Below are 228,099 nucleotides of genomic sequence, written 5' to 3'. Positions count from 1 at the left end.
TATTACCCGGATCAGGTTCAATGGGTTAACGCGTGAACGCGCCTCTCAGCCTCTTTCGAGGCACCCCAACGAATTTTGCATCCATAGGCATAGGCCGGAAGTTTTGAGCGGTCAAGTTATCTCAAGCGGTCTCGCGCGAGGTCTGACGCTATAAAAAACAAGATCATCAGAAAAAACTAAATGAGTACCTCCTTCATATATGGTTTGTTAAAACCATTGGTCGTATTCTCCCAGCGGGGAAGTGCGTCCTGGTGACGGTCCTCGCCTGTTGGTTCGTGAGCTTGTCTGGTCATGAACTCATGCGGAATATGATGTTCCAGTGAGAGGTTTTGTTGGCTAATTTAGACTGACGACATGTGTCGGCTTGGGGCAAGGGGTATATGATGGCGAAGCGGAAAGCCGGTCCGACAGAGGCGGGAGGCTCCATGGCGAGCACGTCCCAGCAGGATTTCCGTATCCTTTTCACCACCCATCCGACGCCAATGTGGGTCTATGACCCGCAGACCCTCGGCTTCATCATCATGAACGACGCGGCCTATGCGCTTTACGGCTATACGCCTGATGAACTGCCGGGCATGACTGTTCTCGATATTCGTCCGCAGGCCGAGCGCGAGCGCATGCTGAGCGCTGTCCGTGATCGCAGCGATCTGGAGCGCCCCGAGCGATGGCAGCATCGGCGCGCCACCGGCGAAATCATCGAAGTTCTGACCTACGGACGGGAAGTGCAGTTCGACGGTAAGGACGCCATCCTTGCCATCGTGCAGGATCGGACCGAAATTGCCGAAGCCAACCGGCAGGCGATCCATGCGCAATCACTGCTCGATAGCCTTGTCAGCAATCTGCCGCTCGGCGTGTTCATCAAGGACATGCAGGACGAGGGGCGTTACGTGCTCTACAATCAGGCGGCATCGCAGGCGAGCGGCAAGGCGATTGAGGCGGTGGTCGGCTTCACCGATGCACAGCTGATGACGGATCTGGAGCGCCGCCAATATGCGCAGCAGGATCGTCAGGTGATGAGCAAAGGCGAAGCGCTCAGCGTCGAATATAAAACCCATCACGACGACGGAACGCAGCGCATTCTGCGTGTCATCAAGAGCTCCATTCCGCCGGTCGACGACGGCACGCCGCGCTATCTGATCGGCTTGATCGAAGACATTACCGAACGGCGCGAAATCGAGGAGCGCATGGCCCATATCGCCATGCATGACAGCCTCACGCGACTGCCCAACCGCGCCTATTTCTCCCATCATGTCGAGGACTTGCTGAAAAAGGGCGGCGATGCGGAGCCGTTTGCGCTTTTCTATATCGACATCGATCACTTCAAGAGCATCAACGACAATATCGGCCATCAGGCAGGCGACCAGCTCTTGCAGCAGGTGGCCGAGCGGTTGCGCCAGATCACCACGAGCGACCAGTTCATCGCGCGGCTCGGCGGCGATGAGTTCGCCGTCATCTATCGCAGCGGGACCGTTGGCCAGATCGCCATGTTTGCGGATCGGGTGCTTTCGGCATTTCAGGAACCGTTCAAGCTCGGCGACAATTCCGAATTCGTCACATGCAGCATGGGCATCGCGCAGGCGCCGCTGCATGGCGATAATTCCGACGTGCTGATGCGCAACGCCGATCTGGCGCTCCACGCGTCGAAATCGAGCGGCAGGCGCACCTTCCATTTCTACCAGCACGCGTTGCGTCTGGCCGCTGAAAAGCGCCACATCATGACGAGCGAGCTGCGTCAGGCCCTGCTGTCCCAGCAGTTCGAACTGCATTACCAGCCGATCTTCAATCTGGAGAGCGGGCGGATTTCCGGCTTTGAAGCGCTGATCCGCTGGCGTCATCCCGAGCGCGGCATGATTTCACCGGCGGAGTTCATTCCGCTCGCGGAAGAGACCGGGTTGATCGGTCCCATCGGTGACTGGGTGCTGCTGGCGGCCTGCCGCGAAGCGGTTTCCTGGCCGGAGGATATCAAGGTTTCGGTCAATCTGTCGCCGGTGCAGTTCAGCCAAAGCTCGCTTTTGCGCTCTGTCACTGATGCGCTGGATGCGGCCCGCCTGTCGCCGAACCGGCTGGAACTGGAAATCACTGAGTCGGTGTTTCTGTCCAACAGCAAGCACAATATCGAATTGCTGTTCGAGTTGCGCCGCCTTGGCGCTCGCATTGCCATGGACGATTTTGGCACCGGCTATTCCTCGCTCAGCTATCTGCGCTCCTTTCCGTTCGACAAGATCAAGATCGACCGCAGCTTCGTCTCCGGTATCGAAGCGGATACGCGCGATCTCGCCATCATCCAGGCGGTGGCAACGTTGGGCGCTGGCTTCAACATTGTCACCACCGCCGAAGGCGTGGAAACGGCGCAGCAGCTTGAGCGTCTGAGAACCGAACGTTTCGGCGAGGTGCAAGGCTATCTGACCGGACGCCCGATGCCGGCCAGCGATGTGCAGGCCTTTATCCAGAGCAATAACGGCACCGGCCTCGCCATGCCCCCGGCGCATAACCGGCTGCCGGTCTGATCGGAAAATCCGGAAAAACAATTCCGCATTTCTGCTTTCAAAAAAGCGCTTGACCTTCCAACGGTGGGAAGGACTACTTATATGGCAATTCAGAAATCTAGCCTCTGCTAGAGCATTTCCAGCAAAAGTGCGAAGCGGTTTTGCGTAGGATAATGCGTAAAACAAAGAATTAGAGCGCCGATCCGATTAATCGGATCGAAACGCGCTCTAAGGCGTGAAAAGGGACTGCTAAAGGTCTCGAAGAGGATTGCCATGAACAAGCCCGTCGATCACGAATCCATCAGCTTTCCCGTTCCCGTGGAAGGCATGAGCTGTGCATCCTGTGTTTCCTCGGTCGAAAAGGCTGTGTCGAAGGTTGCAGGCGTCGACAAGGTTTCCGTTAATCTCGCCACCGAACGCGCCGACGTTACCTTCAAGGGTACGCCGGATCTGCCTGCCGTCATCGATGCTATTCGCAAGGCAGGCTACGAGGTTCCGTCAGGTAGCGTTGATCTCGCCATTGAAGGCATGAGCTGCGCCTCCTGCGTCAGCAAGGTCGAGAAGGCGCTGAATGCAGTGCCGGGTGTGACGCGCGCCAGTGTCAATCTGGCGACCGAGCGTGCGCATGTGGAACTGGCCGGACAGGTCGAGACCGCCGAACTGGTCAAGGCCGTCGAGAAAGCCGGTTACGAGGCGCGGTCGCTGAATGATCGTAGCGAAGAGGCCCAAGCCGAAACCGGGCAAAAGACCCAAAGCGAAAAGCGCGATGCTGAAGCTGCGGAGCTGAAAAAGAGTGTTCTGCTGGCTGCAGTTTTGACCCTTCCGGTCTTTGTGCTGGAAATGGGATCGCATCTCATTCCCGCCGTCCATATGTTCGTGATGGACCGGGTCGGCATGCAGAACAGCTGGTATCTGCAATTTGTACTGACCACGCTTGTCCTGTTCGGACCGGGTCTGCGCTTCTTCAAGAAGGGCATTCCGGCGCTGCTGCGCGCAACACCGGATATGAATTCGCTGGTCGTCGTCGGTACGCTTGCAGCATGGGGCTTCTCGCTTGTCGCAACCTTTCTGCCGGGCGTTTTGCCTGCGGGCACGGTCAACGTTTATTTCGAGGCGGCGGCGGTCATCGTCACGCTGATCCTGATCGGGCGCTATCTTGAAGCACGCGCCAAGGGACGCACCAGTGCAGCGATCAGCCGTCTGGTCGGCTTGCAGGCCAAGTCGGCCCGCGTGGTGCGCGATGGCGAGCCGGTCGATGTACCGCTCGAAGACGTGCGCGCAGGCGACATCGTGCAGGTGCGGCCCGGCGAGAAAGTGCCGGTCGATGGCGAAGTGATCGAAGGTTCGTCCTATGTCGATGAATCGATGATCACCGGCGAGCCGGTGCCGGTCGCCAAAGACAAGGGTGCGGAAGTGGTCGGCGGCACCATCAACAAGACGGGTGCTTTCACTTTCCGCGCCACCAAGGTTGGCCGCGACATGGTGATCTCGCAGATCATCCGCATGGTGGAGGATGCACAGGCCGACAAGCTGCCCATTCAGGCCAAGGTCGACAAGGTGACAGGCTGGTTCGTGCCCGCCGTCATGGCTGCCGCCGCGCTGACCTTCGTGCTCTGGCTCGCCATTGGCGGCACGGCAATGCTCGGCTATGCGCTGGTCAATGCGATTGCCGTTCTCATCATTGCCTGCCCATGCGCAATGGGGCTGGCAACCCCGACGTCGATCATGGTCGGCACTGGTCGTGCGGCAGAGTTCGGTGTTCTGTTTCGCCGTGGCGATGCGCTGCAAACCTTGCGTGATGCAACGATCATCGCTGTCGACAAGACCGGCACGCTGACCCAGGGCAAGCCTGCTCTGGCGCATTTCGCAACGGTCGACGGTTTCGACAGGCAAGAACTTCTGGCGCTGGTGGCAGCTGTTGAAGCCCGCTCCGAACATCCGATTGCCGACGCCATCGTGACGGCTGCAAAGGAAGAGGGCCTGAAGCTTGCTGACGTCTCGGCTTTCGAAGCAGTGCCGGGTTTCGGTCTCAAGGCGACTGTATCAGGGCATGAAGTCGCCATCGGCGCCGACCGCTATATGGCGAAGCTTGGCCATGATGTGGCGGTATTTGCCGAGGATGCGAAGCGTCTGGGTGATGAAGGCCAGTCGCCGCTTTATGCCGCCGTTGACGGCAAGCTTGCGGCCATTGTGACCGTCGCTGACCCGATGAAGGAAACCACGCCTGCGGCCATTGCTGCCCTGCACGAGCAGGGGCTTACCGTGGCGATGATCACCGGCGACAATCGCCGCACCGCGCAGGCCATCGCCAAGCGGCTCGGCATTGATGAAGTGGTGGCGGAAGTGCTGCCGGACGGCAAGGTTGAAGCGCTAAAGCGGCTTTCGGCTGGTGGCAAGCGTATTGCTTTCGTCGGTGACGGCATCAACGACGCCCCGGCGCTGGCGGCAGCAGATGTTGGCATTGCCATTGGCACCGGAACCGATATTGCGATTGAAAGCGCGGATGTGGTGCTGATGTCGGGCGACCTGCGCGGTGTTGCAAACGCCATCGCCATATCCAAGGCGACAATCCGCAATATCAGCGAAAACCTCTTCTGGGCCTTCGCTTATAATGTGGCGCTCATTCCGGTCGCTGCCGGAATTCTCTACCCCTTTACCGGCACTTTGCTGTCGCCGGTTCTGGCGGCGGGTGCGATGGCACTGTCGAGCATCTTCGTGCTCAGCAATGCGTTGAGGTTGCGCCGGTTCAAAAGCCCTCTTGGTTGATGAGTGCGGTAACGCACAATTAGAAAAATCGAAAACGGCGGCTCTCTTGGGTCGCCGTTTTTGTTTCCTCTGGTCTTTTTAGATTTCTGCCTAGTTTTATTTGAAGGCAGAGAGTGTTGCTGCGTTTGAAATGCAACGGCACTCCCACCCATCAGGACTTCTCGCATTCGATGTTTTCCGTGCATTCGGGTTCAGGCACGGCGGTCTGCAGTCACACTTGAAGGGGTAATATTTTGCTTATTTCCTTGACCTCTATCGTCCTTTTGCTGGTCGGGCTGGCGCTCGGCTGGGGCGGTGTCCAGCTCGTTACCCTGGGGGGCAGCTGGTACTACATCATTGCGGCTGTCGGCTTTTTGCTGACAGCGGCTCTTCTCTTGAAAAGAAGCGCTGCGGCCCTGTGGCTCTATGCGCTGATCGTGCTCGGCTCGCTGGGCTGGGCTGTTTATGAAGTCGGCTTCGATTGGTGGCAGCTTGGCGCGCGGGGCGGCATTATCGTGCTGCTCGGCCTCTGGCTTCTGACCCCGTGGATACGCAAGCCGCTGAATGGCGGGCAGGGCGGCGGTGGTCTACCGCTGACGGTCGCGAGCGTGGTTGCGCTTGCAATCGCCGGCTATTCCATGACGCAGGACCCCTACAATATTGCGGGTAGTCTCCCGACAGACAAGGTTGCGGCGACACCCGATCTGGGCGGCAATGTGCCGGACGGTGAATGGCACCAATATGGCCGCACGCCCTATGGCCAGCGTTATTCGCCGCTGTCACAGATCACGCCGGACAATGTCTCCAAATTGCAGGTTGCCTGGCAGTATCAGACCGGTGACGTGAAGCAGCCGCAGGATGTCGGCGAGACCACCTATCAGGTGACGCCGCTCAAGATCGGCGACTCGCTCTATCTCTGCACGCCGCATAATTGGGCCATTGCGCTTGATGCCGCGACCGGCAAGGAAAAGTGGAAGTTCGATCCGAAAGTCGGCTTCAACACCGACCGCCAGCACCAGACCTGCCGTGGCGTGAGCTACTGGAAGGACGCCAATGCGACAGCAGGCGCCAAATGCGCCGAGCGGGTCTATCTGCCGACCTCGGATGCCCGCCTGATCGCGCTTGATACGGCGACCGGTGAAATCTGCACCGATTTTGCCAATGGCGGCACGCTCGATCTCAGCCATGGCATGAAGTTTAATCCGGCCGGTTATTATTACTCGACCTCACCTCCGGCTGTGGTCGGCGACAAGATCATTGTCGGCGGTGCCGTCAACGATAACTACTCGACGGAAGAACAGTCGGGCGTCATCCGCGCTTTCGACATCCGTACCGGCCAGCTTATCTGGAACTGGGATTCGGGTAATCCGGATGTCACGACGCCGCTGCCGGAAGGCCAGTTCTACACGACGAATTCGCCTAATAGCTGGTCGGTCTCCAGCGTGGACGAAAAGCTCGGCCTGATCTTCGTGCCGCTTGGCAATCAGGTGCCTGACCAGCTCGGCATGGGACGCAGCGAAAATGTGGAGAAATATTCCTCCTCCATCGTCGCGCTCGATGTGAATACGGGTCAGGTGAAGTGGGTGCGCCAGACGGTTCATCACGATCTGTGGGATATGGACGTTCCGGCGCAGCCGGTTCTGCTTGATATCAACGGCACGCCAGCGCTGGTCGGTCCGACCAAGCAGGGCGACCTTTATGTGCTCGACCGCCGCACCGGCGAGCCGATCATTCCGATCAAGGAAATCCCGGCCCCGACCGGCACCATCCCGGAAGATCATTCGTCGCCAACGCAGCCGATCTCCGATCTCACCTTCAGCCCGCCAGCATTGCGCGAAAGCGATATGTGGGGCGTGACGATGTTCGATCAGCTCGCCTGCCGCATCAAGTTCCACCAGCTGGCATATGAAGGCCGCTACACGCCGCCGTCGCTGAAGGGCACCATTGTCTATCCGGGCAATTTCGGCGTCTTCAACTGGGGCAGCGTAGCCGTCGATCCGGTGCGTCAGGTCATGTTCGGCATGCCGACCTATCTGGCCTTCACGTCACGCCTTGTTCCGCGTTCGGAAATTCCGCCGAAGGGGCAGGATGAGAAGGGCAGCGAACAGGGCCTGAACCGCAATGATGGTGCGCCTTATGGCGTCTTCATGGGACCATTCCTCGGCCCGCTCGGCATTCCGTGCCAGACCCCGCCATGGGGCTATGTTGCGGGCGTCGATCTGCGAACCGGCAAGACCGTCTATAAGCATCGCAATGGCACCATTCGCGATATGGCTCCGGTTCCGCTACCGCTGAAAGTCGGCGTGCCGGGCATCGGTGGTCCGATGATCACGGCAGGCGGCGTTGCCTTCCTTGGCGCGGCTGTCGACGATTATCTGCGCGCCTACGACCTGACCAGTGGCAAGGTGCTCTGGGAAGCGCGTCTGCCCGCTGGCGGACAGGCGACGCCGATGTCCTATACGGTTGGCGATCAGCAATTCGTGCTGATGGTTGCCGGTGGGCACGGTTCTATCGGCACCAAGCCGGGCGATCATGTCATCGCCTATACGCTGCCGAAGAGCTAACTCCCAAAGGGAGTTGCAATAAAAACGCCGGGAGAAATCCCGGCGTTTTTTCATCTGAAGATGTGGATCGGTCAGACCTTGCTGTGCAGCAATTCGCCCTTGCGCGCGGCGGGACGCTTGCGCGGCTCGGCGGTATTTTCCGCAAGCTGGTGAATGATCGGGCAATCCGGGCGATTGTCGCCATGGCAGTTCTTTGCCAGATGGCGCAGCGTGTCGGCCATTTCCTGAAGCTGGAGCATCTTGGCTTCCAGCTCCTCGACATGAACGAGCGCGACCTTCTTCACATCGGCGGACGCGCGGTTGCGATCACGCCAGAGCGCCAGCAGTTCCTTGATCTGCTCGACCTGAAAACCGAGATCGCGGCTGCGGCGGATAAAGCGCAGCGTCTCGACATCTTTCTGCGTGTAGACGCGATAGCCGGAATCCGTGCGATCGGCAGCCTCGATAAGCTCGATGGTTTCATAATGGCGGATCATCTTCGCCGATATGCCTGATGCTGTGGCTGCCTGCCCGATATTCATTCCGTTCCTCACCCAATGTTGGTTTAACAGGATATAGGAGCGCAATATGGCTATTCAAAGGGGTACGGGCCGGTTCAGGCGTCTCTTCCGGCCTGTTTCATGAGATAATGTTCGAGGGTTTGAAAGCCATCGAAGATCAGAATGGCCAGCGCCGCGACGACGAGGCCACCTTGCAGCACGAAAGCGAGGTTGTTGGAGATGAGGCCGGCAATGATCACTTCGCCAAGCGTGCTGGCCGCGACCGTCGAACCGATGGTGGCTGTGGCAAGGCCGATCACTGCCGACAGCCTTATTCCGGCAAGGATGACCGGCATGGCAAGCGGCATTTCGACTTTGACCAGACGCTGCATTCCCGTCATGCCCATGCCGCGCGCCGCCTCCACGATGGGCGCGGGAAGGGTGGTCAGGCCGGTCAGTGTGTTTTCGAAAATCGGCAGAAGCCCATAGAGAAACAGCGCAATCAGTGTCGGCTTGTCGCCGAAACCAAAGACCGGCACGGCAAGCGCCAGAACCGCAACGGGCGGAAAAGTCTGGCCGATATTCACCAGACTGCGCGAAAGCGGCAAAAACTCCGCACCTTGCCGTCTGGTTACGAAGATCGCCATGGCAACCGCCACCAGTGTCGATATCAGGGTGGCCAGCGCCACCAGCCCCAGATGCTGCAAGGTCAGCGTCATCAGATTGGCGCGGTCATAGATGACGGGTGCGCCATCGCTGACCAGCGGGCGGAAGACGGGTTCGAACAGATGCGGCTGCATCAGAAACAGAACGAGCACCGCCAGAAGCGCCAGCCGTGGAATGATGGAAACGAACAGCCTCATGCCGGGCGTTCCGCTTTCCGCAACAGTCTTTCCAGCGTCACGCGACCGAGCGGCCTGCCGTCGCTATCGAGAACCGGCAATGCATTGCGCCCCGACCATAAAAGCTCGGCCAGCGCATCGCGTTGCGAGGCGGAGACCGGCATGGCGTCGCCGCTGGCATCGCCTGGTTGCAGGACCGTTTTGAGATCGGTCAGCGAGAGCAGGCGGAACGGGCGCTCACCGGTGCCGACCAGCTTTTCGACAAACTCTGTTGCAGGCCGCGCCAGAATTTCCGCAGGCGGGCCATATTGCAAAAGCTTTCCGTCATCCATGACCGCAATATGGTCGCCGAGCGAAATCGCTTCCTCCATATCATGCGTAACCAGCAGGATCGTGGTGCCGAAACGGCGCTGGATGGCCTTCAGGTCTTCCTGCGCCTTGGCACGGATGACCGGGTCGAGCGCGCCGAAAGGTTCGTCCATCAGCAATATGTTCGGTTCCGCCGCCAGCGCCCGTGCGACACCAACGCGCTGCTGCTGGCCGCCCGACAGTTCCTGCGGATAACGGTCGCGATAGTCCGCCGGTTCAAGCTGAAACAGATCAAGCAACTCATCGACGCGGGCATTGATCCGCTGTTTCGGCCAGCCGAGCAGAACCGGCACGGTGGCTATGTTTTCCGCAACTGTGCGATGCGGAAAAAGCCCGTGCTGCTGGATGACGTAACCGATCCGCCGCCGCAAGGCGTGCCCCGGCTCGTCCATATTGCTGTGCCCGTCGATGCGGATTTCGCCTTCGGTCGGCTCGACGAGACGGTTGACCATGCGCAGCAAGGTGGTCTTGCCCGAACCGGACGTGCCCACGATGGCCGCAATACTATGCGGCTCGACAGAAAAGCTGACCGCATCCACCGCAGCCCGGCCATTATAGCGCTTGGTAATCCGGTCGAACTCGATCATTGCGCGGTTCCTTTCCCGGCGATTTCAATGGCGGCGTCGAGCAGAACGGCTGCACCGAAGGCCAGCAGAACGGTCGGCAGTGCGCCAAGCAGCACCAGATCCATGGCCGTCTGTCCGATCCCCTGAAAGACGATGGTGCCGAAACCGCCGCCGCCGATTAGCGCGGCGATGGTGGTCAGGCCGATGTTCTGCACCATGACGATGCGAATGCCGGTGAGGATCACCGGAAACGCCAGAGGAAATTCGGTCTTGAACAGCCGTTGCAGGCGCGTCATGCCCATGCCGCGTGCGGCATCGCTGACCGGCTCTGGCACCTGCGCCAGTCCCGCCACCGTATTGGCGACGATGGGCAAAAGCGAATAGAGAAACAGCGCGACAAAGGCAGGCGCTGCACCGATACCGCGAATGCCGAGGCTCGCTGCCCATGGCGCGTTGGCCGCAAGCCAGCCGAGCGGTGCAATCAATATGCCGAACAGCGCCATCGATGGGATGGTCTGAACGATGTTGAGGCTGTTCAGCACCAGACCGCGCAGCCGCGGCACGCGATGGCAGATAAGCCCGAGCGGAATGCCGATAACCGTTGCCGCGACAAGCGAACCGAGCGCCAGTTCCACATGGCGACGGGCTTCATTCCAGAAACTGTCGGCGCGGCTGAGATATTCCTTCATGAAGGAGAGATTGTCCCACAGCCCCGAGGCGAGCAGCGCATAGAGAAGAAGGGCAGCGAGTGTGAGCAAACTCACCCGCACCAGCGGCCGCACTTGCAGGCGCACCAGAGCATCAGCGACCGAAATGCCGCTGGTGAAGAGCAGCAGCCAGAAGCCCGATGCCGGTGAAACGCGCGCGTAATTGTTGCCAGCCGGAGAAAGATGCGTTGCCGCAAGCCCGATCGCGATCAGCATGGCGGCAAGCCCGGCAAGGCTCGCGCCGAGTCGCAACATGCGGCCTGTTGAAAACAGGGCGACCAACAGCCAGACGATGACAATGACGAGCAGCAGCGCGGCTTCACCAACGGGCAAGGCGTCGAGCAGAAAGCGCGGTTCGCCCTGCACGATGCGGTTGGCGCGGAAGGTGGCAAAGGGCAACAACAGTCCGGCGATGGCCAGAACGGTTATGACGAGACCAAGCCTGTCGACACGACCGAACAGGCCATGCGGGGCCTTTTCAGCATTCGCCGAATTGGAATGATGGACTGCGATTCTATCCGGCAACGTGTCGCCTTTATCCGCCTATTTCAGAAAGCCGTTCTTCTTCAGGAAGTCCTCGGCGACCGCCTTGGCCGGTTCACCACCAAGCTGGACACGACCGTTCAGTTCCTGAAGCGTGGTCAGGTCGAGTTTTGCAAAAACCGGCTTCAGCAGTTCTTCGATCTTCGGGTTCTTTTTCAGCACCTCCTCGCGGATGATGGGGGCTGGCTGGTAGACAGGCTGCACATGCTTGTCGTCTTCAAGCACCACAAGCCCGGACGGGGCAATGCCGCCATCCGTGCCATAGACCATTGCCGCATTCGCGCCGTTGGTCTGGTTGGCGGCGGCGGCAATGGTCGCCGCCGTATCGCCGCCAGACAGCGTGATGAGCTGATCCTGCTTCAGTGTGAAGCCATAGGCAGTCTGGAAAGCGGGCAGGGCGGCAGCCGAATTCACGAATTCCGACGAGGCGGCCAGAACGACCTTGCCGCCGCCAGAAGCATATTTGCCGAAATCGCTGAGACTGGCGAGCTTGTTCTCGTCGGCCACGTCCTTGCGCAGCGCGATGCCCCAGGTGTTGTTGGCAGGCGAAGGCGACAGCCAGACAATCTTGTTGGCGTCGTAATCGAGCTTCTTTGCCGTCTCAAACGCCTTGGCCGGGTCTTTCCAGAGCGGATCATCCGCCTTGTTGAAGAAGAAGGCCGCATTGCCGGTATATTCGGGATAAATATCGATCTCACCGGCCACGATTGCCTTGCGCACCACCGGCGTCGCGCCGAGCTGAATGCGGTCGGTCGTCTGAATGCCGTTGGCGTTGAGCATGGCGAGAATGATGTTGCCCAGCACACCGCCTTCCGTATCGATCTTGGATGATACGACAACCTGTGATTGCGCTGGACTGGAAAGTCCCGTCGCGCCGGCAATCAGGGTGACTGCGACGGCTGCGCCCTTCAGAAGACCTCGGTATGACATATTCCTCGTCCCATATTGCTTATTTGTGTTCCTGATAAACTATAGCGCGACCGCAAAAAGGAAACCTTGGGTGGAACCGGCTCCTGACAGCTGTCTGTCAGGAGGACTGGCGGCGCGGCGCGAAACGGCATGAAATCACCGGCGTTGTCAGGTGCAATCGGGGCAGGAATGCGAGCGGTTTGCCTATGTCGCGAAATGGTGCGCATGTCGTATTTATGGCGTCTTTTGACGCAAGCCTGCTGTCGGGTTTTCACAGGACACAATAGAAATATGATCAAAGGCTTCGTATGTGCCGTCAGGGCGCATGCGGTCGCGAAACTGGTGGTTGTTCATGTCCCGCTTTTCTGCAGCTTCTATTATCAAAAACGCGCTTTCCGGTAACAAGAACTGGGATTCGCAATGGCCCAATGCCGAACCCAAAGCCGAATACGATGTCATCATCGTCGGCGCGGGCGGGCACGGTCTGGGCGCGGCCTATTATCTGGCCAAGGAACACGGCATCACCAATGTCGCCGTGATCGAAAAAGGTTGGCTCGGCGGTGGCAATACGGGGCGCAACACCACCATCATTCGCTCCAACTATCTCTATGACGAGAGCGCGCATCTCTATGAGCATGCGGTGAAGCTGTGGGAAGGTCTAAGCCAGGACCTCAACTACAATGTCATGTTCTCGCAGCGCGGCGTCATGATGCTGGCGCATACGGTGCATGATGTGCAGAGCTTCAAGCGCCACATCCATGCCAACCGCCTCAATGGCATCGACAATGAATGGCTGTCGAAGGAAGAAGCCAAGGAATATTGCCCGCCGCTCGATATTTCGCCCAATGCCCGCTATCCGGTGGTTGGCGCCACCTTGCAGCGTCGCGGCGGCGTGGCCCGTCACGATGCCGTGGCCTGGGGCTATGCGCGTGGCGCGACCCAGCGCGGCGTGGATATCATCCAGAACTGCCCGGTTCTCTCCATCCGTCGTGACGCTTCGGGGCGTGTGACCGGCGTGGAAACCGCACGTGGTTTCATCAAAGCCAAGAAGGTTGCCGTTTCAACCGCAGGCAACACCTCGGTCGTCATGGATACGGCTGGTGTGCGCATGCCGCTTGAAAGTTTCCCGTTGCAGGCGCTGGTGTCGGAGCCGGTCAAGCCGATCTTCCCTTGCGTGGTCATGTCCAACACCGTCCACGCCTATATCAGTCAGTCCGACAAGGGTGAGCTGGTGATCGGTTCCGGTACGGACCAGTACACCTCCTACAGCCAGCGCGGCGGCCTGCCGCTGATCGAGCATACGCTGGCGGCAATCTGCGAAATCTTCCCGATCTTCACCCGCATGCGCATGTTGCGCAAATGGGGCGGCATCGTCGACGTCACGCCGGATCGCTCGCCGATCATCGGCAAGACGCCGGTTCCGGGTCTCTATGTCAATTGCGGCTGGGGCACGGGCGGCTTCAAGGCAACGCCGGGTTCGGCGCATGTTTTTGCCCACACCATCGCCCGCGACGAACCGCACTGGATCAACGCGCCGTTCACGCTCGACCGTTTCAAGACGGGTCGCCTGATCGACGAAGCGGCAGCTGCCGCTGTTGCGCACTAAAAGCATTTCCAGGAAAAGTGGAAACCGGTTTTCCGTCCGGAAATGCGTTGAAAACAAGAGAAACACCATGCTTTTGATCCGTTGCCCTTATTGCGAAATGGAACGTCCGGAACTTGAATTCGCCTATGCTGGCGAAGCGCATATTGCGCGTCCTGCCGATCCTTCGACCTATTCCGATGATGAATGGCGCGATTTCCTGTTCATCCGCTCCAACCCGCGCGGGACGCATTTTGAACGCTGGCGGCACATCAATGGTTGCGGCCGCTTCTTCAATGCGGTGCGCGACACGGTGAGCGACAAATTCGTCACGACCTACAAGGCCGGTGAAGCGCGCCCTGTACTGGCAGAAACGCCCGCTGCGGAGACGAAATAATGACCGACATGCGTTTGAATAATAAAGGCCGCATCAACAAGGCCAAGCCGGTACGCTTTTCCTTCAACGGCAAGACCTATGCCGGCTTTGAGGGTGACACGCTTGCTTCGGCGCTTCTGGCCAATGGCGAGCATCTGGCGGGCCGTTCGTTCAAATATCACCGTCCGCGCGGCATTCTTTCCGCCGGTTCGGAGGAGCCGAATGCGCTGATGGGCGTTTCGCGTGGTGAGGGCCGTTACGAGCCGAACACCCGCGCCACCGTGCTGGAGCTTTATGACGGGCTGAAGGCGGAAAGCCAGAACCACTGGCCATCGCTCAAACATGATGTCGGCGCGGTCAATGACGCCTTCTACATGTTCTTCTCGGCAGGCTTCTACTACAAGACCTTCATGTGGCCGAAGAGCTTCTGGAACAAGGTCTATGAGCCTTTCATCCGGGGGGCTGCGGGTCTTGGCAAGTCGCCGTCCGAGGCCGATCCCGACAGCTACGCCAGCCGCTATGCCTATTGCGACGTGCTGGTGGTGGGCGCCGGGCCTGCCGGTCTTGCCGCAGCCCTTGAAGCCGCCAAGAGCGGTGCGAAAGTTTTCCTCTGCGACGAACAGGCGGAAATGGGCGGCTCGCTCCTGTCCGAGCCGGAGCCGGTCATCAATGGCCGCACCAGCTGGGACTGGCTGAACGAAACGCTGGCCACGCTTGGGTCGCTGCCGAATGTCACGCTTTTGCCGCGTACCACGGCGATTGGCTATTATCATCAGAACATGGTCGGCCTTTGCCAGCGCTTGACCGACCATCAGGCAAAGCCCGCCGCCAATGCCCCGCGTGAGCGCATGTGGCGCGTGCGCGCGAAGCAGGTCGTGCTGGCGCAAGGCTCAATCGAAAAGCCGCTGGTCTTTGCGGGCAATGACCGTCCGGGCGTGATGCTGGCCGGTGCCGCACGCACCTATCTCAATCGCTATGGCGTCAAGGTCGGCGAAAAGGCTGTCGTCGTCACCTCCCATGATTCCGCCTGGCTTACGGCCTTCGATCTCGCAGTTGCGGGCGTCAGGGTTCCGGCCATTATCGATGTGCGCGAACAAGTCGCCGACAGTCTGGTGAACCGCGCCAAGATGCTCGGCATCGAGACGCTGACCGGCTGGACCGTCAGCGATACGGCAGGCCGTCATCGCGTTGCGTCTGTTCGCGTCAATCCGGTCAGGAACGGTTCGGTCGGCTCAGCGCGCACCATTGCCTGCGATGTCGTGCTGATGTCCGGCGGCTGGAACCCGAGCGTGCATCTGTTCTCACACACCAAGGGTTCGCTCATCTGGGATGAGGAACGCCAGATCTATCTGCCGGGCGAACGCACGGAAGAAAGCCGCTGCGCTGGTGCCGGTAACGGCAATTTCGATCTTCAGGCCGCCTTGCGTGAAGGTGCCGCCAGCGGTGCTGCGGCGGCAAACGATGCCGGATATAAGGCCAAGGCGCTGGAATATGCGGTCGCGGGCGACTTCGTCTGCGCAGGCGTCAACTGCCGCGAATTGCCGACGGATCGCGATCCCGGCAAGGCAAAGGCCTTTATCGATTTCCAGAACGACGTGACGGCCAAGGATATCCGCCTTGCAGTGCGCGAGGGCTTCCGCTCCATCGAGCATATCAAGCGCTACACCACCAACGGCATGGCGACGGATCAGGGCAAGACGTCGAACATCAACGGTCTTGCGGTCGCATCCGACGCGCTTAGCCGTCCTGCACCGCAGGTCGGTCTGACGACGTTCCGTCCGCCCTATACGCCGACGACTTTCGGTGCTTTCTGCGGCTACAACCGTGGCAAGCTGTTCGACGTTACGCGCAAGACGCCGATTGATCCTTGGGCTGAAGAACAGGGTGCAGCTTTTGAGCCGGTGTCGCTGTGGCGTCGCGCATGGTACTTCCCGAAGGCGGGCGAAGACATGCACAAGGCTGTTGCGCGTGAGTGCAAGGCCGTGCGCACCAGCCTCGGCATGTTCGATGCATCGACGCTCGGCAAGATCGAGGTGGTCGGCCCGGATGCGGCCGAATTCATGAACCGCATGTACACCAACCCATGGACGAAGCTGGGTGTCGGTCGCTGCCGCTATGGTCTGCTCCTCGGTGAAGACGGCTTCATCCGCGACGATGGTGTTGTCGGCAGACTGTCGCAGGACCGTTTCCATGTCACGACGACGACCGGCGGTGCGCCGCGCGTTCTCAACATGATGGAGGATTATCTCCAGACGGAATGGCCGGACCTGAAAGTGTCGCTGACGTCTACGACCGAACAATGGGCCGTGGTGGCGCTGAATGGACCGAATGCGCGCAAGCTCATCGAGCCGATGGTCGAAGGCGTGGATCTTTCCGACGAAGCCTTTCCGCATATGTCGGTGGCAGAATGCACATTCCTCGGCGTACCGGCGCGTCTGTTCCGCATGAGCTTTACCGGCGAACTCGGCTTCGAAATCAATGTCCCGTCGCGTTATGGTCTGGCTCTGTGGAAGGCGCTTTATGAAGCGGGCGAGAAATATGACGTCACGCCTTATGGCACCGAGACCATGCACGTGCTGCGTGCCGAGAAGGGTTATATCATCGTCGGTCAGGACACGGATGGCACGGTGACGCCGGATGACGCTGCGCTCGGCTGGGCCATCGGCAAGCAGAAGCCGGATTTCGTCGGCAAGCGTTCTCTGGCGCGTCCGGATATGCTGAAGAAGGATCGCAAGCATCTGGTTGGCCTGCTGCCAAAGGACCCGAAACTGGTTCTGGAAGAAGGCGCACAGATTGTCGCCGATCCCAAACAGGCTGTGCCAATGACCATGCTCGGTCACGTCACCTCGTCCTATTGGAGCGAGACGCTGGGCCGCTCCTTCGCCATGGCGCTGATTGCCGGTGGCAAGGACCGCACGGGCGAGACCATCTATATGCCGATGCCGGATGGCACCGCGCATGAGGCGGAAATTACTGGGCTCGTCTTCTATGACCCAGAAGGCAAGAAGCTGAACGGATAAGGATCGCATCATGCTGCAACAGACCAACCCTTTTGCGAGCCGCGCGGTTGCCATTCCGGGACGGCTAGATATTCGCCCCGCCGCCGATGGCGCACGCTTTGTCCTGCGCTTCAATCCGGGAAAACTGGCGCTGGCGGAAAAGGCGCTCGGGGCCAAGATCCCGGCCAAGATTGGCGGACTTGAGAAAACCGGCGAGATCGCCGTTGCCTGCATCGGGCCGGATGAATGGTTTATTTGGGCCGATGACAGCAAGGCTGGCGACATCATCGCGGCTTTCGCGAGCCTCTACGAGACGGAACCGCATGCGCTGGTTGAAGTGAGCCATCGCGAGACTGGTATCGATATCACGGGTCCGCAGGCCGAGTGGCTGCTCAATGCCGCTTCGCCGCTTGATCTGGCTTCTATGACCGCACCCGGTGCTGCGCGCACCATCTTCGATCGCGTGCAGATCATCCTGCTGAAATGGGATGCGGACCACTACCGGGTCGAAGTGTGGAACTCGCTGGCCGACCATGTCTGGACGCTGCTGGAAACCGCAAGCCGCGAAGTCGAACTCGACGTCTGATCGCCCAACTTAGCGATCGCTCAATATTCAAAAACGCCGTCCGTTTCGGGCGGCGTTTTTGTTTTTTAGGGTAATTTCGGCCTTGCCTTCTATAAATCCATATGTGAAGACTATATTTACATAAGAAATTCATGAGGAGGGAATTTCCCGATGTCGGAAAATGAACTGCCGCTGAGCGGGCTCGTTGTTGTGGATATGAGCCAGTTTCTGTCGGGGCCTTATTGCTCGCTGCGCCTGATGGACCTCGGAGCGCGGGTTATCAAGATCGAGCGCCCGGACGGCGGAGACCTGTCGCGCAGGCTTTATCTGAGCGATACGGAGATCGGTGGCGATTCAACGATTTTCCATGCGATCAATCGCGGCAAGGACAGCCTGGCGCTGGACCTTAAAAACCCGGACGATGTTGAAGCGCTGAAGAAGCTCATTACCAAGGCCGATGTTCTGATCCAGAATTTCCGTCCCGGCGTCATCGAGCGGCTGGGGCTGGATTATGAAGCCGCCAAGGCGATCAATCCGCGCCTCGTCTATGCCTCCATCAGCGGCTATGGCGAAGAGGGTCCGTGGGTGAAGCGCCCGGGACAGGATCTGCTGGCGCAGGCGCGTTCGGGCCTGATGTGGCTCAATGGTGATGAAGGGCAGGGGCCGGTGCCGTTCGGTCTGGCTGTTGCCGACATGCTGGCGGGCGCTGCCGTGGCGCAGGGCATTCTGGCAGCACTGGTGCGGCGCGGTATTTCCGGCAAAGGCGCACATGTGGAAACCAGCCTTCTTGAAGCGCTGGTCGATTTCCAGTTCGAAGTGCTGACCACCCATCTCAATGACGGACGCCGCCTGCCGAAGCGTTCCGATTTTCGCAGCGCGCATGCTTATCTCTCCGCACCTTACGGGGTCTATCAGGCGGCGGATGCCTATCTGGCCATCGCCATGACGCCGATCCCCAAACTGGCGGCGCTGCTGGAAGCGGACACGCTGGCCCCATATGCCGACGATCCGTCGAGCTGGTTCACCAAGCGCGACGAAATCAAGCGCCTGATTGCCGAGCGCATTGCCCAGAAGACAGTGGATGAGTGGCTTGCCATTCTGGAGCCAGCCGACATCTGGTGCGCCCGCGTTCTCAATTGGGAAGAGCTGCTTGCCAGCGATGGCTTCTCGGTTCTCGACATGTTGCAGACCGTCACCCGTGAGGATGATGTCTCCATCACCACCACCCGCTCGCCGCTGCGTATCAACGGGCAGCGCCACAAGGTGGAGCGCGCAGCACCGCGTATCGGCGAAAACAGCAAGGCAATTCGTGAGGAGTTCGGTCTATGAGTGCGATCAAGCTGAAAGGCATGACCTGGAGCCACCCGCGCGGTTACGATCCGATGGTTGCGGGCGCCAAGCAATGGCTGAGCGACAAGGGCGTCGAGATCGAATGGGAAAAGCGCTCCTTGCAGGATTTCGAAACCTTTCCGGTCGAGGAACTGGCGCGCAATTTCGATATGATCGTCATCGATCATCCGCATGTCGGCCAGATCACCAAGGAAGGCTGCCTGCTGCCGCTCGATGTGCCGGGCCGCGAAGCCGAGCTGAAAGCGCTCGCCGACGGTTCGGTCGGTCAATCCTTCCCGAGCTATAACTGGCAGGGCCATCAATGGGCGTTTCCGCTCGATGCGGCCACGCAGGTTCAGGCATGGCGTCCGGACCTGATTGAAAAGCCTGCCACCTCGTGGGGTGAGGTGCTGGAACTGGCGCGTGCGGGCAAGGTGCTTTTGCCATTGCGCTCGCCGCACTCGCTGATGTGCTTCTATACGCTGGCGGCGAACAACGGTTCAGCTTGCGCGACCGAAGGCGAGTTGATCAGCATCGAAGACGGCGTAAAGGCTTTTGAACAGCTTCGGGAAATCGCCGCGCTGGTGAAGTCGGAATGCTTCGCTATGGATCCGATTGCAGTGTTCGAAGAAATGGCAAAGCCAGATTCCGGCATTGCCTGCACGCCTTTGATCTATGGCTATGTGAACTACGCCATGCCGGGCTTCCGCGACCGTCTGATCCGTTTTGCCGATATTCCGGCAGGCGCGAAGGGTGTTGCGGGTTCGGCTTTGGGTGGCACTGGAATCGCCGTGTCAGCCTTTACGAAGCACCCGCAAGCGGCTATCGATTTTGCTTATTGGGTTGCAAGCGGCGCGGTGCAGAAGGGGCTTTATGCCGCCTCCAACGGCCAGCCCGGCCATGCGGAAGCATGGGAAGACGAGGGCGTGAATGCCGCCACATCGGGCTTCTATCGCGATACGCGCGCAACGCTGGAAGGCGCATGGGTGCGCCCGCGCCACGATGGCTATATGCCGTTCCAGGAAGCGGCTTCGGAGCGCATCAACAAGGGGCTTCAGGGCAATGAAGCGGCAGAACTGGTGATCGCCGATCTGAACCGGCTGTTCCGCGAAAGCTTCTGACGGCTGGCATTGGTTCTTACACCAGCCTCTCTCCCTCCACCCTCATCCTGAGGAGCCTCCTGAGCTTGCGAAGGAGGCGTCTCGAAGGATCGAGGGTTCCAAAGGAGAAATACGGCGCCTGTCTCCTCACCCTTCGAGACGTCTCCCCGAGCTTCGCTCAGGGAGCCTCCTCAGGATGAGGGTGGGGGAGAAAGCTGTTCTCGTCTACTTACAGGTTCCAGATACGGCGCGCGTTCCCAGACAGAAGGCGCGCCTTTTCGTCATTACCGCAGCCGTCAAGCAGGGCATGGGTCGTTGCCACCCATGTCGAAAGACCGGCATCGACGGAGCTTGCCAGCGTGCAGACCGGCCAGTCGCTGCCCCACACCACGCGATCCCAGCCGAAAGCCTCGATGACGTGCTCGACATAGGGGCGGATCGTCTCGGCAGTCCAGCTTTGCGCGTCGGCATAAGCCACCACACCGGAAATCTTCGCAACGACATTGGGCCTGCGGGCAATTTCGGTGATACCCTTCCGCCAGCTTTCCAGCGCACCCGACTTGATGTCCGGCACACCGCAATGGTCGAGAACGAATTGCAGGCCCGGCGCAAGATCGGCAAGCGCTATGGCCTTGTCGATCTGGTGCGGCAAGGTGCAGAGATCGAAAGTCAGGCGCGTATTTTCCATACGCTTCAGGTTTAGGCGAAACAGCGCGCCTTCGGAAAGCTCGTCCGGCACGACATGCAGAACACGGCGAAAACCTTTGACGAAGGGGTCGGCAAGCTGCCGCTCCAGATAGGCGGCGAAGCCGTCTTCCTCGGGGCGGCAGGAACCGATAGCGCCTTTGATGAAGCCACCGGACCGGGCGGAAATGGCGCGCACATTCTCGGTTTCAGCCTGCATGGCTTCCGGTGCAACATCCACTTCCATATGCAGGGCGGCGGCGATGCCGCAGCGTTCCGCCTGCTGCCGGTAGGTGTCGAACAGAAAATCCCGATCAAGCGCTGGCACGCTGCCAAGCCAGGGATAGCTGAGCGCGCTTTTGTCGATCAGGTGCAGATGGGTATCAATCAGCATAGAGATTCCTCCTGTGAATGATACTTTCAAAAAAGAAGACTGTTTTCAAATAAGAATTTAATCGAGCGTAGAGAGGTCAGCGCCGACAAGCTTCGACAGTTCCTGCACGGTCTTTTGCAACAGCGTAATTGTCTGGGTAATGTCCGGCGCGGAAGACGAATTGACCAGCGTCACATAAGGGCAGGTCAGTGCCGCGATGCAGGTGCCGTCAGGGCCGAGAATCGGGGCCGAGAGGTTATAGACGCCCGCAACCTGCGCACTCGGCATCATCTCGTAGCCGCGCTCGCGGATCTGGTCGAGGCGCTCATAGAAACTCGCGTCGAGATCGATGCGCTCGCTTTCCTTGACATATTCGGCGATCATCATCTTGCGCTCTTCCGGGGAGCGGAAGGCAAGCAGCACATGGCCGGAACCAGTGTCGAACAGGCTGATATGTGAGCCGACGCGGATCGAAATGCCCCAGTAATCCGGCGCTTCCTGCTGCGCAATCACCACCACCGAGCCACGGTCGAACACGGCGAGCTGGTTTGCCTGCTTGGAACGGTCGGCAAGCTCACGCATAAAGGGCGTCGCAAAAGAGGCAAGACGGCGCACCGGCGCGTGCAATTGGGCAAGGCCAAACAGCTTCAGCGTCAGCGAATAGCGGTCGCCTTCAAGCTTGGTGACATAGCCGCGTTTCACCAGCCGGTCGAGCATGCGGTAGAATTCGTTCGGGCTGCGATCCAGATGCTTGGCGATCTCGGCCTGGGTCAGTCCGCCGTCAACGCCAGCCAGCAATTCGAGGATATCAAGGCCCTTGTCGAGCGCGGGCGCGCGGTAGCGGTCATCGGTTTCCAAATGCGTCCCCTTCGTGAATTTCGTAATTCATATACAAACATTGTCAGGTGCGAAAGTCGTATATGCGCGATAAAACGCCTTGACCGTTATTGAATACTATGTTTGCATATAAATACAACCTTCACAACCGGGGGTGCGGACAGGGAGTGTCCGTTTTAGGAGGAGAAGAGATGCAGAATTTCAAATCGCGCATTTTGGCAGGCGTGGCGCTGATGGCCGTGGGGACGGCCCCGGCGATTGCAGCCGATCTGCCGGGCAAGTTTGAAGGCGTGACGATCAACGCCAAGCTCATTGGCGGCCAGCAGTATGAAGCGCTCTATTCGCGTATCGGCGAATGGGAGAAGGCCACTGGCGCCAAGGTCAACATCCTTTCCAAGAAGAACCACTTCGAGCTGGACAAGGAAATCAAGTCCGACATCGCTTCCGGTTCGATCAACTGGTGCGTCGGTTCCAACCACTCGTCTTTCGCGCCGCAGTATACGACACTGTACACCGATCTGAACGCGCTCGTGCCGAAGGAAGAAATCGAAGGCTTCGTGCCATCGGTCATCAAGGCTTCGACGCTTGATGGCAAGCTGATCATGTTGCCACGTGCGCAGTTCGACGTTTCGGCGCTTTACTATCAGAAGAGCCTTTTCCAGGACGAAGCCAAGCAGAAGGCTTTCAAGGAAAAATACGGCTACGACCTCGCACCGGCCAAGACCTGGAAGGAAGTGTCGGATCAGGCTGTATTCTTCGCTGACCCGCCGAATTTCTACGGCACGCAGTTTGCGGGCAAGGAAGAAGCCATCAATGGCCGCTTCTATGAAATGCTGGTCGCTGAAGGCGGCGAATATCTCAAGGACGGCAAGCCTGCTTTCAACTCGGAAGCCGGTGTTCGCGCCCTCGACTGGTTCGTCAATCTCTACAAGGCAAAGGCCGTTCCTGCCGGTACGACCAACTATCTGTGGGATGAACTGGGCGCAGGCTTTGCTTCCGGCACCATCGCGATCAATCTGGATTGGCCGGGCTGGGCGACCTACTTCAACGATCCGAAGTCGTCGAAGGTTGCTGGCAATGTCGGCATCGTTCCAGCGCCGACCGGTTCTTCCGGCAAGCGCACCGGCTGGTCGGGTCATCATGGTTTCTCGGTAACGGAAGCCTGCCCGACGAAGGAAGCCGCTGCATCGCTCGTCTGGTTCCTGACCAACGAAGATTCGCAGAAGCAGGAATCGGCCGCCGGCACGCTGCCGACCCGCACCGCTGTCTGGGATTACGTCATCCAGCAGGCCGCTTCCGATCCTTACAAGAAGGAAGTGCTGTCGGTATTCCAGGAAACGGCAAAGACCGCATTCCCGGTTCCGCAGACCCCGTCCTGGATCGAAATCTCCAACGCGGTCTATCCTGAACTTCAGGCTGCGATCCTTGGCGACAAGACCTCCCAGCAGGCCCTCGATGACGCTGCCAAAAAGGCAACGCAGATCCTTGAGGATGCTGGCGAGCTTTGATCAAGTCTTAAGCACATCCCGAAAAGTGCATAGCGGTTTTCGGATTAGATGTGCGGAGAAATAATGGCACATCCCGAAAAGTGCGCAGCGGTTTTCGGATGAGATGTGCGCAGAGATAAAAGCATGATCAAGATCATGCTCCAGTAATGTCATGGGCCCGCCCTGAAACCTTTTTGGGGCGGGCCTTTTTTGCCAGTAGCACTGCCAGGTCGGGACCATGTTTTGCAGTTCCGCCGGTTAGCAGTTCCACTGTTTGCCAATCCACTGTTTGGAAGAGCAATGTTCAAGAGACTTTCCCCGCCGGTCCTGCTTCTGCTCCCGGCCTTTATCATCCTCGCAGCGGTGGTTCTGTTTCCTCTCGCGCTGTCGCTTTATTCGAGCTTCACGCCGTTTCGGCTGACGCGTCCCGAGAGCCTGTTCAACTTCATCGGTTTCCGCAACTATCAGCGCATTTTGACCGACTGGGTGTTCTGGGCGGCCTTTATTCGCACGGTGGTTTTCCTCACCATTGCGCTCAATCTGGAAATGCTGCTCGGCCTCGGCCTTGCGATGCTCGTCAACAAGGCGACGCGCGGCCAGCGCGTGTTGCGCACGCTGATGATGTTCCCGATGATGTTCTCGCCGGTGCTCGTCGGCTTCCAGTTCAAGTTCATGTTCAATGACAATATCGGCCTGGTCAACAATGCGCTGCAGTCGCTGGGCCTGACCAATACCGCCATTCCATGGCTGATCGACGGCAATCTGGCACTGATCGCCATCCTGCTGGCGGAAGTCTGGATGTCGACCTCGGTCTTCGCGATCCTCATTCTGGGCGGTCTTTTGTCCATGCCGCAGGATCCGGTGGAAGCCGCGCGCGTCGATGGCTGTACGCCGTGGCAGACCTTCCGTTATGTCATCTGGCCTTACCTGATGCCTTTCGCCTATATCGCGATGACCATCCGTTCGCTGGATGTGGCGCGTGCTTATGACATTGTGAAGATCATGACCGATGGCGGCCCGGCACGCCGAACCGAGCTGATCTGGACGCTGGTTGGCCGCACGGCCTATGCGGATGCGCAGATGGGCATGGCCAACGCCATGGCCTATGTCGCGATCCTGCTCTCGATCCTCTTCACCGTCTTGTTCTTCCGCAAACTTGCGTCCGCACGCACGCAGATTGGAGCGGAGTGGTAATCATGGCAACAACAACACTCAGCAACAGCCAGCATCGCCTGCTGCGCCGTATCAAGAAAATCGTCTATCTGGTTGGCCTGTTTCTGGCGATGACCGTCATCTGCCTGCCCGGCCTGTGGATCGTGCTGTCCTCGCTGCGTCCGCCGGTCGAAATCATGGCGAAGCCGCCGGTGTGGATTCCGCAGGAAATCACCTTCGAGGCCTATCGCGCCATGTTCTCGGGCGCCGGTGCTGGCGGTATTCCGGTTTGGGATTATTTCCGCAATTCGCTCATCATCTCGGTGACCTCCACCGTGATTGCGCTGATCGTCGGCGTTTCGGGCGGCTATGCTTTCGCGCGCTTCCGCTTCTGGGGCAAGTCGGCAACCTTCCTCGGCTTCATGCTGACGCGTTCGGTGCCGGGCATTGCGCTCTCGTTGCCGCTCTTCATGGTGTTTTCCCGCGTTGGCATCATCGATACCCATTTCGGTCTCATCCTGACTTATGTGGCGCTGAATGTGCCATTCACGATCTGGCTGATCGACGGTTTCTTCCGTCAGGTGCCGAAGGATCTTGCGGAAGCCGCCCAGATTGACGGCTGCACGCGCTGGCAGGCTTTCTGGCAGGTGGAGTTTCCGCTGGCCGGTCCCGGCATCGCGACGGCAGGCATCTTCGCCTTCCTCACGTCGTGGAACGAATATGCGCTGGCTTCCCAGCTCACCCGTTCCGTCAATTCCAAGACCCTTCCTGTCGGTCTTCTCGATTACACCGCTGAATTCACCATCGACTGGCGCGGCATGTGCGCGCTGGCGGTCGTGATGATTATTCCGGCGCTGACCCTCACATTCATCGTCCAGAAACACCTTGTTGCTGGTCTGACGTTCGGCGCGGTTAAAGGTTGATATAGCAATGGCTCAGCTTTCCATCAAAAATCTCGTCAAGCGCTACGGCAATGTCGGCGTGGTGCATGGCATCAATCTCGAAATCGCGGACAAGGAGTTCGTTGCGCTGGTCGGTCCGTCCGGCTGCGGCAAGTCCACGACGCTGCGCATGATCGCGGGTCTGGAATCCATCACCGACGGCACGCTGGAAATCGGCGGCAAGGTGGTGAACGATCTGCCGCCGCGTGATCGCAACATCTCAATGGTGTTCCAGTCCTATGCGCTTTATCCGCATATGTCGGTGCGCGAGAACATGGGTTTCTCGCTGAAGATCGCCAAGCAGCCACAGGCGGAAATCGACCGTCGCGTCAATGAAGCCTCGGCCATTCTCGGTCTGGAAGCGCTAATGGAACGCCGCCCGGCGCAGCTCTCGGGCGGCCAGCGCCAGCGCGTCGCCATGGGCCGCGCCATCGTGCGCAATCCGGAAGTATTCCTGTTCGACGAACCCCTGTCGAACCTCGACGCCAAGCTGCGCACCCAGATGCGCACCGAAATCAAGAAGCTGCATGCCAAGGTGCAGTCGACGGTTGTTTACGTGACGCATGATCAGGTCGAAGCCATGACGCTGGCCGACCGCATCGTCATTATGCGCGATGGCCATATCGAGCAGGCCGGAACCCCGGATGAAGTCTTCAAGCGCCCGGCGACGCAGTTCGTTGCTGGCTTTATCGGCTCCCCGCCAATGAATATGGGCGAAGCGACGGTGACGGGCGATGATCTGGTCTTTGCCAATGGCGATCACCTTCCGCTGCCTGCCCAGTTCCGGGGCAAGGCCAAGGATGGCACCAAGGTGACGTTCGGTCTGCGTCCGGATGATGTCTTCCCGAAAGGCCACGGCATTTCCACCAGTGATGCCGTGCACGAAAAAGACATGCGTGTTTCGATCACCGAGCCGCTCGGCAATGAAACGCTGGTCTTCGTGGAATTCGCAGGCAAAGAGTGGGTAGCGCGCATGCTGAACCCGCGTCACCTGCAATCGGGCGAAACCATCACCATGCAACTCGATCTGTCGCAGGCGCATCTTTTCGATGCCGCAACCGGCAAGACTTTGGCCCAGAATGGGGCCAAGAACGGGGCAGTCTGACCATGGCACGTATTGAAAAAGTTGAACTGCGCATGGTCGACCTTCCGCCGAAGGTCAAGCGCACCGACGCGATCCAGAGCTTTGTCAGCCAGGAAACGCCGATTGTCACCATCACCGACAGTGACGGTGCGGTCGGTACGGGCTACAGCTATACGATCGGCACCGGCGGTTCGTCCGTCATGCGCCTGTTGAGCGACCATCTCGTGCCGCTGATCATCGGTGAAGATGCCGATTGCATCGAAGCCATCTGGCGCAAGCTGGAATTCGCAACCCATGCCACCACCATCGGCCCGATCACCGCGCTGGCGCTGGCCGCAGTCGATACTGCGCTGTGGGATCTGCGCGCCAAGAAGCAGGGCCTGCCGCTCTGGAAGCTGGCAGGCGGCGCCAAGGAAAGCTGCCCGCTCTACACGACAGAAGGCGGCTGGCTGCATATCGAAAAAGAAGCGCTGGTCGAGGATGCGTTGCAGGCCAAGGCCAAGGGCTTCACCGGCTCCAAAGTCAAGATCGGCAAGCCGCATGGTTCTGAAGATTATGCGCGCCTGTCCGCCGTGCGTGCGGCGCTGGGCGACGGCTTCGAAATCATGACCGATTGCAATCAGGGCTTTACGGTGGACGAAGCCATTCGCCGCGCCGAACGCCTGAAGGAGCTTGATCTGGCATGGATTGAGGAGCCGCTTCCGGCAGACGATCTCGACGGTCATATCCGCCTGACGCGCTCCACCCCGACGCCCATCGCGGTTGGAGAATCCATCTATTCGATCCGCCATTTCCGCGAATATATGCAGAAGGGCGCTTGCTCCATCGTACAGGTGGATGTGGCGCGCATCGGCGGCATCACGCCTTGGCTGAAAGTGGCCCATGCGGCTGAAACATTCGACATTCCGGTCTGCCCGCACTTCCTGATGGAGCTGCATGTCAGCCTCGTCTGCGCGGTGCAGAACGGTCGCTATGTCGAATATATTCCGCAGCTCGATGACCTCACCACCAAGGGCATGGAAATTCGCGATGGTCGCGCCATTGCACCATCCGAGCCGGGTATTGGCATCGAGTGGGATTGGGACGCAGTACGCGCCCGGTCGATTTCGGAATTCACCCGCGAGATCACGGAGGCGGCATGACGTCTCCCGCAAAACAGCGCATGGGCATGGTGATTGGCCTCAATGCGGAGAAGATCGCAGAATATAAGAAGCTGCACGCTGCCGTGTGGCCGGAAATTCTTGCGCTCATCTCGGAATGCAACATCACCAATTATACGATCTTTCTCAAAGAGCCGGAAAACCTGTTGTTCGGCACATGGGACTATGTCGGCACCGACTTTGACGCCGACATGAAGAAGATGGCCGATAACCCGAAAAATCAGGAATGGTGGTCCGTCTGCATGCCATGCCAGAAACCACTCGAAACCCGCAAAGAGGGCGAGTGGTGGGCAATGATGGAAGAGGTGTTCCATCATGACTGAGGCTTTCGATCCAAAGCAGCTGCGTCAGTGGTGGGCCAAGCCCTCCAAGCCGAAGCCCATTGTGATCTTCGGCGCGGGCAGCATTGTCGGCGACGCGCATCTGCCCGCCTATAAGAAGGGCGGCTTTCCGGTTGCAGGTATTTTCGATCCCAATCTGGACAAGGCTAAAGGGCTTGCCGATCAGTGGGGCATCAAGGCTTTTGCCAGCGCTGAGGAAGCGCTTGCCGTCGAAGGCGCGATCTTCGATCTGGCAACGCCACCGTCAGCCCATGCAGCGATCCTGTCGCAATTGCCGGAAGGTGCGGCTGTTCTGATCCAGAAGCCGATGGGCAGCGACCTTGCCGCAGCAACAGAGATCCTGAAGGTCTGCCGCGCGCGCAATCTGAAAGCGGCGGTGAATTTCCAGCTGCGTTTCGCGCCGATGATGCTGGCTCTTTACGACGCCGTCGATAAGGGCCTGCTTGGTGAAGTGGTGGATTTCGACGCATGGCTGGCACTTGCCACGCCGTGGGGGCTGTGGCCTTTCCTGAAAGGTCTGCCGCGCATCGAGATCGCCATGCATTCGATCCATTATCTGGATTTCATCCGCGGCTTGCTTGGCAATCCGCTCGGTGTTCACGCCAAGACCATTGGCCATCCGAACCATGACGTGGCCCAGACCCGCACCGCCGCAATCCTCGATTATGGCGACCGTGTCCGTTGTGCTCTATCGGTCAATCATGACCATGATTTCGGCCGCAAGTTTCAGGCCTGCGAGTTCCGCATCTGCGGCGCGCAAGGTGCGGCCTATGTGAAACTGGGCGTCAATCTCGACTATCCGCGCGGTGAGCCGGACGAACTTTGGATCAAACCCAAGGGTGGTGATGACTGGGTTTCCGTGCCGCTCGAAGGTGCCTGGTTCCCGGACGCTTTCCTCAATCGTATGGCGCAGTTGCAGCGTTTCGCGACAGGCGAAGATGCTGAGCTGGTGGGGTCCGTCGAAGATGCCTGGCACACCATGGCGCTTGTCGAGGCCGCCTATCAGTCGAGCGCTGCGCCCGCCACGCCGCTCGCCGCAAAACCGGAGGTCTGATCATGGCCGAACAGAAAATCTACTACGAAGACTATGAAATGAATCATGTGCGCCTCACGACGGGCCGCACCATCACCGAAACCGATTTCGTGGTTCATGCCGGGCATACGGGCGATTTCTTCCCGCATCATATGGATGCGGAATTTGCCAAGACCTTGCCGGGCGGCCAGCGCATTGCGCATGGCACCATGATTTTTGCCATTGGCGTCGGCCTTACGGCGACGCTGATCAACCCGGTTGCTTTTTCCTATGGTTATGATCGTCTGCGGTTTATTCGTCCGGTGCATATCGGCGATACGATCCGCACACGGGTTACGATCAGTGCCAAGGAAGACGATCCCAAGCGCGCCACTATGGGACGCGTGACGGAACGCTGCGAAGTGCTTAATCAGCGGGATGAAGTGGTGCTCGCTTGCGATCACATCCTGCTTGTCGAACGGAAGGCTTGAAAATGACGATACGCTTTGATGGAAAAACCGCACTGATAACTGCCGCAGCTCAGGGGATTGGTCGCGCCAGCGCGCTGGCTTTCGCGGAAGCGGGCGCCAAGGTCTATGCGACCGACATCAACACCGACGCCCTCAAGGAAATCGAAGGCGTCAACGGCATCATCACCCGCAAGCTCAACGTGCTTGACGAGGCTGAGGTGAACACGCTTGTAGCCGAGATCGGCCAGGTGGACATCCTGTTCAATTGTGCAGGCGTCGTCCATGGTGGCTCCATCCTTGAAATGAAGGATGAAGACCTCGACTTCGCTGTCAATCTCAACGTCAAGGCGATGATCCGCACCATCCGCGCCGTGCTGCCGGGTATGCTGGAACGCAAGGACGGCGCCATCGTCAACATGGCTTCCGTCGCATCGAGCGTGAAGGGCGTGCCGAACCGTTTCGCCTATGGCGTCACCAAGGCTGCCGTTATCGGTCTCACCAAGGCCGTCGCCGCCGATTACGTCGCCAAGGGCATCCGCTGCAACGCGATCTGCCCCGGCACGGTCGAAAGCCCGTCCTTGCAGGACCGTCTGCGTTCGCAGGGCGATTATGAAGAACAGCGCGCGGCGTTCATCGCCCGTCAGCCGATTGGCCGCATTGGTCAGCCGGAAGAAATCGCTGATCTCGCCGTGTATCTCGCCGGTGCGACCTACACGACCGGTCAGGCTTATAACATTGATGGCGGCTGGACGATTTAGGGCGGTCGATATTCAGGCTCTGGCGGCCTGCAAATGGCATTTTTCTTCGCTTTCCGGTGCTCATGTACCTTTAAGTACATTCCGCTCCGGTTCTCGAAAAACACCATTTTCGGCACGCCATAGCCAGAATCTCTACCACCCTTAGCGCCCTCTCTTTCATCCCCCCCAAAGGAGTAAACTCATGAAATTTCTTCGTTACGGTGAAGCCGGTCAGGAAAAGCCGGGCATTCTCGATGCCGATGGTGCGATCCGCGATCTCTCCGCGCATGTAAACGACCTTTCCGGTGCGGCTCTGGCCCCCGATGCGCTGGCCAAGCTTGGCGCTGTCGACGTCAATTCGCTGCCGAAGGTCGAAGGCAATCCGCGCCTTGGCCCGTGCGTTGCTGGCACCGGCAAGTTCATCTGCATCGGCCTCAACTATGCCGACCACGCCGCAGAATCCGGCATGGCTGTGCCGCCAGAGCCAGTCATCTTCATGAAGGCCACCTCGGCCATCGTCGGCCCGAATGACGATGTTCTCATCCCGCGCGGCTCGGAAAAGACCGACTGGGAAGTTGAACTCGGCATCGTCATCGGCAAGACCGCGAAATACGTTTCGGAAGATGATGCGCTGGATTACGTTGCCGGCTACTGCACGCTGCATGACGTTTCCGAACGCGCTTTCCAGATCGAGCGCTCTGGTCAGTGGACCAAGGGCAAGTCCTGCGACACGTTCGGCCCGACCGGCCCCTGGCTGGTGACGAAGGACGAAGTCGCCGACCCGCAGAACCTGAAAATGTGGCTCACCCTCAATGGTGAAACCATGCAGGACGGCTCGACCAAGACCATGGTCTACGGCGTTCGCTACCTCGTTTCCTATCTCTCGCAGTTCATGTCTCTGCAGCCGGGCGACATCATCTCCACCGGTACGCCTCCCGGCGTCGGCATGGGCATGAAGCCGCCTCGCTATCTCAAGGCTGGCGATGTCGTCGAACTCGGCATTGAAGGCCTTGGCACGCAGAAGCAGAACGTGCGCGCTGACATCTAGGTGTTTGTTTATGCATGATCCCAAGACCGCTCCCATGTTTTGGGATCATGCCCTGATCACGGATATATCATGACGAAAATCACTGACCTACGCGTTTTCGACCTCCGTTTCCCGACTTCGCAAAGTCTGGACGGCTCGGATGCCATGAACCCGGACCCGGATTATTCGGCGGCCTATGTCATCCTCGATACGGATGATGCGTCGCTGAAGGGCCACGGCCTCACCTTCACCATCGGACGCGGCAACGACATTTGCTGTCAGGCGATTCTCGCCATGCGCCATCTGGTCGTGGGTTCCTCGATGGATGATTTCCTCGCGGCCCCCGGCAAGTTCTGGCGCTACCTGACCGGCGATAGCCAGCTGCGCTGGATCGGCCCGGACAAGGGCGCGATGCACCTCGCCACCGGCGCTGTCGTCAACGCCTTCTGGGACCTGGCTGCAAAGCAGGCTGGCAAGCCGGTATGGCGGCTTGTGGCCGACATGTCGCCGGAAGAAATCGCCGATATCGTCGATTATCGCTATCTGACCGATGCGCTGACGCGTGACGAAGCCCTCGCGATCCTCCGCAAGGCGGAAGCCGGCAAGGCGGAACGTATCGCCACGCTCGAAGCGGAAGGCTATGCCTGCTACACGACGTCGGCTGGCTGGCTCGGCTATGACGACGACAAGCTGCGCCGTCTTTGCCAGGAAGCCATCGATGAAGGTTTCGACCACGTCAAGATGAAGGTCGGCCGCGATCTCGAAGACGATATCCGTCGCCTGACCATTGCGCGCGAAGTGATCGGTCCCGACCGTTATCTGATGATCGACGCCAATCAGGTCTGGGAAGTCGATCAGGCCATCGAATGGGTCAACAAGCTGGCCTTCTCGAAGCCGTTCTTCATTGAAGAACCGACCAGCCCGGACGATGTTGCAGGCCATCGCAAGATTCGTCAGGCCATTGGCGACGTGAAGGTTGCGACCGGTGAAATGTGCCAGAACCGCATCATGTTCAAGCAGTTCATCGCGGAAGGCGCCATCGACATCGTTCAGATCGACAGCTGCCGCATGGGCGGCCTGAACGAAGTTCTGGCCGTGCTGCTGATGGCTGCCAAGTTCGGCAAGCCGGTCTGGCCGCATGCGGGCGGCGTTGGCCTGTGCGAATATGTGCAGCATCTGTCGATGATCGACTATGTGGCCGTTTCGGGCACCAAGGAAGGCCGTGTGATCGAATATGTCGATCATCTGCACGAGCATTTCATCGATCCATGCGTGATCAAGGACGCGGCCTATATGCCGCCGTCGCTGCCGGGCTTCTCGATCGAGATGAAGCCGCAGTCGATTGCGGAATACACATTCAAGGGCTGAACCGGCATCCGCCCTGTGTAGAATACGAAACGCCGCGCTGAGAAGCGCGGCGTTTTTATTTCGCTATCCTAGAGAAAACGGATCATCAACGCGCCAGTGAGCAGCAATACGGCTCCCACGACGCGTCCAGCGGTGATCTCTCGCACTGCAACGCCCATGAAGCCGATGCGGTCGGCGAGCAGTCCGGCCATCAGCTGACCGGCCACGGCAAGGCCCATCACGGCTGCCGCGCCAATACGCGGTGTCAGCAGAATTGATGCGGTGACATAAATGCAGCCGAGCGCACCGCCTGCAACAAACAGCCAGCCTGCCGGAACATTGAATGCGGGAAGGTTGCCGGTCGCCTTTGCCGTGATGGTCGAGACGATGGCGAGAATGACTGCGCCAGCAAGAAACGAAATTGCGGCGGCGGTCGGTGGGGAACCAAGTCCACGCGCAAGTGCTGCGTTGATCGGTGCCTGAATGGCAATGCAGGCACCCGAAAGAATGCCGAACAAAGTCCACAGCATAGAATATCCTCTCCTGGGTTTCCCGTTTTACCGTCGGCTAGCCGCCAATGTTTCAGCAGTGGTCCCCGACCATCCGATGAAATGAGCAACGGGTAAGAATGCGCTAAAATGCTATCGCATAAAGCGGTGACAATTTACGATCACTTTTCAGGGAAAATTTGCCAAATCAAAGAGATGAATGGTGCTGCGAGAGAGGATTGAACTCTCGACCTCTCCATTACCAATGGAGTGCTCTACCACTGAGCTACCGCAGCATTCTCTTGAGTGCGGCGGACTTCTGACACATCATTACGCAAATCGCAAGCGACCAAATGCATTTCTTTTCACATAATGTGGAAATCTGCATATAGCTGCGCATCAAGCCGCTTTTCTGGCGCTTTTTCTCGTAGTAAACACGGCTTATGAGTGAAAAACCGATCAATCAGGAACGACAAAACCAGCTGGACCGTCAAAAGAAGCGGCTGGCCGATCAGCTGCGCGCGAATCTGATGCGCCGCAAGGAACAGTCGCGTTCGCGACGCTCCGGAGAGGCAGATGAGCGCAATGACGGCATTTCCACTGCTGGCAAAGAAACCGAATAGGCCTTTCTTGAAGAGAGACGTCGGCTAAGGTAAAAGCGCATCTCTGTTCTCGGTTGCCATTGTCGTTCAAAAGCGATTCGCGTTTGAACGTAATTCCGCCGCAAGACTCGTCATTTTGTCAGTATCGCCGCCGCGCCGTTCAGGCAGCAGCAACAGCACATCCCGAAAAGGGTGAACCGGTTTTCGGGCAAGATGTGCTTAAAAACAAACAGTTGGAATGCTGATCCGATTATCCCGATCGAAACGCGTTCCAACGGCTTCAAATCGATTACCGGGGGCAAGCCCCGGCCCAGAAGGGGAAACAGCATGGATCGCATCAAAATCGTCGGCGGTAATAAGCTGAATGGAATCATTCCGATCTCGGGCGCAAAAAATGCCGCTTTGCCCTTGATGATCGCTTCTCTCCTGACCGACGATACGCTGACGCTCGAAAATGTGCCGCATCTGGCCGATGTCGAGCAGCTGATCCGCATCCTCAGCAATCATGGCGTCGATTATTCGGTCAATGGCCGCCGCGAGCATCAGAACGGCGCCTATTCCCGCACCATCCATTTTACGGCTCGCAACATCGTCGATACCACTGCGCCTTATGAGCTGGTCTCGAAAATGCGCGCAAGTTTCTGGGTGATTGGCCCGCTTCTGGCGCGCATGGGTGAAGCAACCGTGTCGCTGCCGGGCGGTTGCGCCATTGGTACGCGCCCGGTCGATCTGCTGCTCGATTGCCTTCAGGCGCTGGGTGCCGAAATCGACATCGAAAACGGCTATGCCAAGGCGCGTGCGCCGAAGGGTGGGCTTGTCGGTGGCCGCTATCGCTTCCCGAAAGTTTCGGTCGGCGCAACGCATGTCATGCTGATGGCCGCTGTTCTCGCCAAGGGCGAAACGATCATCGAAAACCCGGCGCGTGAGCCGGAAGTCGTCAATCTTGCCGACTGCCTCAATGCAATGGGCGCGAAGATCACGGGCGCTGGCACCGGCACGATCCACGTGCAGGGCGTGACCAGCCTTTCCGGCGCGCGCGTTCGCGTTATTCCTGATCGCATCGAAACCGGCACCTATGCAATGGCTGTCGCCATGACCGGCGGTGACGTGCTGCTCGAAGGCGCGCAGGAAAGCCTGCTTTCGTCGGCACTTGATACGCTGCGTCAGGCCGGTGCGGAAATCACCGAGACCAATAGCGGCCTGCGTGTTGTGCGCAACGGCCATGGCATCCATCCGGTCGATGTTACCACCGATCCGTTCCCGGGCTTCCCGACCGATCTTCAGGCACAGTTCATGGGCCTGATGACCAAGGCCAAGGGCACGTCGCACATCACCGAAACGATCTTCGAAAATCGCTTCATGCATGTGCAGGAACTGGCGCGTCTTGGCGCGAAGATTTCGCTGTCCGGCCAGACCGCAACCGTTGAAGGCGTGGAACGCCTCAAGGGCGCTCAGGTCATGGCAACCGATCTGCGCGCATCGGTCTCGCTGGTTATTGCGGGGCTTGCCGCCGAAGGCGAAACCGTCGTCAACCGCGTCTATCATCTTGATCGCGGGTTCGAGCGTCTCGAAGAAAAGCTTTCGCGTTGCGGCGCGAATGTCGAACGCATCAGCGGATAATCGGCAAGAGCCGGAACTTAGAGCGCATCCCGAAAAGTGTGAAACGGTTTTCGGATAAGATGCGCGTTAGAGTAAAGGATTAGAGCGCCGATCCGATGCAATCGGATCGAAACGCGATCTAATCCAGGTTCCGGCTTTTTCATTCTGGCACGCTGATTGATCACAGGCTTGAAAAGCCTGTCGATTTTTTTCTGCCGACATGCAAAGTTATTGGGCAAAGTTGTCTCAAACTATTGAGCAAAGTTGCTTCGTGAACCACCCGTGTCGCCAATCTGGATGCGATGTGGGGCGGTTGTTTTGAACATGACAGGAAGTCGGTGCGGACCATGGATATGTTGAAGCTTGTGGCGTTGGATGAAGAGGATTTGCAGGTCCTGTCCGCCCATCTTCAGGACGCGGTTCTCAAAGTCTCTGACCTCCAATATATCGCCAAGGAACAACGCTTCGTTCTGACGGCGAACCGCTTCGTCTGGGAAGAAGCGCGTCCGAAATTCCTGCGCAAGCCGCAATATCAGCGCCGCCGCGCCGCTTTGCATTTCAACCGCGTCACTGCCGCCAAGGTCACTGGCATCGACCGCCAGAAACAGGACGATGTCCTGTCGCTGTTGACCATCGGTTTTGTCCCCGGCGAGGCGCCTGCGGGCACAATAGAACTGACATTCTCGGCAAATGCCGCTATCCGTCTTTCGGTGGAATGCATCGAAGCGCAGCTGACGGATCTGGGCGCGGCCTGGGAAACGGAATCGCTCCCGCGTCACGGCGTATGAGATGAATCTTCCATGCATCGCGTCTGCTGTCACGCGGACGGTTGCTCTTATCTGGACTATTTAAAGGAATACAAGCGTGGTCACGACGCTCAGACAAACCGATCCGAACTTCGAACAGCAATTCGCAGCCTTCCTGTCCGGCAAGCGCGAAGTTTCGGCCGATGTAGACCGCGCAGCCCGCGAAATTGTTGAGCGCGTGCGCCGCGAAGGCGATGCGGCGCTGATCGATTATTCGCGCCGTTTTGACCGCATCGATCTGGAAAAGACTGGCATTGCCGTCACTGAAGCAGAAATCGACGCAGCTTTCGAGGTTGCACCGGCATCCACCGTCGAGGCGCTGAAACTGGCGCATGAGCGTATTGAAAGCCACCACGCGCGGCAATTGCCCAAGGATGACCGTTATACTGATGCGCTCGGCGTTGAACTTGGTTCGCGCTGGACGGCAATCGAGGCGGTCGGCCTTTATGTGCCGGGCGGCACGGCGAGCTATCCAAGCTCGGTCCTGATGAATGCCGTGCCTGCCAAGGTGGCGGGTGTCGAGCGCATCGTCATGGTCGTTCCGGCACCCGATGGCATTCTCAATCCGCTGGTGCTGGTTGCGGCGCGTCTGGCAGGCGTTTCGGAAATCTATCGCGTTGGCGGCGCACAGGCTGTGGCAGCGCTTGCCTATGGCACGGAAAGCATCAAGCCGGTCGCCAAGATTGTCGGCCCCGGCAATGCCTATGTCGCGGCGGCCAAGCGCATTGTCTTCGGTATCGTCGGTATCGATATGATCGCCGGTCCGTCGGAAGTTCTGGTGATTGCCGACAAGGACAACAATCCGGACTGGATTGCTGCCGATCTGCTGGCGCAGGCAGAGCATGATACCGCCGCGCAATCCATTCTCATGACCAATGACGAAGCGCTGGCGAAGGATGTGGAAGCGGCGGTCGAGCGTCAGCTGCTGACGCTGCCGCGCGCCCAGACCGCTACCGCAAGCTGGCGCGATTTCGGCGCAGTTATTCTGGTCGATGATTTCGAGGCGGCGATTCCGCTCGCCAACCGTATTGCTGCCGAACATCTGGAAATCGCTGTTGCTGATCCGGAAGCGCTGCTGCCGAAAATCCGCAATGCCGGTTCCATTTTCATCGGCGCGCACACGCCGGAAGTGATCGGCGATTATGTCGGCGGCTGCAATCACGTGCTGCCGACGGCGCGCTCGGCCCGGTTCTCGTCGGGCCTGAACGTGCTTGACTATATGAAGCGCACCTCGCTTCTGAAGCTCGGTCCGGACCAGTTGCGGGTTCTCGGCCCTGCTGCCATCGAAATCGCGCGTGCCGAAGGTCTCGACGCACACGCCAAATCTGTCGCCATTCGGCTCAATCTATGAGGCATCATGACCGCTGGCGTTCCCAATGCCCGTCTTGTTGATGTCGAACTCGATGAATCCATCGGGCGGTCGACGCCTGACGTCGAGCATGAACGCGCGGTCGCGATTTTCGATCTGATCGAAGAGAATTCCTTTCACCCGATTGGCGACGAGACCGGTGGTCCCTACAGGCTGAAACTCTCGCTGATGGAAACGCGGCTCATCTTTGCCATCAGCCGTGAAAGCGGAGACGATGTGGCGACGCATATATTGTCGCTCACCCCGCTGCGCCGCGTGGTGCGCGATTATTTCCTGGTTTGCGAAAGCTATTATCAGGCAATCCGCTCGGCCACGCCAAGCAAGATCGAAGCCATCGATATGGGGCGGCGCGGGCTGCATAATGAAGGGTCGCAAACCTTGCAGGCGCGGCTGAAGGGCAAGATCGAAGTCGATTTCGACACGGCGCGGCGACTGTTCACGCTTGTCTGCGTGCTGCATTGGCGAGGTTGAGCCTGCATGGTCGCTGTTGATGTCGTGAGCGCGCAGGATGATGGAGAGGGCGATGTGGGCCCGAAACAGAAACTGCCGTCATCCCTGCTTTTCGTCTGCGGCAAGAACGCGATCCGCTCGCCAATGGCCGAACTTCTTGCAAGAAAGCTGCTGCCACCCAATATATATGTGGCTTCCGCAGGTGTGAAACGGGGTGAACGTGATCCGTTTGTGGATGCCGTGCTTTCGGAAGAGGGGCTTTCGCTCGACGACCGCCAGCCGCGGGGCATTGAAGAACTGGCCGACGGCTATTTCGATCTCATCGTGACGCTGACACCGCTTGCCCACCATACGGTGCTGGAGCGCATGCGCGGTTTCTCCGTGGATGTGGAATATTGGCCGACGCCGGACCCTACGCTGGTCACCGGCAGCCGCGAGCAGATCATGAATGCTTATCGCGATGTGCGGGATCGGTTGAAGACGCAGATTTTGCAGCGATTCAGCCCGAAATAAGTTCACGGAATTCCGTTGTTCACAAATGCCGCCTAATCATATAGGTTCCGGCCAAATTTAGGATCAGAGTCCATTTTCGGACGCTTTTATCGAAGAAAGAAACAGGTATCGCATGGCGAAAGAAGAAGTCCTCGAATTTCCGGGTGTTGTTACGGAACTGCTGCCGAATGCAATGTTCCGCGTGAAGCTCGAAAACGAACATGAAATCATCGCTCATACGGCTGGCCGTATGCGCAAGAACCGCATCCGCGTTCTGGCCGGTGACAAGGTTCTGGTCGAAATGACCCCTTATGATCTGACCAAAGGTCGCATCACCTACCGCTTCAAGTAAGCTTATCACGCACGGGCAGCCGTTTCGGGGGTGTTCTTGACGACAGTTGCGCAACACAAGCTGGTTCTGGCTTCCGGGTCTCCTCGCAGGATTGAACTGCTGGGGCAGGCCGGTATCGAGCCGGATCATATCCAGCCTGCCGACATAGACGAGACGCCGCAGCGTAGCGAGCATCCGCGCTCGCTGGCGCGCCGTCTGTCGCGTGAAAAGGCGGAAGCGGCGCTGGCGCAGCTGAAGAGCGACGCCAATTTCGCCAAGCCCTTCCTGCTCGCGGCCGATACGGTCGTCGCGGTTGGGCGGCGCATTCTGCCCAAGGCGGAAACCGCCGATGAGGCGCGTGAATGCTTACGTCTTTTGTCGGGTCGCACCCATAAGGTCTTCACGGGCGTCTGCCTCATTTTGCCGAATGGCAATCTGCGCCAGACCCTGGTGGAAACGCGCCTGCGCTTCGAGCGCCTGTCGCGCCAGCAGATTGACGCCTATCTCTCTTCAGGAGAATGGCGCGGCAAGGCTGGCGGCTACGCCATACAGGGCCTTGCAGGCAGCTTTGTCGTCAAACTGGTTGGCTCCTACAGCAATGTGGTCGGCCTGCCGCTCCAGGAAACCGTAAGCCTGTTGGCTGACGGTGATTATCCGGTCTATGCCAACTGGAGCACCGGAAAAGTTTAAGGTTTAAGCCATGAACGGCAAGAAGGACATATCCGCAGCAGCAGGCGCCCGCGTGACGCCGCTGCGCCCGACACGACCTTGCCCGGAATGCGGCAAGCCTTCGGTGCGTGACAGCTATCCTTTCTGTTCGCCGCGCTGCAAAAGCATCGATCTCAATCGCTGGCTTTCGGGAAGCTATGTCATCCCCGGCAAGCCCCTGGGCGAAGAGGACGAGGGCGATAATTAGGCTTTTTGACGCTTTTTCTCTTGTGAAATCAATTCATTAGAGAAACTGTGAGAAAAGCGCATAAAAAATGCGATACGGTGCTGGACAGCGCGAAATTTAATGCTATAACCCACCCACTTCCGGCGGACACCTACACCGCCACACGGCAAGACCAAGTGCTTGCTACAGGATGCCCGGATAGCTCAGTTGGTAGAGCAGCGGATTGAAAATCCGCGTGTCGGTGGTTCGAATCCGCCTCCGGGCACCACTTCTTCTCCAGGAAAAAATGCTGCATGACTGGCGCTGATGTTTGCGCAATGCGCTTGCTCGTTCCGCTTTTCGCATCGGTTGCTTCGATGCTCCCTTGCGCGGATTGCTTGCAGTTCGTTATGTGAGAACATCGCGCATCCAATCGAGCTATCGTTCGAAGAACGAAGCGGCTTTCAAACAGGATGTGCTTAAACGGGAAGATATGGGCGTTTGCTCACGCCGTTCAGGCGGGGCGCGTTTCGGGGCCTCAGGAGGGAGTTTTCATGCGTTGGCTGTTTGGTGCCGTTTTAATCCTGATGCCCTCTCTGGCCCATGCTGAGGCCGATCAGGACCGTATCTCTTATGTCTGTGACCATGACAATGTCATCGATGTTTTCACGTCGCCTGACGATCCTGACCATATTCGATTGAGCGCCTTTAGTCGCGACCGTCTTCTTGAAAAGCTACCATCCGCTTCCGGCAGCAAGTTTGCAGGCGAGGGCTATGGAATCGCGTACGAGACGTTGACGAAAATCGCGATCACCTCTCAAGGCGTTACATATCAGTGCGTTATGGATTCGGTGGAGTAGGCGACCGCAGCCATGTCGCTGCATTCAGCAGCGCATCGAAAGCAACGAGCCGAAGCTATTTCAGCAGCCTGATTTTGAGTGGACGTGTTCCGATCTGAAGGCGGATAAGCAAAAAAGCGAAGCCGATCTGTCGATCAGTCTATCTTGAAATCTTCGCTAAATGCTTGAAAAGAAATGGCGCACCCGAAAGGATTCGAACCTCTGACCCCCAGATTCGTAGTCTGGTGCTCTATCCAGCTGAGCTACGGGTGCTTGCCTTTGTGCCGCTCGCTGCGGCGATGGGCGGTTGATAATCGGACCCATTACTAAATGCAAGCGTCTTCTGAGAAAAAAATGCCGTTATGTGAATATTTCTTGTCAAAGCCCGGTTTTCCGGGCTTCTCCACCGTTGTTTTCCCTGGGGTTTTTCCCCAGTCAGGCGGTTTCCTCCCGCCGCGTTTGTTCTCTTTCACGCTGCGCAGGCAAATCAGGCAGGCGAATCTCGAAATGCGCGCCGATTGGGCGGTCTTCCCGAAGCTCGATACTGCCGCCATGGGCGCGGATAAGCTCCTGCGCGATTGCGAGGCCCAGTCCGGTGCCGTCGCTGCGTGTCGAACCCTTGAATGCCGTGAAGAGGTTATCGCGCGCCTTTTGCGGCAGGCCGGGACCCGTATCCTCGACGCCGATGACGGCCGTGGTGCCGATTCGTCCGGATGAGAGCGTCAGGCGCTTTACAGCCGCAGCGCCGCCGGTATCGTCGCGCTCCATCGCCTGCACGGAATTGCGGCACAGATTGCTGAGCACGCGGAACAGCTGCTCCGAATCGACGTTCAGTTCGAAATCGTCCGGAATGCGATTGTCGAACTCGATGCCGCTCTCGCTTTCCAGATTGAGGCTTTCCTGCACATCCGTGACGATTGCGTGCAGGTTGACACGGCGCGGCCTTGGCGGCGCTTCCTGCGAGCGGCCATAGGCAATCACGCTTTCCGAATAGCTGATCGCGCGGCTGAGCGTGCGGATGAGCTTGGGCGCGAAACGCTTCACCATCGGGTCCTTGGCGTCCGCCAGATGGTCGGACATCAACTGCGCGGAGGCCAGAATGTTGCGCATGTCGTGATTGATCTTCGACACGGCAAGCCCGAGATCGGCAAGATGCTTCTGTTCCTTCAGCGTGCGCTGCAAATCGCTCTGAATGTGGGAAATCTGCCGCTGGGCGATGCCGAACTCGTCCTTGCGGTTTTCCGGCACCAGAATGAGCGCCGGATTGTCCGGCGTCGTTGCAAAGTCGATCATGTTGCGATGCATGATGCGCACCGGGCGCAGCAGCATTTCGTGAATGATGAGATAGATCAGGCTGGCGGCAATCACGGATATAATCAGCGAGATCACGGCCACGTTGCGGGCATAAAGCAGCATGGCGCGCCGCATGGGCGCATCGGAAGTGACGATTTCAATCACCCGGCCAGGCGCGCTTGTCGGCGACACTGAACCATAGATGCGCAGCGTTCGGTCACCGCCGGAGAAAAGTGTGCTGAAAGCGTCCCATATAGATGCGGCTTCACTGACATTATCGAGGTCGATGACCTGATCGATCTTGCCCGGAATTTCCGACATGGCGAGCAGGCGAGAAGCGCCGGCTTCACGCAGCGCAATCGCCTTGGTGCCGGTGACGAGCAGAACCTTGTCCTGAATGGCGCGCGGGACGTCCATATTCGCGCTCGCTGCCAGTACTTCGCTGACCGCGCCCACCGTATCAAGGCGCGATGTCAGCCAGCGCAGGCGCATATTGGCGATGGACGGCACGAAAATCAGAACTTCCGCCACGAGAACGGCGAGTACGATAAGCAGAAGCAGTTTGCTGGAAAGACGGTTCTGCCAGCGCAGGCGCGTGAATTGCGCAGGCGACGTGCGATCTTCCGCGCTTCCGTCCTGCACAGTGGCCTCCATCGGAACGTCGCTCGGATCTATGGTCTTTTCAACAACCGCCATAACCTGATTCCAAATAGACGGCGTCTGGGGCTGTTGGCCGATACAGCGCGTCTGATATGCCCCGATATGCCCAATATGCTTGTGAGTCTCGAGACTGCAATAAATATAGCTTCCTATATATGGTGGCGGAGCAGATTTCCAACAGGCATTATTGTATCGATTGAATTGAGCTGGCGACAGATTGCTGGCAAGGATTACGGAAATTTAATTCGACCTTCTCGGGAGGCGATGCAAAAAAGCAATATGGGGAAGTGTTAGCTATTTCTCCATCGAATCTCTGTCATGGGCAGGCGGTAACCATTGTGTCGAATGGTTGCCGCAAATGGTCAGACATTCGACGTGTCGAGCAAAAAAGTATATTTTTCAAAAGACGGGACCTGTCGGGCAGCGATGGGACGGGTTCTGCCGGAGAGCTTAATGAAATCGTGGAAGCAGATTGTCGTCTGCCTGCTTATCGTTCTGGCCGCTGCGGGCGGCTGGTACGCCTATAAACAGAAAAATGCAGCGTCGGAGAACGCCGCTGCTGGCGCCGATGCGTCCCGCTCTCAGCAATCCGCTGCCAGATCCGGCGCGAGGGCGCCACTGGTCGTCGTCGAACCGGCAAGCGAAGAAACCATCAATAACCGTTTGACCGCCATCGGCTCCGCGCGTGCGCTCAGCACCGTGTCGATCACGCCTTATTCCAGCGGTTATATGAACAAGCTTTTCGTCAAGGCCGGCGACACCGTCAAGGCGGGCGATGCGATTGCAGAACTTGATTCCGACACCGAGACGATTGCCGTCGCCAAGGCCGAAACGGCCCTGAAAGATGCGGAGACAACCCGCCAGCGTATCGAACGCCTGAGAGCGACGAACACCGCAACCGGTGTTCAGGCTGTTGAAGCCGAGCTGGGTGTCGCCAATGCGCAGCTTGCCTTGAAGGATGCGCAGCTTGCCTTGAGCCGCCGCACGGTGCGCTCGCCGATTTCTGGTGTGGTCGGTATTCTGCCCGTCAATGCGGGCAACTATGTCACGGCCCAGACCTCCATTGCGCGCGTGGATGACCGCTCCAAGATGCTGGTCGATATCTGGGTTCCCGAACGTTTTGCGCCGCAGATCAAGGTGGGCCAGCCGCTGACCGCGGCAACAACCGCCTTTCCGGGTGAAACCCACAAGGGCGAGATCAATGCCGTCGACAATATGATCGACGAGGCAAGCCGCACGTTGCATGTGCGGGCCGAGGTCGACAATTCGGAAGACCGGTTGCGCGCAGGCATGTCGTTCTATGTCACGGTGCTTTTCCCCGGCAGCCGTTTTCCATCCGTCGATCCGCTGGCGATCCAGTGGGGCGCTGACGGCTCTTACATCTGGCGCATCGAAGAGGGGCTGGCGAAGAAGGTCGCGGTGCGGGTCGTGCAGCGCAATGCCACCAGCATTCTTCTGGATGGTCCCATCAAGCAGGGCGACATGATCGTCACCCAAGGGGTCCAGACCGTTCGCGATGAAGCACCCGTTCGCGTGATGGACGAGCAGGGCACAGCCCGCGCCGATCCCGCGGCTGCAAAACCTGTAGCCGGTTGAGGGGGCGCTGGTGAGCAGTCATAAATCATCATCCGCTGAGCGCGGCGGCTCGACGGCGCTTTTCATTCGTCGCCCGGTCTTCGCTTTCGTCATCAATGTTCTGATTGTCGTGGCAGGTCTTGCCGCTATCACCGGCGTCGATATTCGCGAATTGCCCGATGTCGATCGTCCCGTCGTCACGATCAGCACGGATTTCAGCGGCGCGTCCGCCGAAACCATCGACCGCCAGTTGACGCAGGTTCTGGAAAACGCCGTTGCGCGCGTGTCCGGCGTCAAGTCGATTTCCTCGACATCGTCCTTCGAGCGCAGCCGTGTGACGGTCGAGTTCAACGACGGTGTCGATCTCAATGTTGCTGCCGCCGATATGCGCGATGCGATTTCACGCGTTGCCAACACGGTGCCGGAAGCAGCCGATCCGTCGCGCATCATCAAGGCGGATTCGAATGCCGATCCCGTGATGCGACTGGCCGTCACCTCGGACACCATGTCCGTGGACGACATGACCGTGCTGATCGAAGACCAGATTCAGGACGTGCTGTCGGCTGTGCCGGGCGTGGCCGATGTGCAGATTAACGGCGACCGCGCCAAGATTTTCCGCATCGACATCAATCAGGCGCGCCTTGCGAGCTACGGGCTGACGCTGGCCGATGTGGCGACCGCGCTCAATTCCATGGGGCTGGATGCGCCAGCGGGATCGCTGCGCAGCTCCGATCAGGCCATCGTGGTGCGTGCGACGGCCAATCTGGAAAAGCCCGAAGATTTCGAGAATGTCTACATCAAGGGCCGCACGCAGATCCGTGATGTCGCCACTGTGACCCTCGGGCCGGATGTCGAAAGTTCGGCAGTGCGTTCCAATGGCAAGATGGCTATCGGTCTGGGCATTGTGCGTCAGGCGCAGTCCAACACGCTCGATATTTCGCAAGGCGTCCGCGCTGCCGTTGCTAATCTCCAGCAAACCCTGCCGCCGGGTGTCAACATCGCCGTCACCAGCGATGATGCAAGCTTCATCAACGGCGCTATCCATGAAGTCGAGATTGCGCTGATCGCTTCGGTGATCATCGTGGTGGCCATCATCTTCATGTTCCTGTGGGATATTCGCGCCACGCTCATTCCGGCCCTGTCCATGCCGGTGGCGTTGATCGGCACCGTTGCGGCGATCTATCTCGCGGGCTTTTCCATCAACATCCTGACATTGCTGGCGCTGGTGCTTGCGACCGGTCTTGTGGTCGATGACGCCATCGTGGTGCTGGAAAATGTCGTGCGACGGCGCAATCAGGGCATGGGCCCGCGCGCTGCTGCCGTGCTTGGCACGCAGGAAGTGTTCTTCGCCGTCATCGCGACCACGCTGACACTGGCTGCCGTGTTCGTGCCGATTTCGTTTCTGCCGGGGCAGGCGGGCGGATTGTTCCGCGAGTTCGGCTTCGTGCTGGCCATTGCCGTTTTGCTGTCATCTGTGGTGGCGCTGACGCTTTGCCCGATGCTGGCCTCGCGCTTTCTGAAAGAAGGCAGCGGCGAGACCGAAGGCGCGCATGGTCCGCTTTTCCTGCGCCGTATTGGCGGCGGGCTTGCAAGTTTCTATCGCAAGACCCTTCATGCCTGTTTGGCCGCGCCATGGGTCGTCGTGCTGGTTGCACTGCTTTTCGGCGGCGCATCGGTTGCCGTCTTTGGCACGATCCGTCAGGAACTGACGCCGTCTGAAGACCGTGCCGTGGCGGTGCTGCGTATCAACGGGCCACAAGGCATCAGCGTTGACTTCCTGCAATCGCAGCTCAACAAGATCGAGGAGGCAATCCAGCCATTGCGCGACGATGGCGAGATTGTCACCACCTATGCCATTGCCGGTTCCGGCGGCTCTTCCAATAATGGTTTCATGGTGCTGACGCTTGCGCCATGGAAGGAGCGTCACCGCAGCCAGCAGGAGATCATGGCGGATATCACCAAGCGGGTGCAGAACATTACCGCCGTGCGCATTTTCTCGACGCAGCCGAACAGTCTCGGTATTCGCGGCGCCGGTAACGGACTGCAATTCGCCATCGTCGGCAGTGATTACGCCAAGCTTCAGCCTGCCGCGCAGGCCGTCGTCGCGGCGCTGGAAAAAGATCCGCGCTTTGTGCAGCCGCGCCTTTCGGTGGAGCCGACACAACCGCAGCTTTCTGTCGAGATCAACCGTGAACGCGCCTCCGATCTTGGCATCGACATTACCGGCCTCGCCAATGCCGTGCAGTCGGTGCTGGACGGGCGCAAGATTGGCTCGGTCTATGTGGGCGACCGCAGTTTCGACGTGAAATTCGTCGCGACCACCAATCCGATCAATGACCCGACCGATCTGGAAAACATCTTCATGAAAGCGGCGGACGGTCGCTATGTGCCGATGTCGTCCATCGCGACCGTCGTTGAAAAGGCGGTGCCGCCGCAGCTCGATCGTGAAACGCGTCAGCGTTCGGTGGCTATCACCACCGGCCTGCGCGCTGATTTCGCGCTCGGCAACGCCTTCACCGCTGCACAGGAAATTGCCGCGCCGCTTCTGCCGCTGGGCAGCCATATCATTCCACTGGCCGAAGCCTCGACGCTCAGCGAAACCTCCAGCGGTCTCGCCATGGTGTTCGGCTTTGCCATCATCATCATTCTGCTGGTGCTGGCGGCGCAGTTTGAAAGCTTCGTGAGTGCGCTGATCGTCATGGCAACGGTACCGCTCGGTCTTGGCTGCGCTGTCATCGCGATGATGCTGACCGGCACCAGCCTCAATGTCTATAGCCAGATCGGCCTTGTGCTTTTGGTTGGCATCATGGCCAAGAACGGCATTCTGATCGTCGAATTCGCCGATCAGTTGCGCGACAAGGGGCTGAGTGTGCGGGAGGCCGTTGAGGAAGCATCCAATATCCGCCTGCGTCCGGTCTGTATGACGATGATCTGCGCCGTCCTCGGCGGCGTGCCGCTGATACTGGCAAGCGGGGCCGGGGCGGAAGCCCGCGTGGCGCTCGGCTGGGTGATCGTCGGTGGTCTTGGCCTTGCAACCATTGCGACGCTGTATGTGACGCCGGTGGCCTATCTGCTGCTCGGACGCTTCACCAAGCCAAAGGTCGAGGAAGAAGCGCGTCTGCAACGCGAGCTTGTTCGGGCTGTGGCTCTGGAAGAAAAATTCAAGTAACATACTGGATAGACAAACAAAAACCCGGAAGCGTGCTTCCGGGTTTTTTCATATTGAGAGTGCGATGATTACTTCTTCATCGCATCGGTGACCTTGGCGGTCCATGCGCCTTCCGGCTTCTTGGTGATGACCGGATCGGAACCGCCGCCAAGCAGCGTTTCAACCGTGCGGTCGGCAGCGGCAACATCGAGCGTGCCATCCGAGCCGTCGATCAGCTTGGCGATTTCCTTGACCATGCGCTCCTGAACTTCCTTCTTCTGCGCACCGGAAGAATCATTGTCGAGAATGACGTCGGCGGCTTCATCAGGATGTTCGGACGCATATTGCCAGCCCTTCATCGAAGCGCGGACAAAGCGTGCCAGCTTGTCGACCATAGCCGGATCATCAAGGCTCTTCTCAAGCACATAGAGCCCGTCTTCCAGCGTCGCCACGCCCTGTTCTTCATAAGGGAAGACGACAAGCTGGTCGGCCGGAATACCGGCATCGATCACCTGCCAATATTCGTTATAGGTCATGGTCGAGATGCAGTCGGCCTGCTTCTGGATCAGCGGGTCCACGTTGAAGCCCTGCTTCAGAACGGTAACGCCATCCTTGCCGCCGGTGGTCGGGATTTTCAGATGGTTCATCCAGGAAAGGAACGGATATTCATTGCCGCCGAACCAGACGCCCAGCGTGCGGCCCTTGAAATCTTCCGGCTTGGTGATGCCGGTTTCCTTACGGCAGGTCAGCATCATGCCCGACTTCTTGAAAGGCTGGGCGATGTTGACCAGCGGTACGCCCTTTTCGCGGGTGGCGAGCGCCGACGGCATCCAGTCGACCACCACATCCGCACCGCCACCGGCGATCACCTGTGGTGGCGCAACGTCCGGACCGCCCGGCTTGATCTCGACGTCGAGCTTTTCTTCATCATAGAAACCCTTGTCCTTGGCCACGTAATAGCCCGCGAACTGGCCTTGCGTGACCCATTTGAGCTGCAAGGTCAGCTTGTCTGCGGCCATGGCCGTCGTGCTCATGAGTGCTAGAGCAAGTCCGGCTGTTGCGAGGCCTATGGATAGTGCCTTCTTCATGCTTGGTTCTCCTCTGGTTGACGGTCCCGCCTTATGTTGGCGGATACCGGATCTGCTTACATTTACGCATTTCCCGCAAAAGCATTTCGCGCTTTTGCGGGAAAGGCTTCACCCCCGCCTGTAAGAAGGGTGCCAGAATGTCACTTTGCGCTCGATCAGCGCGATCAGCCCGTATGAGAGCGATCCCGCCAGAGCGGCGACGAAAATCTCGGCCCAGACCATGTCCACATTCATGCGGCCGATCTCAGCCGAAATGCGGAAGCCCATGCCGACAATCGGCGTACCGAAGAATTCGGCCACGATAGCGCCAATCAGCGCAAGTGTGGAATTGATCTTCAGCGCGTTGAAGATGAAGGGCATGGCGGCGGGCAGGCGCAGCTTCACCAGCGTCTGCCAGTAATTGGAGCCATAGGTCTCCATCAGGTCGCGTTCCATTGAACCGGTGCTGGCAAGGCCTGCGACCGTATTCACCAGCATGGGGAAGAAGGTCATGATGATGACGACGGCAGCCTTCGACTCCCAGCCGAAACCAAACCACATCACCATGATCGGCGCGACGCCGACGATGGGCAGCGCCGCCGCCAGATTGCCAAGCGGCAACAGGCCCTTGCGCAGGAAGGGGATGCGGTCTGCAACGATGGCCGTGATGAAGCCAAGCCCACAACCGGCGACATAACCGATGATGACCGCCTTCATGAAGGTCTGGCGGAAATCCGCCCAGAGGATCGGCACGGAATCGACGATCCGTGCCCAGATGGCGGAAGGTGCGGGTAGCAGCACTTGCGGTATGGCAAACAGCCGGACGGCTGCTTCCCACAGCACCAGCATGGCGATGCCGAACAGGGCAGGAACCGCGATGTCGAGCAGTTTCTGGCCTTGCGGGGTGCGGGCCTTGAGGCTGGAAACCCAGCCCACAATCACCCACGACACCGCAATGATGGCGATCAGGGAGAGGATGCCGGTCATCATGCCGTCGCCCTTTCCGGCTTTGCGCCCATGCGGCTGTTGACGATGCGCGCCACCAGCCCGACCAATGCCACCAAGACGCCGGCCATGACGGCAGCGGCGATGAGTGCCGCCCAAATCTGCACCGTCTGCCCGTAATATGAACCGGCGAGCAAGCGCGCGCCCAGTCCTGCCACGGCGCCGGTCGGCAATTCGCCGACGATTGCGCCAACAAGGCTGATGGCAACGGCAATCTGCATCGATGTGAAGAGAAACGGCATGGCCGCTGGCCAGCGCAGCTTCCAGAACACCTGCGCCCGTGACGCATTATAAGTGCGCATGAGGTCGAGATGCATGACATCCGGCGACCGCAACCCCTTCACCATGCCAACGGCAACGGGGAAGAAGGACAGATAGGTCGATATGAAGGCTTTCGGCAGCAGGCCCGATATGCCGATGGCGTTCAGCACCACGATGATCATTGGCGCGATGGCGAGGATCGGGATCGTCTGCGAGGTGATGATCCACGGCATCAGGCTCCTGTCGAGCGTGCGCGAATGGACGATGCCGACCGCCAGCGCAATGCCAAGAAGCGAACCGAGTGCGAAGCCGAGCAGCGTCGAGGAAAGCGTGACCCAGCCGTGATAGACGAGGCTGCGCTTGGAGCTTGGCTTGACTTCGAAGACGGTCTTCCAGATTTCCTGCGCCACCTGATGCGGCGCGGGCAGAACGGGGCGCTCCTGGCTCATCGTATTGGCGACGAGCGTGGAAAACGAAATCTCGGTTCCGGCGCGCTCAGCCTGATCGCGTTCGAAGGGCGCATTCAGAAAGACCGCCAGCCCATACCAGAGCGCGACGAACACGGCGAGAACCGTCGTCACGGGAATGAATTTGTCGTGCAGGAAGGCCTTCATCTTCGGCCTCGTATGATAAAATATGGGCTGCGAGCTTTACTCATGAATATGCCCCAGCCGCAGGCCTTCGCGCACGCGATGGGCGATTTTCAGGAAAGCTTCTGATTCACGAATATCCAGCGTGCGGTCCGGTCCAAGATCGCAGTCGATGATTTCATGAATGCGGCCCGGACGCGGGCTCATGACGACGATCTTGGTGGAAAGAAACACGGCTTCCGGGATCGAATGGGTGACAAAGATCACGGTCTTGCGCGTCGCCGCCCAGAGTTTCAGAAGCTGTTCATTGAGGTGGTCGCGCACGATTTCATCAAGCGCGCCGAAGGGTTCGTCCATCAGCAACATGTCGGGGTCAAACGACAGCGCACGTGCAATGGAAGCGCGCTGCTGCATGCCGCCGGAAAGCTGCCATGGGAACTTTTTGCCAAAGCCGGTCAGATTGACGAGCGCGAGATTCTTCTCGATCCGCTCCTGACGCTCCGCCCGGGAATAGCCCATGATTTCCAGCGGCAGGCCGATATTGTCCTCGATCGTGCGCCATGGAAACAAGGCTGCTGCCTGAAACACATAGCCATAGGACCGGTCGAGACGCGCATTCGCGGGCGTTTTGCCGTTGACCGTGACCGAACCGGAAGTCGGCTGTTCGAGATCGGCGACCACACGCATCAGCGTGGTCTTGCCGCAACCCGAAGGACCGATAAAGGAAACGAACTCGCCACGCTGGATCGCGAGGTTGATATTGGACAGCGCATGGACTGGCCCGTCATTGGTCTCGAAAACCAATGACAGATCCTTGATGTCGATCACCGTCTGCGCATCACCCAAGCCCCGCTCCGGGGCCATGCTGTCATTTACATTCATGCGCGGTTCCCGAAGCTGAGCTAGAGCCATGTGTCAGACTCCTATCGGCATATGTTCTGCGCTGCGTTCTACCTTACGCGGAGCAACGATTTCCTTCCACTGCGACAATGCCTTGTTCACGGCGCCGTTCGGCTCGCGTTCGATGAAGCGACCGTCGCCCGGCTCGGCCGTAACCTTGCCCTTGTTGAAGGCAACGCGACCGCGAGAGAGCGTCACGACCGGCAGGCCCTTCAGCTCGAAACCTTCGAACACATTGTAATCGATGGAGGAGTGCTGTGTCTTGGCCGAAACCTTCTTGGTGGCTTCCGGATCCCAGATGACCAGATCGGCATCGGCTCCCGGCAGGACAGCGCCCTTTTGCGGATAGATGTTGAGGATCTTCGCAATGTTGGTCGACGTCACCGCAACGAATTCGTTCGGCGTCAGGCGACCGGTGCGAACACCGCGCGACCACAAAACCGGAAGGCGTTCTTCAAGGCCGCCGGTACCGTTCGGGATCTTGACGAAATTGCCGATGCCATAGCGCTTCTGCTCGGTTGTGAAGGCGCAATGGTCGGTCGCGACGCATTGCAGGCTGCCAGCCGCAAGGCCTGCCCACAGGCTGTCCTGATTGACCTTGTCACGGAAGGGCGGCGACATCACGCGGCGCGCGGCATAATCCCAGTCCTTGTTATGATATTCGCTTTCATCCAGCGTCAGGTGCTGGATCAGCGGCTCGCCGAAGACGCGCATACCCTTCTGCCGGGCGCGGCGGATCGCTTCATGGCTCTGCTCGCAGGAAACATGCACCACATAAAGCGGCACGCCCGCCTGATCGGCGATCATGATGGCGCGGTTGGTGGCTTCGCCTTCGACTTCCGGCGGGCGCGAATAGGCATGGGCTTCCGGTCCGTTATTGCCTTCGGCCATCAGCTTGGCTTGCAAATGGGCGACGACATCACCGTTTTCAGCGTGAACGAGCGGCATGGCGCCCAGTTCTGCGCAGCGCTGGAACGAGGCGAACATCTCGTCGTCATTCACCATCAGCGCGCCCTTATAGGCCATGAAATGCTTGAAGGTGTTGATGCCGCGCTTCACCACTTCGGCCATCTCGTTGAAGGTACGCTCGTTCCAGCCGGTGATGGCCATGTGGAACGAATAATCGGTGCGCGCCTTGCCCGCCTTCTGGAACCATTCCTGAAGCGCGTCGAGCAGATTGCCCTCGGAATCCGGCAGCACGAAATCGACGACCATGGTGGTGCCGCCCGCAAGCGCTGCCGCTGTGCCGGTGTCGAAATCGTCCGACGAATAGGTTCCCATGAAGGGCATTTGCAGATGGGTATGCGGATCGATGCCGCCGGGCATGATATAACAGCCGGTGGCGTCGATAATTTCATCGTCGGTCAGATTGTCGCCAACGGCAGCAATCTTCTCGCCTTCGATGAGAACGTCGGCTTTAAAGGTGCGGTCGGCAGTGATGACTGTGCCGCCCTTGATCACTTTACTGGCCACTGTTCGTTCCCCTTTTTGGTTTTGTTGCGAAACAGAAGCCGTATTGGATGGCAGTGAAATCAGCTTACAATTTCAGCAGTCTCCAATACGGCATGCAGAAGCACGTCGGTCCCAGCCGACGCCCAGTCCTTCGAAATTTCCTCATCTTCATTGTGGCTCAAACCGTCGACGCATGGGCACATGACCATTGCCGTCGGTGCAACGCGATTGACCCAGCAGGCATCGTGGCCAGCACCGGAAACGAGATCGCGATGGCTGTAACCAAGCCGTTCGGCGGCATTGCGGATGGCTTCCACACAGCCCTTGTCGAAAGTGACAGGATCGAAATGGCCAGCCACTTCGATCTCAATGCCGATGCCCAGTTCCTCGGCAATCTTCGGCGCTTCCTTTTCGAAGCGCGCTTTCATGCCGTCGAGCACAGCCTGATTGGGCGAGCGGAAATCCACCGTGAACACGACCGTGCCCGGCAGGACATTGCGCGAATTGGGCGAGACGTCGATATGGCCGACGCCGCCAACGGCATCCGGCTGATGCGCCATGGCGATTTCGTTGACGAGTTGCAGCATTTTGCCAAGGCCGAGGCTGGCATTCTTGCGCATCTTCATCGGCGTCGAGCCGGTATGCGCTTCCTTGCCGGTCAGCGTCACTTGCAGCCACCACAGGCCCTGACCATGGCTGACGACGCCGATATCCTTGTTTTCAGCCTCAAGGATCGGTCCCTGTTCGATATGCAGTTCGAACATGGCGTGAATTTTCCGCTTGCCGACGGGCTCGTCGCCTTTCCAGCCGATGCGCTCCAGCTCATCGATGAACTTCTTGCCCTTGGCGTCGGTGCGCGCATAGGCCCAGTCCTGATCCAGCACGCCTGCGAACACGCCCGAAGCCAGCATGGCAGGCGCAAAGCGGGTGCCTTCCTCATTGGTCCAGTTGGTGACCACGATCGGGCGCTTGGTGCGGATATTCATGTCGTTCAGCGTGCGCATGACTTCGAGGCCGCCCAACACACCCAGAACGCCGTCATATTTGCCGCCGGTCGGCTGTGTGTCGAGATGGCTGCCCATATAGACAGGGTCGGCATCGGCATCTTCGCCGGGGCGAAGGAAAAACATGTTGCCCATGGTGTCGACGGTCATCGACAGTCCGGCCTTTTCGCACCATGACTGGAAAAGCTTGCGACCTTCGCCGTCTTCATCGGTCAGCGTCTGGCGATTATTGCCGCCGCGCAGGCCCGGGCCAATCTTGGCCATATCCATCAGGCTGTCCCACAGGCGGTCGCCATTGACTCTGAGATTGCTGGTGAGCACCATGCGCTCGACCTCCTCATTGTATGGATGCGTTGGATACCCCGCCAATTCTGGTTCTGGCTCGTATCCACCCGCTTAAAATGTTCCCGCGACCCGGCTCTTTGGCCACAATATTCTTGCCTGAATTGCAAAAACTTGACTAGTTGGTCAAAATGCAGGCTAGAAGAGCGTTCGAAGACGGTCAAGCGCTTTTGAAAAATTCTACACTGCCGAAAGGTGTCAAATGGCCACAGCCCCTTCCGCACCCCCATCTGCCTCATCCCCCACGCATGCCGATCCGGCTGCACATGAGAAGACGGAAGGCGCGACGCGCATTCAGGGCATCAATCGCCGGCTCATTCTCGACGCGGCGCTGGAAGTGTTTTCAAACTATGGATTTCGCGGCTCGACCATCGACCAGATCGCCGAGAAGGCGGGGATGTCGAAGCCCAATCTCCTCTATTATTTTCCGCGCAAGCAGAACATCTATGTGACGGTCCTGGAAGACACGCTCGCCACCTGGCTGGAGCCCTTCGAGAATATCGATCCGGAAGGCGATCCGCTGGATGAATTGCGCCGCTATATCGCGGTGAAGCTGGAAATTTCAGCCAAAAAGCCGGAGGCTTCGCGGCTGTTCGCCAATGAAATTCTGCACGGCGCGCCAGCCATTTCCGATTTTCTGAAGGGGCATCTGAAGCAGCTTGTGGATGAAAAGGCGGCTGTCATTCATCGCTGGATCGCGGAAAAGCGCATCGTGCCCGTCGACCCTTACCACCTGATCTTCACGATCTGGGCGGTAACACAGCATTATTCGGATTTCTCGGTGCAGATTTCCGCAATACTGGAAGACCGCACCCAAAAGCCGGGCTTTTACGACGAAACGGCGGCAGTGGTCAGCGCCATCATCCTTGACGGAATTCGCCCGCGGGACGAACCTGCCGCATCATGAAAACGATTCGCATTTCAGCAGCCATCATCCGCGACGAGGCAGGCCATTTCCTGCTGGTGCGCAAGCGCGGTAGCACCATCTTCTTCCAGCCCGGAGGCAAGATCGATGCGGGCGAACAACCCGAAATCGCGCTGATCCGCGAGATCGAGGAAGAGCTTGGCATCCATATCGACGCGAGCCAGTTGCGCTATGCGGCGAAGATGTCAGCCCCTGCCGCCAATGAGGTGGACGCGACCGTGGAAGCGGAGCTTTTCCATCTGACACTGAAGGATGGTCAGGTGCCGGTGGCTTCCAGCGAGATCGAGGAGCTGCTGTGGAACCCGCCCGGTGACCTGACCCGCCCGGTGGCCCTGCTGTCGCAGAGCATTCAGGCGCGTTTCAAGGACAGCTGAATTCCATACAATTTGTTCCAGACACATCGCGAAAACCGTTTCACAGTTTTCGCGATGTGCATTATCAGTTCGGCGAATGGGAGAACGCCGCCGGTCATGCGCGGTGTGAGGAAGTGAGGATTTCATGGGATTCAAGGCCACCGAACGGCGGGTGCTGGGCCGCACCGGTCTGTCAGTCACGGCGCTTGGTCTGGGGACTGCGCCGCTGGGCGGGCTTTACGAGCCTGTCTCGCGTGCAGATGCGACAGCGCTGTTGCAAGCAGGTTGGGACAGCGGCATCCGCTATTTCGATACTGCGCCGATGTATGGTTACACCCGCAGCGAGCATCTTCTGGGTGATATGCTCCGGGAAACGAGCGAGCCTTTCGTCATTTCCACCAAGGTTGGCCGCCTGATGACCACCGAGCGCGCCGGGCGCAAGCTGCCGCCAGCGCCGCCGAAGAACGAATTCGATTCCGGCTGGTGCAACGGGCTCAAGTTTCAGGAAGTCTTCGATTACAGCTATGACGGCATCATGCGAAGTTTCGACGACAGCCAGCAGCGGCTCGGCTATCCCGATATCGATCTGCTCTATGTCCACGATATCGGTCGCGTCACTCATGCCGATCTGCACGAGCACCATTGGGGCGCGCTGACCAAGGGCGGCGGTTTTCGTGCACTGACCGAACTGCGCGATGCGGGCAACATCAAGGGCTTCGGCCTCGGCGTCAATGAATGGCAGGCCATTCGCGATGCGCTGGACGAAGCCGATCTCGATTGCTCGCTTCTGGCCGGACGTTACTCGCTGCTGGATCAGGACGCGGAAAAGGAATTTCTGCCGCTGGTGCAAAAGCGCGGCATGGCGCTGGTCGTGGCCGGTGTGTTCAACTCGGGCATTCTGGCTTCGCCGCGCGGCGGACAGCAGAAGTTCAACTATGCCGATGCGCCTGCCGAAATCATCGCCCGCACCGAACGGCTGCACGATATTTGCGATGGTTTTAACGTGCCTTTGGCCGCTGCCGCCGTCCAGTTCCCGATGATGCATCCGGCGGTTAGCTGCATTCTCGTCGGCGCTCGCACGCCGGACCAGATCCGCGCCAATGTGGCATGGTTCGAGCAGACTATCCCGGATGAACTCTGGAAGACCTTGCGCGCCGAGGGACTGATCGTCTGATCGCCTGACGGGCTAAACGAAAAACGCCGGGTTTTGCCCGGCGCTTTTCATTGTTGATCGCTGGCTGTTTTTTCCGCATGATCTTGTCCGAAAAGTCGAACAACTTTTCGGGATCATGTTTTACTCCGCCGCTTCCGTCACAGCCATCGGGTTGTTCGGATGCGTGGTCCAGTTGGCGTAATCCGGTGCGATCGGCGCCTTGGTGCGTGGATCGACGCCGCCGATCTGCTCCATGGTGATGCAGTCCTCGACCGGGCAGACATTGACGCAGAGATTGCAGCCCACGCATTCCTCATCGATCACCTCGAAATGGCGCGCGCCATTGACGAGATTGGTGATTGCCTGATGCGAAGTGTCCTCGCAGGCAATGTGACAGCGACCGCACTTGATGCAGAGATCCTGATCGATGCGCGCCTTGGTGACATAGTTCAGGTTCAGATATTGCCAGTCTGAAACCTGCGGCACGGCCATGCCGCGGAAATCGTCGAGCGTTTCATAGCCCTTCGAATCCATCCAGTCCGACAGACCGTCGATCATTTCTTCCACGACCTTGAACCCGTAGGTCATGGCCGCCGTACAGACTTGCACCGTGCCGCAACCGAGCGCGATGAACTCTGCCGCATCGCGCCATGTCGTGATGCCGCCAATGCCTGAAATCGGCAGGCCGTGGGTTTCGGGATCGCGGGCGATTTCTGCCACCATGTTGAGCGCGATGGGCTTCACCGCCGGGCCGCAATAGCCGCCATGGCTGCCGCGACCGTCAATCGACGGCACCGGCGACATGCGGTCGAGATCGACCGAGACGATGGAGTTGATCGTGTTGATCAGCGATACGGCATCCGTACCCGCTGCATGAGCGCCGCGGGCTGGCTTGCGAATGTCGGTGATGTTGGGCGTCAGCTTGGTGATCACCGGCATGCGGCTATATTGCTTGCACCATTTGACGACCATGGCGACATATTCCGGTACCTGACCGACAGCCGCACCCATGCCGCGTTCGCTCATGCCATGCGGGCAGCCGAAGTTCAGTTCGATGCCGTCCGCGCCGGTTTCCTCGACCAGAGGCAGGATCGCCTTCCAGGCTTCCTCTTCGCAAGGCACCATGATTGAGGCAATCAACGCGCGGTCCGGCCAGCGCATCTTCACCTCTTTCATCTCGCGCAGATTGACCTCCAGCGGGCGGTCGGTGATCAGCTCGATATTGTTGAGGCCGAGAAGTCGCCTGTCTGCGCCATGGATCGCGCCATAGCGCGGGCCGTTGACATTGACCACTGGTGGGCCTTCCGAACCCAGCGTCTTCCACACGACGCCGCCCCAGCCCGCCTTGAAGGCGCGCTCCACATTATAGGCCTTGTCGGTCGGCGGGGCCGAAGCCAGCCAGAAAGGATTGGGTGATTTGATGCCGAGAAAATTCGTTGAAAGATCAGCCATGTCTTGAACCTCCTCAGCCTTGCTCGTTGCCAAGCTGGGTCGTTGCCCATTGATCGGACGGGACGCTTCTGTCCCGCGGGGATGCTGTCGTGTGGTGCGCGCCGCCGGAAAGCACGGCTTCTGCGAAGCCTTCCACTGGCTGCGGACGCCGTGTCAGCGCTGCATGGATCGACTCGGCGGCAACCTTGCCCGCCTCGACCGATGCGACCGTCAGGTCCTTGCCGCCGGCAACGCAGTCGCCCCCCGCCCAGATGCCTTCAACCGAGGTGCGGCCTTCCGCATCCGCACTGATCCGGCCCTTGGCCATGCCGATACCGGAGCCGCGCAGCGGTTCTGGATCGAATGTCTGGCCGATAGCCTTGAAGACCTGATCCGCTTCAAGCGTCAGATAGTCGCCCGTCCCGACCAATTTGCCGTCCTGATTGCCGGTATATTCAAAGGTCACGGCATGGACGATGCCGTCGCCGCTGCGTTCCAGCGCATGGGGTTGCAGCCAGTGCCGGATCACGACGCCGTGGATCTGCGCCAGTTCCTGTTCATAGGCGCTGGCATTCATGCTTTCCTGACCGCGCCGATAGACGACGGTGACATTTTCCGCGCCAAGCTTCTTGGTCTGGATCGCGACGTCGATTGCCGTCATGCCGCCGCCGATGACGACCACATTGCGACCGACGGGGAGGGTGGAGAGGTCCTTCGCCTGACGCAGATTGGCGATGTAATCGACCGCGTCGAGAACATTGGGTGCATCTTCGCCAGCAAGGCCAAGATCGTTCACGCCCGGCAGACCCATGCCGAGGAACACCGCATCGTGGCCCGCCTTCAGCGCTTCGATGGTAATATCCTGGCCCAGTGTCTGGTTGTATTCGACGGTGATACCGCCGATTTCCAGCACGAATTCCAGTTCGCGCTGGGCGAAATTGTTGACGGTCTTGTAGGCCGCAATACCATATTCGTTGAGGCCGCCGCCCTTGGCGCGCGCCTCGAACACGGTGACCTGATGGCCTTTCATGGCCAGACGGTGCGCAGCGGAAAGACCGGCAGGACCAGCGCCGACCACGGCGATATGCTTGCCGGTTTCTGGTCCGCGCTTGAAGGGCTGCTTGCCTTCGGCCATCAGAACATCGGTGGCGTAGCGTTGCAGATTGCCGATCTTGACTGGCTTGCCCTCAGCCGTTTCGCGCACGCAGACTTCTTCGCACAGCGTTTCGGTGGGGCAGACGCGGGCGCACATGCCGCCGAGAATGTTTTCGTTCAGGATGGTTTTGGCCGCGCCGACCGGATTGCCTGCATTGATCTGCCGAATAAACATCGGAATGTCGATGCCCGTCGGGCAGGCATTCATGCACGGCGCGTCATAGCAGAAATAGCAACGGTCGGATTCGACAATGGCTTCGTGCCGCGTCAGCGGCGGATGCAGATCGTCAAACACATGCGCATATTCACCGGCCGCAAGGCGCGCGCCGTGAATGTCAGGCGTGTGGCCCGCTTCTGCATCAATGGATGAACTGCCTGCGGATCCCCTTGTGGAAGGATTCATGGATCGCATCTCCCATTTTTATCTACAGTATTGGCCCAAAAATCGGGATCGATCTTTGGAAATCACGATGCGTAGAAATGCTTCAGAGCGACCTTTGTGCGTCCCTGTGGACGCCTCGGTGCTCTATGCGACATGCGGGTTCCCTTTGCGCAATGCCGCTCATGTCCGGGCTGCAATCTTGCTGTTGCCTGCTCCGGTTAAGGGTAGGATGACAGATTTTTTCGGAAGGTCAAATTTTTTATCATCTGGTCAATTTATGATTCCCGAGCATTTCCAGCAAAAGTGTGAAACGGTTTTGCGTTCGGAAATGCGGTACGCATAGAACGTCCAGAATCGCGTGCCGCAAGGCACGTGAGTTTAAGCTGAAGAGCTATTTGAAATTATGCGGTTTTTGCCGCTTTGCCGGATGCGGCTTCGGCAATATTGGTAAAGAACCGGTCTGCGACCTTGCGCGCGACAGAGCCGAGCAGCCGGGTGCCGAGCTGGGCGATCTTGCCGCCCGCATCGCCGCGTATGGCATAGGAGAGGATGGTGTCGTCGCCATCTTCGGTCAGCGTTACATCGGTCACGCCATGGGCAAAACCGGCAATCGAACCCTCGCCATGGCCGGAAATCGTATAGGAGGCAGGTGGGTTCATGTTGGACAGTTCCAGCATGCCGTGAAACCGGACTTTGATAATGCCAAGATTGACCTTGAGCGCGGCGCGGATTTCAGTTGGCGAGAGACGCTCGATGTCCTCGCAGCCGGGTATGCAGTCTCTCAGCGTCTCAATGTCGTTCAGCGCGTCCCACACCGCCTGTCTTGGCGCTGCTATGCGTTCTTCACCGGTCAGGTCCATGCTTTGCTCCAGACGCGTCCTGCTATCAATGTAATTTGATTGATAAGATGTATATGGCAATCTATCCAAATAGGAAGTTTCGGTTATTTAATCGCCGCATTCTTTCTTAAACTGCCCTAATATCCGCGATTAAATCGATTTGATTCGGGAGTAGCATCATGGCAAGAGACGCGACGAAGCTTGAAGCAACGGTCGCTAAGCTGAAAAAGCATTGGACGGAGAACGCCCCGCACGACATGCGCGCGGCATTTCAATCCGATCCGGGCCGGTTCGAGCGTTATTCGCTCTCGCTGGACGATCTCTTGTTCGACTGGTCGAAATGCCGGGTCAATGACGAGACCATTGCACTGCTGAAGGAACTGGCAGAGGCCGCTGACGTGGAAGGCCGCCGCACCGCCATGTTCGCAGGTGAGCACATCAACAATACCGAAGACCGCGCCGTGCTGCATGTAGCCCTGCGCGACACCTCGTCGAAGGAAGTGCTCGTCGACGGTCACAATGTGCTGCCGGATGTGAAGCAGGTTCTGGATCGCATGGCGGCCTTTGCTGACGGCATCCGTTCGGGTGCGCTGAAGGGCGCGACGGGCAAGAAGATCACTGACATCGTCAATATCGGTATTGGCGGTTCCGATCTCGGCCCGGTCATGGCCACGCTGGCGCTGGCGCCTTACCACGACGGTCCACGCGCTCATTTCGTTTCCAACATCGACGGCGCACATATCGCCGACACGCTGGCCCCGCTTGATCCGGCGACGACGCTGATCATCATCGCCTCGAAGACCTTCACGACCATCGAAACCATGACGAATGCGCAGACGGCGCGCAAATGGATTGCCGATGCGCTGGGCGAAGCTGCCGTGGGTGCGCATTTTGCCGCCGTGTCGACGGCGCTCGACAAGGTCGCGACCTTTGGCATTGCCGAAGAGCGCGTGTTCGGTTTCTGGGATTGGGTCGGCGGTCGCTATTCGGTATGGTCGGCCATCGGCCTGCCGGTGATGATCGCTGTCGGTCCGGATAATTTCCGCAAGTTCCTCGCCGGTGCGCACGCCATGGATGTGCATTTCCGCGATGCGCCGATGGAGAATAACCTGGCTGTGTGGCTTGGCCTGATCGGCTATTGGCATCGGGCGATCTGCGGCTATGGCAGCCGGGCGATCATCCCTTACGATCAGCGTCTGTCGCGTCTCGCCGCCTATTTCCAGCAGCTCGACATGGAATCGAACGGCAAGAGCGTGACCGTGGACGGCAAGCCGGTTTCCGGCCCGACAGGTCCGGTTGTCTGGGGCGAGCCGGGCACCAACGGCCAGCACGCTTTCTTCCAGCTTCTGCATCAGGGCACGGATACGATTCCGCTGGAATTCATCGTGGCGGCGAAGGGCCATGAACCGGCGCTCGATAATCAGCATGAAATGCTCTTGGCCAACTGCCTCGCGCAGTCGGAAGCGCTGATGAAGGGTCGCACGCTGGACGAGGCCCGCGCCCAGTTGCAGGCGAAGAAAATGCCGGAAGCCGATGTCGAACGCATTGCGCCGCATCGTGTATTCTCCGGCAACCGCCCGTCGCTGACGCTGGTGCACGATATGCTGACCCCATATGCGCTGGGTCGCCTCGTCGCGCTTTATGAACACCGCGTGTTCGTCGAAGCGCAGATTTTCGGCATCAATGCTTTCGACCAGTGGGGCGTGGAACTGGGCAAGGAACTTGCGACCGAATTGCTGCCGGTGGTTTCCGGCAAGGAATCGGCTGGCGGTCGCGACGCCTCCACGCAAGGTCTTGTCGCGCATCTGCACGCACGACGCAAAGCTTGACGGCATAATCCTGCGTAATAGAAATGATGTGGAGCCGGGTTTGTACCAGACCCGGCTCCATTCGTATAAAATGAAATGGGACGAGACATGAAGACCGAGATCATCAAATTTGCGGGCGACGTACCGGGCAATGCCATCGAACTGCGCGTGCTGCGCTTTGCGGGCAAGGGCGGCGATGCGCCGACCGCTTATCTGCAATCCTCGCTGCACGGTTCGGAACTGCCGGGGCAAGCCGCACTTCATTTCCTCATCCCTATGCTCAAAAAGGCCGGCGAAGAAGGCCGCATTCTGGGCAACATCACCGTGGTGCCGCAGGCCAACCCGATTGGCTCGAACCAATGGCAGACCTATCAGCATCAGGGCCGTTTCGAGATGTTCTCGGCGGTGAATTTCAATCGCGCATTCCCGCTTCTGCCCGACTTCGACACATCGGAACTGCCCGGTCCCGATGCGCCGGAAGCGCTGGCCAAGCGCCTCAAGGCGACGCTTCTGAAACTCGCTCTGCCGAACGACATCGTGCTCGATCTGCATTGCGACGACGAGAGCGAAAACTATGTCTATATCGCGGATGATTTCGTGGACGACATGAAGGATCTGGCCGTCGCGCTCAATTCCACGGCAATCCTTGCCTGGGACACCACAGCTGACGCTGCCTTCGAGGAAGCCTGCGCGCATCCCGTTCTGCAACTGCCGAAAGACAAGCGCAATATGAAGCGCCGCGCAGTGACCACGGTGGAATTCCGCGGCCTGACCGACGTTTATGCCGATATGGGCAAGGGCGACGGGGAAGGTCTCTATAAGTTCCTCGTGCATCGCGGCGTCATTCGCGACGAGAGCGTCAAGCTCGACCTCGACTATAAGGGGCTCATCTCGCCGCTCTCGAATGTCGAAATGGTCCGTGCGCCGCAAGGCGGCATGGTGTTCTTCCATGTCGAACCGGGCGATGTGGTTGAAGCAGGCGCAAAGCTTGTCACGATCGTCACCGTGCCGGGCGAACCGGAACACGATATCGTCATGACCGCCCCGCAGGCCGGTCGCATCCTGACGCGCCGCTCACTGCGCTATGTGCGCCGGGGGGATGATCTTCTGAAACTGCTCGGCGCGAAGCCGTCTTCCGTCAAGAAGCGTGCAGGCGCACTCGAAGCATGAGTGCGACGCCCTTGGCTGATCGCCTGAAAGAAATCCGTGCTGTTCTTTTCGACAAGGACGGTACGCTGATCGATTTCGACCGCACCTGGTTTTCAGTGTCGTGGACATTGGCGCAGCGCTCGGCCCAGCGCTTGGGAGAGGGCGGGGAGCAGCATGCTCGCTCCCTGCTCGATGCTGGCGGCTATGACTGGGCGGCAAAGCGCTTTCGCGCCAATTCGGTGATTGCGGCTGGCACGGTGGAAGATATCGTCTCGCTCTGGCATCCGGAACTGGACAAGGCGGATTTGCGCAGTGTGATCGGTGAATATGACCGCTATGCGGTTGAGGAGGGCGCGCGTTCGGCAGTCGCCATCGAAGGTCTGCGCGAAACGCTGGAAGCACTGCGCGGCATGGGCTATCGGCTCGGCATTGCGACGAATGATTCCGAGGCGGGCGCCCATGCGACCGCCAAGGCGCTCGGCATCGAGGGCTTCTTCGACGTGATCATCGGCTATGACACGGCGGCACGGCCAAAACCCTATCCCGATCCGTTGCTGCATTTCGCGGAAAAGCTGGGGCTTCAGCCGCGTGAAATAGCGATGGTGGGGGATAATCTGCACGATCTCGAAACCGCTCATGCGGCGGATGCGGGGCTTGCAGTCGGCGTCCTGTCAGGCAACAGCCCGCGTGAAGCGCTGGAACCGCATGCGGATGTGGTGCTGGATTCCATTGCAGGTCTGCCGGAACTGCTGAAAGCCATAACGTAAAGCTTTCCGTTTTCTGATCTTCCGTTCAGAAGAATTCATCGCAGTGACCCTTGCGGAAGTGGGGTCTTGCGGTAGCATGGCCGGGTTAGAACCTCATCCGAGCGTAAGCCCATGATCCTGATCGGCCAGTATGATTCTCCCTTTGTGCGGCGTGTCGCAATCGCCATGCGCCTCTACGGCCTGCCGTTCGAGCACTGGCCATGGTCCACATTCGGCGACCGCGACCGGCTGGCCGAATATAACCCGCTCAGCCGGGTGCCGACCCTGCTTCTCGACGATGGCGATGTGCTGATCGAAAGTGCGGCGATACTCGATTATCTCGATGAGATTGCCGAAGTCAGAAGACCGCTGATTGCCGGGCACGGTTTAGAACGGCGTCAGGCGCTAAAGGTTTGCGCGCTGGCCACCGGGCTTGCCGACAAGGCGGTGAGCCTTCTCTATGAGGGCCTCCTGCGCAGTGAGCAATCGCCGGTCTGGGTGGAGCGGTGCGAAATGCAGATCGGTCGCGTGCTTGATGGTCTGGAAAGCGATCTGGCCCTGCGCGGTTCGCCGTTCTGGTTCGGCACCGATATCGGTCATGCGGATATAGCGGTTGCCTGCGCACTGCGTTTTGTTGGCGAGGCCCATGGGCGCCTGTTCGATGCGACGAAATATCCGGCGCTGGCAGGTCTGGCCGGGCGCTGCGAGGCTCTCGCACCCTTTCAGGAAATCGTGCAGCCGCTCGCCCCGCCATCGGCCTGATCGAAAGAAAAAAGCCGGGGCGAAAACCCCGGCTCTGATCCAATCAGATCGGCGCTCTAATCGCGCAATTCGCGGCGCAGGATTTTACCCACATTGCTCTTTGGCAGGCTTTCGCGGAATTCGATTTCGCGCGGACGCTTGTAGTTGGTCAGCCGTTCAGCGCAGAAAGCCTTGACGTCATCGGCTGTCAGATTGGCATCGCGGCGCACCACATAGAGCTTCACCACTTCACCGGAATGTTCATTGGGAACGCCGATGGCGGCCGACTCCACAATGCCCGGATGTTCCGCCGCGACTTCCTCGATCTCGTTCGGATAAACGTTGAAACCGGAGACAAGGATCATGTCCTTCTTGCGGTCGACGATCTTCGTATAGCCGCGCTCGTCCATGAAGCCCATGTCGCCGGTGCGGAAATAGCCGTCGGGCATGATGGCGCGCGATGTTTCGTCGGGCCGGTTCCAGTAGCCTTTCATGACCTGCGGGCCACGCACGCAGATTTCACCGACTTCGCCGAGCGGCAGATCATTGCCGTCATCATCGCGAATGGTGATGTCGGTTGATGGCATCGGCAGGCCGATCGTGCCGCTGAACTCGGTTGCGTCCAGCGCATTGGCGCTGGCGACCGGCGAGGTTTCCGAAAGCCCATAGCCTTCGGTGATCAGGCAGCCGGTCATTTCCTGCCAGCGTTCGGCCACGGGGCGTTGCACGGCCATGCCGCCGCCGAGCGTCAGGATCAGCGGCTTGAAATCCAGCGTTTTGAAATCGGGATTGTTCATCAGGCCGTTGAACAGCGTGTTGAGGCCGGGGAAGATGTGGAACGGATATTTCTTCAGTTCCTTGACGAAGCCCGGAATGTCACGCGGATTGGGGATCAGGATGTTGCGCGCGCCAAGCTTCATGCCCAGCATCGCATTCACCGTGAGCGCGAAGATGTGATAGAGCGGCAGCGCGCAGACATAGTTCAGCGCTTTCGGCTTGCCCTTGATGCGGAAGGCCACCTCGGTCCACACGCCCATCTGCTCGACATTGGCAAGAATGTTGCTGTGGGTGAGCATCGCGCCTTTGGAAATGCCGGTCGTGCCGCCGGTATATTGCAGGAAGGCGAGGTCCGATCCTTCGACGGGAACCGGATTGAAGGGCTTTGACTTGCCCTGTGCCAGAGCATCCTTGAAGCTGACATGACCCGGAAGGTTCCAGGCCGGAACCATCTTCTTGACCTTGCGCACGACCAGATTGACGATGTGTCCCTTGAGGCCCAGCATATCGCCCATGGACGCCACGATGATGGTCGACAGCTTGACAGAGGGCAGGGTCTTTTCAACGGTCGCGGCGAAGTTCTCCAGCACGATCAGCGCCTTTGCGCCGGAATCGTTCAGCTGGTGCTCCAGTTCGCGCGGTGTATAGAGCGGATTAACATTGACCACGACAAAACCGGCACGCAGCACGGCGGCGATGGCGATCGGATATTGCAGCACGTTCGGCATCATGATGGCGACACGGTCGCCCTTGACCAGACCACGCGATTGCAGGAATGCCGCGAGCGCCCGCGCATTCTCATCGAGCGCCTTATAGGTCAGGTCCTTGCCCATGCAGGTGAAGGCAGGATTGGCGGGAAACTGGCGGCAGGCGGTGGTGATCATGTCGCCGATGGACATCGAGCGGTTGAGATCAATCTCGGCGGGAACACCAGCCGGATAGGATTGCAGCCAATACCGGTTCGGCTGTCCAGGTGCAGGATTGATCTGCTCCGTCGTGACGGCTTCGGTTGCGGATGCGCTTTGCCCTGTCGCTTTTTTTGCCATCTTTTCTCCCCGGATCGCTCCGTCCGTTGCATCGAGAGCGGTTTCAGCGAAGGCTGAATCGTCCTAACCGCTCAATCTATTTTTTGAGCATTATCCGACGCAAAACCGCTTCGCAGTTTTGCTGGAAATGCTCTGGCGGATCGCTCTCCGCCCTTCTCCCAAAGCTTACCCGTCCTCTCAGGTCGCTTCCTCAAGAATAATGTGGTCGAGTTTCCACATCTTCGCAAGGCTTACATTGACGTAAACGTAAAATATTAGCGTGTCGAGTCTTCCTGAAACACTTTAGCGACGGCTGGATCAGGACTGCCTATCCCTATCAAGAATACGGTCCGCCATGACGGAAATGGCGCGATTGAGAGCCAAAACGCGGTGTTTTGCACCTCTGGCGGGGCTCAACTGTTCCTTCGCAAAGATTGAATATGCGTCCTGACCGCCTTGCTGCCGCCGGTCACCAGATCGAAATTCTTTTCGCTGCGTAGCCATTCATTGAGCAGCCCGCTGACAATTGCGAGCAAGATCGGGGCTGCCGTGCTGGCAGTCCATTCCGCAGAAAGTTCGCCGCGCCGCTCAGCCACATCCAGAAGGCCGGTGAAAAGCGACAGCACATTGTCGCGTGCTTCCTTGATGCGCTCCACCACCGGGGCCATTTCACCCACATATTCGCAGCGCTGGTTGATGATGGTGAAGATGACCTGCTGGCGTTCATTCGTCACGAACAGTTCCAGCGCGGAAACAATGGACTGTTCAAGCACATGCAGCGGGTTGGGGTGATCAACGCTCGCCGCCTGGAGCATGATCTCTTCTTGCGGAAATCGGGCCTGACCGATGATGGCCTGAAAGATGTCGAGCTTGTCATGAAAGTGGAAATAGATTGCCCCGCGGGTCACGCCCGCATGGGATGCTATTTCCATGAGCGATGACTGATTAACTCCGCGTTCCAGAAACATCTGTTCAGCAGCTATCAGTATGGCTTCCCGCGTCTCGGCGGCTTCGGCTTTGGTTCGGCGCATATTTGTCTCAATCTGCCGGAAAAGACTGGATTTCCTTGCTTTTCCGCCGGTACCGTGGATAAATCATTCGTGATCTACCTTTGAGCTTATTGACTATAGCATCCCAAATCGTGTTTACAAACAGATATGTATGTTTAATTGGCCGCACCTAATGGGCAGCAAACCTAATGGGCATCTCTGGGGCGACAACAAGGGCAACACCCATCATGACCATCCATCGTTCTATCCGGCTTTTTGCGGCGGGAGCCGCTTTTCTTGTTTTTGCAGGGCAGCCTGTTTTTGCACAGGCACCGGCAGGCGCACCGCCTGCGCAGGTTGAGGTCGTGACCATCAGACCGCACGACGTGCCCGTTACCTATGAATATGCAGCGCGCATCAGCGCCTATCGCAATGTGCAGGTTCGCGCCCGCGTGGGCGGCATCCTGCTGCATCGTAATTTCGTTGAAGGCACCGAGGTGAAGGCCGGCGAAGTGCTGTTCGAAATCGATCCGGCGCCGTATCAGGCAGAGCTTGAACGAGCGCAGGCTCAGGTTGCTCAGGCTCAGGCGCAGTATCAGCAGTCCATCCGCGATGCAGAGCGTGCCGAGCAGCTGGTTCAGCAGAAGGTGCAGAGCGCGGCAGTTCGCGATTCCGCATTTGCGACTCGCGATTTGAACAAGGCCGCCGTTGCTGCGGCGCAGGCGCAGCTGCGCACTGCCGAACTCAATCTCAGCTATACCAAAGTGACTGCGCCGATCAGCGGCATCACCAGCCAGGAACAAGTGTCCGAAGGCAGCCTTATCGGCACCGATGCGACGTCGAGCCTGCTGACCTCGATCACGCAGCTCGATCCGGTTTATGTGAACTTCTCGTTCACCGATACGGAATCTGCCGAAATTCAGAAACTGCGCGCCGAACGCGGTGCGACGGGTGAGGATGCCGATCGTCTCAAGATCAAGATCCTGTTCGGTGACGGCCAGCCCTATGATCATGAAGGCACGATCGACTTCACCTCGTCGTCGCTCGATACGGAAACCGGAACGCTCGGCGCTCGCGCCGTGGTCCAGAACCCGGAACGCCGCCTGATCCCCGGTCAGTTCGTGCGCGCCGTCATTCTCGGCATCCAGGTGAAAAATGCCGTCACGATCCCGAAGGCCGCTTTGATGCAGGGTCCGCAGCTGCAATTCGTCTATGTCGTGAACAAGGACGATGTTGTGGAAGTGCGCCCGGTTACGGTTGCTCGCGAGCTTGACAATGAATGGCTGATCTCTGACGGCCTCAAGGAGGGTGACCGCGTTGTGACGGAAGGCGTCATCAAGGCGCATCCGGGCGCCAAGGTGCAACCTGTCGACGCTGCGGCGGCCGGCAACAAGGAAGCATCGTCGGCTGAAGCTGGCAAGGAACAGGCGGCAGGCAACAAATGAACAAGTTTTTCGTAGACCGCCCCGTTTTTGCGGCGGTCATATCCATTGTGCTTGTGCTTGCGGGGCTTATCTGCATCCGCATCCTGCCGATTGCACAATATCCGGAGCTGACGCCGCCGCAGGTGGTTGTCACCGCGACCTATCCGGGCGCAAGCGCGGAAACCGTGACCCAGACCGTCGCTGCTCCGCTGGAACAGCAGATCAACGGCGTCGAGAACATGCTTTATATGCAGTCCTCGAGCCTTGGCAGCGGCACCATGCAGCTGACCGTGACCTTTGCACTGGGCACCGACCCGGATCAGGCCACAATCAACGTAAACAACCGTGTTCAGCGCGCCACCACCTCGCTTCCGCAGGAAGTGCAGCGCCTCGGCGTGACCGTGGACAAGCGTTCCTCGTCCATTCTGGGCATGGTCGCCATGTTCGCGGAAGAAGGGCGCTATGACCGTACCTATGTCGGTAACTATGCGCTTTTGAACGTCATCGACGATCTCAAGCGTCTGTCGGGCGTGGGCGACGTGCAGCTGCTCGGCAATATCGACTATTCGATGCGTATCTGGCTGCGTCCGGACAAGCTGGCGCAGTATAATCTAACGCCGTCCGACGTTCAGACCGCCATTCAGGAACAGAACGCGCAGTTTGCGGCGGGCCGCTTCGGCGATCAGCCTGATCCGCAGGCCGGTCCGTTCACCTATACGGCGACGACGCAAGGCCGTCTGCCCGATACCAAGGCGTTCGAAAACATCATTCTGCGGTCCAGCCCCAATGCGGCGACGCTGCGTCTGAAAGACGTCGCGCGCGTCGAACTGGGCACGGAAAGCTATTTCGTCGACAGTAATCTCAATGGAACGCCTGCTGTTCCGATTGCGATCTATCTGCAGCCGGGCGCCAACGCACTCAACACGATGGAACTCATCCAGAACCGCATGGATGAGCTGAAGATGAGCTTCCCGGCGGGCATCGACTATTCGATCCCGTTCGACACGACCAAGTTCATCAAGGTCTCGGTCGAGGAAGTGATCCACACCTTCATCGAGGCTATCATCCTCGTCGTCCTGGTGGTGTTCATCTTCCTGCAGAACTGGCGTGCAACGCTTATTCCCGTCATCGCGGTGCCGATCTCGATCATCGGTACATTTGCGGGCATGTATGTGCTGGGCTTCTCGATCAACCTTCTGACATTGTTCGGTCTGGTTCTCGCCATTGGTATCGTCGTGGATGATGCTATCGTGGTGCTGGAAAACGTCGAACGTATCATGACGACCGAGAAGCTTTCTCCGCGCAAGGCTGCCATCAAGGCCATGAGCGAAGTGACCGGTCCGGTTATCGCGATTGTTCTCGTGCTCTGCGCGGTGTTCATTCCGGTGGCTTTCATGGGCGGTCTCGTCGGTGAAATGTACAAGCAGTTCGCCGTCACCATCGCGATTTCGGTGGTGCTGTCCGGTACTGTGGCGTTGACGCTGACGCCGGCGCTCTGCGCGCTGATCCTGAAACCGGGGCATCACGAGCCGATCCTGCCGTTCCGCATCTTCAACCGGTTTTTCGACCGGGTGACAGCAGGCTATACGGCGGGCGTTCGCTTCTTCCTGAAGCGCGTTGCCGTTGGCCTTCTGATCTTTGCAGGCCTTTTGGGAAGCACCTATTTTCTGTTCCAGAAGGTTCCAAGTTCCCTTCTGCCGGATGAAGATCAGGGCTTCCTGTTCAGTGTCGCGATCCTGCCTCCGGCGGCTTCGCTGGAACGCACGACGGCCGTGCTCAATCAGGCGAGCGAGAATATTCGCAAGCATCCGGCAGTGGAAAACGTGTTCGCCGTTTCCGGCTTCGACCTCCTGTCGGGCGGTTTGAAGACCAGTGCGGGCACCATGTTCATCATGCTCAAGGACTGGAAGGAGCGCACGACGCCGGATCTCGACGCGCGCAACCTGCCGGGCGTCATCATGGGCATGAATGCGGGGATCAAGGACGGCCTTGTGCTGGCCTTCAATCCGCCGCCGATCCTTGGCCTCAGCACGACCGGCGGTTTCGAACTTTATGTTCAGGACCGCACCGGCGGTGGCGTGGAATCGCTGACCAATGCGACGAAGCTGCTCACCGATGCAGCCGCCAAGCGGCCCGAGCTTTCGGGCGTGCGCACGACGTTCGATCCGAATGTTCCGCAATACGATATCCAGCTTGACCGCGAGAAGGCCAAGGCGATGGGTGTGCCGATCAATTCGGTATTCACCGCCATGCAGGCCACCTTCGGCAGTGTCTATGTCAACGACTTCACGCTGTTCGGTCGTAACTATCAGGTCAATCTGCAATCCGAGGCGGAATTCCGCCGCGATCCGAGCGATCTGAAACATGTGTTCGTGCGCGCCGACTCCGGCAGCATGATCCCGCTCAGCGCGCTTGTGACCGTCAAGCGTATCGTCGGCCCCGACCAGCTCGAACGTTTCAACGCGTTCAATGCTGCGAAGGTCACCGGCAATCCGGCTCCGGGCTACACGTCGGGCGATGCCATCAAGGCGATGCAGGAAGTGGCTGCCGAAGTGCTGCCGCAAGGCTTCCAGATCGCATGGACCGGTTCCGCCTATCAGGAAGTCACGACCAGTGGCACCGGCTCGCAGGCCATGATCTTCGGTCTGTTGATGGTGTTCCTCATTCTGGCTGCCCAGTATGAGCGCTGGAGCTTGCCGCTTGCGGTTATCACGGCGGTGCCTTTCGCGATCTTTGGTGCGCTTCTGGCAACCCATCTGCGCGGATTGACCAATGACGTGTATTTCCAGATCGGTCTGGTGACACTCATCGGTCTTGCGGCAAAGAACGCGATTCTGATCGTGGAATTTGCCGTGCTGGAACGAGAGACGGGCAAATCTGCTTTCGACGCGGCCTTGTCGGCAGCACGTCTGCGCTTCCGCCCGATTGTGATGACCTCGCTGGCCTTCATTCTCGGCGTGGTGCCGCTGGCAATCAGCTCGGGCGCAGGCTCGGCCAGCCGTCACTCCATCGGTACCGGTGTTATCGGCGGTATGCTCGTGGCAACCTTCGTTGCAACGCTCTTCATCCCGATGTTCTACAGCATCATCGCGCGCAGGCCGCCAAAGCGGCCTGAGGATGAGGATGATGCAATCGAGCAAACGCCTCCGGCACATGATGCGCCAAATGGCTCGGGCGGCGGCCTTTAGTCGCCACTTAAAACAAAAAAGCAAAAGCCCCGCTTATCCGGCGGGGCTTTTCGTTTGCTGAAAATCTTGTTTCACGAACATCCTCACCGGGATGTCCTGATTGGCTCGACAATCACATGCCACAGCAGATGCCGGTCTCCTCAAACCGGGATTCTTGCCGGATACCAATCAGTGCAGCAGCGAGCCGATGCTTTGGAACAGTGCCCAGCCGAGAAATGCAGCTGGTACAGACAATGCCGCCAGCATGATCCCCAGAAAGACATACGCCGCTTCATTCGGCGAGCGTTTGGTTTGTTCCGGAGCTTTGTGCCATTGTGCAGGAACGCCATCAAACATCGTATAAATCCTCCTTCTCCCCATGCCAGATTAGGGAGCGAAGGCTTATTTCTTCAAGTCAAAATAAATCGATGTATTTTAACTTATGTTTGTGGTAAAAGCGGCGCGTAACTGCTTGGTATCGGTCGCTTTATCGATCTGATCCGCACCAAAATCCACCAAAAGTGCTTGATAGTAAACATTTTTACTTTATTACTGTAAGTATTGTTATATCCGAAGTTTCAAAAATTTCTGAAATCTGAAATCAATCAGCGCATGATCTGCGTCAAAATGGCACGCATTTGTGAACGACGATTTGATGCGGCTGGCGTGCCCATAGGAGCCGCCGTCGAGCGACGGGTGTTCCGCTTGAGTCGTTTCAGTTGGGTCGCAGCGGACTTCAGTAAAAGCTTGTCGGAAAATAGCGCAGATACAGCTCGTTCAGGACGCCCTTTTGCTGCAAGGCTTGCAGGGCATTATTGATGGCGCTGGCAATGGCGGCATCCTCGCGGGTGACGGCGATGCTGAGGCCGGTTCCGAGATATTGCGGCGCGAGATAGGGGCCATCGGTAAAAGCGCAGCAATTGCCGCTTTCGGCATCGTTGAGCCCAAAGGACAGCGCCATGCCGTCATCGAACACGCTGTCGAGCTTGCCGCCCTTGAGGTCGGCCAGCATGGCTGCCCGATCCGGATAGGGCTTTGCCTGCGCCTGCGGGAAATAGCTTTTGAGAAGCTGTTCATGCGCCGTGCCGGCAATGACGCCAACCGACTTGCCGCGCGTGGCGAGCGAAGCGGGTTGCGTAAAGCTCTTGCTGTTCTGGGTCGCAAAACGGGCAGGCAGCCGCATATAGCTTCGCGAAAAGACGAAATCCTTCCGCCGCTCTTCCGTGGGCTGCCAGCCGCCGATAATCGCTTCCGCATCGCCCTTCCGCACGCGGTCTTCCAGCTCATTCCACGGCACTGCCTCGATCTGGCAAATATCCTCGATGCCCAGCTGGCGGCAGAGCGCTTTGGCCAGATCGACATTATAGCCGGAAAGCTGCCCCTGATTGTTGAGCATGTTGAAGGGCGGAAAATCCACCGTGGTAATGAAACGAAGCCGCGTTAGCCTTTGCAACGACGGCAAAGGCAGGCGTTCTTTCTGATTGAGAAAATCCGGAGCAGCCGGAGCCGTCTGGGCGAATGCGGTCGGGCTTGCCACGAGCGTGGCGGCCAAGATCATCAAGCTTGAAAGACAGCGTTTCATTGGCAGGCTTCCTATCAGCTCCGGCATAATTTCGCGTTAACGCGCAACTTGCAAGAGTTGCATGGTGGTAATGCCCGCAAAATATAGGTTGCGTTTTTGCAGTAATCTTTTACTTTCATTTTTACAATAATAAGTGAAGTGAAATGCAGTAAAATATAAATATATTCTATAATTAGGATATAATAAAACAAAAATCGCTGATCTATATTTATATATCGATATTTATCCAACGTCGGGGGGCGTTATGAATAATGGATCGAGTGGCTTCGATCTGGAGATATGCGGCGCCATATCTGCCAGATTGCAGCGGCGTGGCATTGCGCGCTCCTTGCTTCTCGGAGCTTATGGCGAAGCGGTACGCAATGGGACCACATTTTGCGCTGAGCTTGTCCAGCAGCCGGGCGTCGGCGAAATCGCTGTTTTCGAAGCGATAGCTGACCTTCTGGGGCTGGATTTTACCCGGGAGCTGCTGCCATCGCGCGTGTTCATCTCTGATGAAGACGCCTTGCACAGTGTCAACGATATTGCGCAGGTCACGACCATCGGGCCTGACGGCACGACATATCTCTATATTGCGCCGACAGAACCCCGGATCAGGAGCCTGCTTGAGCATGTGCGCGCCAATCCAGCCCTGCGCAGTCGCATCCGCATCTGCACACCCACGCTGCTGCGGCAGATATTGCGTCGGCGGTATCGCACGCGGTTGATTGATCGTGCCCGGCAAATGACACCGCAATCGCTTTCAGCGTCACGTGTTCTGCATAGCTGGCAGGCCTTTGGCATCGCGATGGCGCTTTACTTGCTGGTCGCGGCCATCATCAACTGGCCTTTGCAGACATTTCTGACAATGCATGTCCTGATGTCGCTGTTTTTCTTCGGTTGTGTTTTGATCCGACTGTTTGCCGTGACAACGGGCGGTCGTCTGCGTTTAGTGGACGTCTTGCCGCTGAAAAAACGGGATTTGCCGGTCTATTCCGTTCTTGTTCCCCTCTATCGGGAAAAGGAAGTGATCGGCCAACTGGTGGAAGTCCTTAGCGGGATCAATTGGCCGCCCAGCAAACTGGAAATCAAGCTCGTCTGCGAGGAAGACGATTTTGAAACGCGTGACGCGATTGATCGTCAGTATCTACCTGCAAATTTCGAGGTCATTCCCGTGCCGCCGGGTGGCCCGCGCACCAAACCAAATGCGCTGAACTACGCGCTTCAATTCGTGCGCGGCGAAATTGTTGCGGTGTTCGATGCCGAGGATCGCCCGCATCCCGACCAGTTGCGCGAAGCGTGGCAGTCCTTCACGCGGGATGGCGGTAAGCTTGCCTGCGTGCAGGCGCCGCTGATCATCGGTAATTTCCGGCACAATCTTCTGACACGCATGTTCGCCTTCGAATATTCGGCGCTGTTTCGCGGGCTTCTGCCCTGGCTTGCCGGGCAGGGGTTGGTCATTCCGCTTGGCGGTACATCCAATCATTTTCGCCGGTCATGCCTGGAAGAAGTCGGCGGCTGGGATGCTTTCAACGTAACGGAAGATGCCGATCTCGGCATTCGTCTGGCACGCTATGGATATAGCATCGGCACGATTAGTCGCGGCACAATTGAGGACGCGCCGGAGGATTACGATGTCTGGCGCAAGCAGCGCACGCGCTGGATCAAGGGCTGGATTCAGACTTGGCTGGTGCATGCCCGCGACCCTTACACGGCCTTACGCCAGCTTGGCGGCTGGTGCTTTGCCATCAACCAGATCTACACGCTCGGTATCATCAGTTCAGCGCTGCTGCATCCGATCATGCTGGTGACGCTGGCCGTCTTGTTGTTGAAACTGGTCCTGCAGCCACTGACGCCAAGCAGCCTCGGTCTGCTGATGCTGGATGTGGTGAATATTCTGCTGGCCTATCTCAGCTTCTATCTGCTTGGCGCTAAAACCATGGAGCCGACAGAGCGTGGCGGTTATGCCTATCTGCCGGGAATACCGATCTACTGGGTGCTGATTTCGCTCTCGGCCTGGCGGGCATTATGGCAGCTGGTTCGCAAACCACATCTCTGGGAGAAGACCCCGCACAGGCCGAGTATTTTTTATTTGGGTGTCGACGACTGCGTGATGAATGCAGAACCACGACCGATAATGGACTGATCTTCGGGGCCGATGGCGTCGAGATCGCGGCCGTCATAGGGCAGGGTCAAAAGGATGCGCCGGATGGCCGCCAGTCGGGCGCGTCGCTTGTCGTTGGAGCGCACGATGGTCCATGGTGCATAGCCGCTGTCGGTCCGCTCGAGCATGGTGTGGAGCGCTGCGGAATAATCACCCCAGCGCGAAATACCGGCCACATCCATCGGTGAGAATTTCCAGCTCTTGAGCGCGCTGTGGCGGCGCTCATGGAAGCGCTTCAGCTGCATTTCCTGACCGATATCGAGCCAGAATTTGAACAGGTGAATGCCGTCGGTCACAATCATGCGCTCGAAATCCGGCGTTTCCGTCAGGAAGATTTCCAGCTGGGCCGGTGTGCAGAAACCCATCACCGCTTCAACGCCAGCCCGGTTATACCAGGAGCGGTCAAAGGTGACGAATTCGCCTGCTGTAGGAAAATGGGCGACATAACGCTGGAAGTACCACTGGCCGCTTTCGGTCGGGGTTGGCTTTGGCAGGGCCACGTTGCGCGCAGTACGCGGGTTCATGAATTCGCGGATCGTAAAGATCGTCCCGCCCTTGCCAGCCGCGTCGCGCCCTTCAAAGACGCTGATGACGCGCCCACCGGTCGATTGCAGCCAGTATTGCAGCTTTACGAGTTCGATTTGCAGGCGCTCGAGGGTCGCCTCATATTCATCGCTCTTCATCTTGGACGAATAGGGGTATCCGCCCGACTGCAGCGCCTGATCATCAATCCAGTTGGGAAGCTTGGGATCGTTGATATCGAACTTGCGTGTCTCCCCGTCGAGCTTCAACTTGATCGGCTTATCGACGGCTGGGGTATCGCTTTTTTTATCGTTCTTTTTGTTAGCTGTCTTCGAACTGTCACCCACGGCAATTCCCTTTCGTTTATATCAATCCATGATATGGGCATATGAGAAGCTTCGTAAAGACGCCGACGCTGATTTCGACGGAGGCATTTGGTTGTCGTCACACATGTTCTGGTCGGGAAAACGGTTTTCCGGCTCTGGCAACAGGTTTGACGAATGGCATAAGAGCCTAGTGGATTGAATTTGACGTTTGAATCTCCGCTGACACATAGGCTGTTTCAAACGTCAAATTCGAAAAATCCACTAGATACATATAGTTGCTAGTGGTCTTTTCGATTCCAACATTTGCTCAGCGCTTGGAGCCCAGGGATACAAATGTTGGAATCAGACCACTAGTCTAAGGGATAGACAATGAGTGAAGACAACCGCCGTACCGATGATGCCGAGACCGCCCCGGAGGCGCGCGCTCCGGAATCGTCGATCTTTGCCCCGCTCGGGCGGGTGAAGGGCGTTCTCATCGTCAGCATGGTTCTGGCGGTTTGCGTCATGGCTCTGGAATTGCCGTTCTGGTTCCGGGCGGTTCTGCTGGCGCTGGTCGTGCTGGGGGCGGTCTGGGTTGCCAATGAAGTCGGCAGCGGCGAGCCCGATGCAGACCCGGTCAAGGATGACGACCAAAGCGAAATGGCCGGTGTTTCCGGCGAGCGGCTGGCCGATCTCCTCACCGATCCGATGATTGTCTTCGACCATGGCGGCACGGTGCTGTTCGCCAACGCGGCGGCGCTGGAGGCCTTTCAGTCTCTTGAAGGCGGAACGGCGCTCTATCTGCGCTTCCGCGCGCCAGAAATGCATGCGCTCATTCAAGGCGTGATCGCCGATGGCGAGCCGCGCAGCATCGAATATTTCGAGCGCGTGCCAATCGACCGCTGGTACAAGGCCATGGTCAAGGCGCTGCCGGATGCGGAAGGGCGCCCCGAGCTGTTCGTGCTTATCTTCCGCGATCAGAGCGAAACGCGCCGTATCGACCGCATGCGGTCCGACTTCATCGCTAATGCCAGCCATGAATTGCGCACGCCGCTTGCCTCGTTGCGCGGCTTCATCGAAACCTTGCAAGGGCCAGCGCGCAACGACGTTGCGGCGCGTGACCGCTTTCTCGATATCATGCAGAAACAGGCCGAGCGCATGTCGCGCCTGATTGACGATTTGCTGTCGCTGTCCCGGCTGGAAATGCGGGCGCATCTGGCGGTCAATGAAAGCGTGGACCTGACGTCTATTCTCAACCATGTCGCCGATACGCTGAACCCACTCGCCGCCAATCTCGACGTGGTGATCGAGCGTAATCTGCCCGATCATCCGCTGCTGGTGACCGGCGCCCGTGACGAGTTGATTCAGGTGTTCCAGAACCTCGTCGAAAATGCCTGCAAATACGGGCAGGCGGGCAAGAAGGTCATCGTCAAGCTGGAGGCGGATGAAACCGGCAGCGCGCCGGAAGTCGTGGCTTCGGTGCAGGATTTCGGACCGGGTATCTCGACCGAACATCTACCGCGCCTGACCGAGCGGTTCTATCGCATCGATGTGGAAACCAGCCGGGCCCAGAAGGGCACCGGGCTGGGGCTTGCCATCGTGAAGCATATTCTGGCGCGCCATCGCGGCCGTCTGGTGGTGCGCTCGCAGCTTGGCGAAGGCTCCACCTTCATGGTGCGCCTGCCGAAGCGCGAAGGCTGAGAATTTGAGCGCATCCCGAAAAGTGTGAAACGGTTTTCGGAACAAGATGCGCGCTCTAACGCGAGAGGCGGCGCAGAAGCTCCCATTTCAGCGGGCGAAGCCGCTTGTAAAGGCGGGTGGTACGCAGGCCGTCGATGGTCCGCTGATATGCAAGCGCGATCCTGCCGCGCAGAGTGCAGGCAACTACATAATCGCGCATCGGGACTTCGCGGTCTGCGAAATCGTGCTTCCAGGGTTCATTACCGAAGCCGAGATCGAAGCATTCGTAATCATCGGCTTTCAGGGCTTCGATCAGCCGTACCATCAGCACTTTGCCGGGCGAATATTTGTTCCAGATACCGTCTTCGAAGGTGGTGATCATCGCGCAATAATGCCGCTTGCGCGTCACGCTCCACATGGTGGCGACGACCGCGTCATCCATTGTCAGAACGGAGAAATGCAGGGCATTCGCCGCGGCCAGAGGCTCGGTCACGATTTCGAAGAAGCGGCGCTTTTCGGGATGGGTCTCGAAACCGGGCACTTTGGTGTCCTCAAAACGCTTCTGCTTTTGTTGCAGCATGGTTTCAAGAAAGGTCGCCCGCTCCTGCGCATCGCGCGTGACCAGAAAGCGATACCGCCCGGCGCGGCGCAATGCCTTTGCGCGCTTGGCAATGGTGCTGTAGCCGCGGATCGACTGCTCGATCTCCGGCATGGGTCGTTCAAGCGTGATCCAGTGCGTGCCCGCCGAACAGTCGCGATTGGACAGGCCCCAGAAGGGATTGGGCCGACCTTCGACTTCCTGCGGCATCTTTTCAAAAGCCACCATATCGAAGGGCGGCAGGGCCGCAAAAATCTGCTTCAAAAGCGCTTCGGCGCCAGCGACATCCCAATGCGGCGCATTTTCGAAGAGGATCGGCGCGTTGTAATCGGAAACACCGTCATCCACGAAGGACAGAATGCGCGCACCATAGCGATGCATGATGCAAAACGGGACGAACAGGACCGGCTGCTGGTTCTGGTCGCGGACTTCAATCAGGCAAAGCTGAGCTTTATGCGCTGCGCCATAGCTTGCTTCCCAGGCGCGCAGAAAGGTTCTGGACTGAAAGACATAAAGCGCGCAGCCGCTGCTGTCATTCGCGTCGGGCCAGTCGTTGGATAGATCGTCGACGCGACTATGCACTTTGATTTCAAAATTGGCACTCGACATCAGCAGCCTTGAATTATCTATTTGTTTGCCGGTTTAAAAGCTTATCGCTCACGATGAACTGGCGATTCGCCATTGGCATAGCGGTGTTTAGTTTATTTGAAACTAAACGGAACTATGAAATGCTGGAAAACATGCGCAGGTGTTGAAACATTTCCAGCAATGCTGTGAAACGATATTGCATTAGAAAATGCGTAAACACAAAGAGCGAGAGCAGTTATAAGGATTCAACAGTTGTTGAAGATAATGCGCTCTTCACGTGATGACTGTCGATAATCAACCGGGAGCAGGCAAGGCGGGTAATGTCAGTTTCGATTATCATCAAGACTTTGAACGAAGAGCAGCGCATCGCCGCAGCGATCGAGAGCGCCCTTGCGGCTTTGCCTGACGGACAGGTCGAAGTCATCGTTTCCGATAGCGGCTCGACGGATCGTACGGTGGAAATCGCCAGCGCTTATCCGGTGCGGGTGGTGCAGATCGAAGCGCCTGCGCGGGCAAGCTGTGGTCTTGGGCCGCAACTGGGCTTTCAATATTCCACACAGCCTTTCATCTGCCTGATCGATGGCGACATGATCATCGAGCCGGACTTTATTCCCGCTGCCCTGCAATATATGGCCGAGCACCCGGAAACCGGGGGCGTGACCGGGCATGTGGTGGACCAGATTCTGGAAAGCCTTGAATTTCAGCGGCGCGCACGCAGGCAGACGCCGGAAAAGCAGGCCGGTAATATCGACCGGATGAATGGCGGCGGTCTCTATCGCCGTGCCGCCATCGAGCAGGCGGGCTATTTCTCCGACCGCAATCTGCACGGCCATGAAGAATTCGATGCGGGCGTGCGCCTGCGCACCCATGGCTGGAAACTCTATCGTCTCGACCGGCCCTTCGTACAGCATTTCGGCTATTCGATGAACGCCTACAAGCTTTTGACGCGCCGCTGGAAAAGCAAGTATCTGCGTGGCACCGGCGAAGTGCTGCGGGCGGCTGTTGGCCAGCCACACTGGCAAAATGTTATAAAGGAACTGCCGGAATTGCGCCTCTGGGGCGCGGTCTATGTCTGGTGGCTGGTGGTGATCGCCGCACTTTTGCTGGGCTTTGTCACGCCTTGGGCGCTCGTCGCGGCGCTTGTCTTCGCGCTGTTGCCGTTTGTGCTGATGTCGATCCGCGAGCGCAGCGTTTCGCTCGGCGTCTATGCGGTTGTGGCATGGATTTTCCATGCGGCTGCCATGCCGCTTGGCTTCTTCCAGCCGCGCCGAAAGCCGCAGGACTGGATCGAAAGCCGGGTCTTGAATGAAATCCCGAAAGAGACCCCAAAAGGGGCCTCATGAGAAAGCTGCTTGCCGCTCTTCTCATCTGTGTTGCCGGTCTTGGCGCCCTTGCGTTCTGGCCGGAAATGACTGTTGCGGAAGAGTGGATGCCGGTCAAAGAAACCCGGCTGGAAATGACGCCGGGCAGTCCGCTCGACTTCTCGTCCTTTCTGCCCAATTCCGCGATTGATGAGCAAAGCCGCATTGCGGTCAATGCCGCAGGGCGTCTCGTCCGGGCGGCAAAGCCGGATGAGCCTCAGCGCCTGTTCTGCGCGTCGCTCTCATGGCGATTGCCGTCGGCAGGCAAGATCGACCACGCCTTCATCGACCGCTATGTGCAGCAGCTTCGCCTGCATGGCTACAATATTGCGCGGCTGCATTTTCTCGATACCGATCTGATGCTCAATCGCGACGGGGATTTCAACTTCGATCCCGAAGCACTGGACCGCATTCGTTATCTGATGGCCGCCTTGAAACGTGAAGGTATCTACTGGACCATCGACGGACTGACGGCGGAAAGCGGTGCGCTCGGCGGCAGGGATATGAACCGCTGGGGACCGGAAGGCAATCTGAAGCGCCGCATCTATGTGGATGACACAGCCTTCGAGCACTGGCTGCGGTTTCAAAAAGAAGTCTATGCGACGGTCAATCCCTATACGGGACTGGCCCCGTTGCAGGACCCGGCGCTGGCGCTGATCATTCCGTTCAATGAGAATGGTATCGAATTCACAAGTTTCCTGCATGGCAAGCAAGCAAGTGGCCCGTTCTGGCCGGGTTTTGCTCCCGCGTTCAATGCGTTTTTGAAAAAACGTTATACCGACACGGCTGCACTTTCACGGGCCTGGGGCGGTCTCGCCGCAGAGGAAAACCTCGAAGCGGGAACCGTGCAATTGCCGCAGAGCCGTTCCGGCGGTGGCGCGCGGCTGCATGATTTTCAGGCCTTTGTCGTCGAGCGGGAGCAAGCACTGGCCGCACGGCTCGAGGCCGCTTATCGAACGCTTGGCTATAAGGGGCTGATCGCACCCTATAATAACTGGTTCACGGTTCAGACCGCGCTGTCACGCATGCCGCAACAGGCCATCAGCGCCAATACCTATCATGACTGGACCGGCTCGATGGAACCCGGAACGACGATGAAGCAGAACAGCTCTATCGCCGATGCCGCCTCCTATGTCAGCGAGCTGGCCGCTGGCCGCTGGATCGGTCGGCCGTTCTTCGTCACCGAATACGAACACCTGTTCTGGAACCGTTATCGTTATGAAGCGGGGCTGGTTTTCCCGGCCTATGCCGCCTTGCAGGGCTGGGACGGTATTTGCCGCCACGGGCAGGGGCCGATCACACTTGCCTTCGACGAGGCAGAACCGCTTCGCCAGCGCATCGTGCCCTATACATTCGCGGTCGATCCGGTGGCGCGTGCGGGCGAAACGCTTGCCTCGCTCCTGTTCCGGCGCGGCGATGTCAAAACGGCGTCCTTCGCCGTTCCCTTTATGATGCAAGGCGAAACCAGCCTTGGCGATTCGCTCGAAACGCGAGAGCCGGAGAGGTTGAAAACTCTGGCGCTGGTCGGCGGTATCGGCCTGTTCGCCTCGGGTTTGCAGTGGCCGGAAACCACGGCCAAAGGCATTGAGATCAATTATCGCAATGTCGCGCTCGGCAATGTTCTGGGGCGTTTGAAACAGGCGGGTCTGTTGCCGGAGGACAATGCGACCGATCCTTATCGCGGCATCTTCGCCAGCGCGACCGGCGAAATCCTGCTGGAACAGGACCGCACTCGTATGCGGGTTGTAACGCCGCAGACCGAAGCACTGGCCTTCGCCGATCTGAAGGATAGTCTGACGCTTGGGCAATTGACGCTTGGCCATGCCGAAGAGCGCGGCCTGGTCTCCGTATCGGCGCTTGATACGCAACCCTTGGCAACCAGCGAGAAGATGCTGGTGATTTTTGCGACCGATGCCCGCAATACCGGCATGCGCTTTCGCGACGATGCGCAAAAGGTGATCGAGGATTGGGGGCGTTTGCCGGTGACATTGCTGCGCAACCGCGTCGATTTCCGGCTTGCAGGTGCTGCTTCGGCTTGGAAATTGTCCGCCATCGGTCTTGACGGCAAGCTTCATGCGCCTGTCGCCACCGGCGACGGGCCGGTGGAATTTCGCCTCGACAATGGGGCAGGCGCTGACGGGCCGACGACCTTCTTCCTGCTGGAGCGTCAGTTCAGTCGGTAGTCTTTTGGACCAGACAGCTACTGGAAGTCAGTAACCAGCCTGCTCCAGCTTTCGCCTGCAAGTCCGCCGATGAAGATATCGTTGTGGCTCAGCGCATTCACCACGCCGGGATTGGCTGTCACCACGCAGACATTGGCCTTCAGGCGGAAGAACATGACCGATTGCTGCGAAAGCGCGCCGAGAAAATGCGGATCGGCGCGGCCCTGCGCCGCGATATGGCCGGCCTCCTGCAAATGCGACAGCATGACCTCGACAACGGCCTGCTCGCGGGTCTTGAGAGCCAGAATGCTGAGCACCTCGGCCATCCCGTTTGCCCGGGCGTAATAGCAGAAGAAGCCGACCGGCTCGTTGCCCTTGCCGGAAACCGCACAGAAGCGGAGTTCGCCCGCAGCGCGGTTATCTCTGGCGAGGTTCAGCACCCAGTGCAGATCCTGCTCCGTCCATGCGGGGTAGGCGTCATAGGTCGGCAGAAACTGGCGGATCAGGCCGATAGCTTCGCTCTGATCGATCTCGCGCACGGTCAGTTTGCCATTGGTGGAGTTGCGCAATTTGGGCAGCGGAACCAGCGAATCCAAAAGCTTGCCGACTTTTGCGGCAGGCCAGCCGCGCAACGCTGCACGGCGTTCGGCAACAAACTGGGCCACATAGCTCGCACCACGGAAAATCCGCGTCCATGCCAGACCATGGGTGTCGAGCGTGATGCCGCCAACCGCGCTGAAATGGCGCATGCTGACGGGCGCCGCACTATCGCTGAATGAGAAGTCATTGGGACGCGAGCGCAGGGTGAGCGTCAGTTCGGCTGCACCGCGCGGCGAGCCGCCGGGGCGCATCATATAGGCGCAGAGCAGTCTTCCCATGACGATCTTGCCATCGACATGATAGGGGATGGGCAACACGCAAAGCGTGCTGTCGATCTCGCCCTTGCTGTCTTCATGCACGATGCTGCACAGATCGGCATCGTAATAAGGGTTTTCGAAGAAAACATGCCGGAAATACTGGTCGAAACTCTCGCTGTGAGAGGTCGATTTGGGACGAAAAACTTCGGTAAACAGTTCGCGTACAGCCGGTATGTCATCGACACGCATCGGGCGAACCCGCTGTGTCTTTGTCTCCGCGACAGATATGCTCCCCACTTTGACCTGCCCCTCTGCCCGGGCGGACCGGGCTTAGACTTGAACCTCTTTCCTTGCAGCTGCTTCGCGGCTTCTTTTGACGAGATAGAAGACGCAGCACCACGAAGCCAACACGATACATATTTCAATAAAGTAAATTGCGGTGAAAGTGCCGGTGATCGGCGCATACCAGGTGGCTGCCGCCAGAAGCGGCGCACCCAGAATATTGCCGACATTCAGCACCGCAGTACGATAGGTGTGCTGGCTTGCCGCGCCGAGCAAATCCACAGCAATCGACCAGAGCGCGACGAAGATCGTGATCCAGCACAACGTGCGGCAGAAAGCGATCAGCGTCGTGTATTCCTTGCCGAATAAGAGTGGGAGATAGGGCGCGGCAATGAAGATGACCAGTGAGGTCATCGTTCCGATCAAAAGCGAAGCCCCGAGCAGGCGCAGCGTGATCGGCAAGGCATGGTGAATGCCGTTGGCGCTGGCTTGCGACAGACGCGGATAGACGAGACGGTTCATCGCATCGATGGTCAGCATGCTGCTGTCGACGATACGGCGTGTTACGCCATAGCTACCGACGATGCTGGGCGCGACGAGCGCACCGAGAATGAGCAGATCGGCATTCTGGCGGACGGCGCGGAAGATGAATTGCGAGGCGAACATGATGCCGAGGCGGATTTCTTCCCGCACGATGCGATATTGCGGCGCGCCGAGCCTGCGGAGAAACCATGCATAGGCGACGAGCACCAGCACATGGCAGCCAAACTGCCAGTAGGCCCATTCAACGACGCTCGAGATATTGAAGATCAGGCAGGCGACCACGGCTGCGATGGTGCGCGCCACGGCAAAGCCGACCACTGAGAGGTTCGCGGAAACGAAGTCAGTATGGGCGATATAGATCTGTTCGACGAGAAGAATGGCGCGCACAAGCACGATATTGGTGACGAGCAGAAAGAACATGCCGAGATAATTGCTGGCGAATTCCGGGACGGATTCAAGCCAGAACGGCAAAAGGATCATGCCGAGGATCACAAGCACGATGCCGCTCGTCACGATCAGGATGATATTGTGCCCGAGCATGGCGGGGTAGATGTCGGGGTTTTGCGCCACGCGCCGCACGAGGCATTCAGCGCCGCCAAGCCCGCAAATGTAGTTTGCGATGGCCGTGATTGCCATCACGGTCACGAAAAGCCCGAACTCATGCGATCCCAGATAGCGTGCCAGAATGGCAAAAGTCAGCAGCTGCGCGACATTGGCTGCGAAGAGACTGCCGCTCGATGCGGCGTAGGACAACAATGTGGGCCAGTAGCGTTTTAACATTTCATACTGCGAACTTAACAGAGTGTTTTGAATGGCATTATCTGTCGGTACCAGTGGATTGAATTTGACGTTTGAATCCCGGCTGGCACATAGGCTGTTTCAAACGTCAAATTCGTAAAATCCACTAGATAGATACACGAGCGAGTGGTCTTTTTGATTCCAACATTTGCTCAGCGCTTGGAACCCAGGGATGCAAAATTTGGAATCCGACTATTAGCTTCGCGCTTTGGTCCGACCCGGCATGGGTTTACCAAAAGGACCTTTTCCCTCTCCCGACGTACTCTATGTTATCTGTCAGATGTAACCTTGAAATATGAACCCTAACTGAACAGGTCATGTATTTTCCAGTCCTATCGCGTATCGCAACCCAATAGTTGTGATTAACCATTTTTTTTAATCTTCTCATATAAAAAGCAAAAAGACGGTTTCTCCCGCGATCAGGGTAACCATAGGCCAAGGCAAACATAGGATCGATCGATGTACACCTTGCGTGACCTTGCTTCGAAGGCTCAGCTACCGCGTGATGAAACGCGCGGCGCAGAGACGCTTGAGCAATGGAACCAGGCTTTGGCGCAGAACCATGCGCCGTCCTATCCGCGGGCGGCGTCTGTCTCGGCCCCTGTTTCCGGGCCAGTTCCCGAGGAGGCAGTTGCCGATAGGCCGTCTGCACCGCATCTGGAGGAGCCGGAAGCAAAATCAACCGGTGACGGGCTCATGCTGCCGGAAATCGACCTCTGGGCCGCGCTGGAATGGGTGCGCGCCCGCTGGATATGGATTGTCATTCTCGCCGTTGCCGGTGCACTGGCGGGCCTTGCCTATGGCATGACGGCCAAGCCGCGCTATACGGCCTATACGGATATGCTGGTGCCGCCATCCGGTTTGCAGCTGCTGCCCAACGATATTTATGCCCAGAGCCTTCAGGCCGACAGCCAGATTCTCGACATTGAAAGCAAGATGAAAATGCTTGTGTCGGGCAATGTGCTGCGTCGCGTCGTGCAGAATCTCAATTTGCAGAACGATGCTGAATTCGTGCCGCCGCCAGCGAGTTTCGATCTGCGCGCGCTGCTGGGTCTCGGCAAGCCGAAGGACGCATCGGACGACACACTGACGGCAGTGCGCGCTTTGTCGCAGCGTATCGTCGTAACCCGTCCCGAACGATCCTATCTCGTGACGATCGGCGTCTGGACCGACAATCCCGAAAAATCTGTCAAGGTTGCCGACGCGCTGGCGAAGTCTTTCCAGGAAGAAGTTGCCGAGGCCGATGCCGACGGTGCAGGTCGTGCTGCCGCCGCATTGTCTGAACGCCTGACCTCCTTGCAGAAAGCTGCCACGGACGCCGAAGAAAAAGTTGCCGCTTTCCGTCGCGCGCATGGGCTTCAGACGACCGGTGGCGAACTGGTCAGCGCACAGTCCATGGCGCAGATCAACACCAAGCTGCTCGATGCCAAATCGCGCCAGACGGATGCCAGCACTCGTTACAATGAGCTGACCCGCGATACGGGTAGCCCGGTCGGTCCGGCAAGCACGCTGCAATCGCCGACCATGACCAATCTGCGCAGCCAGTATGCGACGCTGAAGCAGCGCTATGATGCGCTGACCATGACCTATGGTCCGCGCTATCCGGAACTCATCAATACGCAGCGTCAGATCGCCGGGCTGGAGCAGCAGATCGCCGCCGAACGCGCACGTATCCTGCAATCGGCAAAGGTCGATCTGGATCAGGCCAATGCGGTTGTCGATGCGCTCAATGCGCAGGCCGCGACCGCGCGCTCGGCTGTGGCGCTCGACAATGATGCGCAGGTGCAGTTGTCCGATCTCGAACGTGACATGACCGCCAAGGTTTCGATCTACAACACATTCCTGACGCGCTCGACTGAAACACATCAGCGCCAGCAGCTCGATGCCACCAATATCCGTGTGATCTCCACGGCAATCCCGCCCATCAGCCGCAGCTGGCCGCCGCGCACCGTGTTGCTCGGCGCAGGCGGTGGTTTCGTCGGCATGGGTCTCGGTGTGGCGCTCGCGCTTGCTCTGGGTTATCTTGGCGCATGGCGGAGAAATCGGGAGAGCCGTGTCTGATCTTGCTTCACATCGGCGTGTCGCGGCCCGTGCACCAATCAAGGCACAGGCCCATGATCTGACGTCGGTGTCGTCATCCTTCGGCGCCGCTCTCTTTCTCATCATGATTTTGTTTCTGTGGGTCGGCATCAGTCCTTACCCCGGAACCAGTGCCGAGATCGGTGCAAGCGCGTCGGCGGGTCAATCGAACCTGCTGAACCAGCTGATGACGCTGACGATTTCCATGGGCTTCCTTGCCTGCGGTCTGAGCAGCCCGCTTCGCAAGACCATTCTTCAGCCGCGTGTGCTGCTGGTGACCCTGTTCATCTGGATGTTCGTGACGGCCATTCTCTCGGCCCATCCCAGCATAGCAAGCCGCAAGGTGGTTCTGTCGATCCTGACGGCGCTCAACGCCAGCATATTCCTGCTGTTGCCACGCTCTGAAAACCAGATGGCGCGCCTGTTGCTGATCGGCTCGTTCATCACGCTTGGCTTTGCCTATTTCGGCGTCATCTTCCTGCCGAGCAGGGCGATCCATCAGGGCACCGACGTGCTGGAACCGATGCTGGCAGGCGCGTGGCGCGGACATTTTCCGCACAAAAACGCGGCCGCAGCCGCACTGGTGCTGCTCAGTTTCTTCGGGCTTTATGGTTGGCAAAAGGGTTACCGCAAAGCTGGCGGGCTTGTGGTGGTGCTGTGTGTTTTCTTCCTGCTGCATACGGGCGGCAAGACATCGACGGCCATGCTTCCCTTCATCGCTTTCATGTCTCTTATCTTCACGCACTGGCGTTGGACACGCATTCCAATCGCCATTGGCGGGGTGGCTGCATTCAATTTTGTGGCCGTGGGTGCTGCGGTTTCCGACCCCATCCGCCAGCTCATCACGAGCCTTGGTATTGACGCGACATTTACCAACCGCGCCGATATTTGGCGCATAGCCTTTTCAGCAGTCGCTAAAAAGCCGATATTTGGCTACGGGCTGGACTCGTTCTGGAAAACACCGGAAATGGTCTATGCCGGAGGAGGCGGAGCGACATGGGCAGTCGCAGCTTTCAACGCGCATAATGCCTATCTGGATATGATGATCAATGCGGGTGTGTTTGGCCTGATCCTTATACTGATCTGGCTGATCATCCTGCCGCTACGTTATATCAGGGCAGCGGAAGCGACTGGGAATGATCCTGCATTGACGCTTCTGTTCAGCCGTCTGTGGTTATACGGCCTCTATGCATCTTGCATGGAAAGCACGTTTTTCCAGAACGGCAGCTCTGTTTGGTTTTGTTTGATGGTTGCCATTTTCGGCATGCGTCTTCAGGCGAAGGCGCGACTTGTGAGTTAAGCTTTTTGGGGCAAAGGCTTGGTAAAAACAATGGAACACGACAGATTGGGCTGGGCAAGGGCACGTTTGGACCGGCTGAACAACAGATTGCATGACGCGCTGAGTCGTAGCTTTCCGTTGCGGCCATTTCCGCTTCCGAAGGAGCGGCGGATCATCAGCTTCACATTCGACGATGTTCCCGATACCGCGGAAAGCGTAGGCGCGAAGATACTGGAACAATACGGCTTTCACGGCACGTTTTATATTGCCGGTGGTCTGGTTGGTTCCGTCGAGGCGCATCGGCAATTGATCACGGAAGAAGGCCTCCGCAGGCTGGCACAGGCCGGGCACGACATTGGCTGCCACACATTCACGCATTGGAATGTGCCCTCGGTCGGCATGCGCGATCTCGCCGCCGATCTCGACCGCAACCATGCTTATTTGGGCGAGATCGAACCGGATCGGGTCGGACAGCGCAATTTCGCCTATCCCTATTGCGCGTCGTCGGTGCTGTCGCGCGGCCTGTTTTCCGACCGTTTTGCGACCTGCCGCAGCGGCGGCGAGCGCATCAATCGCGACGCGGTCGATCTGGCCTTTCTGGAAGCCGTCGAAATACGGCAGCCGGAGCATCATGCAGAACAACTGACCCGCTGGATAGACGATCTTGTCGCAAGTCCGGGCTGGTTGATCTTCTATACGCATGATATCAGCGATAGGCCGACACCGTTCGGTTGCACGCCGGAAACCTTCGAAAAGCTGGTTTCCCATGCGGCGCAGAGCGGCGTTGAGGTATTGTCGATACGCGATACGCTGGCTCATATCGGAGCAGATGGAGGTGCTCCCTGATGAAAGCAGCCGATCCGGATCACCGCTTGCTGGCGATCAATAATTATTTTTATCGGCGCGGCGGGGCTGAGGCGGTCTTTCTCGACCATATCAAGCTCTTTTCCGACATTGGCTGGGAGACGGCTCCCTTTGCCATGCAACATCCGGACAATTTCGCTTCCGACTGGTCTTCCTATTTCGTGTCTGAAATCGAATATGGGCGCGAGAGCGGCCTCCTCACCAAAGTGGCGCAGGCAGGCAAGATCATCTATTCATGGGAAGCACGCGACTGCATCAAGGCGCTGATCGAGCGCTTCCGGCCAAGCGTCGCCCATGCCCATAATGTCTATCACCACCTGTCGCCCTCGATCTTTCCGGTGTTGAAAGCGGCGGGCGTGCCGACTGTCATGACCGCGCACGACCTGAAGCTCGCATGCCCGGCCTACAAGATGCTGTCGCATAACCAGATCTGCGAGCGCTGCAAGGGCGGGCGCATCTACAATGTCGCGCTCCACAAATGCATCAAGGATTCGACGGCGCTGAGCGGGCTGGTTTTCGTGGAAACCGCCATACACCGCACGCTCGGCCTTTATCGCAACACGCTCGACCGCATCGTGGTGCCGAGCCGGTTCTATATTTCCAAGCTGATCGAATGGGGCTGGCCGGAGGAAAAGCTGGTCTATATCCCGAACTTCGCGCAGACCGATAATCTCGAACCCTTTGAGCATGAGGGCGACTACTTTGCCTATGTCGGACGTCTTGCGCCTGAAAAGGGTATTGGCACGCTGATCCGTGCTGCGGCAATATCCGGGCAGAAGCTGATCGTGGCCGGGACAGGACCGGAGGAGCAATCCTTGCGCGCGCTGGCGGCTGAAACCGGCGGCGATGTCACCTTTGCGGGCTATGTCTCGGGCAAGCGGCTGCACCGGCTGATCGGCGAGGCCAAGGCGCTGATCCTGCCATCGGAATGGTATGAAAATGCGCCAATCAGCATTTTGGAAGCCTATGCGCTTGGCGTGCCGGTCATTGGTGCTGACATTGGCGGTATTCCCGAAATGATCGTACCGGGTGAAACCGGCATGGTGGCCAGAACCGGCGATGCGGAAGACCTTGCTCGCGTCATGAGCGAAGCCGCCAGCCTGACGCCGCAAGCGCGGCGCAAGATGGGCCGTCTGGGCCGCACATGGGCAGGACAGGAATTCTCGCCGGAAGCTTACCGGAACCGGACACTGGAACTTTACGCGGAACTGGGAGCGCTTTGATGGGACAAGGGGCTAAAAAGCGACGCGTCATGATGCTCGGCCTGCGCGGCATACCCAATGTGCAAGGCGGCGTGGAACGTCATGTCGAAGAACTGGCCCGTCTTTACATCGCCAAGGGTTGGGATGTGGAAGTGGTGGGCCGCAGCCCCTATCTCGACCGGAAACAGCCCTATGTCTGGGAAGGCGTCAAGGTCACGCCGATCTGGGCGCCGACGTCGATGAAGTTTGAAGCCATCGTGCATACATTTCTCGGCGTGCTGCGCGCCGGTTTCACGCGCCCCGACATTTTGCATATTCACGCCATCGGCCCCGCGCTGGTGACGCCGCTTGCGCGGCTGCTCGGTTTGCGGACGGTCGTGACCCATCATGGCTTCGACTACAACCGCCAGAAATGGGGACGTCTGGCGCGCACGACATTGAAGCTTGGCGAAAAATGGGGGATGCGCTTTGCAAGCGCCCGTATCGCCGTCTCCAACGACATCGCGAAAACGGTTGAGCAACGCTATAACGTTCCCGTCACCTTCATCCCCAACGGCGTCACCCTGCGGGAACCCAGCCGCGATCCGAGCTGGCTTGAAAAGCATGGGCTTGCTCCCAGCCGCTATATCGCGCTGGTCGCCCGCATCGTGCCGGAAAAGCGTCAGCTCGATCTGATCGAAGCCTTTGCCAAGCTCTCCGATCCATCGCTGAAACTGGCCCTGATCGGCTCGGCTGAATACACCGCCGACTATGCCGGAGAGGTTCGCGCCCGCGCCGAGGCCGTGCCGGGCGTGGTGCTGACCGGCGCATTGCAGGGTGAGGAATTATCTGCGCTTTTCAGTCAGGCGGGGCTTTTCGTGCTGCCATCGAGCCACGAAGGCATGCCCATCGCACTTCTGGAGGCCATGGGCTACGGGCTCAATGTGCTGGCCAGCGACATCACAGCCAATATGGAAGTCGGACTGCCCGACGACGATTATTTCCCGCTCGGCGATATCGACGCGCTGAAAAACGCGCTGCGCCGCAAGACCGATAACCCGCTGACGGCTGAACAGTCGCAGCAACTCATCGACTGGATCGCCCGCGACTATAGCTGGGACGGCATCGCGGACCGGACGCTGAAGGTTTATGAGGAGGGGAATAGGGGAGTAAGTGAGTAGGGCAGTAGGGCAGTAGGGCAGTATGTGATCGGAATAGGTGCGGGCAAAGAAAAAGGGAGCTGCCGACGATATCGTCAGACATACTCCCTTATTCCGTTATTCCCTTACTCACCTATTCCCTTAGATCAGCGTGCCCGGCGCCGTTCTGCCGTTGGCTGGAAAGCCATACGGGAGTGGTACTTGCAATAAGGGCTGGATTCGCAGGATTCACTGCCGCAGAAGTGGAAATCTTCGTTCAGCGGATCGCCGATCGGCCACTTGCAGGTGCGTTCGCTCAGCTGCAACAGGGTGAGGCGGCGCGAAATAGGCACCACCACATCCGAAGCCGGCTTGATGACGGTCTCGGTCACCACTTCAGCAGCATATTCCATCTGCAGCGCCGTTGCGCCGACCGTCTTGGTAACGGTTGCCGTGCGCATCGTCGTCGTATGGGTGGTATGCGTGCTGCCGCCCGTATGCTGCGTCACAGGACGCGGCGCTGCTGCAACCGTATTCACTTTCTTGCTGCGTGGAGCAGCGGTCGTCGTCTTACCGCGACCTGAAAGCTTCAGACGGTGCACTTTGCCGATCACTGCATTGCGGCTGACGCCGCCAAGCTGTGCAGCGATCTGGCTTGCGCTCAAGCCTTCGCTCCACAGTTTCTTCAGTAGTTCAACGCGTTCGTCTGTCCAGTTCATCGCCCTGGGCTCCAATCATTTTCGTTATCCGGAATCCACCAGTGTTCCCGGATTGCTCCAGGCGCAAACACCATATCTATCCGGGTGACTAGGTCCGCCGCACGAAATGTAGCTTTTTTCTTTAAAGAGAAACTACATTACCGGATGACTCCATGACAAGGGATAGCCCTGTCAGGCAGATTCCATTTTTAGGGTTTTCCCCAACTTGGGTGGCAAAGACGGTTTTTCTTTGGTCCTGTGGTGCATTTTTGAACACCTGGGAGAGAGAAGCCGCCGCACGAACCCTGTCGTGGAAACTGGGCACTATATATAGGGCGTGCGACGGTCGCGCTACCCCGCTTGCCGAATTGTTGCGGAAAGTCTGATATGCCCATCATGCAAGGCTTGGGCAAAGCTTAGGCAAAGCTCAGACGTGCGGACATAAAATGCATGAACTCATGCGCAAAGATGAGCGACAATCCGGGCTTAGTTTGATTGACATTTTTTTCGCGAGCGCCAATATACGCCCATGAATAATTGTGCCGCCCGGTGGGCGGCTTTTTATTTCGGCAGGCTTTTCACGCGCGAGGCGCATGATCCACCTGCTGCAATCCTGTGATGACCGGCCGGAGAGAGGGTCGCGTTATCGCTCAAAATGGCAAAGGCTGACAGTCCGTTTTCCTCGGATATGCAGCATTTAGAAGGGCTTATGGAGGCCTGATTGCAATGACCGACGCTACGACCGTGCAACCGCTTTACGACACCTATAATCGTGCGGCTCTGCGCTTCGAGCGAGGTGAGGGCATCTGGCTGATCACCGAAACCGGCGAGCGCTATCTCGATTTTGCGGCTGGCATCGCGGTGAACTCCCTTGGCCATTCGCATCCACATCTGGTCGAAGCCTTGAAAAATCAGGCTGAAAAGCTGTGGCATCTGTCCAATCTTTATGAAGTTCCCGGACAGGAAAAGCTCGGCCAGCGTCTGGTCGACAACACATTTGCCGACAAGGTTTTCTTCACCAATTCCGGCGCGGAAGCGCTTGAATGCGCGATCAAGACCGCGCGTCGCTATCATTTCGCGAACGGCCATCCGGAGCGTTTCCGGATCATCACCTTTGAAGGCGCGTTCCATGGCCGCACGCTTGCGACCATCGCTGCCGGTGGTCAGGCCAAGTATCTCGAAGGTTTCGGCCCGAAGGTCGAAGGCTTCGATCAGGTGCCGTTCGGCGACGAGGCTGCCTTGCGCGCTGCTATTACCGATGAAACCGCCGGTATTCTGCTTGAGCCCGTGCAGGGCGAGGGCGGTCTGCGTGGTTTCCCGGAAGAATTCATGCGCCTTATCCGTCAGATCTGTGACGACAAGGGCCTGCTTTTGATCCTCGACGAAGTCCAGACCGGCGTTGGCCGTACCGGCAAGCTGTTTGCCCATGAATGGTCAGGCGTCACGCCGGACATCATGGCTGTGGCCAAGGGTATTGGCGGCGGTTTCCCGGTTGGCGCCTGCCTTGCGACGGCTGAAGCCGCCAAGGGCATGGTTGCCGGTGTGCATGGCACGACCTATGGCGGCAATCCGCTTGCCATGGCTGTCGGCAATGCCGTGCTGGACGTCGTGCTGTCTGACGGTTTCCTGGAAAATGTTCAGGCCACCGCGCTTGTCATGAAGCAGGGCCTTGCCTCGATCATCGACCGGTTCCCGAATGTGGTTTCCGAAGTTCGCGGTCGCGGTCTTCTGATGGGCATCAAGTGCGTTGTTCCGAACACCACGCTCATTCAGGCGCTGCGTGACGAGCATTTCCTGAGCGTTGGCGCTGGCGACAATGTCGTCCGTCTGCTGCCGCCGCTGGTCACGACGCCGGAAGAAGCCCGTGAGGCGCTGAACCGCATCGAAATGGCCGTGGAACGGCTTTCCGTCGCAAATCCGATCAGCAAGACGGCGTAATCATGGCTCAGGATAACGGTATCAAGCACTTCCTCGATCTGTCTTCCGTCCCGGGAAGCGAATTGCGCTCCATCCTTGAGGATGCAAAGGTGCGCAAGGCGCGCCTGAAGGCGGGCGAGATTGAAAAGCCATTTGCCGGCAAGGTGCTGGCGATGATTTTCGAAAAGCCGTCGACACGCACCCGCGTGTCGTTCGATGTCGGCATGCGCCAGCTCGGCGGTGAAACGCTGATGCTCACGGGCTCGGAAATGCAGCTCGGCCGCAGCGAGACCATCGCCGATACGGCGAAGGTCCTGTCGCGCTATGTGGATGCGATCATGATCCGCACCACATCGCATGACCGCATGCTGGAACTGGCCGAATATGCGACCGTTCCGGTCATTAATGCATTGACCGACGACACCCACCCTTGTCAGATCATGGCCGACGTTCTTACATATGAGGAACATCGCGGCTCGATCAAAGGCAAAACCTTTGCCTGGATGGGGGACGGCAACAACGTCCTGCATTCGCTTGTGGAAGCCGCGGCGCGGTTTGACTTCAACGTCAATATCGCGACGCCGGAAGGCAGCGAGCCAAACCAGCACTTTATTGACTGGGCCAGGGCGCACGGTGCGGACATCATGTCCACGACAGACCCGGAGAAAGCGGCAAGCGGTGTGGATTGCATCGTGACCGACACCTGGGTTTCGATGGGACAGGAAGACCGCGCCCGTGGACACAATGTGTTCATGCCCTATCAGGTCAATGCGAGGCTGATGGCGCAAGCTGATCCGAAGGCGCTCTTCATGCATTGCCTGCCTGCGCATCGCGGGGAGGAAGTGACCAACGAAGTGATCGACGGGCCGCAATCGGTCGTGTTCGACGAAGCCGAAAACAGGCTCCACGCCCAGAAGGCCATTCTGGCCTGGTGCCTGCAAGGCGCGTGATTGGAGTTTTCTGTGGCTGAGGATACCAGCAACATTCATATCGAAGCCGAAAACGGCCAGTCGGGTCCCAAGCTCGATCTGGGTGATTTCGGCTTTGCAGGCGACAATGCGGTCGTGCCCTTCCAGGTGGAAGGGCTTGATGTGCGCGGTCGCGCGGTTCAGCTTGGCACGAGCATCGACGCCATTCTGAAACGGCATAAATATCCCGAGGAAGTGGCCCGCCTGCTGGCTGAGGCGACGGTTCTGACCGTTTTGCTCGGCACTTCGCTCAAATTCGAAGGCAAGTTCATCTTCCAGACCCAGTCCGACGGTCCGGTGGACATGCTGGTGGTGGATTTCAGCACGCCGCATGCTGTGCGCGCCTATGCGCGTTTTGATGATGAGCGTCTGAAAGACGCCATTGCCGCTGGCAAGACAGAGCCGGAAGAGCTGCTCGGTCGCGGCACGCTGGCCTTCACGGTGGATCAGGGCGCCTATATGCAGCGCTATCAGGGCATCGTGGCGCTTGACGGCTCGACGCTGGAAGAAATCGCGACGACTTATTTCCGCCAGTCGGAACAGATCCCGACCGATCTGAAGCTCAGCGTCGCCAAGCTGGTCGAACGGGGTGCCGATGGCAAGCTCGTCGAACAATGGCGCGCTGGCGGACTGATCATCCAGTTCCTGCCGGAATCGGAACTGCGCGCGCGCATTCCCGATCTGCCGGGCGGGGACGGCGACGACAATGAAGCCGTGCATCATCCGGTGGATGACGCCTGGGATGAGGCGCGGTCGCTGGTTGGAACCATCGAAAGCTCGGAACTGACCGATCCGACGATTGGCTCTGAGCGGCTGCTCTATCGCCTGTTCCATGAACGCGGCGTGCGCGTTTTCAACGCCATCAAGGTGGTGGATGAATGCTCCTGCTCGCGTGAGAAAATCCAGGGTGTTCTCGCTGGTTTCACCGCCGAGGAAATTCAGGACAGCATCGAGAACGGCAAGGTTTCGGTGACCTGCGAATTCTGCTCAACGAGCTACGAGTTCGATCCCGCGCTGTTTGCGAAGTAATAAATGAGAATAATGAAAAGCCGGGGCGGTTCAGGAGAGCCGCCCCGGCTTTTTTACGTCTTGTGGTGCAGTTGCGGCTCGGCTTGGCTTAATTCAGCGTGCGGCGCTGCTCGGGCACATCCAGCGAGAAAGCCGGAATATCCACTTCGAATGTGTTGCCGGTCGGGTTTTGCATCTGATAACGGCCAACCATCACGCCGGACGATGTGGTCAGCGGGCAGCCAGACGAATACTGGAACGAGTCACCCGGATCGAGAACGGGCTGTTCGCCCACGACACCGGCTCCGCGCACTTCCTCGACGCGGCCATTGGCGTCGGTAATCTGCCAGTAGCGCGAGCGCAGCTGCACCGTGTCGGACGAATTATTGGCGATTGTAATGCGATAGCCCCAGACATAGCGATTGTCTTCGGGAGCCGACTCTTCTTCCAGATAAAACGGCTCAACCGTTATTTCGATCCCCTGCGTCACCGCCCTATACATCGCATCCGCCTTTATCATGTGCCTGATGTCCACCTATCGCCAAAGTTGCGTTGGAGGTCAACGCGAAGCGGTAATCTGGACAGGGTCAGCGAGGTAGATTTTCTGCGTTTGGATCGTTCTTGCGGGGGATTGCAGCGAAAAGGTCACATTTTTTAAGACGAAACACCGTCTTTTGCATGATCCCGAGATGCTTCAGGATGAAAATGGACAGAAATCGAGCTGATTATCCGGCCCGATTCCATTGAGCCGGATAATCACTTGTCTGTATTTAGCGAACCGCTGCCTTCAGCGCTTCTTCGACGTCTTCCATGAGATCGTCGGTATCTTCAAGGCCGACCGAAATGCGCAGCACGCCATCGGAAATGCCCAGCTCGGCCTTGGCCTCATCGCTGAGGTTCTTGTGCGTCGTGGTGGCCGGATGGGTGATCAGGCTCTTGGCGTCACCCAGATTGTTGGAGATGCTGAACACCTGCAGCGCATTTTCGAACTTGAACGCGGCTTCCTTGCCGCCTTCCAGTTCCAGCGCAATCAGGGTCGAACCGCCGGTCATCTGCTTGGCGATGATATCCGCCTGCGGATGGTCGGCGCGGCCCGGATAGATGACGCGCTTGACGCCCGGCTTGCCTGCGAGAACATCGGCAACGGCAGCCGCCGACTGCGTCATCTGGCGCACGCGCACGGACAGCGTTTCCAGACCCTTCAGCATGATCCATGCATTGAACGGGCTCATACCGGGACCGGTGTGGCGATAATAGTCCTGAAGCGTGTTCTCGACCCATTCGCGGTCCGACAGCACGATGCCGCCAAGGCAGCGGCCCTGACCGTCAATATGCTTGGTGGTCGAATAGACGACGATATGCGCGCCAAGCTCCAGCGGCTTCTGGTAAAGCGGGGTCGCGAAGACATTGTCGACGATGAGCTTCGCACCGGCTTCATTGGCCACCTGGGCCACGGCGGCGATGTCGATGATTTCGAGCGTCGGGTTCGACGGGCTTTCGAGGAACATCACCTTGGTGTTCGGGCGAACGGCGGCTTTCCAGTTTGCGATATCCGAGCCGTCGACGATCGAGATTTCCACGCCATAGCGCGGCAGCAGGGTCTCGACGATATAACGACACGAGCCGAATACGGCGCGCGCGGAAATCACATGATCACCCGCCTGCACCTGACACAGAATGGCGGCGGCGACAGCAGCCATGCCGGAAGCCGTGGCACGGCCTTCCTCGGCGCCTTCCAGTGCGCACATGCGCTTTTCGAACATGTCCGTGGTGGGGTTGGCATAACGCGAATAGATGAAACCCGGATTTTCGCCCTTGAAGCGCGCTTCGGCGGCTTCGGCATCGGGGTAGAGGAAACCCTGCGTGAGGAACATCGCTTCCGACATTTCGGCGAAACCGGAGCGGAGCGAACCGGCATGCACGAGCTGTGTCGCGGGGCGGAACTTGCGGGTAGTCTCAGTCGTCATTTTTCCAACCTGTCAAAAGCTGGTCGGCCGGGACGCCCAAAAGCGTTTAGTGGCATCTCGGCGGCCAATAAAAAACCGGCCCAAAAGGCCGGTAACGAACCGCGGCCCTTTTTAGCGAATTCTTTAACGTGGCTGCAAGCCGGCCGGCCAAATCACCACGGAACACATTTTCCTTATGCCTGTTGTGCAAGGTCGTCAATGCTAGAAGAACCAGATTCGCGGAAAAGCCTGCCTCGTTGGTTTGCAATTGAGTTCGATTCCTGCGGAAAACCCCGTTTCTCCGGGCGCGAAGGGTTGGCATCGGGCCTTTGAGTGGTCAAAGGTCTTTTGAAGAATTGCTCAGACTATGGAGTACGAGGTCGATGGCGCAAAGAGATGCGGGAATTCTGGCGGATGCGGATATCGGTGCGCTGTTCGAAAGCGGTTTGCTGGCTTCGCCGCGCCCATTGGATGCCGACCAGATCCAGCCTGCGAGCCTCGATCTTCGCCTTGGCGCAAAGGCCTATCGCGTGCGCGCCTCCTTCATGCCGGGTCCGGGCACGCCGGTCATCGACAAACTCGAGCGCCTCAAGCTGCATGAGATCGACCTGACCGCAGGCGCGGTTCTCGAAACCGGCTGCGTCTATATCGTGCCGTTGTTGGAAAGCCTTTCGCTGTCGCCGGAACTGTCGGCTTCCGCCAATCCGAAAAGCTCGACCGGTCGTCTCGATATCTTCACCCGCGTGATTGTTGATGGCGCGCAGGAATTCGACAAGGTGCCTGCCGGTTACAAGGGGCCGCTTTATCTGGAAGTCAGCCCGCGCACCTTCCCGATTGTTGCGCGCACCGGTTCGCGCCTGTCGCAGATCCGCTTCCGCAAGGGCCGTGCCCAGCTGGATGAGGCGGAACTCGCCGCGCTGCACGATTCCGAGATGCTGGTGGCTGCTGAAATGCCGAATATTTCCGGCGGTGGCATTGCGCTCTCCGTCGATCTTTCCGGTGGTCCGGACAGGCTGATCGGCTATCGCGGCAAGCATCACACGGCCGTTGTCGATGTGGACAAGCGCGCCGCCAATGATGTGCTCGATTTCTGGGAGCCGATCTATGATCGCGGCGCACGCGAACTGGTGCTCGACCCGGATGAATTCTATATCCTCGTCTCGCGTGAAGCCGTGCATGTGCCGCCGCTCTACGCCGCAGAGATGACGCCTTTCGATCCGCTGGTCGGTGAGTTCCGCGTTCATTATGCGGGCTTCTTCGATCCGGGCTTCGGCCATAGTGCTGCTGGCGGCACGGGCAGCCGCGCGGTTCTCGAAGTGCGCAGCCATGAAGTGCCGTTCATTCTGGAACATGGCCAGATCGTCGGTCGCCTTGTCTATGAGCATATGCTGAACCGCCCGAAGGCGCTTTACGGCACCGATCTTGGTTCCAACTATCAGGCGCAGCAGTTGAAGCTTTCCAAGCATTTTCGTTGACGGCACGAGTAACTCCGCGCAGATATGTGACAAGGGCGGAGGAGAGCGACTGACGTGGCAAACGGAACGGGATTGGATACAAGCCGAAGGCCGGATTTACAAAACGCGCAAGGCGAAGCTCAGCCACGCAGGCTGTCGGTTGGCATTGTCGCGCTGCCGGGTTTTACGCTGACGGCGCTGAGCCTGTTCCTCGATCCCTTCCGTCTGGCTGCCGATGATCGTGACAAGAGCCGCCAGATCCGTTGCGCCTGGAAAATCTGTACGCTGTCCGGCGATCCGGTTGCGTCCAGCTCCGGCATGGTGATCGAGCCGACGGCTCCCATCGGCGAACTCGACGAATGCGATTATGTCGCCGTCGTCGGTGGGGTGCTTGCCCAGTATCGGCCACGCCAGCAGGCATTGATCGATCTCATCAAGCGCGCCGACAAGCGCGGCAAGACCGTTGTGGGGCTTTGCACCGCCGCTTTCCTGCTTGCCGAGGGCAGCCTGCTCGAAGACCGCAATTGCTGTGTGAACTGGTTCCACCGCGACGATTTTCTCGACCTGTTCGACGGCTATACCGCCGACACGACCAGCCTTTTCCACCGCAGCGGACGGCACTATACCTGCGCGGGCGGACTGGGAGCGGCGTCGCTGGCTCTCTCGATCATCCAGAACGAGATTTCCGAAGAATTGGCGCGCAAGAGTGCGTCGATCCTGATGATCCCTTACGAGCTGGTTCGTTCCGAACAGCCCGCGCTCAGCTTCAACGGCGTGCGCTCGCCGATGATCCGCAAGGCCATCCGCATTTTCGAGGAAACGCTGGAAGACCCGGTGCCGATGATCGATGTGGCGCGCAGGCTTGGCATCTCGGTGCGGCAAATGGAGCGCGGCTTCCGGCTGGCGCTGGAACGCACGGCCTTCGAAGTGCGCGAAGAATTGCGCGTCAAGAAGGCAAAGGAACTGCTGGCCGAAACAGGATTGTCGCTTCTGGAAGTGGCCGTCGCCAGCGGCTTTACCGATACGCGCAGCATGAACCGGTCCTTCTCGCGCCAGAAGCAGAAGGCTCCACGCGATTATCGTAAGCAAAGATAGAGCCTGTTCCAAAAGTCGCCCTGTGTGGCTGCAAATGGCAATTTTCTACGTTCCGGTGCTCACCTACCTTTAAGTACGCTGCGCTCTGGTACTCGAAAATCACCATTTTTTCGCACACATGCCGCTTTTTGATTCAGGCTCTCTAGGTTCAGACGCTGAAAACTTGCGGATGTCATCATCACAGCCTATGTCTTGCGCGATGAATCTGTCCGCATGGCGGCAATCGAGACGCAGGAGAGTTGCATGTCTGATGGTGTAAACCGTTTTCTTGGCGATACGCCTGCTCGCATCATTGTCAAGCTGGTGCTGATCTCGCTGGTGGTCGGCGTTGTCATGAGCGCGTTCCACTGGACGCCCTATGACATTCTGTGGGGCATTCGCGATTTCTTCCTGCGCCTGTGGAATATGGGCTTCTCCGCTGTTGCCCGTTTTGCGGATTATCTCATTTTGGGCGCAGCCGTTGTCATCCCTGCCTTTATTTTGCTCCGTATCCTCAGCTATCGCAAATAGCAGATATTGGCAGCAGGTTAGGAGCATTTCCAGCAAAAGTGCGAAGCGGTTTTGCGTTGGACAATGCGGCAAATAAAGACATTCGGACGATGCAGCAAAAACAAGGATTTATGCTTTCCCGGCGTGGCTTTCTGGTGCTGGCCGGGGGTGCGGTTTCGCTCTCCGCCTTGCCGTTCGGTGCGGCGGAAGCGGCGACGAATGTGGTGAGCGCCGGCGATCCCACCGGGCTTTTCAACGCCATCCGCAAGTCACATGGCCTTTCGATGATGGCGACCGACTCCAAGCTGGAACAGGCTGCGCTTTATCAAGCAAAGCGCATGGCAAGCTATGGCAAGATCGGCCACAGCGTGGGCTGGGGCAATGGGTTCGTTGCGCGGTTGCGTCAGGCGGGCATTCGCGGGCCAGCGGCTGAAAACGTCGCATCCGGCCAGTCGAGCACCGAGGCGGTATTCGATGCCTGGATGAAATCGCCCGGCCATCGCAAGAATATGCTCGATCCCACATTCAGCCATTACGGCCTTGCCTGGGCAACGCCGGAAAACAAGCCCAATCGGATTTATTGGGCGATGATGCTGGGCCTCTGACACTGCAGTGCAGCTCGTGATTTCTCCTGACAGATAGCTGTCAGGAGCTGCGACAATCTATTGGCCGAATTTTCTGTAGTTTCGAGCGATTCCAGAGTAGACGTTCTCGAACAACAGGCATGAATTCGGGGACAGTTGACTATGGATCAGTCGCAGCGCGTTGGAAGCGTTACGAGGCCGTTCGATGTGACGCATCGCATGGTCATGCTGATCGCTATTCCCATGACACTTGCCGCCGTCACGACGCCGCTTCTGGGCCTCGTCGATATGGGCGTGGTCGGCCAAGTGGGCAAGGCCGAGCTGATCGGCGGATTGGCCATCGGCGCGCTGGTCTTCGACTTCCTGCTATCCATGTTCAATTTCCTGCGCTCCGGCACCACCGGTCTGGTGGCGCAGGCCATGGGTGCTGAAGACGCCGTCGAAGAACAGGCGATCTTCTGGCGCGCCATCATCATCGCTGTCGCAGCTGGCGTGCTGATGATCCTGACACTGCCGCTGACACTGGCGGCGGCCTCGAGCTTCATGCATCCGACAAGCGCAACCCAGGAAGCCATGGCGACCTATGTGTCGATCCGTATGCTGGCGGCCCCGGTTGCTCTCATCAATTACTCCGTTCTGGGGCTGGTGCTCGGGCGCGGGCATGGGTTGCTCGGCCTTGGCCTTCAGGTTCTGCTCAACGGCATCAACATTGTGCTGTGCATTGTTCTCGGTCTGGAACTCGGCTGGGGTGTGACGGGCGTGGCATGGGCCACGGTCACCGGCGAAACGGTCGCGGCGGTTGTCGGCCTTTTTCTGGTGGTCCGGCATTTCCGCAAGGACGCAACCAAGCGCCCGAGCCGCCAGCGCATTTTCCAGAAGGAAGGCATTGTGCGCATGTTCGCGGTCAATCGCGATATCATGATCCGCTCCTTCCTGCTTTTGACGGCTTTTGCCTTCTTCACACGGGCGGGTTCCGATCTCGGACCGGTGACGCTTGCGGCCAATGCCGTGCTGATGAATTTCTTCCTCGTGGCAGGCTTTTTCCTGGATGGCATGGCCGCCGCCGCCGAACAGATTGTCGGGCGGTCCATTGGCGCGCGCTATAGCCCGGCCTTTGTGCGCGGCGCGAAGCTGACCTTTGTCTGGGGGCTGGTGATGGCGAGCATCATCGCCTTCGCGCTTCTGGTTTTCGGTGACCCAATCATCGGCCTCTTGTCCAAAGCCGAGGATGTGCATGCCGAGGCGCTCAAATATCTGCCATGGGCCGCACTGACCGGTATGACCGGGCTGCTCGCCTTCCATATGGACGGTGTCTATATTGGGGCCACATGGTCGCGCGACATGCGCAACATGATGTTCCTGTCGCTGGCTTTCTTCATGGCCGTGCTTTATGCGGCAAAGCCCGCGATGGGCAATCACGGGCTTTGGCTGGCGCTCAATCTGTTCCTGTCGGTACGCGGCATCACGCTTCTGGCGATGCTGCCGCGCCGTTACAGGCTGGAATTCACGAGATAATCAGGCGGGCAACTGACGCGCTGCCCAGTCTTTTGTGTCGCGGTCGCGCAGCTCGGTGATATTGGCAACGCCTTCGCGTTTGACCGCTGCCGACAGCCCGCGCAGGATATCACTTGGCAAGCCGGGGCCGCGATAGATGAGCCCCGTATAAAGCTGCACCAGATCTGCTCCGGCCTTGATCTTGGTCAGGGCAGTTTCAGCGCTGTCGATGCCGCCAACGCCGATCAGCGGCATGTCGGGGCCGACGCGCTCACGCATGCGGGCCAGCACTACGGTTGACCGTTCGAACAACGGCGCACCGGAAAGTCCGCCGGTTTCATCACGGTTTTCGGCGTTTTTCAGCCCCGTGCGCGACAGGGTCGTGTTGGAAACGATGATCCCGTCCAGCTTCTGCTCGGTGGCCTCGGCGGCAATATCGTCCAGTTCCTCATCGGCCAGATCAGGTGCGATTTTGAGGAAGACCGGACGCTTCAGCGTGCACATGCTGCCTTCTTCGTTACGCGCTTCCAGCACGCGGCTCAAAAGCTCGCGCAAACTGTCGCGCGCCTGAAGATTGCGCAGGCCCGGCGTGTTGGGCGAAGAAATATTGACGGTGAAATAGCGCGCCAGCTGGTAGAACCGGCGAATGCCCGCCACGTAATCGGCGATGCGATCTTCCGCATCCTTGTTGGCGCCGATATTGACACCGACAATGCCGCTCTTGCCTGCGCGCTGCGACAGGCGCTTGAAAGCGGCCTCGTGGCCTTCATTGTTGAAGCCGAGGCGATTGATGACGGCCTTGTCATCCACGAGGCGGAAAATGCGCGGACGCGGATTGCCGCTTTGCGGGCGCGGCGTGATGGTGCCGATTTCGGTGAAGCCGAAGCCGAGCTTCAAAAGCGCATCCGGCACTTCGGCATTCTTGTCATAGCCGGCGGCCATGCCGAGCGGATTGGGAAACTGCAATCCCGCAACCTTCACGGACAATGCGGGGTCGCTCGGCGCGTTGCAGCTTACGAGCCCGGTCTTGAGCCCGGCAATGGACAGGCCATGCGCCTGTTCGGCGTCGAAAGAGAAGAGGGCGCGTCGGCCGAGAGTTTCAAAAAGTCCGCTCATTCGTCTTTCAGCTCCGGGAAAATATGAAGTCCGTCATTATCGAGTGGCAGAGGCTCGACAGTCACGACCGCATCAAGCGGAAGGTCCGCATAGAGATGAGGAAAAAGCGCGCCGCCGCGCGAGGCCTCATATTTAAGGTTTTCACCAAGACGGGTCGCGTCCACGCTCACAAGAACCAAGTTGTTCTGGTGCGCAAAATGCTTAGCTGCCGTTTCGCGCACCTGTGTTGCAGTAGAGAAATGGATATAGCCATCGGCAATATCAACCGGCGCGCCCGTAAAGCTTCCCGCCTTTTCCGCTTGCGCCCAGAGTTCGCGCGGGGCGATCTTGTAGATGATCTTGTTGGTCATGGCTGCTCTCTAGACCGAAATTGTCAGGAAATCAAAGACCCAAAGCATTTCCAGCAAAAGTGCGAAGCGTCTACATGGGGAAATCAGTCCACTGGACTGATTTCTGATCCCGCTTCGATGCGCGGGATAATGCGTAAAAGCAAACACCTGAAACGGTTTGCATGATTTCGTTCTTAATTGGAACCGCTACAGGTGTTCGATTTTCGTCGCAAAGCTCCCATATGATGACAGGAAGCCAAAGGGAGATCGGATTATGTCGAACAAAAACACCTTTTTTGCTGCGCGTCCCGTCATCCGCAGTCTGGCGGCGGTGGCTCTGGTTGCGCCGGTTCTAACCGCATCCGGAGCAGTGGCGCAGGAAAGTGGCCGTTATCGTCTCGAACAGACCGAAACCGGCTATGTGCGTCTCGATACCAAGACCGGCGCGATTTCTGTTTGCACTGAACAGTCGCAGGGCCAGATGATCTGCAAGATGGCGACGGAAGATCGCGAGGCTTATGAAAACCATCTGGCGGATTTGCAGGATCGCGTGAAAGTGCTGGAAGACCGGCTGGCTGCCATCGATCAGAAGGGCAGCGGCAACACGGCATCTAGCTTGCCGAGTGAGCAGGAATTCGAACAATCCATGAGCTATATGGAGCGTTTTATGCGCCGTTTCATGGATATTGCCAAGAGTTTCGAGAGCGAGCCGGAAAAGCCCGCCGAAACAACGCCGACACCGCCCGGTGGGCGAACCTGATCAGGACTGAATAGCAAAAAGGCGCCGAATGGCGCCTTTTCCGTATGTGGCTCTAGGCTGCGAAGCGCTTTGTCGCTTCGATCAGCTCATGCACGATGCCCGGCTCGGTCACGGCATGGCCGCTATCCTCGACGATCTTCAGGTCGGCTTCCGGCCACAGTTTCTTGAGCTGCCATGCATTGATGAATGGCGTGCAGATATCGTAGCGGCCATGCACGATCACGCCCGGAATATGCCGGATACGCTCGACATTGCGCAAAAGCTGGTCGTCGGAATCGAGGAAGCCGCGATTCTGGAAATAGTGGCATTCGATGCGCGCAAAGGCGATTGCATATTCATCCGCGCCGAAGGCATCCACGCGTGATGGGTCGGGCAGAAGCGAGATCACCGAGCCTTCCCAGCGCGCCCAGCGACGGGCGGCTTCCAGCTGCACTTTCGGGTCACGGTCCGTCAGGCGCTTGTAATAGGCGGCAATCATGTCGCCGCGCTCGGCTTCCGGAATATGGTCCTGATAGGCTTCGAAGTGATCCGGGAAAATGATGCTGGCGCCGTTGGTATACATCCAGTCGATTTCGAACCGGCGCAGCATGAAGATGCCGCGCAACACCGCTTCCGACACGCGCTCCGGGTGGGTCTGGGCATAAGCAAGGCCAAGCGTCGAACCCCAGGAGCCGCCGAACACCTGCCATTTGTCGATGCCAAGATGCGCGCGGATATGCTCCATATCGGCCACGAGATCCCAGGTGGTGTTTTCGCGCAATTCGGCATGGGGCGTGGAGCGACCGCAACCGCGCTGGTCGAACAGGATGATGCGATAGCGCTCCGGATCGTGCAGGCGGCGCATGGCGGGCGTGATGCCGCCGCCGGGGCCGCCGTGAATCATGATCACCGGCTTGCCATCCGGGTTGCCGCACTGCTCAACATGGATGCGATGCAGCGGTGACACCTGCAGCATCTCTTCCTTGAAGGGTTCAATCTCGGGATAAAGCGTATTGCGCGTCATGAAATGCCTTCTGGTTCCCGCCCTCTGCTCACGTGTCTGGCGGGGCCTGTGTTTTTAATTGCCGGCGCAACCCTACCACACAATGCGGCCACATGGCGGCAATGAGAAATGCGAAAACACGTTAGCAACGTGATTTTTGGTTGCTCAGGATAAAAATAGGCATAAAAACTTAGTGTCTGTTCCAAAAGTGGCCATCCCGGTCTGCAAATGGCAATTTCTCCGCTTCCGGTGCTCACGTACCCAAATGTACGCTGCGCTCCGGTTCTCGAAATCACCATTTTCGCCACGGCCTGACCCTTTTTGATTCAGACACTGAGGGGTCGCATTGGATGCACCGCACGGGGAGGAACCACTTGAAATTGGCGCGCGAGGCACATGCACTTTATCATCGCTGACGATCACCCGCTTTTCCGCGGCGCATTGAGACAGGTTCTCTCGGGACAATCCGAAAACGTGGAGATTGTCGAAGTTGGCGATTTCGATGCTGTCAGGAAACTGGTTGCCGAACGCGACGATATTGACCTTCTGTTGCTCGATCTGACGATGCCCGGTGGCGCAGGTCTTTCAGGACTGGTCGCGCTGAAGGCGCTGCAACCGGCCCTGCCGGTGGTGATCGTTTCCGCCACGGATGACGCCGCCACCATCCATCATGCGGTGGAACTGGGCGCATCGGGCTTCATTTCCAAATCGGCCAGTATGGAAACCATCGGCGAAGCGGTTCGCACCGTGCTGGCAGGCGATATCTGGACGCCGGAAGGTATCGATCTCGATCACCCGAAAGACCCGGAAATCGAAGGGCTGATTGCGCGCCTGCGCACGCTGACGCCGCAGCAGACCCGTGTGCTGACCATGCTTGCCGAAGGTCTCCTCAACAAGCAGATCGCCTATGAGCTGAGCGTGTCGGAAGCGACCGTCAAGGCGCATGTTTCGGCTGTGTTGCAGAAGCTAGGCGTCGATAGCCGCACGCAGGCCGTCATTCTGCTGTCGCGCATCGGCAATGATGTAATCAGCAGCTGATCCGATTATTGCGCAGCCGTCTGTGACGAGCTTCTATCCTGTCGCGCATGATAGAAATGCGATAGCAGCGAGCGCAGGGCCGCCGGACGAAGCGGCTTGTTCAACAGGGTAATATTCTCTTCCTCGGCGCGCTGGCGCACTTCCTTGGATCGGTCGGCGGTCAGCAATATGGCCGGTATTTCCGTTTTGAAATGCTCACGCGTGTAGCCGATCATGTCGATCCCGTTTTCGTGGATCAGGTGATAATCCGCAACGATCACATCCGGCGCGGTGCTGCGATTGGCGCAGAAAGCCCTCAACGCCGCTCCGCTGCGCAGCGTCGTCACGTTGCAGCCCCAGCCGGAAAGCAGCGTTTCCATGCCGGATAGAATATCGGCATCGTTGTCGATGCACAGTACGTCTAGGCCGGTCAGTTCCAGCGCGCGTGCATGGCCGCGACGGCTCCTGGTTTCCGCCACCGGAACCGGCTCGTTTGAGACGGGAATGCGCAAGGTGAACGTGGTGCCTTTGCCCTGAACCGAGCGCACCGACAGCGGAAATGCCAGCAGCCGGGCAATGCGGTCAACGATGGACAGGCCAAGCCCCAACCCTTCCGCCTCGCGCATGCCTTCATCAAGGCGGGTGAATTCACGGAAAACGAGCTTGAGCTTGTGTTGTGGAATGCCGATGCCGGTGTCGAGCACCTGCAATTCGACAAACGCGCCGCGCCGCCGGACGCCAAGCAGCATGCCGCCGCTGCGGCTATATTTGATCGAATTGGAAACGAGGTTCTGGATCAGGCGGCGCAACATGTTGCGGTCGGTCTTCACGACGATGCTCGACGGCACCACGCGCAGTTTCAGCGCTTTCTTGCGTGCCAGCGGCGTGAAATCAGTTGCAATCTGGGTCAGCAACTTGTCCAGCCGGAACACCGAGACTTCCGGCTTCAGCGCCCCCGTATCGAGGCGCGAAATATCCAGCACCATGCCCAGAATGGCCTCGACCGCCTCCAGCGAGGAATCGATGTTGCGGGCAAATTCGCTGGTTTCAGAACGCCCCAGTTTTTCCGACAGCGCGGTGGAATAGAGGCGGGCGGCATTGAGCGGTTGCAGAATGTCGTGGCCAGCGGCAGCGAGAAAGCGCGTCTTGCCGAGATTGGCCTCTTCGGCAGCAGCCTGCGCACGCGCCAGCTCCTGGTTCACATGCGTCAGCTCCGCTGTGCGGTCGGCCACACGCTGTTCCAGCATTTCGGCGGCTTTCTGGCGCATCAGGTCCGCTTCGACAGCGGCGGTGATGTCGGTATAGGTCGCGACGATGCCGCCATCCGGCATTGGATTGGACTGGATTTCCAGGGTCTTGTCGGTGGATTTCATTTTCATGCGCAACGGCTTGCGGCTGGCCGTCAGCGAATGAATGACATTGGCGCGCATATTGAAGGCGATGTCTTCGCGACGGGTCAGATGCTCGACGATTTCCGAAACCGGTATGCCGACCTGCATCACCTCGTCGGGCAGGTTGAGCAGGGTGCGGAACTGGCGGTTCCAGAAGGCCAGCCGGAAGTCCTTGTCGAACACCGTGATGCCCTGTTCCATCTGGTCAAGCGCGATCTGCAGCAGATCGCGGTTTTGTTGAAGCGCAGCGGAAGCATCGTCAAGCAGCTGGCGCGCATCCCGCCCGGAAGCATCGTTGCGTTGCAAAAGCAGCGACAGAACAAGCCGCGCCGACGCCGTGCCGACCGCCGTGCCGAGCAATTGTTCGGCATAGCGGATCAGGGGCGTGTCCACCGTCATGCCCGGATCGAGCCTGCGTTGTTCATGGCCTTCAAATCGCAGGAAGGCGCGCTCGACACGCTCGGAGCCGAGATAGCGCGCCATGGTGGCTTTCAGTTCGGCGACAGTGACTGTGGTGCGGAAGCGCTTCAGGGTTGGCGCGGCGATGGAATAGCGCGGCAGGAAGATGCTGGCCTGAATGCGCTCCAGCGGCGTTGAGGCGCGCGACAGCGAACCGAGAATATAGAACAGCGTATTGGCGGCAAGGCTCCAGATCACGCCATTGGTCAGCGGCAGCGCATCGGTGCCGAACAACGCTTCGGGGCGCAGCGCCGTGAAGCCGAGAAAACCGTCGCGCAAGATGGCGGCGTCTTCGGGCGCCATGGTGGGCAGCAGCAGTGTATAGGCCCAGACGAGGAAGCCGGCCGAGAGGCCAAGCATCGCGCCGCGCCCGTTGGCATTGCGCCAGAACAGGCCGCCGATGAAGGCCGGCGCAAATTGCGCAATAGCCGCAAAGGACACAAAGCCGATCGAGGCGAGATGGATGTTGTTGGAGGTGAAACGATAATAGGCGAAGGCGAGCGCCAGAATGGCGATGATTGTCACGCGCCGTGTATTGAGAATGACCTTGGTGAGGTCAGGCTGTTCGGCGGGATGGCGCTTGGCCATGCTGCGGATGAAAAGCGGCAGCACGAGATGGTTGGAAATCATGATCGAAAGCGCCACGCAGGCGACGATCACCATGGCGGTTGCAGCGGACAATCCGCCGAGGAAGGCAATGAGCGCCATCCAGTGCGCTTCGGCGGCAAGCGGCAGGGCCAGCACGTAAAGGTCGCCGCTGACCGTGTTGCCGAGCGTCATCACGCCGATCAATGCAATCGGAAAGACGAAGATATTGATCAGCACCAGATAGACCGGGAACAGCCAGGATGCGGTGCGCAGCTCCTTGTCGCTGCGGCTTTCAACAACCGTGACGTGGAACTGGCGCGGCAGCATGATGATGGCCGCAGCACTGAGAGCCGTCTGGATGATCCAGGTGCCGATGGAGGTCTGGTAGTGGAAGGCCTTCAGCGCATCCGTGGATTGGGAAACCTGGCTGATGAGCTGCGAGGGCGAGCCGAACAGAAAGAAGGTGCAGGCGAGACCGACCGTCAGGAATGCACAGAGCTTGATGACGGATTCCACCGCAATGGCGAGGATCAGCCCGTTCTGGTGTTCGGTCGCATCCGTATGGCGCGTGCCGAACAGGATCGCGAAGACGGCCAGCACGGCAGCGACAGCCAGCGAAATATCGCCGAAGATGAAAGCCGGTGGCGCGACGGTGCGGCCATAATGGTCCATCACCAGCCCGACACTGCCGGCCACGGCTTTCAGCTGCAAGGCGATATAGGGGATCGACCCAACCGCGGCGATGCAGGTGGCGAGCGACGCCACGCCGAAACTCTTGCCGTAACGGGCGGCCAGAAAATCGGCGATGGAGGTGATGCGCTCCGCCTTGGCCAGCCGCACGATATGGCGCAGCAGCCGGTTGCCAAGCGTGAAAACCAGAATGGGGCCGATATAGATGCCGAGAAACTCCAGTCCGCGCTGGGCGGACAGGCCGACCGAGCCGAAAAAAGTCCAGGACGTGCAATAAACCGCGAGGCTCAGCGCATAGACATAGGGACGAGGCGCACTGTTCCAGCGCGACGATCTGCGGTCACCGATACTGGCGACAGCAAAGAGAAGCAGCAGGTACAAGAAGGCAGCGCCGATGATTCCCCAGCCTTGCATAGGCGGTTTTATTCCTCTCCCAGGTCTTCAAGTCTGTTTGACGCAAGCACTTTCACGCCATGCACGCAAGAATATTGATGGAAAACGGGATGTTTTACCGGCGGATACACGTGTTTATCTTTTCTTTGAAGATTTTCGAATACAAACTGCGAGCACATCCTGAAAAGTGTGAAACGGTTTTCGGATGGGATGTGCGTGAAAACAAATATTTGGAGCGGCGATCTGATGCAATCGGATCGAAATGCGCTCTGAGAGTGTGTCGGGATATGTGCGGTTTCGCAAAGATTGTGGAATCGTTCCTCTCTCGTCAATTGAATACAGTATAGTTTGATAGAACGGTTCTTCGAGCCTCCCCCAGTCAGGAGCAGTTCTATCGTTCACCGTCAGAGCTATCTGACGCCAGATTAATTCGACGAGCGCACGGCAACAACGACGGCCCGGTTATGCAGTCGCACTCGTGAGGGAGACAGGCTAATGTTGAAAGAATTCAGGGAATTCGCTCTCAAGGGCAATATGGTCGATCTGGCCATCGGTGTGATCATTGGCGGTGCTTTCGGTGGCCTCGTCAATTCCATCGTCAACGATATCATCATGCCGATCATCGGTCTGATTACCGGCGGTATCGACTTCTCGAACATGTTCATCCAGCTTGCCGGTGAGCCGAAGACCACCTTGGCCGCCGCTCGTGAAGCCGGTGCGACCGTTGCTTATGGTAACTTCGTCACCCTGCTGATCAATTTCCTGATCATCGCCTGGGTTCTGTTCCTCGTCGTCAAGGGCATGAACCGCATGAAGAAGAAGGAAGAAGCAAAGCCTGAGCCGGAAGCCCCGCGCGAGGAAGTGCTGCTGACGGAAATCCGCGATCTGCTTTCCAAGAAGGCCTGATCGGGATTTTTTCTTTCGGTATTGTAAAGCGGAGCCTGCAAAGGCTCCGTTTTCTTTTGGGCATTCATCAATACCGATGATCGGATCATCACAAAATGCCGAGTGATTTTGTGGTCGGGTCTTGCTAAGGCCGATATACACATACCAAGCAGCGCAGGATCATCATGACACTTTTAGCCAGTCTCCGCCGCGAAGCAGCGCAAGCGCCAGAAAGCGGCATTGTCGCCGTTGCCAATCATGGCCGAGGCCGCGAGGGTCTTATTCCGTTGTGGGTCGGCGAGGGCGATCTGCCGACACCAGATTTCATTCGCGATGCGGCACAGAAGAGCATCACCGACGGCGAGACCTTCTATACCTGGCAGGCCGGTATTCCCGAACTGCGCGAGGCGCTGGCCCGTTATCATGCGCGTCACTTCCCGCTGCCCCTGAAGCCGGAGAATTTCTATGTCACCGGTTCCGGCATGCATGCCATCGAAATGGCGCTGACGGCGACAGTCGGTGCGGGCGAGGAAGCGATCTATCTGTCCCCGGCCTGGCCGAATTTCGTCGGCGCAGCCGGTCTCGCAGGTGCAGTGCCCGTTGCGGTCGAACTGGAATTCGGCGCGAATGGCTGGGTGCTCGACCCGGAGAAAATCGCTGCCGCCATCACGCCGCGCACGCGCGCGCTGTTCATCAATACGCCGTCCAACCCGACCGGATGGACGGCTGATCGCGAGACACTGCGTTTTATCCTCGATCTCGCGCGCAAGCACGGGCTCTGGATCATCGCCGACGAGATCTATACGCATTTCTATTATGGCGGCGGCCATGCCCCGTCCTTCATGGAAATCATGGAGCCCGACGACCGCATCATCTTCGTCAATTCCTTCTCGAAGAATTGGGCCATGACGGGCTGGCGCGTGGGTTGGATGACCGTGCATCCTTCCGTCGGTCCTGTGATCGAAAACATGATCCAGTATTCCAATTCCGGCGTGGCGCCGTTCATGCAGCGCGGTGCAGTGGCGGCGCTCGATCAGGGCGAACCGTTTATTGCCATGCAGGTGGAGCGCGCCCGCGCCACCCGCGACAGGCTGTGTTCGGCCTTGCAGGCAACCGGCAAGGTGCGCCTCACGCCGCCGCAAGGCGCATTTTATCTGTTCTTCGGCGTTGAAGGCGTGACTGATTCCGTCAAGGCGGCCATCGATATGATCGACCGGGCCAATGTGGGCCTCGCACCCGGCAGCGCCTTCGGACAAGGCGGAGAGGCATTCTTCCGCCTTTGCTTCGGTCGTGCGCCGCATCAGATCGACGAGGCCGCAGCGCGGCTCGTAAAATGGATCGAGCAGCTTTAATTGAAAAAAGGCCGGTGAAAACCGGCCTTTTTTCATTCAGCACTTTGCGAAGCGCTTAGCCGCCCGCCTTGGAAACCATCAGCGGCACAACGCGCTCAGAACTGGCTGCCTGCGGGGCATCGTTTTCGGCAAAGGGAATGCCAAGCGCGTTCCAGACTTCCAGCAACGCATCCTTCAACCCGTCGATCAGCGCATCGTCATGCAGCGGCGACGGCGTGATGCGCAGGCGTTCGGTGCCGCGTGGCACGGTCGGATAGTTGATTGGCTGGATATAGATGCCATGCACATCGAGCAGCCGATCGCTGGCCTTCTTGCAAAGCTCGGGATCGCCGACCAGCACGGGCACGATATGCGTGTCTGAAGGCATGACGGGCAGGCCCGCTGCCGAAAGCACGTCCTTGGCCTGCTGCGCCTGACGCTGCTGACCATCGCGCTCGACTTGTGATGCCTTGAGATGGCGGATCGAAGCCGTTGCAGCCGCTGCTACCGATGGCGGCAGGGCGGTCGTGAAGATGAAGCCCGGCGCATAGGAGCGAACAGCGTCGATAATGGCGCGTGAGCCGGTGATATAGCCGCCAAGCGCACCGAAAGCCTTGGCAAGCGTACCTTCGATAATGTCGATGCGGTGCGCCAGACCATCACGGTCGGTGATGCCGCCGCCGCGCGTGCCGTACATGCCGACGGCATGAACTTCATCGATATAGGTCATGGCATTATATTTGTCGGCCAGATCGGCAATCTTTTCGATTGGCGCAATATCGCCATCCATCGAATAGACGGATTCGAACACGATCAGCTTGGCGCGCGCCGGATCGGCGGCCTTCAAAAGCTGTTCCAGATGCTCGACGTCGTTGTGACGGAAAATCTTCTTCTCTGCGCCCGAGCGGCGCACGCCTTCGATCATCGAGGCATGGTTCAGCTCGTCGGACAGGATCAGGCAGTTTGGCAACAGGCGCGCAATGGTCGAGATCGAGGCTTCGTTGGAAATGAAACCGGAGGTGAAAACCAGACCGGCTTCCTTGCCGTGCAGATCGGCCAGCTCGGCTTCCAGCTCAACCAGCGGATGGTTGTTGCCGGAAATGTTGCGCGTGCCGCCAGCGCCGGAACCGGCATTGCTTGCGGTGTCGCACATGGCCTTGATCACGTCGGGATGGTGACCCATGCCGAGATAATCGTTGGAACACCAGACGGTGATTTCACGGGCCGTGCCGTTGTTTCGCCAGATCGCGCGGGGGAAACGTCCGACGATGCGTTCAAGATCGGCGAAAACGCGGTAACGCTTCTCGGCGTGCAACTGATCAATCGCTTCTTCGAAAAACCGGCGATAATCCATCATGCGCTCCTTAGAGGGCCGCGCGTCCTTCCGGACGCACAAAACTCGCTCTAACTATTTGATTCGACGCACCGTGTTTCCGAAAAATCGCTCCCGATTTTTAGGCCGATGCGCTTGTCTTTGCCTTAACTAGCGCTTTTGGCCTTTGTCGTCCATGGCGCGGTTGCGGGCAATTTGCCACGTTTTATTGAAGCAGCATTGATCGAGATCAAGCAAATGCAGCCAAAAGCGCGGGGCTGGCAGATATCGGTGTTCACGCATTCTTGTCGCGACATAACACAGCGTGATTCGTGCGGGCATAGATTTGCCAGCAAAAAACACCAATATGTCGCTGATTAGTTCCCCGTGAAAGACAACCCACTTATGAAGTCCGCTTTGCCGCCCATGCACTATCCAGCGTCAAACGAGTTGGATTGGGCCGCCTATTGGCGCGCTTCGTCGGCACAGCAGTTCAAGTTGCGCTGGCGTCATGCGCGGCTGTCTGTTCCCAAAAGACGCAGCAAGGCCAATCTGATTGCGTCGTCTGGAAGTTTCGCGGCTTTGCTGCCGGACGATCTGCCGCTGATCTGCGTGGTGCGCAATGCCGCCGCTTATCTGAATTCGTTCCTGCGTTATTATCGTGCGCTGGGTGTCACACGTTTTATCGTCGTGGATGACAAGTCGGATGACGGGACGGCTGAGATTCTCGCCAATGCCGCCGATGTCGATCTGTTCGTTTCCGATGTTCGCTATGCGGAGGCCAATCGCGGGCGCGCCTGGCGCGATGCGATATTCAATATTTACGGTCGCCGCCGCTGGTATCTTTCGGTGGATGCAGACGAGTTCTTCGTCTTTCCACGCATGGAACAGCGCAGCCTGCGCGATTTCATTCAGGAACTGGAAGCGAGCGGAATCCGGCGCTGTCTGGCGCCGATGATCGACATGTATCCCGCCGGTCTGCTGCGCGACGGCGTATTTGTTGATGACGGAACGCAATATCCGTTTGAAGTGTCGTCACATTTCGATGGCGATGGTTACACGGTGCAGCAAGAGCGCTTCGGCGTCGCCGTGCGCGGCGGTCCGCGCCAGCGCCTTTTTGGACGCAGCATGCGCCTGTCCAAGTTTCCGTTGATCTGGGTCGACCATAAGACCGATTACCGCCGGGGCAGTATTCACGGGCCGGGCCCTTGCTTCCGCAACTATTTGCCTGTCACCGGCGCGCTGCTGCACTACCGGTTTTCGTCGCGCTCGGTTGAAGAGTTCCAGCGGATTGCGTCGGAAGGAAGCCACGCAGGCGGATCGGAGCATTACAAAGCTATCGTCGGAAGCGGCCGGTTTTCCGACGACCTGTCGCTGGTCTATTCCGGCTCCGTTCAATATACGGGACCGGAATGTCTGGTCGAACGCGGCTTTATGGTGGATTTGCAGAAGCGGTTAGCTAATCATACTGCGATGAAAGCTTCGGTTTGATTGCTAATCTGAGTTTGATCATGGGATTGGCTTCGCTTTGACAGAATCTAAATTCAATGATCGCGATCACCTTGGTTACGGACGCTGGCGAGCGTGATTGTTCGCCATAACGCGCGAACGCCTCTTTTTATTATAGTGCGATTGTGAACGGCGAGATGTGAACCAGCCCAGCGCAAGGGCTGAGTGACACGCCAAGACGAGCTGGATCTAAGCGAATTTAACTCGCCTTGGGCTGCTGCAAGCGCCGCCTGCAGATTTAACACCTTGCTTTCGGTCTCATTGCGCAAGGCGGTTTCCTGCGTAAGCGCATTTTGCAAAGCCGCCGCCGTGTTTTCAAGGCGCCCCATTTCAACATGAGGAATTCTCAGGACATTGGACAACTGTCCCCGTGTCACATTGGTCTTGCGTTCGCGACTGACGGGCCACTGATGCTTGTCCGTTTGGAACAGGTCCATGTCTATACCGTGCGCTGGGAGACCAGTAACAGAAAGAGCATAGTTGAGCGATAATTGGTCCCTTCGTGAATAGCGAAGTATCTGTTCGTACCATAGGCGCATTGCTTCGCGTAGGTGGGCGGTGTGTCGGCGCGCCATAAAATTGGTCGCGTATGGCTTTTCTTCCAGTACGGCAGGACGTACTGCTGCATAGGTGATCATCTGTTCGTAAATGCGTGATGGATCGTCGTAGCCAGCGGCGTCGACGGCGTCGAATTCGCCTGCGACGCTCTCGCGATAACCATGCAACGGAAGTGTAAAATCCGCATCGGCGAGCCACTCATCAAGAATAGACTCAGGCGTTGCGCGAAGAACTATGGAATTGTCGATCCATAAGGACTCGTCATATTCGCCCAATATGTCCGGTCCCATAACCTTCAGATACCGAGCGCTGCGAATAGTGTCCCTCGGGAATCTTGGTTCAATCAACCGAATTTCCCAACTTTCGCTGACAAGAGCCGGGTCATCTGTGAAGCAGATGAAATCGATTTTGCTGCTCTCTGCTACGGGTTGTTCGTTGAGAAGTTCATACGCACCAATGAGTGCCGTGTACACCACACGCCTCGGAGCCGTCTCCGTTGAATTTGGGTGACCAAGTTTGTGCGTCTGGAGTCCGCCGTTATCGGCTGGCATCTGAAACAGTACTGTATCGTTGATGATCGTATCGGAACTAACCAGGAGAGCGTCTTGTAAATATAGTGAAAGGTCAGAAATTTGATGTTCCAGGCGGCTGGGGTTAGCACCGTCTAGTTTGACGATTTTCTCCGAATGCTTTTCCAGAACATAGAGTGAATAATCTTTTGCAAGTTTCGATATTTCTGTGGGGCGCATATGTAGAATTTCGAGTACGACTGCCCAATTTGCGGCTTGCTCGAAGAGCTTCTTTGCACCTGCCAGCACGGAAAACTCGTGGCCCTCGACATCAATTTTGATGCAGATATTCGTTGGCTGGATATCCAGAAATTCATGATCCAGCGTAGTTACGGCGACGGAAATATCGGAATGCCTATGATTATGACCAAAAACCGTCTCGTCTGTCTCTTTCGGTAGACCGGAAGTTCCAGACCAGTCTTCATCGACCACAAAAATGGTCGATTCCTTAACAGCCTCGGCGACAGCCCGTTCGATCAGCCGGACGGGTGTTCCACTCTCCGATAGCGTCTTCCTCAAATAAGGAAGTATGCGTGGGTTCGGTTCAAATGCAACGATTTCTGCTTTAACGGGTAAATCAGCTGAAACCAGCATCTCCCCATAATTGCACCCGACATCGACCACGTAGTCCCACGGACACAGCTTCAACGCGACATTCCAAAGGGCCAAAGAATACGGGGCCAATGTCCCATCGGAACCCGCAAGTTGTTCACCGCGCTTATCGGTGGGATCAAAGTAAATCCGTTTCCCAGATCTATTGATAATGCTTTGGTCGATTTGCATCGGTGAATTACCTAAATTGTTGTCACTGCGATTCTGTAAATTCCGATTGTCTAAGTTAGACATTACGCAGTTAGATCGGGCACGAATCAGTAGGGCGGACTCACATTTTATGAGTCCAACGCAGACTAAGAATATCTAAAGCTAACCCAGCAGGCACTTCCGCAGGAACTGTAGCCATATATCGTTACGCCGGATCGTCAGGCGCGGAATGCCGAACGGATCGTCTGTTGGTTTTGCGCGACGTCTTTCCGTCGTGGTTGCATATTTATAGCCTGCCTGCTCGACGATCTTGCGCGTTCTGTCATTCTCGCCGCCATAGGGATAGGCGAAGGAGATCACTTCCTGCCCGAGCAAATCCTCGATCTTTTCGCGGGATTGCCGGATCTGCACTTGCGCCTCTGCATCGCTGGCCTCACGCAGATTGATATGGTCGAGCGTGTGGGATCCCACCTCGTGACCGAGCGCGGCCCATTCCCGCATTTCGGTGGCGCTCATGCAATTGGCCCGCGCCACGCCGATTTTCTGATCCCAGAGGTTGAAGCCGCCGATCTGGTTGGCGACGAAATAATTCGTGGCGGTGAAGCCATGCTCCTGCAAGACAGGCAGTGCGTTACGGAACACATTTTCAAAGCCGTCATCGAAGGTGATGACCGCGACTTTGCCCTTTTTGCCGCCATAGATGTAGGGCAGTGCATCCTTGAACGACAATCCCTGGTAACCGAGGCGTTTCAGCCAGGCCATCTGGCTGCGAAAGCGGTCGGGATGCACGGTCATGCTACGAAAAGGCGCCTTGTGCCGGGGCGGAACATCAATCTGGTGATAAAGAAGAATTGGAACTGACAAGGCAATCCTCACGAGAATATTCCAGCAAAGCTGCGCGGTTTCGCGGGTCGCGACATGCGCAAGACAAATAGCTAGGGCAGTTCTATTTCAAAGGAAACCGCTTTATCCTTTAAGAGAGCGGGATTTGATTTTCCAGCGATAAAGCGGACGCAGGATTTCCCGCTTCAGCTTATCAGGCAGTGAACGGGATTTCTGGATAGTGCTGCCACCTAATCGCACTGACACTTCACGTACGCCGCCGGGCAGGACGGAAAGCGGCTTCAGCCCCGTCACCCAGTTCATCTGCGCCGTGGTGTCCACCGGCCGGTCAAACGTCTCGGTCGCGGCCAGCAGCCGTCTTGCAGCCTCCCGCCCGACAAGCTGGGCAACCATGCCAAGGCCAACCGGTACAGGCAGGATAACACGAACGCCGTCGATATTCAGCACTTCCCGGCCCGTTTCCCGTTCGCGGAAGGGGAAACGGATGAAACTGTCATGGTCAACGAGTTGCAGAGCAGCCTGAAAAGCCGCTGCAAATTCCGGCGTCAGCTCGACATCGTCTTCCAGCACGAAACCAGCGTCGATCTTCTGATCGACAATGGCTTGCCATGCCTTGCGATGCGACAGAAAGCAGGCAATCTCATTGGTGCTGAGGGGGAAGGGGTAGTGCGGCTTGTGCACCGAGCGGCGATAGACGCGCTGGATGGTGTCTTCATCGAGCACGCGCCCGTCAATGGCGTCAATCACTTCCGCCCGCATTGGCAGGCTTTCAATGAGCTGCGCCACCTGCGGCTGACGATCACTCGCCCGCTTCAGATGGATGATGAAAGCCTTGACGGCCCTCTTTGGGCCGTCTTCCAATGCCACAGAACCGGCCCTCTTCGGGCCGTCTGGTTTTTGCTGCGCGGCAGGTTGTTGTGATCCGCCTTGCGCTGGAGATTCATGACGCGTTTCATTCATGGCATCTATGTAGCGTGGAGCCGGTTAAAAAGCTGTAGGATTTTTCGCGCGATCAAGGCTGGCGATCAGATCGGCTTCCAGCCCGGTTCAACAATGTCGGCCTCGGCGCGCCAGAGATCGGCATAATCGACATTCTGCCAGTCCTTGAACCATGGACCGCCGCTCGTGTAATGCACGACTTTCGGCAGGCCGTGTTCCGGCTTTTCGTTCCAGCCTTCAAGCCAGTTATACTCGGTCGGCAATGCGCCGATTTCATCATCAGCAGCCCATTGCATGCGATGCAGGAAAGCGCCCGTTTCGCGGTTGACGAGTTCCGGCGTCAGCTGGCGCGTCGAAGGATGTTCGCAGTTGAACAACATGCAGGACGACCAGTTCTTGCGCGGATAGGTCGTCTGCACCTTGCCGTCCATCTTGACGCTGTCTTTCGGCTGATAGTCGTGCTGAACGCAATAAACCGCCTTTGACGGGTCGTTATAGGCCTGCAATCCGGCAATATCGCCGAGAAACAGGAAGTCGCAATCGCAGAACAGCGCCCAGCCCTTATAGCCCGCAAGCCATGGGGTGAAGAAGCGAGAATAGGTGAATTCCGTGGAGGCCAGCGGATCGATGTCGCGCGTATAGACGCCCTGATCAACCAAATCCTGCAGCTTGATCGGCACAATCTCGAGCGGAATGGAAGAATGCTTCAGCGCCGAGGCCTTGGCGACTTCATAAGCGATCGGTTCGCGGGAATCCCAGCCAATAAAAATGCGTAACGGTTCAGTCATTCAAATACTCCTTTAACGAGATCTGCTGCCAAGACCCGAGCTAATCGGGTTATTCGATGATACTGATGCGTCCGGAGGCCACTTTTTTCTCTACCCAGCCGCGTTCATCGCCCCATGTGTGTCGCTTCCAGCCTTCCCAGGTGAAACCGCACAGCTTCACGTCCCAGCTTTCGGCTGGGCATTCGCCCAGCATGTGCCAGATGCCGAAAAAGCCGGTGCTCGGAAACACCTTGCTCAAGTTCTCTTCGCCGACACCCAGTTCCTTGCAGCCGTCAATGTAGAACTGCGGCGGCATGAGGCGGATTTCCTTGCCAGCGCCGCCCACGACCTCGATGGTCTCGACGGTCCAGTCGGAACGCCGTCCCTTGAGGCGCGAGAGAATGTTCGGCTTGGGGTGGTACAGGCGCATGATGCTCGGATGATAAGCGAGCATGACTTCCTTCGCGGCCTTGAATGTCGGGGTCTGCACAAAGCCCGGATCGCGCAGGCGGCGCTGCATCGGCTTGCTGGAGGTCGCCAGTATCAGAAGGTCGGTCCGCGTGCCGCTCATGCCGATGGACTGCTTGGGCTCGTTGAAACGAACCACGAAATCCGCTGCATCGACCTCGCGCGACAGGTCGCGGGGGAGGGGAGCGTTACCGACTATAATGAGCGTTTTTTTCATTCTTACCGGCTTGCATCGACTTTAGAAGGCACTCGACCTCCCGTCTAACCGGAAAAGTTTCACTTTAAAAGAGCAACCTAAATTAGAAGAAAAATTATTTGAGCTAAATTTGTAGGATTTCGCCAATCACATTGCAGCCATGCAGTAACTGCACTTCTCAAAGAAGCGGGAAAAGCGGAAGCTCAATTATGGGAGGAAGATAAAAACAAGGGGAATATCGCCATGAGCCTTCCAATCAATCTTCGTACCCAATTCAATCGCTGGATGCAGTATTGCGAAAACCTGCGCGAGCTTGAAAGCTGCAGCGACCGCGAACTGAGCGATCTCGGCCTCAGCCGCAACGACATCCGTCGTGTGGCGCGCGAAGCTGCCTACGCAGCTGCCTGATCATGCCGACAGAAGGAGCCGCACGCGTTCGGCTCTATACCGGACGCGCGCTCCAATCTCGATTGATTAAGTCAGCCGTTAAACATCTCCGGGCTTCTTGAAGCGGACGTGAATATCGTCGCCCGCAAGGTCGAAGCCGGCATAGTTGCGCTGGAAGGCGATCAAGGCGTCATTGACGCCCTTGGAATAGTCGTCGTCCTGCACTTCGATATGATGCCGGTAAAGGATTCTGTCGCCTTTGTAGAATATAACCTGACCGTCCATCATAGCCTCCTTCTTAGTTGACAAGGGTCAAGACGGAACGCCGCCGGATGGCGCGTAGCGTAGGTGTCTATCTGAGATAGGCGCTGCTTCGCGCGCTTCAAGGTTTTTTTGAAGTTCCGCCACTTGCAAGCATCAGCCAGGCTCGCGCCGCATGGGACAGAAACGCGCCTTTGCGCCAGATCAGGGCCATGTTCCAGTTCATGTCCGCATCGGTGATTTTCTGAATGCGGACGCCGGAATGATGGCGTTGCTCGGCGATCATCAGGGGCAAAAAGCCGACGCCCATGCCCGCCGCCACCAGTTCGACGATGAAATCGATCTGACTGGAGCGGACCGCGACATTCGGGGTAAAGCCATGCTGCTGGCAGGCATCGAGGATAATATGATTGAGTGCGAAGCCGCTTTCAAAAAGAATGAAAGGCAAGCCTGCGATCTGGTCCAGCGTGACGCCGTCGCCGGAAGCCGCCTCATGGGTCGCGGGGAGCAGGGCCACGACAGGTTCGCAACGCACGTCCTGCCACTCGAAACTGTCTTCGACCGGCAGAAGCGAGGCGGCAAGCTCGACATCGCCCGCCAGCAGAAGCTCTTCCAGACGGCGGCTGCCATGCTCGACCAGCTGAATGTCGATATCCGGGTAAAGCTTGGTGTAGGCGGCGAAGACCGGCGCGAACAACATACTGGAGCCGATGGGCGGCAGTCCGAGACGCAGGAGGCCGCGTTTCAGGCCGCGCAATTCACCAAGCTCCGCCAGCAGATCGTCTTTCTCGGCCAGCATGGCCAGGGCGCGGCGATAAACGATGTCGCCCGCCGCAGTCAGGCGCGGCGGGGTGGCATCGCGGTCGAGCAGGGCAAGGCCCAGCTCTTCCTCCAGCTGCTTCACCGCTTTGCTGACCGTGGACTGGGTCGCGTGAATAGCTCTGGCCGCAGCGGAAAACCCGCCCTGGCGCACCACCTCCACAAATGCCTGAAAGCTCCTCAAGTTCATGAGCTATTCTATATCGGAATAGCTGCAATGAAATCAATTCATTTCTAGAATAAGCCAAGACAGCCTATATTGATCCTCAACAACAGACCGAATGCAAACGGGCAACGGCCCGGGAAGAAGCCCATGAACGCCTCCAGAAATGCTCATACTCTTGCTGTCCGCTTCCGCTATGCGCTGCACCACAGCCGCATGATGCAGATTGCGACGCTGGTCGGCTTCTGGCTGGCAGGTGAAGCCTTCGTGCGCGCGGTCGGTCTGCCCCTGCCGGGTGGTATCATCGGTATGGGACTGGTACTGGCGCTGCTGTTGAGCGGTCGCGTCAGCCTGTTCAGCATGAAGCGCGGCGCGGAATGGTTTCTGGCCGAGATGCTGCTGTTCTTCGTGCCTGCCGTTCTGGCGATCCTTGAGCACCGCGAACTGATCGGCGTGCTTGGTCTCAAGATCATGGCTGTCATCCTGCTCGGCACGCTGACGGTGATGAGCGTCACCGCATTGACGGTAGACCTCTGCTATCGCTGGAGCCTTCGTTATGCTGCCAAGTAACCCCTTCGTGGCAACGCTGTTCTGGTCGGCGGCCACGATCCTGCTTTATCTTGCTGCAAAGCGCGTTTATCGCCGCTTTCCCATGTGGTGGCTGACACCTCTGGCCGTCACGCCGCTTCTGCTGATGGGGCTGGTCGTCGCGCTCAACGAAAATTATCGTGGCTATTTCGGCGCCACGCATTGGCTGGTGGCGCTGCTCGGCCCTGCAACGGTTGCCTTCGCAATTCCCATCTATCAGCAGCGCGCGACGATCCGGCGGTACTGGCCGGTTTTGCTGGCTGGTGTGCTGGTCGGCAGTTCGTCGGCCATGGCTTCGGCCTGGGGATTGGCGCATCTGCTCGGTCTCAACGAGGCGATCAGCCTCAGCCTGATGCCGCGTTCGATGAGTACGCCTTTTGCGATGACTGTTTCGGGTGATATTGGCGGCACGCCGGACCTGACCGCCATCTTCGTGGTGCTGACCGGCGTTTTCGGTGCGGCGCTCGGTGAAATGATGCTCAACTGGCTGCCGCTGCGTTCGACGCTGGCGCGTGGCGCACTGTTCGGCATGGGCGCACATGGCGCTGGCGTGGCGAAGGCCCACCAGATCGGCAGCGAGGAAGGTTCCATCGCCGGTCTCGTCATGGTGCTGGTTGGACTGGTGAATGTGCTGGCTGCACCCCTGATCGCGCAATTCCTGTAAGTTTCTGTTATATAAAGATAAAACAACCTGAACAGGCGCCCGTTTTGCGGGCGCCTGTGCATTTTTGGCGACTGCCTGTTTCTTGAGCATTGTCGAATTTGCATAACTGACATGCATTATTAACCGTTGTTGAAAAATGAGCCACCAGTTAGAACTTGGTCATCGAGTTCACTCCTCCTCCCAGAACTCGATACCGGAATACGGCACTCCTCCTCCCAGCCGTATTCGAAGATCAGGCCGCGCATCCTCCTCCCGCGCGGCCTTTTTCTTTTTCTGAACCTCCCCAGACAAGCACTGTTCCCGTACCGCCGCTTTGACCGTATGCGTTGACAATCCGTCACCGCATAGCCCCATGGGCAATCCGCGCTGGCTGTACTATCTCTTGCTCGACTTTATAAGGACGGGAGATCGCAATCATGACCAGTGGCATCCATCATCTCACGCTGATCACGCGCAAGGTGCAGGCGAATGTCGATTTCTATGCGGGCTTTCTGGGTCTGCGTATCGTCAAGCGGACGGGCGGTTTCGAGGATGCGGAGCAGCTGCATCTGTTCTATGGCGACCGCTCCGGCACGCCGGGTTCGCTGATCACCTTTCTGGTCTGGGAAGACGGTTCAAAAGGCCGCGTCGGTCACGGGCAGGTCAGCGAAATTGCGCTTTCCATCGACCGCACGGCCATTGGCTTCTGGCTGGAACGCGCCTTGCGTTATCACATACAGTCCGAGGGACCGGTGCAGGAATTCGGCGAGCCGGTTCTGCGGTTGCGCGATCCCGATGGTGTAATCGTCAAGCTGGTCGGCACCGATCTGGCAGCCAATGATCCGTGGTCCGGTGAGGGTATTCCGGCTGAATTCGCCATTCGCCGGATACGTTCCGCCACCATCCTGTCGGAACAGCCAGAACAGACTGCCGCTTTCATTGAGCGCTATTTCGGCTTTCACCGTCAGGGGAAGGAAGAAACCATCGACCGGCTTGTGTCGGATTCCGGCGACGCCATCGATGTGCGCGATGCGAGCGGCTTCTGGCCCGGCATTCCGGGAACCGGCATTGCCGATCATGTGGCCTTTCGCGCCAGCGCAACCGACGATGTGACAACGCTGGAAAAGGAGCTGTCGAAGCTCAATTCCAGCGAGGTCAACGTGCATGACCGCAAATATTTCACCTCGCTCTATGTTCGGGAGCCGGGCGGAACCCTGTTCGAATTTGCCACCGACGCCCCCGGTTTCACCGTGGACGAGCCGGTGGAAACATTGGGGCAGCTTCTGTTCGTGCCGCCGGGCAATGAGAAGCAGGCCCAAGCGATCCGCGCCCGCATGCCGCAATTCGGCCTGCCGGGTGAGGAGCGGGTGATCTATCGCGATCTGCCCTTCGTCCATCGTGTTCATCTGCCGGAAGACCCGGATGGCAGCACGCTGATCCTGCTGCACGGTTCGGGCGGTAATGAGAATGATCTCATGCCGCTTGCCCGTCTTGCCGCGCCGCGCGCTACGCTTATCGGTGTTCGCGGTCGCAGCACGGAGGAAGGTATTCAGCGCTGGTTCCGCCGTTTCGATCAAAAGCGGTTCGACCAGAAGGACATCCGGTTCGAAGCGGAAGCCTTTGAGGCTTTCGTTGAAGGCGCGATTGCGGCCTATGACATCGACCCGGACCGGCTGGCCTTTATCGGCAATTCCAACGGGGCAAACCTGCTTGCGGCCTTCATGCGGCTTCATCCGCATATCGTCCACAAGGCGGTTTTGCTGCGTGCTTCGGAAGTGCTGGAGGAACAGCCGGATGCCGATCTGTCCGATGCTTCCGTTCTTCAGTTGAACGGCGCAGCCGATCCTTTCGGTGATGCTTCGGGCGCATTGGCAAAGGCGCTGCGGGACGATGGTGCCGATATTGACGTCCGCGCAATCGAGGGCTGGCATGGTCTGACCGACGACGACATTCGGGTCACAGCTGAATGGCTGAAACAGAAACTCTGAGTGCTTGTCGATCAAACAACGAAAAGGGCCGCCGGATCTCTCCGGCGGCCCTTTTTACTTTTTAGTCTAATGGCTTGAGGCCCTTTTCGATGGCTGCGCGCTTACTTTCCAGAAAAGGCGGCAGCGACAGGCTCTCGCCGAGGCTCTCCAGCGGTTCGTCGACGGCAAAGCCCGGACCGTCGGTTGCGATCTCGAACAGGATGCCATTTGGTTCGTGGAAGTAGAGCGAACGGAAATAGTAGCGCTCGACCTCACCGCTGGACGGCACCCGCAGCGACCGCAGGCGTTCGACCCATTCCTGCATGCTTTCCTGATCGGGCGTGCGGAAGGCGACGTGGTGCACGGCTCCCGCACCCTGCCATGCTGTCGGCAGGTTTGGCTGCACGGCGACATGCAATTCGGCTGCCGCACCGCCCGGTCCCATGGAGAAGACATGGACATGGCCTTCGCCATCGGGCGAGGCATAGTCGCCGGTCTCGCTCATGTTCATCAGCTTTTCGAGCACAATCTTGGTCGGCGCGAGGTCTGGAACGCTGAGCGTGATCGGGCCGAGGCCGCGAATCTGCCTATCGGCTGGAACAGGGCTTCTGTCCCAGCTATGGGCGTCGCCTGCACCGCCATCGTCGGTCAGCCGTAGACGCTGGCCTTCCGGGTCTTCGAAATCGAGCACGGCACGACCGGCCACTTCAAAGATATCGCCGGTTTCAATGCCCTGTTCGTTCAGGCGCTTGCGCCACCAGTCGAGACTTTCGACGCCATTCACGCGCAGACCCGTGCGGGCCACGCTGTTGGTGCCGCGGCGTTCGCGCTCAACCGGCCAGTCGAAGAAGGTGATGTCGGTGCCTGGCGATGCCAGACCATCGGCATAGAACAGATGGTAGGCGCTGGTATCGTCCTGATTGACGGTCTTCTTGACGAGCCGCAGCCCGAGCGTATCGGTGTAGAAGCGACGGTTGCCCGGCGCATTGGCGGTGATAGCCGTCAGGTGGTGCAGTCCGGTAAGTTCCAAAGCCATGATTGCCTCCTTTGTTCAGGGAGTTACGTTTGCTGTTGGTCCCTATATCGGCGGTCAGGGTGTTCGCGAAAAGTGTTAGTTGCTGAACAGTGTGTAACCGATAAGTCGCAGCCGGCCTGCGATCGTTCTGCGGGTGATAAAAGGGGCTTGGCAGATCTTTTCCGGTAAAGAATATGTTAACCTGCAAAATTCGCAGTGTAAAAGAAACTCGGGTTTATTGACGTGGCGCGTCTTGGCTTCCAGAAATCGGTTCTGATTTTTGGTTGAAGCGGTGGCGTAAAGGGAGCTTGGTTTTGCAGAGCATGTTTCGTCGGGCTGTGCCTGCATTGCTTGTTTTGATGACACTGCTCGCAGGCTGCGCCGGCCGTCCTGAAGGCGTGCTTCTGCCTGTCGGCGACGTGACCACGCCCGGAGCGACCAAGGTCGACCTCCTCGTTGCGACCACACGTCGCCCATCCGACAATCCCGGTATTCTCTTCTCCGGCGAGCGCGACAAGCTGGTCTCGATCAATGATATCGTCGTGTCCATTCCGCCGGAAAAGAACCGCAAGGCGGGTGAGGTGCAATGGCCGAAGAAGCTGCCGCCCAATCCGCAGACCGATTTTACCACCGTCAGCGTGACGCCGATCAAGACCGATGTTGAAGTGGCGGGCTGGGTTCGCCCCCATCTCACCAAGAGCCGCCGCGTGATGGTGTTCGTGCACGGCTTCAACAATACATTTGAAGATTCCGTCTATCGCTTTGCGCAGATCGTGCACGATTCCGGGGCCGATGTTGCGCCGGTGATCTTCACCTGGCCGTCGCGTGCCAGTGTGTTCGACTATAATTACGACAAGGAAAGCACCAACTATTCCCGCGATGCGCTGGAGCAGGTGCTGCGCGCCATTGCCCGCGAGCCGGAGGTGAAGGACATCACCGTCATGGCCCATTCCATGGGCAGCTGGCTGACCGTTGAAGCGCTGCGCCAGATGGCCATCCGCGACGGACGTGTGAATGCCAAGGTCACAGACGTCATTCTGGCATCGCCCGATCTGGACGTGGACGTGTTTGCCAAGCAGTTTTTGGCGATGGGCAAGGATCATCCGCGCTTCACGCTGTTCACCTCGCGCGACGACCGCGCGCTTGCGCTGTCGCGGCGCATTTCGGGCAATATCGACCGTCTGGGCCAGATCGATCCGTCCATCGAACCTTACCGTTCGGGGCTTGAGCAGGCGGGCATTACCGTCATAGATCTCACCAAGCTCAAATCGGGCGACAGGCTCAACCATGGCAAATTTGCCTCCAGTCCTGAGGTCGTGCAGCTGATCGGTCAGCGTCTTGTCGCGGGCCAGACCATCACGGATTCGCAGATCGGCCTCGGCGACCGTCTGGGTGCGGTGGCGATTGGCACGGCGCAGGGCGTCGGTACGGCGGCCTCCCTTGTGGTCACAGCGCCGATTGCCGTGTTTGATCCAAACACGCGCAAAACCTATGACGAGCAGATCGACCGTTTCGGTCGTGCTGTCGGCAATACGGTGGGGGCGGCGGTCACGCCGCAATGATCTGATACAGCCTGTTGTCATATTAGACCTGACACGGTAGGAGTCCTCGCCATCAATTTGGCCGCGAGGAGGAACGCGCATGCAGATTATCCGCACCATCGAGGAGTTGCGGCAGGTTCTGGCGCCTGCGCGTCGTGCGGGCAAGCGCATCGGCTTCGTGCCGACCATGGGCTATCTTCACAAAGGCCATCTGGAACTTGTTCACCGGTCGCGTGCCGACAATGACGTGACTGTCGTGTCGATCTTCGTCAACCCGCTGCAATTCGGCGCTAACGAGGATCTTGATAAATATCCGCGTGATCTGGAGCGCGATGCCACTCTGTTGCGCGGGGCGGAGGTCGATTACCTCTTCGCGCCAGCCGTCAGTGACATGTATCCGCGCCCGATGCAGACCGTGGTGGATGTGCCCACCCTTGGCAACCAGATGGAAGGCGAGGCGCGTCCCGGCCACTTCGCCGGTGTCGCAACGGTAGTCAGCAAGCTCTTCAATATCGTTGGTCCCGATGCTGCCTATTTCGGCGAAAAGGACTTTCAGCAGCTCGTCATCATCCGCCGTATGGTGGACGACATGGCCATTCCCGTGCGTGTGGTTGGCGTCAAGACCGTGCGGGAGGATGACGGGCTCGCCTGTTCGTCCCGCAATGTCTATCTGTCGCCGGAGCAGCGCGCTGCCGCCATTATCGTGCCGAAAGCGCTCGATGAAGCCGAGCGGCTTTATCAGTCCGGTGTGGACGATCCTGACGCGCTGGAAGCGGCAATTCGTGCATTTATCGCCACGGAACCACTCGCGACGCCGGAAGTTGTGGCGCTGCGCGACCCCGAAACGCTGGAACGCCTGACGGCGGTGCAGGGGCGGCCCGTGCTGATTGCGCTGTTCGTGCGGCTTGGCACAACGCGGCTTCTCGACAATCGCGTCATTGCGCATGTCGCACAGGAGCAGGCGGCCTGAGATGAGCGCACCCGTCAAAAAGAAGCGACTGACGCCCAAGGCCATTTCGGCCCTGAAGGGCGAACGCCCGATTGTCAGTCTCACCGCCTATACGACGCCGATAGCGCGGCTGCTCGATCCGCATTGCGACCTGCTGCTGGTGGGGGACTCGCTCGGCATGGTGCTTTACGGCATGGATTCCACCCTTGCTGTCACGCTTGACATGATGATCGCCCATGGGCAGGCGGTGATGCGCGGCGCCGAGACGGCTTGCGTCATCGTCGATATGCCGTTCGGTTCCTATCAGGAATCGAAGGAACAGGCGTTCCGCAATGCCGCCCGCGTGATGCAGGAAACCGGTTGTGACGGCGTCAAGCTTGAAGGCGGCGAGGAAATGGCCGAAACGATCGATTTTCTGGTCCGGCGGGGCATTCCGGTGTTCGGTCATGTCGGCCTGATGCCGCAACAGGTCAATACGGTTGGCGGCTTCCGCTCGCTCGGACGCGATGACGATGAGGCCGACCGTATTCGTCGCGATGCGCAGGCTGTCGCCGATGCCGGTGTGTTTGCGCTGGTCATTGAGGGCACAGTGGAGCCGCTGGCGCGCGAGATCACCACATCGCTTTCCGTGCCGACGGTTGGCATAGGCGCGTCGGCTGCCTGCGACGGGCAGATATTGGTTTCGGACGATATGCTGGGGCTGTTTCAGGATTTCACACCGCGCTTCGTGAAGCGCTTTGCACAATTGGCGCCGCAAGTGTCCGATGCGGCGAAAGCCTATGCCGAGGAGGTGAGGGCGCGCACATTCCCGGGGCCGGAGCATGTTTTCGGCGCTAAACCGAAAACTTAACCCTTAAATTCTGTGCCGTATGGCGGTAGCGCCTTGTAATTATTCGTCAATCGCGTTCAATGTCGGAAGTGTTTTCCGGAGTTGCTGTGACCGACGATATTGCCCATACCGAACTGATTGCCGTGCTGGCCGCTGTGACCAGCGAACAGCCGCGCGTCATGACTGTGCGACAGGGGCAGGCTCTTCCCTCTGGCCCGTTCGAAAGCGAGCACCGTTCGTTGCAATCCGGTCTGCGCGCCTGGGTGCAGTCGGAAACCGCGCATCCGGTCGGCTATCTGGAACAGCTCTACACCTTTGCCGACCGTGACCGTCACGCACAGGGCGAACGCATCATCTCGATCAGCTATCTCGGCCTTGTGCGCGAAAGCGATGCGGCGGCAGGGCAGGCGGGCTGGCGCGGCTGGTATGATTATCTGCCGTGGGAAGATCACCGTCAGGGCGAACCGGCCATCATGGAGCATCTCAACAATGCGCTCCTTGTCTGGGCCTATCGGGCCGAAACGCCGGAATTGACGGCGCAGCGCATGCGGCGCATCTCGTTCACCTTCGGCTTTGACAATGGAGAGTGGGGCGGGCGCTGGAACGAAGACCTCGTGCTGCAACGCTATGAGCTGCTGTTCGAGGCCGGTCTGGTGGCGGAAGCCGGGATGAAGGAAGACGAGAACGGTCGCTCCATGTTTGCCGATCATCGCCGCATCCTCGCCACGGCGATTGCGCGGCTGCGCGCCAAGATCAAATATCGCCCGGTGGTGTTCGAATTGATGCCGGACAGTTTTACGCTTTTACAACTCCAGCGGACTGTCGAAGCGCTGGCGGGTCTGCGCCTGCATAAGCAGAATTTCCGCCGCCTGATCGAGCAGCAGGATCTCGTCGAGGAAACCGGCGAAAGCGACAGCGAAACCGGCGGTCGCCCGGCAAAACTGTTCCGTTTCCGCTACTCGATTGTCGAGGAACGCGCCCTTTCCGAGCGCCATCTGGCCGGAGCCAAGCTGCCAATCTCCCGCGATTGACAATATACTCGAATCGAGTATAAGTTCATAAACATGAAATACTCAAGTTGAGTATAAATGGGCATGCCAGCGTGTTTCCAGCAAAAGCGCAAAACGCTTTCGTGTGAGGTTGATGCGTAAACGCATGTCGATGAGCTGGGAGGCTCGCACATGAACGATCATGTTTCCGTTTCGCAACTCTATGACCGCGTGGCCAAGGTGCTGCCCAAGGCGGAGTGGCTGGGCTTCGAAGACGATGTCGCGGCCATTCTTGAGCTGAAGAAAAAGCGCAATGCCGTCATCCTTGCGCATAATTACCAGACGCCGGAAATCTTCCACTGCGTAGCCGATATTGTCGGCGACAGTCTGGCGCTGGCGCGCAAGGCTGCTGAGGTCGATGCCGATGTGATCGTGCTGGCGGGCGTGCATTTCATGGCCGAGACGGCCAAGCTGCTCAATCCCAGCAAGACGGTGCTGATCCCCGATATGGCTGCGGGCTGTTCGCTGGCCGACAGCATCACGCCGGAAGATGTGGCGCTGCTGCGCGAGGCGCATCCCGGCGTGCCGATCATCACCTATGTCAACACATCTGCTGCCGTGAAGGCGGCATCCGATATTTGCTGCACCTCCGGCAATGCCAAAAAGGTGGTGGAATCGCTTGGCGTACCGCGCGTGCTGATGATCCCCGACGAGTTTCTGGCGCAGAATGTGGCCCGCGAAACCGATGTCGAAATTCTCGCCTGGCATGGCCATTGCGAGGTGCATGAGCGGTTCACTCCAGACGATATCCGCGAATTGCGCGAAAGCCACCCCGGCGTGGTGGTTCTGGCCCATCCCGAATGCCCGCCGGAAGTGGTGGCGGTCGCCGATTTCGCCGGTTCCACTGCGGTCATGTCGGACTATGTCGGCGAGAAGAAGCCGCAGCGTGTCGTGCTTTTGACTGAATGCTCGATGAGCGACAATGTTGCCGTTAATCACCCGGATGTCGAGTTCATCCGCCCGTGCAATCTCTGCCCGCATATGAAGCGGATCACGCTTGCCAATATTCGCGATGCGCTGGAAAACAATCGCCATGAAGTGACTGTCGATGCAGCACTGATGGAGCCCGCCCGGCGCGCCGTCGAGCGGATGCTGGCGGTATGACTACGACCCCGGTCCTTGTCATTGGCAGCGGCCTTGCCGGTCTGATGACGGCGCTCACGCTGTCTCCACAGCCGGTGTTGCTGGTGACAGCGGGAAGCCTCGGCCTGTCCGGTTCCAGCACGCTGGCGCAAGGCGGCATTGCCGCAAGTGTTGGCGCGGATGACAGCGCTGCATCGCATCTGGCCGATACGATTGCGGCTGGCGACGGCCTGTGTGACCGGGGCGTGGCAGCCGAAATCATAGCAGCAGGCGCGGACGTCGTTGACGCGCTGGAAGCCCATGGCGTGCACTTCGACCGCAAGGCGGACGGTTCATTTTCACTCGGTCTGGAAGCCGCCCACAGCCGTCATCGCATTGTGCATGTGGATGGCGATGCGACAGGGGCGGGCATCATGCGCGCTTTGACCGCCAAGGTTCTGGCGACGCCTTCAATCACCGTCATGGAAAACACCCGCGCTCTCCGGCTCATGCGGCAGGATGGTCGTGTCGTCGGTGCTTGTCTTGAAAATGTCGGCCCGGTTGCAGCGCGCGCCGTGGTTTTGGCGACGGGCGGGGTCGGCGGACTTTATAACGCAACAACCACGCCGCTCGGCAATCTCGGTCAGGGAGCCGCATTGGCTGGCCGCGCAGGCGCTGTACTTGCCGATATGGAGTTCGTGCAATTCCATCCGACCGCGCTAGCCGTTTCCGCGCCGCGCCTGCCGCTGATCAGCGAGGCTGTGCGCGGGGAGGGCGCTCAACTTGTCAATGATCGCGGCGGGCGCTTCATGGCGGATGTTCCGGGCCGCGAGCTTGCGCCCCGTGATGTGGTGGCGCGGGCCATCGGCAGCGAGATCGCGCAAGGGCGCAAGGTCTATCTCGATGCACGCACGGCTCTGGGCGCGCATTTTGCAACGCGGTTTCCCGGTATCGATGCGCTTTGCAAACAGCATGGCATCGATCCGTCCGGTGATCTGATCCCGGTCACGCCGGCCACGCATTACCATATGGGCGGGATCAGGGCCGACGCCGACGGGCGCAGCAGCCTGCTGGGTCTCTGGGCCGTGGGCGAAGCGGCCTGCACCGGCTTGCACGGCGCCAACCGTCTTGCCAGCAATTCGCTGCTTGAAGCCGCCGCCATGGGGCTGCGCGCCGCCCGCGCGCTTGGCTGTGAAGAGGCGGTCGCCGTGCGGCATCCCGTGCCTGTCAGCTTGCCGCAGAGTTCCGATCCGGAACTGGTACGGCGCATTGTTTCTAGCCATCTTGGCCTGCTGCGTGATGAAGAAGGTTTGCGTTCTGCAATCACCACCCTTCTCCCCCTCGCGGAGACCGACGATGCCGCAGCCGTGGCGCTGGTCGCTGCGGTTGCGGCATTTGAACGGCGCGAGTCGCGCGGCAGCCATGCCCGCACCGACCACCCGCAGAAACACGCGGAGGCCAAGCGTCGCTTCCACACTTTCGAGACGGCATTCGCGCTTGCCCGCGACATCGCCGCCCCCGAACGCTTACTTCAACGAATTCCAAGGACTGCATGATGAACCTGCCGCGCTTGTCTCCGCTTGTCGTCGAACCGCTGGTGCGCGCCGCACTTCTGGAAGATCTGGGGCTCGCTGGCGATATTACCAGCAATGCAGTGGTGCCGGAGGATCACCGCTCGGCCATGCTGTTCAGCCTGCGCCAGCCGGGCGTCATCGCCGGGCTGGATGTGGCCGAAATGGCGTTTCGTCTGGTCGATCCGGATGTCACATTCGAACGTCTCGCGCGGGACGGTCAGTCTCTTGAAAAAGGGGCGGATGTCGCCCGCGTTTCCGGCTCCTCCCGCTCCATTCTGGCGGGTGAGCGGACCGCGCTCAATTTTCTCGGTCACCTCTCCGGCATTGCCACGGCAACGGCCAATCTGGTCAAGGCTGTTCAGGGCACCAAGGCTTCCATCGTCTGCACGCGCAAGACGACGCCGGGGCTGCGTGCCTTGCAGAAATATGCGGTGAGGGCAGGCGGCGGCATGAACCACCGTTTCGCGCTCTATGACGCGGTGCTGATCAAGGACAATCACATCGCGGTCGCTGGCGGTGTGCGTGAGGCCATCGAACGTGCCAAGGCCGGTGCCGGTCACATGGTCAAGATCGAGGTCGAAGTCGATACGCTGCAACAGCTCGATGAAGCCATGGCGACGGGCGTGGATGCGGTGCTGCTCGACAATATGTCGCCAGCGCAATTGCGCGAGGCGGTATCGGTGATCGATGGGCGCGCCATTTCGGAAGCCTCCGGCGGTATCACGCCGGAAACAGTGGCGGCGGTTGCTGCCAGCGGTGTCGATCTGATCTCGGTTGGCTGGACCACGCACAGCGCGCCGAACCTCGATATCGGGCTCGATTTCGAAGAGCTGAAATGAAAAAAGGGAGGCGATTGCCTCCCTTTTCCTGTTTGCAGAACTGCAAAACTTATTTTTCGACGAAAGCCTTTTCGATCACGAAATGACCGGCTTCGCTCTGGCTGCCTTCCTTGAAACCGCGTTCTTCCAGAAGCTGCTTGGTTTCTGCCAGCATTTCCGGGCTGCCGCACAGCATCACACGATCGTCTTCCAGATTGAGTTCCGGCATGTCGATATCGGTGAAGATCTGGCCGGAGCGAATGAGATCGGTCAGGCGTCCGCGGTTCTTGTAAGGCTCACGGGTGACGGTCGGGTAATAGATGAGCTGCTTTGCGGCCATCTCGCCGAGGAATTCGTCCTGCGGCAATTCGTTGGAAATGAAATCCGTATAGGCCAATTCTGCTACCTGACGCACGCCATGAACGAGAATGATCTTCTCATAGCGCTCATAGGCTTCCAGATCACGAATGATCGAAAGGAACGGCGCAAGGCCGGTGCCGGTCGAGAGCAGCCACAGATTCTTGCCGGGCTTCAGATTGTCATAGAGCAGCGTGCCGACCGGCTTCTTGGACAGGATGATCTGGTCGCCAACTTTCAGATGCTGGAGCTTGGAGGTCAGCGGACCGTTCGGCACCTTGATCGAGAAGAATTCCAGCCCGTCCTCATAGAGGCTCGAGGCAATGGAATAGGCGCGGGTGAGCGGCTTGCCGTTCACTTCGAGGCCCATCATGATGAACTGGCCGCTCTGGAAGCGGAAGCCCGGATCACGCGTTGTACGGAAGGAAAACAGCGTGTCGGTCCAGTGATGGATGTCGGTGACGGTTTCCTGATTAAAGTTGCTGCTCATCTTCGGAACTGTCTCTGTTGTTCTCCGGCGCCACGCTTGGGAGGACGGCGCCTTATGGATTGGGTCGGTTGGTTTGGTCTTTATCGGTCATTGCTGCGGCCCGCCCGCATAGATGCAACTCCGTGGAGTTTGCATCCTGAGCAGGCAGGCCGCTTTGATCGCAATTAATATAAGCGCGTCAGGCTGCCTTCAGGGTGGCTTCCGCGAATTCGTAGTTGGCCAGCTTGTCGAGGAAGTTCGTTACATAGTCAGGCCGACGATTACGGAAATCGAGATAATAGCTATGTTCCCAGACATCAAGCCCTAATAGCGCCTTGCCTTCGCCGGTTGCCAGCGGATTGGAGCCATTTGGCGTCTTGGTGACCTTCAACTTGCCGTCATTGGCCAGAACCAGCCACGCCCAGCCCGAGCCGAACTGGCCGACAGCCGCCGTCTTGAAGGCTTCCTTGAACTGGTCGACGCCGCCGAAATCCTCGACGATCTTCTTTTCCAGCGCGCCCGGAAGGCGTCCGCCGTTTGCCGACAGGTTCTGCCAGAACAGATCGTGGTTCCAATGCTGGCCGGCATTGTTGAAGACCGGAGCGAGATCGGCCTTGTCTTTCGCAAAGAGCACGATTTCCTCAAGCGACTTGCCCTTGAGCGCATCGTTCTTCTCGACGAAGCCATTCAGCGCCGTTACGTAGGCCTGATGGTGCTTGCCATGGTGCAGCTCAAGTGTTTCGGTGCCCATGCCGACGCCTTCAAGAGCGTTGGTCGCATAGGGAAGCGGAGGCAAGGTGAAGCTCATTTTAGACTCCTTGATATACAACTATCTTGATAATTCAGATCGGATCGCTTAATTTAACAAGATAATGCTTCTTTAAATCGAAAACAGGCAATATGTCAAGGAATGACTTTCTAAATACGGACCTTTCGGGAGCACGTTCGCCCGCGGAACGCATCATGCTGGCGCTCAAGATGCGCGGTGCGCAGACGGCTGCCGCAATCGGCGACCATCTCGGCACGACCGGCGAGGCGGTGCGCCAGCAGCTGGTGCGGCTGGCCGAGGAAGGTCTCGTTGCGCCGCATTCCGTTTCGCAGGGCGTAGGCCGTCCCTCGCAGTTCTGGGATCTGACAGAGCCCGGCAATAAGCGCTTTCCCGATACCCATGCCGATCTGACCGTGCAGCTTCTGCATTCCGTGCGCACCATCCTTGGTGAAGACGCGCTGGAAACGCTGGTTGCGCATCGCGAGACGGAAACCCGCCGCCAGTATCATGCGCGCCTCAAGGACATGGAGTTCGACGAGCGCGTCAAGGCGCTTGCAGATATCCGCTCGACCGAAGGCTATATGGCGGATGCCGAGCGGCAGGAGGACGGTTCGTGGCTTTTTGTCGAGAACCATTGTCCCATCTGTGCCGCTGCCGATGCCTGCCAGGGTTTTTGCCGGGCCGAGCTTCAGGTTTTTGAAGCGGTTCTCGGCCCGGATGTGTCTGTTGCCCGTACCGAGCATATTCTGGCCGGGGCGCGGCGCTGCGCCTATGTTTTTACCCCGGCCAATCCTTCCTGATCAGCACGATGCCGCTTGCGGCTGTCTTGCGCTGCGCACCAAAGCCAGCGCAGACAGGAATGCCAGCGTCGACATGACGGCAAAGCCGGAGAACAGCCACATGGCGGCATTGGCGGTGCCTGCAAATCCGCCCGGATTGCTGAGCCCTGCCATATTGGCGATCATGCCTGCCAGTGATGCGCCGAGCGCGGTGGTGAAAAGCTGCACGGTGGTGACGGAGGCCGACGCCAGATTCTGGTCGTCCGCATCGGCGCGTTTGAAAATACGCGTCAGAAGATGCGGCCAAGTCATGCCCACGCCGAAGCCGATGACTGCCAGCGCCAGACAGATCGGCAGCAGGCTGACCCAATGACCATCGCTGCCAACGGGGACCAAAGCGGCAAGCGTGACCATGCCCGCTATGCCCATCAGCGGCGCGGCGATGATCACCCGGTCAACACGACCGGAGGAAACACCTGAAGAACCGATGGAGCCGAGCGTCCAGCTTCCGCCCATGATGGCGGCCAGATAACCGGCGACCAGGGGCGACTGGTTGTGCAGCACCTGGAAGAACAGTGGCACGAACACTTCCGCGCTGGTTACCGAGGCGCTGAGGAAGGCGAGCGTCAGATAAAGCGCGCCGAGGCGGTGGAGGCTGAACGATCCTTTGGGAAGAATACGCCGCGACGAATTGCGCTCGATGATGAAGAGCAGGAGCAACAGCACGACAGCCAGCGCGACGCCTGCCGTATTCATGACGGCATTGACCGAAATGCTGGCGGCAGAAACGGCAAGCACAGCCGCCGTCAGCAGAATGAGCTGCGGCCAGGCCAGCGGTGCGCGGCTGCCTGCATCGCCGGAGGCGCGTGGCAGCACAACCATGGCCATGATGGCGAAGATGCCGATCACCGGCGCCAGCGACCAGAAGGCGGCGCGCCAGATGCCAAGTTCGGCGAATATGCCGCCGATCGCCGGACCGACGAGGGTTGCAACGCCCCACATGCCGGAAACAAGGCCAATCGCGCGGGGCCACAGGTTTTCGGGGAAGACGATGCGGATCATTGCATAGGAAAGGGCCAGCATCATGCCGCCGCCAAGGCCCTGCACCGAGCGCCCGGCCAGCATGACCGGCATGGATGGCGCGAGACCGCAAGCCAGCGTACCGGCTGCAAAAATAATTGCCGCCATCAGATAAGCACTGCGCGGACCCGCTTGCGATAGCAGGCGCGGAACGAGCGCCGAACCTAGAATGGATGCCGTCACGAATAGCGCCGTGTTCCAGGCATAATAATCCATGCCGCCAATATCGGCGACGACCGTTGGGAGGATGGTCGTCGCGATGAATACGTTGATGGCGTGCAATGCGACGCCGCCGACAAGGGTGAGCGACCGGATGGCATTCTTACCGGCAAACAGGTCTCCCCAACCGGCGGGCTGGCCGCTAGCGGATGTTTGGTCCTGCATGATTTTTTCCTTACACATCTGAATAACCGGACATTGAGGGCCCAAAATGCCCCTCGGTCCGAACTGCATGCCAATCGCTACGCCTGCCTCTGTAATTTGTCAAGCAAATGCTTGTTTAATTATCCGGGCAACTTTTCAGGCAATGATAGAGCCGTCAATCGGACGCAGGAAGCAGGGCCTGTGCACAAAGACTTTCAATCAAAACAAGGGAGAAGCTTGTAAGGGGTTCAAATTCTGGCGAAAAGCTCTATATCAGGGCCAACCGTTGAAGGCAGGGCAGCCAAAACAGAAGTGATCCGCGACAGCTTATGGGGAAATTTTTCTCGATGGCGCTGTGGCGGATTTGTGTTTCTGTCACAAGCTTCCTATAAGCCTTTGAATAATTCCAGAAGAAGCGTCTGACGCTTCTTCCCAACGTGGCGACCAGCCTTGCTGGACAGGCCAGATTTCCCCATTGGACGACCCGAAGAGCCATGATCCAGACGCCTTATTACCTGATCGACAAGACCAAGCTGAAGCGCAACATGGAAAAGATCGCCTATGTGCGCGAGAAGTCCGGTGCGAAGGCGCTTTTGGCGCTGAAATGCTTCGCGACATGGTCGGTGTTCGATTTCATGAGCCAGTATATGGACGGCACGACCTCGTCCTCGCTCAATGAAGTGCGTCTCGGCCACGAGAAATTTGGCGGCGAAACCCACGCCTATAGCGTTGCCTATGCCGATCACGAGATCGACGAAGTCATCGCCAATGCCGACAAGATCATCTTCAATTCCATCGGCCAGCTGGATCGCTTTGCCGATAAGGCGGCGCATATCAAGCGCGGCCTGCGTCTCAATCCGGGCGTGTCGTCATCGAGCTTCGATCTCGCCGATCCGGCGCGGCCGTTCAGCCGCCTTGGCGAATGGGATGTGGCGAAGGTCGAGAAGGTCATGGACCGCGTCACCGGCTTCATGATTCACAACAATTGCGAAAACTCCGATTTCGGTCTGTTCGACAAGATGCTGACGGAGATCGAAGACAAGTTCGGCTCGCTTCTGCATCGGGTTGAATGGGTCAGCCTTGGCGGCGGCATTCATTTCACCGGTGAGAATTATCCGGTCGATGAATTCTGCGCGCGTCTGAAGGCGTTTTCGGAAAAGTTTGGCGTGCAGGTCTATCTGGAGCCCGGCGAAGCCTCGATCACCAAGACCACGACGCTGGAAGTGACGGTTCTCGACACGCTGTTCAACGGCAAGAACCTCGCCATCGTCGACAGCTCGATCGAAGCCCATATGCTCGATCTGCTGATCTATCGCGAAACCGCGAAGATGGAGCCGAATGAAGGCGAGCATCGTTACATGGTCTGCGGCAAGTCGTGCCTGGCGGGCGATGTGTTCGGCGAGTTCAACTTTGGTCAGGAGCTGAAGGTCGGCGACCGCCTCTCTTTTGCGGATGCCGCCGGTTATACGATGGTCAAGAAAAACTGGTTCAATGGCGTGAAGATGCCTGCGATTGCCGTGCGTGAACTTGATGGCACGGTCAATGTTGTCCGCGAATTCACTTTCGCGGATTTTGAAGGGTCGCTTTCCTAAAGATCCTGTTGCGGCTTCAGGCTGCAACGAACTCATGTGTTCCGAATGAGAAGGCAATCGGGACGGTCAATAGATGGCGGGAAACCGCTGGAAGAGGAAGCATCGACAGAAAATGAAGAAGAACGTTCTCATTATCGGCGCCGGGGGCGTGGCACAGGTTGTTGCACATAAATGTGCGCAAAACTCTGACATATTGGGCGATATCCATATTGCGTCCCGCACGGTTGAGAAATGCCGCAAGATTATCGATAGCGTGCATGAAAAGAAGAGCCTCAAGACCGAGGTGAAGCTGGAAGCGCATGCGCTGGATGCTCTGGATGTTGAAGCCACCAAGGCTCTGATCCAGAAGACGGGCGTTCAGATCGTCATCAATGTCGGCTCGGCCTTCCTCAATATGTCGGTTCTTCGCGCCTGTATCGATACGGGCGTTGCCTATATGGACACGGCCATTCACGAAGATCCGAAGAAGATCTGCGAAACGCCGCCATGGTATGGCAATTACGAATGGAAGCACCTCAAGGAATGCGAAGAGAAGGGCATCACCGCCATTCTCGGCATCGGCTTCGACCCGGGTGTGGTCAACGCCTATGCGCGTCTGGCCGCTGACGATTATCTGGATGAAGTGAAGTCCATCGATATCGTCGACATCAATGCCGGTTCGCATGGCCGCTGGTTCTCGACCAATTTCGACCCGGAAATCAATTTCCGCGAATTCACCGGCACGGTCTATTCCTGGCAGGAGGGTGCCTGGCAGTCGAACAAGATGTTCGAAGTCGGCCACACGTTCGATCTGCCCGTCGTCGGTCCGAGCAAGGCCTATATGACCGGCCATGATGAAGTGCATTCACTGTCCAAGAACTATCCGAATGCGGATGTCCGTTTCTGGATGGGCTTTGGCGATCACTACATCAACGTCTTCACGGTTCTGAACAATCTCGGCCTCCTGTCCGAACAGCCGGTCAAGACCGCTGAAGGTCTGGAAGTCGTGCCGCTCAAGGTGGTCAAGGCCGTGCTGCCCGATCCGTCGTCGCTGGCGCCTGATTATACGGGCAAGACCTGCATTGGCGATTTCGTCAAGGGCACCAAGGACGGCAAGGAGAAGGAAGTCTTCATCTATAACGTTGCCGACCATAAGGACGCTTACAACGAAGTGGGTTCGCAGGGCATTTCCTATACCGCTGGCGTTCCGCCGGTTGCCGCTGCAATCCTGATCGCTTCCGGCGAATGGGACGTGAAGAAGATGGTCAATGTGGAAGAGCTGAACCCGAAGCCTTTCCTGAACATCCTGAACCATATCGGCCTGCCATCCCGTATCAAGGATGAAAACGGCGACCGCGCGCTGGACTTCGCGTGAGGTTATAGCTTTACGCTATCGAAAAACCCCGCTTAGGCGGGGTTTTTTATTGCACACTTTGCTCTTGCTTCAACCGGCCTTTATCCTGAGGAGGCCCGCAGGGCCGTCTCGAAGGATCGAAGGAGCGAAGAAACGAGGGCGTGGGAGACCAGCGTTGCGTTGCCTGTTCCATCTGGACCTCGCCCTTCGAGGCTGCGCTTCGCTCCGCACCTCAGGGTGATGGGTGTGGCGCTCGATAAAGAGGTCAGAAGAGCGGCGGCAAAGAAGGTGCACCTGAATATTATTCGCCCCGGGGCCAGGTGTCGGACAGCCGATACCCACCCGGAAACGGATCGCTGGGATCGAGCATCAGCTGCGAGGTGCCCGTCACCCATCCGCGACCGGAAATGATCGGGCTGATGGCGGGTTTGCCGCCAAGCTCGGTCAGCCTGTCCAGCCGGCAGTGAAACTCGGTGCCAAGCACAGATTTGCCGATGAAGCGCTCACCCACTTTCATCTGGCCCTTGGCGTGCAGCACGGCCATGCGTGCCGAGCAGCCGGTGCCCGTCGGTGAACGGTCGAGCTTGGCCGGACGGATCGCCACCGTGTTGACGCCCGTCAGAACATCGCCTTCGCGTGTGACCGGCTCGGTGATCTGGCAAAACGAAATGTGGTTCCAGTCCTTTTCCGGGTGGCGAAAACCAAGCTGCTCATTGGCGGCCTTGGTGATCTTCACGCCGATCTCGGCCAGTTCACGCGCCTGACCCGGCTCGATCTTCATGCCGATCTGCGCGGCCTCGATAAGGACGAAACTGTCGCCGCCATAGGCCGTATCGACGGTAATGGTGCCAAGCCCCTCGACTTCAAGCGCAGCATCCAGCCGGTCGGCGAAAGACGGCACGTTGCGCACGCTGATGCGCTCGGCCTTGCCGTTGCGGCACTCGGCTTCCACCTCAATGAGGCCGCCGGGCGCTTCCAGCACCATGCGCGTCACCGGCTCCTGCATCGGGATAATGCCGCTGTCGAGCAGCACAGTTGAAACGCAGATCGAATTCGAGCCCGACATTGGCGGCGTATCGGCAGGCTCCATGATGATGAACCCCATCTGCGCACGCGGGTCTTTCGGCGGCACCAGCAGATTGATGTGACGGAACACGCCGCCGCGCGGCTCGTTCAGCACAAAATTACGCAAGGTTTCGTCACTGGCGATAAAGCGCGACTGCTCCCACACCGTGTCACCCGGCGGCGGCGCGACACCGCCGACGATAACATCGCCGACTTCGCCTTCCGCGTGACAGCCGACAATATGGATAACCTTGGTGCTGCGCATGGGAACCTCGCAAAATACAACAAGTATATTTGTAGCTGGGTCTAGCGCCGGGTCAATATTTATCGGGCGGTAAAGGGCGCTTTCATAACGACTGTGAAAACTGGTTTCCCGGCGTGTCAGCTCGTTAGAATTTACGTCTCAAGATGTGTTGCTCTTTTAAGCAAGTCTGATATCCATGTGCTGCTAAATTGTGCATATCGATGCGCAGCCCGCTTGGCTCCGGATCAATTTCAGGAACATGCAAAACGTTCCCCATTGAAATTGAGCAACCCGAAAAGCTGGGGCGCCGTTGTTTTTGAAAAGCAACGCGCGGCTCTTAGCCGGCATGGGACGGTCGATGATCGTAACGCGACGCCACTCTCCTCAGATTGACCCGGTCTCTGAGTCTTTGATGTCTCGGCGCGTGGTTTTCAGGTTTTGAATTATCCGGCGGGGTGACGGCTCTCTGGATGATTCTGGGGAGTGGAATGTGAGCAGTACAACCAATGTGGGCTTTCATGAGCCCCACCAGAACAGCGTGCAGCGTTTGCGCAGGGAACTTTCCGCGGCGCTGAAACTTGGCTGGCCGCTGATCCTGACCAATGTTTCGCAAGCCGCATTGACGGCAACCGACATTATCTTCATCGGGCGTCTGGGCAAGGATACGCTGGCCTCGGCGCTTCTGGCCACGAGCTTCTACCACACGCTGGTCATCTTCTCGATGGGACTTGTTTCGGCTGTCATGCCGATGATCGCCATCGCGCTCGGCAAGAACCGCCATTCGGTGCGCGATGTGCGCCGCACGGTCCGTCAGGGCTTCTGGACGGCGATCATCATCTCGATCCCGATCTGGGTCGTGCTGTGGCATTGCGAGGAGATATTCCTGTTCCTCGGACAGCAGCCGGATATCGCAGCGCGCTCGACCGACTTCATGCACACGCTGCAATGGGCGCTGCTGCCCTATCTGTTCTACATCGTGTTGCGCTCGTTCTTCGCGGCGATGGAAAAGCCCATGTGGACATTGCTGATTGCAGGCGCAGCGATCGGCTTCAACGCGCTGGCCGGATGGACGCTGATCTTCGGTCATTTCGGAATTCCGCGCATGGAACTGCATGGCGCTGGTATTGCGACCACGCTTTCCAGCACAATGATGTTTCTTGGCATGGCGGCGATCACGCTGCGTCATCGCCGTTTCCGCCGCTATCACCTGTTCGGCCGGTTCTGGCGTCCCGACTGGCCGCGCCTGCGTGAGCTGTGGCGCATCGGCTTTCCGATGGCGCTGACTTTCGTGTTCGAAACTTCGATCTTCTATGCCGCTGTCGTCATGATGGGCCGGATCAGCGCGACCGCTATGGCGGCCCATGCCGTGGCGATCCAGATCGCGTCGCTCAGCTTCATGGTGCCGCTCGGTTTCGGGCAGGTGGCGACCGTGCGCGTTGGACGCGCTTATGGTGCGGGCAATCCCAGGGCGGTGGCTTATGCGGGCTGGAGCGCCTATGCGCTGGGGGTTGGCTTCATGATGATCATGGGTCTCCTGATGGTGCTGATCCCGCGCCTGTTCATCGGCGTGTTTCTCGATCTGCATGATCCGGAAAATCTGGCCGTCATGGAACTGGCCGTCAGCTTCCTTGCGCTGGCCGCTCTGTTCCAGACGGTTGACGGCGCACAGGCGGTTGCTGCGGGCATGTTGCGCGGCATGCGTGACACCCGTGTTCCGATGTTTCTGGCGCTGCTTGGCTATTGGGGTGTGGGGCTGCCGCTTGGCGCGCTGCTCGCCTTCAAGTTTGGCATGGGCGGGCAGGGCATCTGGCTTGGCCTTGCCGCCGGTCTTGGCATTGTTGCCGTGATGATGACTTTGCGCTGGCGCAGGCATCTGGCCCATATTTCCAGAACGCTCGCGTAAAGCACATCCCGAAAAGTGTGAAACGGTTTTCGGATAAGATGTGCGCTAAAGCAAACAATAAGCTGAAAACAAAAATGCCGCACGGCCTGAAGGTCGTACGGCATAGTTGCATGCTGCGGATATCATACCGTATCCGCTATCTCGTTTCTGCGATTACTTCGTCAGATTGCTGATACGATCAAGCGCGCTGCCGAAACCCTTCAGTGATATCTTGAAGGCAACCGGCTGGCTTGGGCTGAGAGCCGTTGCCGTCACGTTGATATTGGCACCCGCCTTGATGGCTGCAACCTGTTTCAGTTCGAAGCTAATCGGTGCAAGGCAACCCTGCGGGAGGCAGGTGGAGAATGCGAGCGTCGGACCAACTGCATCATCGATCTTGATGGTCACACCTTTGGCCAGATCAAGACCGAATGGCATCAGGATAACACCGTCAACCTTGCCGCCCGCGACATTACGCAGTTCAGCGGTCAGGACGCGCTGACCAGTCTGGGAGCTGTTCTGCTCCTGACGGATTGTGCAGACGCTGGTGTCTTTCTGCGTCTGGCAGGCGACGGTCCAGTCCTGATAGGTTTCCTGCAGGGTGCTTGCGCCGCCCGGAAGGGGGGCTGCAAAAGCAGGCGTTGCCAGAAGTGCTGCCAGCGTGCAAGCAAGGCCGAGCGCGCGATGGTTTTTCATAAATATATTTCTCTCTAAAAACGATCTTTTGAAGCCTGTTACCCAAAAGGGAGCTTTGAAAATTTATTGAGCACAATTCAGCTGTGCGTTCAACTACATTCCCGTCAAATTATCTTGTTTCTGCGAATAATCGTAAAAGGTTATCGAAGTCTAATATAGTCTTCACTGCAATGTTTGCTTGAAAATAGCAGGGCGGCAGTTGTGACCGGCAGGTATCCGGCGCATTTTGGCCGGATACCGTGCTGAAACGACAGTCTATCGCGTCAGTTTCATATGGCGGTTCACGTCCTTGTACAGCAGATAGCGGAACTTGCCCGGACCGCCCGCATAGCAAGCCTGCGGGCAGAAAGCGCGCAGCCACATGAAGTCACCGGCTTCCACTTCCACCCAGTCCTGATTGAGCCGGTAGACTGCCTTGCCTTCCAGCACATAGAGGCCGTGCTCCATGACATGCGTTTCAGCAAAGGGGATCACGCCGCCCGGCTCAAGGGTAACGATGGTGACATGCATGTCGTGGCGCAGATCGTTCGGATCGACAAAGCGCGTCGTCGCCCAAACGCCATTGGTGTCCGGCATGGGCGAGGGGGCAATGTCGTTTTCATTGAGGAATAGCGGCTCCGGCACATCGAGCCCGTCCACATATTCATAGGCCTTGCGAACCCAGTGGAAACGCGCGGTCTTGCTGGCGGTGTTGCGCAGGCTCCAGCCGCTCTTGGGCGGCAGATAGGCATAGCCGCCTTCGGTGAGCGTGTGGGTCTTGCCCGCAATGGTGACTGTCACTTCGCCTTCGACCACGAACAGAACGCCCTCGGCGCTGTCGTCAAGCTCGGCGCGGTCGCTGCCGCCGCCCGGCTGTACTTCCATGATATATTGCGAGAAGGTCTCGGCAAAACCGGACATCGGACGCGCGATCACCCACAGTCTGGTCTTTTCCCAGAAAGGCAGGAAACTGGTCACGATATCGCTGAACGTGCCTTTCGGAATGACGGCATAGGCTTCCGTGAACATGGCGCGGTCGGTCAGAAGCTGCGTCTGCGGCGGCAATCCGCCGGTCGGTGCGAAATAGGTGCGGGTCATTTTCCTGTTCCTGATCAGTAAAGTGTCTCTGGAAGGATGTCCTTCAGTCGCAAGAGCGCGATGCGCTCGACTTGCGCGCAAGCGGTAGCGAATTCGGTCTCGCGGTCATTGGCGACGCGGCGCTGGAACGTGTCGAGGATTTCCTTCTTGTTGCGCCCCTTCACGGCGATGATGAAGGGAAAGCCGAATTTCTGCGTATAGGCATCGTTCAGTTGGGTGAATGTCTGCTTTTCCGCGTCGGTCAGCGCGTCCAGACCGGCACCGGCCTGTTCGGCGGTGGATTCGGCGGTCAGGCGCTTGGCCTGCGCCAGCTTGCCGGCGAGATCCGGGTGGGCATTCAAAACGCCAAGCCGCTCTTCGGGCGAGGCTGCGCGGAAGATTTTCGTCATTGCACCGGCAAGACCGGAGGCCGTGTCCTCGGCGGCAGCGAAGCCAGCGTCGAAGGCGCGCTCGGCGATCCACGGCGAATGCTCAAAAATGCTGCCATAGCGGGCCACGAAATCGGCCTTGCTGGCCTTCGATGGCACCACATCGGCCACTTTCGGCTTGTGGTGTTCGTGCCAGTGATTGGCAATGTCGATGCGCTTGGCAACCCAGACCTTGTCATGGCTCTGGACATAATCGAGGAAACGTTCAAGTGCTGCCGCGCGACCCGGACGTCCGACCAGACGGCAATGCAGGCCGATGGACAGCATTTTTGGCGCGCCTTCCGCGCCTTCGCGGTAAAGCACGTCGAAGGCGTCTTTTAGATAGGTGTAGAACTGGTCGCCGGAATTGAAACCTTGCGGCGTTGCAAAACGCATATCGTTGGCGTCGAGCGTGTAGGGCACGATCAGATGCGGACCTTTGGGACCTTTGACCCAATAGGGCAGCTCATCGGCATAGGAATCGGCGGAATAGACAAAGCCGCCTTCTTCCATCACCAGCTTCAGCGTGTTGTCGGACGGTTTGCCCTGATAAATGCCGAGCGGGCGTGAGCCAGTGACTTCGGTGTGCAGGCGCACGGCTTCGCGAATATGCTCGCGTTCCACCTCTTCCGGCACGTCCTTATATTCCCACCAGCGCAGGCCGTGACTGGCGATTTCCCAATCGGCTTCCTTCATCGCGGCGACGGCTTCGGGATTGCGCGCCATAGCCAGCGTCACGCCATAGACGGTGACGGGCATGTTGCGTCGCGTGAAGGCGCGCCAGAGACGCCAGAAGCCGGAACGCGCGCCATATTCGTAGATGGATTCCATGTTGAGGTTGCGCTGGCCGTTCCAGGCCTGTCCGCCGACGATTTCGGACAACAGGCATTCGGACGCCGCATCGCCGTCGAGAATGCAGTTCTCGGCGCCTTCTTCGTAATTGACCACGAATTGGACGGCTATATTGGCCCCACCGGGCCAGCGCGGATCAGGTGTGTTCCGGCCATAGCCGATCAGATTGCGTGGGTAATTCATGCCATATCCCCTTGATGTCAGCGCCAGCGCATTCCGAAAACCGTTCAACGGCATGTGGATCACGCTTTGGTTTTGCCCATGATAATAAAGATTTGCGGTGTGAATTCCCCTTCAAAATTTTGAAAGACATCCAATGAGAAAGCTCTTTCTTAATGCCGAATAAGGCGGAATACTTCACGATGGGAACAAAAGCGGGAACGCGGCCGGTCTGCCATATAAATGTGCTTTGATAGCAAAAACGGTACTGGCAAACCGAGTGAAATCAGCGACTTGCAGCGGATCCGTTTCATGAACAAGGTTCATGGGCCAGAGAATCGCGCAAGGGGTCAGGAGTGCAAATGGGTCAGGGACATCACGGCGATGAGGGCAAGACGGGTCGGTTGACGACCCATGTGCTTGATACGGTCAGCGGCAAACCGGCTGCTGGATTGCGTATCGAACTGCGCCGGATCGAGAATCACACGCCGCACAGCATCAAGGAAATCCGCACCAATCAGGACGGGCGCAGCGGCGAGCCGCTGCTTGCCAATGGCGACCTGCAGCGCGGTTCCTATGAACTCCTGTTTCATGTCGGCGAATATTTCGGCAAGGACGAAGACGGCGTGCCGTTTCTCGATGTGGTGCCGTTGCGCTTTGGTGTTTCCGATGAAAAGGCGCATTATCATGTGCCGCTTCTGGTTTCGCCTTTTTCCTATTCGACCTATCGCGGGAGCTGAGCAGGATGGTTCAGTCTGTGAGAAACAGAATATGTTTTCTTCTCAATGGCGAGCGGGTTGAACTCGACCGGGTTTCGCCAACGGAAACGCTGCTCGATTATCTGCGTCTGGCCTGCAAGCTGCGCGGCACCAAGGAAGGCTGCGCCGAAGGCGATTGCGGCGCTTGCACGGTGCTGGTTGGCAAGATCGTGGGCAGCGAACTGGTTTATGAAAGCGTCAATGCCTGCATTCGCTTCGTCGGTTCGCTGGATGGTTGCCATGTCGTGACGGTCGAGCATTTGCGCGGGGCCGATGGTGGTCTGCATCCGGTGCAAAAGGCGATGATCGACTTTCACGGCTCGCAATGCGGCTTCTGTACACCGGGCTTCGTCATGTCGCTTTACGGGCTGTGGATGCGCAATCCCAAGCCCGCTGACCCGGCTATTGAAAAGGCGCTGCAAGGCAATCTCTGCCGCTGCACTGGTTACGAGGCGATCATTCGCGCTGCCCGCGCCATTTCCGATTACGGCAACACGACGGAAGATCCGCTGGCAGCAGAACGCGCTCATGTGCTCGAACAGTTGAAATCCATGCGCGACGGTTCGCGGGTCGAAGTGGGCGAGGGCAAGGACCGTCTGGTTGTGCCTGCCGATCTCGACGATTTCGCAGCACTGCTGGCCGATGAACCGAAGGCGACCGTGGTGGCCGGTTCCACCGATGTGGGCCTGTGGGTCACGAAGATGATGCGCGATATTTCGCCGGTGGTCTTTATCGGCCATCTCACGGAATTGCGGGTCATCTCCGAGGACAACAACGTCGTCACCATTGGCGCGGGCGTAACATATACGGAGGCCTTCTCTTTCCTCGCCAGGCGCATTCCACAGCTCAGCGGTCTCATCAACCGCATCGGCGGGGAACAGGTGCGCAATATGGGCACCATCGGCGGCAATATCGCCAATGGTTCGCCGATTGGCGATACGCCGCCGCCGCTGATCGCACTCAGTGCGCGTCTGACGCTGCGCAAGGGCGATAGCCGGCGCACCATTCCGCTTGAAGATTTCTTCATCGCCTATGGCAAGCAGGACCGTCAGCCCGGCGAATTCGTCGAGGCGGTGCATGTGCCGATCCCGGCGGAAGGCAACCACTTTGCGATCTACAAGGTGTCCAAGCGTTTTGAGGAAGATATCACTGCGGCGCTCGGCGCATTCCACATGACGCTCGATGCAGCAGGCAAGGTCGCTTCCATCCGCATCGCCTATGGCGGCATGGCGGCGACGCCGAAGCGCGCCTTTGCGGTTGAGGCGGCACTTTTGGGCCAGCCATGGACCGAAGAAACGGTGGATGCGGCAATCGGTGCCTATGAGCAGGACTATCAGCCGCTCAGCGATATGCGCGCCACGGCGGATTATCGTCTGATGGTCTCGAAGAATTTGTTGCGCCGTTTCTATGCCGAAACGCAAGGGCAAGCCGAACCCTTGCGCGCTCAGCATATCGAAGCGGTCTGAAGGAGGCAGGCATGAACAAACATCCTGCAAGCACGATCAAAGCCGCCGCTATCAAAGGTGGTGTCGCCACCGATCAGAGGCATGATTCCGCGCATAAGCATGTGACGGGCGATGCGGTCTATATCGACGATATTCCGGAACCGGAAGGCACGCTGCATGTCGGTGTCGGCCTTGCGTCGGTCGCCCATGCCAATATCAAGTCTGTCGACCTTTCCGCTGTGCGTGCAGCGCCCGGCGTTGTCGATGTGCTGACCTATAAGGACATTCCCGGCGAAAACGATGTCTCGCCGTCCGGCATGCATGACGATCCGATCTTCGCGGTAGATACAGTACAGTTCCACGGGCAGCCGATCTTTGCCGTCATTGCCCGCACCCGGGATCAGGCCCGCCGCGCCGCGCGTCTGGCCAAGGTTGAATATGAGGAAATGCCGGGCCTGTTTTCCATTGCAGGCCTTGATGGCGCCAAGGACCGTCTCGTCTTCACGCCGCTCACGCTCAATCGCGGCGATGCCCGCAAGGCCATCGATGATGCGCCGCGCAAGGTGAAGGGCCGCATGATGGTTGGCGGTCAGGACCATTTCTATCTCGAAGGGCAGGCTTCGCTGGCTGTTCCCGGCGAGGATGAAGATGTCACCATCTATTGCTCCACGCAGGGGCCGAGCGAAACGCAGCATCTGGTTGCCCATGCGCTGGGCGTGCCGAGCCATTCGGTCACGGTTGAAGTGCGCCGCATGGGCGGTGGCTTCGGCGGCAAGGAAACGCAGGCCAATCAATGGGCTGCCATTGCCGCTATCGCTGCCAAGAAGCACAAGCGCGCGGTTAAAATCCGTCTCGACCGCGATGAGGACATGACCGCCACCGGCAAGCGTCATGACTTCATGATTGATTACGAGGTCGGCTTCGACGACGAAGGCAATATTCTGGGCGTGGATTATATGTTCGCGCTCAATGCCGGTTTCTCGGCGGACCTTTCGGGGCCGGTCGGCGATCGTGCGCTGTTTCATTGCGACAATGCCTATTTCTTCCCGGCAGTGCATGCGCAATCCGCGCCGCTTTACACCAACACCGTGTCCAACACGGCGTTCCGCGGCTTTGGCGGTCCGCAGGGCATGGTCGGTGCGGAACGCGTCATCGAGGAAGTGGCCTTCGCGGTCGGCAAAGACCCGCTCGACATCCGCAAGCTCAATTTTTACGACGCGATGGGGACGGAAGGCGCGACGCGCAATATCACGCCCTATCACCAGAAGGTGGAAGATTGCATCATCCAGCGCATTGTCGCCGAACTGGAAGAGAGCGCGGATTACGCCGCGCGTCGCGAGGCAATCCGCGCATTCAACGCCAAAAGCCGCACTGTGAAGCGCGGCATGGCGTTGACGCCAGTGAAATTCGGCATCTCCTTCACCAAGACCGAGTCCAATCAGGCTGGTGCGCTGGTGCATGTCTATAATGACGGCTCGGTGCATATGAACCATGGCGGCACCGAAATGGGGCAGGGGCTCCATCTGAAAGTGGCGCAGGTCGTGGCGGAAGAATTCCAGATCGACCTCGACCGGGTGAAGATCACCGCGACCACCACTGCCAAGGTGCCGAACACCGCACCGACGGCAGCATCGTCGGGCGCTGATCTCAACGGCATGGCGGCGCAGGATGCCGCGCGCCAGATCAAAAAGCGGCTGATCCGTTTTGCTGCCGAGCAGCATCAGGTGCCGGAAGATCAGGTTGTCTTCCTGCCCAACCGCATTCGCGTCGGCAATCAGGAAATCAGCTTCAACGAACTGGTGAAGCAGGCCTATATCGGTCGCGTGCAGCTTTCTGCTGCCGGGCATTACAAGACGCCGAAAATCCACTGGGATCGTGCCAAGGGTAAAGGCCATGCCTTCTATTACTACGCCTATGGCGCGGCCTGTTCGGAAGTTTCGGTCGATACGCTGACCGGCGAATATGTGGTGGAACGCACCGATATCCTCCACGATACCGGACGGTCGCTCAACCGTGTCATCGATATCGGCCAGATCGAAGGCGGTTTCGTGCAGGGCATGGGCTGGCTCACCACAGAGGAGCTTGTCTGGGATAATAAGGGGCGGCTGCGCACCCATGCGCCGTCCACCTACAAGATCCCGCTGGCATCCGACCGGCCCAAGATTTTCAATGTGGCGCTGACCGACTGGTCTGAAGCCTATGAACCGACCATCCATCGCTCCAAGGCGGTGGGTGAGCCGCCGCTGCCGCACGGCATGTCGGTGCTTTATGCACTGTCGGATGCGGTGGCGAGCGTTGCCGATCACAAGATCAGCCCGCGTCTCGATGCGCCAGCCACGCCTGAGCGCGTGCTGATGGCTATCGAGCGGCTGCGCGCGCAAAAGGGGTAGCACGATGAGCAGCGGCACGCTGGGCAGGCGGGACGATATCCGGGCTTTCCTGAACCGTCGCCACGACAGCGTGCTGGTGGAGGTCACGGATGTGAAGGGCTCTGCGCCACGCGATGCCGGGGCCTGGATGCTCGTCGCCCGCGACATGATCTTCCGCACCATCGGTGGTGGACAGCTCGAATATATGGCGATCGACCATGCCCGGAAAATACTTGCTGGCGGTCGCGATTCACCGATGGACGTGCCTCTGGGGCCGGAGATCGGCCAATGCTGCGGTGGGCGCGTGGCCTTGAATTTCAAGCGCGTCAATCGCGGCCTTGCGGATGAACTGGTCAGCAAGGTCGATGCGGAAATCGCCACCCGCCCGCATGTCTATGTCTTCGGTGCAGGCCATGTCGGCGATGCGCTGGCCTATGCGCTTTCGCTGACGCCGGTGCGGGTGGTGCTGGTGGATACTCGCGAGGCTGAGCTGATGGCCGTCGACGCGCCGGGCGTTGAAACCTGCCTCGCGGCCATGCCGGAGCAGGTGGTGCGCTCCGCACCGCCGGGCAGTGCATTCATCATCCTGACGCATGATCACGCGCTTGATTTTCTGATCGCCGCCGAGGCGCTGCAACGCCGCGATGCGATCTATGTCGGCATGATCGGCTCGAAGACCAAGAAGGCGACTTTCAAAAATTGGTTGAAACGCGAGTTCGGCAGCGATGATCTGTTTGAAGATCTGATCTGCCCGGTCGGCGGTGCGGTCGTGAAGGACAAACGCCCCGAAGTCATCGCAGCCCTTGCGGCGGCCGAAGTGCTGACCGCCGTTTTGACCACAAGCAAGGTCTCGCAGCCTGCCTGATTTGGCAGGCCGCTTTTTTAAGCCAGCGCTTCCCGTATGAGCCGCTGGCAGCGCTCCGTCATGAAATCGATGATCAGACGCACCTTTGGGTCCTGAAAACGCTTGTGCGGATAGATCGCCGCAAGCTGGATCGGTGCCGGCGGCGTGCTTTCGAGAAGCGGTATCAGCCGACCGTCGCGGAGATATTCCTTCACCTCGAACAGCGGCTTGTTGATGATGCCGCGCCCGCCCAGCGCCCATTGCGTCAATACGTCGCCATCATCGGAATCATAAGGCCCGGTGACTTCGAATTTGCGAAGACCTTCCGATGTTTGAAGCGACCAGTAATATTCCTTCGACCCCGGAAAACGCAGCAGCAAACAGTCATGCGTGTCGCCCAGCAGCTCTTCCGGCGATTGCGGAACTCCATGTTTTTCAAGATATTGCGGCGCAGCGCAGATCACACGCTCACAATTCAGGATGCCGCGCATGCGCAAGTTGGAGTTTTCCAGAACCCCGAGTTTGAAGGCGACATCCACGCTTTCGCTCATAATGTCGATCTCGTGGTCAGATAGTCGCAGGCGCACTTCAATGTCCGGATATTTGTCGTGAAACTCCGGAATGCCCGATGCGATGAGCCTGCGGCCAAGCCCCAAAGGCGCGGTAATGCGAATCGATCCCTTGGGATTTTTCGCAAGTTCCGCGACGGCTGCTTCAGCCTCATCGACCGCTTCGAGGATTTTCAACGCGCCGTCATAGAATATGCGGCCATGCTCGGTCGGGGTCAGCTTGCGCGTGGTACGGTTGAAGAGCCGGACGCCAAGATGCTTCTCCAACTCCTTGATTCGATTGCTCGCAACCGCTGGCGAGGCGCGCTGGTCGCGCCCGGCGGCAGAAAGATTTCCCAATTCGACAACGCGCACGAAAACGCGCAGATTATCAAGATAAGACATGCGTCCCCTCCACGATTGTCTAGTTTTTTTTGAAAGTGATGGTCGTGTTGTGACGTTCCCTCGGACGCAAAGCTTTGGCACATAATAGGATAACGAACAATGGGGCGAACAATGGGAGTGCCTGATGTATGATTTTGCCGTAGCCTGGGACTGGCTGGGCTTCGCAGCGCGGTGGCTGCATGTCATTACCGCGATTGCGTGGATCGGCTCGTCTTTCTACTTCATCGCGCTTGATCTCGGTCTGCGCCAGCGTCCCGGCTTGCCGGTTGGCGCTCATGGCGAGGAATGGCAGGTCCATGGCGGCGGCTTCTATCACATCCAGAAATATCTGGTTGCGCCAGCCGAAATGCCGGAACACCTCACCTGGTTCAAATGGGAATCCTACGCCACCTGGCTGTCGGGTTTCACGCTGCTCTGCATCGTTTATTATACGGGCGCCGATCTTTACCTGATCGATCCGAATGTGCTCGACGTGTCTGTTCCGGTCGCCATCGCCATTTCCATTGGCTCGCTGGCTTTCGGCTGGGTTGCCTATAACACCATCTGCAAGCTGATGCTGGGCAAGAGCGATACGCTTTTGATGGTCATGCTCTATGTCGTGCTGGTGTTCGTGGCCTGGGGCTATACGCATCTGTTCACAAGCCGCGCGGCTTTCCTGCATCTGGGCGCTTTCACGGCGACGATCATGTCGGCCAACGTGTTCATGATCATCATCCCGAACCAGAAAATCGTGGTGGCCGATCTCATCGCCGGTCGCAAGCCCGATCCGAAATACGGCAAGATCGCCAAGCAGCGCTCGACGCATAACAACTATCTGACGCTGCCGGTGCTGTTCCTGATGCTGTCGAACCACAATCCGCTGGCTTTCGGCACGCAGTATAACTGGATCATCGCATCGCTGGTGTTCCTGATGGGCGTGACCATCCGCCATTGGTTCAACACCCAGCATGCCCGCAAGGGCAAGCCGACCTGGACCTGGCTGGTGACGGTCATCCTGTTCATCATCATCATGTGGCTTTCCACGGCCCCGAAGATTCTGACCGGTCAGCCGGAAGAGCAGAAGGTTTCCGCCTTGCAGCAAACTTTCATCTCGGACCCGCACTTTGGCAAAGTGCGGGATACCGTTTTGGGACGCTGCGCCATGTGTCACGCGGCGCAGCCCGGCTGGGAAGGCATGATCACGCCGCCAAAAGGCGTGACGCTTGAAACGGATCGGGAAATCGCCGCCCATGCGCGCGAAATCTATTTGCAGGCCGGTCGCTCCCATGCCATGCCGCCCGCCAACGTCACCGGGGTAACGGATCAGGAGCGCCAGCTTCTCGCCTCCTGGTATGAATCCGCTACTGCTGGAGCAAAGTAACAATGACCAGACTTCTCATCCGTGGCCGCGTTCTGACCTTTCGCGATGAGCCGCAAAGTCTCGATGACAGCGCTTCCTATTGCTATATCGAAGATGGCGCCATTTTGGTCGAAGACGGACGCGTTGCGCGCCTTGGCGATTACGCTGAGCTTAGCGCGGAAGCGGGCAGCGATGTGAAACTGGCCGATCATCGCCCGCATCTGATCCTGCCGGGCTTCATCGATACGCATATCCATTATCCGCAGACCCAGGTGGTCGCGTCCTATGCCGCCAATCTTCTGGAATGGCTCAACACCTATACATTCGTGGCCGAACAGAAATTCGCCGATGAGCAGCACGCGGAATTCATCGCCGAGCGCTTTCTGGACGAGCTGATCCGCCATGGCACCACCACCGCTGTCGCTTATTGCTCGGTGCATCCGCAGAGTGTCGACGCCTATTTCCGCGCTTCGCAACATCGCAACATGCGCATGCTGGGCGGCAAGGTGATGATGGATCGCAACGCGCCGCCCGCTTTGTGCGACACGGCGCAATCCGGTTACGACGATAGCAAGGAACTGATCGCGCGCTGGCATGGCAAGGACCGCCTCGACTATGTGATCACGCCACGCTTCGCCATTACCTCGACTCCGGAACAGCTCGAAGCCAGTCAGGCGCTGGCCCGTGAACATCCGGAATGTTTCATCCAGACGCATCTTTCGGAGAACCACGACGAAATCGCCTTCACCAGGTCGCTCTATCCGGATGCGCCGGATTATCTCGGTATTTACGAGCATTACGGGCTTCTGGGAAACAAGACGCTGCTTGGCCATTCCATCCATCTGGAAGAACGCGAAGTGGGCGTGATGGCGGAAACCGGCTCGGTGGCCGTGTTCTGCCCGACCTCGAACCTGTTTCTCGGTTCCGGCCTGTTCGACCGTGATCGCCTGAAGGCGTCGGGCGTGCGCATGGCTGTGGCGACCGATGTCGGCGGCGGCACCAGCTTCTCCATGCTGCGTACCATGGACGAAGGCTACAAGATTTTGCAGTTGCGCGAACAGCGTCTGAACCCGTTCCAGTCCTTCTACATGATGACGCTTGGCAATGCCCGGGCGCTGTCGATGGAAGACAAGATCGGCACGCTGGACGAAGGCACGGAGGCCGATATCGTGGTGCTGGATTCGGCCGCCACATCGCCGATGCGCTTGCGCATGGCGGCAGGCGCGACGCTGGAACAGGAGCTGTTCCTGCTGCAAACGGTCGGTGACGACCGCGCCATTGTCGAAACCTATGTGGCGGGCAAGCCGCTCAAGGCGGAACTCGCCTGATCTGCCAATCCTGGAGGAGGATGGCCCGCGGCGGAGCGATCTGCTGCGGGTCTTTTGTTTTAAAGCTCTTCCGGCCGCTTGCCGCCAATGGCGCGGGTCAGTTGATCGGCGGTCGAGCGGATGAGCGGCCCCAGCTCTTCAAGCTTCTTCTTTGGCAGGCGCACGGCGGGACCGGAAACGGAAATGCCTGCAATGCCCTCGCCATATTCGTTGAAAATCGGGGCAGCGATGCAGCACATGCCGAGCGTGTGTTCCTCGTCATCGATGGACCAGCCGCGCATGCGTGTCGCCTGAATGTCTTTCAAAAGTGCGGGCAGGCCATCGAGCGTGCGCTGGGTGAAATGCTCCAGCATTTTTCCCGAAAGCGCGCGGGCGATTTCGCCATCCGACCACGTTGACAGAATTGCCTTGCCGATGCCCGATGCGTGGATCGGTCCACGCCGCCCCGGACGAAAGAAGGCGCGCATCGGCGCGTGACTTTCGATCTGCGAGATAAACACGACATCGCCGTCGTCCTCGACGCCGATATTCGCGGTCTCGCCGCTGGTTTCCATGAGCTGCTTTAAATAGGGGCGCGCCAGCGTGCCCAGCTTGCGGAAACGGCGAAAGGCATTGCCGATCTCGAAAGCCTTGACGCCAATTGTCCAGTCGCCGGTTTCCACATCGTGGGAAACCATGCCGTGATTGGCGAGCGAGGATAACAGACGGTGCACCGTGGAAGGGGCCATGCCGCTCGCGTCAGCAAGGTCCGTCAGGGTCGAGCCGTCATTATCGGCGATCAACGCCAGAAGCTTGAGGCTGCGGTCCAGAACCTGCACGGATGAGGGTGCGGCATTCTCCGCCGCCTTGCGGCCCCGCTTTGCTTTGGCCTGTTCCATCACCCGTCTCCGAATCCCGCCTGAACTTCAGAGTTACCACTATCGCATCCATTGCCAGTCGGAAAGGCGCAGAGGGTATAGCCGATTATCTCCATTCCGTTGAAAATCTTTATTTCCATATAATGGTATGCATTTCCATTTTTAAATTATAACTTTTGTAAATGGAGAATGTTTCCATAGGAGGATTGGCCATGGCCAGAATGCGTGCAGTCGATGCAGCCGTGCTTGTGCTGGAGAGGGAAGGGATCAATTGCGCTTTCGGCGTGCCGGGCGCGGCTATCAATCCATTTTATTCGGCGATGAAAGCGCGCGGTTCGATCCGCCATATCTTGGCGCGTCACGTTGAGGGCGCTTCGCATATGGCCGAAGGCTATACGCGGGCAAAGCATGGCAATATCGGCCTGTGCATCGGCACCTCCGGCCCGGCGGGCACGGATATGATCACCGGCCTTTATTCGGCTTCCGCTGATTCCATTCCGATCCTCTGCGTGACGGGGCAGGCGCCGCGCGCGCGTCTTGACAAGGAAGATTTTCAGGCGGTCGATATCGCCAAGATCGCGGCGCCTGTCACCAAATGGGCGGTCACGGTCATGGAACCGGCGCTGGTGCCATTTGTCTTCCAGAAGGCGTTTCATATCATGAAGTCGGGCCGTCCCGGTCCGGTGCTGATCGATCTGCCGATTGATGTGCAGATGGCCGAAATCGGTTTCGACATCGACACCTATCAGCCGATGGAAGCCTATAAACCAGCCGCCACGCGGGCGCAGGCCGAAAAGGCGATTGCCATGCTGAACGCAGCGGAACGTCCGTTGATTGTCGCAGGCGGCGGCATCATCAATGCCGATGCGTCGGATCTTCTTGTCGAATTCGCTGAGATCACCGGCATTCCGGTCATCCCGACCCTTATGGGCTGGGGCGTCATCCCGGACGATCACCGTCTGATGGCGGGCATGTGCGGTCTTCAGACCTCGCACCGTTATGGCAATGCCAATCTGCTGGCTTCCGATGCGGTCATCGGCATCGGCAATCGCTGGGCCAACCGGCATACCGGCAATGTCGATACCTATCGCAAGGATCGCACCTTCATCCATGTCGATATCGAACCGACGCAGATCGGGCGCGTCTTTGCGCCGGATTTCGGCATCGTGTCCGATGCGGGCAAGGCGCTGAAGCAGTTGCTCGACGTCGCAACTGAATGGAAGGCGGCGGGCAAGTTGCGCGACTGGTCCGGCTGGGCGAAGGAATGCGAGGGCCGCAAGCGCACCATGCTGCGCAAGACGCATTTCGACCAGACGCCGCTGAAACCCCAGCGGGTTTACGAGGAGATGAATAAGGCTTTCGGTCGTGACACCTGCTATGTCACCACCATCGGCCTCAGCCAGATTGCGGGTGCGCAGTTTCTGCATGTCTATCGCCCGCGCAACTGGATCAATTGCGGACAGGCTGGTCCGCTCGGCTGGACCTTGCCTGCGGCTCTGGGTGTCCGCGCTGCCGATCCGGATCGGCCCATCGTGGCGCTGTCGGGCGACTATGACTTCCAGTTCATGATCGAGGAACTGGCGGTCGGCGCGCAGCACAAACTGCCTTACATCCATGTCGTCGTGAACAATTCCTATCTCGGCCTGATCCGTCAGGCGCAACGCGGCTTCAACATGGATTTCGAGGTCAGCCTTGCCTTCGATAACATCAATGCGTCCGGCGATGCGGAGAAGGGTTACGGCGTCGACCATGTGGCGGTTGCGGAAGGCCTCGGCTGCAAAGCGATCCGGGTCCGCAGCCCCAACCAGTTTGCGGAAAGTTTCGAGCAGGCCAAGGCGTTGATGCAGGAGCATCAGGTGCCGGTCGTGATGGAATTCATTCTGGAACGCGTCACCAATATTTCCATGGGAACCGACATTGATCAGGTGGTCGAGTTCGAGGAACTGGCCGAGCGCGGCGAGGATGCGCCGACTGCGATTGCGGCATTGCTGGATTAAAGCGTGAAGATTTCACACCCCTCTGTCGCTTCGCTACCCCCTCCGCCCCTCATCCTGAGGTGCGGAGCGAAGCGAAGCCTCGAAGGACGAGGGCAGGCGCAGTGCATTTTCCCTCGCCCGTCGAGACGCCTCTCTTCGACAAGCTCGAGAGGCTCCTCAGGATGAGGGAAAAGAACAACGTTGAGAGCTATTCCGGGAAAAGCGTGAGACGTTTCTTCGTTCGGAATTGCCTAATAGAGGAGGCGGAAATGCCAAGATTTGCAGCCAATCTCACCATGCTTTTCACCGAAGCGCCGTTCATGGATCGCTTCGCGCTGGCCGCCAAAGCGGGGTTCACCGGGGTGGAATATCTGTTCCCCTACGAGTTCAACCGGCATGAGCTGAAAGCAGCATTGACCCGTCACAATCTGGCGCAGGTGCTGCACAATCTGCCTGCGGGCAATTGGGCGGGCGGCGAGCGCGGCATCGCCGTGCTGCCGGATCGTGTGGACGAGTTCCGTCGTGGGGTGGCCGACGCCATCGATTATGCCACGACGCTCAACTGTTCGCAGGTCAACTGCCTTGCCGGTATCGCGCCGCAGGGCATCGACCCGGATGTGATGCGGGCGACTTTCGTCAGCAATCTGCGGCTGGCGGCGAAGGAACTGGGAAAGCACGGCATCCGCCTGCTGATCGAGCCGATCAACCATTACGACATTCCCGGCTTCTATCTGAACACGGTGGAGCAGGCGGTTTCGATTATCGACGAGGTGGGCAGCAACAACCTGTTCATCCAGTATGACCTTTATCACCAGCAGCGCACGCGTGGCGAACTCGTCGCCACCTATGAACGCTACAAGCCGCTGATTGCGCATGTGCAGCTTGCCGACAATCCGGGACGCAATGAGCCCGGCACCGGCGAGATCCATTATCCGAACGTCTTCGAAGCGCTGAAGAACGCCGGATACAAGGGCTGGATCGGCTGTGAATACAAGCCGAAGACAACGACCGAGGAAGGTCTGGGCTGGTTCAGAGCATTTCCAGCAAAAGTGCGAAGCGGTTTTGCGTTGGATAATGCGTGAAAACAAAGACTTATATGAAGCTGAACGGCTGAGCGCTTAATAAAATAGGGAGTAAACGAAATGGCCAAGATCGGCTTTATCGGACTGGGTATCATGGGCAAGCCGATGGCGCAGCATCTACAAAGTGCAGGCCACCAGCTTTTCACCTCGAAACATAGCCAGCCGCCGCACAAGGACCTGCTGGATGCAGGGCTGACGGTTCTCGATACGCCCAAGGCTGTGGCCGCGGAATGTGAAACGACCATCCTCATGCTGCCGGATACGCCGCAGGTGGCCGAAGTCCTTTTCGGCGAAAACGGCGCGGTTGAAGGCCTGGGCAAGGGCAAGACACTCATCGACATGAGCTCGATTTCGCCCATCGAGACGAAGGAATTTGCAAAAAAAGTCCGCGCTGCCGGGGCTGAATATATCGACGCGCCGGTATCGGGCGGCGAGGTCGGCGCAAAGAATGCGAGCCTCTCCATCATGGCTGGCGGTGCGCAGGCAAGCTTTGATGCGGCGCTGCCGCTCCTCAAGCTGATGGGCAAGAATATCACGTTGGTCGGTGATTGCGGCGATGGCCAGACCACCAAGGTCGCCAATCAGATTATCGTGGCGCTCAACATCGAAGCGGTTGCCGAAGCGCTGGTCTTTGCCTCAAAGGCGGGTGCAGATCCGGCCAAGGTGCGCGAAGCGCTGATGGGCGGCTTTGCCTCCTCGCGCATTCTCGAAGTGCATGGAGAGCGCATGATCAAGCGGACCTTCGATCCGGGTTTCCGCATCTCCCTGCACCAGAAAGACCTCAATCTGGCGCTTCAGGGCGCGAAGGCTCTGGGTGTCTCGCTGCCCAACACGGCCACGGCGCAGGAACTGTTCAATTCCTGTGCGGCGCATGGTGATGATGGTCTCGACCATTCCGGCCTCGTGCGTGCGCTGGAGCGCATGGCCAATCACGATGTTGCCTGAGCGTCAGGCCTGATCGGTTCTCTGGAGGGGAGAGCGTGGAGCTGGTTATCTGGAGGGAGATGGCCGGCTCCATTGATTTTATGTGCCGCGCGGGGAATAGTGCCGCCGTTGATTTGTGAAGCCGGGATTCTCATGACTGCCACAAGCGCCATCGCCGATCCGAAGAAATTCCTGACCAGCCTTTTCGACGCCGCCGTGGCGGCTGCCGATCCCGAACTGGTCATCCGCGCCAATCTGCCTGCCAAGCCCAAGGGGCGCACGATCGTCATCGGCGCGGGCAAAGGTTCCGCACAGATGGCGGCGGCTTTCGAAAGGGCGTGGGATGGCCCGATTGAGGGCCTCGTGGTGACACGCTATGGCTATGGCACGCCTTGCGAACGCATCGAGATTATCGAGGCGGCGCATCCGGTTCCGGATGAAGCGGGACTTGTGGCATCCCGGCGCCTGTTCGATGCCGTGTCGGGTCTCACGGAAGACGATCTCGTGGTGGCGCTCATATCCGGCGGTGGCTCGGCGCTGCTGCCGTCTCCCCCGGAAGGGCTGACGCTGCAAGACGAAATTGCCGTCAACAAGGCCTTGCTGGCGTCGGGCGCGCCGATCTCGGCCATGAATGCCGTGCGCAAGCATCTTTCGACCATCAAGGGCGGACGCCTTGCCGCTGCCGCCCATCCGGCGCGGGTGTTCTCATTGGTCGTCTCGGATATTCCGGGTGACAATCCGGCATTTGTGGCCTCTGGCCCGACGGTGCCGGACAAAACCAGCCGCGATGACGCGCTCAAGATCATCGAACGCTATCGGCTGGAATTGCCGGAGGCCGCACTTGCCCATATTCGCGGCGAAGGAGCGCATGCGCCAAAGCCGGATGACGCGGTTTTCGCGCAAAACGAAGTGCGGGTGATTGCATCTGCCGCCGTATCGCTGGAAGCGGCAGCGAAAGAGGCTGCCCGGCACGGCGTTGAAGCGGTGATCCTGTCGGATGCCATGGAAGGGGAATCGCGCGAAGTGGCGCATGTCCATGCGGCAATTGCGCGGGAAGTGGTCGAACGCGACCGTCCGTTCAAAAAGCCGGTGGTCATCCTGTCCGGCGGCGAAACCACAGTCACCATTCGCGGCAAAGGTGGCAAAGGCGGGCGCAACAGCGAGTTCCTGCTGTCCTTTGCGCTCGATATTGATGGCTATGCCAATATCCATGCGCTTGCCGCCGACACGGACGGGATCGACGGATCGGAAGACAATGCCGGTGCCTTTGCCGATGGCAGCACGGTGTCGCGTCTGCAAAAGGCGGGCGAGGATGGTGCGGCGCGCCTCAACAACAACGATGCATGGACAGCCTTTGACGCCATCGGCGATCTGTTCATACCGGGCCCGACCGGCACCAATGTCAACGATCTGCGCGCGATTTTGATAACGGAGTAGTGTCGTCGTCGAGCAGTATCCGGTTCGCCGCGCCGTCGAGGTCTTCATACTGGCCGTTTTTCAGTGACCACAGGAAGCCTGCTAGCCCCACCGCGCCCATCAAAAGGGCGACGGGGATGAGAAAGAGAAGCCCGCTCATTTGTGCGCTTCCTTGATGACGGCAACCGGCGTGGTGCGTGTCTGCGCCTGCTGCTTCTGCTTTCCGGCTTTCAACCGCAACGCGTTGCTGACAACCACGATGGACGACAGCGACATGGAAAGTGCTGCCACCAACGGTGTGACATAGCCGAAGATCGCAATTGGCACGGCGATGATATTATAGCCGATGGACAGCGCGAAATTCTGGCTGATCAGCCGACCTGCCTCCTTCGAGACCGCAAAGGCCAGCGGCACGGCGGCGAGGCTCTCACGCAGAAACACGAAGTCGGCGGCATTGCGCCCGATATCGGCTGCAGTTGCCGGGGCCATGGAAACATGGGCCGCGACGAGGGCAGGCGCGTCGTTGAGGCCGTCGCCAACCATCAGCACCTTGCGGCCTTCGCCGGAAAGCGCCTGCACGAGCTGCGACTTGTCGGCAGGCAGCACCGCGCCGCGATAGTCATCGACACCCAGATAATCCGCGAGCTTCCGGACGGCTGGTAGTCGGTCGCCGGAGATGATGCCAAGCTTCAGCCCATCCTTTTTCAGGGCGGCGATGGCGGCGGCTGCGTCTTCGCGCGGGCTGTCCTCGAAATGGAAAGTTTCGACCAGCATGCCGTCAATGGAAAGGCAGGTTTCCGGCCCGTTTGCAGCGGTTGCATCGGCCATGCCGCCAGCCCATTCGGATTTGCCGAGACGATAAAGCTTGCCGTCCATTTCCGCCTCGATACCCGATCCCGGAACTTCCTCGATCCGGGTGAAGGCGCTCATCGGCCCCTGACCGGAAAACTGTGCCAGCGCCCGCGACAGCGGATGGCGGGAATAGAGCGACAGTTCGGCGGCGATTTCGAGATAGTGCGTATTGACGCTTTCAAGGCCAATCAGGCGCGGCTGACCGAGCGTCAATGTGCCGGTCTTGTCGAAGATCGCGGTGTCGATCTCGGCCATGCGTTCCATGGCGGAGCCGTCCTTGATCATGATTCCGTTCTCGAACAGGCGGCGCGCTGCAACCACCTGCACAATCGGCACGGCCAGCGCCAGCGCGCAGGGGCAGGTGATGATCAGCGTGCAAATGGCGATATAGATCGAGCGATACCAGTCGCCACCGGTGTAGACCATCCAGCCCGTGAATGCGAGGAAGGCAATCGTGTGCACCATCGGCACATAGAGCTCGGAGGCGCGGTCGGCGAGGCGGCGATAATAGGCGCGGCCGCTCTCAGCCACATCCATCAGGCGCACCATTTCGGCAAGGAAGGAATCCTTGGCTTCCGCCGTTGCCCGGATGACGAGCGGCGTGGACAAGTTCAGCGTACCGGCGCGAATATCCGAACCGGGGCCGACCGGCACCGCGTCGCTTTCGCCGGATGCGATAGCGCAATCGAGTTCGGAGCGGCCTTCCTCAATTCTCGCATCCACCGGCACGCGCTCGCCAGCCGCCAGAATGATGCGCATACCGGGGCGGATTTCATTGACCGGCAGATAGTTCCGCTCACCATTGTCGGCGATCACCACCGCGCCACGACTGCCAAGCTGCGCCAGACCGCGCACGGCGGAACGGGCGCGGGCGCGCATCATATAGTCGAGCGTGCGACCGATCAGCAGGAAGAACAGAAGTGTCACCGAGGCATCGAAATAGGCATGATGACCATGGTTCATGGTCTCATAAATGCTCATCGCAAAGGCGAGCGAGATGGCCAGCGCAATCGGCACATCCATGTTCACACGCCTTGCGCGCAGTGCATTCCATGCGGAAACATAGAAGATGCGGCCTGAGAAGATCAGCGTCGGCAGGGCGATCAGGCCGGAGACCCAGTGAAACAGGTCTCGGGTTGCTGCATCCGCACCCGACCAGACAGCGACGGAAAGCAGCATGACATTGCTGGAGGCGAAAGCCGCGACACCAAGCGCGATCAGCAGGCGCGCGAAGGCTGGATCCTTCTCCTGTGCCATGTCGAAAATATGCGCTTCATAACCGAGACGACGCAGCGGATCGATGACATTGGGCGGCGTTTCGCCGTCCTTCCAGCGGATCGCGACCCGCCGCGCAGTCAGGTTGACGCGGACATAGGCAACGCCTGCGATCTGTGCCAGCGCTTCTTCAATCGTCTTGATGCACAATCCGCAGTGAACGCCCGGCACCGACAGGTCGAGCTGGCGCAGCCCGTCGCCGAGCGTGCGGCTGGCGAGCTGCATTTCATCCGGGGAAACGGTCTGGATGACCGTCGCAATCTGCGCATTCTCGACGCAGCAGCTCATAACAGCTTCCCGTTCTTGATCAGAACGCGGACGATATGGCGATAGGGGTCTTCCAGACCGGCATCGGCGTTGATTTCCATGACCCATGCGCCATCAGCAAGGTCGATGCTGGCGCCGAGCACGCCCGCTTCCCGGGTGGCAAGTGCTGCCCTGGTATCGTTCACATCGCCAACGGGACGCTTGAACTCCACTGTTCCGCCCGTCACTGCAACCGGCTTGCCGTCGCGGTCGGTGAGCCGCCAGGTAAAGACACCCCCGGCATAGGCGGGCGTCGACTGCCAGTTGAGGGCTGCCTGTTCCTTGCCGGTCTGGGCCTTTTCGTTGAATTCCTGGCTCGCGACATAGGAATTGGCGACGACCAGCCCGCTCCAGCTGTGAATGGCGAGATAGGCCATCGTCACATTGACGGCGATGATCACCCCGAAAAACGCCACCATGATGCCCAGCATATGCCAGCCGGTGAATGTGCCTGCCGAATTTGCGGATGCAGTCTCGGTTTCTGCCGACATTATCGTCCCTCCGGAGCCATGAAGGTTGCCTTGTAGCGGGCGTGTTCAGCGCCGTCCGCGTCGCGCACTTCGATTTCGTAATCCTTGCGGTGATCCGAGATGGCGCTGTGCGGCAAGGTCACAAAGACACGCAATGTCTTCAGCCGGTCGGGTTCGACGGGCACGGCATAATTGCCGTCTGCGTCTGCCGTCTCGTCCTGCACTGTCAGAGTCGCGCCGGGCAGTCCTTCGATGGACAAGCGGAAGGTGCGCGGCGTCGGGATCATGTTGAGAAGCTTGACCGTATAACCGTTGCGGATCGAACCGTCCGACAGAAGCACATATTGCGGGTTGCGGTCGTGCAGGACATTGATGCCGATGCGCTGGCGCATCGACAGCGAAATGACCAGCGTGAGGCCGATCAGCGCCCAGACGATGAAATAGAACAGGCTGCGCGGACGCAGCACTTTGCCCCATGACAGGTTCTGCACCTTGTCGGAAAGCACATTGGGCGCAGCGTAAACCCGGGCAGGGGTGATGGGCATCATTCCGTTGTTGGTGGCAAGCGCCATATTGGCGTCGTAGTCGGCCAGCGTCGCATAGGAGATGAGACCGCGCGCCTTGCCGATCTTGTCCATCACCGAATTGCACGCATCGATACACAGCGCGCAGGTGATGCATTCCAGCTGCTGGCCGTCGCGAATGTCGATACCCATCGGGCAGGCGGCCACACAGGCATTGCAATCCACGCAATCACCGACGGATTCGCCGGTGGCGATAGCCTTCTTGGCATGGCGCGAACGCGGTTCGCCGCGCCAGTCATTATAGGTCACGGTCAGCGAATTCTCGTCGAGCATCGCGGCCTGGATGCGCGGCCACGGGCACATATAGGTGCAGACCTGCTCGCGCATCAGCCCGCCCAGCGTATAGGTGGTGGCGGTGAGAATAGCGACGGTGAAATAGGCGACGGGTGCTGCCTGTCCGCTCACGAAATCGAAAAGGAGGCTTGGCGCATCGGCGAAGTAGAAAATCCACGCGCCGCCGGTCAGAACGCCGATCAGAAGCCAGACCGAATGTTTCGTCACCCGCTTCCAGATCTTGTCGAAGGTCCATGGCCCCTTGTCGAGCTTCATGCGGGCGTTGCGGTCGCCTTCGATGGCGCGTTCCACCACGAGATAGAGATCGACCCAGACAGTCTGCGGGCAGGTATAGCCGCACCATGCGCGGCCCGCGACGGAGGTGACCAGAAAAAGGCCGAGGCCCGCCATGATGAGCAGGCCCGCGACGTAATAGAATTCCTGCGGCCAGATTTCGATGAAGAAGAAATAGAAGCGGCGGTTGGCGAGGTCGATCAGCACGGCCTGATCTGGCGCATAAGGCCCGCGATCCCAGCGCAGCCATGGCGTCAGATAGTAGATGCCCAGCGTGATGAGCATGACGAGCCATTTGAAGCGCCGGAACTCACCCTGAACGCGCTTCGGAAAAATCTTGACCCGCGCCGCATAAAGCGACTGCCGCGTCTTGGGGGAATTCACTGCCTGAACGTCGATACGTTCGACTTGCTCTGACATTTTATGCTCCTAGGGAGGAGAAGGGAGTAGGGGAATAGGGGAGTAAGGGAGTATGAAAAAACGGGAGCGACGCTGCGGGCCTTCACAACCAAAACATACCCCCCTATTCCCCTACTGCCTTACTCCCCTCTCTTCATTCTCCCCCGCCCAGCGAATGGACGAATATCGCCAGCTGCTTGACGGTTGTGTCGCCGAGGCGCGGTTCCCATGCGGGCATCACGCCGTGCTTGGGATGCGACACCTGACGGATGATTGCGTCTTCGCCGGAACCGTAGAACCAGATCGCATCGGTCAGGTTCGGCGCACCGAATTCGCGGCTGCCCTTGGCGTCGGCGCCGTGGCAGACAGCGCAGTTTTCCGAGAAGACCTTCTGGCCTGCGGGAACCATCGACGGATCGTGCGGTGTGCCGGTCAGGCTGACCACATAGGCCGCCACATCGCGGATTTGCTGCGGTTCCAGAATGTCGGCGTAAGCGGGCATCTCGGAAGCGCGCGTGTCCGCGTCGTCCTTGGAACGAACGCCGTGACGGATGGTCGTCAGGATTTCGTCGATGGAACCGCCCCACAGCCAGTCATCGTCGTTGAGGTTCGGATAGCCGGGTGCGCCCTGCGCGCCGGAGCCATGGCACTGCACGCAGTTGACGCGGAAGGCAGCCGCGCCGCCCGCAATGGCGAACTGGCGCAGGTTTTCATCGGCCAGAATCTCATGCACATCCTTGGCCTTGATCTGGTCGAGGATGCCCTGCTTTTCCGCCGCCACCTGGCGCATGTCTTCCTGCAATGCGCCGCGGCTCGACCATTGGGTCAGCCCGGCAGTCGAGCTGGAAATCAGTGGCCATGCCGGATAGGCGATGGTGTAGCCGATGGCAAACAGGATGGTGGCGTAGAAGGTCCACAGCCACCAGCGCGGCATCGGATTGTCGAGTTCGCGGATGCCGTCCCATTCATGGCCGGTGGTGGAAACACCGCTGACGTCGTCGATATGCTTATCAGTCATTTGCGTCATCCTTGAACGGAATGGCTTTCACCTCGTCGGCGATCTTCTTGCTGCCGGGACGGAAGACATAGAAGACGGTGATAACGAAGAAGACCGTCATGCCGAGCAGGCCCCAGCTGTCGGCGAAGTGGCGCATGGCGTTGTAATCCATGGGAAGCTCCTATCGCGCTTTGGGGGATTGATCGTAGGTCGAGAAATCGACCAGCGTGCCGAGCATCTGGAGATAGGCGACCAGCGCATCCATCTCCGTCACCGCAGCCGGATTGCCGTCGAAATCGCCGAGCTTGGCCTTGGGATAACGCCCCTCGACGCCGGATGTGTCGGCCTCGGGATCGGCCTGCGCCTTCAGGTCGGCCAGCGCATTGTCGATCATGTCCTGCGTATAGGGCACGCCCACCGCGACATTGGCCTTCAGATCGGCAGCAATGTTACTGGCGCTCAGCGGCGTGTCCTTCAGGAAGCCGTAGCTCGGCATGACCGATTCCGGCACCACATCGCGCGGGCGGATCAGGTGTTGGACATGCCATTCGTTGGAATAGCGGCCACCGACGCGGGCGAGGTCCGGCCCCGTGCGCTTGGAGCCCCACTGGAACGAATGATCATACATGGATTCCGCTGCAAGGCTGTAATGCCCGTAGCGTTCCACCTCGTCGCGGAAAGGGCGGATCATCTGGCTGTGGCACAGATAGCAGCCCTCGCGCACATAGATATTGCGCCCCGCAAGCTCGAGCGGTGAATAGGGACGCATCCCCTCCACCTTCTCGATGGTGTTTTCGAGATAGAACAGCGGCGCGATTTCCACGATGCCGCCAATCAGCACCACGGTCAGCGATCCAACCAGCAGCAGCGTTGCGTTCTTTTCAATTACGGCGTGTTTTTTCAGAAAGGACATGTGTGTTCGATCCTTATTCCGCAGGCTGCATCGCTGATGCCGGCTTGGCCGGGGTTGCGCCGGCAATCGGCGCTTCATCGCGCAGGTTTCCGCGAATGGTCTGATAGACGTTCCAGGCCATGACGAGACCGCCCGTGAGGTAGAGCAGGCCGCCGGTCACGCGGATGACGTAGTAAGGGAACATCGCGGCGACCGTTTCTGCGAAGGAATAGACGAGGAAACCCTGATCGTCGTATTCGCGCCACATCAGGCCCTGCTGGATACCCGCAACCCACATGGCGGCGGCGTAGAGCACGATGCCGAGAATGGCGAGCCAGAAGTGCCAGTTGACCATGCGCACCGAGTAGAGGCGTTCGCGGTTCCACAGCTTCGGAGCCAGATAATAGATCGCGCCGAAGGTGATCATGCCGTTCCAGCCAAGCGCGCCGGAATGAACGTGACCGATGGTCCAGTCGGTATAGTGCGACAGAGAATTGACCGCCTTGATCGACATCAGCGGGCCTTCGAAGGTCGCCATGCCGTAGAAGGCGATGGCAGCCACCATCATGCGGATGATCGGATCGGTGCGGATCTTGTCCCATGCACCCGACAGCGTCATCAGGCCGTTGATCATACCGCCCCAGGACGGCATCCACAGCATGATCGAGAACACCATGCCCAGCGTCTGCGCCCAGTCGGGCAGTGCGGTATAGTGCAGGTGGTGCGGACCGGCCCAGATATAGAGGAAGATCAGCGACCAGAAGTGGATGATCGACAGGCGGTAGGAATAGACCGGTCGGTTCGCCTGCTTCGGCACGAAGTAATACATCATGCCGAGGAACGAGGTGGTGAGGAAGAAGCCGACGGCATTGTGGCCGTACCACCATTGCGTCAGCGCATCCTGAACACCCGAGAAGGCGGAATAGCTCTTGGTGCCAAGGAAGGAGACCGGCACGGCAAGGTTATTCACGATATGCAGCATGGCGATGGTGATGATGAAGCCGAGGAAGAACCAGTTGGCCACATAGATATGCGGCTCCTTGCGCTTCAGCACGGTGCCGAGGAATACGACCAGATAGGCGACCCAGACGATGGTCAGCCAGATGTCGACATACCATTCCGGTTCGGCATATTCGCGGCTCTGCGTGATGCCGAGCAGATAGCCGGTGGCGGCCATGACGATGAAAAGCTGGTAGCCCCAGAACACGAACCAGGCCAGATCGCCGCCGAACAGGCGGGCGCGGCAGGTGCGCTGCACCACATAGAAGGATGTGGTGATAAGCGCGGTGCCGCAGAAGGCGAAGATGACGGCGGAAGTGTGCAGCGGGCGCACGCGGCCGAAGTTCAGCCATGGTTCCAGATTGAGATCCGGAAATGCGAGCTGCGCGGCGATAACAACGCCGACGAGGAAGCCGACAACGCCCCAGAACACCGTGGCAATCAGGCCGTAGCGGATCGGACCGTCCATATAGACGGACTGATCCGTCTTTTTCGGCGTCAGACCGTAATCGGCGTTGCGCAACAGAAGAATGGTGAAAATGGCGAGCACGACGAACAGAATCCACATATGGGTTCTGAACAGCTCGTCATGGGAAAATCCGGCCAGGAGAACGGCAAAAAGCGCTCCCAGACCGGATAGGACTGTTCCAGCGGCGTAGTTCATGAAATCCCCTCGCAGCGCGTAACGAAGACCGCCCGTCAGGGGCAGTTGTAGCGACAGGATTTCTATCGGCGCTCAGTGGCGTGCTGTCATTGATCCTAATCAACGACGATTTTCTAGGGAGGGAACCGATCTCAGACGTTAGGCGATTGGCACCGTCAGCGTGGCGCGAAGACCACCATCGGGACGGTTCACCAGATCGAATGTGCCTTCCATCCGCGTGACCGCCATTTGCACAATGGCAAGGCCGAGGCCGCTGCCATTGTCCTGCCGGTGCTTGCCGCGGAAAAAGCGCTCGGTGACATGCGGCATTTCGATATCGGGAATGCCGGGGCCGCTGTCTTCAACGGTGAGGGTGAGGCGGCTGTCCGCGACGGTAAAGCCGCAGCGCACAAAACCATCCGGTGGTGAATGCAGTACTGCGTTTTCGATCAGGTTACGCGCCGCCAGCGTGAAGAGATGCGGGAAGGGCATCTGCACGAGTGGCATGCCTTCCAGCAATTCGATGGCGACGCCGCGTTGTGCGCCGAGCATACGCATATCGGTGGCGATGGTGTGCAGAAGCTTGCAGGCCGGTTCCGGCATCGGTGTTTCGGTTTCGTCGGACGTTTCAAGCGCTGCAAGATCGAGCAACTGACCGACCAGCCTGCTGGTGCGGTCCACACCGGCTGCGATCTGGCGCACCGCATTGGCGCGCACGGCTTCGTCCTTTGCGCTCTCGGCGATCTGCGCCTGTGTCTTCAGACCGGCGAGCGGCGTCTTCAGCTCATGGGCGGCGAAAATCGCGAAGTTGCGTTCGCGCTCGCGCGCTTCCTCGACGCGGTGGAACAGCCCGTTCAACGCGGTTACCGCAGGGGCGATTTCCTTGGGCAGATTCTCTTCCGGCAGCGGGCGCAAATCCTGCGCCTGTCGCTTCGACAGAACGGAGGCAAGGCTGCTCAACGGGTTGAGCCCGCGCCGCACGCAAAGCCAGATCATGCCTGCCAGCAGCGGCAGCACCAGAAGGGCAGGCACGACCAGCCCCGTCACCACATTGCGGACCAGTCTTTCGCGGACATAGAGACTGTCGCCGACCATCACGCGCAGACCAAGCTGCGTGTTTTCAACCGCAAACACCCGCCAGCGCTCGCCAGCGACAACCGTGTTGGAAAAACCGTTCGCAACGCTCGTAAGCCGTGTAACCGGCGCGCTTTCCGAACGCCCGACCAGCTTGCCGTCCAGCGCCCAGATCTGGCAGAAAAGCTGCCGGTCATAGTCGGAAAATTCCGGCATGGGCTTGAGTGAAAGCTGGCCGCCATCGCCATCAGGGCCGACTTCCACGCGGTGATCGCTCAAAAGCGAATTGACCATGCGTGCGGCTTCCATCAGACGCGCATCCAGAACCTTTTCCAGTTGGGCCTGGGTGGTGGTGTGAATCCAGACCACGGCAACCAGCCAGACGATGCAGGTTACACCAATCAGAATGCCGGTCAGACGGCCACGGATCGAACTCATGCGCAGGCCCCCGCCAGACGATAGCCGACACCGCGCACCGTCTCGATGAAATCGGAGCCAAGCTTGGAACGCAGGTGGTGGACATGCACCTCCACCGCATTGCTTTCCACTTCTTCCTGCCAGCCATAAAGCGCTTCTTCCAGCGATGATTTGGAAAGCGTCGCATTGGGGCGCTCCATCAGCGCGCGCAGGATCGAGAATTCACGCCGCGTCAGCCGCAGCGGCTCGCCCTTGAAGCGCGCCGACATTTCCGCCGGATCAAGCTCGACACCGCGCCATTCCAGCATGGCGTTTGCGCGACCAGTCCCGCGTCGCGCTACAGCGCGCACCCGGGCGGCCAGTTCATGCAGGTCGAACGGTTTGCCGACATAGTCGTCGGCGCCGGCGTCCAGCCCCGCGATACGTTCGGGCACCTGATCGCGAGCGGTCAGAAGCAGCACCGGCGTGTCGTCGCGTCCGCGCCGCATGGTCTTCAGAATGTCCAGGCCGGACCCGTCCGGCAGCATGAGATCGAGCACAACGGCATTGTAATTTTGCGCTGCAAGGGCTGCTTCGGCATCGCCGCAGGTCGAGACCGCATCCACGGTGAAACCGGCAATGCCCAAACCAACGGACAACCCGTCGAGCAGGATTGCATCGTCTTCAACCACCAGAATGCGCATCGATCTTCCTGTTTTTGCCTTGTTGTCGTTTTAAATCGGCCCGGCTTGTCGCTGTCCCAGCTTAAGGCTGCCTTAAGGTGGCGGCGGCATTCGCCTTTTGCAACATAATCAATTTCCTACGAATCAGTTCGGAAAACCGGAATGCGTCTTTCTGCGAGCCTTGTGAGTTTCGCTCTCCTGATCTTCACGGCGTTCTCGTCAGCCTTTGCCGCTGGCCCCTTGCCGGTGAACGAAGCCTTTCGTCTTGGCGTGACGAAGGATGCCGATGGACGCCTTGTGCTCGGCTGGACCATTGCCGAAGGCTATTATCTCTATCGCGATCATATCGCCGCAAAGGACGACAAGGGCAATGCGCTCGATGTCGATACGCAGCCCGGCATTGCCAAGGACGACCCGAATTTCGGCAGGCTCGAAGTCTATTATCGCCATGCCAGTGCTAGCCTGAATGCGCAAACCGCGCCGGTGGAAATCACCTATCAGGGCTGTCAGGAAGACGGTATCTGCTATCGGCCCGAAACGCGAACAGTCGACCCGGTGACGCTGGCCGTTTCAAGCCAGATGGGCACTCTGGCCAAGGCCCAAACCCAATCTTTTGCGCAAGGCACTGCTTTCACGACGGCGACGCCCCGGATGGCTGCAAGCACGGCCAATGAAAGCAAGGCTTTTGCGCTCGCGCCTGAGAAGGGCATGGTCGAAAACCTGCTGGCTGAGGGCGGCACGGGCTTTGTCATCGCGGCCTTTCTGGCGTTCGGGGTGCTGCTGGCCTTCACGCCTTGCGTTTTCCCGATCTATCCCATCGTCGCCGGAACGCTGGCGCGCGAAGGTGAAAAGCTGACGGCAAAACGCGGCTTCGTCCTCTCCTCCATCTATGTGGTCAGTCTGGCTTTGGGCTTTGCGCTGGTGGGGGCAATCGCTGGCTGGTCGGGGCAGAACCTGCAAATGGTCCTGCAATCGAAATGGACGGCACTTGCTCTGGCGGCGCTGTTCACCTTGCTGGCTGTGTCCATGTTCGGCCTGTTCCAGATCCAGCTTCCAAGCCGGTGGGTCAGCGCGGTTTCCGCGCAGACCGGCCAGCGTACAGGCTCCAAGCGCTCCGCCGCCGTGCTCGGCTTCTCGTCGGTGCTGATTGTCGGCCCTTGCGTGACCGCACCGCTGGCGGGTGCACTTCTCTATATTGCACAGACGGCCAATGTCGCGCTGGGTGCGGGGGCACTCTTCGCGCTTGGTATCGGCAAGGGCTTGCCGCTGATCGCTTTCGCGACCCTTGGCGCGGGCACGATGCCGCGCGCAGGCGCATGGATGGAAACCGTGAAGCAGATTTTCGGCTTCGGTTTTCTGGCAACTGCGATCTTCATGGCTGCACCGCTTTTGCCTTCGGGCGTGGATATGGCGCTCTGGGCCATTCTGCTGTTCGGCGTGGCAAGTTTTGCCTTCCTCAAAGTGCCGGGGCATAGCGTTGTCGCCCGCACGATTGGCGCGGCAGCCTTCGTCTATGCAACCATCCTGATGCTCGGCCTTGCGTCTGGCGGCAGAGATCCGTTGCAACCGCTGGCCGTATTCGCTAACCGTGGCGACAACCAGAGTATGGCCGAGCTGCGATTCGCGCCGGTCGATACGGTTTCTTCCCTTCAGGAGAAGCTTGCGACAGTGGAAGGCTCGCGCCCGACGCTGATCTATTTCACGGCGGATTGGTGCGTGAGTTGCTCCACCGTGGAAAAGCGCGTGTTGCCGGATGCCGATGTGAAGAAAAGCCTGAACGGCTATCAGCTCATCAAGGCTGATATTTCCGATCTCACCAATGGCAATGCCGACCTGATGGCGAAGCTGAAAGTGGCTGGCCCGCCGACGATGATTTTCTTCGACAAGGCAAGCCGCGAGCGGGAGGGGACGAGACTGGTGGGCGATGTCACGTCTGCCACCATTGCCCGGTCGGCCGGTCTCACCACCGATGGCCGGATGTAATTGCAGAAACAAGGATTGAAGATGATGCCGGGGGCTTGGACTATTATGAAGCGCGGGGACGAAAGATACCGTATTGCAGCGCGACTGTTGCGCATTGCCACCATCGCTGTGCTGCCGTTGGCAGCTGCCGCCTGCACGACGACTTCCGCCGAGCAGCCGGTCGCGGTCATCATGCCCCAGCCTGTTGTTCAGCCGGTTGTGGCAGAACCGCAGCCGGTACAAGTCGCAGCCGTGGCAGAATCGGAAGTGCAGACGGCGCGCAGCGAATATGAAGTGATGTATGGCGCTGTCACCGACGGCAAGAACTTCATTCCTGCGCTTGATGTGAACAAGATTGCCGAGCGCAACCTGCGCAAGCAGGTCGATTATGCGACGGATCATCCGGTGGGCACCATCATTGTCGATCCCTATGCGCGCTATCTTTATCTCGTGCAGCCGGGCGGCAAGGCCATGCGCTATTCGGTCGGTGTCGGCCGCGCCGGGCTGACCTTCAAGGGCGAAGCCAAGGTTGCCTATAAATCGCAATGGCCGCGCTGGACCCCGACCGCCAACATGATCAAGCGCAATCCTGACCATTATGCGAAATACGCCAATGGTCTGGAGGGCGGTATCCGCAATCCGCTTGGTGCCCGCGCGCTCTATCTCTATCGCGACGGCAAGGACACGCTCTATCGCATCCATGGCACCAATGAGCCGTGGTCGGTCGGCAAGGCGGCGTCCTCGGGCTGTATCCGTCTTTTCAATCAGGACATTCTCGATCTCTACAAGCGCGCCCCGACGGGTGCCCGCGTTGTGGTGCTCGACAAGTCCCAATCTGGCATGGGAGCTAGTTCATGATAAACCGCCGTCAGATGCTGGCTGTTTCAGCCGGGACCATTGCGACACTCGGATTCTCGGGTGCGCAGGGTCTGGCACAGGCCGTTCCGACCGTGGCCGAGGTTCTCTACGACAAGGAAATCCCGGTTCTCGGTAATCCGCATGGCAATGTCACCATCGTCGAATATTTCGACTATCAATGCCCCTATTGCAAAAAGGGCCATAGTGAACTGATGCGTGTCGTCAAGGATGACGGCAATGTGCGGCTGGTTCTGAAGGACTGGATCATTTTCGGCGATATGTCGGCCTATGCGGCGCGGCTTGTTCTGGCGGCGGAAAAGTCCGGCAATTACGTCAAGGCCATGGAAGCGCTGATGGCCACGCCGGGCCGTCTGACCAAGGAACAGGTTGATGCGGCCATGAAGAAGGGCGGTCTCGACGCTGCCAAGCTTGAAGCGGCCTATAAGGCTGATTCCAAGCGGATCAATGGCATTCTCGAGCGCAACATGAATCAGGGTGAAGCGTTCAATTTCAGCGGCACCCCGTCTTTTGTCATCGGCACCAAGCTCTATGGCGGCGTGATGAAGCAGCAGGAACTGATCGCGGCTATCGCGGATGCGCGTAAATCCTGATCACGTCTGCCGGACGAATATTTCGATGAAGGCGGGTCTGCAAAGGCCCGCTTTTTTCATTTCGAATTTGAAAGCAAGCAGCGGAGTGTGACCGCCCTTGTAAGGTCCTATGTCTGGTTCATATAAAGAAGGAACACGGACATGAACCTTATGACCCTCAAAACGCATGATCCCGATGAAAGCCGCTGGCAGAAGGTGCTCGGACGCGACAAGGCGTCGGACGGTGCCTTCGTTTATGCCGTGCGCACCACCGGCGTTTATTGCCGTCCATCCTGCCCGTCGCGACGCGGAAAGCGCGAGAACGTGCAGTTTTTCGATCGTTGTGAGGATGCCGAGCGGGCAGGTTTTCGCCCCTGCATGCGCTGCAAGCCGCATCTGACCGAAACGCTCGCAACGCAGAACAATGCGCGCCATGCCGAAATCGTGGCTTCTGCCTGCCGCTATATCGAGGCAGCGGAGGAAGTGCCGTCTCTGGAAGAAATCGCGGATGCGGTGAAGACCAGTCCCGCGCATTTCCATCGCATTTTCAAAGCCTTCACCGGACTGACGCCCAAGGCCTATGCCGACGCACATCGCGCCCGGAAAATGCGTGTGGCGCTCGATGCGCCGGAAATCCGCGTGACCGATGCGATCTATGACGCCGGTTATAATTCCAGCAGCCGCTTCTATGAAGCCTCAGACCGGATTCTTGGAATGACGCCAAAGGCTTACCGGCAGGGCGGCAAGGACGCCGACATTCGTTTCGCCATTGGGCAATCGGCGCTTGGCGCAGTCCTTGTGGCGGCAAGCGACAAGGGCGTCTGCGCCATTTTGATGGGTGACGATCCGGAACCACTGATCCGCGATCTGGAAAAGCGCTTTCCGAAAGCCAATCTCATCGGGGCTGATCGCGACTTTGAAGGCATGATCGCTCAGGTGGTCGGCTTTGTCGAAGCGCCGGGCATCGGTCTCGACCTGCCGCTCGATCTGCGGGGTACAGCGTTCCAGCAGCGCGTCTGGCAGGCCTTGCGGGAAATTCCGGCAGGAAAAACAGCGAGCTACACGGATATTGCCGAGCGGATCGGTACGCCGAAAGCGGTTCGCGCCGTTGCGCAAGCCTGCGCCGCCAATAAGATCGCCGTCGCGGTGCCATGCCATCGTGTGGTGCGCAATGATGGCGGGCTGTCCGGCTATCGCTGGGGTGTCGAGCGCAAGCGCGACCTCCTGAAGCGGGAGCGTGAAGCATGAGCGGCGACGTGGAAAAAGCGGCGGCAAAAGTCGCCGCCTATGACTGGGACAAGATCGGCGCCGAACTCGACACATTCGGCACGGCCATTCTCCCCCAACTTCTCTCCGAAAATGATTGCCACAATTTTGCCACGAAATGGCATGATTCCGCCGCATTCCGCAGCACCATTTCCATGGCGCGGCACGGTTTTGGACGCGGCGAATACAAATATTACGCCAATCCGCTGCCTGCCTTAATTGGGAGCCTCCGCGCCAGCCTCTATCCGCAGCTCGCACCCATCGCCAATGCGTGGAGCCGGAGAATGGGCAGCGACACCCGTTATCCACCAACCCATGACGCCTTTCTGGAACGCTGCCATGCAGCCGGCCAGTCGCGCCCGACACCGCTTCTGCTGCAATATGTGGAGGGGGATTATAATTGTCTGCATCAGGACCTTTATGGTGACATCGCCTTCCCGTTACAGGTGGCCATTCTCCTGTCGAAACCGGGTGAGGATTTCATGGGCGGCGAATTCGTGCTCACCGAGCAACGCCCGCGCATGCAGAGCAGGGCAGAGGTGGTGCCGCTTCAACAGGGCGATGCGGTGATCTTCGCCGTTAACGACCGACCGGTACAAGGCACGCGCAGCGACTACCGGGTCAAGATGCGGCACGGTGTCAGCCGCATCCGCTCCGGCATGCGACATACGCTGGGCATAATCTTTCACGATGCGCGATAGACCTGACATAAAGGGTTGAACCGAAATGCGTATTGGCCTTTGATCGCGCAAAGGTTTGAAGGAGTCGACCATGAGCGTGACCATCTACGGTATCAAAAACTGCGACACCATGAAGAAGGCGCGCACATGGCTTGAGGACCATGGCATCGACTATGGCTTTCACGATTACAAGAAGGAAGGGCTCGATGCGGCAACGCTCGACCGCTTCCTGAAAACCGTCGCCTGGGAACAGCTTTTGAACCGCGCTGGCACGACTTTCCGCAAATTGCCGGAAGAAGTGCGCCAGAATGTCGATGCCGCCAAGGCGCGGGCGCTGATGCTGGAACAGCCCTCCATGGTCAAGCGTCCGGTGCTCGACAAGGACGGCGTGCTGACGGTCGGTTTCAAGCCGGATCAGTATGAGGCCTTCTTCAAGTCTTGAGCTGCCGGGCTTCTGCCATAGATATCTGCGGATAGGTCTGCCTTAGAGCATTTCCAGCAAAAGTGCGTAGCGGTTTTGCGTAGGATAATGCGTAAAAACAAATGGATAGAGCGGTTCCACGCTTCCGTTTTAACCGGAACCGCTCTAGCGGAGAAAGCCATGCATCAGCGCTTGAACAAGATCGTTCTGCAATGGTCGGTGAGCTGGCGCGATGCGCTGGTTGCTTCCATTGCGGGCGCTGTCGCCTGGCTGATCTGTCAATGGCTACTCGGCCAGCCACGGCCGGTCTTTGCCATGGTTACAGCGGTGATCTGCCTTGCGCCCAACCTGCCAAATCACGGCAAGCAGGCCATTGGCGTCATGGTTGGCGTGACGACAGGCGTGGTGATCGGAGAGCTGTCGCTTCTGCTGCCGGAAACCATTCCCGTCATGCATATGGCGGTGGTGACCTTCATTGCCATGGTGCTGGCGACCTCGTTCGGCATGGCGCCAGCGATTGCCATCCAGTCCGGGGTTTCGGCCATTCTGGTGCTGGCCATGGGGCCGCAAGTGGCGGGGGTGACCCGCCTGATCGACGTTCTGGTGGGGGCAGGTGTCGGGCTTTTGTTCAGCCAGATTTTGCTGACGCCTGACCCGGTGCGGCTGATCGACAGGGCGGCGCGGGGCCTGCTGGACCGGCTGGCAAATGGGCTGAAACAGGCGGCTATGGCGCTTGATAAACAGGACCCGGTGCGCGCGCAAAATGCGGTCAATCAGTTCACTTCCGCCCATCGGGCTGTCATCGCGCTGGGCGACGGCATTGCGCTTGCCCGCAGCAATGCGCGCTGGTCGTTGCGCGGGCGGCTGGCGGCGCGCGAAGTGACCGAAATGGCCGGACGCTATGATCGTCGCGGCATTCGTCTTTACGCCTCGGCGCTATTGTTCGGCGAAGCGCTGGGCAATGCGCTGCGCAAGAAGGAGGCTCCCCCGCCGCCTTGGATCGGCGAGGCGTTGCAGATCATCATTGCCAATTGTTCGCTGGATGAAGGCGTGGTGCCGCAGCGCATTCCGCCGGTGCCGAAGGAAATACCCTTCGGCTGGCGTGATTCCGTACACCGGCTGGAATCGGTGCAGGATACGCTGTTGCATTTCCTGCATTCGGGAATTCCCGACAGCGTGCCGCTGCGCCCTGCAAAGGAAACGGAAAAGGAAATGACCGCGCCGTCAAGCCAGTAGTCACGACGACGGGTCGTCGCGCTTTTCCAGAATGTGATCGACCAGCCCCCAGCTGAGACCTTCCTGCGCGGTCATGAAATTATCGCGGTCCAGCGCGCGTTCAACCTCTTCTTCGGTGCGTCCGCAATGTTCTGCGTAAAGTCGTATCATGCGGCGTTTGGTACGCTGCACCTCCTCGGCATGGATGAAAATATCCGATGCCTGGCCCTGAAATCCGCCCGATGGCTGGTGCACCAGCAGGCTGGCATTGGGTAGCGCTGCGCGGTGGCCGGGTTCGCCCGCCATCAGCAGAAAGGAACCCATCGAGCGGGCAGTGCCCATGCAAAGCGTGTGAACGGGCGCACGGATATAGCGCATCGTATCGTAGATCGCGAAACCGCTCGTCACCACACCGCCGGGTGAGTTGATGTAGAGATTGATCGGCAGCCTGGCATTTTCCGCTTCGAGAAACAGCAACTGGGCGCAGACAAGTTCCGAAACCGTGTCGTTCACCTCACCGTTGAGGAACACGATCCGCTCGCGCAGCAGACGGGAATAAATGTCGAATGACCGTTCGCCGCGGCTTGATTGTTCAACAACCACAGGGACGAGTTGCATCGTTTCGCGCATGGCGAACTCCTTTCCAGATTGTCGGATGACGGGCTGTCTTGCGCTAGGCCGCGCGCATCAGCAGCGTTCCATTGGCATTGGCTGCAACCGGGGCAGGGCGCTTTAGCCGGATGTCGCTCAGCACATGACTGATCTGCAAGCGCGTGCCGCCCTCACCATTGGGAGCGATGCTGAAAGTGACGGTGCTTTCGAGAAAAGGCGGTTCCTTCTCGCGCATCCGATAGGTGATTTCCTCACCGGGTTTGCACGATGCGGCGTTCTGTTCGGCAAGATCGGCTGTGGGAAGCCAGTGCTCCCGGAATTCGGGCGTGCTGATTGCCCGCCAGACTTTCTGCGGCGCGGCATCCAGCTCATAGGTCTGCGCGATATCGGGCTTCGGCGTTTGGCTCTGCTGTTCGGTCATTGGTCCATATCCTTCAGCAAGTCTTTCAGGGCGTCGATACGCGCTGGCCAGTAGGCGCGATATTTCATCAGCCACTGGGCCATCAGCGCCAGACCGTCGGGGTCGACTTCGTAATTCACGAACCGCCCGCGCTTTTCTTCCCGTACCAGTCCGGCACCCCGCAAAACCGCCAGATGCTGGGACATGGCAGGCTGGCTGATCTCCATGCCTTCGCGCAGCGCGCTGGCATTCAGGCTGCCAGTCGCCAGTTTTTCATAGATCGCGCGACGGGTCGGATCGGCCAGCGCCTTGAAAATATCATTCTCGTTCATGGCTAACACATAAGCACGTACTTATGTGATTCGCAAGCCATGATTGGACGCCGCCGAGCGTTCGCGCCTATTTGTCGGGGGAGGTGAACTGCATCGTATAGACACCACCGCCGATCCCTTGCGCCAGCGCGGGAGCCAGTTGCAGCGGCGTACATTTCTGCACGGCTTCAATGGCGGAATCTGCAAAAGCCTTTCTGGCCTTTGCATCGCCCTTCATATTGATCGCCGTGGCGCGCGGCGTGCCGATCAGGCTGCCGTCGCGCTTGAAGCTGAAGCTCAGCGTGACGGATGAACTCTTTGTGCCGGCGGGCGGCGACCAGCAGGCCTGCAATGCCGCACCGACCTCTTCCATGGACTTCAGTTCCGCCGCCTGAACCGCGCCAGCAGTCAGAAAGATGGATGCACACAGACCAGCCATAGAGATGAGTTTTTGAACCGCGATCATTTTGATCTCCCCAAGCGCGATATTTCCACATTGAAGTAGGGCAGTAGGGGAATAGGGGAATAAGGCAGTATGTTTTGGTTGCGGACGGCCGAGGCGTTATCAATCCTATTCCCCTATTCCCCTATTCCCCTATTCCCCTATTCCCCTATTCCCCTATTCCCCTATTCCCCTTGATCGCTTCCATCAGAAAAATTCAATTGTACGCCCGCGCTTGAGGGGTATTTTGCGGCGCATGACCCAGTTCTCTCCCAAGTCGAACTTTCTCAAGTCAGCTTTTTCCCGTTCGGATATTGCAATGTCATCCTCCCCCAACTCCGCTCAACACCAGACGGCGATCCGTTATGCATTGGGCGGTTTTCTCGCCATGGCGTCTGCAATGGGCATTGGCCGTTTCATCTACACGCCGATCCTCCCGGGCATGATGGCCGATCTTGGCTTCAACGCCGCTGATGCAGGCTTCATCGCTTCCTCCAATTATATCGGCTATCTGCTTGGCGCTGTGGCGGCGGGCTATGGCTGGTCGGCAGGCATCGAACGCGCCAGCGTCATCGCCGGTCTCATCATCAGTGCAGTGCTTTGCGCGGGAATGGCGCTGTTCGACGGCGTCTGGATGTTTGCAGCCATCCGCTTTGCTGCCGGTTTCATCAGCGCGGTGACCATGATCCTCTGCACGGCCATCGTGCTCAGCCATGTGACCGCCGCCGAGCGCAGCGGCCTTGGCGCGGTGCATTTCGGCGGGGTGGGCAGCGGTATTGCCATCTCGGCGGTGCTGGTCGCCGCCATCCGCTTTTCCGGCCTTGGCTGGCGTGCGGATTGGGTCGGTGCGGCTTTGCTTACGCTGGTCATGCTGGTGGGCGTGGTCTTTCTGGTGCGCGAAGGGCCGCGCGGCAATGGCGGCAATACACGTGAACCGGCTTTGCCGAAAAGCTTTGCCTTCAACGCATTGGCGCTTGCCTACGGTATTTTCGGCTTCGGCTATGTCATCACTGCCACGTTTCTGATCGCCATCGTGCGCGCCAACGAGGGCGGGCCGCTGATGGAAGCAGCCGTGTGGATCGTCACCGGCCTGACCGCCGCGCCATCCATCTGGCTTTGGTCTCCGGCGGCGAAAAAGTTCGGCCTGTTCAATGCTTTTGCGCTGACGGCGCTACTGGAAGCCATCGGCGTTGCTGCCAGCGTCGTCATCGCGCCGCCCGTTGGCCCGCTGGTCGGCGGTGCGCTTCTGGGCATGACCTTTATGGCGCTGACGGCTTTCGGTCTCCAGATTGCGCGGGTTCTGGCTCCGGCATCGCCAAAGCGGGCACTGGCGCGTATGACCGTGTCGTTCAGCATCGGGCAGATTGTCGGGCCGCTGGTCGCCGGTTACATGGCGCAGCGTTCCGGCTCGTTCACCTCGGCCAGTCTCGCGGCAGCGCTTTCGCTGGTGGCTGTTGCCGTCATTGGCGTGCTTGCCGGTCAAAAGGCCAAGTAGGGCGCTAAAAGCAGGAAACTAATGAGGTTTCTGGCAAAATCTTACAAAGATTTAACTGGTAAAGGCACGCTAACAGGCATTCTATGGGGGCGATAACCCCATAGAATCGGGACCCTTTTCGTGTTTGTATCTTTCTTCCCCCGCCCCAAATTGTTCTTTCCGTCTGTCGTGCTCTGGAGCCTGCTGGCTGTCCTTGGCTGGTATATGGGGGGAGAAAATCTTGGGCGCATATTCGGAATGCCGCCAGCGGCTACCGACGCTGCGCCGATCATCGGCGCCAGCATTTTCTGGTCCGCGCCGTTCCTCTGGTTCTATATCTATTTCGCAGTGGTGACCTTTGCGTTCTACGCGTTCTGGGCAGTGTTCTCGCCGCATCCCTGGCAGCGCTGGTCGATCCTCGGTTCGGCATTGATCCTGTTCACGACCTATTTTTCGGTGCAGGCCAGCGTGGCGGTGAATGCCTGGTATGGTCCGTTCTACGATATGGTGCAGAAAGCGCTGTCGACGCCGGGTTCGGTCACGGCCAGCGATTTCTATTGGGGCACGGTCGACTTCCTCGGCATCGCCTTCATCGCGGTCACGATCGGCGTGTTGAGCCTGTTTTTCGTCAGCCATTACATCTTCCGCTGGCGCACGGCGATGAATGATTATTACATGAGCCACTGGCCGCAATTGCGTCATATCGAAGGTGCGGCGCAGCGCGTGCAGGAAGACACGATGCGCTTTTCCTCAACGCTGGAACAGTTGGGCGTCAGTCTGGTGAAGGCCGTCATGACACTGATCGCCTTCCTGCCGGTCCTGTTCACCTTTTCAGAAAAGATCAATGAACTGCCGATCGTCGGCGTCATCCCGCATGCGCTTGTCTGGGCGGCGATTTTCTGGGCGGTCTTCGGTACAGGCCTGCTGGCGCTGGTCGGCATCAAGCTGCCGGGGCTGGAATTCAACAATCAGCGCGTGGAAGCGGCCTATCGTAAGGAACTGGTCTATGGCGAGGATCATGATGATCGCGCGGGGCCGGTTACAATGCGCGAATTGTTCCGCAATGTCCGGCACAATTACTTCCGGCTCTATTTCCATTATGTCTATTTCAACGTGGCCCGCATTCTCTACCTGCAGGCGGATAATGTCTTTCCGACGATTATCCTCATTCCGTCCATCGTGGCAGGTAAGTTGACACTTGGACTGATGAACCAGATCAGCAACGTGTTCTCTCAGGTGCAGGGTTCGTTCCAGTATCTCGTCAATTCATGGACGACGATTATCGAGCTTCTGTCGATCTACAAACGTCTGCGGGCTTTCGAGGCGACCATCCATGGTGAGCCGCTGCCGTCGCTGGATCGTGAAAATCTGGAAACACCGCAGAGCGTTTAGGGAAGAGGACCAGCACCCTCCGTGCTTCGAGACAGCGCTTACGCGCCTCCTCAGCATGAGGGATTGGAAAACGCCGGTTACGACCTGTTCTGCGCAGCGTGGCCGGTGTTTTTGTCGAGGCTGTTCAGATAATCGCCATAGGTGGTGCATTTGACATCGGGCTTGGTGCAGACTTCCGAAACAAGCCGCTCCATGGCGCGCCAGTATGCGCCGTCATTCATCAGCACGAAATGGAAGCCAAGCTGCAAGGGAATGCGCTCGCCGTCATATTGCTTGTCGAAGGCAGTGCGAAACGCCTTATAGGCGCGTTCTTCAAAGGCTGCCGACTGTTCCGGCGCTTCCTTGGCCTTGGAATGGCGAACATAGAGATTGTAATCCATGCCGACGATCGGGCGCTGTGACGGGCCTTCCGGGATCAGCGGCAATCCAAAGGATGCGAACTGGCCCGTGATCTGGGGCAGTTCCGGCCCGCGTGTGACGGATGAGGCCTGATAGCGGAAACCATTGGCCTTCAGCGCGTCCTGCACCGGCTTCGAAGCCGCGAGATAGGGTGCGCGGAAGCCGTTGATGCCGTGCAGCGCGAGGTCGCGCCAGCCTTCCGGCTCGCCGTCGATACCGTTGTTCTTGTAGGCGTCGGCAACGATGCGGCGAAACTCGCCGACTTCCTTGTTCCAGTCGGCGGTGGACCAGCTTGTGCCGTCGAAATGGCCGCAGCCGTGGCTGGCAATCTCGTTGCCTTCCAGATGCGCCTGCCAGATATTGCCAAGCCGGGTCACGACTTCATCATGGGTCTGGGCAAAGCCGACATTGGACGCACCCGCCTTTTTGTGCGGCGGCTGATAGCTGGCGCGGTCCTTCCGGGTCATCAGAAAGACGCAGGACAGGAAATAGGTGAAATGGGCGTTGTTCTTCTTCGCGAGTTCGCGTGAGCGCGTCCACAGCGCATTGTCATGCGCGCCGTCGAAGGAAATCAGCACATATTGCGTTTTAGCGGCAGCAGCGTCGGCTCCGGCACTCAGGTCCGGCGATTTCGCCCCGGCAGGGGCACAAAAAGCCGTCGACAGGGAAAGAGCGAGAAGGGTTCTGGGGGAGAAAACGCGCATTGCCATCAGATACCGGGAAAATCGGATGCCGGGAAGGGGGATATGACCTCGCTATCCCTTGAATATGGCGAAGGTCGGACCGAAATTCACTTTTACGCGGGGCTTGATCTGCTTATTTCGCAGACGGGTCTTACATATGGCGACAATTCCGACTAAAAGCGCCAGAACATCTATTTCGTAAACCAGATTCAAGAACAATGGCAGGTCCATGGCAGACGACAGTTTCATTCGCGAGGTAAACGAAGAACTCCGTTCGGAACGGGCGAAGCAGGTCTGGAAGAATTTCGGCCCGATCGTGATCGGTGCTGCCGTTGCTGTCGTTCTGGGCACTGCTGGCTGGGTCGGTTATCAGCATTGGACCGACAGCAAGGCGTCTGCATCCGGTGACAAGTTCCTCGCGGCGCTTGACCTTGCATCGGCAGGCAAGAACGATGAGGCGCTTGCTGCGCTCGACGATCTGGAAAAGACCGGCTACGGTTCCTATCCGGTTCTGGCGCGCCTGCGTGCGGCTTCGGTACTTGCGGGCAAGGGCGACGCGGCTGGCGCCGTGAAGGCGTTCGACGATATCGCTGCCGACAATGCCGTGCCAGGCCCTCTGCGTGATGTGGCGCGCCTGCGTGCGGGCTATCTGCTGGTCGATAGCGGTTCTTATGACGATGTCGCCAAGCGCGTCGAAACCCTGTCCGCCGATGGCAATTCGATGCGCTCCAGCGCGCGCGAAGCCCTTGGCCTTGCGGCCTGGAAGGCCGAGCGTTACGACGATGCGGCCAAATTGTTCAAGCAGATCGCCGATGACGGTTTGGCTCAGGCCAATATCCGCCAGCGCGCCAACACCATGCTGGATCTGATGCGCAGCGCAGGCGTTGCGGCACAAAGTTAAACAAAGGCTACCTTCGGGGCTGGTCTTGAACCGGCCCTGTTTCTTTCTGGAGTAATTTTCGTTCATGGGTTTCACTCTCGCTATCGTCGGGCGTCCCAATGTCGGTAAGTCCACGCTGTTCAATCGTCTCGTCGGCCGCAAGCTGGCGCTGGTGGACGACCTGCCGGGCGTCACGCGCGACCGGCGCATCCATGATGCCAAGCTCTACGACCTCAAGTTTCAGGTGATCGACACTGCTGGTCTCGAAGAGGCCGCCAATGACTCGCTGGAAGCGCGCATGCGCGCCCAGACAGAAGCCGCCATTAGCGAAGCCGATGCGGTTCTGTTCGTGGTCGATGCCAAGAACGGCCTGACGCCTGCCGACAACACCTTTGCCGAACTGGTGCGCCGTTCCGGCAAGCCGGTGGTGCTGGTGGCCAACAAAGCCGAAGCGCGCGGCGCGCAGTCGGGCCTTTACGATGCCTTCCAGCTCGGTCTTGGCGAACCGTGCCCGATTTCGGCTGAACATGGTCAGGGCATGCCCGACCTGCGCGACGCCATTGTCGAGCTTCTGGGCGAAGAACGCGTCTTTGCCGATGAGAAGGAAGCGGAAACCGCAGACGAAGTCTTCACGCCGAAGGCTGTCGGCGAACTGATCGGTGATGACATCGAAGATCCGGATGAAGAAGTCATCCCGGCCTATGATGCCACCAAACCGCTGCGCATTGCCATTGTCGGACGCCCGAATGCGGGCAAGTCCACGATGATCAATACGATGCTCGGCGAAGATCGCCTGCTGACCGGCCCGGAAGCGGGTATTACCCGTGACTCGATTTCGGTCGACTGGGAATGGCATGGACGCAAGATCAAGCTGTTCGACACTGCCGGTCTGCGCCGCAAGTCGCGCGTGCAGGAAAAGCTGGAAAAGCTGTCGGTCGCCGACGGCCTTCGCGCCATCCGCTTTGCGGAAGTGGTGATCATCGTGCTCGACGCGACGATTCCCTTCGAAAAGCAGGATTTGCAGATCGCCGATCTGATCATCCGTGAAGGGCGCGCACCGGTCATCGCCTTCAACAAGTGGGACCTGATCGAAGACCGCCAGATGGTTCTGGCCGATCTTTACGAAAAGACCGCCCGCCTTCTGCCGCAGGTGCGCGGACTTCGCGCCGTGCCGATTTCGGGTGAACGCGGACAGGGTCTCGACAAGCTCATGGAAAATGTCGTGAAGACCCATGAGATTTGGAACCGCCGTATTTCTACTGGCCGCCTCAATCGCTGGCTGGAAGGCGTGATCGCCCATCAGCCGCCGCCGGCCGTTTCCGGTCGCCGCCTGAAGGTGAAATATATGACGCAGGTTAAGACCCGCCCGCCGGGCTTCGTCGTGTCCTGCTCGCGCCCCGATGCGATGCCGCAATCCTATGTGCGCTATCTGATCAACGGTCTGCGAGAAACCTTCGATATGCCGGGCGTGCCAATCCGCCTTGCGCTGCGCACCTCGGACAATCCGTTCGCCGGTCGCGCCAAGAAGAAGCGATAAGCATGATGCAAAAAAGCCCGGAGCGATCCGGGCTTTTTCTTTTGGCATTACTGTGCAGACGGCATCATGCCTTTGGCAGCACGAATTCGACACGCCGGTTCTGGGCGCGTCCATCGGGGTTGTCCTTGCCCTCTATGTCGTTGGGCGCGACAGGTTCGCTTTCACCGCGTCCTTCCGGTTTCAGGCGTGCTGACGGAACGCCATTGCCGACAAGAAACTCGACAACCGCTCCGGCACGCGCTTTGGAGAGCTTGAGGTTGTAGCTGTCGGAGCCCTTGGAATCCGTATGGCCGACAACCTGCACGGTGGAATCCGGTGTGCTGTCCAATATCTTGACGACATCACCCAGTGTGGATTTGGCCTTAGCCGTCAGCTTGGCACTGTCGAAGCCGAACAGGATATCGCTCGTGACAGACAGGACGATGCTGTTATCTGTCTCGCGCATGGTGATGTTGCCGCTCTTCTCGACAATCTGTTGCGCTGCGCCCGAAAGGCCGCGCGCGTTGCCATCCGTTCCGCCCGATGCTGAAACCAGATCGCGGATTTCCGGCACAAGATCACGAATATAGGCGCTCTTATCCGTATTCAGCCCTGTATCCTGCGCTGTTCCGACCGATGGCAGGCACAGCGCAGCAAGGCCGATGAGGCCGAAGCGGGTCAATCGATGGATCGTAGCCATTGGCTGTTCCCCCTATTCGGCGGGAACGGCGAATGGTCCGAGCGGCTCGACCCCCTTGATATAGAGCGTCACCTTCTGGTCTTTCGGCGGGGCCGGAAAGACGCCATGCCAGACGCCGACCACAGGCCCCTTGCCGAACAGCGAAACGGAAGTCGGCGTGAGCGGCTTGCCCTCGGAGTCCTTCAACAGCAGATACTTCTTGTCGCCGGCGAGAAGGTAATAATCGTTCTCGTACTCCTTGTCCGACATGGAGCTATAAAGCGTCGAGGAAACGTTGTCGCCTTCCGTGGCATTCTTGAAGCGAACCTTGACGGTCAGCTTGTCACCGTCGCGTATGGCGCCGCTGACCTCGGCGGTAACCTGACCGCTGCTGTGATAGCCGGTTGCGAGCGGCTTGCCCGCTGCTTCTTCAGCCAGTGCTGCAAAGGGCAGGGTGCTTGCAGACAGCAAGACGGTGGCGAGAAGTGTACGTGAGAGAAACGCCATGAGTATCGCTTTCATTTGTTGGACAGCCTGGAGCATCATGCAGTCGGACGAAATCACCCGGCGTTGCATTCATGCGGTGAGAACAAATAAGGGAGCAGTTCTGGCGGTATTATGAGAGCAGGTTTGATCGGATTATGCTCTAAAAGGTGAACCACTCCGGATGCGGGGCTGAAACCTAACAGTCTGAAAACAAAAATTCTATAAAGTTTCAAAAAACCTACAATCTTTTACTTCAAACTTCTTTTCCGTTCGTTACATGACGGATTGGGGCCGGTGTTTCAGGTATTTATTTTCACGCCGATCTCATCCATTGGCATCAAAACGCACATTAACGGGTTGAGCTTGGTCGTCGCGGCTGCTAATCCGCCCGCTCCCCGATTTTCTCCCAAAAGGTGCAGTGATGACGAAGGCTGTTGAGAGCCCATTTGATGGCGTGACATTAGGCATCGATTTCGGCACCACCAACACGGTTTTGTCGGTTGCCAGCCCCGATGGTTCGGCGGCGGTGCTGAGCGTCGTCAAGGATGGCGCCGATGTGACCGGCTATCGCTCGATCCTCTGTTTCTGGCAGGATCGCGAAACCGGCGAACGCACGGTGGAAAGCGGCCCATGGGCGATGGATGCTTTTGTCAACGCGCCCCATTCGACGCGCATGCTGCAATCCTTCAAGACCTTCGCGGCGTCGAAATCCTTCACCGATACGCCGGTCTTCGGCAAGCGGTTCAAGTTCGAGGATATTCTGACGACCTTTCTCGAAACGGTTGCGGTGCGTCTCGGCGACCGGCTGCCGCCCAAGGGCAATCGCGTGGTGATCGGGCGTCCGGTTATTTTCGCAGGCGCCTCGCCGGACGAGGAGCTGGCGATGCAGCGCTATGAAAAAGCATTTCGCGCTTTCGGCTTCACCGACATTCACTATGTCTATGAACCGGTGGCGGCAGCCTATTTCTACGCGCAGGAATTGAAGGCGGATTCAACCGTTCTGGTGGCCGACTTCGGCGGCGGCACGAGCGACTTTTCCATCGTGCGTTTTGAAGTGGGTAAGGGCGGTCTTTCCTTCACGCCGATGAGCCAGACAGGTCTTGGCATTGCAGGCGATACATTCGACTATCGCATCATCGACAATGCGGTTTCACCACTGCTCGGCAAGGGCACGGAATACAAATCCTTCGGCAAGCGCCTGACCATGCCGAACCATTATTACGCAAATTTCGCGCGCTGGAACACGCTGTTCCTGATGAACTCGCCCGCGACGATCCGCGACCTGACCGAACTTGCCAAGCAGGCGGTCGAGCCGGAAGCACTGGAGCATTTCATCAATCTCATCGAGAACGATTACGGTTACGAGATTTATCGCGCCGTTTCGAACCTCAAGGTCCGGCTGTCATCCGAACGCATGGCGGAACTGCATTTCAAGGCGGATGATTTTGAAATCCGCTCCGATATCACACGCAACGATTTCGAAAACTGGATTGCCGAGGATGTGCGCCAGATTGAGCAGTCGGTGGAAGAGGCCGTCGACAAGGCCGGAATTCAATCCGGCAATATCGACCGTGTATTCCTGACCGGTGGTACGTCCTTCGTGCCGGTCATCCGCACTGTGTTTGAAAGCCGCTTCCCCGATGCGGCAGTGACCAGCTCCAACCAGTTCGATTCCATTGCCACCGGTCTGGCGCTGATCGGTCAGGATGCGGATATCGACCGCTGGTCCGTCAAGTGATTGCTGAAGGCGCGTTGTCCTGACGGGTGTCGTCAGGACGCTGTCGCCGTATCGGCAAAGCAGCTGGCAACCTTGTCATTCGCACCAAGCTTCTTCGCCCATTTGACCAGCTCCGGCACCTCGCTTCTGTCAGCCATACCGCCCCAAACGTCTTTGAGTTTCGGCGTCTTGCCTGAGAGGTTGAAGAAGAAATAGCCGGGGTCCGCGACCGGAACATCGGCATAAACGACGGCCCTGTCGCCGTTCTTCATGAATGTCTCGATGGTGATGGCGGTTGGGTTCACTTTCTTGCGAAAGCTCTTGGCAATCAGGGCTGCGTAATCGGCCCGCTGTTGCTTGGTCAAACTGGCGGTAACCCCGTCGCAAGGCGACTTGGCTACGGCGCTTCCCGCTGATGCCAGAACCGCCATTGCAATGAAACCACCTATACAGGCCGACTTGAAAACCGCTGTCATCATTCCCCTCCAAACGCGTGTGATCCCGTTCGGTGAGCATAGCCGGATTATGCGGAAGCGATAGAGCTTTACGGCAGGATTTCGATCGGCGTGCCGTTTGGCACTTTTGCCCAGATGTCGCGCATTTCGGCGTCGGTGACGGCAATGCAGCCATCGGTCCAGTCCCACAAATGGTGCATGTATGCCAGCCAGCCCCAGCCGTTGGGCAGGCCATGGATCATGATATTGCCGCCCGGCGCATAACCGCCCGCCGCGGCCGCCCGCTGATCCTCTTCGTTCGGATAGGAAATATGCAGGCTCAGATGCGCCATCGAACGCGGATTGCGCCAGTCGATGACATATTGCCCTTCCGGTGTCTTCTCGTCTCCCTCGCGCTGCTTGTGGCCGCCATCGCCATTGCTGCCAAGCGATATGCGATAGGTGCCAATCGTCTGGCCCTGGCGCAGCAAGGTCATCTGGCGGCTGGCCTTTTCAACCCGGATTGCATCGGCTTGTTGTTCTGTCGGTGCGGCGACGGGAGGCTCGACCAGGCTGACCCGCGCCATGACCTTGGTATAGCCAAACAACGCGACAGCAATGAGCACGACGGCAGCGAGAGTTTTCTTGATCATGATGTCCGCTCTGACCCGAATATGCGCAAACGAAGAGATGAAGTGCTTTTCACAGATGATTGGGGCTTTCACAAGCTGGCGTAGCTGGTCGTCTCGGGCTGGTTTTTAGAAATCTGAACTCTGGCATAATGTTGTCTGCATCGCTACCGGCGCTAGAGGTCAAAAGGACCGCTCGAAAATCTCTATTTATATCATTGTGAACTCAGTGCACCTGTCATTACCAAACTTCACAGGGTTACAGAAAATAAAGCGATAGTTACAACGATTGTGTAATATGTATTTCTATGAGGTATATTTCAATGGATGAATTTTTATCAGAAGAATTTTGGTATGCAGAAAATGATAGTAGTCCTTTGATTGCAACACAAGAACTGGCGACGACGAGCAGAGGTGCCCATGGTTCGTCACTTGGCCGCGCAGCACGGCGCGGTAGGTCTGGCTTCAGTTATCGTCCATTCGAGCCTGGTAAACAAGCGGTCAAAGACGCGATGGAAATAAACTTGCATCCAAAAAATGCAGCTGCACCTACTATCGCACGTCGGTTCCCGGCGATGAGTAGTGATAGGCCGCGACCATGGGGAGATCGTTTACGAAGAATAGTGTCGTCGTTGATAGGGTATCCCCAGACTATATGGGACGATGCCGGCGGTTATTCGAATAATATTTCTGGATCAGGTATTGATGGCATCATCATTCACGGTTCAAAAATCGGGCTTGTCCGTTATGGAGACCAACGTATAAATTATCTAGATTTCTTTAGGCGTGAGTCTGAGCTTGGAAGAATTGAGAGTGGCACAAACAAGCCATTCGCAATAATAAGTTGCTACTTTGCCCACGTTGAGCCCGGTGGTATTCCGAGAGGACAGGAAGTTGCAGAATTGTTGGATAGGCCGGTAATTGTTTTTGGTTCTGGTGATATAGTATCCACGTGGAGCTTTCAGCGCAGCTTGTGGGGGCGAGGAGGTACGTTCTATGATGAAAATGGCGAGATAGCACGCGAAACTCTATATCTGCCCCCCATGGAACCCTTCCGGGAACGGCTTGCGAATTTCAGGGAATTCGATTTATAGAAATCTTTTTCAAAGAAGCTCAATTAGCCGCCGCAACCTTAAGGCACTCTTCGATTGTCGTCTTACAGACCGGCGCTTGCGCCTGTTGCTGCTTGTTGGCGAGCCAGTGTTTATAGACGATGCGAAACTCGACATCCTTATAAGTATAGGTTCTTCCCCGGGATTTGATGCGGCTTTTCTCAAGCGCGTCACCGGTTATCACCATATGCAGTGACAGTCGCTTGAAGACCCATGGCTTCGCGCCCTTCGGATGTTCGAAAACCTCGACATGATAAAAGCGGTCACCAACCGTTTCATCCGGGGTGACGTGTACTGCCGCCCAGCGCGTAACTTTCGGCGTATCCGCAAAAATGACCACGTCGTCGCGTTGAAGCTCTGCCTTGGCCGTGACCGGCAATAGCGTGAGCATGGAGAGGAGGGCGGCAAATATCTGTCCGGGTTTCCAGTTTCGCATCGCGGCTCCTTATCGGTAATCTGCGTGTAGATTTTTGACGAAATAACTTTCGTCCCGTCAGGTCATTTCTGTCCCTTGTCACCCGCTCGCGCCAAAAACGCAATGAAAACAAACGCCGGGCTGACGGCGTTAATTCTAAATTAACCAATCTTTTCAATTAGTAAACGGAAGCCCGTTAACGATACATCAAGGTTAATACTCCATTATCAGCGTTGTTAAGCATATCCCGAAATGCGTGAAAACGCGGCTCGGACACGATGTGCGCGAGAACAACAGAAGTCTGTGTGAGTGGAGTGTGCGGTGCGTCTTGTGTCGATACGAGCGCTGTTTGGTCGTCGGAAGACCGTCGCTGAGCCGGTATGGCATTATCCTGTCACGGGCTATTGCCCGGAAGAGGGCCGCTATTATGCCGTGCGCGCGAAGCCGCGCCACATCGCCCGCAAGCCGCAGCGCCTGATCCCGCTGGTGCTCACAGCTTTCGCCTATCTCTTTAATTCCAATGCGATTGCCTTTCAGGATATGGCGAGCCTCGTGCCTTCCGCCGATCTTGGCACACATCGCTGGACGGCTTTCGTCGCCAAGGCGCCCGTTGGCTCCGTGCATCAGGCGGAAATGCCTTTTGTTGATGCAACGACGGTGACCGGCAGCATTGCCACCAATGGTATTGAAGTACCGGGCATCGGTCGTGTGGCGCTTTCAGGCGGCAAGAAGACCGCAAAGCTCGGCCCGGATGATCCAAATCCGGATGAAAACCGCATCAACCGTACCGATAAGACGGGCCGCCTTGTCTCGGTCAAGCCAAAGGCGCCAGCCAAGGCGTTCACGGCGGGCAGCATGTTCGACAAGATCAGCATGATCACCCGTCCGCCGGAAAAGACCGACACGCAGATGGCTTTTTCCAGCAAGCTTGAGGGCAAGGAAATCGGCATCACCATGGCCTTCCATGCCGTGAAGCCGCCAAAGCCGAGAGCAGAAATGCCGGTGCAGCTGGCCAAGCTGATCACCAACGACCAGCCGGATGTGCTGGCGCTGGGTTATGCGCCATCCGCGCCTGATTATGGAAAAACCTCTCCCTTCGAGAGCATCCTGAAACCGGATCCGAGCGCGGGGCGGTTTGTCCCGCCGATCGGCGATGAAGATCATGGATGGGCGGCAACTCCGTTGCCGCCTTCGGCATTTAGTGCGAGCGAACAGAAGTGTCTTGCCGAAGCGGTCTATTTCGAAGCGCGCGGCGAGACGGTCAAGGGGCAGGTGGCTGTGGCGCAAGTGGTGCTCAATCGCGTGCGCAATCCGGCCTATCCGAACACGATCTGCGGTGCGGTCTATCAGAATCGCGACTGGCTCAATGCCTGCCAGTTCTCCTTTGCCTGCGATGGTCAGAAGCATCGTGTAACCGAGATGCCGCAATGGCGCATGGCGCAGCAAGTGGCAAAGACGGTGTCGTCCGGCCAGATCTGGCTGCCGGAAGTGGGCTCTGCCACACATTATCATGCGACCTATGTGAAGCCCTTCTGGGCGCCGACTATGAAGAAGCTGACCAAGATCGGCCTTCATGTGTTCTACCGCACCTATGGCGGCGGCTGGAGCTGATGTTCTGACGGGATGCAGCTCAACGTCTGCGATCTGCTGGGGATAGCGGCAACGAAAAAGTGAAGGATTCGCGCCACATTCTTCGTCTTTGGGCGGAAAATGAGTCGCACCATTCGCTATCCAATTGTTTTTTAAGGATAAAAAACCTTCTGGAGCAGTGCCTTCACCGCCTTGACTAGCGGGCGGCGTGTCAATATGTTGCGCGCAACTTGGAAATAGGGTTTTGAACCTGCCTTTCTTGAAAAAAGGAGCTGCCAATGGCACGGGGAATTGAGCCCGAAAAGCCATCCGGTGCTGTCAAGGATGGGCAAGGGAAACCTGCTTCCGGGGAGCTGGATCAGCGTTTGAACCGTCTTGAGGCCGAATTGGTCAAGAAGGGCATGTTCAAAAAGCCAGCTTCCGAGGAGGAGCGGTCGGAAACGGCAAGTTCGGTCGCGCAGGCCATGAAGCTTTCCAGCGAGTTTATCGCGGGAATCGTGGTGGGTGCGGTGCTTGGCTGGTTTATCGATCGTGTCGCCGGCACGTCGCCTTGGGGATTGATCGTATTTCTCCTACTGGGCTTCGCAGCGGGTGTCCTCAATGTGCTTCGTTCCGTAGGTTATGTCGCCGATCAAGGCGGCATTAAGACTAACGCGGAAAAGAGTGACAGGAAATAAGCCTTGGCGGACTTTACGGTAAAGTTCGTTCAAGTGTAAGTGATAGGCGGGCCGGATGCATGTCGGGCCCCGAGACTGAAACGCCTTCGGGTAGACCAAGTCGCCTTCGGGCAGACCAAATCGCCTTAGGGCAGGCCAAATCGCCTTCGGGCAGGGAAGACAGACGAGGTTAAGGTGGCGAACGATCCGATCCATCAGTTCCAGATTTCTCGGTGGATTCCCATCGATGTAGGCGGCGTTGACCTGTCGTTCACGAATGTTTCGGCTTTCATGGTCGCAACTGTCGTGGTCGCTTCGGGCTTCCTTTATCTGACGTCTTCGGGCCGCGGTCTTATCCCGACCCGTCTGCAGTCGGTTTCGGAAATGGCCTATGAATTCGTGGCGACAAGCCTCAGGGATTCGGCTGGGTCGAAGGGCATGAAGTTCTTCCCCTTCGTTTTCTCGCTGTTCATGTTCGTGCTGGTCGCGAACTTCATCGGTCTCTTCCCTTATTTCTACACTGTAACCAGCCAGATCATCGTGACGTTCGCTCTCGCGTGCCTGGTCATTGGTACGGTCATCATCTACGGTTTCTTCAAGCACGGTTTTGGCTTCCTCAAGCTGTTCGTGCCGAGCGGTGTTCCCGGCATTATCGTGCCGCTGGTTGTCGCCATTGAAATCATCTCGTTCCTGTCGCGTCCGATCAGCCTCTCGGTTCGTCTTTTTGCGAACATGCTTGCAGGCCACATCACGCTCAAGGTTTTCGCCGGCTTCGTTGTTTCGCTGGCGGCCCTCGGGCCCATCGGCGTCGGCGGCGCGGTTCTGCCGCTCATCATGACGGTTGCGATCACCGCACTCGAATTCCTCGTAGCCTTCCTCCAGGCCTACGTGTTTACCGTTCTCACCTGCATGTACATCAACGACGCAGTACATCCGGGACACTGAGTTCAAACCGGCGGGCGACCGCCAGAACTGAAATCCGCGCTTATATTTCAATCCAGAAGGAGCTTAACATGGAAGCGGAAGCAGCAAAGTACATCGGCGCCGGTCTCGCCTGTTTCGGTATGGCCGGTACGGCTCTCGGCCTCGGCAACATCTTCGGCCAATACCTCTCCGGCGCTCTGCGCAACCCGTCCGCTGCTGACAGCCAGTTCGGCCGTCTGGTGTTCGGTTTCGCCGTTACGGAAGCTCTGGGCATCTTCTCGCTGCTCATCGCGCTTCTGCTCCTCTTCGCCGTCTAATAAACGGTTTAAGAGTCTGGCCTGCCGCGATCTGTATCTTGAAATGCAGCGCGGCTGGCCTTTGCATATGACGTCTGAGTAGGCATGATCCCGGAAGACGGGAACCGGTTTTCGGATCAGGTCATGCTGGATTTAAGGGGAAATCTGGATGTTCGTGTCCACGGCGTTTGCCCAAACCGCCACCGAATCGCAACCGGCACCAGCTGCTGGCGAGCACGGCGCAGCCGATGCTGTGCACACCGAAACCGGGGTCGCGCACGATGCCGGACACGGCAGCGGCGTATTCCCTCCGTTCGATTCCACCCATTACGCCTCACAGGTTCTGTGGCTGGCGATCACGTTCGGTCTTTTCTATCTGTTCATGTCCCGCGTGGTTCTGCCGCGCATCGGCGGCGTGATCGAGACCCGTCGTGACCGCATTGCTCAGGATCTCGAGCAGGCTGCCCGTCTCAAGCAGGATGCCGATAACGCCATCGTTGCTTATGAGCAGGAATTGGCCCAGGCCCGCACCAAGGCTGCTTCGATTGCTGAAGCCGCTCGCGAAAAGGGCAAGGGCGAAGCAGACGCCGATCGCGCTACTGCTGAAGCCACTCTGGAAAGCAAGCTCAAGGAAGCCGAAGACCGCATCGCTGCGATCAAGGCCAAGGCAATGAGCGACGTCGGCACCATCGCCGAGGAAACCACGGCTGAAATCGTCGAACAGCTTCTGGGCACCAAGGCCGACAAGGCTTCGGTAACAGCCGCTGTCAAGGCCGCGAACGCCTAAGGAGAGGTCAATGGACGCTACATTTTGGGCACTTGTTGGCCTCATCATCTTCCTGGCGATCCTCGCCTATCTGAAAGTTCCGGCTATGGTCGGCCGTTCGCTCGATGAGCGCGCCGAACATATCAAGAAGGAACTGGAAGAAGCCCGTACGCTGCGCGAAGAAGCACAACAGCTTCTGGCTGAATATCATCGCAAGCGTAAGGAAGCCGAAAAGGAAGCCGGCGATATCGTCGCTGCTGCCGAACGCGAAGCCAAGGCTCTTCTCGAAGATGCCAAGCGTGCGACTGAAGAATATGTGGCCCGCCGTAACAAGCTGGCCGAACAGAAGATTGCAACCGCTGAAGTCGACGCTATCAATGCAGTCCGCGCTTCGGCAGTGGATCTCGCCGTTGCTGCCGCTGGCAAGCTTGTCGCTGACAAGGTTGACACGAAGGTCTCCGGCGGTTTGTTCAAGGACGCACTGGTTCAGGTCAAGTCGAACATGAACTAAGGTTCTCGCGATCTTTAGAGTTTTGAGATGCCGCCTGAAAGGGCGGCATTTTTGTTTTGAGAAGAGTTTTGGAGCACGTCTCGAAGCGTGCAAAGCGCCTCAGCAGGATTAGATAATCCGCACGTAAAAAAGTTGAGCGGTCACGCATCCAACCTTCACTAAAACCGCTCTAAGGCTGCGCGTGTGGACCACCGCGCGCCGAGTGGTGGGTCGGAGCAGGCAGGTTCGTGCGCAGATGCGATGGAGCACGTCCGAGAGTTCATTCTACCGAATGGAAACCGACCCTGTTTCAGCACAGATCAATGTCTAGTCAATGATGCGGGCATGCCGAACATTACCAAAGGATACGGTGCTTGGTGCAGTCGTCTTTAATACGGCTCAGCGGCGAGGTTCAAACCGTCCCTTGATTGGCGCGAAAGTGTACCGGTGCAGGCCAGGTACGGGACCATCACTTTCGATGGCAGCGCGGTGTCTGGCCGTTCCATAGCCCGCATGCACTTCCATGCCGTAAACGGAGTGGACGCTACCTGCGCGCTCCATCATGCGATCCCGTGTCACTTTCGCGACAATGGAGGCCGCCGCAATCGACACGGAGCGTTGATCGCCTTTTACAAGGGCAGAACCGGGGCAAGGAAGGCCGGGCGGTACATCGCGGCCATCAACGAGTGCATGACACGGCTGCAAGACGAGACCGTGCACAGCGCGACGCATGGCTTCCAGTGCGGCCTTGCGAATATCCGTCGCGTCTATACTGCGTGCGCTGAGGCTGGCGACAGAAATGCTGACGGCCTTGGCCAGAATGGTCTCATAGAGAGCATTGCGCTTGGCGGCATTAAGACGCTTGGAATCGTCCAGCCCCTCCGGCAGGTCGTTCGCATCCAGCAGGACCGCCGCTGCAACGACCGGCCCAGCCAAGGGCCCGCGTCCTGCTTCATCGATGCCGACTATATGGCGAAGCCCGCGCGCAAGAAGCTTCGCTTCTTCAGAGAAGTCAGGCGCCAGCGGAATATCGAAGAGAAGGGGAGAATCAGAAGCCGTGCGTTTCATAAGGTGGCGATGTTCGCATTGCCTCCGATTCTCCGCAAGGTCCTGCCAAGAGGAATGGTGGCGGGAAGCAGGACCTTATCCGCCTGAGGGGGACAGGCGGAAGCCGATTTGGATTTCGGTTGCGTCTCGATCCAACAGGGTCTGATCGGTGCTCTAAGTCCTTTTTATAGAAAGCATAATTTTAACGATCTCCGTGTTTTACTCTGGTTCAATTGCGCTTTAGCCCGCATGTTGCGTGGTTTCAAAACAGCGACAGCTGCTTGCCGCCTTTCTGGACGGGTTCGAACAGATCGGTGCGGAGGTGTTTGCGCTGTGTGTTGAAGCCGAGCTTGCGGGCGGCGATCTCGAACCGGCGGCCAATCTGCCAGGCGTAAGGGCCAGTGCCGCGCATCCGTTTGCTCCATTCGGCATCGTAATCCTTGCCGTCCCGCATGGAGCGCACCAGCGACATCACATGCCGGTAGCGGTCAGGATAATTGCGCAGCAGCCAGTCCTTGAAAAGGGGCGCTACTTCCAGCGGCAGGCGCAGCAGCACATAGCCAGCCTCGCGCGCACCTTGCGCATAAGCTGCATCGAGGATGCGTTCGATCTCGTGGTCGTTGATGCCTGGAATAACCGGGCCCATCATCACCGAAGCCGGAATGCCCGCATCGGTCAGCTTGCGGATTGCTTGCAGGCGCTGGCTAGGCGTGGAAGCTCGTGGCTCCATCGTGCGCGCAAGATGAGCATCCAGCGTCGTCACCGAAAGAGCGACCTTGGCGAGACCTTTTTCAGCCATGCGGCTCAATATATCGATATCGCGAACCACAAGGGCTGACTTGGTCACAATGCCGACCGGGTGGTTGGCCGCTTCCAGCACTTCGAGAATTTCGCGCATGATGCGCCATTTCTTTTCGATCGGCTGGTACGGATCGGTATTGGTGCCAATGGCGATGGTTTTCGGCTGATAGCCTGCCTTGGCCAGTTCGCGCTCAAGAAGGCGCGGAGCATCCGGCTTGGCGAACAAACGAGATTCAAAATCGAGACCGGCAGACAGGCCCATATAGCTGTGGGTCGGGCGGGCAAAACAATAGATGCAGCCATGCTCGCAACCGCGATAGGGATTGATCGAACGGTCGAAACTGATGTCAGGTGAATCGTTGCGGGTAATGATCGTGCGCGGCTTTTCCACCTGAACATCGGTGTTGAAAGCAGGCAGTTCCTCAAGCGTTGTCCAGCCATCGTCGAAATCCTGACGCGTGGTCGGCTCGAAACGTCCTGTCGGATTGATGCCCGCGCCACGCCCGCGCCGCCGGCTGTGATCGATGCGCATTCCCGCTTCGCCGACAAGCGCATTGGCGTGCTCCGCACGGCCATTGCCAAATGCGGCTATATCGGCCTGCTTGATGATATCTGCGTGCTGGATCGCTGCCATCTTCATCTCCCTGCGGAGCTTCAAAGCATATCCGCCCAAGCGTCTGACGGCTTGCATGCGGCAATGCTTCTGGTAATTGTCCGACTCTGTCTGATGAATCTATTCCTATCCGAAGAATAAGAACAAAGCAAGAACATACTGCGTTCCACTTTCCGTTCACGCCGTGTTGATATATGAAGCGCCCATGCTGTCTGTGATCATTGAAACACTGAATTCCGAAAAGCCTCTGGCGCATACACTGTCGGCGCTCGTGCCCGCAGTGGTGGAGGGGCTGGTGCGGCGTGTTCTGGTGATCGATGAAGGATCTTCGGACGAAACCGCATTGGTTGCGATTGGCGCGGGATGCTCGTTCAGCGATGGCACCGATATGGAAGCGACTCTCAGCGAAATCCGCACGCCATGGGTTCTGGTTCTCGCTCCGGGCGCCATCCCGCAGGAAGGCTGGGAAGAAGTCGTTCGTCGCCATATGGAAGGCGAAGGCGGTCCGGCACGGTTTACACCTGCCGGAGACGGCAGGTTGGGCGGTCTGAAGGCTGCATTGTTTGGCGGTGGAGCGACGCTTGATGCCGGGCTTCTGGTTCGGCTGGAGACGATCAAGCCGCTGCTTCTCGACGGCATGGCCTTCGCGCAGTTGCCGCGCCAGTTGAAGCCGGTGCGCCTCAAGCATGGCATCTATCCGCCGGAACGGGATTGAAGCTTGAAATAGAAAAAGGCGAAGCCGAAGCTTCGCCTTTTCGTGAGATAGCAGCTTTCGCCGATATCCTGATTAGTTCTGGTAGCTCGAAGGCGAAGCATCGCCAAAGCGATGAGCAGAACCGTCCTGATACGTCGAACCCGTGTTGATCGTGGCGGTTGCGGTGTGATCAACGGTCTGCGAAGCAACCGGCGTGCGGTCGTTTGCATAGAGATCAGCAGGCTCGCCTACATGCGGGTTTTCAGCAAAAGCAGCACCGGCGCTAAGAGCAACGGCAACGGCAGCAAGAGCAAACTTTTTCATTTTCAAATTCCTTTAAAGATCGCCCTTCGGATGGCGCCCGAACCAATCGGGAGCAAGTGAGGGCACCCGGGTGGCTAAGGCACCATCCTTCGGGGAGATAACTGTTGGGAGCCGGGTTTGTGATTGAGGCCCGGCGCGGGCGTCAGCAGCGTTTCTGCGCGACGCCCGTTATGCGGTCAGGCTGGATTAGTTCTGGTAGCTCGAAGGCGAAGCATCGCCGAAACGGTTTGCAGAACCATCCTGATAAGCGGAGCCCGTGTTGATCGTGGCGGTTGCGGTGCGATCAACGGTCTGCGAAGCAACCGGCGTGCGGTCGTTTGCATAAAGATCAGCAGGTTCGCCAACATGTGGGTTTTCAGCAAAAGCAGCGCCAGCGGAAAGAGCAAGGGCAGCGGCAGCAAGAATGAGCTTGTTCATTTTGGTATTCCTTTTGAATTGCCGCGCGAACGACACCCGGTCAATAGGGCCTGTTCGGGGCGTCCCTGGTGGCCTGTATGCCATCCATAGGGGAGGGGAAATTAACGGAGGGCCGGGATTGCTTGGGAGGGTTCCGGCCATGTGGGCGTCAGCGGCATTGCTGCGCGACGCCCATTATGTGGTCAGGCTAACTTAGTTCTCAAAGCTCGAAGGCGAAGCGTCGCCAAAGCGGTTTGCAGAACCATCCTGAGAAACCATGCCCTTGTGAGCAGTGCTGATCGCAGCGGTTGCGGTGCGGTCAACGGTCTGTGCAGCAACCGGGGTGCGGTCGTTTGCATAGAGGTTGTCAGGTTCGCCAACATATGGGTTTTCAGCGAAGGCAGCGCCGGCGCTTAGAGCGAGGGCAGCGGCAGCAAGAACAATCTTTTTCATTTCCTATCTCCTTGGAAACTGGAGCGGCGTTTCTTTTTCGTCGTTCCGATGCACCTGAAATGGGTGACAGTGGGGAAAAGTTCCAGTCACGAAAATGTTTTATTAATCACACATTCGTGCTCGTTAATATTTGGAAACAATTAGAAATAAGAAAAATAATCCATCAAATTCAATAGGTTGATTGATATACCAGCATTCACATGTCCGTTATATGGCATTTTTTGTTCATAAATCGCGAACAGAGTGTACGTGTTTATTGTCCAATCAATGTGAACAGTAGCTAGCTTCTGAATAGGATGTTATCGACTATCGAGGGGGAATGGATTTCTACAAGCGGTCCGCATGCATCGCGTTGCTGAGAATCAGAGTGAATCACGACAGGCGTGATAAGGTTGTCAGTTTCTACGAGGCGGTTGTGCCGGTCGCGATGACAAACCAGTCCGGCTTTTCGGCGCGCATGCGGGCAGCGGCTGTCTGCAAGGCGGCATCGTTGGCGAAGATCGCAAAGCAGGTCGCGCCGGAACCCGACATCTGGGCGTAAAGCGCATCGCTGGCGCGGAGCAAAGCAAGCTTGTCACCGATCTGCGGCGCAAGGCCAAGTGCTGGCGACAGAAGATCGTTGCGGGTGGTGCCAAGATAATGGCAGAGCGCGGCGAGTTCGCTTTGGTCGGGTGGCAACAAGGCAGGATTGTCCCGCTTGTCGAGAGCGCGGAACACGTCGGGCGTGGCAAGCGCTGTGCCGTCATTGACGAGCAGAAGCGGCAGGGCCGGAAGGCCGGTGACAGGGGCGAGGTCTTCACCGATGCCGCGCGCGGTCAGCGGTGTTCCATGCGCCGCACCATGCAGGCACATGGGCAAATCAGCGCCAAGCGCCAGACCGAGTGCTGCCAGCGTGTCGAAGTCGCAATTCAGCCCCCACAGCGTATCGAGGGCAAGCAAGGTTGCCGCCGCATCGCTGGAGCCGCCGCCAATGCCCGATGCAATGGGCAGGTTTTTCTCAAGGTGAATGGCAACGGGCGGCAGATTGCCTCCGGCATGCGCCCGCAACGCATCGCGCGCCTTGATCACCAGATTGCCGCCATCCAGCGGGACAGAAACGGCGAAAGGCCCGCTGACCGTAAACTGGTCTTCCGGAGCGTCAGCAACCGTAATCGTGTCGCCAAAGCGTGCAAAGGCCACCAGCATGTCGAGCAGGTGATAGCCGTCGTCGCGCCGCCCGGTGACGTGCAGTGCGAGGTTGATTTTCGCCGGGGCAAGACGGGTAACAGACCGGCTGGCGGCGGGCCGGGCGCGCAACAGAGTGTCGGTCATCGAGGTTAAGCGGATCAGTCTTTCTTGACGTAATATTCGCCGGTCTTCGGGTCCTGCACCAGCGTGCCATTTGCACGGTTCTTCGCTTCCTTCTCGGCCTGACGGACCCGCTGCGAAACACGAGTAGCCTCGCGCTTGAACGAGCGGTAGCCATACCACGCGGCGATGGCGATCAGCAGCAGAAAAATGAGCTGTGGCATGGCCAAGTCCCTTCGGCTCGCGCATTGGCCCGCAAGGTCTGCCCCGGCTTATGCGCATGATGTGTGTGTGCGGGCGCGCCCTGATTGCGCCCTGTCATTTCTGACATCTTATCATGGGGAAGCCCAATAATTCAAAGGCCATAGCGGCCCCAAAGCGCTTTTTCTTCGGCAACAGAAAGTAAGCCGTCTCCAAGATGGGCGGCAATTTCCGCCGGTTCGATGCCGGATAGTGCCGATGAAAGCGCCATGCCGACGCCGGGAACCTTGCGACCGAGCAGTCCGCGCTGCGGCTGGATCAGCTTCAGTTCGATCTTGTCGCCATAGGTCTTGCGCAGGAAACTGCGCATGTCGCCCAGACCGTCGATGAGGCCGAGCTGCAATGCCTTGGTGCCGGTCCAGAACAGGCCGGTGAAAAGATCGGATTCTTCGGCAAGCTTGCTGCCGCGCCGCTCCTTGACCATGTCGATGAAGGTTTCATGGATTTCGAGCTGTAGCGATTTCAGCCGCTCGATGTCGGCTTTCTTTTCCGGCTGGAACGGATCAAGCGTGACCTTGTTGCTGCCAGCCGTATAGACGCGCCGCTCGACGCCGATTTTCTTCAACAATTCCGGAAAGCCGAACGAAGCCGACACCACGCCAATGGAGCCGACAATCGACGATGGATCGGCGATGATCTCGTCGCCTGCAAGCGCAATCATATAGCCGCCGGATGCAGCCACATCCTCAACGAAGATGAAAACCTTCTTCTGGTGTTCGGATGCAAGATCACGGATGCGACGATAGATGAGGCGCGACTGCACCGGCGAACCGCCGGGTGAATTGAGCGAAATCGCCACCGCAGGCGCATGCTTGTTGCTGAAAGCCTTTTCCAGAACGGCGGCGGTCGATGCCAGCGACAGGGAAGGGCGCAGCGCGGACCCGCCGGTCATGATGGCGCCATGCAGGCGCACAACGGGAATTTCGATTGCGGCATTGCGAAAGCGGCGCGGAACAAGGCGCGTCAATAAACCGGGCAAGGTAAACTCCGAACTGGATCAACTATTGGAAACTAGAGCGCGTTTCGACCTCATTGGATCAGATCGTCGCTCTAATTCTTTGTTTTAACGCGCATCTTTCCGAAAACCGTTTCACACTTTTCGGGATGCGCCCTAATGTAGTAAGCAATCTTGGAAACACAAAGAAAACTGTCCGAAAATTTACATCTTCGGACAGTTTGAAATTGAGTTCGATCAGCTTTTCGCGGGTCTGGCCACAATCCGCAACAGCCCGTATCCGAATATGGCGGAAAGGGCGGAACCGGCCAGAACGCCGATTTTCGTTTCGGTCTGCATGAGATCGGACGGGAAGGACAAAAGCCCGATGAAGATGCTCATGGTGAAACCGATGCCGCACAGAATGGCAACGCCGTAAAGCTGTGCCCAGCTCGCGCCCATCGGCTTTTGCGCAAGGCCGCTCTTGATGGCGAGCCAAGCCGCGCCGAACACGCCAAGCTGCTTGCCGACGAAAAGACCGAGCAAAATGCCGAGCGTCAGCGTGTCGCCGAACACGGAACCATCAAGGCCGCTAAAGGAAATGCCTGCATTGGCAAAGCCGAAAATCGGCACGACGATGAAGGCGACCGGCTTTGCCAGCGCATGTTCGAGTATATGCAGGGGCGAACTCATGTCGTCCGGCTTGCCGGGCGCGGCCTTCAGCGGGATCATCAGCGCGGTCACGACACCGGCCACGGTGGCATGAACGCCGGAATTGAGCACAAAGAACCAGAGAATCGCGCCGCCGATCAGATACGGCAGAAGCTTCATCACGCCCATACGGTTCATCGCGAACAAGGCAATAGCGGTTACAAAAGCCCCGCCCAGATAGGGCATGGAGATTTCCGCCGTGTAGAAGATGGCGATGATGACGACGGCGGCGAGATCGTCGAGAATGGCGAGCGTCGCCAGAAAGACCTTGAGGCTGGACGGCACGCGCGAGCCAAGCAGCGACAGGACGCCAAGCGCGAAGGCGATATCGGTTGCGGAAGGCACTGCCCAGCCGCGCAGCTTTTCGGGGTCATTGAAATTCAGCGCCGCGAATATGAGCGCAGGCAGGATCACGCCGCCTGCCGCGGCAATGCCCGGCAGCATACGGTTTGGCCAGCTGGCAAGCTGGCCGTCGATGAATTCGCGTTTGATTTCCAGCCCGACGAGCAGGAAAAACACCGCCATCAGGCCGTCATTGATCCAGTGCGCAAGGCTCAGCGGGCCAATATAGACGTGAAGAGCGTCGAAATAGGTTTGTGAAAGAGGTGAATTGGCTACGATGAGCGCAAGCGCTGCCGCTGCCATCAGCACAAGGCCGCCGGCAACCTCGCTATCCAGAAAGCGTCGCATGATTGATACGGGGCGAGCGGAATTTGGACTGTGGTTCATCGGTCTCCTTAAAGAAACGTTCAGGTGATTTGTGGCGCATCCACTTCGTAGAGCACAAGGTTGCGGTCCGTGATGCCGAGTGTCGGCCATGTCGAACGCCAGTCGGCAATGTGCCCGGAGGCAAAATGTTTGTCCAGCGAAGCCCGATCCAACCATAGTTCTTTTACATGGATAAGGCCGGGGTCGAGAATATCGGCGGAATAGGCATATTCGATGCAACCGGCCTCGGCGCGGCTGGCCTCGATCATGCGTTGCATGGCAGGGCGCGCTTCATTCAAATTCGCAGCAGGCAGCCGAACGGTTCCGACGATAAGCAGCACGGGTTTATTCTCCGGGGATCAAAAAAGCGCGGTCTGGCCATTATTGATGGCATCTGCGCGGGGCGTAAAACCGTTTCCGCTGTCGCCATGCAGGATAAGCGGCGGCATAAACGACAGGCCGGCGCGACTGCCACGGGTTCCTGTGACGACGATACGGATTGCCGCCGCATCGCCACGCGGATGCACGGGCACGATATGCAAACCGCCGAAACGTCTGGCAAGCGATTCCAGAATGGGCGCGATGGAGCCCGGCCGTGCGATGATGGCAATGCCACCGCCCGGCCTGACGATGGCCGCTGCCGTGCGCACCCATTGCTCGAACATGCCGTCCGGCATCACATGCGCTTCCGCTTTGAGCGGGTCGGGCGTGCGCCGGTCCGCCGCTTCGTTGAAGGGCGGGTTCATGATAGCGAAATCGAAGCTGTTATCGGCAAGGCCTGCCGCAATGCGGGCTTTTCCGGCCAGCGCCACATCGGCTTCCACAATCGAGACGCGGTCGGTGAGCGCCTTGTTGAGCGGATGGGCGATGGTCTTTCTGGCAAAGCCGACCATCAGGCCGGATCGTTCTACAAGCGTGATCCGGCTTGCCGGACACCGGGCCGCAACCGCAAGACCGGCAGCCCCAGCGCCGCTGCCGAGATCGGCAAGCCGCCCGGCAAAACCGCCCGGCACCGCGCTTGCGAGGATCATCGCATCGACGCCGGAGCGATGACCTTTCATTGCCGGTTGTACGAGATGAAACGCGCCGCGATGAAAGACATCGAGCGTTTCTTCAATCTCGTTTTCGGCAGCCAGGCTCATTTATCGCGCAGTTCGTGTTCAATCTCGGCATCGATCAGGATTTGCCGTGCTTCGTCCAGCTGATCTTCGCTGACCAGAAGGCGGCGCGGCAGAACGCCCAGTGATCCCTCGATAATGCTCATATTGGTATCGGCGATGAAATAAGCTATTCCCGCCTCCTTCATCAAGGCTTCGGCGAAAGACAGCAGGACGGAATCGTTGGTACGGATGAGTTCGATCATTTGCACACTGTGTAGCCAATGCACCGCATTGACAACTGCTTCCGTCAATGTTGAACAGGCTGTGAAGGCACGGAATGCGTCTTGAGCATTCCGCCGCGCTTAAATATGGTGGCGGCCCCATCAAGGAGTAATGGCATTGGGTGTGGTTCTGAATCTCGACGACAAGAAAAAGCAGACAGGATCGGTGCAGCCGCTTGTCGACCTGACGAAGGCCGATATGGCGCGTGTGAACGAAATGATCCTGTCACGTGCCGGATCCGACGTCGAAATGATTCCCGAAGTCGCCAATCATCTGATCTCGTCGGGCGGCAAACGCCTGCGTCCGATGATGACGCTCGCCGCTGCTCGCATGTTCGGTTACGATGGCGATGGTCATGTGCGTCTCGCAACCGCTGTCGAATTCATGCACACGGCAACGCTGCTGCATGATGATGTGGTGGACGAAAGCGATCTGCGTCGCGGCAAAAGCACGGCCCGCATGATCTGGGGCAACCAGGCCAGCGTTCTCGTTGGCGACTTCCTGCTCGGTCAGGCTTTCAAGATGATGGTCGATGTCGGTTCGCTCGATGCGCTCGACGTGCTGGCGACGTCCGCTTCGGTGATTGCCGAAGGCGAGGTCATGCAGCTTGCCGCCGCCAAGAACATGGAAACCACCGAAAACGAATATCTGGCGGTCATCAAGGCCAAGACGGCGGCACTCTTCTCGGCTGCTGCGGAAGTCGGCCCGATCATCGCCGGTGTGCAGCGCTCGGATCGCGCAGCTTTGCGCGATTACGGCCTCAATCTCGGTCTTGCTTTCCAGCTGGTTGACGATGCGCTGGATTATGGTGGTTCGGCTGCCGATCTTGGCAAGAACACGGGCGACGATTTCCGCGAAGGCAAGATCACGCTTCCCGTCATTTTGAGCTACCGTCGTGGCACCGATGAGGAACGCGCTTTCTGGAAGCACGCCATCGAAGACGGCGCGAGCGACGACGCATCGCTGCAAAAGGCCATTGGCCTGATGACCAAGCATGGCGCGATTGCCGACACGGTGCAGCGCGCACGTCATTTCGGCGAGATTGCCCGCGACGCTCTGGCACCGCTCAAGGCAACGCCGGAAAAGGATGCGCTGATCGAAGTCATCGATTTCTGCATCAGCCGCGTGAACTGAGTTTCCGGACGTCTTTCGCGTTTTTTGGATATTTTCCAACAGGGATCGATCAAGAAAAGCTTGCCATCACAGATGCTTTTCTTGCCCCCTCATCCCAAAAAGGCCATGCTTGGCGTGCCTGTTCCGTTAAGGTCAGAGCGCGGTGCGTTGGAGGCAATCGGCGATTCGTTGCTGATTCCGCATATGGGAATTTGAGAAGAGGATAGGGCTTCATGCGGCATGGAATGAAACACGGCCCGCTTTATGGTTTGCTTCTTTCGCTTCTGGCGGGAATTGCAATGCCTGCCAGCGGAGCAATGGCCAAGACGGCTGCCGATCCCGCTCCCGTCGCTACGCCTGCTGTTCGGGCCGGTTCCTTTGCAGGCGCCTATCTGGCGGGCCGCACCGCCGAAGCCGACAATAATCTCTCCACAGCCGCCGATTTCTATCGTCAGGCCATGGCCTTCGATCCGGGTAACAGTCAGGTCAAGCAGGACCTGCTTCTGGTCCTGTTGACGGAAGGTCGTTTCAAGGACGCGCTGCCGCTGGCGTCCGAATTGCAGAATGTGCCGGATATCGAGCGCTTCTCCCGTGTCGCCCTTGCCATCGACGCCATTTCCAAAAAGCAGTATCGCAAGGTCGGTCCGCTTCTGATGTTGTCCATGCAGTCCGATATGGACCGGCTTGCGACCGGCTTCATGAATGCGTGGGTCAAGGTCGGGCAGGGCAATCCCAAGCAGGCGCTGGCCGATATCAAGAAGATGGAAGGCCCCGAATGGTATGGCCTGTTCCGCACCTATAATTCCGCTTTGATCGCCGATCAGGCCGGGATGAAGAAGGAAGCGGGCGATTTCTACCAGCAGGCGCTTGATGATCGTCCCGGCGGCAGCGCTGCGCCCGACACCTATGAACGCATCATCATGGCTTATGCCTCGTTCAAGCTGCGTCAGGGTGACAAAGATGGCGCAATCCAGCTTCTGAAGGATGGCGAGGAGCTTTTGAACGGTCGCATGACCCTGACCGAACTACGCGAGCAGATCGAGGCAGGGCGGAAAATCGACCGTCTGATCGAGACGCCGCAGCAGGGCGCGGGTGAAGTGCTCTATACGCTCGGCACCGCAATCAATCGTAGCGGCGCGGAGGCTTTTGCCAAGCTTTATCTGCAGCTCTCGCTGCCGCTGCGTCCGGGCAATGACGCCACCTTGTTCCAGCTGGGCGATATTTCGGCAAAGCTGCGCCGTCCGGAAGCGGCGGTTGAATATTATGCGGAAGTGCCGGAAACCTCGCCCTATCGCCGCGATGCCGAAATGCAGCGTGCGCTGAACCTTGCCGATAACGACAAGTCTGCCGAGGCCATCGAGCAGTTGAAGATATTGCTGGGCCGCGACAAGACCGACATCCGCACCTATCTGGCGTTGGGCGGTGTTTACGCGCAGGACAAGAATTTCGCGGAAGCCGCCAAGATTTATGATGGCGCCGTCGAACAGATCAAGACGCCGGAACGCAAGGACTGGCCGGTCTTCTACCAGCGCGGCATCGCCTATGAGCGCCTGAAGCAGTGGGACAAGGCGGAGCCGAGCTTCAACAAGGCGCTGGAGCTTTATCCTGATCAGCCGCAGGTGCTGAACTATCTCGGTTATTCCTGGGTCGACATGGGCATCCATCTCGATCGTGCGCTCGATATGATCAAGAAGGCTGTCGAGCTGCGTCCGCAGGATGGTTACATCGTCGATTCGCTGGGCTGGGCCTATTACAAGCTCGGCCGTTACGATGAAGCGGTGGTGGAACTGGAAAAGGCCGTGAAGCTGCGCCCGGAAGACCCGACCATCAACGATCACATGGGTGATGCCTATTGGCGCGTTGGCCGTCAGCTAGAGGCGACGTTCCAGTGGCACCATGCGATTGCGGGCAAGCCGGAGCCGGAAGATCTCGTCAAGATCGAGGAAAAGCTGAAGAAAGGCCTGCCTGACGTTCCGGGACAGTCTTCCGCCGATGCGACAAAGCCCGGTGAGAAGAAGCCGGATCAGCCGAAGCCGGAAGAACCGAAGCAGGACACGCCTGCCGTCGCGCCTGCGCCAGCTGCGCCCGCACCGGAAAAGCCGAAGACGGATTGAGCATTACCGGTTTTTCCTGCTCGCAGGTGCTCATACTTTACTGAACGTAGAATGGATACGCCCTGGAGTTTCGGGGCGATCTCTGATTGTTTCCGTAAACGTTACCATTCGAAAAAGTCGCGCATTTTGGTGGTTAGCGCTTTCGTTACGGGGCTCGCAAATCCGAGAACATTCGGTGCGCTGGGAGTATATTGTCTCCAAAGGCTCGGGTCTGCTTTCCATGGAGGCGTGGCGCGTTTCCCTTGATGCCAGAACTGAACCAAATTTCGTACATGTCGATCATGCCGGTTGCGATAGAGCCAGCGGAGCTCTGATGCGGTCGTGTCGAATTCATCAAGTTCGATGCCGTGAGCTGGCGGATATGCGACAGTCGCCTTTTTGACTACTTTTCTCATGTCGATTCCATCAAGGAGAAAATGAACTCGAGTATCGGTCTTTTTCGCCCAATACAGTCCAGCTTTCCCTTTGCGCTCCATGTGGGTCGCTACATCTTCATGAGTTTGGGAATTTTCGTGGTCGATGGGTGATGGATCGTCTAATATAGATTTGTATTTTTTGTGTGATTCCGTAAACGCAAAGAATTCACTCTGCCTTTCAGGTAGTCTTATGGGACTTCCTTTTAGTATCTCTAAATCAGATTTTGTGCTGGCGTAGTGACGCATCGTACTTGAAACACAAGGAAGCTCCGCTTCAGAAAAATGTTGATAGTTCACAGCGTAGTATGAGCATGTCTGGGGAGAGCCAAATATAAGATCACCTTCACCGAAGGCTCTGTATTGGGTTTTGGGAAAGGGCATAGAATGGCGTCTCGTCGATCAAAATTTACAATGAAAATTGCAATGTATTTTATAGCTGATTGAGATATTCGGTAGCTGATACTAATGCGAATTTTCAGGCGTTGAGGAACAAACCAGAACATCAATCTCACTGGTTGATCCGGTCGCCTGCCATTCAGCGATCAAATGTCATGCTTGACCCTGCGGTGCTGACAAATTAGACCGGGCCATCATTTCAATAACGAGGCCCAGCCCGGTGTCTAATTCGTCCAGCATGTTGCCAGCACATATGCATCCCACCCGTTCCTTTCAGGGCCTGATCCTGACGCTCCATCACTATTGGGCGGAACATGGTTGCGCTATTTTGCAGCCTTACGACATGGAAGTGGGTGCGGGTACGTTCCATCCGGCAACGACGCTGCGTTCGCTCGGGCCGAAGCCGTGGAAAGCTGCCTATGTGCAGCCGTCGCGCCGTCCCAAGGATGGTCGTTATGGCGAAAACCCTAACCGGCTACAGCATTATTACCAGTATCAGGTCATCATCAAGCCGTCGCCGCCGAACCTTCAGGATCTCTATCTCGGTTCGCTGAAGGCCATCGGTCTTGATCCGACGCTGCACGATGTGCGCTTCGTGGAAGACGACTGGGAAAGCCCGACGCTCGGCGCTTGGGGTCTTGGCTGGGAATGCTGGTGCGATGGCATGGAAGTGTCGCAGTTCACCTATTTCCAGCAGGTCTGCGGCATTGAATGCTCGCCGGTTGCCGGTGAGCTGACCTATGGTCTCGAGCGCCTCGCCATGTATGTGCAGGGCGTGGACAATGTCTATGACCTCAATTTCAACGGTCTCGAAGGCGACGAAAAGCTCACCTATGGCGAAGTGTTCCTGCAGGCTGAGCAGGAATATTCCCGCTACAATTTCGAGATGGCCGATACCGAAATCCTGCATCGCCACTTCATCGATGCAGAGCGCGAATGCGAAGCCATTTTGAAGGCTGGCAGCACGGGCGAGGGTTCGCTGCACAAATGCGTGCTCCCGGCCTATGACCAGTGCATCAAGGCATCCCACGTCTTCAACCTGATGGATGCGCGCGGCGTGATCTCGGTTACCGAGCGCCAGAGCTACATCCTGCGCGTCCGCAATCTCGCGCGTCAGTGCGGCGAGGCATTCCTTCTGACGGATGCCGGTGGTTTCAATTTCAAGCGTGAGGGCGAGTAATGCCTGACTTACTTCTCGAACTCTTCTCCGAGGAAATCCCGGCCCGCATGCAGCGCAAGGCTGCCGGCGATCTGAAAAAGATGATCACCGATGGTCTGGTCGAAGCCGGTCTCACCTATGAAGCCGCGACCGCTTACTGGACGCCGCGTCGTCTGACGCTCGACATTCGCGGCCTGACCGTGCGTTCCAAGGACGTGCATGAAGACATCAAGGGTCCGTCGGTTACTGCACCGGAACAGGCCATTCAGGGCTTTCTGCGCAAGGCCGGTCTCACCGATGTCGCGCAGGCGCATGTGCATTCTGATCCGAAGAAGGGCGATTTCTATGTTGCCCATCTGACCAAGCCGGGCCGCCCGGCGGAAGAGATCGTCGCCGAACTCGTGCCGCAGACGATCCGCAATTTCCCGTGGCCGAAATCCATGCGCTGGGGCGCAGCTTCGGCGAAGCCGGGTGCATTGCGCTGGGTGCGTCCGCTGCAATCGATCCTGTGCACCTTCGGCCCTGAAACCGAAGAAACCGTGGTTATCGATTTCGACGTTGACGGCATCAAGTCCGGCAATCTCACCTATGGTCATCGTTTCCTGAGCGATGGTCAGGCGATCAAGGTGCGCCGCTTCGACGATTATGTCGAAAAGCTGGAAAAGGCTTTTGTGGTGCTCGATGCTGAACGCCGCAAGGAAATGATCTCGCAGGACGCGCATAATCTTGCCTTCGCGTCGGGTCTCGAACTGGTCGAGGACGAGGGGCTTCTGGAAGAAGTGTCCGGTCTGGTCGAATGGCCGGTCGTGCTGATGGGCGAGTTCGAGGAAGAGTTTCTGGCGATCCCGCCGGAAGTCATCCGCCTCACCATCCGCGCCAACCAGAAGTGTTTTGTCACCCGCAAGCAGGGCGAAGCCGAAGCGCTGTCCAACCGATTCATTCTGGTGTCGAACATTGCTGCCCGCGATGGCGGCACGGAAATCGCTTACGGTAACGGCAAGGTCGTGCGTGCACGTCTGTCGGATGCGCTCTATTTCTGGCACACCGATCAGCATGATTTGCCCGATCTCGACAAGTTGGCCGCCTCGGCGGAAAGATTCGGCCTCGATCTGAAGAAGCCGCTCGACCAGCGCATGGCGCGGTTGGACGGCCTGAATGTGACCTTCCATGCGAAGCTGGGCACGCAAGGCGCGCGCGTTGAGCGTATCCGCGAACTGGCTGCACAGATCGCCCCGCTGGTCGGCGCTGATCCGAAGCTAGCCGCACGTGCTGCCGTTCTCGCCAAGGCCGATCTCCAGACCGAAGTTGTGGGTGAATTCCCTGAACTTCAGGGCGCGATGGGCCGCAAATATGCGGTGCTTCAGGGCGAAGACGATGCTGTCGCCGCAGCGCTTGAAGAACATTACAAGCCGCAAGGTCCGTCCGATGTCGTGCCGAAGGAGCCGGTATCGGTTGCCGTCGCGCTGGCCGACAAGCTGGATACGCTGGTCGGTTTCTGGGCTATCGATGAAAAGCCGACGGGTTCGAAGGACCCATACGCACTGCGTCGCGCAGCCCTTGGCGTGATCCGGTTGCTGCTGTCGCAGGACTGGAAATTCCCGCTGCTGCCGCTGTTCCGTTCGGCCTTTGCTGCGCTGAAAGAAGGCGTGGTCCAACGCAAGCTGCGTGAATTCGAAGCCAGGCTCGCTGGCGAAAAATCCGGCGATGTCGATGGCGAACAGGATATCGACAATGCGTTGCGCAACTATGAGGTGGAGGTTCGTGCCGAAGCCGACCGCAGTGCAGAGCCGGTGCTGGCCGATCTTTTGTCCTTCCTTCACGACCGTTTCAAGGTGCATCTGAAGGAAGAGGGCGCACGTTACGACGCCATTGACGCCGTGCTGACGCCGGAAGCCGACAATCTGCTTCTGGTCGCACGCCGTCTGGAAGCGCTGATCGTCTTCATCAATGAGGAAGACGGCAAGAACCTGCTGGCAGGCACCAAACGCGCCGCCAATATTCTGGCAGCCGAAGAGAAGAAGGGCACCAAGGTCGCCACCAGCGTCGATGCCGCACTTCTCAAGGTGGACGAGGAAAAGGCTTTGTTCGAAGCGGTTACGCTTGCATCAAGCGAGACCGAAGCGGCAATCGCCCGCGAAGATTTTTCGGGTGCTATGCTGGCGCTCGCCAAGCTGCGCGGCCCGGTCGATACGTTCTTCGAAAAAGTGCTGGTCAATGATGAGGACGAAAATGTCCGCGCCAATCGTCTGGCTCTGCTCGACCTGATCCGCACAGCCACCGGTAAGGTTGCGGATTTCTCCAAGATCGCAGGCTGATAGCAAGCGCATAGGAATAGAAATGGCGCCATTACGGCGCCATTTTCGTTTGTGGGTTACTGAAGGCTTGGCCGAAGTGCCAGCGAACTCAGGTCGACTTCCCCGGATGCGCCAGCCCATGGTTCGCCGACGACACGTACCGGCTTGGCGGGATCGAAGTCCGGCATCTTCTGTTCGGTCGGGCTTGCAGCGGGCGTTGCGGCAGGCTGTTCCTGCGCGTCTTCCGGCAGAGGCTTGCCCTGCATGCGCGCCATATAGGCACGGGCACGCTTGCGCCGCGCTTCGATTTCCTTCAGCGCTTCGGCTTCAGCCTCTTGCCGTTGGTTGCACGTGCCGCAGACAGGCAGCCCGTTGGCCCCCATCCGGTCATAGCCGATATAGTCGATGGAACCGACCTCATAGGTCGTTCGCGCAGGTTCCGCCCCGTTGGCAGAGGCCACAACAGGCAGTCCGGCGATAGTCAGCGAAATGGCGATAAATCGCGATAACATTATTCACCTCAAGCATGAATAATATCATCCTGCCCTAAAAAAGCTAACAAAACGCAATTTTCCGGGCCGCGTTGCCATAAATGTGCACGCGGCGGATCGCCTGTTTGCTTGCGCGCGGCTTCGCGCTTGTGTAGGCAGAAGGCGCTCATATCTATGCGTGCATCTTGTCCGAAAACCGCTTTGCACTTTTCGGGATGCACTCAACTTGGACGCCCGAGAGGCGGAAAACCAGTGTCAGATGTAATGAAATTCGATGATGAGGCAGTTCAGCGCGCGGTGGAAATCCTGCGGCGCGGCGGCCTTGTCGCCATTCCCACCGAAACCGTCTACGGCCTTGCTGCCGATGCCTCCCATGGTGAAGGCGTTGCGGGAATTTTCGCCGCCAAGGGTCGCCCGCAATTCAATCCGCTGATTGCCCATGTCAGCGGCATCGCCATGGCAGAGCGCTACGTCACCTTCGATCCGCTGTCGCGCAAGCTTGCGGAACTGTTCTGGCCCGGTCCGCTGACCATCGTGCTCCCGCTGAAAGACCATCAGGAGACAGATCGTCCGATCCATCCACTTGTGACGGCGGGACTGTCAACGCTTGCCATCCGCATGCCGCATGGCCGCGTGCAGGAGGTTATCACGGCACTGGACAGCCCGGTGGCGGCGCCGAGCGCCAACACGTCCGGACGTATCAGCCCCACCAGTGCTGAAGCGGTCGCGGGCGATCTTGGCGACAGAATAGACCTGATCCTCGATGCGGGTCCATGCGGGGTTGGTGTGGAATCGACCATCGTAAAGGTCGAGGCGGACACTGTGCGTCTGTTGCGCCCCGGCGGGCTTGCGGCGGAAGAGATCGAAGCCGCGATTGGCAAAACCCTGCTGCGCACCGAACAGACCGAGGCCATTCAGGCGCATATCATCGCGCCGGGTATGATGGCCTCGCATTATGCGCCGGATGCGTCGATGCGGCTTGCGGTCGGCAATGTGCAACCGGGCGAAGCGCTGCTGGCTTTCGGGCCGTCACGTGTAGCCGGAGCCGAGACGGCAAAGGCCGTGCTGAACCTCAGTGCGGATGGCAATCTGCGCGAGGCGGCCAGCAATCTTTTCGATTTCATGCGCAAGCTCGACGCCACCGGCGTCAGCACCATTGCCGTTGAACCCATTCCTTTTGACGGTCTCGGCGAGGCCATCAATGACCGTCTGAAACGCGCCGCCGCGCCGCGCTAGATTTCAAGGGACCAATATGGACACCGGATTGATCGAACGTTTTGCCGCTATTGTGGGTGAGAAGAACGCGCTCACCGCGCCGGAAGACATTGCGCCTTATCTGATCGAGCAACGCGATCTTTATAAAGGCAATTCACCGCTGGTGCTGCGTCCGGGTTCGACGCAGGAAGTCGCGGCGATCATGAAGCTTGCCAGCGAAACGAAAACGCCGGTCGTGCCGCAGGGCGGCAATACGGGCCTCGTCGGCGCGCAGACGCCGGATGAGAGCGGCACGACGGTTGTGCTGGCCCTTGGCCGCATGAACAAGATCCGCGCGCTCGATACGGTCGGCAATCTGGTGACCGTCGAGGCAGGCGTTGTCCTGAAAAATCTTCAGGACGCGACCGAGAAGGCGGGGCGTCTTTTCCCGCTGTCGCTGGGCGCGGAAGGTTCTTGCCAGATCGGCGGCAATCTTGGTTCCAATGCAGGCGGCACCGCAGTGCTCGCCTATGGCAATATGCGCGAGCTATGCCTCGGCCTCGAAGTGGTTTTGCCAACCGGCGAAATTCTGGACGACCTTCGCTATGTGAAGAAAGACAATACCGGCTACGACCTGAAAGACCTGTTCGTGGGTTCCGAAGGCACGCTCGGCGTCATCACGGCGGCTGTGCTGAAAATCTTCCCGCAGCCAAAGGGCAAGGGCGTGGCCTATGCCGGAATGCGCAGCCCGGAAGATGCGTTGCGCCTGTTCCAGCTTGCGACCGAACATACAGGTCCGTCACTGACCGGGTTTGAGCTGATGCCGCGTGTCGGGGTCGAGTTCACCGTGCGCCATGTCGATGGCGCGCGCGATCCGCTGGAAAGCCCGCATGACTGGTATGTGCTGATCGATATTTCCTCCACGCGCTCGGAAGAAGATGCGCGCACCACGCTGGAAACCATTCTGCACGAAGCCTTCGAAGCGGATATTCTTCAGGATGCGGCGATTGCAGAAAGTGTCGCGCAGGCGCAGTCCTTCTGGAAAATGCGCGAGGAAATGTCCTGGGCGCAAAAGCCGGAGGGCGGCTCGATCAAGCACGATATTTCAGTGCCGGTTTCATCCATCCCGGCCTTTATCCGCGAAGCCAATGCCGCGACGCTGGAAATGATCCCCGGCGCACGCATTGTCTGCTTCGGCCATATTGGCGATGGCAACCTGCATTATAACGTGTCGCAGCCGGTTGGCGCCGACAAGCAGGAATTCCTCTCCCATTGGGGCGCGCTCAATCATCGTATCCACACAATTGTTGCAAGTTACAGGGGATCGATTTCCGCCGAGCATGGCATCGGTCGTCTGAAGCGCGATGAGCTTGCGCATTTCAAGCAGCCTTTCGCGCTCGATCTGATGCGCCGTATCAAGGCGGCCTTCGATCCGGCGGGGATTATGAACCCCGGCAAGACGCTGTAAAACAAACAGAATTGCAATTTGCATGACGGGCGGTTTCTCCGCCCGTTTTGCTATCGGTAAACGCATATTAGGAAGAATTTCTGAATTCTTACACCTGGTTGCATTCTGATAACCAAAGGAAAAAGCAGGGAAAAGTTAACCCAACTCCTTAAGGCCGTCGGTAACAAACGCGGTCTATTCTCCATCTCAACGAGGGCAGAAAGCCCAATCAAAGAGAAGCTGGAATAACCGGCTCTCGAAAGAGACAGAGAGACAGAGGCGTTGACAATGATGAGCAAGGGACTGAAGCCAGACTGGGCAGGCCGTGAACTGCGGCTCGATCCGTTTCACTTTCCGCAGGTGGTGAGCTACGCATCGCATGACGGCAATACCGACGTCACCTTCACCATCAACGAGCGTGGCGCGGTCATCCGGCAGGTTCTGCCGTCGAGCGGCCTGCCCATGTCGATTGCACTGCCGATCCATGCGTTTGTCGGTGTTGTGGCTCGTGCTGTCGAAGACGAGTATGGCGAAATCACCGTCACGCTGGAACTGATGCATCAGGACCCGCAGCTTTCCGTGCCGCTTCTGGTGGCGCATGATCTGACCGATGTTGCCGCCGACTGGCGCGCCTGGGCGGCTGCGTTCAACCTGCCGATGATGCTGGTGGAAGAAGACGGCGTTGCCCGTCCGCTTTACGAAAGCACCGGCCCGGTTCGCACCGGCCAGCCGCAGGCTCGCCGTCAGGGACATGAAACACGCCGTCGCCGCCCGCGCTTCCTCGCACGCCGCAAGGCTGGCACGCTGGGCGTCCGTCTGGTGATCGAAGGCAAGGAAATCATCGCTCGCAATTGAGCTGACTAGAGGCGGTGCATTACCCGGACGGTTCACATTCTCGTGTGATCACGATCTTGACCCATTCTGCCGCTAGCTTTGAGAAACTGCTTCTTTGGAAGCTAAATTAATTGGCTGACCTCCAGACAAAGCCACCCGGATGGGTTTCCCCATCCGGGTTCTTTTTTATCGATCAGAGCCGGGATTTATTTCTTGCGGCTGAGAAAGGCCATGATGGCCTCACGCGCTTCGCTGGAGGTCAGGCGTTCGCCAAAAAGCTTCGCTTCCCGCGCAATGCGATCTGCAATGTTTTCAGCCGGCAAGCGCATCAGTGAGCGGGCGATCTGCATGGCTTCCGGTGGCTTGGCGGCGATTTCTTCCGCAGCCTTCAGCACTTCCGTTTCCAGCTCGCCGCTTTCCACGATTTTATAGACGATACCCGCTTCAAGGGCGGCTTCCGCACTGAAACCATGGCCGAGCGCCAGAAGGGCAAAGGCCTTCTGATGCCCCATCAGCGGTGGCGCGAGCAGACTGGAACCGGCTTCCGGTACCAGACCGAGATCGACGAATGGCGTGCGGAACAATGCATGCGACGTTGCAAATGTCAGGTCGCAATGAAAATGGATCGTTGTGCCGACGCCAATTGCGAGGCCGTCAACGCCTGACACGACCGGCTTTTTGGCGCTCGACAGGGCGTAGAGAAAATCCAGAATGTCCTTGCCCATATCGCCGCCGCCTGCGGCCGCAGCCATGAAGTCCTGCATGTCGTTGCCGGATGAAAACGCGCCCGGCACGCCAAGGAAAACATGGACGCGCACTGCATCATCGGCATCGCCATCCTTCAGCGCTTTGGCCATGGTGGCATACATGGCGCGGGTAATGGCGTTTTTCTTGTCGGCCCGGTTCAGCCGGATAATCTGCACCGCATCGCGACGTTCAACGAGAATATGTTCGCTCACGCTCAAGCCTCCAGCGCGGATTTGGCGGCAGCAAGGCTGGCTGCGCCGGTGATGACGGTGTCTTTCAGCGACGATACTTCGGCCAGCATGTTCTCGGCGAAGAAACGGCAGAGAACAGCGCGCCCATTATCGTCGCCCGCAAGCGCCGCGCGGGCCAGATAAGCGCCGCCGGAAACGAGCGACAGCAGACGTTGGTAAGGCGTTGCACCGGCAAGCGCTGCCTCTGCGCCACCTTCGGCGACGGTCTTTTGCAGCCAGTCGGTTGCTTCGCGTGCTTCGGTCAATGCCTTTGCAAGACGTGCGCCGGTTTCGCCCAGTTCCGGGCGATTGGATGCGGTGGCCTTATCGGCGTCCTGCTGCAATTCATCGAGGAAGCCCTTGATATGCTCGCCATTGCCGAGCGGCAGCTTGCGCATCACCAGATCGATGGCCTGAATGCCGTTGGTGCCTTCGTAAATCGGCGTGATGCGGGCATCGCGCAACAACTGCGCTGCGCCGGTTTCCTCGATGAAGCCCATGCCGCCATGGATCTGCACGCCAAGCGACGCGACATCGACACCGACATCCGTCGAGAAACTTTTGGCCAGCGGCGTGAGCAGACCGGCGCGGTCGCCCCAATGTTGCTTGTCTGCGCCCTCGGTCACATGGCTCATGTCGATCGCATGGGCGCAAGCATAGGTGATGGAGCGGGCGGCCTGCGTCAGCGCTTTCATGGTCAAAAGCATGCGCTGCACATCGGGATGCTCGATGATCGGGCTCATGCCGTTCTTCGGGTCAGCACCGATGGCGCGGCCCTGTTTGCGCTCTTTCGCGTAATTAAGCGCCTGCTGATAGGCCGCTTCAGCCACGCCGACGCCCTGAATGCCGACCAGCAGGCGGGCATTGTTCATCATGGTGAACATGCAGGCGAGGCCGCGATTTTCTTCGCCAATCAGATAGCCGACCGCGCCCTGTTCCTCGCCCTTCACGAAGCCGTCGCCATAGATCATGGTGCAGGTCGGTGAGGCGTGAATGCCCAGCTTGTGCTCAAGACCGGAACAGAACAAATCATTGCGGCGACCGAGTGAACCATCCTCATTGACGAGGAATTTCGGCACGAGAAACAGCGAAATGCCCTTGGTGCCCACAGGCGCATCGGGCAGGCGGGCCAGCACCAGATGCACGATATTGTCGGTCAGGTCATGCTCGCCATAGGTGATGAAGATTTTCTGGCCGAAAATGCGATAGGTGCCGTCATTGCTGCGTTCGGCGCGGCTACGCAACGCGCCAAGGTCGGAGCCGGCCTGCGGCTCGGTCAGGTTCATCGTGCCCATCCACTCGCCGGAAATGAGCTTTTCGAGATAGATATCCTTCAATTCCTTGGAGGCGTGCTTTTCCAGCGCTTCGACAGCACCCATGGTCAGCGTCGGCGCAATGGCGAATGCAAGCGTGCCGGAATTCCACATTTCGCTGACGGCGACCGACATCATGGTCGGCAGGCCCTGACCGCCATAATCCGGCGTGCCGGTCAGCGAGTTCCAGCCGCCTGCGATCCAGTCGCGGTAAAGGTCTTTCCAGCCGGGGGCGGTGGTGACGACACCGTCCTTGACGGTAGCGCCGTGACGGTCGCCGGAAATGCGCAGAGGCTCGACGCGCTCGGCTGCAAATCTTCCGGCTTCTTCGAGAATGGCTTCGGCCAGATCGGCGGAAAATTCGGGAAAGCGGTTGTCTTCCAGCGCTTTCTCAAGCCCCGCAACCTTCATCAGCGTATGGGAAATTTCAGAAACCGGCGCGCGATACATCTTTCCTCCACATCGTGCTCATCGAGGCTCCTCCTCGGAAACCCCGGCCTCCGATCTGCCAGCAGGCAGAGGGAGTATCAGTCTTCTTCATGACAAGAGCTACCGGCTTATTACGTAAACGTCAATATTTTCCAGTGCTTTTATATTGCTTTGGCGCGGGCAAGAAGCAGGGCGCGTTCGCGCGCATTGCTCGTCAGTTCGGCTGCCCGGCGAAATTCTGCACTGGCTTCCGCACTTCGCCCAAGCTTTTCCAGAAGATCGCCGCGCACGGTCGGCAGCAGATGCGAGTCTTTCAGGCGCGGCTCATCGGCAAGCGCATCGACAATGGCCAATCCCTGCATGGGGCCAAAAGCCATGCCGACAGCCACAGCGCGGTTCACTTCGACAATGGGTGAGGGCGCGACGAGAGCCAGCGCCTGATAATAGGCGGCAATGGCGATCCAGTCGGTCTCGGCGGCAGTCGCGGCGCGGGCATGGCAGGATGCGATCATCGCCTGAAGCTGATAGGCGCCGGGCGTCGGGGTGAGGGCCATGGCGCAGTTCAGTCCGTCGAGGCCGCGCCTAATCTGCGACCAGTCCCAGCGGCTGCGATCCTCATCCAGCAGCAGGATCGGGTTTCCGGCCTTGTCGGTGCGGGCGGCAAAGCGCGATGCCTGCAATTCCATAAGGGCGGCAAGGCCGTGGACTTCGGGCTCGTTTGGCATCAATGCTGCAAGCGAGCGCCCGAGGCGCAGGGCTTCATGGCAAAGATCGGCACGCAGCCAGTGCGCGCCTTCGCTTGCCACATAACCCTCGTTGAAAATGAGATAGACCACCTCCAGCACGGCGGCGAGACGCTGCTGCCGCTCGTCGCCCTGCGGCGGTTCGAAAGCGGCTGCCGTTTCGCGCAAGGTCCGTTTGGCGCGCACGATGCGTTGCGCCACGGTGGCTTCTGGCACGAGAAAGGCACGTGCCACTTCCGGCGTCGACAGGCCACCCAAGAGCCGCAAGGCCAGCGCCACACGCTGTTCGGCGGGCAGCGCGGGATGGCAGGCTGTAAAGATCAGCCGCAATAGGTCGTCGTCAATGTCTTCATCAAGCTTGGCTTCGATATTGGGATCGGCCTGTTCCAGTTCCGTGAGGTCGATTGCCAGTTCGCGATGCTTGCTGTCGATCAGCGTGGTGCGACGCAGCCGGTCGAGCGCACGGTTCTTCGCCACCTGCATCAGCCAGGCGGCGGGGTTGCGCGGTATGCCGTCCTGTCGCCAGCGTTCCAGAGCCAGCACAAAGGCATCCTGCGCGATCTCTTCGGCAAGGCCGATATCGCGCAGCATACGCGCCAGTCTGGCGGTGAGCCTTGTCTGCTCGATCCGCCAGACCGCTTCTATGGTGGCGTCTGTCGTCACCCCTTGAGATCGCCGAATCCTTCGGCGGCCTTTTGCACATCTTCGGGAAAGTCGCTCATTTCCTGAACGCGACGGACTTCAATAATGTCGTTTTCCGAGGCCGGGCAGCGGCGCGCCCATTCGATGGCTTCATCGCGGGAACGCACGTCGATCATCCAGTAGCCGCCGAGCACTTCCTTGACTTCGGCAAAGGGGCCGTCAACGACGCTGGGCTTGCCGCCCTTAAAGCTGACACGCGCGCCGGTCGCGGGCGGGTGCAGACCATCCAGCGTCAGCAGAACGCCAGCCTTTTTCAGCTCTTCATTATACTTCATCATGGCTTCCACCGCTTCCGCGCTGGGCATGGCGTCGGGTGCTGCCGTCGCATAGCCGCCGGGTATCATCAACATCATGAAACGCATTGGTCTTCCTCCTGAAGCGCAGCCCGTAAAATGTGAAACGGTTTTCGGACAGGATGCGCGTAAAACAAAGTTCTGAAGCGGTTCCGGCGATGTCGTCAAAACGCGAGCCGCTTCGACCGTTTCGGCTATACGACGAATGGTGAATGGCTAAATCGACAGGCTTGTAGAAAAAATTTCAAGTTATTTTGCGACATGAAGAGGTGTCCGTATCAAAAGGCCGTGCGGGCCGCACCAATAGGCGCAGAACAAGGCCTGCCGATTGCCGCGCTTAACTGAATCTTTGCTGCATTGTATTAGAATTTCCAAATGTTTGAGGGTGTTTTGCATATGACGCTTGTTCCGTTTTTTCTGACAGCCAATCTGACGGCGGCTTGCGTCTTCGTTCTGATATTCGCCTTTGTTTCCATCCAGGAAAAGAACTACGCCGCGCCGCGCTGGTTCACCATCGCGTCCATTTGTGCTGCACTTGGCGCGATTGTCAGCTACTGGATTCCAATTGCTGCCAATCCACGCCTGCCGAGCTTCATTTCCTTCGCATTGGTGATGTCGGTGTTTTTCGCGACCATTGTCGGCTTGCAGAATACCTATCGGCAGAAGACAGACTGGCGGCTGCTCGGCATATTTTTTCTCGCGGCCATTGTCTGCAATCTGCTGATCTTTGACCTGCCGAAGACGTCGCTCCCCTATCGCATGCTCTATCAGCTGCCGCTTTGCCTCGCGCAATTGATGATGATCCGTGTCATTCACCAATCCGGCATGCCGCGTGTGGTGGACAAGCTGCTGATGGCGCTGGCAGTTTTGAGCTGCATTCATTATTTCGCCCGCGTCTTCCTTGTCGGCTGGCCCGGCACTGACACGCGGACGCAGGACCAGTCGGACAGTTTGCATGTGATCGTGTCGCTGTCGGTGGGTGTTTTCGTGCAGGTGGCGCGGGGCCTGCTGCTGCTCTTGAGCACGGTTTCGCACATGGTGGGCGAGGCGAGCGAGCAGTCGGAAGTCGATCCGTTGTCAGAGATTTATAACCGGCGCGGCTTTGACCGCCATGTCTCACGTGTGCTGGCGCGCAAGGGCGACCGCATTCGTTACTCGGTGATCATGAGCGATCTGGATTTCTTCAAGCGCGTCAATGACACTTATGGTCATGACGGCGGTGACCGTGTGATTGCTGCCTTTGGCAAGCTTCTGAAAAACCATCTGCCCAAGACGGCGGTCGCGGCACGCATGGGCGGCGAGGAGTTTGTCGTCTTCATCCCCGATGCGGAACTGGCGTCGGCGCAGGCACTGGCGCAAAATCTGCGTGAAACGCTGAGTGGTCTGCGCTTTGAGGGCAAGGCAGAGGACTGGGGGCCAACGGCCAGTTTCGGCGTGGCGGAACAGATAGAACAAGAGAGCCTCTACGAGACCATGCGCCGTGCTGACGGCGCGCTCTATCAGGCGAAGAAAGCCGGACGCAACCGCGTCCATACCGCATAAAAATCCGCAACCGCGTCCATACGGCATAGGAATCCGCAACCGTGTCCATACGGCGTAGACGTTCGCAATCGGGCTGATAACGATCAGCTCCGTTGAACGGGGCGGCTGCCCATATCCTCGTAGAAGCGCAGCAGATAGCCATCGGGATCGGCCACGACGAATTGTCGGTTCCCGGCCTCCATGTCGCCGTTACGATACCACTTTTCTTCGAGAGGCAGGAAAAGCGGAATATTGGCAGCCTTCAGGGAAGCAAGGATAGGGTCGATTGCCGAGACGCGGATCTGGACATTCAGCCCGCGTCCGAACGGATACTCAGTTGGCAGATACTGCCCACCGAATGTACGTCCCTGATCGATCTGATCAATCATCAGCTCTGCACCGTCCCGCTCGAGATAGGCAAAACCTTCCTCAGACCTCTGATAGCGGCAGCTAAAGCCCAGTATGTCGCAGTAGAAGCTCAAGCTGGTTTGCCAATCGGTGACCGCAAATTCCGGGACAAGTGCGTTGGACATATCTGTCGCAGCCTCTGCTCAGGCTTGTTTCTCGCGCTCCACGGCGCGCCAGCCGATGTCTGTGCGATAGAAACCTTCCGGCCAGTCGATCTTCTTGATGGCGTCATAAGCTTTGGCCTGCGCTTCGGCGACGGTTTTGCCCACGGCAGTCACGTTCAGCACGCGACCGCCATTGGCAACCAGCTGCCCGTCTTTCTCTGCCGTGCCTGCATGGAAAACCTTGACGCCGTCGATGCCGTCGAGCGCGTCGAGGCCGCGAATGACGCTGCCCTTCTTCACATTGGTCGGATAGCCTTCCGCAGCCATGACGATGGTCAGCGCCGGATCATCTTTCCAGTCCAGCGAAACCTGATCCAGCTTGCCGTCGACAGCGGCATTGAGCAGCGTCAGCAGGTCACTGTTGAGGCGCATCATCAGCACCTGGCATTCCGGGTCGCCGAAACGGGTGTTGTATTCGATCAGTTTCGGGCCGTCCTTGCCGATCATCAGGCCGAGGAACAAAACACCGGAGAAGGGCGCGCCAATTTCCGCCATGCCGCGCATGGTCGGTTCGATCAGCTCGCGCATGGTGCGCTCGACGATTTCCGGCGTCATGACCGGCGCCGGGGCATAGGCGCCCATGCCGCCCGTATTGGGGCCGGTGTCGCCGTCGCCGACGCGCTTGTGGTCCTGCGCCGAGCCGAGCTGCACGGCGGTCTTGCCGTCGCAGATGCAGAAGAAGCTTGCTTCTTCGCCGTCCAGAAATTCTTCCACCACGACTTCGGCACCGGCAGAACCGAATGCGCCTTCGAAGCAGGCATCGACGGCATCCAGCGCTTCATCAAGCGTCATGGCGACGACCACGCCTTTGCCTGCCGCAAGGCCATCGGCCTTGACCACGATGGGAGCGCCCTGCTGGCGGATATAGGCCTTGGCCTTTGGCGCATTGTTGAAGCGGCCATAGGCTCCGGTCGGAATATCGAAGCGGGCGCAGAGATCCTTGGTGAAACCTTTGGAGCCTTCAAGCTGGGCTGCAGCCTTGGATGGGCCGAAAACGCGAATGTTCTCGGCGCGCAGATCGTCGGCAAGGCCTGCAACCAGCGGGCCTTCGGGGCCGACGACCACGAGATCGATGGCGTTTTCCTTGGCGAAAGCAATCACGGCCTTGTGGTCGCTGACATCCATATCGACCAGTTCGGCAGCTTCCGCGATGCCGGGATTTCCCGGCGCGCAATAGAGTTTTGTCAGTGACGGAGAAGCGACCAGTTTCCAGGCCAGAGCATGTTCACGACCGCCAGAACCGATTAAAAGAACTCTCATTGCTTGCTCCGTCTTCGTCGGGGTTATAGTGATGGCTGCATATATCAAGGATTTCGCCATGTCACAGCCCGAACTACACGGATCGATTCAGTCACGCAATGCGCAAGGACGTGTAAAGGACGCTCCGTCGGGTCATTGGGTCTATAAGTTGTTGCCGCAGGGATTGTGGCCCTATGCGCAGCTTGCGCGCTGGGACCGCCCGAT

Annotated in this window: 208 protein-coding genes, 3 tRNA genes and 2 riboswitches (2 of these 213 running past the window's edge); of the genes, 118 read left to right on the top strand and 93 right to left on the bottom strand. The window is 58.5% G+C overall.

The features are described 5' to 3' along the window. Nucleotides 1-78, bottom strand: a riboswitch (TPP riboswitch); it reaches 29 nt to the left of the window's first position. A 305-nt stretch (nucleotides 79-383) separates the two neighbouring features. From FHW00_RS11345 to FHW00_RS11335, 3 genes are all read left to right on the top strand, one after another. After that, nucleotides 384-2,507 (top strand): putative bifunctional diguanylate cyclase/phosphodiesterase, encoded by a 2,124-nt coding sequence (locus FHW00_RS11345; RefSeq protein WP_078338108.1) that lies wholly within the window; start codon nucleotides 384-386, stop codon nucleotides 2,505-2,507. 252 nt (nucleotides 2,508-2,759) lie between these two features. Then, nucleotides 2,760-5,252 (top strand): heavy metal translocating P-type ATPase, encoded by a 2,493-nt coding sequence (locus tag FHW00_RS11340; protein ID WP_078337837.1) that lies wholly within the window; start codon nucleotides 2,760-2,762, stop codon nucleotides 5,250-5,252. A 233-nt stretch (nucleotides 5,253-5,485) separates the two neighbouring features. Further along, nucleotides 5,486-7,795 carry a glucose/quinate/shikimate family membrane-bound PQQ-dependent dehydrogenase gene (locus tag FHW00_RS11335; RefSeq protein ID WP_078337838.1) on the top strand — a complete coding sequence of 770 codons (2,310 nt, stop codon included), beginning with the start codon at nucleotides 5,486-5,488 and terminating at the stop codon, nucleotides 7,793-7,795. A 71-nt stretch (nucleotides 7,796-7,866) separates the two neighbouring features. Here FHW00_RS11335 and cueR read toward each other — a convergent pair whose 3' ends face one another. The 5 genes from cueR to osmF all read right to left on the bottom strand — a co-directional run bounded on the left by cueR (nucleotide 7,867) and on the right by osmF (nucleotide 12,231). Next, complete coding sequence (gene cueR / locus FHW00_RS11330; RefSeq protein WP_078337839.1) at nucleotides 7,867-8,316, bottom strand: Cu(I)-responsive transcriptional regulator; 450 nt, start codon at nucleotides 8,314-8,316, stop codon at nucleotides 7,867-7,869. A 74-nt stretch (nucleotides 8,317-8,390) separates the two neighbouring features. After that, on the bottom strand, nucleotides 8,391-9,137 hold the full coding sequence (locus FHW00_RS11325; protein WP_078337840.1) for an ABC transporter permease: 747 nt from the start codon (nucleotides 9,135-9,137) through the stop codon (nucleotides 8,391-8,393). After that, complete coding sequence (locus FHW00_RS11320; protein ID WP_078337841.1) at nucleotides 9,134-10,072, bottom strand: ABC transporter ATP-binding protein; 939 nt, start codon at nucleotides 10,070-10,072, stop codon at nucleotides 9,134-9,136. Before FHW00_RS11320 ends, FHW00_RS11325 begins: the two co-directional genes overlap by 4 nt. Beyond that, a complete protein-coding gene (locus FHW00_RS11315) occupies nucleotides 10,069-11,271 on the bottom strand; it encodes an ABC transporter permease (RefSeq protein WP_445557900.1) in 1,203 nt (400 codons plus the stop codon). The genes FHW00_RS11320 and FHW00_RS11315 overlap by 4 nt, the downstream gene beginning before the upstream one ends. Nucleotides 11,272-11,301: 30 nt before the next feature. Then, on the bottom strand, nucleotides 11,302-12,231 hold the full coding sequence (gene osmF / locus FHW00_RS11310) for a glycine betaine ABC transporter substrate-binding protein OsmF (RefSeq protein ID WP_078337843.1): 930 nt from the start codon (nucleotides 12,229-12,231) through the stop codon (nucleotides 11,302-11,304). A 331-nt stretch (nucleotides 12,232-12,562) separates the two neighbouring features. Between osmF and FHW00_RS11305 the strand changes: the two genes are divergently transcribed. The 6 genes from FHW00_RS11305 to FHW00_RS11280 all read left to right on the top strand — a co-directional run bounded on the left by FHW00_RS11305 (nucleotide 12,563) and on the right by FHW00_RS11280 (nucleotide 20,182). Beyond that, nucleotides 12,563-13,816, top strand: coding sequence for a sarcosine oxidase subunit beta family protein (locus FHW00_RS11305; protein WP_078337845.1), 1,254 nt, complete (start codon nucleotides 12,563-12,565; stop codon nucleotides 13,814-13,816). A 67-nt stretch (nucleotides 13,817-13,883) separates the two neighbouring features. Further along, on the top strand, nucleotides 13,884-14,189 hold the full coding sequence (locus FHW00_RS11300; protein ID WP_113533710.1) for a sarcosine oxidase subunit delta: 306 nt from the start codon (nucleotides 13,884-13,886) through the stop codon (nucleotides 14,187-14,189). Continuing rightward, nucleotides 14,189-17,188 (top strand): sarcosine oxidase subunit alpha, encoded by a 3,000-nt coding sequence (locus tag FHW00_RS11295; RefSeq protein ID WP_078337846.1) that lies wholly within the window; start codon nucleotides 14,189-14,191, stop codon nucleotides 17,186-17,188. The genes FHW00_RS11300 and FHW00_RS11295 overlap by 1 nt, the downstream gene beginning before the upstream one ends. 10 nt (nucleotides 17,189-17,198) lie before the next feature. Beyond that, nucleotides 17,199-17,753: a sarcosine oxidase subunit gamma gene (locus tag FHW00_RS11290; protein WP_078337847.1), complete on the top strand. Its 555-nt coding sequence runs from the start codon at nucleotides 17,199-17,201 to the stop codon at nucleotides 17,751-17,753. Between the two features lie 150 nt (nucleotides 17,754-17,903). Beyond that, the gene (locus FHW00_RS11285; RefSeq protein ID WP_078337848.1) at nucleotides 17,904-19,061 is read left to right on the top strand and encodes a CaiB/BaiF CoA transferase family protein; all 1,158 of its coding nucleotides are present in this window, start codon (nucleotides 17,904-17,906) and stop codon (nucleotides 19,059-19,061) included. Then, nucleotides 19,058-20,182 carry an ABC transporter substrate-binding protein gene (locus tag FHW00_RS11280; RefSeq protein ID WP_078337849.1) on the top strand — a complete coding sequence of 375 codons (1,125 nt, stop codon included), beginning with the start codon at nucleotides 19,058-19,060 and terminating at the stop codon, nucleotides 20,180-20,182. The genes FHW00_RS11285 and FHW00_RS11280 overlap by 4 nt, the downstream gene beginning before the upstream one ends. Before the next feature lie 208 nt (nucleotides 20,183-20,390). On the opposite strand, the gene FHW00_RS11275 is transcribed toward FHW00_RS11280, so the two are convergent. Next, entirely contained in the window at nucleotides 20,391-21,239 is an 849-nt protein-coding gene (locus FHW00_RS11275; RefSeq protein WP_078337850.1) for an amidohydrolase family protein, read from the bottom strand. A gap of 57 nt (nucleotides 21,240-21,296) precedes the next feature. After that, a complete protein-coding gene (locus FHW00_RS11270) occupies nucleotides 21,297-22,076 on the bottom strand; it encodes an IclR family transcriptional regulator (RefSeq protein ID WP_078337851.1) in 780 nt (259 codons plus the stop codon). 170 nt (nucleotides 22,077-22,246) lie between these two features. On the opposite strand from FHW00_RS11270, the gene FHW00_RS11265 reads away from it, so the two are divergent. The 11 genes from FHW00_RS11265 to FHW00_RS11215 all read left to right on the top strand — a co-directional run bounded on the left by FHW00_RS11265 (nucleotide 22,247) and on the right by FHW00_RS11215 (nucleotide 32,834). Further along, entirely contained in the window at nucleotides 22,247-23,563 is a 1,317-nt protein-coding gene (locus FHW00_RS11265; RefSeq protein WP_078337852.1) for an ABC transporter substrate-binding protein, read from the top strand. 279 nt (nucleotides 23,564-23,842) lie between these two features. After that, the gene (locus FHW00_RS11260; protein ID WP_078337853.1) at nucleotides 23,843-24,736 is read left to right on the top strand and encodes a carbohydrate ABC transporter permease; all 894 of its coding nucleotides are present in this window, start codon (nucleotides 23,843-23,845) and stop codon (nucleotides 24,734-24,736) included. 2 nt (nucleotides 24,737-24,738) lie between these two features. Further along, nucleotides 24,739-25,617 carry a carbohydrate ABC transporter permease gene (locus tag FHW00_RS11255; protein ID WP_078337854.1) on the top strand — a complete coding sequence of 293 codons (879 nt, stop codon included), beginning with the start codon at nucleotides 24,739-24,741 and terminating at the stop codon, nucleotides 25,615-25,617. Nucleotides 25,618-25,624: 7 nt separating this feature from the next. Beyond that, nucleotides 25,625-26,740, top strand: a complete 1,116-nt coding sequence (locus FHW00_RS11250; protein ID WP_078337855.1) for an ABC transporter ATP-binding protein — start codon at nucleotides 25,625-25,627, stop codon at nucleotides 26,738-26,740. Nucleotides 26,741-26,742: 2 nt separating this feature from the next. After that, the gene (locus FHW00_RS11245) at nucleotides 26,743-27,861 is read left to right on the top strand and encodes a mandelate racemase/muconate lactonizing enzyme family protein (protein ID WP_078337856.1); all 1,119 of its coding nucleotides are present in this window, start codon (nucleotides 26,743-26,745) and stop codon (nucleotides 27,859-27,861) included. Then, nucleotides 27,858-28,202: an L-rhamnose mutarotase gene (locus FHW00_RS11240; protein ID WP_078337857.1), complete on the top strand. Its 345-nt coding sequence runs from the start codon at nucleotides 27,858-27,860 to the stop codon at nucleotides 28,200-28,202. The genes FHW00_RS11245 and FHW00_RS11240 overlap by 4 nt, the downstream gene beginning before the upstream one ends. Then, complete coding sequence (locus FHW00_RS11235) at nucleotides 28,195-29,274, top strand: Gfo/Idh/MocA family protein (protein WP_078337858.1); 1,080 nt, start codon at nucleotides 28,195-28,197, stop codon at nucleotides 29,272-29,274. The genes FHW00_RS11240 and FHW00_RS11235 overlap by 8 nt, the downstream gene beginning before the upstream one ends. A gap of 2 nt (nucleotides 29,275-29,276) precedes the next feature. After that, on the top strand, nucleotides 29,277-29,723 hold the full coding sequence (locus tag FHW00_RS11230; protein ID WP_078337859.1) for a MaoC/PaaZ C-terminal domain-containing protein: 447 nt from the start codon (nucleotides 29,277-29,279) through the stop codon (nucleotides 29,721-29,723). Nucleotides 29,724-29,725: 2 nt separating this feature from the next. Then, nucleotides 29,726-30,460, top strand: a complete 735-nt coding sequence (locus FHW00_RS11225) for an SDR family oxidoreductase (RefSeq protein WP_078337860.1) — start codon at nucleotides 29,726-29,728, stop codon at nucleotides 30,458-30,460. 181 nt (nucleotides 30,461-30,641) lie between these two features. After that, on the top strand, nucleotides 30,642-31,487 hold the full coding sequence (locus tag FHW00_RS11220; RefSeq protein ID WP_078337861.1) for a fumarylacetoacetate hydrolase family protein: 846 nt from the start codon (nucleotides 30,642-30,644) through the stop codon (nucleotides 31,485-31,487). Nucleotides 31,488-31,556: 69 nt separating this feature from the next. Next, the gene (locus FHW00_RS11215; RefSeq protein ID WP_078337862.1) at nucleotides 31,557-32,834 is read left to right on the top strand and encodes an L-fuconate dehydratase; all 1,278 of its coding nucleotides are present in this window, start codon (nucleotides 31,557-31,559) and stop codon (nucleotides 32,832-32,834) included. 68 nt (nucleotides 32,835-32,902) lie between these two features. Here FHW00_RS11215 and FHW00_RS11210 read toward each other — a convergent pair whose 3' ends face one another. Both FHW00_RS11210 and FHW00_RS11205 read right to left on the bottom strand, forming a co-directional pair. Beyond that, entirely contained in the window at nucleotides 32,903-33,343 is a 441-nt protein-coding gene (locus FHW00_RS11210; RefSeq protein WP_078337863.1) for a DMT family transporter, read from the bottom strand. A gap of 179 nt (nucleotides 33,344-33,522) precedes the next feature. Beyond that, a tRNA-Thr gene (locus FHW00_RS11205) sits at nucleotides 33,523-33,597 on the bottom strand. Between the two features lie 147 nt (nucleotides 33,598-33,744). On the opposite strand from FHW00_RS11205, the gene FHW00_RS11200 reads away from it, so the two are divergent. The 11 genes from FHW00_RS11200 to FHW00_RS11150 all read left to right on the top strand — a co-directional run bounded on the left by FHW00_RS11200 (nucleotide 33,745) and on the right by FHW00_RS11150 (nucleotide 40,684). Further along, complete coding sequence (locus FHW00_RS11200) at nucleotides 33,745-33,924, top strand: hypothetical protein (protein ID WP_078337864.1); 180 nt, start codon at nucleotides 33,745-33,747, stop codon at nucleotides 33,922-33,924. A 306-nt stretch (nucleotides 33,925-34,230) separates the two neighbouring features. Further along, a complete protein-coding gene (gene murA / locus FHW00_RS11195) occupies nucleotides 34,231-35,523 on the top strand; it encodes a UDP-N-acetylglucosamine 1-carboxyvinyltransferase (protein ID WP_078337866.1) in 1,293 nt (430 codons plus the stop codon). Between the two features lie 326 nt (nucleotides 35,524-35,849). Next, nucleotides 35,850-36,290 carry a DUF2948 family protein gene (locus FHW00_RS11190; RefSeq protein WP_078337867.1) on the top strand — a complete coding sequence of 147 codons (441 nt, stop codon included), beginning with the start codon at nucleotides 35,850-35,852 and terminating at the stop codon, nucleotides 36,288-36,290. A gap of 76 nt (nucleotides 36,291-36,366) precedes the next feature. Then, nucleotides 36,367-37,659: a histidinol dehydrogenase gene (gene hisD, locus FHW00_RS11185; protein WP_078337868.1), complete on the top strand. Its 1,293-nt coding sequence runs from the start codon at nucleotides 36,367-36,369 to the stop codon at nucleotides 37,657-37,659. A gap of 6 nt (nucleotides 37,660-37,665) precedes the next feature. Continuing rightward, complete coding sequence (locus FHW00_RS11180; protein ID WP_078337869.1) at nucleotides 37,666-38,148, top strand: UPF0262 family protein; 483 nt, start codon at nucleotides 37,666-37,668, stop codon at nucleotides 38,146-38,148. A gap of 6 nt (nucleotides 38,149-38,154) precedes the next feature. Next, a complete protein-coding gene (locus FHW00_RS11175; RefSeq protein WP_078337870.1) occupies nucleotides 38,155-38,640 on the top strand; it encodes an arsenate-mycothiol transferase ArsC in 486 nt (161 codons plus the stop codon). A gap of 112 nt (nucleotides 38,641-38,752) precedes the next feature. Continuing rightward, nucleotides 38,753-38,971 (top strand): translation initiation factor IF-1, encoded by a 219-nt coding sequence (gene infA, locus FHW00_RS11170; protein ID WP_002965531.1) that lies wholly within the window; start codon nucleotides 38,753-38,755, stop codon nucleotides 38,969-38,971. A gap of 36 nt (nucleotides 38,972-39,007) precedes the next feature. After that, nucleotides 39,008-39,640 carry a Maf-like protein gene (locus FHW00_RS11165; RefSeq protein ID WP_078338109.1) on the top strand — a complete coding sequence of 211 codons (633 nt, stop codon included), beginning with the start codon at nucleotides 39,008-39,010 and terminating at the stop codon, nucleotides 39,638-39,640. A 10-nt stretch (nucleotides 39,641-39,650) separates the two neighbouring features. After that, a complete protein-coding gene (gene yacG, locus FHW00_RS11160; RefSeq protein WP_078337871.1) occupies nucleotides 39,651-39,866 on the top strand; it encodes a DNA gyrase inhibitor YacG in 216 nt (71 codons plus the stop codon). 171 nt (nucleotides 39,867-40,037) lie between these two features. Further along, nucleotides 40,038-40,113: transfer RNA gene (locus tag FHW00_RS11155), tRNA-Phe, on the top strand. 265 nt (nucleotides 40,114-40,378) lie between these two features. Continuing rightward, nucleotides 40,379-40,684, top strand: a complete 306-nt coding sequence (locus FHW00_RS11150) for a hypothetical protein (protein ID WP_139364356.1) — start codon at nucleotides 40,379-40,381, stop codon at nucleotides 40,682-40,684. A 175-nt stretch (nucleotides 40,685-40,859) separates the two neighbouring features. On the opposite strand, the gene FHW00_RS11145 is transcribed toward FHW00_RS11150, so the two are convergent. Together FHW00_RS11145 and FHW00_RS11140 are read right to left on the bottom strand one after the other, a co-directional pair. After that, nucleotides 40,860-40,936: transfer RNA gene (locus FHW00_RS11145), tRNA-Arg, on the bottom strand. Nucleotides 40,937-41,098: 162 nt separating this feature from the next. Continuing rightward, nucleotides 41,099-42,652 (bottom strand): sensor histidine kinase, encoded by a 1,554-nt coding sequence (locus FHW00_RS11140; protein ID WP_078337873.1) that lies wholly within the window; start codon nucleotides 42,650-42,652, stop codon nucleotides 41,099-41,101. A 417-nt stretch (nucleotides 42,653-43,069) separates the two neighbouring features. Between FHW00_RS11140 and FHW00_RS11135 the strand changes: the two genes are divergently transcribed. Both FHW00_RS11135 and FHW00_RS11130 read left to right on the top strand, forming a co-directional pair. Beyond that, entirely contained in the window at nucleotides 43,070-44,212 is a 1,143-nt protein-coding gene (locus FHW00_RS11135) for an efflux RND transporter periplasmic adaptor subunit (RefSeq protein ID WP_078337874.1), read from the top strand. 10 nt (nucleotides 44,213-44,222) lie between these two features. Then, on the top strand, nucleotides 44,223-47,360 hold the full coding sequence (locus tag FHW00_RS11130; protein WP_078337875.1) for an efflux RND transporter permease subunit: 3,138 nt from the start codon (nucleotides 44,223-44,225) through the stop codon (nucleotides 47,358-47,360). Between the two features lie 68 nt (nucleotides 47,361-47,428). Here FHW00_RS11130 and FHW00_RS11125 read toward each other — a convergent pair whose 3' ends face one another. The 6 genes from FHW00_RS11125 to FHW00_RS11100 all read right to left on the bottom strand — a co-directional run bounded on the left by FHW00_RS11125 (nucleotide 47,429) and on the right by FHW00_RS11100 (nucleotide 53,942). Further along, entirely contained in the window at nucleotides 47,429-48,427 is a 999-nt protein-coding gene (locus FHW00_RS11125) for an ABC transporter substrate-binding protein (protein WP_078337876.1), read from the bottom strand. A 108-nt stretch (nucleotides 48,428-48,535) separates the two neighbouring features. Then, complete coding sequence (locus FHW00_RS11120; protein WP_078337877.1) at nucleotides 48,536-49,396, bottom strand: ABC transporter permease; 861 nt, start codon at nucleotides 49,394-49,396, stop codon at nucleotides 48,536-48,538. Next, a complete protein-coding gene (locus FHW00_RS11115) occupies nucleotides 49,393-50,286 on the bottom strand; it encodes an ABC transporter permease (RefSeq protein WP_078337878.1) in 894 nt (297 codons plus the stop codon). Before FHW00_RS11115 ends, FHW00_RS11120 begins: the two co-directional genes overlap by 4 nt. 36 nt (nucleotides 50,287-50,322) lie before the next feature. Continuing rightward, nucleotides 50,323-51,174, bottom strand: coding sequence for an ABC transporter ATP-binding protein (locus FHW00_RS11110; RefSeq protein WP_445557890.1), 852 nt, complete (start codon nucleotides 51,172-51,174; stop codon nucleotides 50,323-50,325). A gap of 3 nt (nucleotides 51,175-51,177) precedes the next feature. Beyond that, entirely contained in the window at nucleotides 51,178-52,635 is a 1,458-nt protein-coding gene (gene hydA, locus FHW00_RS11105; protein ID WP_078337880.1) for a dihydropyrimidinase, read from the bottom strand. Nucleotides 52,636-52,694: 59 nt separating this feature from the next. Next, nucleotides 52,695-53,942, bottom strand: coding sequence for a Zn-dependent hydrolase (locus FHW00_RS11100; protein ID WP_078337881.1), 1,248 nt, complete (start codon nucleotides 53,940-53,942; stop codon nucleotides 52,695-52,697). Between the two features lie 220 nt (nucleotides 53,943-54,162). On the opposite strand from FHW00_RS11100, the gene FHW00_RS11095 reads away from it, so the two are divergent. The 3 genes from FHW00_RS11095 to FHW00_RS11085 all read left to right on the top strand — a co-directional run bounded on the left by FHW00_RS11095 (nucleotide 54,163) and on the right by FHW00_RS11085 (nucleotide 56,412). After that, the gene (locus tag FHW00_RS11095; protein WP_078337882.1) at nucleotides 54,163-54,867 is read left to right on the top strand and encodes a TetR family transcriptional regulator C-terminal domain-containing protein; all 705 of its coding nucleotides are present in this window, start codon (nucleotides 54,163-54,165) and stop codon (nucleotides 54,865-54,867) included. Further along, entirely contained in the window at nucleotides 54,864-55,259 is a 396-nt protein-coding gene (locus tag FHW00_RS11090; RefSeq protein WP_078337883.1) for an NUDIX hydrolase, read from the top strand. Before FHW00_RS11095 ends, FHW00_RS11090 begins: the two co-directional genes overlap by 4 nt. A 124-nt stretch (nucleotides 55,260-55,383) precedes the next feature. Next, complete coding sequence (locus FHW00_RS11085) at nucleotides 55,384-56,412, top strand: aldo/keto reductase (RefSeq protein WP_078337884.1); 1,029 nt, start codon at nucleotides 55,384-55,386, stop codon at nucleotides 56,410-56,412. Nucleotides 56,413-56,532: 120 nt separating this feature from the next. Here FHW00_RS11085 and preA read toward each other — a convergent pair whose 3' ends face one another. From preA to FHW00_RS11070, 3 genes are all read right to left on the bottom strand, one after another. After that, nucleotides 56,533-57,843, bottom strand: coding sequence for an NAD-dependent dihydropyrimidine dehydrogenase subunit PreA (preA, locus tag FHW00_RS11080; RefSeq protein ID WP_078337885.1), 1,311 nt, complete (start codon nucleotides 57,841-57,843; stop codon nucleotides 56,533-56,535). A 13-nt stretch (nucleotides 57,844-57,856) separates the two neighbouring features. Then, a complete protein-coding gene (locus tag FHW00_RS11075; RefSeq protein ID WP_445557891.1) occupies nucleotides 57,857-59,380 on the bottom strand; it encodes an NAD(P)-dependent oxidoreductase in 1,524 nt (507 codons plus the stop codon). Between the two features lie 380 nt (nucleotides 59,381-59,760). Further along, a complete protein-coding gene (locus FHW00_RS11070) occupies nucleotides 59,761-60,219 on the bottom strand; it encodes an SRPBCC family protein (protein ID WP_078337887.1) in 459 nt (152 codons plus the stop codon). A gap of 158 nt (nucleotides 60,220-60,377) precedes the next feature. Here FHW00_RS11070 and pgi point away from each other — a divergent pair, with 158 nt between their 5' ends. The 4 genes from pgi to FHW00_RS11050 all read left to right on the top strand — a co-directional run bounded on the left by pgi (nucleotide 60,378) and on the right by FHW00_RS11050 (nucleotide 64,663). Beyond that, nucleotides 60,378-62,027, top strand: a complete 1,650-nt coding sequence (gene pgi, locus FHW00_RS11065; protein WP_078337888.1) for a glucose-6-phosphate isomerase — start codon at nucleotides 60,378-60,380, stop codon at nucleotides 62,025-62,027. Between the two features lie 87 nt (nucleotides 62,028-62,114). Next, nucleotides 62,115-63,176 carry a succinylglutamate desuccinylase/aspartoacylase family protein gene (locus FHW00_RS11060; RefSeq protein ID WP_078337889.1) on the top strand — a complete coding sequence of 354 codons (1,062 nt, stop codon included), beginning with the start codon at nucleotides 62,115-62,117 and terminating at the stop codon, nucleotides 63,174-63,176. Continuing rightward, nucleotides 63,173-63,922: an HAD family hydrolase gene (locus FHW00_RS11055; RefSeq protein ID WP_078337890.1), complete on the top strand. Its 750-nt coding sequence runs from the start codon at nucleotides 63,173-63,175 to the stop codon at nucleotides 63,920-63,922. Before FHW00_RS11060 ends, FHW00_RS11055 begins: the two co-directional genes overlap by 4 nt. Before the next feature lie 111 nt (nucleotides 63,923-64,033). Then, nucleotides 64,034-64,663: a glutathione S-transferase family protein gene (locus FHW00_RS11050; RefSeq protein WP_078337891.1), complete on the top strand. Its 630-nt coding sequence runs from the start codon at nucleotides 64,034-64,036 to the stop codon at nucleotides 64,661-64,663. A gap of 56 nt (nucleotides 64,664-64,719) precedes the next feature. Here the strand turns inward: FHW00_RS11050 and FHW00_RS11045 are convergent, their stop codons facing one another. Both FHW00_RS11045 and FHW00_RS11040 read right to left on the bottom strand, forming a co-directional pair. After that, nucleotides 64,720-66,465: a long-chain fatty acid--CoA ligase gene (locus tag FHW00_RS11045; protein WP_078337892.1), complete on the bottom strand. Its 1,746-nt coding sequence runs from the start codon at nucleotides 66,463-66,465 to the stop codon at nucleotides 64,720-64,722. A gap of 392 nt (nucleotides 66,466-66,857) precedes the next feature. After that, nucleotides 66,858-67,475 (bottom strand): TetR family transcriptional regulator, encoded by a 618-nt coding sequence (locus FHW00_RS11040; protein ID WP_078337893.1) that lies wholly within the window; start codon nucleotides 67,473-67,475, stop codon nucleotides 66,858-66,860. 206 nt (nucleotides 67,476-67,681) lie between these two features. On the opposite strand from FHW00_RS11040, the gene FHW00_RS11035 reads away from it, so the two are divergent. Beyond that, nucleotides 67,682-68,878: an efflux RND transporter periplasmic adaptor subunit gene (locus FHW00_RS11035; protein WP_078337894.1), complete on the top strand. Its 1,197-nt coding sequence runs from the start codon at nucleotides 67,682-67,684 to the stop codon at nucleotides 68,876-68,878. Further along, entirely contained in the window at nucleotides 68,875-72,045 is a 3,171-nt protein-coding gene (locus FHW00_RS11030) for an efflux RND transporter permease subunit (RefSeq protein WP_078337895.1), read from the top strand. The genes FHW00_RS11035 and FHW00_RS11030 overlap by 4 nt, the downstream gene beginning before the upstream one ends. A gap of 168 nt (nucleotides 72,046-72,213) precedes the next feature. Here the strand turns inward: FHW00_RS11030 and FHW00_RS11025 are convergent, their stop codons facing one another. Together FHW00_RS11025 and FHW00_RS11020 are read right to left on the bottom strand one after the other, a co-directional pair. Further along, nucleotides 72,214-72,381 carry a hypothetical protein gene (locus FHW00_RS11025; protein WP_171058783.1) on the bottom strand — a complete coding sequence of 56 codons (168 nt, stop codon included), beginning with the start codon at nucleotides 72,379-72,381 and terminating at the stop codon, nucleotides 72,214-72,216. Between the two features lie 379 nt (nucleotides 72,382-72,760). Then, the gene (locus FHW00_RS11020) at nucleotides 72,761-73,606 is read right to left on the bottom strand and encodes a transporter substrate-binding domain-containing protein (protein WP_078337896.1); all 846 of its coding nucleotides are present in this window, start codon (nucleotides 73,604-73,606) and stop codon (nucleotides 72,761-72,763) included. Between the two features lie 244 nt (nucleotides 73,607-73,850). Between FHW00_RS11020 and FHW00_RS11015 the strand changes: the two genes are divergently transcribed. Beyond that, complete coding sequence (locus FHW00_RS11015; RefSeq protein WP_078337897.1) at nucleotides 73,851-75,731, top strand: glycosyltransferase family 2 protein; 1,881 nt, start codon at nucleotides 73,851-73,853, stop codon at nucleotides 75,729-75,731. Here FHW00_RS11015 and ppk2 read toward each other — a convergent pair. Beyond that, nucleotides 75,674-76,618, bottom strand: coding sequence for a polyphosphate kinase 2 (ppk2, locus tag FHW00_RS11010; protein ID WP_078337898.1), 945 nt, complete (start codon nucleotides 76,616-76,618; stop codon nucleotides 75,674-75,676). The two genes, FHW00_RS11015 and ppk2, sit on opposite strands and share 58 nt — an antisense overlap. 348 nt (nucleotides 76,619-76,966) lie before the next feature. Between ppk2 and FHW00_RS11005 the strand changes: the two genes are divergently transcribed. Further along, nucleotides 76,967-78,277 carry an ATP-binding protein gene (locus tag FHW00_RS11005; RefSeq protein ID WP_078337899.1) on the top strand — a complete coding sequence of 437 codons (1,311 nt, stop codon included), beginning with the start codon at nucleotides 76,967-76,969 and terminating at the stop codon, nucleotides 78,275-78,277. 55 nt (nucleotides 78,278-78,332) lie between these two features. Here FHW00_RS11005 and FHW00_RS11000 read toward each other — a convergent pair whose 3' ends face one another. Beyond that, entirely contained in the window at nucleotides 78,333-79,436 is a 1,104-nt protein-coding gene (locus FHW00_RS11000) for a GNAT family N-acetyltransferase (RefSeq protein ID WP_445557892.1), read from the bottom strand. 326 nt (nucleotides 79,437-79,762) lie between these two features. On the opposite strand from FHW00_RS11000, the gene FHW00_RS10995 reads away from it, so the two are divergent. Then, a complete protein-coding gene (locus tag FHW00_RS10995; protein ID WP_078337901.1) occupies nucleotides 79,763-80,785 on the top strand; it encodes a glycosyltransferase in 1,023 nt (340 codons plus the stop codon). Then, on the top strand, nucleotides 80,782-82,986 hold the full coding sequence (locus FHW00_RS10990; RefSeq protein ID WP_078337902.1) for a glycoside hydrolase: 2,205 nt from the start codon (nucleotides 80,782-80,784) through the stop codon (nucleotides 82,984-82,986). The genes FHW00_RS10995 and FHW00_RS10990 overlap by 4 nt, the downstream gene beginning before the upstream one ends. A 17-nt stretch (nucleotides 82,987-83,003) precedes the next feature. Here the strand turns inward: FHW00_RS10990 and FHW00_RS10985 are convergent, their stop codons facing one another. Both FHW00_RS10985 and FHW00_RS10980 read right to left on the bottom strand, forming a co-directional pair. Continuing rightward, nucleotides 83,004-84,071: a hypothetical protein gene (locus FHW00_RS10985; RefSeq protein ID WP_078337903.1), complete on the bottom strand. Its 1,068-nt coding sequence runs from the start codon at nucleotides 84,069-84,071 to the stop codon at nucleotides 83,004-83,006. Nucleotides 84,072-84,152: 81 nt separating this feature from the next. Beyond that, nucleotides 84,153-85,427 carry a lipopolysaccharide biosynthesis protein gene (locus FHW00_RS10980; RefSeq protein WP_078337904.1) on the bottom strand — a complete coding sequence of 425 codons (1,275 nt, stop codon included), beginning with the start codon at nucleotides 85,425-85,427 and terminating at the stop codon, nucleotides 84,153-84,155. A gap of 477 nt (nucleotides 85,428-85,904) precedes the next feature. Here FHW00_RS10980 and FHW00_RS10975 point away from each other — a divergent pair, with 477 nt between their 5' ends. The 5 genes from FHW00_RS10975 to FHW00_RS10955 are packed head-to-tail and all read left to right on the top strand — an operon-like array spanning nucleotide 85,905 to nucleotide 92,029. Further along, the gene (locus FHW00_RS10975; protein WP_078337905.1) at nucleotides 85,905-87,506 is read left to right on the top strand and encodes a GumC family protein; all 1,602 of its coding nucleotides are present in this window, start codon (nucleotides 85,905-85,907) and stop codon (nucleotides 87,504-87,506) included. After that, nucleotides 87,499-88,824, top strand: a complete 1,326-nt coding sequence (locus FHW00_RS10970) for an O-antigen ligase family protein (RefSeq protein WP_445557893.1) — start codon at nucleotides 87,499-87,501, stop codon at nucleotides 88,822-88,824. Before FHW00_RS10975 ends, FHW00_RS10970 begins: the two co-directional genes overlap by 8 nt. Nucleotides 88,825-88,854: 30 nt before the next feature. Then, nucleotides 88,855-89,649, top strand: coding sequence for a polysaccharide deacetylase family protein (locus FHW00_RS10965; RefSeq protein WP_078337906.1), 795 nt, complete (start codon nucleotides 88,855-88,857; stop codon nucleotides 89,647-89,649). After that, nucleotides 89,649-90,890 (top strand): glycosyltransferase family 4 protein, encoded by a 1,242-nt coding sequence (locus FHW00_RS10960; RefSeq protein WP_078337907.1) that lies wholly within the window; start codon nucleotides 89,649-89,651, stop codon nucleotides 90,888-90,890. Before FHW00_RS10965 ends, FHW00_RS10960 begins: the two co-directional genes overlap by 1 nt. Beyond that, complete coding sequence (locus FHW00_RS10955; protein WP_078337908.1) at nucleotides 90,890-92,029, top strand: glycosyltransferase family 4 protein; 1,140 nt, start codon at nucleotides 90,890-90,892, stop codon at nucleotides 92,027-92,029. The genes FHW00_RS10960 and FHW00_RS10955 overlap by 1 nt, the downstream gene beginning before the upstream one ends. Before the next feature lie 125 nt (nucleotides 92,030-92,154). Here FHW00_RS10955 and FHW00_RS10950 read toward each other — a convergent pair whose 3' ends face one another. Beyond that, nucleotides 92,155-92,706 (bottom strand): GcrA family cell cycle regulator, encoded by a 552-nt coding sequence (locus FHW00_RS10950; RefSeq protein ID WP_078337909.1) that lies wholly within the window; start codon nucleotides 92,704-92,706, stop codon nucleotides 92,155-92,157. A 705-nt stretch (nucleotides 92,707-93,411) separates the two neighbouring features. On the opposite strand from FHW00_RS10950, the gene FHW00_RS10945 reads away from it, so the two are divergent. Genes FHW00_RS10945 through FHW00_RS10935 form a run of 3 tightly spaced genes read left to right on the top strand, consistent with a single transcriptional unit; the run spans nucleotide 93,412 to nucleotide 96,599 of the window. Beyond that, on the top strand, nucleotides 93,412-94,623 hold the full coding sequence (locus FHW00_RS10945) for an aspartate aminotransferase family protein (RefSeq protein WP_078337910.1): 1,212 nt from the start codon (nucleotides 93,412-93,414) through the stop codon (nucleotides 94,621-94,623). 2 nt (nucleotides 94,624-94,625) lie between these two features. Then, nucleotides 94,626-95,552 carry an ornithine carbamoyltransferase gene (gene argF / locus FHW00_RS10940; RefSeq protein ID WP_078337911.1) on the top strand — a complete coding sequence of 309 codons (927 nt, stop codon included), beginning with the start codon at nucleotides 94,626-94,628 and terminating at the stop codon, nucleotides 95,550-95,552. A gap of 12 nt (nucleotides 95,553-95,564) precedes the next feature. Further along, a complete protein-coding gene (locus FHW00_RS10935) occupies nucleotides 95,565-96,599 on the top strand; it encodes an Hsp33 family molecular chaperone (protein ID WP_078338111.1) in 1,035 nt (344 codons plus the stop codon). Between the two features lie 88 nt (nucleotides 96,600-96,687). Here the strand turns inward: FHW00_RS10935 and apaG are convergent, their stop codons facing one another. Both apaG and FHW00_RS10925 read right to left on the bottom strand, forming a co-directional pair. Next, entirely contained in the window at nucleotides 96,688-97,080 is a 393-nt protein-coding gene (gene apaG / locus FHW00_RS10930; protein ID WP_078337912.1) for a Co2+/Mg2+ efflux protein ApaG, read from the bottom strand. 268 nt (nucleotides 97,081-97,348) lie between these two features. Next, nucleotides 97,349-98,545, bottom strand: a complete 1,197-nt coding sequence (locus FHW00_RS10925; protein ID WP_078337913.1) for an O-succinylhomoserine sulfhydrylase — start codon at nucleotides 98,543-98,545, stop codon at nucleotides 97,349-97,351. A gap of 89 nt (nucleotides 98,546-98,634) precedes the next feature. Further along, nucleotides 98,635-98,714, bottom strand: a riboswitch (SAM riboswitch). A 193-nt stretch (nucleotides 98,715-98,907) separates the two neighbouring features. Between FHW00_RS10925 and FHW00_RS10920 the strand changes: the two genes are divergently transcribed. From FHW00_RS10920 to FHW00_RS10900, 5 genes are all read left to right on the top strand, one after another. Next, the gene (locus FHW00_RS10920; protein ID WP_078337914.1) at nucleotides 98,908-99,999 is read left to right on the top strand and encodes a 2'-deoxycytidine 5'-triphosphate deaminase; all 1,092 of its coding nucleotides are present in this window, start codon (nucleotides 98,908-98,910) and stop codon (nucleotides 99,997-99,999) included. A gap of 72 nt (nucleotides 100,000-100,071) precedes the next feature. After that, nucleotides 100,072-101,073 (top strand): GlxA family transcriptional regulator, encoded by a 1,002-nt coding sequence (locus FHW00_RS10915; RefSeq protein ID WP_078337915.1) that lies wholly within the window; start codon nucleotides 100,072-100,074, stop codon nucleotides 101,071-101,073. Between the two features lie 243 nt (nucleotides 101,074-101,316). Continuing rightward, a complete protein-coding gene (locus FHW00_RS10910) occupies nucleotides 101,317-101,583 on the top strand; it encodes a DUF6460 domain-containing protein (RefSeq protein WP_078338112.1) in 267 nt (88 codons plus the stop codon). Between the two features lie 89 nt (nucleotides 101,584-101,672). Then, nucleotides 101,673-102,167 (top strand): CAP domain-containing protein, encoded by a 495-nt coding sequence (locus FHW00_RS10905; RefSeq protein ID WP_078338113.1) that lies wholly within the window; start codon nucleotides 101,673-101,675, stop codon nucleotides 102,165-102,167. 141 nt (nucleotides 102,168-102,308) lie between these two features. Beyond that, nucleotides 102,309-103,661 (top strand): MATE family efflux transporter, encoded by a 1,353-nt coding sequence (locus FHW00_RS10900; protein ID WP_078337916.1) that lies wholly within the window; start codon nucleotides 102,309-102,311, stop codon nucleotides 103,659-103,661. Here FHW00_RS10900 and FHW00_RS10895 read toward each other — a convergent pair whose 3' ends face one another. Together FHW00_RS10895 and FHW00_RS10890 are read right to left on the bottom strand one after the other, a co-directional pair. Beyond that, the gene (locus FHW00_RS10895) at nucleotides 103,662-104,756 is read right to left on the bottom strand and encodes a quinone-dependent dihydroorotate dehydrogenase (protein ID WP_078337917.1); all 1,095 of its coding nucleotides are present in this window, start codon (nucleotides 104,754-104,756) and stop codon (nucleotides 103,662-103,664) included. Continuing rightward, on the bottom strand, nucleotides 104,753-105,106 hold the full coding sequence (locus tag FHW00_RS10890) for a DUF952 domain-containing protein (RefSeq protein WP_078337918.1): 354 nt from the start codon (nucleotides 105,104-105,106) through the stop codon (nucleotides 104,753-104,755). The genes FHW00_RS10895 and FHW00_RS10890 overlap by 4 nt, the downstream gene beginning before the upstream one ends. Before the next feature lie 253 nt (nucleotides 105,107-105,359). Between FHW00_RS10890 and FHW00_RS10885 the strand changes: the two genes are divergently transcribed. Next, the gene (locus FHW00_RS10885; RefSeq protein WP_078337919.1) at nucleotides 105,360-105,845 is read left to right on the top strand and encodes a hypothetical protein; all 486 of its coding nucleotides are present in this window, start codon (nucleotides 105,360-105,362) and stop codon (nucleotides 105,843-105,845) included. Nucleotides 105,846-105,897: 52 nt separating this feature from the next. On the opposite strand, the gene pip is transcribed toward FHW00_RS10885, so the two are convergent. Further along, entirely contained in the window at nucleotides 105,898-106,848 is a 951-nt protein-coding gene (gene pip / locus FHW00_RS10880; RefSeq protein WP_078337920.1) for a prolyl aminopeptidase, read from the bottom strand. 375 nt (nucleotides 106,849-107,223) lie between these two features. On the opposite strand from pip, the gene FHW00_RS10875 reads away from it, so the two are divergent. Next, nucleotides 107,224-107,865 (top strand): response regulator transcription factor, encoded by a 642-nt coding sequence (locus tag FHW00_RS10875; RefSeq protein ID WP_078337921.1) that lies wholly within the window; start codon nucleotides 107,224-107,226, stop codon nucleotides 107,863-107,865. Between the two features lie 5 nt (nucleotides 107,866-107,870). Here FHW00_RS10875 and FHW00_RS10870 read toward each other — a convergent pair whose 3' ends face one another. Then, nucleotides 107,871-111,386, bottom strand: a complete 3,516-nt coding sequence (locus tag FHW00_RS10870) for a PAS domain-containing hybrid sensor histidine kinase/response regulator (RefSeq protein ID WP_078337922.1) — start codon at nucleotides 111,384-111,386, stop codon at nucleotides 107,871-107,873. 474 nt (nucleotides 111,387-111,860) lie between these two features. Between FHW00_RS10870 and mscL the strand changes: the two genes are divergently transcribed. Then, nucleotides 111,861-112,271: a large conductance mechanosensitive channel protein MscL gene (gene mscL / locus FHW00_RS10865; protein WP_078337924.1), complete on the top strand. Its 411-nt coding sequence runs from the start codon at nucleotides 111,861-111,863 to the stop codon at nucleotides 112,269-112,271. Nucleotides 112,272-112,435: 164 nt separating this feature from the next. Then, entirely contained in the window at nucleotides 112,436-113,602 is a 1,167-nt protein-coding gene (locus FHW00_RS10860; protein WP_078337925.1) for a pyridoxal phosphate-dependent aminotransferase, read from the top strand. A 55-nt stretch (nucleotides 113,603-113,657) separates the two neighbouring features. Here the strand turns inward: FHW00_RS10860 and hemA are convergent, their stop codons facing one another. Then, nucleotides 113,658-114,935 carry a 5-aminolevulinate synthase gene (hemA, locus tag FHW00_RS10855; RefSeq protein WP_078337926.1) on the bottom strand — a complete coding sequence of 426 codons (1,278 nt, stop codon included), beginning with the start codon at nucleotides 114,933-114,935 and terminating at the stop codon, nucleotides 113,658-113,660. A 363-nt stretch (nucleotides 114,936-115,298) separates the two neighbouring features. Here hemA and FHW00_RS10850 point away from each other — a divergent pair, with 363 nt between their 5' ends. Beyond that, nucleotides 115,299-116,384 carry a glycosyltransferase family 2 protein gene (locus tag FHW00_RS10850; protein ID WP_078337927.1) on the top strand — a complete coding sequence of 362 codons (1,086 nt, stop codon included), beginning with the start codon at nucleotides 115,299-115,301 and terminating at the stop codon, nucleotides 116,382-116,384. Between the two features lie 53 nt (nucleotides 116,385-116,437). Here FHW00_RS10850 and FHW00_RS10845 read toward each other — a convergent pair whose 3' ends face one another. The 5 genes from FHW00_RS10845 to FHW00_RS10825 form a co-directional block, all read right to left on the bottom strand. Beyond that, nucleotides 116,438-118,312, bottom strand: a complete 1,875-nt coding sequence (locus FHW00_RS10845; protein ID WP_162762620.1) for an FkbM family methyltransferase — start codon at nucleotides 118,310-118,312, stop codon at nucleotides 116,438-116,440. A 141-nt stretch (nucleotides 118,313-118,453) separates the two neighbouring features. Beyond that, nucleotides 118,454-119,155, bottom strand: coding sequence for a polysaccharide deacetylase family protein (locus tag FHW00_RS10840; protein ID WP_078337929.1), 702 nt, complete (start codon nucleotides 119,153-119,155; stop codon nucleotides 118,454-118,456). Between the two features lie 102 nt (nucleotides 119,156-119,257). After that, a complete protein-coding gene (locus tag FHW00_RS10835) occupies nucleotides 119,258-120,001 on the bottom strand; it encodes a glycosyltransferase family 25 protein (RefSeq protein WP_445557894.1) in 744 nt (247 codons plus the stop codon). Between the two features lie 158 nt (nucleotides 120,002-120,159). Next, complete coding sequence (locus FHW00_RS10830) at nucleotides 120,160-120,861, bottom strand: glycosyltransferase (RefSeq protein ID WP_078337931.1); 702 nt, start codon at nucleotides 120,859-120,861, stop codon at nucleotides 120,160-120,162. 49 nt (nucleotides 120,862-120,910) lie between these two features. After that, nucleotides 120,911-121,525 carry a hypothetical protein gene (locus FHW00_RS10825; protein WP_078337932.1) on the bottom strand — a complete coding sequence of 205 codons (615 nt, stop codon included), beginning with the start codon at nucleotides 121,523-121,525 and terminating at the stop codon, nucleotides 120,911-120,913. A gap of 222 nt (nucleotides 121,526-121,747) precedes the next feature. On the opposite strand from FHW00_RS10825, the gene FHW00_RS10820 reads away from it, so the two are divergent. Next, nucleotides 121,748-121,912 carry a DUF1127 domain-containing protein gene (locus FHW00_RS10820; protein WP_210261360.1) on the top strand — a complete coding sequence of 55 codons (165 nt, stop codon included), beginning with the start codon at nucleotides 121,748-121,750 and terminating at the stop codon, nucleotides 121,910-121,912. A 78-nt stretch (nucleotides 121,913-121,990) separates the two neighbouring features. Here the strand turns inward: FHW00_RS10820 and FHW00_RS10815 are convergent, their stop codons facing one another. Next, nucleotides 121,991-122,176 carry a hypothetical protein gene (locus tag FHW00_RS10815; RefSeq protein WP_078337933.1) on the bottom strand — a complete coding sequence of 62 codons (186 nt, stop codon included), beginning with the start codon at nucleotides 122,174-122,176 and terminating at the stop codon, nucleotides 121,991-121,993. 97 nt (nucleotides 122,177-122,273) lie between these two features. Continuing rightward, a complete protein-coding gene (locus FHW00_RS10810) occupies nucleotides 122,274-123,161 on the bottom strand; it encodes a LysR family transcriptional regulator (protein WP_078337934.1) in 888 nt (295 codons plus the stop codon). Nucleotides 123,162-123,284: 123 nt separating this feature from the next. Here FHW00_RS10810 and FHW00_RS10805 point away from each other — a divergent pair, with 123 nt between their 5' ends. From FHW00_RS10805 to FHW00_RS10795, 3 genes are all read left to right on the top strand, one after another. Next, nucleotides 123,285-123,704: a CidA/LrgA family protein gene (locus tag FHW00_RS10805; protein ID WP_078337935.1), complete on the top strand. Its 420-nt coding sequence runs from the start codon at nucleotides 123,285-123,287 to the stop codon at nucleotides 123,702-123,704. Continuing rightward, complete coding sequence (locus FHW00_RS10800) at nucleotides 123,691-124,386, top strand: LrgB family protein (RefSeq protein ID WP_078337936.1); 696 nt, start codon at nucleotides 123,691-123,693, stop codon at nucleotides 124,384-124,386. The genes FHW00_RS10805 and FHW00_RS10800 overlap by 14 nt, the downstream gene beginning before the upstream one ends. Before the next feature lie 416 nt (nucleotides 124,387-124,802). Beyond that, entirely contained in the window at nucleotides 124,803-126,353 is a 1,551-nt protein-coding gene (locus FHW00_RS10795; RefSeq protein WP_078337938.1) for a VOC family protein, read from the top strand. Between the two features lie 61 nt (nucleotides 126,354-126,414). Here FHW00_RS10795 and FHW00_RS10790 read toward each other — a convergent pair whose 3' ends face one another. After that, complete coding sequence (locus FHW00_RS10790) at nucleotides 126,415-127,368, bottom strand: ring-cleaving dioxygenase (protein ID WP_078337939.1); 954 nt, start codon at nucleotides 127,366-127,368, stop codon at nucleotides 126,415-126,417. A gap of 302 nt (nucleotides 127,369-127,670) precedes the next feature. Here FHW00_RS10790 and FHW00_RS10785 point away from each other — a divergent pair, with 302 nt between their 5' ends. The 7 genes from FHW00_RS10785 to nadC all read left to right on the top strand — a co-directional run bounded on the left by FHW00_RS10785 (nucleotide 127,671) and on the right by nadC (nucleotide 135,190). Further along, the gene (locus FHW00_RS10785; protein WP_113533694.1) at nucleotides 127,671-128,909 is read left to right on the top strand and encodes an alpha/beta hydrolase; all 1,239 of its coding nucleotides are present in this window, start codon (nucleotides 127,671-127,673) and stop codon (nucleotides 128,907-128,909) included. A gap of 79 nt (nucleotides 128,910-128,988) precedes the next feature. Beyond that, nucleotides 128,989-129,858 (top strand): pantoate--beta-alanine ligase, encoded by an 870-nt coding sequence (panC, locus tag FHW00_RS10780; protein WP_078337941.1) that lies wholly within the window; start codon nucleotides 128,989-128,991, stop codon nucleotides 129,856-129,858. A 1-nt stretch (nucleotide 129,859) separates the two neighbouring features. Further along, nucleotides 129,860-130,687, top strand: coding sequence for a 3-methyl-2-oxobutanoate hydroxymethyltransferase (gene panB, locus FHW00_RS10775; protein ID WP_078337942.1), 828 nt, complete (start codon nucleotides 129,860-129,862; stop codon nucleotides 130,685-130,687). 59 nt (nucleotides 130,688-130,746) lie between these two features. Further along, nucleotides 130,747-131,697: an NUDIX hydrolase gene (locus FHW00_RS10770; protein ID WP_078337943.1), complete on the top strand. Its 951-nt coding sequence runs from the start codon at nucleotides 130,747-130,749 to the stop codon at nucleotides 131,695-131,697. Nucleotides 131,698-131,847: 150 nt separating this feature from the next. Continuing rightward, nucleotides 131,848-132,819: a quinolinate synthase NadA gene (nadA, locus tag FHW00_RS10765; protein WP_113533692.1), complete on the top strand. Its 972-nt coding sequence runs from the start codon at nucleotides 131,848-131,850 to the stop codon at nucleotides 132,817-132,819. Beyond that, nucleotides 132,816-134,333, top strand: a complete 1,518-nt coding sequence (locus FHW00_RS10760) for an L-aspartate oxidase (protein WP_078337944.1) — start codon at nucleotides 132,816-132,818, stop codon at nucleotides 134,331-134,333. The genes nadA and FHW00_RS10760 overlap by 4 nt, the downstream gene beginning before the upstream one ends. Further along, nucleotides 134,333-135,190 carry a carboxylating nicotinate-nucleotide diphosphorylase gene (gene nadC / locus FHW00_RS10755; protein ID WP_078338115.1) on the top strand — a complete coding sequence of 286 codons (858 nt, stop codon included), beginning with the start codon at nucleotides 134,333-134,335 and terminating at the stop codon, nucleotides 135,188-135,190. The genes FHW00_RS10760 and nadC overlap by 1 nt, the downstream gene beginning before the upstream one ends. Before the next feature lie 49 nt (nucleotides 135,191-135,239). Here nadC and FHW00_RS10750 read toward each other — a convergent pair whose 3' ends face one another. Together FHW00_RS10750 and FHW00_RS10745 are read right to left on the bottom strand one after the other, a co-directional pair. After that, nucleotides 135,240-136,016 carry a ferredoxin--NADP reductase gene (locus tag FHW00_RS10750; protein ID WP_078337945.1) on the bottom strand — a complete coding sequence of 259 codons (777 nt, stop codon included), beginning with the start codon at nucleotides 136,014-136,016 and terminating at the stop codon, nucleotides 135,240-135,242. A gap of 178 nt (nucleotides 136,017-136,194) precedes the next feature. Further along, nucleotides 136,195-136,803, bottom strand: coding sequence for a superoxide dismutase (locus FHW00_RS10745; protein ID WP_078337946.1), 609 nt, complete (start codon nucleotides 136,801-136,803; stop codon nucleotides 136,195-136,197). A 155-nt stretch (nucleotides 136,804-136,958) separates the two neighbouring features. Between FHW00_RS10745 and FHW00_RS10740 the strand changes: the two genes are divergently transcribed. Next, nucleotides 136,959-137,564, top strand: coding sequence for a helix-turn-helix transcriptional regulator (locus tag FHW00_RS10740; protein ID WP_078337947.1), 606 nt, complete (start codon nucleotides 136,959-136,961; stop codon nucleotides 137,562-137,564). On the opposite strand, the gene FHW00_RS10735 is transcribed toward FHW00_RS10740, so the two are convergent. Beyond that, on the bottom strand, nucleotides 137,565-139,007 hold the full coding sequence (locus tag FHW00_RS10735) for an MFS transporter (RefSeq protein ID WP_078337948.1): 1,443 nt from the start codon (nucleotides 139,005-139,007) through the stop codon (nucleotides 137,565-137,567). Between the two features lie 473 nt (nucleotides 139,008-139,480). On the opposite strand from FHW00_RS10735, the gene nspC reads away from it, so the two are divergent. Both nspC and FHW00_RS10725 read left to right on the top strand, forming a co-directional pair. Next, nucleotides 139,481-140,578 carry a carboxynorspermidine decarboxylase gene (gene nspC, locus FHW00_RS10730; protein WP_078337949.1) on the top strand — a complete coding sequence of 366 codons (1,098 nt, stop codon included), beginning with the start codon at nucleotides 139,481-139,483 and terminating at the stop codon, nucleotides 140,576-140,578. 112 nt (nucleotides 140,579-140,690) lie between these two features. Next, nucleotides 140,691-141,932, top strand: coding sequence for a saccharopine dehydrogenase family protein (locus FHW00_RS10725; RefSeq protein ID WP_078337950.1), 1,242 nt, complete (start codon nucleotides 140,691-140,693; stop codon nucleotides 141,930-141,932). 280 nt (nucleotides 141,933-142,212) lie between these two features. Here FHW00_RS10725 and FHW00_RS10720 read toward each other — a convergent pair whose 3' ends face one another. Further along, complete coding sequence (locus tag FHW00_RS10720; protein WP_078337951.1) at nucleotides 142,213-143,241, bottom strand: trans-3-hydroxy-L-proline dehydratase; 1,029 nt, start codon at nucleotides 143,239-143,241, stop codon at nucleotides 142,213-142,215. A gap of 469 nt (nucleotides 143,242-143,710) precedes the next feature. On the opposite strand from FHW00_RS10720, the gene FHW00_RS10715 reads away from it, so the two are divergent. Beyond that, nucleotides 143,711-145,123, top strand: a complete 1,413-nt coding sequence (locus FHW00_RS10715) for an MATE family efflux transporter (protein ID WP_078337952.1) — start codon at nucleotides 143,711-143,713, stop codon at nucleotides 145,121-145,123. A gap of 153 nt (nucleotides 145,124-145,276) precedes the next feature. Here the strand turns inward: FHW00_RS10715 and FHW00_RS10710 are convergent, their stop codons facing one another. From FHW00_RS10710 to puuE, 3 genes are all read right to left on the bottom strand, one after another. Continuing rightward, entirely contained in the window at nucleotides 145,277-145,798 is a 522-nt protein-coding gene (locus tag FHW00_RS10710; RefSeq protein WP_078337953.1) for an invasion associated locus B family protein, read from the bottom strand. Between the two features lie 255 nt (nucleotides 145,799-146,053). Continuing rightward, complete coding sequence (locus FHW00_RS10705; RefSeq protein ID WP_078337954.1) at nucleotides 146,054-146,875, bottom strand: bifunctional allantoicase/(S)-ureidoglycine aminohydrolase; 822 nt, start codon at nucleotides 146,873-146,875, stop codon at nucleotides 146,054-146,056. Between the two features lie 14 nt (nucleotides 146,876-146,889). Next, nucleotides 146,890-148,317 carry an allantoinase PuuE gene (puuE, locus tag FHW00_RS10700; RefSeq protein WP_078338116.1) on the bottom strand — a complete coding sequence of 476 codons (1,428 nt, stop codon included), beginning with the start codon at nucleotides 148,315-148,317 and terminating at the stop codon, nucleotides 146,890-146,892. A gap of 338 nt (nucleotides 148,318-148,655) precedes the next feature. On the opposite strand from puuE, the gene uraH reads away from it, so the two are divergent. From uraH to xdhC, 4 genes are read left to right on the top strand one after another with little or no spacing between them, the layout of a single operon-like run. Beyond that, a complete protein-coding gene (gene uraH, locus FHW00_RS10695; protein ID WP_078337955.1) occupies nucleotides 148,656-149,033 on the top strand; it encodes a hydroxyisourate hydrolase in 378 nt (125 codons plus the stop codon). A 5-nt stretch (nucleotides 149,034-149,038) separates the two neighbouring features. After that, nucleotides 149,039-150,517: a xanthine dehydrogenase small subunit gene (xdhA, locus tag FHW00_RS10690; RefSeq protein ID WP_078337956.1), complete on the top strand. Its 1,479-nt coding sequence runs from the start codon at nucleotides 149,039-149,041 to the stop codon at nucleotides 150,515-150,517. Between the two features lie 11 nt (nucleotides 150,518-150,528). Beyond that, nucleotides 150,529-152,886 (top strand): xanthine dehydrogenase molybdopterin binding subunit, encoded by a 2,358-nt coding sequence (gene xdhB, locus FHW00_RS10685; protein ID WP_078337957.1) that lies wholly within the window; start codon nucleotides 150,529-150,531, stop codon nucleotides 152,884-152,886. Between the two features lie 4 nt (nucleotides 152,887-152,890). Beyond that, nucleotides 152,891-153,730 carry a xanthine dehydrogenase accessory protein XdhC gene (xdhC, locus tag FHW00_RS10680; RefSeq protein ID WP_078337958.1) on the top strand — a complete coding sequence of 280 codons (840 nt, stop codon included), beginning with the start codon at nucleotides 152,891-152,893 and terminating at the stop codon, nucleotides 153,728-153,730. 17 nt (nucleotides 153,731-153,747) lie between these two features. Here xdhC and FHW00_RS10675 read toward each other — a convergent pair whose 3' ends face one another. Then, complete coding sequence (locus FHW00_RS10675; RefSeq protein ID WP_078337959.1) at nucleotides 153,748-154,662, bottom strand: LysR family transcriptional regulator; 915 nt, start codon at nucleotides 154,660-154,662, stop codon at nucleotides 153,748-153,750. A gap of 124 nt (nucleotides 154,663-154,786) precedes the next feature. On the opposite strand from FHW00_RS10675, the gene FHW00_RS10670 reads away from it, so the two are divergent. Both FHW00_RS10670 and guaD read left to right on the top strand, forming a co-directional pair. Further along, nucleotides 154,787-156,022 (top strand): urate hydroxylase PuuD, encoded by a 1,236-nt coding sequence (locus FHW00_RS10670; protein WP_078337960.1) that lies wholly within the window; start codon nucleotides 154,787-154,789, stop codon nucleotides 156,020-156,022. Nucleotides 156,023-156,024: 2 nt separating this feature from the next. Continuing rightward, a complete protein-coding gene (gene guaD, locus FHW00_RS10665) occupies nucleotides 156,025-157,329 on the top strand; it encodes a guanine deaminase (protein WP_078337961.1) in 1,305 nt (434 codons plus the stop codon). 59 nt (nucleotides 157,330-157,388) lie between these two features. Here guaD and FHW00_RS10660 read toward each other — a convergent pair whose 3' ends face one another. After that, a complete protein-coding gene (locus FHW00_RS10660) occupies nucleotides 157,389-158,207 on the bottom strand; it encodes an IclR family transcriptional regulator (RefSeq protein ID WP_078337962.1) in 819 nt (272 codons plus the stop codon). Between the two features lie 191 nt (nucleotides 158,208-158,398). On the opposite strand from FHW00_RS10660, the gene gcl reads away from it, so the two are divergent. The 4 genes from gcl (at nucleotide 158,399) to FHW00_RS10640 (ending at nucleotide 163,605) form a co-directional block, all read left to right on the top strand. After that, nucleotides 158,399-160,183, top strand: a complete 1,785-nt coding sequence (gcl, locus tag FHW00_RS10655) for a glyoxylate carboligase (RefSeq protein WP_078337963.1) — start codon at nucleotides 158,399-158,401, stop codon at nucleotides 160,181-160,183. Between the two features lie 248 nt (nucleotides 160,184-160,431). Beyond that, on the top strand, nucleotides 160,432-161,244 hold the full coding sequence (gene hyi / locus FHW00_RS10650; protein ID WP_078337964.1) for a hydroxypyruvate isomerase: 813 nt from the start codon (nucleotides 160,432-160,434) through the stop codon (nucleotides 161,242-161,244). 60 nt (nucleotides 161,245-161,304) lie between these two features. Next, on the top strand, nucleotides 161,305-162,189 hold the full coding sequence (locus FHW00_RS10645; RefSeq protein WP_078337965.1) for a 2-hydroxy-3-oxopropionate reductase: 885 nt from the start codon (nucleotides 161,305-161,307) through the stop codon (nucleotides 162,187-162,189). 132 nt (nucleotides 162,190-162,321) lie between these two features. Next, entirely contained in the window at nucleotides 162,322-163,605 is a 1,284-nt protein-coding gene (locus FHW00_RS10640) for a glycerate kinase type-2 family protein (protein WP_078337966.1), read from the top strand. Here the strand turns inward: FHW00_RS10640 and ccoS are convergent. The 10 genes from ccoS to FHW00_RS10590 all read right to left on the bottom strand — a co-directional run bounded on the left by ccoS (nucleotide 163,571) and on the right by FHW00_RS10590 (nucleotide 173,742). Beyond that, on the bottom strand, nucleotides 163,571-163,744 hold the full coding sequence (ccoS, locus tag FHW00_RS10635; protein ID WP_078337967.1) for a cbb3-type cytochrome oxidase assembly protein CcoS: 174 nt from the start codon (nucleotides 163,742-163,744) through the stop codon (nucleotides 163,571-163,573). The genes FHW00_RS10640 and ccoS overlap by 35 nt on opposite strands. Beyond that, a complete protein-coding gene (locus FHW00_RS10630) occupies nucleotides 163,741-165,999 on the bottom strand; it encodes a cation-translocating P-type ATPase (RefSeq protein ID WP_078337968.1) in 2,259 nt (752 codons plus the stop codon). The genes ccoS and FHW00_RS10630 overlap by 4 nt, the downstream gene beginning before the upstream one ends. After that, on the bottom strand, nucleotides 165,996-166,508 hold the full coding sequence (locus tag FHW00_RS10625; protein WP_078337969.1) for a FixH family protein: 513 nt from the start codon (nucleotides 166,506-166,508) through the stop codon (nucleotides 165,996-165,998). The genes FHW00_RS10630 and FHW00_RS10625 overlap by 4 nt, the downstream gene beginning before the upstream one ends. Beyond that, nucleotides 166,508-168,058, bottom strand: a complete 1,551-nt coding sequence (gene ccoG / locus FHW00_RS10620; protein ID WP_078337970.1) for a cytochrome c oxidase accessory protein CcoG — start codon at nucleotides 168,056-168,058, stop codon at nucleotides 166,508-166,510. Before ccoG ends, FHW00_RS10625 begins: the two co-directional genes overlap by 1 nt. Nucleotides 168,059-168,191: 133 nt before the next feature. Continuing rightward, the gene (gene ccoP, locus FHW00_RS10615) at nucleotides 168,192-169,055 is read right to left on the bottom strand and encodes a cytochrome-c oxidase, cbb3-type subunit III (RefSeq protein ID WP_078337971.1); all 864 of its coding nucleotides are present in this window, start codon (nucleotides 169,053-169,055) and stop codon (nucleotides 168,192-168,194) included. Next, complete coding sequence (locus tag FHW00_RS10610) at nucleotides 169,048-169,206, bottom strand: cbb3-type cytochrome c oxidase subunit 3 (protein WP_078337972.1); 159 nt, start codon at nucleotides 169,204-169,206, stop codon at nucleotides 169,048-169,050. The genes ccoP and FHW00_RS10610 overlap by 8 nt, the downstream gene beginning before the upstream one ends. Nucleotides 169,207-169,215: 9 nt before the next feature. Then, nucleotides 169,216-169,947 carry a cytochrome-c oxidase, cbb3-type subunit II gene (gene ccoO, locus FHW00_RS10605; RefSeq protein ID WP_078337973.1) on the bottom strand — a complete coding sequence of 244 codons (732 nt, stop codon included), beginning with the start codon at nucleotides 169,945-169,947 and terminating at the stop codon, nucleotides 169,216-169,218. 13 nt (nucleotides 169,948-169,960) lie between these two features. After that, nucleotides 169,961-171,589 (bottom strand): cytochrome-c oxidase, cbb3-type subunit I, encoded by a 1,629-nt coding sequence (gene ccoN / locus FHW00_RS10600; protein ID WP_078337974.1) that lies wholly within the window; start codon nucleotides 171,587-171,589, stop codon nucleotides 169,961-169,963. A 138-nt stretch (nucleotides 171,590-171,727) separates the two neighbouring features. After that, a complete protein-coding gene (locus FHW00_RS10595) occupies nucleotides 171,728-173,080 on the bottom strand; it encodes an ATP-binding protein (RefSeq protein WP_078337975.1) in 1,353 nt (450 codons plus the stop codon). Further along, nucleotides 173,077-173,742, bottom strand: coding sequence for a response regulator (locus tag FHW00_RS10590; RefSeq protein ID WP_078337976.1), 666 nt, complete (start codon nucleotides 173,740-173,742; stop codon nucleotides 173,077-173,079). Before FHW00_RS10590 ends, FHW00_RS10595 begins: the two co-directional genes overlap by 4 nt. Nucleotides 173,743-173,883: 141 nt before the next feature. Between FHW00_RS10590 and dsbD the strand changes: the two genes are divergently transcribed. From dsbD to FHW00_RS10555, 7 genes are all read left to right on the top strand, one after another. Beyond that, entirely contained in the window at nucleotides 173,884-175,704 is a 1,821-nt protein-coding gene (gene dsbD, locus FHW00_RS10585; protein WP_078337977.1) for a protein-disulfide reductase DsbD, read from the top strand. A gap of 45 nt (nucleotides 175,705-175,749) precedes the next feature. After that, nucleotides 175,750-176,541, top strand: coding sequence for a L,D-transpeptidase (locus FHW00_RS10580; RefSeq protein WP_078337978.1), 792 nt, complete (start codon nucleotides 175,750-175,752; stop codon nucleotides 176,539-176,541). Then, complete coding sequence (locus tag FHW00_RS10575; protein WP_078337979.1) at nucleotides 176,538-177,152, top strand: DsbA family protein; 615 nt, start codon at nucleotides 176,538-176,540, stop codon at nucleotides 177,150-177,152. The genes FHW00_RS10580 and FHW00_RS10575 overlap by 4 nt, the downstream gene beginning before the upstream one ends. A gap of 141 nt (nucleotides 177,153-177,293) precedes the next feature. After that, entirely contained in the window at nucleotides 177,294-178,379 is a 1,086-nt protein-coding gene (gene ada, locus FHW00_RS10570; protein ID WP_078337980.1) for a bifunctional DNA-binding transcriptional regulator/O6-methylguanine-DNA methyltransferase Ada, read from the top strand. Next, entirely contained in the window at nucleotides 178,376-179,098 is a 723-nt protein-coding gene (locus FHW00_RS10565) for a 2OG-Fe(II) oxygenase (protein WP_078337981.1), read from the top strand. The genes ada and FHW00_RS10565 overlap by 4 nt, the downstream gene beginning before the upstream one ends. Nucleotides 179,099-179,168: 70 nt before the next feature. Further along, a complete protein-coding gene (locus FHW00_RS10560) occupies nucleotides 179,169-179,519 on the top strand; it encodes an ArsC family reductase (protein WP_078337982.1) in 351 nt (116 codons plus the stop codon). 159 nt (nucleotides 179,520-179,678) lie between these two features. Beyond that, a complete protein-coding gene (locus FHW00_RS10555) occupies nucleotides 179,679-180,734 on the top strand; it encodes an FUSC family protein (RefSeq protein ID WP_078337983.1) in 1,056 nt (351 codons plus the stop codon). Here the strand turns inward: FHW00_RS10555 and FHW00_RS10550 are convergent, their stop codons facing one another. The 4 genes from FHW00_RS10550 to FHW00_RS10535 form a co-directional block, all read right to left on the bottom strand. After that, nucleotides 180,735-181,343, bottom strand: coding sequence for an ATP-dependent Clp protease proteolytic subunit (locus tag FHW00_RS10550; protein WP_078337984.1), 609 nt, complete (start codon nucleotides 181,341-181,343; stop codon nucleotides 180,735-180,737). A 43-nt stretch (nucleotides 181,344-181,386) separates the two neighbouring features. After that, the gene (locus tag FHW00_RS10545; protein WP_078337985.1) at nucleotides 181,387-181,746 is read right to left on the bottom strand and encodes an SRPBCC family protein; all 360 of its coding nucleotides are present in this window, start codon (nucleotides 181,744-181,746) and stop codon (nucleotides 181,387-181,389) included. Next, nucleotides 181,743-182,057: an ArsR/SmtB family transcription factor gene (locus FHW00_RS10540; protein ID WP_078337986.1), complete on the bottom strand. Its 315-nt coding sequence runs from the start codon at nucleotides 182,055-182,057 to the stop codon at nucleotides 181,743-181,745. The genes FHW00_RS10545 and FHW00_RS10540 overlap by 4 nt, the downstream gene beginning before the upstream one ends. Before the next feature lie 67 nt (nucleotides 182,058-182,124). Further along, nucleotides 182,125-182,502: a hypothetical protein gene (locus tag FHW00_RS10535; RefSeq protein ID WP_113533688.1), complete on the bottom strand. Its 378-nt coding sequence runs from the start codon at nucleotides 182,500-182,502 to the stop codon at nucleotides 182,125-182,127. 295 nt (nucleotides 182,503-182,797) lie between these two features. On the opposite strand from FHW00_RS10535, the gene FHW00_RS10530 reads away from it, so the two are divergent. Both FHW00_RS10530 and sbmA read left to right on the top strand, forming a co-directional pair. Next, entirely contained in the window at nucleotides 182,798-183,973 is a 1,176-nt protein-coding gene (locus FHW00_RS10530; protein WP_078338118.1) for a YbfB/YjiJ family MFS transporter, read from the top strand. A 120-nt stretch (nucleotides 183,974-184,093) separates the two neighbouring features. Beyond that, nucleotides 184,094-185,344: a peptide antibiotic transporter SbmA gene (gene sbmA, locus FHW00_RS10525; protein WP_078337987.1), complete on the top strand. Its 1,251-nt coding sequence runs from the start codon at nucleotides 184,094-184,096 to the stop codon at nucleotides 185,342-185,344. Between the two features lie 77 nt (nucleotides 185,345-185,421). Here sbmA and FHW00_RS10520 read toward each other — a convergent pair whose 3' ends face one another. Then, nucleotides 185,422-186,447, bottom strand: a complete 1,026-nt coding sequence (locus FHW00_RS10520) for a polysaccharide deacetylase family protein (RefSeq protein WP_078338119.1) — start codon at nucleotides 186,445-186,447, stop codon at nucleotides 185,422-185,424. A gap of 208 nt (nucleotides 186,448-186,655) precedes the next feature. Between FHW00_RS10520 and FHW00_RS10515 the strand changes: the two genes are divergently transcribed. Both FHW00_RS10515 and der read left to right on the top strand, forming a co-directional pair. Continuing rightward, complete coding sequence (locus FHW00_RS10515) at nucleotides 186,656-187,327, top strand: tetratricopeptide repeat protein (RefSeq protein WP_113534691.1); 672 nt, start codon at nucleotides 186,656-186,658, stop codon at nucleotides 187,325-187,327. Nucleotides 187,328-187,391: 64 nt separating this feature from the next. Beyond that, nucleotides 187,392-188,843: a ribosome biogenesis GTPase Der gene (der, locus tag FHW00_RS10510; RefSeq protein ID WP_078337988.1), complete on the top strand. Its 1,452-nt coding sequence runs from the start codon at nucleotides 187,392-187,394 to the stop codon at nucleotides 188,841-188,843. 64 nt (nucleotides 188,844-188,907) lie between these two features. Here der and FHW00_RS10505 read toward each other — a convergent pair whose 3' ends face one another. Both FHW00_RS10505 and FHW00_RS10500 read right to left on the bottom strand, forming a co-directional pair. Then, entirely contained in the window at nucleotides 188,908-189,522 is a 615-nt protein-coding gene (locus FHW00_RS10505) for an OmpA family protein (protein ID WP_078337989.1), read from the bottom strand. A 12-nt stretch (nucleotides 189,523-189,534) separates the two neighbouring features. Beyond that, nucleotides 189,535-190,023: a hypothetical protein gene (locus FHW00_RS10500; RefSeq protein WP_078338120.1), complete on the bottom strand. Its 489-nt coding sequence runs from the start codon at nucleotides 190,021-190,023 to the stop codon at nucleotides 189,535-189,537. Between the two features lie 385 nt (nucleotides 190,024-190,408). On the opposite strand from FHW00_RS10500, the gene FHW00_RS10495 reads away from it, so the two are divergent. After that, complete coding sequence (locus FHW00_RS10495) at nucleotides 190,409-191,725, top strand: Hsp70 family protein (protein ID WP_078337990.1); 1,317 nt, start codon at nucleotides 190,409-190,411, stop codon at nucleotides 191,723-191,725. Between the two features lie 32 nt (nucleotides 191,726-191,757). On the opposite strand, the gene FHW00_RS10490 is transcribed toward FHW00_RS10495, so the two are convergent. Both FHW00_RS10490 and FHW00_RS10485 read right to left on the bottom strand, forming a co-directional pair. Continuing rightward, entirely contained in the window at nucleotides 191,758-192,183 is a 426-nt protein-coding gene (locus FHW00_RS10490; protein ID WP_445558203.1) for a hypothetical protein, read from the bottom strand. A gap of 65 nt (nucleotides 192,184-192,248) precedes the next feature. After that, a complete protein-coding gene (locus tag FHW00_RS10485) occupies nucleotides 192,249-192,791 on the bottom strand; it encodes a L,D-transpeptidase family protein (protein WP_078337992.1) in 543 nt (180 codons plus the stop codon). 299 nt (nucleotides 192,792-193,090) lie between these two features. Between FHW00_RS10485 and FHW00_RS10480 the strand changes: the two genes are divergently transcribed. Continuing rightward, a complete protein-coding gene (locus FHW00_RS10480; RefSeq protein ID WP_139364357.1) occupies nucleotides 193,091-193,861 on the top strand; it encodes a hypothetical protein in 771 nt (256 codons plus the stop codon). A 19-nt stretch (nucleotides 193,862-193,880) separates the two neighbouring features. On the opposite strand, the gene FHW00_RS10475 is transcribed toward FHW00_RS10480, so the two are convergent. Then, nucleotides 193,881-194,315 carry a DUF5086 family protein gene (locus tag FHW00_RS10475; RefSeq protein WP_078337994.1) on the bottom strand — a complete coding sequence of 145 codons (435 nt, stop codon included), beginning with the start codon at nucleotides 194,313-194,315 and terminating at the stop codon, nucleotides 193,881-193,883. A gap of 300 nt (nucleotides 194,316-194,615) precedes the next feature. Here FHW00_RS10475 and FHW00_RS10470 point away from each other — a divergent pair, with 300 nt between their 5' ends. The 6 genes from FHW00_RS10470 to FHW00_RS10445 all read left to right on the top strand — a co-directional run bounded on the left by FHW00_RS10470 (nucleotide 194,616) and on the right by FHW00_RS10445 (nucleotide 199,037). Then, the gene (locus FHW00_RS10470; protein ID WP_078337995.1) at nucleotides 194,616-195,905 is read left to right on the top strand and encodes a cell wall hydrolase; all 1,290 of its coding nucleotides are present in this window, start codon (nucleotides 194,616-194,618) and stop codon (nucleotides 195,903-195,905) included. Nucleotides 195,906-196,162: 257 nt separating this feature from the next. Next, nucleotides 196,163-196,561 (top strand): AtpZ/AtpI family protein, encoded by a 399-nt coding sequence (locus tag FHW00_RS10465; protein WP_078337996.1) that lies wholly within the window; start codon nucleotides 196,163-196,165, stop codon nucleotides 196,559-196,561. A 174-nt stretch (nucleotides 196,562-196,735) separates the two neighbouring features. Beyond that, complete coding sequence (locus tag FHW00_RS10460; RefSeq protein ID WP_078337997.1) at nucleotides 196,736-197,485, top strand: F0F1 ATP synthase subunit A; 750 nt, start codon at nucleotides 196,736-196,738, stop codon at nucleotides 197,483-197,485. Nucleotides 197,486-197,553: 68 nt separating this feature from the next. After that, nucleotides 197,554-197,781, top strand: coding sequence for a F0F1 ATP synthase subunit C (locus FHW00_RS10455; protein ID WP_002963544.1), 228 nt, complete (start codon nucleotides 197,554-197,556; stop codon nucleotides 197,779-197,781). Between the two features lie 148 nt (nucleotides 197,782-197,929). Next, nucleotides 197,930-198,547 (top strand): F0F1 ATP synthase subunit B, encoded by a 618-nt coding sequence (locus FHW00_RS10450; protein WP_078337998.1) that lies wholly within the window; start codon nucleotides 197,930-197,932, stop codon nucleotides 198,545-198,547. Between the two features lie 10 nt (nucleotides 198,548-198,557). Further along, entirely contained in the window at nucleotides 198,558-199,037 is a 480-nt protein-coding gene (locus tag FHW00_RS10445) for a F0F1 ATP synthase subunit B (protein WP_078337999.1), read from the top strand. Between the two features lie 378 nt (nucleotides 199,038-199,415). On the opposite strand, the gene FHW00_RS10440 is transcribed toward FHW00_RS10445, so the two are convergent. Continuing rightward, on the bottom strand, nucleotides 199,416-200,084 hold the full coding sequence (locus FHW00_RS10440; RefSeq protein ID WP_078338000.1) for a ribonuclease HII: 669 nt from the start codon (nucleotides 200,082-200,084) through the stop codon (nucleotides 199,416-199,418). Nucleotides 200,085-200,325: 241 nt separating this feature from the next. Next, nucleotides 200,326-201,498, bottom strand: a complete 1,173-nt coding sequence (locus tag FHW00_RS10435) for a PA0069 family radical SAM protein (protein ID WP_078338001.1) — start codon at nucleotides 201,496-201,498, stop codon at nucleotides 200,326-200,328. A gap of 184 nt (nucleotides 201,499-201,682) precedes the next feature. Between FHW00_RS10435 and FHW00_RS10430 the strand changes: the two genes are divergently transcribed. Continuing rightward, nucleotides 201,683-202,192 (top strand): glycosyl transferase, encoded by a 510-nt coding sequence (locus FHW00_RS10430; RefSeq protein ID WP_078338002.1) that lies wholly within the window; start codon nucleotides 201,683-201,685, stop codon nucleotides 202,190-202,192. Nucleotides 202,193-202,264: 72 nt separating this feature from the next. Here the strand turns inward: FHW00_RS10430 and FHW00_RS10425 are convergent, their stop codons facing one another. The 10 genes from FHW00_RS10425 to FHW00_RS10380 form a co-directional block, all read right to left on the bottom strand. Then, complete coding sequence (locus FHW00_RS10425; RefSeq protein ID WP_078338003.1) at nucleotides 202,265-202,495, bottom strand: hypothetical protein; 231 nt, start codon at nucleotides 202,493-202,495, stop codon at nucleotides 202,265-202,267. Between the two features lie 186 nt (nucleotides 202,496-202,681). Further along, nucleotides 202,682-202,912 (bottom strand): hypothetical protein, encoded by a 231-nt coding sequence (locus FHW00_RS10420; protein ID WP_078338004.1) that lies wholly within the window; start codon nucleotides 202,910-202,912, stop codon nucleotides 202,682-202,684. A gap of 192 nt (nucleotides 202,913-203,104) precedes the next feature. Beyond that, complete coding sequence (locus FHW00_RS10415; RefSeq protein WP_078338005.1) at nucleotides 203,105-203,344, bottom strand: hypothetical protein; 240 nt, start codon at nucleotides 203,342-203,344, stop codon at nucleotides 203,105-203,107. A gap of 402 nt (nucleotides 203,345-203,746) precedes the next feature. Then, nucleotides 203,747-204,640 carry a 4-(cytidine 5'-diphospho)-2-C-methyl-D-erythritol kinase gene (locus tag FHW00_RS10410; RefSeq protein WP_445557901.1) on the bottom strand — a complete coding sequence of 298 codons (894 nt, stop codon included), beginning with the start codon at nucleotides 204,638-204,640 and terminating at the stop codon, nucleotides 203,747-203,749. Between the two features lie 29 nt (nucleotides 204,641-204,669). Beyond that, nucleotides 204,670-204,855 (bottom strand): hypothetical protein, encoded by a 186-nt coding sequence (locus FHW00_RS10405; protein WP_078338007.1) that lies wholly within the window; start codon nucleotides 204,853-204,855, stop codon nucleotides 204,670-204,672. A 131-nt stretch (nucleotides 204,856-204,986) separates the two neighbouring features. Continuing rightward, nucleotides 204,987-205,871 carry a S49 family peptidase gene (locus tag FHW00_RS10400; RefSeq protein ID WP_182514653.1) on the bottom strand — a complete coding sequence of 295 codons (885 nt, stop codon included), beginning with the start codon at nucleotides 205,869-205,871 and terminating at the stop codon, nucleotides 204,987-204,989. 213 nt (nucleotides 205,872-206,084) lie between these two features. Beyond that, nucleotides 206,085-207,266, bottom strand: coding sequence for a Na+/H+ antiporter NhaA (gene nhaA / locus FHW00_RS10395; RefSeq protein ID WP_182514652.1), 1,182 nt, complete (start codon nucleotides 207,264-207,266; stop codon nucleotides 206,085-206,087). 20 nt (nucleotides 207,267-207,286) lie between these two features. Then, nucleotides 207,287-207,586, bottom strand: a complete 300-nt coding sequence (locus tag FHW00_RS10390) for a putative quinol monooxygenase (RefSeq protein ID WP_078338008.1) — start codon at nucleotides 207,584-207,586, stop codon at nucleotides 207,287-207,289. Between the two features lie 18 nt (nucleotides 207,587-207,604). Continuing rightward, a complete protein-coding gene (locus FHW00_RS10385; RefSeq protein ID WP_078338009.1) occupies nucleotides 207,605-208,387 on the bottom strand; it encodes a tRNA1(Val) (adenine(37)-N6)-methyltransferase in 783 nt (260 codons plus the stop codon). Further along, complete coding sequence (locus FHW00_RS10380; protein ID WP_078338010.1) at nucleotides 208,384-208,608, bottom strand: putative signal transducing protein; 225 nt, start codon at nucleotides 208,606-208,608, stop codon at nucleotides 208,384-208,386. The genes FHW00_RS10385 and FHW00_RS10380 overlap by 4 nt, the downstream gene beginning before the upstream one ends. A gap of 136 nt (nucleotides 208,609-208,744) precedes the next feature. Here FHW00_RS10380 and FHW00_RS10375 point away from each other — a divergent pair, with 136 nt between their 5' ends. Together FHW00_RS10375 and FHW00_RS10370 are read left to right on the top strand one after the other, a co-directional pair. Next, nucleotides 208,745-209,761, top strand: a complete 1,017-nt coding sequence (locus FHW00_RS10375) for a polyprenyl synthetase family protein (protein WP_078338121.1) — start codon at nucleotides 208,745-208,747, stop codon at nucleotides 209,759-209,761. 212 nt (nucleotides 209,762-209,973) lie between these two features. Continuing rightward, on the top strand, nucleotides 209,974-211,854 hold the full coding sequence (locus FHW00_RS10370) for a tetratricopeptide repeat protein (RefSeq protein WP_078338011.1): 1,881 nt from the start codon (nucleotides 209,974-209,976) through the stop codon (nucleotides 211,852-211,854). Nucleotides 211,855-211,955: 101 nt separating this feature from the next. On the opposite strand, the gene FHW00_RS10365 is transcribed toward FHW00_RS10370, so the two are convergent. Further along, complete coding sequence (locus FHW00_RS10365; protein ID WP_139364358.1) at nucleotides 211,956-212,651, bottom strand: hypothetical protein; 696 nt, start codon at nucleotides 212,649-212,651, stop codon at nucleotides 211,956-211,958. 268 nt (nucleotides 212,652-212,919) lie between these two features. Here FHW00_RS10365 and FHW00_RS10360 point away from each other — a divergent pair, with 268 nt between their 5' ends. Together FHW00_RS10360 and glyS are read left to right on the top strand one after the other, a co-directional pair. Continuing rightward, nucleotides 212,920-213,846, top strand: a complete 927-nt coding sequence (locus FHW00_RS10360) for a glycine--tRNA ligase subunit alpha (protein WP_078338013.1) — start codon at nucleotides 212,920-212,922, stop codon at nucleotides 213,844-213,846. Next, the gene (gene glyS, locus FHW00_RS10355; RefSeq protein ID WP_078338014.1) at nucleotides 213,846-216,140 is read left to right on the top strand and encodes a glycine--tRNA ligase subunit beta; all 2,295 of its coding nucleotides are present in this window, start codon (nucleotides 213,846-213,848) and stop codon (nucleotides 216,138-216,140) included. The genes FHW00_RS10360 and glyS overlap by 1 nt, the downstream gene beginning before the upstream one ends. A 56-nt stretch (nucleotides 216,141-216,196) precedes the next feature. Here glyS and FHW00_RS10350 read toward each other — a convergent pair whose 3' ends face one another. After that, a complete protein-coding gene (locus tag FHW00_RS10350; RefSeq protein WP_078338015.1) occupies nucleotides 216,197-216,631 on the bottom strand; it encodes a hypothetical protein in 435 nt (144 codons plus the stop codon). 243 nt (nucleotides 216,632-216,874) lie between these two features. Here FHW00_RS10350 and FHW00_RS10345 point away from each other — a divergent pair, with 243 nt between their 5' ends. The 3 genes from FHW00_RS10345 to FHW00_RS10335 all read left to right on the top strand — a co-directional run bounded on the left by FHW00_RS10345 (nucleotide 216,875) and on the right by FHW00_RS10335 (nucleotide 220,106). Continuing rightward, nucleotides 216,875-217,846, top strand: a complete 972-nt coding sequence (locus tag FHW00_RS10345) for an L-threonylcarbamoyladenylate synthase (RefSeq protein WP_210276509.1) — start codon at nucleotides 216,875-216,877, stop codon at nucleotides 217,844-217,846. A gap of 16 nt (nucleotides 217,847-217,862) precedes the next feature. Next, nucleotides 217,863-219,272: an FAD-binding oxidoreductase gene (locus FHW00_RS10340; RefSeq protein WP_078338017.1), complete on the top strand. Its 1,410-nt coding sequence runs from the start codon at nucleotides 217,863-217,865 to the stop codon at nucleotides 219,270-219,272. 267 nt (nucleotides 219,273-219,539) lie between these two features. Then, complete coding sequence (locus FHW00_RS10335; RefSeq protein WP_078338019.1) at nucleotides 219,540-220,106, top strand: DUF6101 family protein; 567 nt, start codon at nucleotides 219,540-219,542, stop codon at nucleotides 220,104-220,106. Between the two features lie 185 nt (nucleotides 220,107-220,291). Here the strand turns inward: FHW00_RS10335 and FHW00_RS10330 are convergent, their stop codons facing one another. From FHW00_RS10330 to FHW00_RS10315, 4 genes are all read right to left on the bottom strand, one after another. Continuing rightward, nucleotides 220,292-221,044 carry a crotonase/enoyl-CoA hydratase family protein gene (locus FHW00_RS10330; RefSeq protein WP_078338020.1) on the bottom strand — a complete coding sequence of 251 codons (753 nt, stop codon included), beginning with the start codon at nucleotides 221,042-221,044 and terminating at the stop codon, nucleotides 220,292-220,294. Between the two features lie 2 nt (nucleotides 221,045-221,046). Then, nucleotides 221,047-222,825, bottom strand: coding sequence for an acyl-CoA dehydrogenase (locus tag FHW00_RS10325; RefSeq protein WP_078338021.1), 1,779 nt, complete (start codon nucleotides 222,823-222,825; stop codon nucleotides 221,047-221,049). A 140-nt stretch (nucleotides 222,826-222,965) separates the two neighbouring features. Further along, nucleotides 222,966-224,210 (bottom strand): RNA polymerase sigma factor, encoded by a 1,245-nt coding sequence (locus FHW00_RS10320; protein ID WP_182514651.1) that lies wholly within the window; start codon nucleotides 224,208-224,210, stop codon nucleotides 222,966-222,968. Further along, on the bottom strand, nucleotides 224,207-224,611 hold the full coding sequence (locus tag FHW00_RS10315) for a YciI family protein (protein ID WP_078338022.1): 405 nt from the start codon (nucleotides 224,609-224,611) through the stop codon (nucleotides 224,207-224,209). Before FHW00_RS10315 ends, FHW00_RS10320 begins: the two co-directional genes overlap by 4 nt. A 327-nt stretch (nucleotides 224,612-224,938) precedes the next feature. Here FHW00_RS10315 and FHW00_RS10310 point away from each other — a divergent pair, with 327 nt between their 5' ends. Beyond that, nucleotides 224,939-226,084 (top strand): GGDEF domain-containing protein, encoded by a 1,146-nt coding sequence (locus FHW00_RS10310; RefSeq protein WP_078338122.1) that lies wholly within the window; start codon nucleotides 224,939-224,941, stop codon nucleotides 226,082-226,084. Nucleotides 226,085-226,167: 83 nt separating this feature from the next. Here the strand turns inward: FHW00_RS10310 and FHW00_RS10305 are convergent, their stop codons facing one another. After that, on the bottom strand, nucleotides 226,168-226,596 hold the full coding sequence (locus tag FHW00_RS10305; protein ID WP_078338023.1) for a bleomycin resistance protein: 429 nt from the start codon (nucleotides 226,594-226,596) through the stop codon (nucleotides 226,168-226,170). Between the two features lie 18 nt (nucleotides 226,597-226,614). Then, nucleotides 226,615-227,895: a phosphoribosylamine--glycine ligase gene (gene purD / locus FHW00_RS10300; RefSeq protein ID WP_078338024.1), complete on the bottom strand. Its 1,281-nt coding sequence runs from the start codon at nucleotides 227,893-227,895 to the stop codon at nucleotides 226,615-226,617. 58 nt (nucleotides 227,896-227,953) lie between these two features. On the opposite strand from purD, the gene ubiA reads away from it, so the two are divergent. Beyond that, nucleotides 227,954-228,099 carry the beginning of a 4-hydroxybenzoate octaprenyltransferase gene (ubiA, locus tag FHW00_RS10295; protein WP_078338123.1) on the top strand. It continues 856 nt past the right edge of the window, so 146 of the gene's 1,002 nt are visible here — the first part of the coding sequence; the start codon lies at nucleotides 227,954-227,956; its stop codon lies beyond the right edge, outside the window.

Source organism: Ochrobactrum sp. P6BSIII, assembly GCF_014138065.1.
Lineage (GTDB): Bacteria > Pseudomonadota > Alphaproteobacteria > Rhizobiales > Rhizobiaceae > Brucella.
This window is presented reverse-complemented; position numbering and strand designations above follow the sequence as displayed.

Excerpts from the sequence above, each read along its gene's own strand:
- FHW00_RS11345 (WP_078338108.1), top strand. The coding sequence starts at position 384 with ATGGCGAAGCGGAAAGCCGGTCCGACAGAGGCGGGAGGCTCCATGGCG.
- FHW00_RS11340 (WP_078337837.1), top strand. The coding sequence starts at position 2,760 with ATGAACAAGCCCGTCGATCACGAATCCATCAGCTTTCCCGTTCCCGTG.
- cueR (WP_078337839.1), bottom strand. The coding sequence starts at position 8,316 with ATGAATATCGGGCAGGCAGCCACAGCATCAGGCATATCGGCGAAGATG.
- FHW00_RS11325 (WP_078337840.1), bottom strand. The coding sequence starts at position 9,137 with ATGAGGCTGTTCGTTTCCATCATTCCACGGCTGGCGCTTCTGGCGGTG.
- FHW00_RS11320 (WP_078337841.1), bottom strand. The coding sequence starts at position 10,072 with ATGATCGAGTTCGACCGGATTACCAAGCGCTATAATGGCCGGGCTGCG.
- osmF (WP_078337843.1), bottom strand. The coding sequence starts at position 12,231 with ATGTCATACCGAGGTCTTCTGAAGGGCGCAGCCGTCGCAGTCACCCTG.
- FHW00_RS11305 (WP_078337845.1), top strand. The coding sequence starts at position 12,563 with ATGTCCCGCTTTTCTGCAGCTTCTATTATCAAAAACGCGCTTTCCGGT.
- FHW00_RS11300 (WP_113533710.1), top strand. The coding sequence starts at position 13,884 with ATGCTTTTGATCCGTTGCCCTTATTGCGAAATGGAACGTCCGGAACTT.
- FHW00_RS11295 (WP_078337846.1), top strand. The coding sequence starts at position 14,189 with ATGACCGACATGCGTTTGAATAATAAAGGCCGCATCAACAAGGCCAAG.
- FHW00_RS11290 (WP_078337847.1), top strand. The coding sequence starts at position 17,199 with ATGCTGCAACAGACCAACCCTTTTGCGAGCCGCGCGGTTGCCATTCCG.
- FHW00_RS11285 (WP_078337848.1), top strand. The coding sequence starts at position 17,904 with ATGTCGGAAAATGAACTGCCGCTGAGCGGGCTCGTTGTTGTGGATATG.
- FHW00_RS11280 (WP_078337849.1), top strand. The coding sequence starts at position 19,058 with ATGAGTGCGATCAAGCTGAAAGGCATGACCTGGAGCCACCCGCGCGGT.
- FHW00_RS11275 (WP_078337850.1), bottom strand. The coding sequence starts at position 21,239 with ATGCTGATTGATACCCATCTGCACCTGATCGACAAAAGCGCGCTCAGC.
- FHW00_RS11265 (WP_078337852.1), top strand. The coding sequence starts at position 22,247 with ATGCAGAATTTCAAATCGCGCATTTTGGCAGGCGTGGCGCTGATGGCC.
- FHW00_RS11260 (WP_078337853.1), top strand. The coding sequence starts at position 23,843 with ATGTTCAAGAGACTTTCCCCGCCGGTCCTGCTTCTGCTCCCGGCCTTT.
- FHW00_RS11255 (WP_078337854.1), top strand. The coding sequence starts at position 24,739 with ATGGCAACAACAACACTCAGCAACAGCCAGCATCGCCTGCTGCGCCGT.
- FHW00_RS11250 (WP_078337855.1), top strand. The coding sequence starts at position 25,625 with ATGGCTCAGCTTTCCATCAAAAATCTCGTCAAGCGCTACGGCAATGTC.
- FHW00_RS11245 (WP_078337856.1), top strand. The coding sequence starts at position 26,743 with ATGGCACGTATTGAAAAAGTTGAACTGCGCATGGTCGACCTTCCGCCG.
- FHW00_RS11240 (WP_078337857.1), top strand. The coding sequence starts at position 27,858 with ATGACGTCTCCCGCAAAACAGCGCATGGGCATGGTGATTGGCCTCAAT.
- FHW00_RS11235 (WP_078337858.1), top strand. The coding sequence starts at position 28,195 with ATGACTGAGGCTTTCGATCCAAAGCAGCTGCGTCAGTGGTGGGCCAAG.
- FHW00_RS11230 (WP_078337859.1), top strand. The coding sequence starts at position 29,277 with ATGGCCGAACAGAAAATCTACTACGAAGACTATGAAATGAATCATGTG.
- FHW00_RS11225 (WP_078337860.1), top strand. The coding sequence starts at position 29,726 with ATGACGATACGCTTTGATGGAAAAACCGCACTGATAACTGCCGCAGCT.
- FHW00_RS11220 (WP_078337861.1), top strand. The coding sequence starts at position 30,642 with ATGAAATTTCTTCGTTACGGTGAAGCCGGTCAGGAAAAGCCGGGCATT.
- FHW00_RS11215 (WP_078337862.1), top strand. The coding sequence starts at position 31,557 with ATGACGAAAATCACTGACCTACGCGTTTTCGACCTCCGTTTCCCGACT.
- FHW00_RS11210 (WP_078337863.1), bottom strand. The coding sequence starts at position 33,343 with ATGCTGTGGACTTTGTTCGGCATTCTTTCGGGTGCCTGCATTGCCATT.
- FHW00_RS11200 (WP_078337864.1), top strand. The coding sequence starts at position 33,745 with ATGAGTGAAAAACCGATCAATCAGGAACGACAAAACCAGCTGGACCGT.
- murA (WP_078337866.1), top strand. The coding sequence starts at position 34,231 with ATGGATCGCATCAAAATCGTCGGCGGTAATAAGCTGAATGGAATCATT.
- FHW00_RS11190 (WP_078337867.1), top strand. The coding sequence starts at position 35,850 with ATGGATATGTTGAAGCTTGTGGCGTTGGATGAAGAGGATTTGCAGGTC.
- FHW00_RS11180 (WP_078337869.1), top strand. The coding sequence starts at position 37,666 with ATGACCGCTGGCGTTCCCAATGCCCGTCTTGTTGATGTCGAACTCGAT.
- FHW00_RS11175 (WP_078337870.1), top strand. The coding sequence starts at position 38,155 with ATGGTCGCTGTTGATGTCGTGAGCGCGCAGGATGATGGAGAGGGCGAT.
- infA (WP_002965531.1), top strand. The coding sequence starts at position 38,753 with ATGGCGAAAGAAGAAGTCCTCGAATTTCCGGGTGTTGTTACGGAACTG.
- yacG (WP_078337871.1), top strand. The coding sequence starts at position 39,651 with ATGAACGGCAAGAAGGACATATCCGCAGCAGCAGGCGCCCGCGTGACG.
- FHW00_RS11150 (WP_139364356.1), top strand. The coding sequence starts at position 40,379 with ATGCGTTGGCTGTTTGGTGCCGTTTTAATCCTGATGCCCTCTCTGGCC.
- FHW00_RS11140 (WP_078337873.1), bottom strand. The coding sequence starts at position 42,652 with ATGGCGGTTGTTGAAAAGACCATAGATCCGAGCGACGTTCCGATGGAG.
- FHW00_RS11135 (WP_078337874.1), top strand. The coding sequence starts at position 43,070 with ATGAAATCGTGGAAGCAGATTGTCGTCTGCCTGCTTATCGTTCTGGCC.
- FHW00_RS11125 (WP_078337876.1), bottom strand. The coding sequence starts at position 48,427 with ATGAAGAAGGCACTATCCATAGGCCTCGCAACAGCCGGACTTGCTCTA.
- FHW00_RS11120 (WP_078337877.1), bottom strand. The coding sequence starts at position 49,396 with ATGATGACCGGCATCCTCTCCCTGATCGCCATCATTGCGGTGTCGTGG.
- FHW00_RS11115 (WP_078337878.1), bottom strand. The coding sequence starts at position 50,286 with ATGAAGGCCTTCCTGCACGACAAATTCATTCCCGTGACGACGGTTCTC.
- FHW00_RS11110 (WP_445557890.1), bottom strand. The coding sequence starts at position 51,174 with ATGGCTCTAGCTCAGCTTCGGGAACCGCGCATGAATGTAAATGACAGC.
- FHW00_RS11100 (WP_078337881.1), bottom strand. The coding sequence starts at position 53,942 with ATGGTGCTCACCAGCAATCTCAGAGTCAATGGCGACCGCCTGTGGGAC.
- FHW00_RS11095 (WP_078337882.1), top strand. The coding sequence starts at position 54,163 with ATGGCCACAGCCCCTTCCGCACCCCCATCTGCCTCATCCCCCACGCAT.
- FHW00_RS11090 (WP_078337883.1), top strand. The coding sequence starts at position 54,864 with ATGAAAACGATTCGCATTTCAGCAGCCATCATCCGCGACGAGGCAGGC.
- FHW00_RS11085 (WP_078337884.1), top strand. The coding sequence starts at position 55,384 with ATGGGATTCAAGGCCACCGAACGGCGGGTGCTGGGCCGCACCGGTCTG.
- preA (WP_078337885.1), bottom strand. The coding sequence starts at position 57,843 with ATGGCTGATCTTTCAACGAATTTTCTCGGCATCAAATCACCCAATCCT.
- FHW00_RS11075 (WP_445557891.1), bottom strand. The coding sequence starts at position 59,380 with ATGAATCCTTCCACAAGGGGATCCGCAGGCAGTTCATCCATTGATGCA.
- FHW00_RS11070 (WP_078337887.1), bottom strand. The coding sequence starts at position 60,219 with ATGGACCTGACCGGTGAAGAACGCATAGCAGCGCCAAGACAGGCGGTG.
- pgi (WP_078337888.1), top strand. The coding sequence starts at position 60,378 with ATGGCAAGAGACGCGACGAAGCTTGAAGCAACGGTCGCTAAGCTGAAA.
- FHW00_RS11060 (WP_078337889.1), top strand. The coding sequence starts at position 62,115 with ATGAAGACCGAGATCATCAAATTTGCGGGCGACGTACCGGGCAATGCC.
- FHW00_RS11055 (WP_078337890.1), top strand. The coding sequence starts at position 63,173 with ATGAGTGCGACGCCCTTGGCTGATCGCCTGAAAGAAATCCGTGCTGTT.
- FHW00_RS11050 (WP_078337891.1), top strand. The coding sequence starts at position 64,034 with ATGATCCTGATCGGCCAGTATGATTCTCCCTTTGTGCGGCGTGTCGCA.
- FHW00_RS11045 (WP_078337892.1), bottom strand. The coding sequence starts at position 66,465 with ATGGCAAAAAAAGCGACAGGGCAAAGCGCATCCGCAACCGAAGCCGTC.
- FHW00_RS11040 (WP_078337893.1), bottom strand. The coding sequence starts at position 67,475 with ATGCGCCGAACCAAAGCCGAAGCCGCCGAGACGCGGGAAGCCATACTG.
- FHW00_RS11035 (WP_078337894.1), top strand. The coding sequence starts at position 67,682 with ATGACCATCCATCGTTCTATCCGGCTTTTTGCGGCGGGAGCCGCTTTT.
- FHW00_RS11030 (WP_078337895.1), top strand. The coding sequence starts at position 68,875 with ATGAACAAGTTTTTCGTAGACCGCCCCGTTTTTGCGGCGGTCATATCC.
- FHW00_RS11025 (WP_171058783.1), bottom strand. The coding sequence starts at position 72,381 with ATGTTTGATGGCGTTCCTGCACAATGGCACAAAGCTCCGGAACAAACC.
- FHW00_RS11020 (WP_078337896.1), bottom strand. The coding sequence starts at position 73,606 with ATGAAACGCTGTCTTTCAAGCTTGATGATCTTGGCCGCCACGCTCGTG.
- FHW00_RS11015 (WP_078337897.1), top strand. The coding sequence starts at position 73,851 with ATGAATAATGGATCGAGTGGCTTCGATCTGGAGATATGCGGCGCCATA.
- FHW00_RS11005 (WP_078337899.1), top strand. The coding sequence starts at position 76,967 with ATGAGTGAAGACAACCGCCGTACCGATGATGCCGAGACCGCCCCGGAG.
- FHW00_RS10995 (WP_078337901.1), top strand. The coding sequence starts at position 79,763 with ATGTCAGTTTCGATTATCATCAAGACTTTGAACGAAGAGCAGCGCATC.
- FHW00_RS10990 (WP_078337902.1), top strand. The coding sequence starts at position 80,782 with ATGAGAAAGCTGCTTGCCGCTCTTCTCATCTGTGTTGCCGGTCTTGGC.
- FHW00_RS10985 (WP_078337903.1), bottom strand. The coding sequence starts at position 84,071 with ATGCGTGTCGATGACATACCGGCTGTACGCGAACTGTTTACCGAAGTT.
- FHW00_RS10980 (WP_078337904.1), bottom strand. The coding sequence starts at position 85,427 with ATGTTAAAACGCTACTGGCCCACATTGTTGTCCTACGCCGCATCGAGC.
- FHW00_RS10975 (WP_078337905.1), top strand. The coding sequence starts at position 85,905 with ATGTACACCTTGCGTGACCTTGCTTCGAAGGCTCAGCTACCGCGTGAT.
- FHW00_RS10965 (WP_078337906.1), top strand. The coding sequence starts at position 88,855 with ATGGAACACGACAGATTGGGCTGGGCAAGGGCACGTTTGGACCGGCTG.
- FHW00_RS10960 (WP_078337907.1), top strand. The coding sequence starts at position 89,649 with ATGAAAGCAGCCGATCCGGATCACCGCTTGCTGGCGATCAATAATTAT.
- FHW00_RS10955 (WP_078337908.1), top strand. The coding sequence starts at position 90,890 with ATGGGACAAGGGGCTAAAAAGCGACGCGTCATGATGCTCGGCCTGCGC.
- FHW00_RS10950 (WP_078337909.1), bottom strand. The coding sequence starts at position 92,706 with ATGAACTGGACAGACGAACGCGTTGAACTACTGAAGAAACTGTGGAGC.
- FHW00_RS10945 (WP_078337910.1), top strand. The coding sequence starts at position 93,412 with ATGACCGACGCTACGACCGTGCAACCGCTTTACGACACCTATAATCGT.
- argF (WP_078337911.1), top strand. The coding sequence starts at position 94,626 with ATGGCTCAGGATAACGGTATCAAGCACTTCCTCGATCTGTCTTCCGTC.
- apaG (WP_078337912.1), bottom strand. The coding sequence starts at position 97,080 with ATGTATAGGGCGGTGACGCAGGGGATCGAAATAACGGTTGAGCCGTTT.
- FHW00_RS10925 (WP_078337913.1), bottom strand. The coding sequence starts at position 98,545 with ATGACGACTGAGACTACCCGCAAGTTCCGCCCCGCGACACAGCTCGTG.
- FHW00_RS10920 (WP_078337914.1), top strand. The coding sequence starts at position 98,908 with ATGGCGCAAAGAGATGCGGGAATTCTGGCGGATGCGGATATCGGTGCG.
- FHW00_RS10910 (WP_078338112.1), top strand. The coding sequence starts at position 101,317 with ATGTCTGATGGTGTAAACCGTTTTCTTGGCGATACGCCTGCTCGCATC.
- FHW00_RS10905 (WP_078338113.1), top strand. The coding sequence starts at position 101,673 with ATGCAGCAAAAACAAGGATTTATGCTTTCCCGGCGTGGCTTTCTGGTG.
- FHW00_RS10900 (WP_078337916.1), top strand. The coding sequence starts at position 102,309 with ATGGATCAGTCGCAGCGCGTTGGAAGCGTTACGAGGCCGTTCGATGTG.
- FHW00_RS10895 (WP_078337917.1), bottom strand. The coding sequence starts at position 104,756 with ATGAGCGGACTTTTTGAAACTCTCGGCCGACGCGCCCTCTTCTCTTTC.
- FHW00_RS10890 (WP_078337918.1), bottom strand. The coding sequence starts at position 105,106 with ATGACCAACAAGATCATCTACAAGATCGCCCCGCGCGAACTCTGGGCG.
- FHW00_RS10885 (WP_078337919.1), top strand. The coding sequence starts at position 105,360 with ATGTCGAACAAAAACACCTTTTTTGCTGCGCGTCCCGTCATCCGCAGT.
- pip (WP_078337920.1), bottom strand. The coding sequence starts at position 106,848 with ATGACGCGCAATACGCTTTATCCCGAGATTGAACCCTTCAAGGAAGAG.
- FHW00_RS10875 (WP_078337921.1), top strand. The coding sequence starts at position 107,224 with ATGCACTTTATCATCGCTGACGATCACCCGCTTTTCCGCGGCGCATTG.
- FHW00_RS10870 (WP_078337922.1), bottom strand. The coding sequence starts at position 111,386 with ATGCAAGGCTGGGGAATCATCGGCGCTGCCTTCTTGTACCTGCTGCTT.
- mscL (WP_078337924.1), top strand. The coding sequence starts at position 111,861 with ATGTTGAAAGAATTCAGGGAATTCGCTCTCAAGGGCAATATGGTCGAT.
- FHW00_RS10860 (WP_078337925.1), top strand. The coding sequence starts at position 112,436 with ATGACACTTTTAGCCAGTCTCCGCCGCGAAGCAGCGCAAGCGCCAGAA.
- hemA (WP_078337926.1), bottom strand. The coding sequence starts at position 114,935 with ATGGATTATCGCCGGTTTTTCGAAGAAGCGATTGATCAGTTGCACGCC.
- FHW00_RS10850 (WP_078337927.1), top strand. The coding sequence starts at position 115,299 with ATGAAGTCCGCTTTGCCGCCCATGCACTATCCAGCGTCAAACGAGTTG.
- FHW00_RS10845 (WP_162762620.1), bottom strand. The coding sequence starts at position 118,312 with ATGCAAATCGACCAAAGCATTATCAATAGATCTGGGAAACGGATTTAC.
- FHW00_RS10830 (WP_078337931.1), bottom strand. The coding sequence starts at position 120,861 with ATGACTGAACCGTTACGCATTTTTATTGGCTGGGATTCCCGCGAACCG.
- FHW00_RS10825 (WP_078337932.1), bottom strand. The coding sequence starts at position 121,525 with ATGAAAAAAACGCTCATTATAGTCGGTAACGCTCCCCTCCCCCGCGAC.
- FHW00_RS10820 (WP_210261360.1), top strand. The coding sequence starts at position 121,748 with ATGAGCCTTCCAATCAATCTTCGTACCCAATTCAATCGCTGGATGCAG.
- FHW00_RS10815 (WP_078337933.1), bottom strand. The coding sequence starts at position 122,176 with ATGGACGGTCAGGTTATATTCTACAAAGGCGACAGAATCCTTTACCGG.
- FHW00_RS10810 (WP_078337934.1), bottom strand. The coding sequence starts at position 123,161 with ATGAACTTGAGGAGCTTTCAGGCATTTGTGGAGGTGGTGCGCCAGGGC.
- FHW00_RS10805 (WP_078337935.1), top strand. The coding sequence starts at position 123,285 with ATGAACGCCTCCAGAAATGCTCATACTCTTGCTGTCCGCTTCCGCTAT.
- FHW00_RS10800 (WP_078337936.1), top strand. The coding sequence starts at position 123,691 with ATGCTGCCAAGTAACCCCTTCGTGGCAACGCTGTTCTGGTCGGCGGCC.
- FHW00_RS10795 (WP_078337938.1), top strand. The coding sequence starts at position 124,803 with ATGACCAGTGGCATCCATCATCTCACGCTGATCACGCGCAAGGTGCAG.
- FHW00_RS10790 (WP_078337939.1), bottom strand. The coding sequence starts at position 127,368 with ATGGCTTTGGAACTTACCGGACTGCACCACCTGACGGCTATCACCGCC.
- FHW00_RS10785 (WP_113533694.1), top strand. The coding sequence starts at position 127,671 with ATGTTTCGTCGGGCTGTGCCTGCATTGCTTGTTTTGATGACACTGCTC.
- panC (WP_078337941.1), top strand. The coding sequence starts at position 128,989 with ATGCAGATTATCCGCACCATCGAGGAGTTGCGGCAGGTTCTGGCGCCT.
- panB (WP_078337942.1), top strand. The coding sequence starts at position 129,860 with ATGAGCGCACCCGTCAAAAAGAAGCGACTGACGCCCAAGGCCATTTCG.
- FHW00_RS10770 (WP_078337943.1), top strand. The coding sequence starts at position 130,747 with ATGTCGGAAGTGTTTTCCGGAGTTGCTGTGACCGACGATATTGCCCAT.
- nadA (WP_113533692.1), top strand. The coding sequence starts at position 131,848 with ATGAACGATCATGTTTCCGTTTCGCAACTCTATGACCGCGTGGCCAAG.
- FHW00_RS10760 (WP_078337944.1), top strand. The coding sequence starts at position 132,816 with ATGACTACGACCCCGGTCCTTGTCATTGGCAGCGGCCTTGCCGGTCTG.
- nadC (WP_078338115.1), top strand. The coding sequence starts at position 134,333 with ATGAACCTGCCGCGCTTGTCTCCGCTTGTCGTCGAACCGCTGGTGCGC.
- FHW00_RS10750 (WP_078337945.1), bottom strand. The coding sequence starts at position 136,016 with ATGAGCAGCAACTTTAATCAGGAAACCGTCACCGACATCCATCACTGG.
- FHW00_RS10745 (WP_078337946.1), bottom strand. The coding sequence starts at position 136,803 with ATGAGCTTCACCTTGCCTCCGCTTCCCTATGCGACCAACGCTCTTGAA.
- FHW00_RS10740 (WP_078337947.1), top strand. The coding sequence starts at position 136,959 with ATGCTGGCGCTCAAGATGCGCGGTGCGCAGACGGCTGCCGCAATCGGC.
- FHW00_RS10735 (WP_078337948.1), bottom strand. The coding sequence starts at position 139,007 with ATGCAGGACCAAACATCCGCTAGCGGCCAGCCCGCCGGTTGGGGAGAC.
- nspC (WP_078337949.1), top strand. The coding sequence starts at position 139,481 with ATGATCCAGACGCCTTATTACCTGATCGACAAGACCAAGCTGAAGCGC.
- FHW00_RS10725 (WP_078337950.1), top strand. The coding sequence starts at position 140,691 with ATGAAGAAGAACGTTCTCATTATCGGCGCCGGGGGCGTGGCACAGGTT.
- FHW00_RS10720 (WP_078337951.1), bottom strand. The coding sequence starts at position 143,241 with ATGCGCAGCACCAAGGTTATCCATATTGTCGGCTGTCACGCGGAAGGC.
- FHW00_RS10710 (WP_078337953.1), bottom strand. The coding sequence starts at position 145,798 with ATGAAAAACCATCGCGCGCTCGGCCTTGCTTGCACGCTGGCAGCACTT.
- FHW00_RS10705 (WP_078337954.1), bottom strand. The coding sequence starts at position 146,875 with ATGACCCGCACCTATTTCGCACCGACCGGCGGATTGCCGCCGCAGACG.
- puuE (WP_078338116.1), bottom strand. The coding sequence starts at position 148,317 with ATGAATTACCCACGCAATCTGATCGGCTATGGCCGGAACACACCTGAT.
- uraH (WP_078337955.1), top strand. The coding sequence starts at position 148,656 with ATGGGTCAGGGACATCACGGCGATGAGGGCAAGACGGGTCGGTTGACG.
- xdhA (WP_078337956.1), top strand. The coding sequence starts at position 149,039 with ATGGTTCAGTCTGTGAGAAACAGAATATGTTTTCTTCTCAATGGCGAG.
- xdhB (WP_078337957.1), top strand. The coding sequence starts at position 150,529 with ATGAACAAACATCCTGCAAGCACGATCAAAGCCGCCGCTATCAAAGGT.
- xdhC (WP_078337958.1), top strand. The coding sequence starts at position 152,891 with ATGAGCAGCGGCACGCTGGGCAGGCGGGACGATATCCGGGCTTTCCTG.
- FHW00_RS10675 (WP_078337959.1), bottom strand. The coding sequence starts at position 154,662 with ATGTCTTATCTTGATAATCTGCGCGTTTTCGTGCGCGTTGTCGAATTG.
- FHW00_RS10670 (WP_078337960.1), top strand. The coding sequence starts at position 154,787 with ATGTATGATTTTGCCGTAGCCTGGGACTGGCTGGGCTTCGCAGCGCGG.
- guaD (WP_078337961.1), top strand. The coding sequence starts at position 156,025 with ATGACCAGACTTCTCATCCGTGGCCGCGTTCTGACCTTTCGCGATGAG.
- FHW00_RS10660 (WP_078337962.1), bottom strand. The coding sequence starts at position 158,207 with ATGGAACAGGCCAAAGCAAAGCGGGGCCGCAAGGCGGCGGAGAATGCC.
- gcl (WP_078337963.1), top strand. The coding sequence starts at position 158,399 with ATGGCCAGAATGCGTGCAGTCGATGCAGCCGTGCTTGTGCTGGAGAGG.
- hyi (WP_078337964.1), top strand. The coding sequence starts at position 160,432 with ATGCCAAGATTTGCAGCCAATCTCACCATGCTTTTCACCGAAGCGCCG.
- FHW00_RS10645 (WP_078337965.1), top strand. The coding sequence starts at position 161,305 with ATGGCCAAGATCGGCTTTATCGGACTGGGTATCATGGGCAAGCCGATG.
- FHW00_RS10640 (WP_078337966.1), top strand. The coding sequence starts at position 162,322 with ATGACTGCCACAAGCGCCATCGCCGATCCGAAGAAATTCCTGACCAGC.
- ccoS (WP_078337967.1), bottom strand. The coding sequence starts at position 163,744 with ATGAGCGGGCTTCTCTTTCTCATCCCCGTCGCCCTTTTGATGGGCGCG.
- FHW00_RS10630 (WP_078337968.1), bottom strand. The coding sequence starts at position 165,999 with ATGAGCTGCTGCGTCGAGAATGCGCAGATTGCGACGGTCATCCAGACC.
- FHW00_RS10625 (WP_078337969.1), bottom strand. The coding sequence starts at position 166,508 with ATGTCGGCAGAAACCGAGACTGCATCCGCAAATTCGGCAGGCACATTC.
- ccoG (WP_078337970.1), bottom strand. The coding sequence starts at position 168,058 with ATGTCAGAGCAAGTCGAACGTATCGACGTTCAGGCAGTGAATTCCCCC.
- ccoP (WP_078337971.1), bottom strand. The coding sequence starts at position 169,055 with ATGACTGATAAGCATATCGACGACGTCAGCGGTGTTTCCACCACCGGC.
- FHW00_RS10610 (WP_078337972.1), bottom strand. The coding sequence starts at position 169,206 with ATGGATTACAACGCCATGCGCCACTTCGCCGACAGCTGGGGCCTGCTC.
- ccoO (WP_078337973.1), bottom strand. The coding sequence starts at position 169,947 with ATGTCCTTTCTGAAAAAACACGCCGTAATTGAAAAGAACGCAACGCTG.
- ccoN (WP_078337974.1), bottom strand. The coding sequence starts at position 171,589 with ATGAACTACGCCGCTGGAACAGTCCTATCCGGTCTGGGAGCGCTTTTT.
- FHW00_RS10595 (WP_078337975.1), bottom strand. The coding sequence starts at position 173,080 with ATGAGTTCGATCCGTGGCCGTCTGACCGGCATTCTGATTGGTGTAACC.
- FHW00_RS10590 (WP_078337976.1), bottom strand. The coding sequence starts at position 173,742 with ATGCGCATTCTGGTGGTTGAAGACGATGCAATCCTGCTCGACGGGTTG.
- dsbD (WP_078337977.1), top strand. The coding sequence starts at position 173,884 with ATGCGTCTTTCTGCGAGCCTTGTGAGTTTCGCTCTCCTGATCTTCACG.
- FHW00_RS10580 (WP_078337978.1), top strand. The coding sequence starts at position 175,750 with ATGAAGCGCGGGGACGAAAGATACCGTATTGCAGCGCGACTGTTGCGC.
- FHW00_RS10575 (WP_078337979.1), top strand. The coding sequence starts at position 176,538 with ATGATAAACCGCCGTCAGATGCTGGCTGTTTCAGCCGGGACCATTGCG.
- ada (WP_078337980.1), top strand. The coding sequence starts at position 177,294 with ATGAACCTTATGACCCTCAAAACGCATGATCCCGATGAAAGCCGCTGG.
- FHW00_RS10565 (WP_078337981.1), top strand. The coding sequence starts at position 178,376 with ATGAGCGGCGACGTGGAAAAAGCGGCGGCAAAAGTCGCCGCCTATGAC.
- FHW00_RS10560 (WP_078337982.1), top strand. The coding sequence starts at position 179,169 with ATGAGCGTGACCATCTACGGTATCAAAAACTGCGACACCATGAAGAAG.
- FHW00_RS10555 (WP_078337983.1), top strand. The coding sequence starts at position 179,679 with ATGCATCAGCGCTTGAACAAGATCGTTCTGCAATGGTCGGTGAGCTGG.
- FHW00_RS10550 (WP_078337984.1), bottom strand. The coding sequence starts at position 181,343 with ATGCGCGAAACGATGCAACTCGTCCCTGTGGTTGTTGAACAATCAAGC.
- FHW00_RS10545 (WP_078337985.1), bottom strand. The coding sequence starts at position 181,746 with ATGACCGAACAGCAGAGCCAAACGCCGAAGCCCGATATCGCGCAGACC.
- FHW00_RS10540 (WP_078337986.1), bottom strand. The coding sequence starts at position 182,057 with ATGAACGAGAATGATATTTTCAAGGCGCTGGCCGATCCGACCCGTCGC.
- FHW00_RS10535 (WP_113533688.1), bottom strand. The coding sequence starts at position 182,502 with ATGATCGCGGTTCAAAAACTCATCTCTATGGCTGGTCTGTGTGCATCC.
- FHW00_RS10530 (WP_078338118.1), top strand. The coding sequence starts at position 182,798 with ATGTCATCCTCCCCCAACTCCGCTCAACACCAGACGGCGATCCGTTAT.
- FHW00_RS10520 (WP_078338119.1), bottom strand. The coding sequence starts at position 186,447 with ATGCGCGTTTTCTCCCCCAGAACCCTTCTCGCTCTTTCCCTGTCGACG.
- FHW00_RS10515 (WP_113534691.1), top strand. The coding sequence starts at position 186,656 with ATGGCAGACGACAGTTTCATTCGCGAGGTAAACGAAGAACTCCGTTCG.
- der (WP_078337988.1), top strand. The coding sequence starts at position 187,392 with ATGGGTTTCACTCTCGCTATCGTCGGGCGTCCCAATGTCGGTAAGTCC.
- FHW00_RS10505 (WP_078337989.1), bottom strand. The coding sequence starts at position 189,522 with ATGGCTACGATCCATCGATTGACCCGCTTCGGCCTCATCGGCCTTGCT.
- FHW00_RS10500 (WP_078338120.1), bottom strand. The coding sequence starts at position 190,023 with ATGAAAGCGATACTCATGGCGTTTCTCTCACGTACACTTCTCGCCACC.
- FHW00_RS10495 (WP_078337990.1), top strand. The coding sequence starts at position 190,409 with ATGACGAAGGCTGTTGAGAGCCCATTTGATGGCGTGACATTAGGCATC.
- FHW00_RS10490 (WP_445558203.1), bottom strand. The coding sequence starts at position 192,183 with ATGATGACAGCGGTTTTCAAGTCGGCCTGTATAGGTGGTTTCATTGCA.
- FHW00_RS10485 (WP_078337992.1), bottom strand. The coding sequence starts at position 192,791 with ATGATCAAGAAAACTCTCGCTGCCGTCGTGCTCATTGCTGTCGCGTTG.
- FHW00_RS10480 (WP_139364357.1), top strand. The coding sequence starts at position 193,091 with ATGGATGAATTTTTATCAGAAGAATTTTGGTATGCAGAAAATGATAGT.
- FHW00_RS10475 (WP_078337994.1), bottom strand. The coding sequence starts at position 194,315 with ATGCGAAACTGGAAACCCGGACAGATATTTGCCGCCCTCCTCTCCATG.
- FHW00_RS10465 (WP_078337996.1), top strand. The coding sequence starts at position 196,163 with ATGGCACGGGGAATTGAGCCCGAAAAGCCATCCGGTGCTGTCAAGGAT.
- FHW00_RS10455 (WP_002963544.1), top strand. The coding sequence starts at position 197,554 with ATGGAAGCGGAAGCAGCAAAGTACATCGGCGCCGGTCTCGCCTGTTTC.
- FHW00_RS10450 (WP_078337998.1), top strand. The coding sequence starts at position 197,930 with ATGTTCGTGTCCACGGCGTTTGCCCAAACCGCCACCGAATCGCAACCG.
- FHW00_RS10445 (WP_078337999.1), top strand. The coding sequence starts at position 198,558 with ATGGACGCTACATTTTGGGCACTTGTTGGCCTCATCATCTTCCTGGCG.
- FHW00_RS10440 (WP_078338000.1), bottom strand. The coding sequence starts at position 200,084 with ATGAAACGCACGGCTTCTGATTCTCCCCTTCTCTTCGATATTCCGCTG.
- FHW00_RS10435 (WP_078338001.1), bottom strand. The coding sequence starts at position 201,498 with ATGGCAGCGATCCAGCACGCAGATATCATCAAGCAGGCCGATATAGCC.
- FHW00_RS10430 (WP_078338002.1), top strand. The coding sequence starts at position 201,683 with ATGCTGTCTGTGATCATTGAAACACTGAATTCCGAAAAGCCTCTGGCG.
- FHW00_RS10425 (WP_078338003.1), bottom strand. The coding sequence starts at position 202,495 with ATGAAAAAGTTTGCTCTTGCTGCCGTTGCCGTTGCTCTTAGCGCCGGT.
- FHW00_RS10420 (WP_078338004.1), bottom strand. The coding sequence starts at position 202,912 with ATGAACAAGCTCATTCTTGCTGCCGCTGCCCTTGCTCTTTCCGCTGGC.
- FHW00_RS10415 (WP_078338005.1), bottom strand. The coding sequence starts at position 203,344 with ATGAAAAAGATTGTTCTTGCTGCCGCTGCCCTCGCTCTAAGCGCCGGC.
- FHW00_RS10405 (WP_078338007.1), bottom strand. The coding sequence starts at position 204,855 with ATGCCACAGCTCATTTTTCTGCTGCTGATCGCCATCGCCGCGTGGTAT.
- nhaA (WP_182514652.1), bottom strand. The coding sequence starts at position 207,266 with ATGAACCACAGTCCAAATTCCGCTCGCCCCGTATCAATCATGCGACGC.
- FHW00_RS10385 (WP_078338009.1), bottom strand. The coding sequence starts at position 208,387 with ATGAGCCTGGCTGCCGAAAACGAGATTGAAGAAACGCTCGATGTCTTT.
- FHW00_RS10380 (WP_078338010.1), bottom strand. The coding sequence starts at position 208,608 with ATGATCGAACTCATCCGTACCAACGATTCCGTCCTGCTGTCTTTCGCC.
- FHW00_RS10370 (WP_078338011.1), top strand. The coding sequence starts at position 209,974 with ATGCGGCATGGAATGAAACACGGCCCGCTTTATGGTTTGCTTCTTTCG.
- FHW00_RS10365 (WP_139364358.1), bottom strand. The coding sequence starts at position 212,651 with ATGCCCTTTCCCAAAACCCAATACAGAGCCTTCGGTGAAGGTGATCTT.
- FHW00_RS10360 (WP_078338013.1), top strand. The coding sequence starts at position 212,920 with ATGCATCCCACCCGTTCCTTTCAGGGCCTGATCCTGACGCTCCATCAC.
- glyS (WP_078338014.1), top strand. The coding sequence starts at position 213,846 with ATGCCTGACTTACTTCTCGAACTCTTCTCCGAGGAAATCCCGGCCCGC.
- FHW00_RS10350 (WP_078338015.1), bottom strand. The coding sequence starts at position 216,631 with ATGTTATCGCGATTTATCGCCATTTCGCTGACTATCGCCGGACTGCCT.
- FHW00_RS10345 (WP_210276509.1), top strand. The coding sequence starts at position 216,875 with ATGAAATTCGATGATGAGGCAGTTCAGCGCGCGGTGGAAATCCTGCGG.
- FHW00_RS10340 (WP_078338017.1), top strand. The coding sequence starts at position 217,863 with ATGGACACCGGATTGATCGAACGTTTTGCCGCTATTGTGGGTGAGAAG.
- FHW00_RS10335 (WP_078338019.1), top strand. The coding sequence starts at position 219,540 with ATGATGAGCAAGGGACTGAAGCCAGACTGGGCAGGCCGTGAACTGCGG.
- FHW00_RS10325 (WP_078338021.1), bottom strand. The coding sequence starts at position 222,825 with ATGTATCGCGCGCCGGTTTCTGAAATTTCCCATACGCTGATGAAGGTT.
- FHW00_RS10315 (WP_078338022.1), bottom strand. The coding sequence starts at position 224,611 with ATGCGTTTCATGATGTTGATGATACCCGGCGGCTATGCGACGGCAGCA.
- FHW00_RS10310 (WP_078338122.1), top strand. The coding sequence starts at position 224,939 with ATGACGCTTGTTCCGTTTTTTCTGACAGCCAATCTGACGGCGGCTTGC.
- FHW00_RS10305 (WP_078338023.1), bottom strand. The coding sequence starts at position 226,596 with ATGTCCAACGCACTTGTCCCGGAATTTGCGGTCACCGATTGGCAAACC.
- purD (WP_078338024.1), bottom strand. The coding sequence starts at position 227,895 with ATGAGAGTTCTTTTAATCGGTTCTGGCGGTCGTGAACATGCTCTGGCC.